Source organism: Cytobacillus oceanisediminis 2691 (genome assembly GCF_007678455.1).
In the GTDB taxonomy this organism is placed as follows: domain Bacteria; phylum Bacillota; class Bacilli; order Bacillales; family Cytobacillaceae; genus Mesobacillus; species Mesobacillus oceanisediminis_A.
In genome coordinates, this window is sequence record NZ_VEEP01000004.1 from 1 (window position 1) to 230,686 (window position 230,686).

Genomic DNA, 230,686 nt, shown 5'->3' on the forward strand with positions numbered 1-230,686 from the left:
GGCCTTTAAGGCCAAGGCCGGTAAGAGAGGCTTTCAGCCGCAGAGCAAACCACCAGTTCACACTGGTGGTTTTGATTTGGTTAGAACACCCAGTTTACAGGATAAAATAAAACGAATACCGAAAGAATAAAGATGGCAGAAAAGTATATCGATTGCATCAAAAGTCAGCGCAGGGAGGAATTTTCACATTGGAAAAAGATGTTCGATTTAAGAAGGCAGAGTTTGCTGCAATGGTTGGCGTGGTAGGTAATATTATACTTGCTGCACTGAAGTGGAGCATTGGCATATACGCTAACAGTAAGGCTCTTGTTGCGGATGCTGTCCATTCTGCCTCGGATGTTGCCGGATCACTGGCTGTATACATAGGTTTGAAGGCGGCGAAGGCTCCACCTGATGAAGATCATCCTTACGGACACGGTAAAGCTGAATCCATTGCGGCCATCATCGTAGCCGTCCTATTGATGCTTGTGGGTGTTGAAATCGGCAGATCGTCCTTTGAAGCCTTCTTCAAGCCCATCGAAGCACCTAAATCCATTGCCATAGTAGCTGTTATCGTTTCGATTATCGTTAAAGAGGGAATGTTCAGATATAAATATAGATTGGGGAAACAGCTGAAAAGTGATGCGTTGATTGTCAATGCATACGAGCATAGGTCAGATGTTTATTCCTCTATTGCCGCTCTTATTGGAATCAGTGCTGCTGTCCTGGGAGGCAAGTTTGGGATTGGCTGGCTTGAGTATGCCGATCCAGTGACAGGCTTGCTAGTTGCTTTGCTAGTTATCAGGATGGCCTGGAAGCTTGGCAAGGAGTCTATCCATAACACACTTGACCATGTACTGCATGATGAGGACACAGAGGAATTCAAAACCATCGTCCAATCGATCCCGGAAGTAAAGAAACTGGATGAGTTGCATGCAAGGGAGCACGGACACTATGTGATTATTGATTTGAAGATATCTGTCGATCCGCATATCACCGTTGAACAGGGCCACCGGATTGGAAAATGTGTGAAAAAGAAACTGATGGAGAACAAGAATGTCCAAAATGTCATGGTCCATATAAATCCATACAGTGAAAGTGGAACATTCGATGATAACGTAGAGATTCAATAGCAAAAAGGGAGGGGAAAACATGAAGTTTCAATGGACGTTGCTGCTGGGGTTTGCTTTTGCATTGATTGTTGCCGTATTTGCGGTCATCAATGTCGATCCGGTAACAGTGAACTATTTGTTTGGGGAAGCTAAATGGCCGCTGATCCTGGTCATTCTGGGTTCGGTATTGATGGGAGGACTCATTGTTGGTTCAGTGGGCCTGTTCAGGATGTTTGTCCTTCAACGTGAGGTAAAAACATTGAAAAAGAAAAACAGGTCATTGGAAGAACAGCTGGCCCAAAAGGAAACAGCTCAAGAGGAACAAGTACAAGAACAACAAATACAGGATATTCATTGATATCCGCAAATGGCAGCATGAAAAAGGCTGCCATTTTATATGCTTTTTTTAGGAACCGATGCATTCCGTGACACGAAATAATAAGCCGGTTAGCATTCATTGTCATTGAAACAGTCCTTTCGCTTTTGTATAATGATAAAGCTGAGAGGTGAACGTATGTTAAAGCCAAAATCAAGATGGATTGTTAAAGAATCCGATATGATAAAAATAGAGTCACTTGCAAAAGACCTGAACGTAACTCCTCTGACGGCTTCATTGCTAGTCAATCGCGGACTGGATACCGTGGAAGATGCCCGGTATTTTTTATTTGCGCAAAAAGGTGAGTTTCACGACCCTTTTTTGCTGAAGGATATGGACAAGGCAGTTGAGAGAATCAATAAGGCAGTTGAGACACAGGAGCCCATCTGGGTGTTTGGAGATTATGATGCTGATGGTGTAAGCAGTACGACGGTCATGATGAAAGCATTGGTTGAATTGGGTGCCAACGCCGACTACTACATACCGAACCGTTTTACAGAAGGATATGGCCCAAACGAAAAAGCTTTCAGAGCTGCTTCTGAAAAAGGTGTCGGGCTGATCATCACTGTCGATACCGGCATTTCAGCTCTTCATGAAGCAAATGTGGCCAGGGAATTAGGCATCGACCTTATCATAACCGATCATCATGAACCAGGTCCTGTCTTGCCTGATGCGTTTGCCATCATTCATCCAAAACTGGAGGACAGTGCTTATCCTTTTAAGGATTTGGCCGGGGTCGGCGTAGCGTTCAAGGTTGCCCATGCATTGCTTGGCCGACTTCCTGAGCATTTGCTGGAGTTTGCTGCCATAGGTACGATTGCCGATCTGGTGCCGTTGCTTGGGGAAAACAGGCTGATCGCAATTAAAGGCATTGAAAAACTGAAGTTAAGCCAGACGCCAGGTTTGAATGCGCTGCTTAAGCTCGCCAAAACAGACCGGTCATCAATTGATGAAGAAACGATCGGTTTCATGATCGGGCCGCGGGTCAATGCAGCAGGCCGTTTAGGAAGTGCAGACCCGGCAGTACAATTAATGATGACATCGGATTCTGAAGAGGCAAAAATGCTGGCCGAAGAAATTGATTCAATCAATAAAGAGCGGCAAAGTATTGTTGCCCAGATTGCAGAAGAAGCTATTGGTGAAGTGGAACAGCGTTATCCTATCGAAGATAATCCAGTACTCGTTGTGGGCAAGGAAGGCTGGAATGCCGGTGTAATCGGAATCGTAGCCTCCAAGCTGGTAGAAAAATATTATCGGCCGACGATTGTACTCAGTTTTGATGATGAAAAGGGGCTTGCGAAGGGATCTGCCCGAAGTATTGCCGGATTTGACCTCTTTAAAAATCTATCAACATGCAGGGATATCCTTCCACATTTCGGCGGTCATCCTATGGCTGCCGGCATGACACTGGAGCTTAAAAATGTCGATGAATTAAGGTCCAGGCTGAATGCGCTGGCAAAAGAGCAGTTGAAGGAAGAAGATCTGATTCCGGTGTCACATATAGATGCCAGAATAGATGTTAAAGAGATTACAATAGAAACGATCAATGAGCTTGGCCTCCTTTCTCCATATGGTGTCAGCAATCCCAAGCCAAAGGTGCTGGTTGACGGGGCGAACATTTCTACCCTCCGAAAAATAGGAGCGGACCAATCCCATCTGAAATTGGCGCTTGAGGAAAATGGTACGGTGATTGATGGAATCGGATTTGGGTTTGGCCACCTGCATGAGCATATTTCACCGAGCTCCAAACTATCGGTAATTGGAGAATTATCGATCAATGAATGGAACAATATCAAAAAGCCGCAGATTTTCCTTAGGGATTTAGCCGTAAGGTCATGGCAGCTATTCGATTTCCGCGGACTGAAAAGAATTGAAAAGCTTCCAGACATGATTCCAGGTGATCAGCCTGTTCACTGGATCCACTTCAATGCTGAATCGACAAATAAGTTTTCTCCGATTATCGGAGATTCATTGCAGCTTGTAGCGACCGATGAACAAGCAGAGCAGATTGTGCTGAACGATTCATTCGTTGTCTTGCTGGATCTGCCGCCTTCCAAGGATATTCTCGAAAGGTTATTCGCCAAAAAGAATCCAGGAAGAATCTATGCTCATTTTTACAAAGAAAATAGCGATTTCTTCACGACAATGCCGACCAGGGAACATTTCAAATGGTTTTATGCTTTTCTTTCCAAGAAAGGTCCCTTCGACCTCAAACGGTATGGCGATGAATTGGCCAAGCATAGGGGATGGACAAAAGAAACAGTAGAATTCATGTCGCAGGTGTTTTTTGAACTAGATTTTGTTAAAATAAACAATGGGTTTATTTCACTAAAAGAAAATGTCCCCAAAAGGGATCTTTCTGAATCCAAAACATATCAGCACAAGGTGCAAGCATTCACTCTTGAAAATGAATTGCTCTATTCACCCTATGAGCAGTTGAAGAACTGGTTTGACCAGTTCATTCAAGAGTCGGTGAAAAATGAGGAGGCAATTATTCAATGGATTTGAAACAATTCGTAACAATCGTTCCCGATTGGCCAAAGCCCGGCATTAAATTCAAGGACATCACTACCTTAATGGACAATGGTGATGCTTATAGATATGCTACAGACCAAATCGTGGCCTATGCCCGTGAAAAAAACATCGACCTTGTTGTCGGACCCGAAGCCCGTGGATTCATCATCGGCTGCCCGGTTGCCTATGCACATGGGGTAGGCTTTGCACCGGTAAGGAAGGAAGGAAAGCTTCCGCGCGAGACAATCAAGGTCACTTACGGACTTGAGTATGGCAGCGATGTTTTAACGATTCACAAAGATGCAATCAAGCCAGGGCAAAGAGTCTTGATCACCGACGACCTGCTCGCAACTGGAGGAACGATTGAAGCGACGATCAAGCTAGTTGAAGAACTGGGCGGGATTGTGGCTGGTATCGCATTCCTAATCGAGCTGACTTATTTGGATGGCCGCGAGAAACTTGAGGGCTATGATGTCTTAACCCTTATGGAATTTTAATCAAACGGGCGCTTCCTCGCGAAGTGCCCTTTTCTTATTGGGAATTGAGACACGGATAGAAAAGCTTGAGAATGGCTTTATAGGGCTAAATTGCCAGAAATTAAATATCTTTCGACAATTTTTTTAATTTCTGCTGTAAAATATCTTCCTTTCTCTTTACATCTTCGATTTTTTCTTTGATAATAGTAACAATCCTTTATAAGAATAATTATTGTATATAAAGGATTTTCATGTATATGTGTCGATTTTTTCCTTGGTGCCCGCTGGTGAATATAAAGCGGGTTAATATATAAAGAAATCTAAATTAGGTGATCCTATGGCGAATGACCAGGTAATGACAGCTGAACAAGTCATTGACTGTACAAAATCATATTTAAATGATCAACATGTTGAATTGGTAAGGAAGGCATATGAGTTCGCCAGGCAGGCTCATCACGATCAATTCAGGAAGTCGGGTGAACCGTATATCATCCATCCAATCCAGGTAGCGGGCATCCTTGCCGACCTTGAGATGGACCCGGCAACTGTTGCTGCCGGTTTTCTTCACGATGTCGTCGAAGATACGGAAGTGACTCTTGATGATTTAAGAGAGGCCTTCAATGACGAAGTGGCGATGCTTGTTGATGGCGTCACGAAGCTTGGTAAAATCAAGTACAAGTCCCATGAAGAACAGCAGGCTGAAAACCACCGGAAAATGTTTGTGGCGATGGCACAGGATATCCGTGTCATCCTGATCAAGCTTGCTGACCGCCTTCATAATATGAGGACTCTGAAACATTTGCCAAGTGAAAAGCAGCGCAGGATTTCCAATGAGACACTGGAGATTTTTGCTCCGCTCGCTCACAGACTTGGTATCTCCAAGATCAAATGGGAACTTGAAGATACGGCATTGCGCTATCTCAACCCTCAGCAATATTACCGGATCGTCAATTTGATGAAAAAGAAAAGAGCAGAACGCGAACAGTACCTTGATGAGGTCATTGATGAGGTAAGGGAAAGGATGAAAGAGGTTTCAATCAAGGCTGAAATTTCGGGAAGGCCGAAGCATATTTACAGCATTTATCGAAAAATGGTGCTGCAAAACAAGCAGTTCAATGAGATTTATGACCTGCTGGCTGTCAGGATTGTCGTTAACAGCATAAAGGACTGTTATGCCATCCTTGGAATCATCCATACCTGCTGGAAACCGATGCCTGGAAGGTTCAAGGACTATATTGCGATGCCAAAGCCTAATATGTACCAGTCGCTGCATACAACAGTCATTGGTCCGAAAGGGGATCCGCTCGAAGTCCAGATCAGGACCGATGAAATGCACCGGATCGCCGAATTCGGGGTGGCTGCACACTGGGCGTATAAAGAAGGCAAACCTGCTGACGGTTCCAATTTTGAAACGAAGCTATCATGGTTCAGAGAAATCCTTGAATTCCAGAATGATACCGCGAATGCCGAAGAATTCATGGAGTCTCTCAAAATTGACCTATTCTCGGATATGGTATTTATTTTCACCCCAAAAGGCGATGTCATCGAATTGCCTGCTGGTTCCGTCCCGATCGATTTCGCCTATCGGATCCACTCCGAAATCGGCAACAAGACGATTGGTGCGAAAGTCAATGGCAAAATGGTCACGCTTGATTACCAGCTGAAGACAGGGGATATCATTGAAATCCTGACGTCGAAACATTCTTACGGTCCAAGCAAGGACTGGCTCAAGCTGGCTCAAACTTCCCAGGCCAAAAACAAGATTCGCCAGTTCTTCAAAAAGCAGCAGAAGGATGAGAATGTTGAAAAAGGCCGGGAGCTTTTAGAAAAAGAAATCCGCAATATGGACTTCGATGTCAAAGAAATCCTGACCTCTGAAAATCTTAAAAAGGTTTCAGAGAAATTCAATTTTACCAATGAAGAAGATTTATTCGCTTCAATCGGCTATAACGGCATTACTGCGCTCCAAGTGGCGAACAGGCTGACGGAAAAGCTTCGCAAGCAGCGTGACCTTGAGCAGGAAAAGGATATCTCAAATGCCGTATCCGAGCTTAAGGCTTTCACACCTGCGAAGAAACGTGAATCTGGTGTCCGGGTCTCTGGCATCGACAATCTGCTCATCAGGCTTTCCCGCTGCTGCAACCCTGTACCTGGGGATGATATTGTTGGATTCATCACAAAAGGCAGGGGTGTATCCGTTCACCGTTCCGATTGCACGAATATCCACACAGAGGATGCGCAAGCAAGGCTGATTCCGGTTGAATGGGAAACCGCCCTTAACGACCGGAAAGAATACAATGTTGACATCGAGATCAGCGGCTATGACCGCAGAGGATTGCTGAACGAGGTACTTCAGGCCGTTAATGAAACAAAGACGAACATTACTGCCGTTTCCGGCAAGTCAGATAAAAATAAAATGGCGACCATCAATATGTCGATTGCCATCCATAATGTCAGCCACCTGCAAAAGGTCGTGGACCGGATCAAGCAGATTCCGGATATCTACGCTGTCAGAAGGGTCATGAGTTAATCCCTGATGCTAATGCGTTAAGGGAGACTTGACATGTAAGGAGAATCATAATGCGTTTAGTAATACAGAGAAGCAAAGAAGCAACAGTTACTGTTGATGGAGAAGTAAAAGGCTCCATTGAAAAAGGATTTGTCATCCTGGTGGGGGTTACCCATGAGGATACTGAAAAAGATGCTGCTTTCCTTGCTGAGAAGGCAGCGAATTTAAGAGTATTTGAAGATGAAGCCGGTAAGATGAATCTTTCCCTGCTTGATGTGGGGGGAGAGGTTCTTTCTGTTTCCCAATTTACCCTTTATGGAGATTGCCGCAAAGGGCGCCGTCCGAATTTCATGGATGCAGCAAAGCCGGACCATGCAGAAACAATCTATGAAGCATTCAACCGTTTTGTTGCCGAAAAGGGATTGAAGGTTGAAACTGGCGTATTTGGCGCCATGATGGACGTTCAATTGACCAATGACGGTCCGGTAACCTTGATCATCGACAGCAAATGAATCCAGGCGAAAAGAAGGGATCCCGAATTAGCGGGATCCCTTCTTTTTAATTGTTTTTAAAATAGCGAGCCAGTCCTTCAAAAATACCATTCGCCACAGCTTCCTGGTACTGCTGTGTATTGACGAGCATTTCCTCTGCAGGGTTGCTCAAATAGCCTAATTCAAGAAGTACGGCTGCCTGTCTGTTTTCCCTGATGACATGATAGTCACCAAAACGGGAGCCGCGGTCTTTAAGCATCGTTTTGCTTACAACCGAGGAGTGGATTTGGTCGCCCAGGGGCTTTTGCTTTGAATTATAATAATACGTTGTCATCCCCCTGACAGTCCTGTCATTGATGCTATCATAATGAATGCTGATAAATGCGTCGGCGTTATGGTAATGCGAACTGCTGACTCTGGACCCCAGTGAGATGTATTGATCATTATTCCTGGTAAGGACGGCGTTCGTGCCAGCTGCTCTTAGCTTTTCGTATAGAAGCTGTGCTGTTTTCAAGGTGATCGTTTTTTCCAAAGATCCTCTCACGCCGGTTGTACCATTGTCACGGCCTCCGTGCCCGGGGTCAATGACAATCGTTTTATTTTTTGTATGCTTTTCTGCACCTGGCTTTTCTATTTGCGGTGCATTGCCCTGTACTGAAACGATCCATCCTGCTACAAAGCCTGTTGCTCCATTTGGAAGAGCGATTTTATACCAGTCCTTTTCGACACTTATGATTTCAAAGCTGTCTCCCTGGTTTGCACGAAAAATCACCGGTGTTCCTGTGCTTGGGCCTTTACGGATGTTTGTCCCATCATGGAGAATGGAAACGTTGCTGTTTTTTACTGGCTGGCTTGGCGCAGCCGTGGGGCCGCTTTTCTTGATATCGAAAAACCAGCTGGCAGCCCAGCCTGTTTTCCCTGACTGATATTCAATTTTGACCCATTTATTTTTTTCATCAAGGATCTTGAAATTCTGCCCCTTGGAAACAGAACCGATGACCGAGCCATTAAGTGAATTTTTGTCACGGACATTCAGGTTAGATGCCGTTACCGTACCCGTGAATTGATCAGCAGGGGCGGGCGAGGCACTGCCTGATGAAGGTGTTCCGCTGATTTTTAAATAATCAGCGCTTACCCAGGCCTTTTTCCCTGCATATGTAATCTCTGCCCAACCGTTGGACTGAGAGTGGACGGGAACTACAGCTCCATTGTTCAATTGTCCGACTCTGCTGGCGTTTAAAGATGGTTTCTCCCTTACATTCAGGGAGGTGGCAGTGACCGTCCCGCTTGATACAGCAGGTTTGGATGGTTGTGCCGTCGTTTCATTCTTTTTCGAATTTATGTACTCCATGGCAACCCAGCCTTGTAAAGCGGCAGTGCGCACTTCTGCCCAATTGCCTTTTGAACTGAGGACCTCGACAGCCTGTCCACGATTAAATGATCCAATTACATCATAATTGGTGCCCGGGCCTTTCCTTACACGCAGTCCATCGGCCGTAACGCTTCCCGAGTTGCCTGCTGGCTTTTGGGTAACTGCTGGCTTGACACCTTCCCTGACAGCGAACCACTGTGCTACCCAGCCTTTTTTGCTGCCTCCAAGACTGAGTTGGATCCAATCGCCTTCTTCTTTTATGATTGGAAATTTTTCGCCTTTTTTAACCGACCCTGTAACAGGGTAACTCAGTCCAGGACCATTTCTGACATTCAGGCTTGTGGCAGTAATCGATACACTGCCATTATCTGCTTTGGCCGTCTCTAAAACGGGCAGGTTCCCAAATATAAGCATCAGGCAAAGGATGACAGGAACCATTTTCTTTCTGGGCATGATCTCCCTCCCTTATTCTTTATAGAGTCTTATAAAAATATATTACCGGAATTTACCGGCAAAATCACGAAGACTTTTTTCTTATATCGGAACCAATTAAGAAAATTCAATAGGAAAAAGCGTATATAAAATCGAAAAATGGTGGGAAGAATAATAGGCAATAAACAATGGAAGGTGATACCATGCGTTTCAGTGATAAAGGAATTTCCGCAGCAACCGGTGAGAACCAGCTATTCGGGGTGGATTTCCACGATTTCATTCAAAAAGAACAAAACGCACACGTCGTGGAATTGGCGTCGGAATTTGGCCTTTCACTCCGTGACGTGAGAAAATTGAAAAAACAGCTGGAACGTTATTGAATTGTGCTTGACATTGCTAATTGGACTCCGTATTATAATATAAATAAAATGTCATACGGAAAACATACCGTTGATGGAGCATAGTAGCCAGGAGACAATGGCAAGAGAGGAAATGCCGCGGCTGGAAGCATTTCTGCATGATGACCTGGTGAATGAACACTCCGAAGGATTTTCTCTGAACATCGGCAATGCCGTCAGTAGGAGAAGACGTAGGCAGGCGTTAACTGTTAAAGAGGAAGTGCCGATTGGCGCTTCAATTAGGGTGGCACCACGGGAATCAAAGCTCTCGTCCCTTGTTATTATAGCAAGGGATTGGGGGCTTTTTTGCATTCTTTTTTACGGGATAAGAAAGTATACAATTCACTTTGAGAATTGTCCAGCTCCAGCGCCTAGCCCCTCGAGACGTTTCGGTCCGCCCAATGAAGTCAAAGAACGACTTCACCGGTCGACCCTCCAACGCTTGTCGGGGCTGACCAAGGCGCTTGCGCTTTTCTATACATAAAGACCTATTGAATGGAGGAGGATGAACTGTGTCTAACCAAATCAAAATTCCACGCGGAACACAGGACATTTTGCCAGGCCAGACTGAAAAATGGCAGCTTATTGAGGCGAAAGCAAGAGAACTTTGTGAAAGATACCAGTATCGGGAGATCAGGACACCGATTTTTGAGCATACAGAATTATTCCAGCGAGGCGTTGGGGATACGACAGATATCGTTCAAAAAGAAATGTATACATTCACTGACAGAGGAGATCGAAGCTTGACACTGCGCCCGGAAGGAACAGCAGCGGCTGTCCGCTCTTTTGTCGAGAATAAAATGTTCGGAAATCCGAACCAGCCAGTAAAGCTTTATTATATGGGGCCTATGTTCCGTTATGAACGTCCCCAGGCAGGACGCTTCCGCCAATTTGTCCAGTTTGGCGTAGAAGCAATGGGAAGTGCGGATCCTGCGATTGATGCCGAGGTAATCTCGCTTGCGATGGGAATCTATCAGGAGCTGGGGCTAAAAAAGCTGAAGTTGGTGGTTAATAGCCTCGGAGACAAGGAGAGCCGTACTGCACACAGAGAGGCACTTGTGAGCCACTTCAAACCGCGGATCGGGGAATTCTGCAGCGACTGCCAGAACCGCCTTGAAAAAAATCCGATGCGGATCCTCGATTGCAAAGCGGACCGTGACCACGAGCTGATGAAGTCAGCACCATCCATCATTGATTACTTGACGGATGATTCAAGGGTATATTTTAACAAAGTCACAAAATACCTGTCAGACCTGGGAATTGAATTCGAAGTAGATGCCAACCTCGTGCGCGGTCTGGATTATTACAACCACACGGCTTTTGAAATCATGAGCAATGCTGAAGGGTTCGGCGCGATCACCACGCTTTGCGGCGGCGGCAGATACAATGGCCTGGTTGAAGAAATCGGCGGTCCGGAAACACCGGGTATCGGTTTTGCACTGAGTATTGAGAGATTGCTTGCAGCCCTTGATGCAGAAGGTGTCGAACTGCCGGTCAAGGAGGAAATCGATTGCTATCTCGTTTCACTCGGCGATGAGGCAAAAGATTATACGGTAGGCCTGCTTCACAAGTTAAGGATGGCAGGATTCTCGGCAGAACGCGATTATCTTGATCGTAAAATCAAAGCTCAATTCAAGGCTGCAGACAGGGTCAATGCCAGGTACGTGGCCGTTCTGGGCGAAAATGAACTGAAAGAAAATAAAATCAATCTAAAATCAATGGCGGACGGGGAGCAGAAAGAACTGCCGCTTGAGAGCTTTATTGAAAAATTCAAGGAAATCTGCAGATAGTGGGGGAGTTTACATGTTTGGGAGATCATATTTTTGCGGTGAAGTAACAGAAAAGGCAGTTGGTGAAAAGGTTACGCTAAAAGGCTGGGTGCAAAAGCGCCGTGATCTGGGAGGACTGATTTTCATCGACCTCCGGGACAGAACCGGCCTTGTCCAGATTGTTTTCAATCCTGAAGTATCACCAGAGGCGCTTTCCATCGCCGAGAAGGTCCGTACAGAGTACGTCCTTGATGTAAAAGGGACTGTCATTGCCCGCGAAGCAGGCAGTGTGAACGAAAACCTTAAAACTGGAAAGATCGAAGTCCAGGTAGACGACCTGACCATTATCAATGAAGCGAAAACAACGCCGTTTGTAATTGCAGACAAAACGGATGTATCTGAAGATGTGCGTTTGAAATACCGCTATCTGGATCTTCGCCGCCCGGTCATGTTCGAGACTTTTAAAATGAGGCATCAGGTAACAAAAGCGATTCGCGATTACCTGGATGGCGAAGGGTTCCTGGATGTTGAAACACCAATCTTAACAAAGAGCACGCCTGAAGGAGCGAGGGACTATCTCGTACCAAGCCGTGTGCATCCGGGTGAATTCTACGCTCTTCCGCAATCTCCGCAGATTTTCAAGCAGCTGATGATGGTTGGCGGCTTCGAGCGTTACTACCAAATCGCCCGATGCTTCCGTGACGAGGACCTGCGTGCTGACCGCCAGCCAGAATTCACGCAGATTGATATCGAAACAAGCTTCATGAGCCAGGAAGAGATCATGGGCCTAACTGAAAAAATGATGCAAAAAGTCATGAAGGATGTAAAAGGATTGGAAGTGACATTGCCATTCCCTCGCATGAGTTACCAGGAAGCAATGGACCGCTTTGGATCCGACAAGCCGGATACACGCTTCAGCATGGAGCTTGTTGACCTTTCCGAAACAGTCAAGGATTCAGGGTTCAAGGTATTCGCATCTGCTGTCGCAGGAGGTGGCCAGGTCAAGGCAATCAATGTAAAAGGTGCGGCATCCAATTACTCACGCAAGGATATTGATGGCCTGACTGAATTTGTGGCTGTATACGGAGCGAAAGGCCTGGCTTGGCTGAAAGCGGAAGAGGATGGCCTAAAAGGGCCAATCTCAAAATTCTTTGGCGAAGAAGAGCAGGCTGATCTTCAAGCTAAGCTTGATGTCACGGCGGGTGACCTTCTGCTGTTCGTAGCGGACAAGAAAAATGTCGTGGCAGATGCGCTTGGTGCATTGCGCCTGAAGCTTGGAAAAGAGCTCGGACTGATCGACCAGAGCAAATTCAACTTCCTCTGGGTGACAGACTGGCCACTGTTGGAATTCGACGAAGAAGCAGACCGTTACTTCGCTGCACACCATCCATTTACGATGCCAGTCCGCGAAGACCTTCCAATGCTTGAGAGCGATCCAGCGAATGTAAAAGCACAGGCATATGACCTTGTTCTGAACGGCTATGAACTTGGCGGCGGATCCTTAAGGATTTTTGAAAGAGATGTCCAGGAAAAAATGTTCTCAGTGCTGGGATTCACTAAAGAACAGGCATATGAACAATTCGGCTTCCTGCTTGAAGCCTTTGAATATGGCACACCGCCACATGGAGGCATAGCGCTTGGACTAGACAGAATGGTGATGCTGCTTGCGGGCAGGTCAAACCTCCGCGACACAATCGCCTTCCCGAAAACAGCAAGCGCAAGCGACCTTTTGACAGACGCTCCTGGAGAAGTTAGCGGAGCCCAGCTGGATGAATTGCATTTGTCATTAAATGTTAAAAAAGACCAGTAATATCCAGCACCCATTTTCTTGAAGTTGATTCAAGCGTGTGATAATATAATAACAACAGATGAAGAGTCCTGATGTGTTCGTTGTTTAACCTGAAGTTTTGACCTAACATCTATCCTTCGGGAGCACGAGTTTTCGGGCCGCGTAAATGCCTCTGGCTAGAGGACTTACAGAAACCCGGAACAGGGCACCCACCTGCTGAGAGCGGGTTCAAGACGAAGGCATCCAACACGACGGCACGATTGGGACTCTTCCTACATACGTACACCAAAGCCATGCATCCGCATGGTTTTTTTGTTTTTATGAAACTTAGGTTTGGGGATTGCTTTTGTGATCTTGATTTAGATGTAAATAGATAATCTCGGATAACGTATAGTTTGTCCGATAGAGAGCGTCTAATGGACAGTTATCTGGGTTTTAGACCTAAGTTTGTCCGATAGAGAGCGTCTAACGGACAGTTATCCGGTTTCGAACCTACGTTAGTCCGATGGAAAGGCTATATCTTTGCTAGAACTCTTCCATCACCATGCCAATACACATTAATTCCTATAAAAATACTTGAAATTAACGATAGGTATGTTATATTCGAAAGCGGGTATAGATAGTAACACCAATCTTAATATTTGGAGTGAGTCTGGATGCTTCATCAATTTTCTAGAAATGAACTGGCCATCGGCAAAGAGGGCCTTGATATAATGAAAAACAGTACGGTAGCTGTATTAGGAATTGGCGGTGTCGGTTCATTTGCGGCAGAAGCACTGGCACGGTCTGGAGTTGGCAAACTAATTTTGATTGACAAGGATGATGTTGATATCACGAATGTCAACCGCCAGTTAATTGCGCTGCTTTCGACAGTCGGCAAGCAAAAGGTCGAAGTGATGCGTGACAGGATTATGGATATTAATCCCGAATGCGAAGTTGTAGCGCTGAAAATGTTCTATACTGAGGAAACCTATGAAGAGATCTTTGGCTACGACCTTGATTTTATTGTCGATGCTTCAGATACGATTTCTTATAAAATCCATCTGATCAAGGAATCCATCAACAGGGGCATTCCGATGATTTCAAGCATGGGTGCGGCTAATAAAATGGATCCTACGCGTTTCCAGATTGCTGATATTTTCAAGACCCATACCGATCCGCTGGCGAAAGTCATCCGTACCCGCCTGCGAAAAGAAGGAATCAAAAAAGGAATCCCTGTTGTCTTTTCAGACGAAAGCCCGATTGTCATCAGGGAGGATGTACGGAAAGAGGTAGGAAATGACAATGCCGAAATCCGCAAGGCTAAAATGCCTCCGTCTTCCAATGCGTTCGTTCCTTCAGTAGCGGGACTCATCATGGCCAGCCATGTAGTCAGGGAATTATTAAAAGACATCGAAATTGAGCGAGTGAACAGCTAAGGAAAAATCGATTTCAGACCTATAAACAGCTGAAAAAGCGGCAAGGACCTCTAAAAAGGTCCTGCCGCTTATTTTTTGTGTCCGGTGATTTTTTCATAGATGGAGGCAATGGCCTGTTCGAACTTCCCGGTTTTCTTTGGTTTATAGTATACCTTGTTTTTGATTCTGTCCGGGAGATACTGCTGTTTGACCCAGCCACCCTCGTAATCATGCGGGTACAGATAGTCCACTCCTCTCCCAAGGTCCTTTGCCCCTTTGTAGTGGGCATCCTTTAAGTGATCAGGCACTTCTCCGCTGATGCCTGAGCGGATATCAGCCAGTGCTGAATCAATGGCGGCATAAGCAGAGTTCGATTTAGGGGACAGGCATAACTCGATCACCGCATTAGCGAGTGGAATCCTTGCCTCCGGTAAGCCGACTCTTTCGGCTGCTTCAATTGCTGCAAGTGTCCTTTGCCCAGCCTGTGGACTTGCCAATCCGATGTCTTCATAGGCAATCACCAGAAGTCTTCGGTTGATGCTGACAAGATCGCCTGCTTCAATCAATCTTCCAAGATAATGGAGAGCCGCATTCACATCGCTGCCCCTGATGGACTTCTGGAAACCTGACAGGACATCGTAGTGTGCATCACCATCTTTATCGTGAGAGAGACTCTTTTTCTGCATGCATTCTTCTGCTGCGCCCTCATCGATATGGATGATACCTTCTCCATTTGGTTCAGTGGATAAAACAGCAAGCTCCAGGGCATTCAAGGAGCTTCTCACATCTCCGCCGGAGGCTGTGGCGAAATGGGTAAGTGCCTCTTCTGTCAGCTCGATCTTCAAGTTGCCGAGGCCTCTTTCTTCATCGGCAATCGCTCTTCGCAAAGCTGTTTTTATATCCTCTGGTTCAAGCGGCTTCAATTCAAAAATCTGGCATCTTGAGCGGATGGCAGGATTGATCGCATGGTACGGATTGCTGGTTGTGGCACCAATCAGGACGATCATCCCATTTTCCAGATATGGAAGCAGGAAATCCTGTTTTGCTTTGTCAAGCCGGTGCACCTCATCAAGCAGCAGGATGACTTTCCCTGACATCTTCGCTTCTGCAGCTACTACTTCCATATCTTTTTTATTGTTCGTGACGGCATTCAGTGTCCTGAATGCAAAATTCGTGCTCCCGGCAATCGCACTGGCAATCGAAGTTTTCCCGATGCCAGGCGGTCCATATAGAATCATTGACGATAATTGTCTCGCCTTGACCATTCTGTTTATGATTTTTCCTTCAGCTACCAGGTGGGACTGGCCGATCACTTCCTCGATCGTCCGCGGCCTCATCCTGAAAGCAAGAGGTTTAAGGTTCATGCTCATCGCTCCAATAAAACGGAATTTCGTGTATATATACAATAACATGAACGGGGGACTTGCGCATTGTACATGCAATTTATGCTATAATGTCAAAAGCCTACCTATTGACTAAGGATTTTGTTAAAATTTATAGTGTGAGAATGCCATATGGGGCATTATGAATATATCAAATAAATATCAACCCATTTTAAAGAACTATGGAATAGAGGTGCAATATGAAAATATCCACGAAAGGGCGCTATGGACTGACAATTATGATTGAGCTTGCCAAAAAGTTTGGCGAAGGGCCAATTTCTTTAAAGTCGATTGCGCAAACGAATGATTTATCAGAGCACTATTTAGAACAGCTGGTGGCTCCCCTGAGGAATGCCGGACTGGTAAAAAGCATCAGAGGAGCGTATGGAGGATATATTCTTGGTTCTGAGCCTTCGCAGATCTCAGCAGGCGATATCATCAGGGTCCTTGAAGGCCCAATCAGTATTGTCGAAGGCATTGAGGATGAAGAACCTGCAAAACGCGAACTGTGGACCCGTATCAGGGATGCAGTAAAAGATGTCCTGGACAACACCACGATTGAAGATCTTGCCAATCACACCGATAATTTTGGCGAGTCTGATGCGTACATGTTTTATATATAAAAGCTGTTTTTACATTGACTTTTGAATGCAAAGCTGACGAACAGAGCCTATATAAACTAAAATATTCTGAAGAGAGGGTAAAACTTTGGATAGAATCTATTTGGACCATGCGGCCACAACACCGATGCATCCAGAAGTCCTGGCTGAAATGGTTAAAGTCATGGAATCTGAGTTTGGGAATCCTTCAAGCATCCACCATTTCGGGCGCGAGGCGAGAAAAATCCTGGATGATACTCGTGATGAACTAGCAAAAAGCATCGGGACAAAAGGGAACAATATCATTTTCACAAGCGGCGGAACGGAAGCGGATAACCTCGCTATTATTGGCTATGCCGAACAAAACCGCTCAAAAGGGCAGCATATCATTACGACGCAGGTTGAACACCATGCTGTCCTGCATAGCTGTGAGGAGTTGGAAAAACGGGGCTTTGAGGTCACTTATCTCCCTGTTGATGAAAATGGCCTTGTTTCCATTAATGCTTTTGATGATGCGCTGCGGGATGATACGATTCTTGTGACCATCATGTACGGAAATAATGAAGTGGGGACAATTCAGCCGATTGCAGAAATAGGGAAGCGACTTGCCGGACACCAGGCCGTTTTCCATACGGATGCAGTCCAGGCTTATGGAATCGAGAACTTCAGCGTAGAAGAATTGAACGTGGATATGCTTTCTGTTTCGGCGCATAAAATCAATGGACCAAAAGGAATTGGTTTTCTGTATATCCGAGGTGGAATTAAGCTGGCTCGCCAGCTTTTCGGCGGGGAACAGGAGAGGAAGAGGCGTGCAGGCACTGAAAATGTTGCAGCAATTGCCGGATTCCGGAAAGCTGTTCGGCTATCGCAACAAGAGCTTGAGCGCAAGCGCGCCTTATATCGGGATTTGCAGAAGCGTTTCATCAGCAAGCTTGAAGAGAGCGGAATCTCTTTCCAGCTGAACGGATTGCTTGATAATTCACTGCCTCATATTTTAAACTTAAGCTTTCCTGGTACAAATGTCGAAGCCATGCTTGTCAATCTCGACCTGGCCGGAATTGCGGCATCAAGTGGTTCAGCATGCACAGCAGGTTCCATTGACCCATCACATGTGCTGGTTGCAATGTTCGGAAAAGATTCTGACAAGCTGACGAACTCAATCCGTTTCAGTTTCGGATTAAACAATACACCAGAACAGATTGACAAAGCAGCTGCAGATACAGCTAATATTGTCCAGAGGCTCGCGAAAAACCAACGGGCATAAGGGTAGACTAGTTTTAAAGGAAGAGAGTGAGGTGAAGCATAATGGAAAAATCACCGAAGGATACTAGAGTGGTGGTTGGAATGTCCGGGGGAGTCGACTCATCCGTCGCTGCGCTGGTCCTCAAGGAGCAGGGCTATGATGTGATTGGCATCTTCATGAAGAACTGGGACGACACCGATGAAAACGGCGTCTGTACAGCCACGGAGGATTATGAAGATGTCATCCGCGTATGCAACCAGATCGGCATTCCGTATTATGCAGTCAATTTTGAGAAACAATACTGGGATAAAGTTTTTACTTATTTCCTGGATGAATATAAAGCAGGCAGGACGCCAAACCCTGATGTCATGTGCAATAAAGAAATCAAATTCAAAGCATTCCTTGAGCACGCGATGAATCTTGGAGCGGATTATCTTGCGACAGGCCATTATGCCCGCGTGGAAGACCGGGACGGCGAGCGGAAAATGCTTCGCGGACTTGATGAGAACAAAGACCAGACATACTTCTTGAATCAGCTGAACCAGAGCCAATTGGAAAAAGTATTGTTCCCCATTGGCGATATGGAAAAGTCCCGCGTGAGGGAACTGGCAAAGGAAGCAAATCTAGCCACAGCAACGAAAAAAGACAGCACTGGCATTTGCTTCATCGGCGAAAGGAATTTCAAGGAGTTCCTTGGGAATTACCTTCCAGCCCAGCCGGGAAATATGGAGACCATGAGTGGTGAAGTAAAAGGCAAGCATGACGGTCTGATGTATTATACAATCGGCCAGAGACAAGGTCTTGGAATCGGCGGTGCAGGCGAACCATGGTTCGTGGTTGGAAAGGACCTTGAACGCAATGTATTGCTAGTTGAACAAGGATTCCATAACGATCTGCTCTATTCAGACAGCATTACGGCTGTGAATATCAGCTTCGTATCCGACAAGCCAAAGCCAAAGACCTTTGAGTGCACGGCGAAATTCCGCTACCGTCAGCCTGATAATGCTGTAACGGTTGAGCTTCAGGACGATGGAACCGCAAAAGTGATTTTCAAAGAACCAATCCGAGCTGTTACCCCAGGACAAGCTGTCGTTTTCTATGATGGAGAAGAATGTCTTGGCGGCGGAACGATTGATGAGATTTTCAAAAACGGAAGCAAATTGACATATGTCGGTTAATTCTGATTGATCCCCGGCGGGCCAGCTTCGCCGGGGATTATTTTGTGAGTTTGATTACATGATTGTGGTATACTGGCATGGAGAATGGAGTGTTCAAAATGGATAAAAACCAGACAGGTATTGATTTAATGAGAGAAGGAAAATGGGAAGAGGCTGCCAAGGCTTTCGCTGAAGCGATCGAAGAACAGCCAAAGGATCCTGTTGCATACATAAATTTCGGGAATGTCCTGACAGCAGTAGGTGATACCGAAAGAGCAATGAATTTTTACGATAAAGCAATCGATCTTGATGAAAATGCCCCTGCTGCCTATTACAGCAAGGGTGGCGTTTATTTTGACCAGCAAAATTTTGCTCAGGCTAAAAGTATGTTTGAACTAGCCCTGAAAAAGGGTCTCGAAACCGGGGATAACTTTTTCATGCTTGGCATGAGCCTTGCGAATATGGAAAACAGCAAGCTGGCATTGCCATATCTGCAGCGAAGCACTGAACTTCTTGAGGATGATGCTGAAGCGCATTTCCAATACGGGCTCTGCCTTGCGAGGGAAAACTTTATTGATGAAGCAATAACCGTACTTGATAAGTCAGTTATGCTTGACCCTGGACATGCCGATGCACTCTATAATCTTGGGGTTGCCTACGGTTTCAAAGAAGATGGCAAAAAAGCGCTTGAAATGTTCAATCGCGCATTGGAAGTACAGCCTGACCATCTGCTGGCCGGCCACGGAAAGAAATTGATTGAGGGACAAGAGAACCAGTAAATACGATGGATCAGCGGAAAGGGGGAAGGAACTTTGGATAAGCAGGACTCTCTAGATTTGTTTTCAGAGCAGGGGAAGTTCATGAAAGGAAAGCATTTAGTCACCATTTTCCATAATGAACAAAACCTTTACACCGTACTGAGAATCAGGGTCGAGGAAACAAATGAACAGTATGATGATAAAGAGGCAGTCATTACCGGGTACTTCCCCAGGATTCATGAGCAGGAGACATATATTTTCTTTGGTGAAGTAAAAGAACATCCCAAGTTTGGCGCCCAATTTCATGCAACGCATTTCAGAAAAGACCTTCCCCAGTCCAAACAGGGAATCATCAGCTATTTGTCCAGTGACCTTTTTAAAGGAATCGGAAAGAAAACGGCTGAAAAAATCGTTGAGACTCTTGGTGAAAAAGCCATCACGAGGATCATCGAGAATCCCTCTGTTCTGGACCAGATTCCGAAACTGGCACCTGAAAAGGCAAAGGACTTGTATGATACTCTGATGGAGCATCAAGGCCTTGAACAGGTGATGGTCGCTTTGAACGATTATGGTTTTGGCCCGCAGCTGTCGATGAAAATATATCAAGTATATAAAGAACAGGCCATTGAAGTGATCCAAAACAATCCCTATAAACTTGTTGAAGACATTGAGGGCATCGGTTTTGGCAGGGCTGATGAACTTGGAAGCCAACTGGGCCTGACGGGTAACCATCCTGACCGGATCAAGGCTGCCTGCCTTTATACCCTGGAGAATTCAAGCATACAGGGCGGACATGTCTTCATGGATGCGGAAGCACTGCTTGTAGATGTGAAAAAGCTGCTTGAAGACAATCAGAATTTCCAGATTGAATTTACGGATATCTCCAGGGAAATCATCAAGCTTGGTGAAGAAGGAAAGCTGATTGCCGAAGAGCAGAGAATCTATTTGCCATCGCTCTTTTATTCTGAAAAGGGACTTGTGGCGAATATCAAAAGAATCCTTGAGCAGACGGAGTATGAAAATCAATTTCCTGAATCCGAATTCCTCCTTGCGCTCGGGAATCTTGAAGAGCGTCTCAATGTCCAATATGCTCCGAGTCAAAAAGAAGCCATCCAGACAGCACTGATGTCGCCAATGATGATCCTGACAGGCGGTCCTGGTACAGGGAAAACGACCGTAATAAAAGGAATCGTGGAATTATACGGAGAACTCCATGGCTGTTCCTTAGAGCCAAAAGATTATAAAAAGGAGGAGCCGTATCCGTTTTTGCTTGCAGCTCCTACCGGCAGGGCCGCAAAACGAATGACCGAGTCCACGGGTCTGCCTGCCGTAACCATCCACAGGCTGCTTCGCTGGAATGGCGCTGAAGGCTTTGAACATAATGAGGATCAGCCGCTTGAAGGGAAAATCCTGATTATTGATGAGACCTCAATGGTCGATATCTGGCTGGCCCATCAATTGTTCAAATCACTGCCTGATAATATTCAGGTTATCATTGTGGGCGATGAAGACCAGCTTCCTTCCGTTGGTCCAGGGCAGGTATTGAAGGACCTGCTTGATTCCGGCAGGATTCCTACAGTGAGGCTGACCGATATTTACAGGCAGGCAGAAGGTTCATCAATCATTGAACTTGCCCACCAAATCAAAAAAGGGTATCTGCCTGAGGACATTTCTGCCCAACAGGCTGACCGCTCTTTTATAAGATGTTCGACAAACCAGATTCCCCAAGTAGTCGAAAAAGTTGTCGCAAATGCCAAGAAAAAAGGCTATTCGCCAAGAAATATCCAGGTTCTGGCTCCTATGTACCGGGGACCTGCAGGGATTGACCGGCTAAACGAGCTTTTGCAGAATTTATTCAATCCGAATGCAGACGGCACAAGGAAAGAGCTGGCCTTCGGCGATGTGAAATACCGGATCGGCGATAAGGTCCTCCAGCTGGTCAACCAGCCGGAAGCAAATGTGTTCAACGGGGATATGGGTGAGGTCGTCGCGATTTTTTACGCAAAGGAAAACACAGAAAAACAAGATCAGTTGATTGTTTCCTTTGACGGGATCGAAGTAACTTATAATCGTCCAGATCTTTCACAAATTACCCATGCTTACTGCTGTTCGGTGCATAAATCACAGGGGAGTGAATTTCCGATTGTCGTACTTCCGGTTGTGAAAAGTTATTACAGGATGCTGCGAAGGAATTTAATCTATACGGCCATCACAAGAAGCAAGCAATTCCTGATTCTCGTTGGCGAAGAAGATGCCTTGAAAATGGGCATCGAACGCGGAGAAGATACAGAGCGGAATACAACGCTTGTTGAAAAGCTAGTCGAGATGCTTCCTGATTTGAGCGGTAAGCAGACAGAGAAGGTAACTTTACCGGCTACACAAGAGGACAGTAAGCAGGTTGACTATCTGGAAATGATGAAGAGCGCGGACCCGATGATCGGAATGGAGAACGTGTCTCCTTATGATTTTATGGAAGAGAATAATGCATAAGAATCCGCAGCTATGTGGATTCTTTTTTATTTTTACAGACAGTGAAACGCTTTGGAAAACCTTACACATCATGATTTGCCCGAGACGGAGGAAACTAAGAGTGTTCGGAAAGGCGGGACACACTTTTGCGGACATTTTCACTTTTAAAGGGATTGCCTGTATATGAATTGGCGAGTGGTCAAAAACTGGGCGAAGTTTGTGATGTGAGCATTTCAAGCAATGGAAGCGTTGTAGGCTTACTTGTAAAAAAGGGTGCATTCATCAAGAAAACGTTTCAGGTCAAGATAGGTCAGGTTGAATCCTTTGGCTGGGATGGTGTAATGGTAAAAGACAAAGCAGCGTTGGAGCATTTGGAGGCAGAGCCTGAATATACGTTCGAGCATAATGAGGGACTTGCTGGCAAGATCCTGTTATCAAGGGATGGAGAACAGCTAGGTTTGTTGGAAGACGTATATTTCATGGAAGAATTGGGCACGATTGTAGGGTACGAACTAACGGATGGCTTTTTTTCGGATATTATGAATGGAAAGCGTGTCGTCAAGACAACCGGTCCGCCTGCAATCGGAAAGGATGCCATCATCGTGACAGTTAAACCGAGATGAGGTGTCCTTATGTTAAGTTGTCCCAATTGCAGAAGCAAGGATATTGGCAAAATTGGCATCAACCAATATTATTGCTGGAATTGCTTCATAGAGCTGTCTTTGAATAAAGGTCTGATCCATACCCATCAAGTCGAAGAGGATGGAACCCTCAGCTCCCTTGATGACTTATTCGACGAAGATCAACGTCAATACGGCATGTAAAATAAACCGAAGAGGTGAAACACATGAACAAAATGTTAACCTCCGTGATCGCATTTGGCGCAGGTATGGCAGCCTATAACTATGCTTCCAACAACAATATGATGTCTGGCAGGAAAATGAAGAAGCTAGGCAGAAAAATGACAAAAGCATTTCTTTAAAAAAGGAACCAATCCCCTGTAGTTTTTTTTGCAGGGGATTTTCTAGTTGGGGAAATGGAAAAAAACCTCCGGAATTTCCAGTTCGCTATATTATGGCGAAAGTCGCTATAAATAGTAAAAAGTCGCTATAAAAACTAAAAAGTCGCTATAAAAACTAAAAACTCGCTATAAAAAGTAAATTATCGGTCCTTTTTATTTAAAAAAATCCCGCCTCGGTACCAATAAAAGGTATAATCCGCTTCCTTTCTTTCAAGAATAAACAGGAGGGAGGGCGAACATGGTGAATATCCAAATGAAATGGTACTACCGGCTTGGATTTCTTCTCCTTTTGTTTATTGTACTTTTTGTTTTTATCAAGCTTCAATCTCTATGGGTACCTGTGCTTCAAATATTAATATCATTGCTGATTCCTTTTTCGATAGCTGCTTTCATTACATATCTGCTTCACCCGATTGTTGAATCCCTTCACCAAAGGGGCTTGCACCGGGGAGTATCGATTTTGATCATTTATATTTTATTTTTTGGCGGCGCAGGTTTTGCTTTTTATAAGGGTATTCCTGCTTTAATCCACCAGCTGCGTGATTTGACGGAGAACGCCCCATATTTCGCCGAACAATATAAACAGATGGTTAACAATGTGGTTGACCAGACCTCGACATGGCCAGCAGGGATACATGAGAGGATCGAGGATGGAATCAACAGTATGGAGCAATGGCTTGATGGAGTGCTTGCAGGAACGATGTCTGTTTTGATGGGAATCATTAATTCCATTTTGACGATTGCGGTGATTCCGTTCATTGCCTTTTACATGCTTAAGGACTTCGATGCAATGAAAAAGGCAGCCTGGTACTTAACCCCCAGGCAATGGAGGCAGCCGGGCGCAAGATTTCTTCATGAAGTCGACAAGTCGCTCGGCAGCTATATACGCGGCCAGCTTCTCATCTGTCTGATCATCGGTGTGCTCTCCTCGTTGTTTTTCTGGCTTGCGGGTATTAAGTATTCGCTCCTTCTTGGAGCCATTGTCGGAATTACGAATGTGATCCCGTATTTCGGTCCGATCATTGGGGCAATACCGGCTGTCATCATCGCCGCAACAATGTCTATGAAAATGGTACTGCTGTCACTTGTGATCGTCTTTTCACTGCAATTCCTGGAAGGTAACATCCTATCCCCGCTGATTGTCGGAAAAAGCCTGCATATGCATCCTTTGATGATCATGTTCGCGCTTCTGGCAGGAGAAGAAGTAGGCGGCATCCTTGGGCTGATTTTGGCCGTTCCCGTACTGGTTGTTTTGAGGGCGGCACTGATCCACGCAAAAGACCACATCATTCTTGAAAGAAAAAAAGCACGTCCGACATAAATTTATGCCAAGTCGTTTGACAAACGCAATCCAGCTATATATAATTCGGCTATAGATTAATAATTCGAAAAATGTAGAAGGAACGAGTATGTTATAGACCATCGTCCAGAGAGGGATTGCCCAGGCTGAAAGAATCCCCGGTGAAGGATAACAGAAGGCTATTCCGGAGTGCAGGCAAAACCTGCCGTAGCAGCTGCGTTAAAGCGTCATTGAGAGATGGGCGTGCGTTTTTGCGTCCATAATCAGGGTGGTACCGCGAGCAAGCTCTCGTCCCTGTCCAGGGATGAGGGCTTTTTTTGTTGCCTAAAATCCCTGAAAGCTAAAATTTCACAAGGATTTAGGAGGTTTGTTTCATGAAGAAACTGACAGGTTCTGAAATCAGAAGAATGTATCTTGAATTTTTTAAGGAAAAAGGCCATGCCATAGAGCCAAGTGCTTCGCTTGTTCCGCACGATGATCCGTCCTTGCTTTGGATCAACAGCGGTGTAGCGACATTGAAGAAGTATTTTGACGGCCGTGTTATTCCGGCAAACCCGCGTATCACCAATGCGCAAAAATCGATTCGTACGAATGACATCGAAAATGTCGGCAAAACAGCACGCCACCATACCTTCTTTGAAATGCTCGGCAACTTTTCGATCGGTGACTACTTCAAGGTAGAAGCAATTGAATTTGCATGGGAATTTCTAACGAGTGAAAAGTGGATCGGATTTGATCCTGAAAAATTATCCGTGACGATTCACCCTGAGGATGATGAGGCGTTTAACATCTGGAAAGATAAAATCGGCATTCCTGAAGAGCGGATCATCCGTCTGGAGGGTAACTTCTGGGACATCGGTGAAGGCCCAAGCGGTCCGAACACAGAAATCTTCTATGACAGAGGTCCTGAATACGGCAACGACCCTGAAGACCCGGAGCTTTATCCTGGCGGTGAAAATGACCGTTACCTCGAAGTATGGAACCTTGTGTTCTCTGAATTCAACCATAATCCGGATGGCACATACACGCCGCTTCCGAAGAAAAATATTGATACTGGTATGGGACTGGAGCGTATGGCTTCTGTAGTCCAGGATGTTCCAACAAACTTTGAAACAGACTTGTTCATGCCAATCATCAATGCAACTGAGGAAATCTCCGGTGAAAAATACGGACAGTCCAAAGAGAAGGATGAAGCATTCAAAGTTATTGCTGACCACATCCGTACTGTAGCTTTCGCTGTCGGTGACGGTGCACTTCCTTCCAACGAAGGCCGCGGGTATGTACTTCGCCGTTTATTGCGCCGTGCTGTACGTTATGCAAAAAAGCTGAACATCAACCGGCCATTCATGTTTGAATTGGTGCCGGTAGTGGGCGAAATCATGCATGATTTCTACCCGGAAGTAAAAGAAAAGACCGACTTTATCCAGAAGGTCATCAAAAATGAAGAAGACCGCTTCCATGAAACGCTGCACGAAGGCCTCGCTATTCTCTCTGAATTGATTAAGAAGGAAAAGGAAAAAGGCAGCGGCAAAATCCAGGGTGAGGATGTCTTCAGACTATACGACACATATGGATTTCCAGTTGAACTGACCGAAGAGTATGCAGAAGAAGAAGGTTTGAAGGTCGACCACGAAGGCTTTGAAAGAGAAATGGAACTCCAGCGTGAAAGAGCTCGTGCGGCACGCCAGGATGTTGGTTCCATGCAGGTTCAGGGAGGCGTTCTGGGCGATATTAAAGAAAGCAGCGAGTTCGTAGGATATGATAACTTTGAAACGAACAGCAAAATCGTTGCATTGATTAAGGAAGGCGAGCTTGTTGAGGAAGCGAATGCAGGCGACGAAATCCATTTCATCCTTGATATCACACCTTTCTACGCTGAAAGCGGCGGACAAATAGCTGATAAAGGTACAGTCCAAGCAAATGGCGTCAAGCTGTCAGTGAAAGACGTCAAGAAAGCTCCGAATGGTCAAAACCTCCACAATGCAGTGGTGGTGGAAGGAACTGTTTCGAAAGGACTTGAAGTCACTGCAAAAGTCGATCAGGATAACCGTGCAAAAATCATCAAGAACCATACCGCAACACACTTGCTGCACCAGGCGTTGAAGGATGTACTGGGCACGCACGTCAATCAGGCAGGGTCACTTGTCGAGCCAGACAGACTCCGATTCGACTTTTCTCACTTCGGCCAGGTAACCGGTGAAGAACTTGAGCAAGTAGAAGCAATCGTCAACGAAAAAATCTGGAGAAGCATCCAGGTGGAGACGAGCTTCAAGCCAATTGCTGAAGCGAAGGCAATGGGTGCGATGGCATTGTTTGGCGAGAAATATGGTGATATTGTCCGTGTCGTAAAAGTTGGCGACTACAGCCTTGAGCTTTGCGGCGGATGCCATGTTCCTAATACATCTGTCATCGGGCTGTTCAAGATTGTATCCGAAGGCGGCATCGGTGCTGGAACAAGAAGGATAGAGGCTGTAACCGGCGAAGCGGCTTACAAGGTGCTTAACGACCAGATCGGCATCCTGAAGGAAGCTGCTGGTAAGCTGAAGACTTCTCCGAAGGAAGTGGCGAACAGGATCGATTCACTGCTCACAGAAATGAAGCAGCTGCAGCGCGAAAATGAATCCCTTGCTGCTAAATTGGGAAATATTGAAGCAGGGAGCCTAACATCACAGGTCAAAGAAATTAACGGTGTCCAACTGCTTGCTGCACGCGTCCAGGCTTCTGATATGAACAGCCTGCGAAATATGGCTGATGACTTAAAGCAAAAACTTGGTTCTGCAGTCATCCTGCTTGGCATGACAGATGGCAGCAAGGTCAACCTGATTGCAGCTGTTACAGATGATTTGATCAAGCAAGGCTATCAGGCTGGAAAATTGATCAAGGAAGCAGCAGCCATTTGCGGCGGCGGCGGCGGCGGCCGTCCCGATATGGCCCAGGCTGGCGGAAAAGACCCATCAAAACTCGACAATGCGCTTCAATTTGCCGAAGAATGGGTAAAATCAATTTGATATAAAAGTAAAGTAGTGTAGAATGAAGGTATCTTGAAAGAAAATTTTACCTGCCATTTCTTAAAAGTGAGGTGCATTCGATGAGCTCTTTTGATAAAACGATGAGATTTAATTTTCCCGAAGAGCCTTTTGAGCATGATGCCAATGAAGTCCTGCTGCAGGTGTACGAAGCGCTGCAGGAAAAGGGATATAACCCGATCAACCAAATCGTCGGATATTTGCTCTCTGGCGACCCGGCCTATATTCCCCGCCATCGGGATGCCCGCAACATCATCCGCAAGCTGGAGCGGGATGAAATTATCGAGGAACTGGTTAAATCCTACTTAAGGAACCATCGAGAGGGGAAATAAATTGCGGATCATGGGACTGGATGTCGGATCGAAAACGGTCGGCATAGCCCTGAGCGATGAACTCGGCTGGACAGCTCAGGGACTTGAAACATTGAAAATCAACGAAGAAGAAAATGTGTTTGGTTTCGATGAAATTGGTAAAATAATAAAAGAGAACGAAGTCGGCAAAGTAGTCGTAGGTTTGCCGAAGAATATGAACGGGACGATTGGCCCGCGCGGCGAAGCAAGCCAGTTCTATGCCCGTGAGCTTGAAGAACGGTTTGGGGTTCAAACCATTTTATGGGACGAGCGTCTGACGACAGTGGCTGCCGAGAGAGTTTTGCTTGAGGCAGATGTAAGCCGCAAAAAAAGAAAGAAGGTCATCGATAAGATGGCCGCAGTAATGATCTTACAAGGCTATTTGAACAGCCAAAATTAAATTGAGGTGACTACAATGGATCACGGTGAAAACAACATTACAGTAGTAGACGAAAACGGCAACGAACAATTATGCGAAGTACTTTTCACATTTGATTCCGAAGAGTTCGGAAAATCATATGTACTTTATTATCCAGTCGGAGCAGAAGATAACGATGATGAGGAAATCGAAATCCACGCATCTGCTTTCACACCAACAGAAGATAATGAAGATGGCGAGCTCATGCCAATCGAAACAGATGAAGAGTGGGACATGATTGAAGAAATGCTCGAAACATTCCTTGCCGAGCAAGACGAAGAATAAGATTGTCAAATCTGGACCAGGCGAATGAAGCCTGGTCCTTTTATTTTTTGCCGGAAAAATATAAATGGACAATCAGTGGCATGATTCTTAGGTATGCGTCCGATAGAAGGCTCTAACGGACAAACAGGATGCTGTATCCCGAATAAGTGTCTGATAGAAGGGCGCTATCGGACAAACAAGGAGAAGAATCCTGAAGAAGTGTCCGATAGAAGGGCGCTATCGGACAAACAAGGAGAAGAATCCTGAAGAAGTGCCCGATAGCAGGGCCCTATCGGACAAAAAGGGAGAAAAATCCTGAAGAAGTGTCCGATAGAAGGGCCCTATCGGACAAAAAGAGAGAAGAATCCTGAAGAAGTGTTCGATAGCAGGGCTCTATCGGACAAAAAGAGAGAAGAATCCTGAAGAAGTGTCCGATCGAAGAACTCTAACAATCAAACAAAGCTAAATCTTAAAATGTGTAATCAATATTTGCCTTCCACAATAGCACCTTCCATAAAAGGCACTGCATATGGGTGTCAGAACATATCTAACATCATTGTCGAATTTTTGGTTTGTTTGTCGTTCAAGGTATTTTTTCGTAATTATTTGCAAATAGAAATAGAAAATATAGTATAATGGTTCGAGATGTGATAATAGAGAGTATCCAGGAAGTATGTTTTGTTATCTGGAGGGGGAACTTATGTCTGACGAAAAGAATATACAGGATCCGAAAAAAGATAAGAAAAATTTGATTACTGAAAAGCTGATTGAGCAGCAGAAAGAAGCGAAAATTGTGAGGAAGATTGTTTTCATTACTGCAATCGTGGCCATCTTGCTCATCGGAGCGATCGGCGGCGGCGGCTATTATTACATAAAAGAAGCCATGAAGCCTGTCGAGGAAAACAGCAAGAAAACCATCGATGTCACGATTCCTATTGGTTCTTCTACTACAGGTATCGGGCAGATTCTTGAGGATAAAGGGGTCATAAGGGATGCCCGAGTCTTCAAATATTATGTGAAGTTCAAAAATGAAGCCGGCTTCATGGCCGGAGATTATAAAATGAAACCGTCAATGACGCTGCCTGAAATCATCACAAGCTTGAAAACAGGTAAAGTCATGCAGGATGTGGTCATGAAGATCACAATTCCTGAAGGTAAACAGCTGAAACAAATTGCCGGGATCATTGCTGAAAAAACACAGCAGGATGAAGCAGAAGTTTTCAAACAGCTGAACGATAAAGAATTCATCAAAAAAATGATGGAGAAATATCCGGATGTCCTTACTGATGAAATCCTGAAAGAGAATGTGAAGTACCCGCTAGAAGGCTATCTATTCCCTGCTACTTACCCATTTTACTCCGAAAAACCAACAATCGAGGAAATTGTCACTGTCATGCTGACAAAGACGAAGGAAGTGCTTGGTGAATTCAGGGGACAGATGGAAGAACAGGAAATGTCGACGCATGAATTAATGACGATGGCATCACTAATCGAAGAGGAAGCAACTGAGAAAGCAGACCGCGATAAGATTGCCAGCGTCTTCTACAATCGCCTGGAAGACGGAATGATGCTGCAGACAGACCCAACTGTCCTGTATGCCCACGGCGAACATAAAGAACGCGTGTATTTTAAGGATCTTGAAATCGATGACCCTTATAATACCTATAAAATCCAGGGGCTGCCACCTGGACCTATCGCCAATCCCGGGATCATGTCAATTGAAGCCGCACTGGCTCCAGCTGACACTGATGATATGTATTTCATCGCGACTTCCACAGGTGAGGTGCTCTTCTCGAAGACTCTGGATGAGCATAATCGCAAAGTGAATGAACATATCACCAATAAAAAATAACAGCAATAAAAGGGAAATGCAGAAAGGTTCGCATTTCCCTTCTTATTGTGGTAAAATAATTCAAGTGTTTTTTTATAGTCATGTTACTGTCTGGCGGATGCTCTATTTGGGCGTCAGTGTTTATTCGATAGCGTGCATTGCAGATGAAGGAGTTTAAGCTTTTTAGCTAATGGACCTGTTTGGTTTTCTCTTTTAACCTGTGAACGCTATTTTTTTCATGCCTGTACAGTCATGTCCAAACCTACTCTGGCTTTCTTTAGAGCCTTTGAATAGAGGTGAGGCAGCTTGCTGAACGAAGAGCTGCAGAATTATATAGATTCTCTCATACAGCCCAGAGATGGCATACTATCCGAGATGGAAGAGTATGCGTTGCTTAACGGTGTACCCATTATGGAGCAGGCCGGCATAGAAACAATGCTCCAGCTTCTAAGAATCCAGCAGCCGGAAACAATCCTGGAAGTCGGGACTGCAATCGGCTATTCCGCAATGAGGATGGCATTTGCCCTGCCGCAGGCTAATATCATCACACTCGAGCGTGATGAAGACCGGTACGAGCTTGCCGTCGATTATATTAAAAGAGCGGGCATGCAGGACCGAATCACCCAGATCAAAGGGGATGCGCTTGAGCTTGAAGCGGAAGTCGGGGCCCATGCTCCATTTGACGCTATTTTCATTGATGCGGCAAAAGGACAGTACAAACGATTTTTCGAACTGTACTCGAGTTACTTGAAACCCGGGGGAATGATCATCACGGATAACATCCTTTTTAAGGGGCTTGTATATAACCAGGAAGCAGAAAGCAGAAGAGTCCGCAGCCTGGTAAAAAAAATAGACGAATTCAACCGCTGGCTTGCAGCCAATGAGGAGTATGACACGATCATACTTCCGATTGGCGATGGCGTAGCGGTTAGTAAGAAGAGGTGAACGGAATGAAGAAACCTGAATTATTGGTAACGCCAACTAGTATAAATGATATTATCCCATTGGCAGAGACTGGAGCTGATGCATTCCTGATTGGAGAGCAAAAATTCGGTCTTCGTCTTGCTGGTGAGTTCAACCGTGAAGACGTAAAACAGGCAATTGAATTGGCACACTCTAAAGGCAAAAAAGTATATGTAGCCATGAATGCGTTGTTCCACAACGAAAAAGTGGACTTGCTAGGCGACTACCTCACATTCCTCCAAGATGTAAAAGCGGATGCAGTTACTTTTGGTGACCCTGCTGTTTTGATGGCTGCTAAGGAATATACACCCGACATGAAGCTGCATTGGAGCACCGAAATGACAGTGACGAACTGGTATACGTGCAACTATTGGGGCAGGAAAGGTGCAAAGCGCGCTGTCCTTGCAAGGGAAATCAATATGGATGCCATCGTAGAAATCAAGGAAAATGCCGAGGTGGAAATCGAGGTACAGGTTCATGGAATGATGAACATGTTCCAGTCAAAGCGCCCGCTTCTTGGCCATTATTTTGAGTATCAAGGCAAGGCACTGGAGGTAGAAAATCGTAAGCAAGAACGTGATATGTTCCTCCACGATAAAGAGCGTGAGAATAAATACCCTATTTTCGAAGATGAAAATGGCACGCATATCATGAGTCCTAATGATATTTGCATTATTGACGAACTGACGGAGCTTTTGGAAGCAGGCGTCGATTCTCTTAAAATCGACGGTATCCTGAAGAGCCCTGAATATATATTGGAAGTTACAAAGCTCTACCGCAAAGCCATTGATTTGGCAATTGAAGATCCTGACCAATACGACGAAGAAAAAGATAGCTTGCTGGAAGCGGCAGAAGAACTGCAGCCGCCTAATCGCCCGCTGGATACAGGATTCTTTTTCAAAGAGACGGTTTATTAACAGGAAGAACTATGAGGAGGTTGCGTAATGGCAGCAGTAGCAGATAAAATTTCGCAAATTGTCGATGGTAAACGTGTCATCGTGAAAAAACCAGAACTGCTAGCGCCGGCTGGAAATCTTGAAAAACTTAAGATTGCCGTCCACTACGGTGCAGATGCCGTTTTCATCGGCGGACAGGAATATGGTTTGCGTTCTAATGCGGATAATTTCACCTTTGAGGAAATGAAGGAAGGTGTCGAGTTCGCCAAGAAATACGGTGCAAAAATATATGTTACAACAAATATCTTCGCACATAATGAGAATATTGATGGACTAGAAGATTATATGATGGGGTTGAAGGAAGCAGGGGTACACGGAATCATCGTGGCTGATCCGCTCATCATCGAAACTTGCCGCAGGGTCGCTCCTGAGATCGAGGTCCACTTAAGCACGCAGCAATCTCTATCAAACTGGAAAGCAGTCCAGTTCTGGAAGGAAGAAGGACTCGAGCGTGTCGTACTGGCGCGTGAAACTGGTGCTGAAGAAATCAAGTTAATGAAGGAAAAGGTCGACATTGAAATAGAAACCTTTGTCCACGGAGCAATGTGTATTGCTTATTCCGGACGTTGTACTCTGAGCAATCACATGACTGCACGTGATTCAAACCGCGGCGGCTGCTGCCAGTCATGCCGCTGGGACTATGACTTATATAAACTCGAAGGAAGCGATGAGAACCCATTGTTCAATGATGGGGATGCTCCGTTCGCTATGAGCCCTAAAGACCTTAAGCTGATTGAATCAATTCCGCGTATGATTGAAATTGGCATTGACAGCCTAAAAATTGAAGGCCGCATGAAGTCGATCCACTATATCGCAACAGTAGTCAGCGTATACCGCAAAGTGATTGATGAATATTGTGCGGATCCTGAAAACTTCGTAATCAAGCAGGAATGGCTTGAAGAATTAGACAAATGTGCGAACCGCGAGACAGCAACTGCCTTCTTTGAAGGGGTTCCTGGGTATAAAGAGCAAATGTTTGGAAACCATAGCAAAAAGACCACTTTCGATTTTGCCGGTCTTGTGCTTGATTACGATGCTGAGACACAAATGGTGACACTCCAGCAAAGGAACTACTTCAAGCCTGGCGACGAGGTTGAATTCTTTGGACCGGAAATCGAGAACTTCACTCATGTGATTGACAAGGTCTGGGATGAAGATGGCAATGAACTGGATGTTGCCCGCCATCCGCTTCAGATCGTGAAGTTCAAGATGGACAAGCCTGTCTACCCAAATAACATGATGCGGAAGGAGAAGTAATAAATGGACCGCAAACCTGTTGTAATTGGTGTAGCCGGCGGCTCCGGCTCAGGAAAGACAAGCGTGACAAAAGCTATTTATGATAGCTTTAAGAGTCAATCAATTCTTATGATTGAGCAAGACTACTATTACAAAGACCAGAGCCACCTGCCTATGGAAGAGCGTTTAAAGACAAATTATGACCATCCACTGGCTTTTGACAATGATCTTTTGATAGAGCATATCCAGAAACTGCTTCAGCACGAGGCAGTAGAGAAGCCGGTTTACGATTATGCCATCCACACTCGCTCAAACGAAGTCGTACATGTCGAACCGAAGGATGTTATCATTCTTGAAGGGATTTTGATCCTCGAGGATCAGAGATTGCGGGATTTGATGGATATCAAACTCTATGTAGACACGGATGCAGATTTGCGGATCATCCGCAGGCTCCTGCGCGACATCAAGGAGCGAGGGCGCTCAATGGATTCGGTTATTGAACAGTACGTGAACGTTGTCAGGCCGATGCATAACCAGTTCATTGAGCCGACTAAGCGTTATGCGGATGTAATTATACCTGAGGGCGGTCACAACCATGTTGCGATTGACCTGATGGTAACAAAAATTCAAACAATTCTTGAACAAAAATCATTTTTGTGACACAATAGCATAGATAATATGGACATGGAAGTACTTGCAAAAAGTGCTTCCTTTTCTCCAAAGGTAAATAAATGGCCTGAAATGGCCCTGTTTAAACTGCGCGCCCTGATATAGGACGCGCTCCTGTATATTTTTCAGGATACATAATATAATATTACACAATCTATTTTGGGGATTTGTGAAGACTAGAAGGAGTGAAGTATTTTGGCTACAGAAAAAGTTTTTCCTATGACACAGGCAGGGAAAGAAAAGCTGGAACAAGAATTGGAACAATTGAAGACAGTTAAACGAAAAGAAGTGGTTGAGAGAATCAAGATCGCCCGCAGCTTTGGTGATCTTTCAGAGAACTCTGAGTACGATTCTGCAAAAGAGGAACAAGCTTTTGTTGAAGGCCGTATCACGACTCTTGAAAATATGATCCGAAACGCAAAAATCATCCAGGAAGATGAGTTGAGCACAGATGCTGTCAGCCTTGGCCGCACGGTTACATTTGTCGAGCTTCCTGATGGCGATGAAGAATCTTATACAATCGTTGGAAGTGCAGAAGCAGATCCATTTGAGGGCAAAATTTCAAATGACTCTCCGATTGCGAAAAGTCTGATGGGCAAAAAAGTGGGCGATCAAGTGGCTGTTCAGACTCCTGGCGGTGAAATGAGCGTTCGCATCACTTCTATTAAGTAATGATCTATAGGTTTGAAATTCCGGCACCTCGTCAACACTTTTGACGAGGTGTTTTTTATGCGTAAAAAAAGAATGGTAGCCTGGATTTCCATCTGTCTGGCAGGCTTTGGCCTGCTAATATTCCGGCTGGCTCAGCTGCAGCTGATCGATACAGAATCATTTTCAAAACATAGGATCAATTTAATCGAAGCAAGCGTCAAGCAAAGGTCACAGGAAATGGTCGTAGATAATGGCAGAGGAAATTTCCTCGACCGTCGGGGTGAACCATTAACCTATGAGACCTCGTCAGTGTTGGTTCTGTTTCCATTTTTAAAGAAAATGGACTGGGAGGCTGATAAGGTCGCACGAGCCATTGGTGTTTCTGAATACGCATTAAAAACTGCAGTTGAAGATTCCAAGGAACCATTTGCTTTTGGAGATCCAGATCCTGTAATCCTGACCAGAAGCCAAATGGAGGTCATCAATGGACTGGAAATCCCTGGTGTATTTGCTGTTGAGCGAAAATACCCTATGGAAAAAGTGCCAGCCACGCAGCTTGTGGGAATCATAGGCGAAAATGAAGATGCCCTGAGATTGAGGTATGGTGAGAAGGAGTTCCTGCCTAGGACCCTGATTGGCCTATCAGGTCTGGAAAAAAGCTTCGATGAATTCCTCGTAGCGGAAGGGAAGTCAAAGCTTGTTTACCATGTGGATGGAGAAGGGGCTCCATTATTCGGAATCAATGTGAAATATATCGAACCAGCCAACCCGTTCTATCCAATCAATCTGCAGACATCGATTGATAAGGATTTGCAAATGATCCTTGAGGAAAAAGTGGATCAGCATAAAATCAAAAAAGGCGGAGTCATCCTGCTGGATATTGAAACAAACAGCATTTTGGCAATGGTTTCGAGGCCAGTCTTAAACCCATCCAAACCCTATACGGATGAAGGGGTTGAAAATATGATGGTCAAGCAGCATATTCCAGGGTCGGTGTTTAAAACGGTGGTCGCTGCGGCTGCGATTGATAAGGGGCTGGATGACCCGGCCAGGAAGTTTGATTGCAGCAAGACCATCAATGGTGAAAAAGATACGAAATATCAACACGGGATGCTCAATTTTCCTGAAAGCTTCGCAGTCAGCTGCAATCGAACATTTGGAGAAGTGGCCCAGGAATTACAGAAAGAGGATCCACATATTTTGGAAAGGTATGCTGAAATGCTTTCAATGACAGGCGGTACAGGCTGGACTGGAAATATTTTTCATATAGAGGGTTTCAGACAGCTTCAGGATGAGGAAACAGGAAGGGTTTTCCTGTCGGATGAAGCGAGGAAGGATAGGAATTTTGCCGCATTGTCAGGAATTGGCCAGCATGAAGTCAGGGTGTCTCCGCTTGCAGTCGCCAACATGATGGCGACAATCGCCAGGGGTGGTGAAAAAGATATGGTCAGGGCTGTCTTGTCGATCCAGTATCAAAATGGGACGAAAATGACCGAATTTCCCAAAGATAAACTTCCAGGGGAGCATATTTCCCCTTATACGGCCATGAAACTCCAAAAGCTTTTACGGGAAGTCGTTGTGAATGAAGAGGGTACTGGCAGGTGGTTCCGGGACTTGCCATATGATGTTGCGGGAAAATCCGGAACTGCTGAAACAGGCAGATACGAAAGCAAAAAGCAATTGCACAATAAGTGGTTCGCCGGATATTTTCCTTTTGAAAAGCCAAAGTATGCACTTGTGACTGTCAATTTAGGGGTCTTCGAGGATGAGGGCGGTGTTAACCCTCTTTTTGCAGATATAGTAAAGGAGGTCTATAATTTCAACCATGGAACACCCGCTGAAGGTCCTGAAAATGAGTGATACCAGATTAGACGAATATAAAATCCTTCAAGTTTGCCCCGAGTCATGGTAGAATGTTGACAACCTTGAAAGGGAGGGAAAGATTTTGAAGAATGATTATGACAGCCTAAATGAGGGGATGCGCTCTCAGAAAAGGGCGAAGCGCAGAAAAACGAACCTTATTTTAAATAGCTTGATTGTTATTGTGATTTTGTTAATTGGCATTGTTTCATTTAATATCTTTTTCAGCAATGATGAAAGCGCAGCTGACCAAAACGATGTAGCGACAGAAAAGAGTCAGTCCTCAGATTCTCCAGAGAAAAAAGAGGATAGCAAAGGCGCTGGCTCAAAAGATGATAAAGACTCCGAAAAAAATGCTGAGGAAAAATCCGATTCGGAAGAAGCAGATGAAGAGTCTGCCGAGGAACAGGCAGAACCGATCGTGACAGAGGGCGGCAGTGATGCCAACGTGAAACAAACGATTGAAAATCCTGAATGGAAGCCGGTTGGCACTACCCAAACCGGCGAACATAATACTGTATTCGACCAAAATGCAGCAGATTGGCAGGAAATGATTCTTGCCTATTCTTATGCAACCGGGATTGATAAAAATAACATGACGGTATGGTGGAATGAAAATGGCGGTGCGCCTAATACAGCAGTCGGAACGATCTCTGAAAAAGGCAGCGACCAGACATTCAGGGTGTGGATTCAATGGGTGGACGGCGAAGGCTGGAAACCGGTCAAGGTAGAAGAATTGATCCAAAATGATAAACGCTAACAACGATTCGTTATACGTCTAAAAAAGAATAGCGAAAGAGTTAATCATTAGCACTCTAATACACAATTTGGCAATGGAAGTTGTCACTTGTATTAGACTGCTATTTTTTTGTGCATTTTCCTTCAAAAAGATATATAGTTAACGTAAAGGGAGGGAATTTATGGAAGATAAAAAGGTGTCCATCAGACATTTTTACCTTGACTGGATAAAGGTCTTGGCAATGATGATTGTGTTTCTTTATCATTGTTCAATGTTTTTTAATTCATTTGACTGGCACATTAAGAACAACATAATAAATCATACATATGTTGAGTTTTTTTCACTCTTAGTAGGAAATTGGATCATGCCAATCTTTTTTGTGCTTTCAGGAATGTCTACTTATTACGCATTAAAAAGAAGGGATTCTACAAGTTTTATAAAAGAAAGACTTTTACGATTGGGCATCCCCTTACTTTTAGGAATCTTTCTATTATCACCTCCTCAAGTGTATATTGAGAGAATCACGAATCTTCAATTTAATGGGTCATTCATGCAGTTCTATCCCCATTACTTTGATGGACTCTATTTGGAAATAGGGGGAAATGGAAATTTCGCTTTTTTTGGACATCATCTTTGGTACCTTTTAATGCTGCTGCTTTTTTCCGGCATCACGCTGCCGTTTTTTCTGAAAATAAGGCAGGACGCAGGGCGAAAGGAATTTAGTATCCTCCATTATTTGCTCATACCCATTCCTTTATCAATCGCTGCCTTGACTGTTAACAGCATTGTGAATTTAGGTAGTTGGGGAATTATCTTTTATTTATTGCTCTATATATCCGGATTTTATTTTTTTGCTAGAGAATCATTAAGGCAGTTCGTGCGTAAAACAGGCGTTTTTGCAGGTGGGTTGAGCATCCTTTTTACAGCGATCTATCTATATTGGGTTATCTTCTATGGGTTCCCGCTGAAAACAGGAGTGAGTTGGGCGATTTTTATGATTGTTCGTGTCTTATTGGTATGGAACACGCTATTCTTTATGCTTTTCCTGGGAGATAAATATTTGGACTTCACTAATCGAACATTAAAATATGCTAGTGAAGCCTCGATGCCTTTTTATATTCTTCATCAACCGATTATAATCGTAATAGGATACTTCATATATAGCATAGATTGGCCCATTCCATTGAAGATAATAGTATTGGTATCCTTATCATTTGCCCTCATCATGTGCATTTACCATTTTATGATTCGGATAGTAAACTATCTGCGGCTTTTGTTTGGATTAAAAGAAATCAAGGAAGTAAATATAGGAGAAACCACAAAGACGATTAAATTATAAATGTAGTTGGCATCAATAGAAAAAACTTGGGATATCCCAAGTTTTTTTGTGTGCTTATTAGTGTAAATGCATAGGAAGACTCTTAGTTGCTCCTTTCCTTTTTAGCCTTGAAATGGACCACTGCAGAATAGAACAGCCTGCCTTTATCATCAAGATGCATTTGATGGGACACATGATGGACGGATAGCATGATTGCTTTATTGATCTCGATTTGTTTGTTGATTTTTTGCTCAAGGGTTTTTAAATCGACCGCTTCGAAAAATTCAACTTTGTCTTCAATTAGTTCAAATTGGAAATCCATAGATTTTGCTCCTTTTGCGTACAAGAATTCTATACACAATAAAATAGCAAATTCTCTATAAAAATGATACGTTTTTTGATAAATTAAAACGATAGGCATATTTCGGGGGTTAACACCGAATTCTAGTAGTGCGTATGCCTAAAAGTAATTATACATAGTAGTAAATTTTTGGGAGGACGCAGTTATGAGCAGAATTGGTATTATTGGTGCAATGGATGAAGAAATAAAGCATATTCTTGATGCAATGAAGGATTATGATGAGAAAAAGAAAGCGGGCATTACTTTTTATGTCGGCACATTTAACGGATATGACGTTGTACTTTGTAAGTCAGGAGTAGGAAAAGTGAACGCGAGTGTATGTACACAAATCCTGATTGATGAATTCGCCGCTTCTAAAATTGTTTTTACAGGAGTAGCGGGAGCGGTGAATCCGGAATTAAGAATTGGCGATATCGTCATTTCAACAGATTGTGTGCAGCATGATATGGATGTCCGCGCACTAGGCTTCAAACTAGGGGAAATCCCTTATACGGAAGTCTCTGTCTTTAAATCGGATAAGCAATTAATTGACTTGGCGTTAGCAGCAAGCAAAGAAATCGTTGAAGACAAGAAAATCGTCAGCGGCAGGATTTTATCAGGTGACCAATTCATCGCAGACCGGGAAAAAGTGAGATTCCTTCATGAGGAGCTTAATGGCTATTGCACAGAAATGGAAGGGGCAGCCGTCGGACAGGTATGCAGCATGAACAACATCCCATTCGTGATCATCCGTTCGATGTCCGACCAGGCAGATGGTTCAGCAGACGTGAACTTCCTGGAATTCACAAAGCTTGCCTCAAAGAATTCTTTTGAAATCGTCAATGAAATGGTGAAAAACTGGAAGCTTTAATGTCCGGATACATCAGGGGAAAAGGTTTTAATAGCGTGGAGCTTAATTCCACGCTATTTTTATGTTATCAGGTATGGAATAAGTTTGGACCTGGCAGTTTCCAAAATTTACATACCGTTAATATGTTTAAAACATGTTAAAGTAGGGATGTGGTTAAGTCTAATAAATGCAGGTGATTAAAATGAAGGCTAAACAACTCTATGAAAAAATGGTTGATTACAAACAGTTTGGAACGATCCTCCTTGCTGTGGGAGTTTTCTTTTATCTTGGGACGATTCTTCCGTCAGAAACGAAAGTGATGACAGATATATATATTGCTATTGGTGCTTCAATGGGCTTCCTTGCTAGTTCGATCCTATTCTTTGCTGCTGCGAAAAAATACCGCAACCAGCTGATTGAATCAGAGGAAGGCCAGGAATTATTGATGAAGAAATAAGGATGGCTTGCTGAACTGCATTCCGGTTATTGGATTGATCCGATAACAGGAATGCAGTTTTTTTTGTTGAAATATGGCGAATGTTTTTTTGGAAAAAAAGGCCAAAAAAGGTTTACAAAGTATTGAACAGTGGATATACTTACCAATGTGAGTTAATAATTCAGAAGGAGGTCGAGTGAAATGATCATGAATGGATACTGGGAAAAAGCACAAACTTCATATCGTAATACGCATTCGACCGGATCGGACTGGATTATTTAAGTTGCTTTATTGACTAATACATCCAAAGCCGCAGGGAGAATCGTGCCCTGTGGCCTTTTTGTGCCCATTTAAGCTGCAGGGGAGGAATCCTTGCGGCTTTTTGGGGTGGAATCAAAAGGAGGTGAACCCGATTATGACCTTAAATATCTTGTTTTTCACAATTACAATTAAAAAACGCCAAATGACTTTAGAAGAAATTCGCCATAATGAAATGGTTGAAAAAATGGTTGAAGAAAACAAAACTCGTCAATCAATGCTGCGCCAGTTTTAATTCATTTGAAAAATTAACGAAGAAAGGTGGAAAGAAAATGATTTATTTAATTCAAAGAAGACTGGCTAGCTTATGGGTGGAGAAGGACACCACCTAACGACGGAGTTGGGAGGTAATTTGATGTCATTGCATATATTGTTGTTAACGCTTGTTTTCAGGAAAAAGAAATTCCATCGTTAACAAAATGTTCACAACCCCGCCCTTTTAACACCGTACTTATATGATAAATTTGGTGTAACAATGGGTCTGTTAAAGGGGTGATGGGCATGTTCTTAATCGTCATGGGATTGGTGATCTGCGGCGCTGTCGGTTTGGTAGTGGCTGCAGAAGTGAGCGTGGAGTAGAAAGTCTAAGGGCATCAGCCATAAGTGGTTGATGCCTTTGTTGTTATAAAGGGGTGCATGCGTATTGCGTTTTTTTGCACCCACACCCTTATACCATTGAAGACTATTCCGGAGAGAAAAAAGCGGGAATATTGATGAACCGGAAAGCTGTTTTTACAATTTACGAAGTAGCATTCCATAAAAAAACCCGGAAACTGTCCGGGTTTTTCCTCATTGTCCTTTATTTTTCTTCTTTTCCTTTTCCGCACGGTAAAATTCATGGAACATTTTCATCAATGCCCGTTTTTCGATCCTTGATACATAACTTCTTGAGATCCCGAGTTCTTTGGCAATTTCCCGCTGTGTTTTCTCCTTTTTCAAATCAAGTCCAAAACGGCCAACAATGACCTCTTTTTCACGGTCATCGAGAACATCGATATATTCTTTCACTTTTTCAAGCTCCATATTGAGCTGGATCGTGTCAATTACATCCTCCGATTCAGACTTCAGGACGTCGATGAGCGAGATTTCGTTTCCTTCTTTGTCCTGGCCAATCGGGTCATGCAGCGAAACATCCTTTTTTGTTTTCTTCAATGCCCTCAAATGCATAAGAATCTCATTTTCTATACATCTTGCAGCATAGGTGGCAAGCTTGGTGCCCTTTCCTTCCGAATAACTTTCAATGGCCTTGATCAGGCCGATTGTTCCGATTGAAATCAAATCCTCAGAATCCTCGCCAGTGTTTTCGAATTTCTTCACGATATGTGCGACAAGTCTCAGGTTGTGTTCAATCAGCATGTTCCTTGCGTGTGGGTCGCCATTCGCCATCAACCTTAAGTACTTTCGCTCATCAGCAGCAGATAACGGTTGAGGAAATGCATTGTTTTTAACATACGAAACAAGAAGGATGACTTCTTTTACTAGATACCCGAGTGCTGTCAGTATGCCAGACATGTTTCCACCCCCGCTTTTTTAGGCTTTCGCCTATAATAAATTCCTATGTCTCATTAAGAGGGATTGTGTCTGTCCCAATAAAAATTTTCTGTTGGAAATTAATACCATAAATTTGTTTTTGAAAAGGAATAGATATCCCTATGAACATTTTGTTTTGTCACTTTTTAGACCAATAACGTTCACATAAAAGAAACAGACATAGATATGGGGGTATGGGTATAATTCAAGTGTAAGGTAAATTAATCGAAAAAATTTATTAGGAGGCAATAAATTATGGAACAGCAAACACCATCTTTAGCGGTTATTTTATTATCTGAAGATCTAGAAAAATTGCATGCTGGAGCACTTGTTGGGTCGGTCGCATCTATGTCAGGAATGACAGTTAACGTGTTCGTGACAATGAATGCCCTTAAATCTTTCCGTAAAGACAGCTTCGAAAACACAGACTTTATTACAGGTACAATCGGTAAGGAAATGCTTGCAAAGAAAATCCCATTATTCGATTCATTATTGCAGGAAGGCAAAGAGATGGGTGAGTTGAATATTTACGGATGCGCATTGGCAATGGACATCATGGATTGGAAAGAAGAAGATATGCTGGATGTATTCGATGGAGTCATCGGGGTAACGAAATTCCTGGGAATGACCCAGGGAGCAACAGTCATTACAATGTAACTGCAGAAGCAGGAAAAGTGATTCGGCGTGCAGGCCTTTCACACTTTCCCTTCAAGCAAAAATAAAAATCTGTTCTTATTTTAACATAAAAATGAACTTACAGGAGGCATAAATCATGAGTGAAGTACAAGTAACAAAATCAATCGATGCAAGAGGAGCATATTGCCCTGGACCATTAATGGAATTGGTAAAAGGCATTAAAACAGCACAGGTCGGAGATGTGGTAGAAGTCCTTTCCACTGATAAAGGTTCAGCAGTCGATATCCCTGAATGGGTCAATAAAATGGGCCACGAAATTGCCTACCTCGAAAATGAAGGCGATGAATTCAAGATTGCGGTTAAAAAAGTAAAATAATTGATCGCTGTTTGACACAGGCTCTTTACGGTAACTCTAGTGTTTCAAGCCGTAAAAAAGTCCGAAAAAAACAACAGCCTTGATCAAGGAATCCAGTAAAGAGGTGGACGAAATGACAAAAAAAATCGTGGTTCTTGGAGCAGGCAGCGCGGGTACAATGGTTGCAAACAGGCTAGCCCGTCAGCTTGTCGAAGAAATTAAAAAACGGGAAGTCGAAGTCACTTTGATTTCCAATACAGAAAAGCATATTTACCAGCCGGGATACCTATTCATTGCTTTTAATGAAAAACCGTCCGAGCATTTTATCAGAAAGCAGGATGCCCTTGTACACAGACATGTGAACCTTGTTTATGATGATGTTGAGAAAATCGATGTAGAGAAGAAGACGGTCAAAGGCAAAAAGCAGTATCAATATGACTACCTAGTCATTGCAACAGGATCACATCCTGACTTTGACAGTGTTCCAGGTTTACGGGAAGGTGCGCATAACTTCTATACACTCGAAGGAGCAGAACGCCTGCGTGATGACCTTGCAGCGATGGAAAAAGGTAAAATCCTGATCACTATCGATGTGCCGCACAAATGTCCGGCTGCTCCGCTTGAACTGGCATTGATGCTGGATGACTATTACCGCAAAAATGGCAGACGCAAGGATATTGAAATCAAATACGCCTATCCCATCGGCCGGATCCATTCATTGGTTCCTGTTGCAGAATGGGGACTGCCGCAGTTTGAAAAACGGGATATCAAGTATGAAACATTCTTCAATCTGGAAGAAGTGGATCCAAAGCGCAAAGTCGCGATTACAATGGACGGCTCTGAACATGAGTATGACATGCTCATTACGATTCCGACGCATACAGGTGCCAAAGCTGTGATTGAATCCGGCATTGGCGATGAATCAGGCTTCATTCCGACAAACCGGACAACATTGAAAATGATTGGCCAGGATGATGTCTATGTAATTGGTGATGCAACAAACCTGCCAATCAGCAAAGCTGGATCAACTGCACACTATCAATCTGAATCCCTGGTTGCCAATATCATCAGCAGATTATCGGGGCGTCCGGAAACAGCTGTCTATAACGGCAAGGTGGCCTGCTTCCTTGAAAACAGCCTTGAAGATGCCAGCATGATTACGTTTGACTACAATAACCCACCGCAGCCAGCAGAGACTTCTGACCTGCTGCACTGGTTCAAAGCAGTATACAATGAGCTTTACTGGTTAAATGCCAAAGGGATTTTATAGAAGGGGTGGTTGAGATGGTTACAGAAACACCTCAAATACAGAAAACGGAACAACATAAGCTCGTCAGCTTCACTGATGCAGCCATGAATGCAGTAACCGGGGAAATGGTCTCGACCATTGCCGAAACAGGTGTCAAGATGGTCGAGATGGCTGATGACCTGCTTCAGCCTGAAACGCTCTCTCTATTAAAGGCCCTGCCTGAAGTAGCCGAGAACCTCGAGCGGACTTTGATGGAAGTAAAACGCATGGAAGAAACAGGAGTCCTGAAATCACTGATGCAGCTTGCGGATATGGCTGCTGCCATGAAAGGAGCGATGACAGGACCAATGGTGACCGATATGGTGGAGAAGGCAATCAAAGGTGTAGAACTTGCGGATTCCTTCATCCAGCTGGGTGCCATCGACCTTGTTGACGGTATGCTGTCTGCGTTCCATCATGCTCAAGAGGAAACAAAAGATAAAGAGCCTCTGACCTCCCTGCAGCTGATGAGAGCTGTCACACAGAAAGAAACAAGGGAAGGCATGACTCTGATGATTTCCTTCCTGCAAAACCTGCCAAAGCAATTAAATAAATAGAAAAAGAGAAGGGGCATCCCTTCTCTTTTTCTATTTATAAAGGATGTCATTTTTCATTTCTGTCAGTTTTGTGAGAACTCCATCGATATCTTGTTCCGAGACATTAAATTCCCTTAGGCTTTCTGCAAGGTGATTGGCGATCGCGACAAAATGTTCATCATTAAGGTTCATGCCTTTATGCGCAAGCTCCATGCTTCTTCCGGAATACTGGTTTGGTCCTCCTAATGCCCAGCTGATGAATAAGGACTGGTGGCGCCGCTGTTTTTCCATGTCTGTTTCCTCGAAGAACTGGTTGACCGTTTCATCAGCAAGCACCTTTTCGTAAAAAACATCAACAACTTTCGTAATCGCATCCTGTCCGCCAAGGCGGTCATATAAAGTTTCCATTCAAGTATTCCTCCCTTTTGAGAATGACTTGCTTATTATCTCTTTTTATCCATAAGAATATGAATGAAACTTTTTTTCCTAATCAATCCACTTATATCCTACTCCCCAGACGGTAGCCAGGTATTCATCTGCGGCAAATCCGGCTTTCCGAAGCTTGTCCCTCAGATTCCTTACATGTGAATCAATCGTACGGTCTTCCGTTGCGACACCATATCCCCATATTGTAGAAATCAGATGTTCTCTTGTGAATACCTTGTTTTTGTTTTGCAAGAAAAGGCTTAATAAGGAGAATTCCTTTGGGGTCAGCGGGATCAGGATACCGTCATGCTGAACTTCATACGATTCCATATTTAGATTCAGTCCTTTGAATGTAAGCATTTGGCTTTTGGATGAATGTCTTCTTAGCAATGCCTCAATTCTTGCAAGAAGTTCTTCTTCATCAAAAGGCTTGGTGATATAGTCATCAGCTCCGATCTTTAAACCTTTGACGATATCCGGTTTCTCGCTCCTCGCGCTCAGCATGATAATCGGAATATCCCAGTGTTTCCGTATTTCTCCGCATGCCTCCCAGCCGTCCATCTCGGGCATCATGAGATCGAGTATGACAAGGTCTGCTCCATGATTCTCGAGGAAATCAATAGCCTCGCTGGCGGAGGTCATCTTGATGCATTTATGGCCTGCAGGCTCCAGGTAAAGAGCAAGTAAGTCAAGCATCCTCATTTCATTATCTATTAGCAATATTGTCGGCATTTTAATAATTACCCCTTGAAAAGTATGATTATCTTCATCTTACACTAAATAAGTGAAGAAATTGTGCACGCCACTCGTGCTTCGCTGATAAATTTGCAAATTTAACGGGAAGCTGCACCGGAGCCCAAACCAAAATGGACAGAAACCCATAACCTGATAATAGGATAAAGAAAAGGAGGTTGAAAGTATGCCTTACGGTTATTATCCGCCATACGGAGTTCCTTATGGAGGTTATCCCGGCTTTTACGGCGGGGGTGGTGCGTGGTTTGCACTATTCATCATTTTGCTTGTAATCGTCCTTATTTTCGGAGGATGGTGGTATTTCACTTGTTAAGAAGGTAAAGGGTTTATCCTGATGGGATAAACCTTTTAATATGCCTTTTCTTGAATAGGGATGGACTGGGTTTATGAAAAAATAGAAATTTTAGAAAAGTAACATTATAATAAATTAATAGACCTAAAGGGGGAAATGAAATGGCAAATACATATTCTGATGTTTGGGACCTCGAGGTGTTTTTTAAAGGGGGAAGCAGTTCTCCGGAATTCGCAGACCATTTAAAGGCCGCAGGGGAGCAAATCGAAAAGTTTAAAAAGGAAGTAGAGGGATGGGAGCCAGTAAATCAGTCAACCGAGAGTGCGATGCTGGCAAATCTCGTAGGGCTGTTCGATGGAGCAGCGAAGAAGGTAAGGCAGGCTGGTGCATTTGTGAGCTGTTTGCATGCTCAGAACACGGATGATAAGAAGGCTGGGCAATTGAAGGCGACCGTTACCGAACTCAGTGCTTCATTGCAAACTGCACTGACTATTTTCGATCAGAAGCTATCCAGCTTTTCAAATGAAGTTTGGGATGAACTGTTGCAGGACGGACTATTGAAGGAGCTCCGTTTTGTGCTTACTGAGCGGCGGGAACGTGCAGCTGAAAAACTTTCCGAAAAAGAGGAGTCGGCCATAAATGCATTAAGTGTGGATGGCTATCACGGCTGGGGGCAGATGTATGACCTTCTTGTGGGAAATACGAAAGTCCAGTATAAGGAGGAAAGTCTTTCTGTCGGCCAGGCTGCCAATAAGCTGTCAGACGCAGACCGTTCTGTCCGTAAAGAGGTTTTCGCGGCATGGGAAAAAGCCTGGGGAGAGAAAGAGGATTTTTACGCAAAGACACTCAATCATCTCGCGGGCTTCCGTCTGAATGTATATAAGCTGCGGGGCTGGGAGGATGTCTTGAAGGAGCCGCTTGATATCAACAGGATGAAAAAAGAAACACTTGATGCTATGTGGGAGGTTATTTCGGACAACAAGGAGCCGTTTGTCCGGTTTTTGAACCGAAAAGCAGGGCTCCTGGGACTTGAAAAGCTGAGCTGGTTTGATTTGGATGCGCCAATTGGCAGTGCTGAATCGAAAATGTCCTATCAGCAAGGAGCTGATTTTATTGTCGATAACTTTGCTCAATTTGGCAAAGAAATGGCGGATTTTGCAAAAATGGCATTTGAGGATAATTGGATAGAGGCTGAAGATCGTCCTGGCAAGGCTCCTGGCGGCTTTCATACCTTCTTTCCTGAGAGCAGCCAATCCAGGATCTTCATGACCTACTCTGGTACGCCATCCAATGTCTCAACCTTGGCACATGAACTTGGACACGGTTTCCATACTTATGCAATGAGGGACCTGCATCTGTTGAATCGGAATTATGCGATGAATGTGGCAGAAACAGCTTCTACATTTGCTGAAATGATTGTTTCAGATGCTTCCGTGAAAAACGCGCAGACTAAGGAAGAGAAGCTTGGTTTATTGGAGGATAAAGTCCAGCGTTCAGTCGCACTCTTGATGAATATTCATGCCAGATTCCTGTTTGAAACTAAGTTCTACGAAGAGCGCAAACAGGGAGTGGTCAATCCGGAAAGATTAGGGGAATTGATGAAAAATGCGCAACAAGAAGCATATGGAGGGGCACTCGAGGAGTATCACCCGCTGTTCTGGGCGTCCAAGCTGCATTTCTTTATAACTGGAGTACCATTCTATAACTTCCCGTACACATTCGGTTACTTATTCTCCCTTGGAATTTATGCAATGGCCCTGGAAGAAGGCAAGGGATATGAAGAAAAGTATATTGCTCTTTTGAAGGATTCAGCATCGATGACAGTAGAGGAACTGGCACAGAAACACCTGAACGTCGATCTCACGAAAAAGGATTTCTGGGAAAAAGCCGTACGCATGTGCGTGGATGATGTAGAGGAATTCATGGCTTTGACGGAATAGGCTTTAGTATCACTTTAGGTGCCGCAGAGTCAGCATTTAGTAATATGGCGTAAGCAGGTTTTGCCCGAAACAGACAAACGAAAACCCAGCCCTTTTGAGGCTGGGTTTTATACTTTTCTTAGCTTGAAAGGACTGATCATCAGCAGGCTGAGGATCAGCATAATGAATAAGAATGACTGCGGAGGAATATGGGGGATGGTCAGAAAACTCAGCGTTGCCAGCACTCCTGCTGCGGTGATCGGCAATCCTGTGAAGTAGCCGTTATTCTCGGTAATATTGAATCTAGCCAGTCGGAATGCGCCGCAGCCTATATAAAAAACAATGAAAAACGCACCGGGAGCCCCAAACTCGGACAAAATTCCCTGATAGATTAATAGTGCAGGAGCCACACCGAATGATATAATATCACTCATGGAATCTAATTGCTTTCCAAGTTCAGATTCAATATTAAGCTTTCTGGCAACCATTCCGTCAAACCGGTCTGCCAGGGCAGCGATGAAAATCAATAAAAGGCTTAAGTTTAAATTGCCTTCCATGCCAACGATGATTGCGAATCCACCTAACGAAAGATTAGCCAGTGTCAGCACGTTTGCAGTCTGAGATTTTACTTTTTTGACAGTTGAGTCTAGTACATCGTGAAGAAACATATAATTCACTCCTCTTACTGGAAGACAGTTTCTGCATTGTTCTGCTTTCCGAAAGTATTCGGACACAATTTCAAATTTGCATCGAACCTTTTGAGCAGATTCATTCATAATCGTTTCAAAAAGATAGAGCCTTATTGAAAAGGGAACTAGCACATTGGGTTATTATATAATAATATATAATTCTAAGCTGATTATGCTCTTTCGTAAAGATTTCTTTTTGGTATTTCCCGGAATTTTTAATCAATTACATTCATCAAAAAAACAAAACTAATACTTAATAATTTAATCGGAGGTATGTTCATTGCTCCAGTCTATATATCGCCTGCTTATAGAATTGACAAATGGGAAATGGACTTCGGCCATTTTGCATAAATTCGCAAAATCTAAAAACAGCAAAGTCATTATCCCTTCGTTTGCCAAAACTTATAACATCAATCAGGACGAAATGGAAAAATCGATAGAAGAGTATGAGAGCCTGCATCAATTTTTCATCAGGAACCTGAAAGAAGGATCAAGAATAGTAGATGAAGAGCCTTTGTCTGTTGTCAGTCCTGTAGACTCAGTGATTGAAGATATAGGTGAAATTGAGGCTGACAAAACGATTAACGTAAAGGGGAAAGTGTATTCGATTTCCGAGATGCTTGGTAATGATGAAGCAATGGCAAGGTATGAACAAGGCACGTATATGATTTTTTACTTGAGCCCAAGCCATTACCACCAAATTCACAGCCCTGTTGCAGGCAATGTAGTAAATCAGTGGACATTGGGAAGGAAGTCGTATCCTGTTAACAAGATGGGGTTGAAATACGGAAATTATCCATTGTCCAAGAACTTCCGTAAAATAACTGAAATCTGGCATGATTCAGGCATGATGGCAGTTATAAAGGTTGGCGCCATGTTCGTCAACTCGATTGAAACCACCCACGCCGGAACGAGCCTCGAAAAAGGCGAGCAAATGGCGTATTTTACCTTCGGCTCGACTGTTGTGCTTCTATTTGAAAAGGGGACAGTGAATCTACTGCCGAACATCACAGCGCCATATCCTATTAAATATGGCGAGAGAATCGGTACCAGGAATGGACAAGGATGACCAGCGAGGCACAGGTTTAATCTGTGTCTTTCGTTTTTGTTTTGTATTTATGCCACACAAAGCAAAAAAAAGAGCCCTTTTGGGGCTGTCAGGAAGAGACTTTGATTCGGTTAGATAATGACCGCCGGTGGATTTCCGTTTCAATCAAACGAATAAACTCATAGCTAAGGTTCAGTTCTCTTGCCTTGAAATAGGATTCGATCAACAGCTCGTCCGATAGCTTGCGCATTTCAGTCATTCACCCCCAAAAGGATCTTCTAAATCAGATTTTAACTGCATATAATTGTAAGTTGTTTCGTTTCTACCCTTACTCTAGCAGATTGAAACTTGCAGAACAACCGTTCTGATTATCCACAATTAGCAGTGGATAACCTGTGATTAAATTGTTTATAAATGGGAAATTTGTAAGAGAATCAATGTGTATATTGTGCATAAGGTTATCCACAGGATTGGAAATGGCTGGATTTTGTCGAAAAGTTTTTTGTAATACTTCGAAAATTTAACGCTTATAGCAGAAAATCGGTTGTTTTTGTCAATTTTAATCAGTAGACAGCTGTTAATTCGGGGAGATCTGTATGTTTGTTTTGAATACGAGGATAAAATTGGGTATGATGTTAACGGTATGATAGGAATTTAATTAATGAGGTGTTATAAAATTGCTAAAGCATTTTTTGCCTGACCAGCATGTGAAAAATATATTTGAAATCGAGCCGGATAGCCTGAAGGAAAAAGGCGTCAAGGGAATCATAACGGATTTGGACAATACCCTCGTAGAATGGGATCGGCCGACTGCGACCCCGAAGCTGATCGAGTGGTTTGATAATATGAGAAGAAATGAAATACTCATAACGATTGTTTCAAATAATAATGAGAAAAGAGTCAAGGCATTCTCTGATCCGCTTCAAATCCCTTTTATATTTCAAGCGAGGAAGCCAATGACCAGGGCGTTCAATAAAGCTTTGAAGCAGATGGGCTTGCGTAAAGAAGAAACAGTCGTGATTGGCGACCAGCTGCTGACAGATGTCCTTGGCGGCAATAGAAGCGGATTCCACACGATTCTCGTTGTACCGGTTGCCCAGACAGATGGGTTTGTGACCCGATTCAACAGGAAAGTGGAAAGAAGGATTTTAAATTGGTTCAAGAAGAAAGGAAAGCTGAATTGGGAGGACTAGATTTGAGTGAACAATTAATCTGTACAGGCTGTGGTGTGAAAATCCAAACTGAAAATCCTGAAGAACTGGGGTATGCCCCTGCTTCTTCCTTGGAAAAAGAGGCTATCGTCTGCCAGAGATGTTTCCGCCTTAAAAACTATAACGAAATCCAGGATGTAAGTCTCACCGATGATGACTTCTTGAAAATATTGAATGAACTAGGGAGCAGGGATGCCCTCATTGTAAAAATCGTCGATATTTTCGACTTTAACGGCAGCTGGCTTCCCGGGATCCAGAGATTCGCTGGAAAGAATCCGGTATTATTGATTGGCAACAAGGCTGATCTTGTGCCTAAATCGGTCAAGCAGCGCAAGCTGATTGACTGGATGAAGAAAGAATCCCGGGAACTTGGGCTCAATCCGATCGATGTCTTTCTTGTAAGTGCGGCAAAAGGGTATAACATCAGAGAAGCTGCGGCGGCAATAGATGAATACCGGAATGGCAAGGATGTTTATATTGTTGGCTGCACAAATGTAGGGAAATCTACTTTTATTAATCGAATCATTAAGGAAGTGACAGGCGAAGGAGACATCATCACCACTTCACATTTTCCGGGAACAACCCTTGATATGATCGAAATCCCGCTAGAGGACGGCAAAGCGATCGTCGATACTCCGGGAATCATCAACCATCACCAGATGGCTCATTATGTGGATAAGCGTGATTTGAAGTACATTACGCCTAAAAAAGAGATCAAGCCAAAGGTGTACCAGCTGAACGAACAGCAGACATTATTTTTCGGCGGCCTGGCACGGTTCGATTATCTGGCAGGAGGCAGAAGGTCTTTTTCCTGCTATGTACCGAATGAAATCAATATCCATCGTACAAAGCTGGAAAATGCGGATGAGCTGTATAAGAACCATGCGGGTGAATTGCTGACCCCGCCTCGGCCTGAGCAAATGGATGAATTCCCTGAACTTGTCCGACATGAGTTCACGATTAAGGAAGCCAAAACAGATGTCGTTTTTTCAGGGCTTGGCTGGGTGACAGTCAATGATGCGGGCGCAAAAATTGCAGCATATGTTCCGAAAGGGGTTCATGTGATGCTGAGAAGGTCTCTGATTTAAACTCTTCGAGATCCAAAAACTATGAGGAAAGGCGGGAGAAGCATGAAAAAATTGTTCGGCGTCATCGGTGATCCAATTGGCCATTCCATGTCTCCTGCCATGCATAATGATCTCTTTGATTTTTATGGAATCGATGCAGTCTATCTTCCCTTTCATGTCACCAAGGAAAATCTTGAGGCAGCAGTAAAAGGGTTCAAAGCATTGGGTGTTAGTGGCTTCAATGTGACAATCCCGCATAAAACTGATATCATGGCCTATCTCGATCAAATCGATCCTTTGGCAGAAGCGATCGGAGCCGTCAATACGGTCAAAAATGAACATGGCATTTTAACAGGCTACAATACAGATGGACCCGGCTTCGTCAAAGGACTTGAATCAATGGATGCTGATCCTGGTTCAAGGTCAGCTTTGATTATTGGAGCAGGTGGTGCTTCAAGAGCGATTTACTTCTCAATGGCCCAGGCAGGAATTCAGCGGATTGACCTGTATAACCGGACAGCCGGGAAGGCTGAGGAATTAGTCAGCTCCTGTCCCTTCAAGGTCCGTTCAAAGGTCCTTGACAGAAAAACAGCTGAAAAGTCACTGCATGAATATCAGTTGATCATCCAGACCACTTCCATTGGAATGTCACCTGACCTAGAAGGTTTGCCGCTTTCACCTGAGAATATTTCCAGGGATGCAATCGTCAGTGATATCATATATAATCCTCTGCAAACAAAATTTTTGGAGGAAGCGTCTAAAAAAGGAGCCGAAATCCAGAATGGCGTCGGGATGTTCGTTTTGCAGGGGGCACTTGCTTTCGAAAAATGGACCGGGATTTTTCCGGACACCGAGAGAATGAGAGCCAATGTTTTAAGAAATTTAGGAGGTTAACACATGTTAACAGGTAAGCAAAAACGTTTTTTAAGGTCAAAAGCCCATCATCTGACTCCGATTTTTCAAGTCGGCAAAGGCGGGGTAAATGAAAATATGATCAAGCAAATCGCGGATGTGCTTGAAGCAAGAGAGTTAATCAAGGTAAGCATCCTCCAGAACTGTGATGAGGACAGGGATACTGTTGGAGAGCAGCTTTCACGCGGAGCAAAAGCGGAGCTTGTCCAGGTCATCGGGAATACAATTGTATTGTATAAAGAATCACGCGAGAATAAGCAAATCGTTCTTCCAAGATAAACAACTGGGAGGTGCCTGTTTGATGAAGGTTGGCATATTGGGCGGAACCTTCAATCCGCCGCACACCGGACATTTGGTCATTGCGAATGAAGTACTGCATGCTTATGGGCTGGATGAAGTTTGGTTCATGCCCAATCAGGTTCCGCCGCATAAAACAGTCAACATGCTTATCAGCAATTCAGACAGGCTTGAGATGCTCGAGCTTGCTACTGCCGACAACCAGAAATTCCGGGTGGAAAAAGCAGAACTCGAGAGAAGTGGTCCTTCTTACACGTATGAAACGATGAAAATATTAAAAGCTAAGAATAAAGAAATTGATTTTTATTTCATTATTGGCGGCGACATGGTTGAGTACTTGCCAAAATGGCATAAAATAGATGAGCTGCTGGAGATGGTGAAGTTCGTGGGGGTCAGCAGGCCGTCGTACACGACGGAAACGGAATATGATATTCTGTATGCAGAAACGCCACAGATGGACATCTCTTCTAGCATGATCAGAGAGAGAATAAGGGACGGTATAAGCATTCGCTATCTGCTGCCCGAATCTGTCAGGCTTTATATAGAGGAGAATGGTTTATATGGATCGTGAACAAGCACTTGAGATTGTGAAGCCGCAGCTGACTGAACATCGATATGTGCATACTATTGGAGTGATGGAGACTGCCATCAGGCTGGCAGAAAAATACGGCGCAGACCGGAAAAAAGCAGAAATGGCCGCCATTTTCCATGATTATGCCAAATTCAGGCCAAAAGAGGAAATGAGGCAGGTTATCGTTGACCAAAAAATGCCGGCCATCCTGCTGGAGTTCAACAGTGAGCTTTGGCATGCCCCTGTAGGAGCCTTTCTCGCCGAAAAAGAAGCAGGCATAAAAGACGGGGAAATCCTTGATGCCATCCGATTCCATACTTCAGGCAGGGTAGGCATGACCCTCCTTGATAAAATCATTTATCTGGCTGATTATATTGAGCCGGGCCGCCATTTCCCCGGGGTCGATGAGGTAAGGGATTTGGCAGAGAAAGATTTGGACATTGCGCTGACCCAGTCAATGAAAAATACCATCCTATTTTTGATAAAAAAAAACCAGCAGGTTTTTCCAGATACATTTAACGCATATAACAGCATTGTAAAAAACTCAGGAGGGTGATTGAATGAACGATCGACAACTATTGATGACAGCTGTAAAAGCAGCAGACGATAAAAGGGCAGAAGATATTATGGTATTGAATATGAAAGGCATCTCGCTGATTGCCGACTATTTCATTATCTGCCATGGTAATTCGGACAAACAAGTGCAGGCAATTGCACGTGAAATCAGGGAAAAAGCAGAAGAACAGGGATATGGTCTGAAAAGGATGGAAGGCTTCGATGAAGCGAGATGGGTCCTGATTGATATTGGCGATGTGGTTGTCCATGTCTTCCATAAAGAAGAAAGAAGCTACTATAATTTGGAACGTCTCTGGGGAGACGCACCAATCGAAAATGTTCAAAGTGAGCTGAATTAAGTGTCCTACGAAAGATTCGCTTATTTGTATGATGAGCTCATGCAGGACGTTCCCTATGATGAATGGGTCAAAATCGTCGAAGCGTACAAAGAGAGATATCAAGTGAATGGAATGAAGCTTCTCGACCTCGCATGCGGCACCGGGGAGCTTTCTGTCAGATTTGCGCAAAAAGGCTATGATGTTACTGGCGCGGACCTTTCTGGCGATATGCTTTCGGTAGCCCAGATGAAGGCCCAGGCACAATCTATGCCTATCCAATTCTTCCAGCAGGACATGACAGAACTAGAGGAATTAGGTGAATTTGATATCATCGGCATCTTTTGCGATTCCCTGAATTATTTGAAGGATGAACAGGCAGTAAAGAAGACCTTTGAAGGCGTATACCGTCTTTTGAAAAAGGGCGGCTTGTTCATTTTTGATGTCCATTCCGTTTATAAGATGCGCGATATTTTTGCGGATGCTACATTCACATGGGATGACGAAGAGATCACCTATATCTGGAACAGCTTCAAGGGAGACGACCCGCATAGCGTTGAACATGAACTGACTTTTTTTGTACTCGATGAAAGAACCGGAAAATATGATCGTGTTGATGAAGTGCATTACCAGCGTACATATCCGGAAGCAATATATGTAGAATTGCTGAAGCAGGCAGGCTTTGAGAATATTGAAATCACCGGTGATTATTCACTCAAGGCTCCTGACTCAACAACCGAGCGATTATTTTTTGCTATGATCAAGTCATAATAGGATTTATATTCATTAGAAAAGCTCCCGATTCACACGGGAGCTTTTTTGTACCATTTCTGTCACAATTTTAAGGAAGGATTTTCGGGTTAAATGGAGAAAACTTTTAAGGACCGAATTGTTCCTTAATGCTTTCTAATTCTGTTGCGTATTTTTTATGTGTTGCCTGGAACAGCTTTTCAAACATATCTCCTGTTTCACGATCCAGTACCTTGATTCCTTCTCCAGTTATACCGCCTTTCACGCAAACCTTTTCCTGCAAAGTCTGTAATGTATAATGATTTTGACTCAAAAGTTCCCCTAAACCAATTAACATTTCGCTTGCTAGTTTGGTGGCGGTTTCCTGATCAATCTCCGTTTCTTTGACAGCACCATTGATAAAGCTCTGGACAAGGTGACTGAAGAAAGCTGGACCGCAGCTGACAATATCTGATGCTACTCTTGTAATGTTCTCCTCTATTACCAGCGGGACAGATACCTTTTTAAAAAGAGTTAACATAGCTTCCCGCCATTCCGTTGTGCATCGGGTGCCAAACGAGAAAAGCGATACCCCGGCAAGTGCTCTGCTTGTAATGCTTGGAATGATCCTCATGACTGAACAATCCACTTTGCTTTCAATTTGTTCCACACTGATTGGGCTAGTAATGGAGATTACACATTTATTCTTCGTAAGCACAGGATTGATGGTTTCAAGGACTCCCAATACATTATGAGGCTTCACGCATACGAAAATGGCATCGGCTTTTTCAGCTACTTCTATCGCATTCTTTCCAATGGCTAAGCCTGGATATATTTTTTGAATCTCTAAAGCTTTTGATAACGTCCTATTCGTAATCATCATTGAAGAAGGGGAAACGGCATTCCCATCAATGAGAGCTTCGGCGAGAATTCTCCCCATATTCCCTGTGCCTATTATCCCTATTTTCATAACCCTTCCCTCCTTCGTACATTTATTCTCCTATATCCATATGATTTTAATTTTTATTTTATGCCAATGAAGAAAGGTGTTGATGCTGCTTGGAATGGATCAAGGAAAACAAAATCTTTGTAATTGCAGGAATTGCGGCTTTGTTATTTTTTCTTTATTCATCATTCGATGAAGGGGATGAACTCACCGAGGAAAATGCCGTGGCGATGGTTACAGAACTGGAACCTGAGAAAGAGGCGGAAGTCGAGGAAAAAGAAATCATCATGATGGCAGAGATAAAAGGAGCTGTTGTTCATCCCGGTGTATATGAGGTAAAAGAGGGAGGGAGGGTGATCGACCTGATTGAGGTGGCTGGAGGGCTTGAAAAAGAGGCTGACGCGGCCGCGATTAATTTTGCCATGTATGTCCAGGATGAAATGTCAATTTATGTGCCGCGCATCGGAGAAGAAGTTCCTTCATCTTTGCCGGTACAGAATGAGGGTGAGGCGGCAAAGGGAAAGCTGGATTTAAATACTGCCCAATCAGCCGACCTCCAGACCTTGCCGGGAATCGGTCCGGCCAAGGCTGAAGCAATCATTGAGTACCGCGAAACGAACGGGCCGTTTAAAGCAATCGAGGATTTAAAAGAAATCAGCGGGATTGGGGAAAAAACTTTTGAAAAGTTAAAGGACTTGATTTCGGTTAAATAGCTGCCGTTGAAATTGAACTCTTTCAGCCAAAGACTTAAAATGGAGGATATAAAAAGGTTATCATAAATTATATTGAGCGTTTTTAAGGGGGATTACAGCATGGAACGAAAGAGTTGGGATGATTATTTTTTGGATATTGCCGAAGAAGTGGGCACGCGTTCTACCTGCCCAAGGCTGCATGTCGGGTGTGTCATTGTCAAGGACAAGCATATCGTTTCGACCGGTTACAATGGATCAATCCACGGTCATGACCATTGTGAGGATGCCGGCTGCCTGATTAATGAGCAGGGTCGCTGCATCAGGACTTTGCACGCGGAGGAAAATGCGGTCCTCCATGCGGATAGAGGACTATTAAAAGGAGCAACGGCGTTCGTCACCCATGAGCCATGCGAAAAGTGCTCCAAGACCCTGGCACAATCAGGAATTGCCCGTATTGTTTATAAATCTGCGTATCCTAACAAATACAATGATCTCTTTTTAAGGGATGTAGAGGTTGTACATTTGCCATAATAAATCTAAAGGATTAATGACATGAAGTTTATACGGATTGCACCCATTAGGGGACAGTTGCTTTACTTTGCCGCTGTCTCACTGCTGGGCTTGCTGACAATTAAACAGAATCCACTTCTGTACGGGGCGTTGTTTTTGCTCACCCTCTTCTTTCTAAAAGAATTTAAGAAACTCCATGCATCACTCCTGGTGCTTATGAGTGCCTGTTATGCTGTATTTATGGCTGCCGGGTACTTTGATGATTTTGAAACAGTGTATATGGGCAGCGAAAAGAACTTCCTTGTTTTATTTGATGATGAAATCAAGGTGGATGGTGATTTGCTTTATGCCTATAGCAGATCACTGCCGGCCGATGAAAAACTTATCATCAAATACAGAATCAAAACCATTGCTGAAAAAGAAATCATCCAGAATCTCCTCAATCCGGGAACAGCCTGTTCAGCCTCCGGAATCCTCTCAAGCCCGCCGCCTGCCACAAATCCAAATGCTTTTGACTACAAAAAATTCCTTGAACGAGACAAAATATCCTGGATTCTTGAAGCCGACCAGCTATCTTTGGCTACCTGCCATAAAAAGTCGCAAAGTATCTTGACAATGCTTAAAGGCTTCAGGCAAAAAGAAGTGCTGAGAATCAATCAGATTTTCCCTGATGATACCTCAGCGCTTGCGGCAGCACTGATTTTTGGCGAAAGAGATTTCTTTAATCCCGAAACAGAACGATCCTACCAGAAAATAGGCATTGTTCATTTATTGGCGATTTCAGGACTGCATGTAGGCCTGCTTACTGGAATGCTCTACTTCATTAGTATCCGGCTTGGGGTGACGAAGGAAAAAACGGAGATGCTGCTGATGGCCTTCCTGCCGTTGTATACAGTCATGACTGGACTCGCACCACCGGTCATCCGGGCTTCCGCTATGCTTCTTCTATTGATTGGTTCAAAGCGCTATTCGGTCAAGATGAATCCGCTAGATGCCATTTCAGCTGCATTTATGATCATGGCGTTATTACAGCCAGGCATCATTTATGACACAGGTTTTCAGCTCTCTTATAGTGTCAGTTTCTCATTGATCCTTTCGGCGCCGGTTATCATGAAAACCTTCACATCACTTGCCGGGCAAACTGCTGCAGCTTCTTTTATCGCCCAAACCTCCAGTCTCCCGATCATCATTTCGTCCTTCCATGAAGTCTCTGTCATATCCATGCTCGCCAATCTTCTTTTTGTCCCTCTTTTCTCATTTGGATTGCTTCCAATTTTGCTGTTAACCTATATTTTCATCTTTTGGGCTTCACCGCCTTCGTTTTATTTAATCCTTCTGGAAACGCTGATACACAATGTTAACCTTTTTGCAGCGAGCCTTGCTGAGCTTCGGATATCGACCCTCGTGATTGGTAAGCTGGAGCCGATCCTCCTGATATTGCATATCCTTTTGATTCCGATTTTCTTTTATATGTGGGAAGGATTTTTAATAAGGAAGGCCAAACCGCCATTATGGATTTTTGCGCTTCCTCTCATTCCTCTTTTCATGCAGATTTTATGGCCCTATATGAGCCCATATGGAAAAATCGTATTTCTGGATGTTGGCCAGGGCGACAGCATTTTCATCAGGCTTCCGCATAACCAGGGGAATTATCTTATTGATACTGGCGGTGTCATCCCTTTTGCAAAGGAAGATTGGCAGCAGGGAAGGAGCCAGTATGATCCAGGCAAAAAAATCGTCGTCCCATTTTTGAAAAGCGAAGGAATCAGAAGCCTGGATAAATTGATTTTGACACACGGGGATGCCGACCATATTGGAGGGGCCAGGGCGCTGTTCGAAGAGCTGAAGGTCAAACAGCTGATTCTCCCGCGTGTCCCTGATCGATCGGACTTGGAAAACAGGATAATTGATGTTGCACACAAGGAGGGAACAGAAATCCAAGAAGCTGAAATGGGCACAACGTGGAGTTCCGGTGGAGGGGAATTCCTGATTATCAATCCAATTCGATCTCCAGCAGACCGTAATGACGGGTCAATTGTATTGCTCGCTGATCTTGGCGGGAAAAAGTGGCTTTTCACTGGAGATCTTGGTTTGGAAGGGGAAAGGCTAATGGAGCAGACCATTAAGGGACTTGATATCGATGTGTTAAAGGTTGGCCATCACGGCAGCAAATATTCCAGTTCGGAAAGCTTTCTGGAATGGACAAAGCCGGAATACGCGATCATTTCTGTCGGGAAAAAGAACAGGTATGGCCATCCAGGGAAGGAAGTGCTTGAAAGGTTGAAGGAAGCTGGGGCGGTTATTTACAGGACAGATGAAGGCGGTGCCATCACTTACAAGTTCAAAGGCAATTCAGGAACCTTTGGCATGCAATTGCCATAGTATAGAACAAAGAGCAAATACGTCTCTCCCCTTATAATCACATGAAAACGAAAAGAGACTGCATCTAAAAATGCAGTCTCCACAACTTTATCCTATGTAGCCGTGATTAACTCCCGATTAACTGCACGACTGTCGCAATAATGAACATTGTTGCAAAGAATCCAAAAGAAACGATGAATCCAACACCTGAGTCAACAGCGTCATTGCGATTGCTTTGGACATTCTCTTCGAATTGATTCACAGTCAATCCCCCCTATTAATTCTATAATAGTATAAGCGATTCAATTTAAAAAATCCAGTCTTCTCTTTACAGCTTATTTACCCAATGTACCAAGAGTTGACACAAATACTTTTCCCGGTTGGGGCTAAAATAATCTTAACTTCGATGCACCGCTGCCATATAAGTATCCTAGGCCTTATACAGCAGCGTTCAATATAGATAGGGGAATTGGCCGAGATAGTCGGAGGCCAATTCCCTTAGAATGCTTGTCAAAATGTCCAAGCTTCTTTACGATAGACATATGGGAAAACTGGAACTGAACGGAGCGGAAAAAAGTGGTATTGGACATTTGGAAAAAGATAAGCAAAAAACAGGTGGATTCTGTTTATTTATTGTATGGGACAGAAGCATTCCTAATAAATGAAACAAAACAGCTGCTGGTCGACAATGTTTTGGATGAAGAAGAAAAAGATTTCAATTTTTCGGTATACGATCTTGAGGAAACTCCCATCGAGGCAGCATTGGAAGACGCTGAAACCTTCCCGTTCATGGGAGAAAAGCGATTGGTCATCCTTCAGAATCCCATGTTTTTGACATCTGAAAAGTCAAAAGGAAAGATTGAACATAATCTCGCCAAACTGGAGGATTACCTTTCACAGCCTGCTCCCTACTCCATCGTCGTATTTTCTGCGCCATACGAAAAACTGGATGAACGCAAAAAAATAACCAAGGAGTTAAAGCGGAAAGCAACAGTAGTAGAAGCCAAAAAGCTGAATGAGCAGGAAATTAAATCCTGGGTAAAAGAGCGCGCTGAAATGCATGGGTCCGTCATAGAAAATGATGCGATTGAGCTATTGCTCGCACTTGCAGGGACGAACTTATTCATGCTCACTTCTGAAATTGATAAACTGGCTCTTTATGCGGGCGATAACCTGCCGATCACCAAGGACATTGTGGACCGTCTGACTGCAAGGTCTTTGGAACAAAATATTTTCACTCTGGTCGACAAGGTTGTCCACCGGAATGTAGAGGCTGCCTTGAGGATTTATTACGATCTTTTGAAGCAAAATGAGGAACCAATTAAAATCCTTGCGGTCATCACTGGCCAATTCAGGCTGATTTACCAGGTAAAGGAGCTGGCAAGGAAAGGATATGGCCAACAGCAGATAGCCGGGACGCTGAAAATCCATCCTTTCAGGGTAAAACTTGCTGCAGGACAAGCAGGGGCATTTTCGGATGAAGAATTGACAAGGATCATGAAGCTTCTGGCTGACGCAGACTATCAAATGAAAACAGGCGGCATGAAAAAAGAAATGCTGATTGAAATGATCCTGTTCCAGATCAAAGGCAGGTAACTTACATAGAATGCAAAATAAAAAAACGACCCTGACAGGTCGTTTTTTTATTAGCAGTATGAAAAAAATTAGCCGTTAGCGTTCAATTTTTTCATAAGACGGGCTTTTTTGCGGGCAGCTGCATTTTTGTGGATAAGACCTTTAGCTGCTGCTTTATCAAGCTTGCTTGCTGCTTGAGCGTAAGAAGCTTTTGCTTCAGTATCGTTGTTCACGATTGCTGCTTCAGCTTTTTTAACTGCTGTACGCATAGTTGATTTAACAGTAATGTTGTGAGCTCTGCTCTCTTCACTTGTTTTTACACGTTTAATTGCAGACTTAATGTTTGGCATTCCGTTCACCTCCTAAAAAGCATCGAGATTTTATGGAACTCGACATTTCCAGTACATTTCTTATTTATTAAGAACAAATGATATTTTATCAAACAGGGGTGAATAATGCAATACTCTGCTTTAATTTATGTCCAGAGCTGCGTGAATGTTTTTTGATATAAAAGGAAAAGATAGGCAATAGTATGCTGTTTAGCAGCCAAACTGTTTGGGAGGAATGCGACCATGAAGGAACCAATCGACTTGAGCATGTATTCAATCAGGACTGACCTGGCTGTGGAAGCGAGGGAGATGGTGCTTGCAGACCAGGCATCAACCGTCCATACCGAGGAGAATCTCTCTCAAATTGAAGGCGTCATTATAAAAGAAAAAGAGGAAAATGATATAAAGATTTCTCTCGTTGAGGTAACCGCCGAGGGTGAGAAGAGCCTCGGTAAAAAGCAGGGGCAGTATTTGACAATCGAAGTTGTCGGCATCCGCCAGCAGGATACCGAGCTGCAAGGGAAAGTAGAGAAAGTCTTCGCCAATGAATTTGCCCAGTTTATCAAACAATCCGGGATTAAGGAGGATGCATCCTGCCTTGTTGTTGGGTTGGGGAACTGGAATGTGACCCCCGATGCTCTCGGACCGCTCGTTTGTGAAAATTTGCTTGTGACCAAGCATCTATTCGAACTGCAGCCTGAGTCTGTCGAGAAGGGGTACCGCTCTGTCAGTGCGCTTTCTCCTGGTGTGATGGGATTAACGGGAATCGAAACATCGGACATTATTTTTGGCGTAGTCGAAAAGACGAAGCCGGACTTTGTGATTGCAATCGATGCGCTTGCGTCACGCTCTATTGAAAGAGTCAATTCAACAATCCAGATATCCGATACGGGAATCCATCCCGGCTCTGGAGTAGGGAATAAAAGGAAGGAACTCAGCAAAGAGACGCTCGGGATCCCGGTAATTGCGATCGGCGTTCCGACAGTCGTCGATGCTGTTTCGATTACAAGTGACACAATTGATTTTATCCTGAAGCATTTCGGAAAGGAAATGAGGGAAGGAAACAAGCCTTCGAGATCACTTGTTCCTGCGGGGATGAGTTTTGGGAAGAGAAGGAAGCTGACGGACGAAGACTTGCCTGAGGCAGAACAACGTCAGACATTCATGGGAATGATCGGCACACTTGAGGATGAAGAAAAAAGGAAGCTGATTTATGAGGTTCTTTCACCATTGGGCCACAACCTGATGGTCACTCCAAAAGAAGTGGATGTTTTCATCGATGATATGGCGAATTTGATTGCCAGCGGACTCAATTCTGCGCTGCATTCGAACATCGACCAGGATAACACTGGTATGTATACACATTAGGTTATATTTCAAAATGATTACGATTGGAATCCTGGTTCTATCTTCTCTAGCAAAGTCATAACATTTACTAGACTTGCATGAGAGAGGTGGAGCAATGAGACTTAATAAACGTTCGGGAATAATTGTAGCTGTCCAGGGGACTCAAGTTGTAAAAGCCGCACTAGCATTTGTATTCTTTCTCATTGGGATTTTTTCGATAAGCGGGGCCATGACGACGCTGAGGCCGGAGCTTAGGCTTTCCTCCGATTCTGTCAATCAGGCTGCAACTAACCTGAACGGCCAGCTGCTGTTCAGCTTGATGGGGTGGGAAAATCATCAGTTCCTGCAGGCGCTGCCAGAGGAATATGAAGCTCCAAAGCTGACCAATGTCATGTTCAAGCTTACTACCAATATCAATCTGGATGATCCCAGAAGCTTGCTGGGAAGGGAACTGCCTGGTTTCTCGCTTTTTGATGGGAAAATTCTGGTTGCGGGTAAGGGAACCAATTATACAAACATGCCGATGGAATCTGCTCCTCCGCTAGATGTGTTGAAAGCGGAGCAGGAGGCAGCCTTGCAAAATACCGAGGATCTTCCAGGTGCTTCGGAAGGAAGTACGGCAACTCCGCCACTGTCAACCGGCGACCGTAAAGCTGTATATATTTATTTTACCCATACAAGAGAATCGTATCTTCCGTACCTTAAGGGTGTAACCGATCCGAATCAGGCGTATCATTCACAGGTAAACGTGACCAGGATTGGTGATCATCTGAAATCAGGTCTTGAACAGCGGGGAATCGGAACGACGGTTGATAAAACCGATGTCATGGGAAACCTGAACAAGAAAGGGCTTGGATTTGGAAAAGCCTATCAGGAAGCACGCCCGGTAGTTGAAGCGGCCATGTCAGGAGACCGGAATCTGCAATACTTCATAGATATCCATCGGGATGGTTACCGAAAAGATAAAACAACCCTACAAATCAACGGAAAATCCTATGCTAAACTGGCGTTTGTCATTGGCGGGGAAAATGCGAATTATGAGAAAAACCTAGCACTCGCACGCGAACTGCATAATCTCCTTGATAAAAAGTATGGCAAAGGACTCAGCAGGGGCGTCATAGAGAAAAAGGGTGCGTCAACCAACGGGAAATTCAATCAGGACCTTTCAGGGAATGCATTATTGATCGAATTCGGCGGTGTCGATAATACATTCGAGGAATTAAATAGGTCCGCGGATGCTTTGGCAGATGTATTCAGCGAATTTTACTGGCAGGCCGAAAAAGTAGGAGCGCCAGCCCAACAGCCTCCAGACAAGAAATAAAATCAGTCAGGTGATCGAGATGAAAATGTTCATGCTAAAAAGCTTAATGCTCGCTTCTTTAATGTTCATATCCGTATTGTTCGGCATGCAGCAGGCAAACGAAGGAATCCATAAAATGAAAGGGTATGATGATCCCGAATTCAAAAGTGCCCTCAGTGTAAAAGAAAACGAAAGTGGCAGCTTCGAGACCGCAATCCTGGGCAACGACATTTCCAGCCATGACCTTGAACAAAAGCGAAAAAAGCTAGAAGAAATGAAAGCATTCAACCTCTTTTCATCAATCGGAAAAAAGCTGGCAGACGGAATATCCGTTGTTATGGAAAAAACAGTAGAATTGATTACCGGGAAGTAGCGAGGACAGCGGGCTTGGGGCCTGCTGTTTTTCTTTTGTAAGGCGTGTTTGGGACTGTGAAACTCCAGATAATGGAAAATAGTATCGTCAATAGACCATATTGGGACTGCTGAACTCCAGATAATGGGAAAAGGTGTCACCAATAGGGTGTATTGGGACTGTGAAACTCCAGATAATGGAAAATGGTGTCATCAATAGATCGCATTGGGACTGCGAAACTCCATATAATGGAAAATGGTGTCACCAATAGACCGCATTGGGACTGCTGAACTCCAAATAATGGGAAAAGGTGTCACCAATAGGGTGTATTGGGACTGTAAAACTCCAGATAATGGAAAATGGTGTCACCAATAGACCGCATTGGGATTGCTGAACTCGAGATAATGGAACATAGTGTCGCCAATAGACCACATTGGGACTGCGAAACTCCAGATAATGGAAAATGGTGTCATCAATAGATCGCATTGGGACTGCGAAACTCCATATAATGGAAAATGGTGTCACCAATAACCGGATTGGGACTGCTGAACTCGAGATAATTGGAAAAGGTGTCACCAATAGGGTGTATTGGGACTGTGGAACTCCAGATAATGGAAAATAGAGTCACCAATAGATCGCATTGGGACTGCTGAATTCCAGATAATGGGAAATAGTGTCGCTAATAGACCACATTGGGACCGCAAAAATCCAGATAATGGAAAATGGTGTCACCAATAACCGCATTGGGACTGCTGAACTCCAGATAATGGAAATTTGTGTCACCAATAGACCGTATTGGAACCCCTTTAACTCCAAAAAAAGAACGGAGCATCATTAAAGCTATGGACGCCCTATTACAAAATAATAGTCACCAATGAAAACCATTGGTGACCAAAAATTCATTCATAATATGACCATTGGCCATATCCTGAGACTATTAAATTCTCCTTCAATGTCTGTCTGATGGTTCTCTTGGGAAATAAATCACCAGTCCATTCATAGATTGTATTGGTGGATAACTTTTCAGACGGATATAGAACTTGATAATCCTCAATGCTTTGCACCAGCGCGCTTTTAGTATTCACAGGTTTTCCGCATTTTGGGCATGTTAGTATATGTGAATGATATTCTACCATTCCTGTCCCGCATTTCTGACAAAATACACCCTTTCTTAGCTGTGAATACTCAAAATGAGGCACCTTGCTAAAAGGGGATTTCGTAATATGGGATGCTAATAACTTTTCGGATAATCTTACATGCTGATGGTTCAAAGTAGTCTGCTGGTTATTCAATTGATGGATAAAGCGGTTCAGGTTTGTCGGGAGGATGATTTTCCTGTTAAGCGGGGCATGGTACAAAGTAAATTCGGGATTGACAAATACGAGATACGGCTCAATGGGGATTTTAATTCCGGAACTATTAAAAAATTGTCTTAGGAGTGAAACGTTCCTGTCTAGTTGCAGCAGTGGGTTTTTAACTTCGTTCCCGTTAATGGTTTTGAATGTATCACCTTCGAAATAATACTCTCCTTCAAAATTTTTAACTTCAAATAGGTAGGAAAGTCTCTGTATGATCATCAACGAGTCAATCTGGAAATGAGAATGATTCTGCTCAAGCAGCAAGTCATTTAAAATATATGACTGCATGGTTATTTGTTGCAGGTACCCGTCAAACATCACCTCGCCTTCAAATCCCTTTTGTAAATTTAAATAGTACTGTTTCTCTTTTTCGGATAAAACCATCCGTGTGTTCAATGCCTTCAAAACTTTTAATTCTTCAGACTCATAACGTTCTTTTAAAAACATAATTCATCTCCCTTCTACCATTCATTTTACTTAATAAGTTCCTAATATTCTGTGAACAATATATGGACGCAATCCTGCCGTGATAAGGCACCCTCCACGAGACTCTTCCTCCATTATTTATTGAATCTTGATATTCCTGCTGATATAATCAACAATAGTGTACATGCGCGAGTATAGTAGGAGTGAACGCAATGAGCAGAGAAGATAGACTTAATAGACAAAGTAAAATACGAAATTTTTCGATTATCGCCCATATTGACCATGGAAAGTCCACGCTGGCTGACCGGATCCTTGAAAAGACGAATGCCTTGACTGCGCGTGAAATGAAGGATCAGCTGCTGGATTCGATGGATCTTGAGCGTGAACGTGGAATCACGATAAAGCTGAACTCAGTACAATTGAAGTACCAGGCGAAAGATGGAGAGATCTATACTTTCCACCTTATCGATACACCTGGACACGTAGACTTCACTTATGAAGTATCTCGAAGCCTTGCAGCATGTGAAGGTGCTGTCCTTGTTGTCGATGCAGCACAGGGAATCGAGGCACAGACGCTGGCGAATGTTTACCTTGCAATCGATAATGACCTGGAAATCGTGCCGGTCATCAATAAAATCGATCTGCCGAGTGCGGATCCTGAACGTGTCAGAAACGAAATTGAAGAAGTGATCGGCCTGGATGCTTCTGAAGCTGTCCTCGCATCCGCAAAAGCAGGAATCGGGATTGAAGATATCCTTGAGCAAATCGTCGAGAAGGTTCCGGCCCCGCAGGGAGATCCTGATGCTCCATTAAAAGCATTGATTTTCGACTCTTTGTATGACGCGTACCGCGGCGTAGTTGCATATATCCGCGTTGTCGATGGAACGGTCAAAGTCGGCGACAAAATCAAAATGATGGCGACAGGCAAAGAGTTTGAAGTAACAGAAGTCGGAGTATTCACGCCAAAGGCTACTCCTTCACCTGAGCTGACTGTCGGAGATGTAGGTTTCCTGACAGCGGCAATCAAGAACGTCGGCGACACACGTGTGGGTGATACGATCACAAACGCGAAAAACGGTGCTGCCGAAGCACTTCCGGGATACCGTCGCTTGAACCCAATGGTATATTGCGGTCTGTATCCGATCGACTCAGCGAAATTCAATGACCTGAGGGAAGCACTTGAAAAACTTGAGCTTAACGATTCAGCGCTTCAATTCGAACCGGAAACATCACAGGCATTAGGCTTCGGTTTCCGCTGCGGATTCCTGGGACTTCTTCATATGGAAATCATCCAGGAGCGCATCGAGCGTGAATTCAAGATTGACCTGATCACGACTGCGCCAAGCGTTATCTACGATGTCATCATGACAGACGGCACTGAAATTAAGGTGGATAACCCTTCCAATATGCCTGATCCGCAAAAGATCGACCGTGTTGAAGAGCCATATGTAAAAGCAACAATGATGGCGCCGAATGATTATGTCGGAGCGATCATGGAGCTTTGCCAGGAGAAACGCGGTATCTTCATCGACATGCAATATATGGATGAGACACGCGTCAGCATCGTGTATGAAATCCCGCTGTCTGAAATTGTCTATGATTTCTTTGACCAGCTGAAATCAAGCACGAAAGGCTATGCTTCGTTCGATTACGAGCTAATCGGCTACAAGCCTTCCAAGCTGGTGAAGATGGACATCCTGCTTAATGCTGAAAAAGTAGATGCATTGAGCTTCATCGTTCACAGGGACTTTGCTTATGAGCGCGGAAAAGTCATCGTCGATAAGCTGAAGGACCTTATTCCACGACAGCAATTCGAGGTGCCAATCCAGGCGGCCATCGGCCAGAAAATTGTTGCGCGTTCGACCATCAAGGCGATGCGCAAAAACGTTCTGGCCAAATGTTATGGCGGGGATATCTCACGTAAGCGTAAGCTCCTTGAGAAACAAAAAGAAGGTAAGAAGCGCATGAAGCAGGTTGGTTCTGTAGAAGTGCCGCAGGAAGCCTTCATGGCAGTCCTGAAGATGGACGATAACAATACAAAGAAATAATATAGAGTGGAGGCTGGATGCGCTTGATGACCAAGCGATTCTGGCCTCTTTTTTCAATAAACCAGGGAAGTGAAAATTAATGAAATCAGCATATATCCATATTCCGTTCTGCCATCATATTTGCCACTATTGTGATTTCAATAAGGTCTTCATGAAAGGGCAGCCTGTTGATGACTATCTTGATGCCCTTGCAAAAGAAATGGAGTTAACAGTAAAACATGACCAGCATGTCCTTGATACGATTTTCGTGGGCGGCGGTACTCCGACTGCATTGGATGAAAGGCAGTTAGGCAAATTGGTCAAGTCAATCCAGGAAAAGCTGAACTTCAATAAAAACACAGAATATACATTCGAAGCGAATCCAGGCGACTTGTCAAAAGAAAAGTTGGCCATCCTGAAAGATGCCGGTGTTAACCGCCTGAGTTTTGGAGTACAGACATTTAATGATGAACTTCTGAAAAAAATCGGCCGCAGCCACCGGGCGAGGGATGTATTTGAATCAATCGAAAATGCGAAAGCGGCAGGCTTCGATAATATCAGCATCGATTTGATATACAGTCTTCCCGGCCAGACGAAGGCTGACTTCATCGAATCCATCGAAACGGCCCTTTCTTTGGGCCTGGTCCATTACTCTGGTTATTCATTAATCATTGAACCAAAAACAGTATTTTATAATTTAATGCAAAAAGGGAAGCTGCCAATCCCTGGCGAGGATGCCGAAGCGGAAATGTATGAAACGCTTATGGATCATATGGAAACAAACGGCTTCCATCAATACGAAATCAGCAATTTTGCTGTCCCGGGATACGAAAGCAGGCATAATCTAACCTACTGGAACAACGAGGAGTACTATGGTTTTGGTGCAGGAGCTCATAGTTATGTAAAAGGCATGAGACAGTCCAATTACGGTCCCCTGAAAAAGTATATGGAACCGATCGACAGGGGAGAGCTGCCTCTTATGGATGTGCATAAGGTTACCCTTGAAGAACAAATGGAAGAAGAAATGTTCCTGGGATTAAGGAAGACAAAAGGTGTTTCCATTCGACATTTCGAAGAAAAATTCGGCCGCAATCCAATGCAATTTTTCGCTGGACAAATTGAAGATTGGACCAGGAAAGGGCTGCTGGAAACCGATGATGACCGCATCTTCCTGACAAGGCAGGGACGTATGCTTGGCAATGAAGTTTTTCAATCATTCATTGGGGTATCAAATCATTGACATCCTTATCGATTACTGATAAATTATTTTTAGAATTAGCACTCGTTATTATAGAGTGCTAACAGAGGTGATGATGTTGTTAACAGATCGTCAGGTGCTTATTTTGCAGGTGATTGTTGATGACTTTATTCGTTCAGCTCAGCCGATAGGTTCGAGGAGCTTGTCGAAAAAAGAAGAAATTAATTTCAGTTCGGCGACAATCCGGAATGAAATGGCAGATTTGGAGGATATGGGATTTATTGAGAAGACCCATACATCCTCAGGGAGGATTCCTTCCGAAAAGGGCTATCGTTTTTATGTTGATAACCTTCTGCTGCCGCAAAAAGTGAACCGTTCTGATATGGCGGCGATCAAATCGATTTTTGCTGAAAGAATATACGAGCTTGAGAAAATCGTCCAGAAATCGGCAAAGATTTTATCTGAAATGACCAATTATACATCAATCGTTTTAGGACCGGCTGTAAAAGACAACAGGCTGAGAAAGCTGCAGATCGTTCCGTTGAATAAGGATACGGCGATTGCCATTATCGTGACAGATACAGGGCATGTGGAAAACAGGATGTTCCACTTCCCTACCAGCATTGATCCGTCTGATGTAGAAAAAATGGTCAATATCCTGAACGAGCGATTGGCCGGCGTCCCGCTTACCAATCTTAACTCCAAGATCTACAAGGAGATCGCTATGCTGCTGCGCCAGCATATCAGCAGTTATGACACACTCCTTAATACAATCATGGACACTTTGAATATGCCAGCCCATGAAAAAGTTTTCTTTGGCGGGAAGACGAATATCCTCAGCCAGCCGGAATTCAACGATGTTGAAAAAATCCGCAACCTGATGAATATGATCGAGCATGAGGATGGCTTATATAACCTCATCAGGAAAAACCCGGCCGGGATCAATGTCAGGATTGGTACGGAAAACGATAATTCAGCAATGGAAAATTGCAGTCTGATCACTGCCACTTATTCCATGGGTGAAGAAAAGCTGGGATCCATTGCAGTTTTAGGTCCGACACGGATGGAGTACTCACGGGTCATCAGCTTGCTTCAGTTGATCAGTACGGATTTGTCCAAGGTACTTACACAGCTGTATCAAAATAAATAAGCATGGAAATATTGATTAAGGGTGGAGCAGCCTGTTCCATCCTGAATCGTCATGTGTTTTCTACTGAAGCGATTATGCTTCGTTGAAATATATCCAGATTAACCTGGACAAAGCGGCCCGTGATCCTTGCCGCGATACTTTTAGGGAGGTGAGTTGACGTGACAGAAGAGAGAAACAACACTGAGCAAGAATTGAACAGCCAGGCAGAAGAAGAAGCGGTTGAAGAGGTTTTTGCTGAAAATGAAGCTTCTGAACAGACTGAAGATATTCCGGCTCAAGAGGAAGGGCAACAAGATCCGATGGAGCAGAAAATTGCTGAATTGGAAGGCAAGCTTGAAGAAGCCGATAACCGTTACTTGCGCCTTCAGGCTGATTTTGACAACTTCCGCCGCCGTTCAAGGATTGAACTTGAAGCGAGCGCTAAATATAGAGCCCAAAACATTATTACAGATCTGCTTCCGGCCATCGATAACTTCGAGCGTGCATTGAAGATGGACGTGGATAATGAACAGGCGAAATCCCTTAAACAGGGAGTAGAAATGGTTTACCGCAGCTTGCTTGACGCCCTTAAGAATGAAGGCGTTGAAGTAATTGATGCAGTTGGCAAAGAATTTGATCCGCATCTTCACCAGGCAGTGATGCAGGCTGAAGATGAAAATTACGGTCCAAACATTGTTGTTGAAGAATTCCAAAAAGGCTATATACTGAAGGACCGCATCATTCGTCCAGCGATGGTAAAAGTGAACCAATAACAGTGGTTACATAAAAGATCCAGGAGGTAATTGAATATGAGTAAAATCATCGGTATTGACTTAGGAACAACAAACTCTTGTGTAGCCGTATTAGAAGGCGGCGAACCAAAGGTAATCCCGAATCCAGAAGGCAACAGAACAACTCCTTCTGTCATCGCGTTCAAAAATGGCGAACGCCAGGTGGGTGAGGTGGCTAAGCGCCAGGCAATCACTAACCCAAATACAATCATTTCCATTAAGCGTCACATGGGAACAGACCATAAAGTGGAAGTTGAAGGTAAGGAATACTCACCACAGGAACTTTCTGCTGTCATTCTTCAATACTTGAAATCTTATGCTGAAGACTATCTTGGTGAGCCAGTAACAAAGGCAGTCATCACTGTACCAGCGTACTTTAATGATGCTGAGCGTCAGGCAACAAAGGATGCAGGCAGAATCGCTGGCCTTGAAGTTGAGCGTATCATCAACGAGCCGACAGCTGCAGCACTTGCATACGGCCTCGATAAAATGGACGAAGACCAGACAATCCTGGTTTATGACCTTGGCGGCGGTACTTTCGACGTTTCCATCCTTGAACTTGGTGATGGCGTATTTGAAGTAAAATCTACTGCAGGTGACAACCGTCTTGGCGGTGACGACTTTGACCAGGTCATCATTGATTATTTAGTAGAACAATTCAAGAAGGAAAACGGAATCGACCTTGCTAAAGACAAAATGGCCCTTCAGCGTCTTAAGGATGCAGCAGAGAAAGCAAAGAAGGATCTTTCTGGTGTCACTTCAACACAGATTTCCCTTCCGTTCATCACTGCAGGGGAAGCTGGACCGCTTCACCTTGAATTGAACCTGACTCGCGCTAAATTCGAAGAGCTTTCTGCAGGATTGGTAGAGCGTACTATGGGACCTACTCGACAGGCACTTAAAGATGCTGGCTTAAGCCCATCTGAACTGGATAAAGTTATCCTTGTCGGCGGATCTACACGTATCCCGGCTGTTCAGGAAGCAATCAAGAAGGAAACTGGAAAAGACCCTCACAGAGGCGTAAACCCTGATGAAGTTGTTGCAATGGGTGCTGCAATCCAGGGCGGTGTTATCTCTGGTGATGTTAAAGATGTCGTTCTTCTGGACGTTACTCCGCTTTCACTTGGTATTGAAACAATGGGCGGCGTATTCACAAAGCTGATCGATCGTAACACAACAATTCCTACTTCTAAATCACAGGTGTTCTCTACAGCTGCTGACAACCAGACTGCTGTTGACATCCACGTGCTGCAAGGTGAGCGTTCAATGGCATCTGCCAATAAGACGCTGGGACGCTTCCAGTTGACGGATATCCCGCCGGCACCACGCGGAGTTCCTCAGATCGAAGTAACATTCGATATCGACAAAAACGGTATTGTAAACGTTCGTGCAAAAGATCTTGGCACAAACAAGGAACAACAAATCACCATCAAGTCTTCTACAGGATTGTCCGATGATGAAATCGACCGCATGGTTAGAGAAGCGGAAGAGAACGCAGAAGCTGACAAGAAACTCAAAGAAGAAGTAGAACTTCGCAATGAAGCTGACCAACTTGTCTTTACTGCCGAAAAGACCTTGAAGGATCTTGAAGGCAAGGTAGATGAAGAAGAAGTCAAGAAAGCAAACGAAGCAAAAGACGAACTGAAAGCTGCAATCGAAAAAGGCGAAATTGAAGAAATCCGCACTAAGAAGGATGCTCTTCAAGAAATCGTTACAAACCTGAGCGTCAAGCTATACGAAGAAGCTGCAAAGCAGCAGCAGGCTCAGCAAGGCGCTGAAGGTCAAGAAGGAACAAAGAAAGACGACAACGTCGTTGACGCTGAATTCGAAGAAGTAAATGACGACAAGTAAAAAAAAATAAATAGAAATCAAAAAGTCAAAGTCAGGTATAACTTGGCTTTGACTTTTTTCATGTAATAGAACGTCAGCTAAAAAGGGAACTAAATTACCGCATAACAGATATTTTAATTATTGCGTATGAATATATGGAAATGTTAAAATTACCTTTATGTGAAAAGATTCGGGAGTGGTAATCATGAGTAAACGGGATTACTATGAAGTCCTCGGTGTCAGTAAATCGGCTACCAAGGATGAATTAAAGAAAGCCTATCGCAAGCTTTCTAAACAATTCCATCCGGACATCAACAAAGAGCCGGGAGCAGATGAAAAGTTCAAAGAAGTTAAAGAAGCATACGAGGTCCTTAGTGACGACCAGAAGCGCGCCCAGTATGACCAGTTCGGCCATGTGGACCCTAACCAGGGTTTTGGCGGAGGTGATTTCGGCGGAGGGTTTGGCGGTTTCGAAGACATCTTCAATTCCTTCTTCGGCGGAGGAGGCGGAAGACGCCGTGATCCGAATGCACCAAGACAGGGTGCTGACCTGCAGTACACGATGACATTGAAATTCGAGGAAGCTGTCTTCGGCAAGGAAACAGATATCGAGATTCCTCGTGAAGAAGAATGTGACACTTGTGACGGAACAGGTGCAAAACCGGGTACAAAAGTGGATACATGTAAACACTGTCATGGCAGCGGACAGATCAGCGTGGAACAAAACACGCCATTTGGACGTATTGTTAACCGCAGAGTGTGTCATTACTGTAATGGAACAGGCAAGGAAATTAAAGAAAAATGCACAACATGTTCTGGTACCGGGAAGGTTACGAGAAGAAACAAAATTCATGTTAAAATCCCGGCGGGTGTCGATGATGGCCAACAGTTGAGAGTGGCTGGAAAAGGGGAAGCTGGAATCAATGGCGGACCTTCAGGAGATCTTTATATTGTCTTCCATATCAGGTCGCATGAATTTTTCGAGCGTGACGGCGATGACATTTATTGTGAAATGCCAATCACATTCGTCCAGGCATCGCTTGGTGACGAAGTGGAAGTCCCGACACTGCACGGCAAGGTAAAGCTTAAAGTACCTGCAGGAACACAAACTGGAACCAAATTCCGCTTGAAGGGCAAAGGGGTTCCCAATGTCCGCGGCTATGGTACAGGAGACCAGCATGTCCTGGTACGAATCGTGACTCCGACAAAGCTGTCTGAAAAACAAAAGCAGCTGTTGCGCGAGTTTGCGGAAGTAAGCGGGCAATCTCCTCTTGGAGAGCAAGAGGAAAGCTTTTTTTCAAAAGTGAAACGCGCCATTAAAGGTGATTAATCGAATGGAGTTGGTATAAATGAAATGGTCCGAAATCAGCATTTTAACAACAAATGAAGCGGTTGAGCCGATTTCAAATATCCTGCATGAAGCAGGCGCAAGCGGCGTCGTGATTGAAGATCCACTTGAGCTTGTGAAGGAAAGAGAGGACCAGTTCGGGGAAATATACCAACTCAATCCAGATGATTATCTTGAAGAAGGCGTCATCGTCAAGGCGTATCTCCCTGTAAACAGCTTCCTGGGAGAAACAGTCGATGAAATCAAAGAAGCAATCAATAATCTGATCATCTACAATATTGATATCGGATTGAATAAAGTATCAATCAGCGAAGTGAATGAGGAAGAGTGGGCAACTGCCTGGAAAAAGTACTATAATCCTGTGAAGATTTCCGAAAAGTTCACGATTGTCCCTACCTGGGAGGAGTACACTCCAGTGAATACGGATGAACTGATCATCGAGCTTGATCCAGGCATGGCTTTTGGGACCGGGACCCATCCAACAACCGTCATGTGTATCCAGGCGCTGGAAAGAACAGTTCGTCCTGGCGACCGGGTCGTTGATGTTGGAACAGGTTCAGGTGTACTTAGTATTGCCGCAGCGAAACTGGGTGCTGAAAAAGTGGAAGCGATGGACCTCGATGATGTAGCGGTCCAGGTGGCAAAACTCAACCTTAAGCTGAACAAAGTCCATGATGTTGCAACCATTTCACAAAACAACCTTCTTGATGGAGTTGCAGAAGGGGCCGACATTGTTGTCGCGAATATTCTCGCAGAGGTCATCCTGCGTTTTGCGGATGATGCCGGAAAGATTGTCAAGAGTGGCGGTCATTTCATAACTTCAGGGATCATCCAGCAGAAGAAAGAAGTCGTCAAGGATGCAATGATCAATGCTGGCTTTGAAATAGAAGAGATTATGACAATGGAAGACTGGGTTGCGATTATCGGGAAAAAGAAATAATGAAGAAAAAAGGGGAACAGCTTAACCCCTTTTTTCTGTCTTTTTAAAACAGCTTTTTTCGAAAGCGGGTGCTGTGATGCAGCGTTACTTTATTGACGATCTAGAAAGTCAGGAGCAATTCCGTATTATCGGCGATGATTTTCATCACATTGTTCGAGTGATGAGGATGAAGACTGGGGATGAAATCATCTGCGTCAGTCCCAATGGCAAAAGCGCAGTTTGTCAGATTGAAGAAATTACCGATGAAATGGTTGTGGCAAACGTTGTAAAATGGGAGGAAGGGACGAGGGAGCTTCCCGTCCATGTCGTGATTGCGAGCGGTCTGCCCAAAGGGGATAAGCTCGAATTGATCATTCAAAAAGGCACTGAACTGGGTGCCTATGAATTTGTCCCCTTCACCGCATCCCGCTCGATTGTGAAATGGGACAGCAAGAAGGCTGGCAAAAAGGTTGAACGCTGGCAAAAGATAGCCAAAGAAGCGGCAGAACAGTCCCATCGCAATATTGTACCGTCGGTTAAGGAGCCGGTCAGCCTAAAACAATTAGTCAAACTTGCTGATGATTATACTTATAAGCTAATTGCCTATGAGGAAGAGGCGAAGGCCGGGGAAGCATCTGTCCTGTCTGCGACTCTCGCGAAAATGGAGAAAGATCAAAGTCTCCTGATTGTTTTTGGCCCAGAAGGGGGATTGACCGCTGAGGAAGTCACCCTTTTAACTGAAAATGGATTTTTGGCTTGTGGTCTTGGACCACGCATTTTACGTACTGAAACAGCACCGCTTTATGCATTGTCTGCTGTTTCCTATCATTTTGAACTATTGAGGTGAAGATCATGCCTGCAGTTGCTTTTCATACATTAGGTTGCAAGGTTAACCATTACGAAACAGAAGCCATCTGGCAATTATTCAAGGAACAAGGATACGAAAGAGTGGATTTTGAATCTACCTCTGATGTTTACGTCATCAACACATGTACGGTAACGAATACTGGGGATAAAAAGAGCCGCCAGGTCATCCGCCGCGCTGTCCGCAAAAATCCGGACGCTGTTATTTGTGTTACCGGCTGCTACGCCCAGACATCTCCAGCTGAAATAATGGCGATTCCTGGAGTTGATATTGTTGTCGGAACTCAGGACCGTGTGAAAATGCTTGAATATATCGAGCAGTACAAGCAAGAGCGACAGCCAATCAATGCTGTCGGCAACATCATGAAAAACCGTGTATATGAAGAGCTTGACGTACCTGCCTTCACGGATCGTACAAGAGCTTCATTGAAAATCCAGGAAGGCTGCAACAACTTCTGTACTTTCTGTATCATTCCATGGGCACGCGGTCTGATGAGATCCCGTGATCCGCAGGAAGTCATTCGCCAGGCTCAGCAGCTTGTTGATGCCGGCTATAAGGAAATTGTTCTTACAGGCATCCATACAGGCGGCTATGGTGAAGATATGAAGGATTATAATCTTGCAGCATTGCTTAGAGATTTAGAGGCACAAGTAAAAGGGATTAAGCGTCTGCGTATTTCTTCTATCGAGGCAAGCCAGATTACAGACGAAGTGATTGAAGTAATCGACCTGTCCAATATCATTGTCCGTCACCTGCACATTCCGCTTCAATCCGGCTCTGATACCGTTTTGAAAAGAATGCGCCGCAAGTACACAATGGAATTTTTCGGGGAGCGCCTTGATCGTCTGAAAGAAGTCTTGCCAGGTCTTGCGGTCACTTCTGATGTCATCGTAGGATTCCCTGGTGAAACAGAAGAAGAATTTATGGAGACTTACAACTTTGTGAAAGAGCACCAATTCTCAGAGCTTCACGTCTTCCCATATTCAAAACGAACAGGCACACCTGCCGCAAGAATGGAAGACCAGGTCGATGAAGAGGTAAAGAACGAACGAGTTCACCGCTTGATTGAACTATCTGACCAGCTTGCAAAGGAATATGCTTCACAGTTTGAGGACGAAGTACTGGAAGTAATCCCTGAAGAACTTTACAAAGAAGCTCCAGAAAGCGGGCTTTATGTAGGGTACACAGACAACTATTTAAAGGTTGTTTTCCCTGCTGCCGAGGATATGGTCGGCAAAATTGTCAAGGTGAAGATCGCAAAGTCGGGATATCCTTACAATGAAGGCCAGTTCGTACGCGTGCTTGAAGATGAAAACGCAGCAGAACAAGCTGTTATATAAGGGAAATGCAAAGAGCTGGCCAAATGCCAGTTCTTTTTGTTTTTACGCTAACTAAAGAACAAGAGTAATTCAGGTGTATTGTCCCTTATTAAAAAGATTTTGGCGAAAGTTTAATTATATCGACCACATTCCAAGTTTTATCGTCGGATCTTTAAATATATCAAACACATAGGGGTTAAAGTACATTTTACAGATGAATCGACCATCTCACCGACCCTTCCCATGAATCACTTCAATCATCACCCCGAATTTCTCCGCGACAGGCAGAACCAGCAATGAAGCGATTAGGTTATAAATGACGCTGACATGCGCCAGCTGGACATCTGGCCTTTCGGCAGTAAAAGGGGCCAATGCTGCAATCTCGCCGATGAAGGGGAAAAATAAAGCGGCTCCTGCAATGTTCAGCCATACATGGGCAAAAGCTGTCAGTCTTGCCTCTTTGCCTGCGCCAATCGACGCAAGCAGGGCGGTAATGCAGGTCCCGATATTGGCGCCAAGCATTGCAGCTATGGCTGAGTCCATCGATAATGTTCCTTCAGACAGGAATCCCATCACGATGCCGGTCATTGCAGTACTGGACTGGATCATCCCTGTCACAATGGTACCAGTAAATATGCTGATCCAATGACTGTTGTTCAAGTTGGCGAGTGCATGTTCAACTGCCGGCAGACTTGTTACAGGGTCGGCGAGAAAGGTGAAACCGCGCATGGCTGCAAAAATAGCAGCGATACCAAAAGAAATCGCGCCAAGATTTTGCCATGTCCGGTTGCGGAAAACCAATAGAATTGCCCCGATGATCGCAAAGGGCACAATGAAGGCATCAATATTGAAAGTTATGATTTCAAGAGTGAAGGTTGTCCCGATATTCGATCCAAGAATGATGCCGATTGATTGCGAGAATCTTAGCAGCCCAGCAGAAATCAAGCCGATAGTAATGACCATGACAGCAGAACTGCTGTGCAAAAGTGCGGTCACTGTCATTCCGGCTATCATACCCTTTATTGGTGTATCAGTCATGAGAGCCAGCCAGTTTTTCATCCTGCTTGCCGAAAGCTCGAATAAGCCTTTACGGAGCAGCGTCATGCCTCCGATAAATACAGCGAGGAAAACAATAAATAATAGCAGATAGACCATAAGCACCATCCTTTCATTTAAATGTATGAAAAGGAAAAAGGGACATGCATGGATTTTCTTTTTTTAAGGATCGTTGAGGGCGAAAATACATAATTTAAAACAAGGGCCAATTACAGTTGACCTCCTGCCAGTGATATATTATAATTGCAAGGTACATGGTTTCCCATGTGTTTTGGTGTTAGTGTGTTGTGCTCGGAGGGAGGGAAAGAGAATGTCTAAAACTGTCGTTCGTAAAAACGAATCGCTTGAAGATGCTCTTCGACGCTTCAAACGTACTGTATCTAAATCAGGTACTATCCAAGAAGCTAGAAAGCGCGAATTCTACGAAAAACCTAGTGTAAAGCGTAAGAAAAAGTCTGAAGCTGCTAGAAAACGCAAGTTCTAAGAGAGGGTGGAATTAACTTGAGCCTGCTCGAGCGTTTAAATAATGATATGAAACAAGCGATGAAGAACAAAGAAAAGGACAGACTCACGACGATTCGGATGGTAAAAGCTTCCTTGCAGAACGAAGCGATCAAGTTCGGCAAGCAGGAATTATCCGAAGAAGAAGAGTTAACTGTACTTTCTCGTGAAGTGAAACAACGCAAAGATTCCCTCCAGGAATTTGAAAAAGCTGGTCGTCAAGACCTCGTTGAAAAGATACAAACAGAACTAAAGCATGTCGAAATTTACATGCCACAGCAGCTTAGCGAAGAAGAAGTGACGGAAATCGTCAAAGAAGCTATCGCGGAGACCGGTGCGGCATCAAAAGCCGATATGGGTAGAGTAATGGCTGTCCTTATGCCTAAAGTAAAAGGTAAAGCAGACGGATCTCTCGTTAATAAACTTGTACAACAACACCTTTCATAAAAAGCTCGAAGGCCGCAGGATACTCTTGCGGCCTTTTTAGCGCATATTAAAAGATGTGCCAGCATGATTCATGTGTTATGTTTGTTGCGTGGTTCCCAGGACATTCTGCACTTCGGTTGGCTGGGATTCAAGAGGCCCCCATTCCAAAATACATAATTAACAAATCTGTAAAAAACATTGAAACCTTTTGGTGTACCTATGCGTATTACCAATATGGCCTTATTTTTTACAGAATGGAGGTGCCTAATTGAAAATCAAATCAGTGATTGCCAGCATCATCATCCTCTTGTCACTGGCCAGTCTGGTCAATCCTTTCACTGCGGATGCTGACCAAAAAGTGGTCTATGTCGTTCCGATTGAAGAAACAGTGGAAAAAGGCCTGCTTGCCTTCTTGAAGAGAGCTGTGGGAGAGGCGGAAGAGGCTGGTGCGGAAGCAATCATTTTTGATGTGAATACACCTGGCGGAGCTGTCGATGCCGCTGATGGGATTGGAAAATTGTTGACGGGAACTGACTTAAAAACGGTGTCATTCGTCAATAAAAAGGCGTTATCAGCGGGTGCCTATATTTCCCTGAATACAGATGAAATTTATATGGTTCCCGGAGCTACAATGGGATCGGCTGCGATCATCGACCAGCAGGGCAACACTGCTGGAAAGAAGGCGGAATCTTATTGGTTTGCAGCCATGAAAGCTGCGGCTGTCGAAAGTGGCAGAGATCCGATCTATGCCCAGGCGATGGCTGACGAAAGCATCGACCTTCCTGAACTGGGTGCAGGAAAAGGGAAGTTGCTTACCCTGACGGCAGAACAGGCACTTGAAGTGGGATATTCGGAAGGAACAGTCAAAAACCTCAATGACTTGCTTAATAAACTGGGCTATGAGGATGCCGAAGTCCGGAATGTAAATGAAACTTTCGCTGAAAAGCTGGCGAGGTTCATTACACATCCTATAGTGATCCCAATCCTTATGACAATAGGCAGTCTTGGTTTGGTCCTTGAGCTTTACTCACCTGGATTTGGCCTGCCGGGAATTGCTGGGTTGTCAGCGCTGCTATTATTCTTCTATGGACATATGGTTGCCGGACTGGCCGGTTTTGAAACACTGATCCTGTTTGCGCTCGGAGTCGGGCTAATCCTGCTCGAGTTGTTCATCCCAGGCGGAATTGCCGGAGTCATTGGTTTACTGGCCATTGTCGCGAGCTTTTTTATGGCATCGGATAATGTGGTCCATATGGGAATCTCTTTATTGGTTGCCCTGACAGCGTCCATTGTTTTATCTATTTTGATGATAAGGGTGTTTGGAAAAAAGATGAAATTTTTCAAAAGAATCATACTGACCGATTCAACAAGCACTGAAAAAGGCTATGTGTCTAACAAGAACCGTCTGGAACTGATTGGAGTAGAAGGGGTGACGCTGACACCTCTCAGGCCTTCAGGCACCATCATCGTGGAAGATGAGCGCATTGATGTGGTGAGCGAGGGCGGCTTTGTTCCAAAAGGAAAGAAAGTAAGGATTGTTAAAACGGAAGGCTCAAGAATCGTGGTAAGAGAAATTAATGAGATCTAATTTGTTTTTTTTCATTGTCATGTTCCAAAGCAAAACAATGAAAAACCATAACAAGTAGAGATAAAACCAAAGGTATTTGATCGATTGATTTTCTAACACTGAAAGATCAAAAGCCTGGGTAATATAATTCTTAGGAGGCAGTTCAAATGGATGCAGGTACAGCGTTTGTATTGATTGCGGTTGCACTTGGGATCATTTTCCTTGGTGTATTGCTGACATTCGTGCCGGTAATGCTATGGATTTCAGCATTGGCAGCGGGTGTAAGGGTCAGCATTTTCACGCTGATCGGAATGAGATTAAGAAGGGTAATCCCAAGCAGGGTCATCAATCCGATGATCAAGGCACATAAAGCAGGTTTGAATGTAACGACTAACCAGCTGGAAAGCCACTACCTTGCAGGGGGTAATGTTGATAGGGTCGTTAATGCCCTGATAGCTGCACACCGTGCGAATATTGAGCTTTCATTCGAGCGAGCGGCTGCGATTGACCTGGCAGGTCGTGACGTACTGGAAGCCGTACAAATGAGTGTTAATCCGAAGGTCATTGAAACTCCATTCATCGCAGGTGTAGCCATGGATGGAATCGAGGTAAAGGCAAAGGCGAGAATCACAGTAAGAGCGAACATCGACCGACTCGTCGGGGGTGCTGGTGAAGAAACGATTGTTGCCCGTGTTGGTGAAGGGATCGTATCGACAATCGGTTCTTCCGACAACCATAAAAAAGTGTTGGAAAATCCTGATATGATTTCACAAACCGTCCTTTCCAAAGGTCTTGATGCAGGAACAGCATTTGAAATTCTATCGATTGATATCGCGGACGTTGATATCGGCAAAAACATCGGTGCTGAGCTGCAGACTGAGCAGGCGGAGGCAGACAAGAAGATTGCCCAGGCGAAGGCCGAAGAGCGCCGTGCGATGGCTGTTGCACAAGAACAGGAAATGAAGGCGCGCGTCGAAGAAATGAGAGCGAAAGTGGTCGAAGCGGAAGCTACTGTACCATTGGCAATGGCCGAAGCGCTTCGTGAAGGGAACATTGGTGTGATGGACTATATGAATATCCAGAATATCGAAGCCGACACAGATATGAGAGGTTCCATCGGCAAGCTGTCAAACGGTAAAAAAGACGATAAGAATAATCAATGATGAGAGAACCCGATAAAAGAAAGGGGGGCTCCACATGCAAATTTTATTAGAATTATTCAGTAATCCAATAGCCCTGTTCATTCTGATCGGGGTAATCTCAAGTCTGTTCAATCAAAAAAAGAAGGATGGCAGCCAGCAACAGCAGCGCCGTCCTGTCAGGCCGCCCGGACCAGTCCAGCAGCCACGTCCGGCGCCTGTGAGAAGACAGCAGGCCGAAGCAAAAAGGGAGCCGCTCCGTCCTGAGATTGAAAAAGCTGATGATTACTATCCCCGGTCCGAGAACCGCAGACCTGCAGAACCAAGCAGGGACAAGAGAAGTCAGAGCCCGGCCGATTCAGGAGTTGAAGTCCTGACAGATATTCAAAAGAAATATCAAGAACGAAAGCATCAAACTGAAGAATCTGCAAAAAAACAGCAAACTGGCAGGATGTCGTCCAGTCAAACATCTGGCCGGCTGAACCAAAAGAGAGAACAGGTACAAACCGATGTCGTATTCCAGCCGGATAAAGACACTCTGTTAGAGGGATTGATCTGGGCTGAAGTCCTAGGAAAGCCCCGTGCGAAAAAGCCTTACAACCCGTCGAGGAGATATTAGGCAAAGGATTTTGACCGCTCCTGCTGGTTTGAAAGAATGCTTATGATAAAGTTAAAAATGGTGCTAGAACCTCCCTTTTTCTCATACATATGAGATGAAAGGGGGTTCTTTTTTTTATGGCAAAAAAATGGGGCCAGTATGTACGCAAATGGATGACACAAAAAATGGATCTTCCTCAAGATGTCATGATGGATCTCCCTAGAATCACGATGATTGGGCAAGTCCATATTTATATAGAAAATCATCGGGGCCTGCTTGCTTTTTCAGATGGTGAAGTGAGGCTTATGATCAAAGGCGGCCAGCTTCTGGTCAAGGGCAAGGCGTTCGTGATCAAGACAATATTGCCTGAAGAGATACTGCTCGAAGGAAAAATCGATCAGGTTCTATATATAAATGATTGAAGTTGAGGGGGAGCCAAATGAAAAACCAATGGATACACACCTTTTCTGGCACTGTGAAGGTGAAATTGACAGGCAGGGGCATAGAAAGATTCCTGAACCAGCTGACACGTAATGGCGTGTCAATTTGGAATGTGAAGAAACATGGTTCTGAGGCGGTTACTTTTTATGTCAATCTGCAGGACGTGAAAAAGCTGCGGATCCCGGCGAGGGACAGTCACTGCAAGATCAGGTTCCTGGAGAGGGCGGGTGGCCCTTTCTTTTTAAAGAAGTTATGGACAAACAGTGGGTTTTTAGCAGGAGCAATTTTGTTTTTTGCGTTGATCGTGCTCCTCTCAAACATGGTTTGGGGAATTGAAATAAACGGTGCCAGCCCCGCGACTGAATATCAAATTCGCAAGGAATTGGACAAGATGGGAATAGGTGTCGGTAAAATGCAGTTTTCGATTGACAATGTCGAAAGCATCCAGAAGGAACTGACAGATAAGGTAGGGGCTTTGACGTGGATTGGTGTGGAGCTGAAGGGGACGACCTATCATTTTCAGGCTGTCGAGAAAAGTGAGCCGGAAAAAGCGGAAGCAATTGGTCCAAGGCATTTAGTTGCGAAAAAGAAGGCGGCCATTGTCAAAATTTTCGTGGAGAAAGGGGATCCGGTGGTGGAAGTGAATGATTTTGTGCAGCCCGGTCAGCTCCTTGTATCAGGCTTGTATGGTAAGGAGAATGAGCAAAAAGTGGTAGCGGCCACTGGTGAAATCCTTGGGGAGACCTGGTATTCAACCAAGGTGGAATTGCCTTTAAATAGTACATTCCAGGTCTATAACGGAAATGAAAAAAGAATTTATTCTCTGAAAATAGCCGGAAAAGCAATACCTGTATGGGGTTTTGGGAAGAATGAATTCAAGGAGTATGAAACCGAAGTCTCAGAGCAGCCAATAAAATTTTTCAAATGGGAGCTTCCGGCTAAAATCGAAAAAAGGACGATCAGGGAGCGGGAACAGGTTACCCGCATCTATACAAGGGAAGAAGCGATCGAAAGTGCAAAAGAACTTGCCAGGAAGGATATAAAAAACACGCTGCCTGAAAATGCTATCATAAAAGGGGAAAAAATTTTACATCAGTCAATTGAGAATGATAAAGTAAGACTAATCACACATTTTACAATCATTGAAGATATTGCAGAAGGACAACCAATTATCCAAGGAGACTGAGAATGACAGAAGACCTAAAGACGACTGAAATCCAACTAGCGAATCCAACTGAAGCCGTTTCATTATTCGGCAATGCAGATATCAACCTGAAATTGATTGAACAGGAGCTTGGAGTCTCGATTGTGACACGCGGTGAGACGATAGGGATTTCCGGGCCTGAGGAGCAGGTGGCACTGGCCCAGGCCGTTTTGGAAAACCTGCTTGCGGTGATCCGTAAAGGCATTAGTGTTAGCCAGAGAGAGGCTGTTTACGCTATTCAAATGGCTGAAAAAGGGACCTTGGAATATTTCAGGGATTTATACGATGAAGAAATCAGTAAAAATGTAAAAGGTAAATCCATCAGGGTCAAGACACTTGGCCAGAGACATTATGTGAATGCCATCAAAAGCCGCGACCTTGTTTTTGGCATCGGACCGGCTGGTACTGGGAAAACATATCTAGCTGTCGTGATGGCCGTCACGGCGCTGAAAAATGGAACGGTATCCAAAATCATTTTAACAAGACCGGCTGTAGAAGCAGGAGAAAGCCTCGGTTTCCTCCCTGGGGACTTGAAGGAAAAGGTCGACCCTTATCTCCGTCCGCTGTATGATGCTTTGCATGATATCCTGGGCACTGAACATACATTGCGTCTGATTGAAAGAGGAACGATCGAGATTGCACCCCTTGCTTATATGAGGGGAAGGACTCTTGATGATGCGTTCGTCATTCTCGATGAAGCCCAGAACACGACACAGGCTCAGATGAAGATGTTCCTGACGCGTCTGGGATTTGGATCCAAAATGATCATAACAGGTGATACCACCCAGATTGATTTGCCGAAAGGCGCTAAGTCAGGCCTGGTAGAGGCGGAGAATGTATTGCAGGATGTCTCCGGAATCTCTTTTGTGCACCTTGAACAGGCTGATGTGGTGCGTCATCCGCTTGTCGGACGGATCATTGAAGCATATGGAAAAAATGAATGAACAACCTCAGTCCGCTCCTGAAAAAATTGTGAGCGGACTTTTGCTTTTGCATGGAAAAGTACAATTTTACTCCTGTAAACGGCGGTTATTTCAATTAGTGATGAAACTTTGGATAAAAACTGATATGATGGTACTTAAAGTCAGGTGATTTCCCAGTTATTCTCAAACTGGCTCGATTTGTTTAGCGGGAGGGCAGTATGGATATGGAAAAGCTGCAGGTCCAATTAACAGCGATTTTAGACTTGTTGAATATAAAGATTTTCCGGGTTTTATTATTCTTGCTTATTGGTATTGTTATGTATTCTGCTATGTTCACCAATGTGAAGCCTGAAAAGCTTAATCTCGAGTTATTCTCTGTGGCAGAGAAAACCATCAGGTCCCCTATTACGATTGAGGATAAAGAAAGCACAGAAGCGAACCGCAGAGAAGCGGTCGAACAGGTCAATGACGTTTATCGGGTCAAGAGGGAATATGCCCAGAACAGGGTGGATCTGGTCACTTCGATATTTGGTTCTGTGTCTGAAGTCAATGCAGAAGCACAGGAAGAAATTGATAAACAGAAGACAGCCGCCGAGGCGGATGGGAAAGACGTTTCCGCACCTCAGGTCCCGACGATTGAGGAGAAAATCGAAAAGCTGAAAACCAAATTGACCGACAGTGAAACGAAGAGTCTTTCAGATGACGTATTCATTGCTTTACTGCAAGCCCCAAAGGAAGAACTGCAAGCTGCAAAGGACCTCACCGTCACGGCGATCAATAATACAATGAAGCATAGTGTTCCCGCGGATGAAGTGGAGAATGCAAAATTGAATGTTGAGGAAGAATTGAAGTATACCAGTCTAAACGGCAGCTTGAAAAGGGCTGTCATCGAAATTGGCCGTTATGCTGTCGTCCAGAATGAATTTTATGATCCTGAAGCTACCGAGGACCTGCGCCAGCAGACAATGGATAGTGTGGAACCAGTGAGGATTCTTGAAGGTCAAATTCTCGTGGATGAGGGACAACTGATCAGCAGGGATATCTATAAGAAACTGCAACTGGTCGGCCTGCTGGAAAGTGAAAATTCATATAAGCCGTTCATCGGGCTAGGGATGCTTACTGCATTAACCTTGTTTGGACTTTATGTCGTTTTTAATGAAATGGAAAACGCTGATAAAAAACAAAAGAACCTGTTGATTTTCAGTATTATTTTTATTACCGCGATTTTATTGATGAAACTGGTCAGCCTGTTCGATGAATTTGAATACTCCGAGATTGGATATATTTTCCCTGCAGCTATGGGAGCGATGCTGATCAAGATCCTGATCAACGAAAGGCTTGCCCTGCTGCAGGTGGCCATTCTTGCGGTGATCGGCACGATCATATTCAACGAAGGCATTACCGGGACATTGAATGTCTCCCTGGGAATTTATATTTTATTGAGCGGTTTGGCGGCGATCCTGTTTTTGCAAAAACAGAATCGGAGGTCCAAAATACTCCAGGCAGGTTTATTTGTCTCGGTGATCAACCTTATTGTCATTCTTTCAATTTTGTTCCTGAGGAATAGCCAGTATTCTGGATTGGAATATGGGTTTTATATTACTGCCGCGTTCGTTTCCGGAATTGTCTCGGCTGTACTGACAATTGGTCTGCTGCCGTTTTTTGAAGCGGGATTCGGCATTCTTTCTACCTTAAGGCTGATTGAACTGTCCAATCCTAATCACCCGCTCTTAAGAAAGATTCTTACTGAGGCTCCGGGAACATACCATCACAGTGTCATGGTCGCCAATCTATCGGAAGCCGCATGTGAGGCAATCGGTGCAAATGGCCTTCTTGCAAGGGTTGGATGCTATTATCACGATATCGGGAAGACGAAACGCCCGCAGTTTTTTATCGAAAACCAGATCAATATCGATAATCCTCATGATAAATTGCCAGCGCTGACAAGCAAAAATATCATCATCGCCCATGCGACGGATGGCGCAGAGATGCTTCGCAAACATCGTATGCCTAAAGAGATAATTGATATCGCTGAGCAGCATCATGGGACTACTTTGCTGAAATTCTTTTATCATAAAGCAAAACAAAATGACCATGAAGTGAAGGAAGAAGATTTCCGCTATCCAGGGCCAAAGCCGCAGACAAAAGAGTCTGCGGTCATCGGAATTGCCGACAGTGTCGAAGCAGCCGTACGATCGATGAACCATCCAACCCATGAGCAGATCGAAACACTGGTCGACAACATTATCAGGGACCGGCTTCAGGATGACCAGCTGAGTGAATGTGATATCACCTTAAAAGAGCTGGACACCGTTGCTGATACTTTATGTGAGACATTAAAGGGAATTTTTCATTCCAGAATTGAATATCCAGAAATGAATAAACAGAAGGTGAAGCAGGCATGAGTTTAGAAATCGATTTTTTGGATGAAACAAATGAATTGGCAGAAGAGCAGATGATTGAAATTGAAAAACTTTTGAATCATGCTGCGGTGAATGAGAATGTCCAGGACGGAAGCGAGCTTTCTGTAACTTTCGTTTCAAATGAACGCATTCAGGAAATCAACAGGGAATATCGGGATAAAGACCGGCCGACAGATGTCATTTCTTTCGCATTAGAGGAAATGGGCGAAGGTGAATTGGAGATTGTCGGGGAGGATATCCCCCGCATCCTGGGGGATATCATCATCTCCATTCCTAAGGCAAGGGAACAAGCAGAGGAATACAACCATTCATTCATGAGAGAGCTTGGCTTTCTCACAGTCCATGGTTTCCTCCACTTATTGGGCTATGATCATATGAATGAAAATGATGAAAAACAGATGTTTGACAGGCAAAGGGAACTGCTCGAAGGATATGGCCTTGGACGCTGATAAACGGAGGAAGCATCCGTTGACTTCCTCCTTCAAATTTGGTTTTGAAGGAATTGCAGCAGCAGCCAGGGAACGAAATGTACAAATCCATTTCGGTATTTCAGTTTTCGTCGTTCTGTCTGGCTTCATTTTTGAGATTAACAAATACGAATGGATTGCGATTATTCTGTGTATTGGCGGAATGGTGTCGTTGGAGATGATGAATACGGCAATCGAGAGAACGGTTGATTTGTATACAGAAGAATTCCATCCGCTTGCGAAGCAGGCGAAAGACATTGCTGCCGGTGCTGTGCTCATTTTTGCGATTGCCAGCGTCATTATTGGTATGATCATCTTTTTGCCGAAAATTCCAGCATGGTTCAGTTAGTTGTCCGAACAGGGCAACTTTTCTTTTTTAAAGGCTGTTTTCGTAAAGATTGTTGTTAAAATCTTAAAGCCGATTTTAACGTGCTATAAGCAATTTTGCAGTTCGTTTTTAATTGTGCAAGCTCTTTTCTCATAATAAGCTTGAATTTTATAAAGAAAACTAGGTCATTCAATCCAATTTAGTAGTCAATAGCAACAAAGTTTGAGAAAAGAGCCTTTTTAAAAGGCTCCTATCGCGACAATAGCCAGTTACATGTTAGAACGATTTGAAAATAGGAAAGAACTTGAGTAAAATATCATCACAGTGTACAAACAGTGCTTGAATGTTTTTAGAAAATTTAAAAATTTATATTTCATTTTCGCTACAAACGATGAAATCACACTGGAAATAAGTTAAAATAAAGTGGAGAAGGGAATTACAGGATGAACTTTAATAATCAAGACTCAAATAATAAATCGCACAAATCAGGATTCATATCAATCATTGGAAGGCCAAATGTAGGAAAGTCGACCTTTCTTAACAGGGTAATCGGGCAAAAAATTGCGATCATGAGCGATAAGCCCCAAACGACCCGGAACAAGGTGCAGGGAGTATTGACACTCGATGATTCACAATTGATTTTCATCGACACTCCAGGAATCCATAAACCAAAGCACCGTCTTGGCGATTTCATGATGAAGGTTGCACAAAATACTTTAAAAGAAGTCGATTTGGTGTTATTTATGGTCAATGCCCAGGAAGGATATGGCCGCGGAGAAGAATTCATCATTGAAAAACTCCAAAATGTGAAGACGCCTGTTTTCCTTGTCATCAATAAAATCGATCTTATTCATCCGGATGAGCTGTTGAAACTGATCGAGTCCTACCAGCAGAAATTCAATTTTGCAGAAATTGTTCCGATTTCTGCGCTTGAAGGGAATAATATAGATCGGCTGCTTCAGCAAATCAAGGAAAAAATGCCGGAAGGACCACAGTTCTATCCAGCCGACCAGGTAACAGATCATCCGGAACGCTTCATCGTTTCTGAACTGATCAGGGAAAAAGCGTTGCACCTGACAAGGGAAGAAATTCCTCATTCACTCGCTGTCGTGATCGAAAAAATGGAACGCCAGCCTGAAAAGGAAATGGTGCATGTCATGGCAACGATCATTGTTGAGAGGGACTCCCAGAAGGGAATCATCATCGGCAAGCAGGGAGGCATGCTGAAGGAGATTGGCAAACGAGCCCGTCATGATATCGAAAGCCTCCTTGGATCAAAGGTATTCCTGGAGTTATGGGTCAAGGTCCAGAAGGATTGGAGAAACAAAGCCACTCAGCTTCGTGATTTCGGTTTCAGGGAAGACGAATATTAAGCCTGTTTGGCAAATGCTCCACCAATAACATATTAACGGATTCCAAATATTATTCATAAACAGGATTTACAATTTTTGCGTAACATGAAAATCTGATTGACAGGCTATGATATTCATAAGGATTTGGGATAGATGCATTGCTAGTGAAAAAATGAAAGGTGGGGTTTTCGATGTTGGATTTTACCTGGAAGGTGTTTTCGCAAACAGGTAACATTGACACGTATCTTCTCTTTAAGGAATTAGAGAAAGACAATCAAGAAATACCCGGTTATCAGGAGGATGAACTAGCACAAATTGATTTTCCAATCTCATAGGTTTGTCTGTAGTAATGGATGGTGACAACAGATGCTGCAGAAATGCGAAGGCATTGTCATTAGGACAACTGATTATGGCGAGAACAATAAAATTGTAACTTTATATACCAGGGAATTCGGAAAAGTTGGTGTGATGGCAAGAGGTGCGAAAAAGCCCAGCAGCAGGCTCGCTGCCGTCACCCAGCTTTTTGCGTATGGCCACTATCTTTTCCAGGCAAGCTCAGGACTGGGCGGATTGCAGCAGGGAGAGATGATTTCATCCATGCGGTCAATCCGGGAGGATATTTTTCTGACAGCCCATGCCAGTTATGTTGTAGATTTGACGGATAAAGTGACTGAGGATAAAAAATCGAATCCTTTTATGTTCGAATTGCTCCTTCAGACCCTCAACTATATGAATGAGGGCTATGATATGGAAATCCTCACATTTATCTATGAAATGAAAATGCTCAATGTCCAGGGACTGTATCCGGTTCTGGACAGGTGTACAAATTGCGGCAGCACAGAAGGAGAGTTCCACTTTTCAATCAGAGAGGGAGGGCTCCTGTGCCATCGGTGCTTTGAAACGGATCCGTACAGGATTAAAATCTCTCCTGGCACAGTCAGGCTGCTGCGGCTTTTTTATCTGCTGGACTTAAGCCGGCTGGGCAATATTTCGGTCAAACCAGAAACAAAAGCTGAATTGAAAAAGGTCATTTCCGCATACTATGATGAATATTCAGGTCTTTATCTAAAAACAAGAAAGTTTCTGGACCAAATGGATTCATTCAGGGACCGCCTTTAACTATTGACATTGCTGAATCTTTTCGCTATTATTCAAATCAATAGCTTTCTCAGATTTTTAATGACAATTACATATGTTGCTGTGAAGGAAAAGAGTACTTAACTCCCTCTGCATTAGCGAGTCCGGGTATGGTGTGAGCCGGGTGGCAGAAAGTAAGGAAGGCGTTCCGGAGCGACATCACTTTTAAAGTGGCTGCTTTCTGGCAGCAAATAGGGTGGAACCGCGGGTAAACTCTCGTCCCTATGCATGAAAACGATGCATAGGGGGCGGGAGTTTTTTTGTTGTAAAGATAATCGATCCATAAACTTGAACTGAAAATTTTCCGGAGGTGTAAAGATGAATATCCAAAACATGATTTTAACACTGCAAAAACACTGGTCTGAACAGGGATGCGTCCTTATGCAGGCTTATGACACCGAAAAAGGGGCAGGAACGATGAGCCCATATACTTTTTTGCGGGCAATTGGACCTGAGCCATGGAATGTCGCTTATGTAGAGCCATCACGCCGCCCGGCAGACGGCCGCTACGGAGAGAACCCGAACAGGCTTTATCAGCATCATCAATTCCAGGTGATCATGAAGCCTTCTCCAGACAATATCCAGGAACTTTACCTGGATTCCCTGAAAGCGCTCGGAATTGATCCGCTGGAACATGATATCCGTTTTGTAGAAGATAACTGGGAAAACCCGTCACTTGGCTGCGCTGGTCTTGGCTGGGAAGTATGGCTGGATGGAATGGAAATCACCCAATTCACCTATTTCCAGCAGGTAGGCGGGCTTGACTGCAAACCAGTATCTGTTGAAATTACTTACGGAATCGAACGCCTTGCGTCTTATATCCAGGATAAAGAAAATGTTTTTGACCTTGAGTGGACAAACGGTTTTACAGTGAGGGACATATTCGGTCAGCCTGAATATGAGCATTCCAAGTATACATTTGAAACTTCTGACAAAGATATGCTGTTCAACCTTTTCAATATTTACGAAAAGGAAGCGAATCGCCAGATGGATGAAGGGCTTGTCCATCCTGCCTATGATTATGTCCTGAAGTGTTCGCATACTTTTAACATTCTTGATGCGCGCGGTGCTATTTCCGTAACAGAAAGAACGGGTTATATTGCCCGTATCCGCAACCTTGCCAAGAAAGTTGCGAAGACTTTTTATGAAGAAAGAGAGAAACTGGGCTTCCCAATCATTAAAAGGAAGGAGCAGGTTAAAAATGACTAAACGGAATTTATTGCTTGAAATCGGTCTTGAAGAAATGCCTGCAAGATTCATTACCGACTCCATTAACCAGCTGGCTTCCAAAGTAGAGAACTGGCTGAATACAAATAATATTGGATTTGAGGGCATCAGCATCTTCTCGACACCTCGCAGGCTTGCCTTGCTTGTCGCGAATGTCGATGAGCGTCAGGAGGATAGCGAGGAAGAGGCAAAAGGACCTGCGAAAAAGATCGCTTTAACTGAGGATGGCAAGTGGTCCAAGGCAGCAATGGGCTTCACACGCGGACAGGGAATGACGGTCGAAGATATTTATTTCAAGGAAATCAACGGCGTAGAGTATGCCCATGTAAAGAAATTTATCAAGGGGCAGGAAACCTTTGATCTTCTTGTTGAGTTAAAAGCGATTATCACAGGGTTGACCTTTCCGAAAAACATGCGTTGGGCAGATCTTGAACTTCGTTATGTCCGCCCGATCAAATGGCTTGTGGCTATGTTCGGCAACGACATCATTCCTTTTGAAATAGCCGGTGTTCAAACAGGCAGTACGACAAGAGGCCATCGCTTTCTTGGAGAAGGGGAAATTCAGTTATCAGCTCCTGAAGAATATGAAGAAGTATTATTGGGCCAGTATGTGGTCGCAGATGCACAAAAGCGCAAAGACGCGATTACTTCCCAGCTTGAAAAAATTGAGGAAGAAAACGGATGGGTAATCCCAGTAGATGAAGACTTGCTGGAAGAGGTCAATAATCTGGTCGAATATCCAACAGCCTTATATGGCCGTTTTGAAGAAGAATTCCTCGAAATCCCGAGTGAAGTCCTGATCACATCCATGAAGGAGCATCAGAGATATTTCCCTGTCAAGTCAGCAGAAGGGGAGCTTCTTCCTCATTTCATCACTGTCAGGAACGGTGACCACCTCCATATCGAAAAAGTGGCCCGCGGAAATGAAAAAGTATTAAGAGCAAGATTGGCTGATGCTGCGTTTTTCTATAAAGAAGATCAAAAAATGCAGATCGAATCAGCTTTAGAAAAATTAAAGAATATTGTCTATCACGAAGAAATCGGCACAATCGCTGAAAAATCAGATCGTGTCCGCAAGCTTGTCAGATTGATTGCTGAAAGAATGGATTTTGCACCTGAGATCGTAAGCGCCGCAGACAGAGCAGCGGAAATCAGCAAATTCGACCTGGTTTCACAGATGGTCTACGAATTCCCGGAACTTCAGGGAATAATGGGAGAAAAATACGCTTTGCAAAAAGGCGAAAGCCGGGATGTGGCAACTGCAATCAACGAGCATTATATGCCTCGCAATGCGGATGACTCTATTCCAGGATCACCTGCAGGTGCACTGGTTGCAATCGCCGATAAACTTGACACGATTGTTGCGTTTTTCTCACTTGGCATCATTCCAAGCGGCTCACAGGATCCTTATGCATTAAGGAGACAGGCGGCAGGTATTGTCCAGACGCTTATGGAAAAGAAGTGGGACATCACCCTTGAAAACCTTGTCGGCTTATCGCTTAACCTTGTGTCTGAAGCAGGAATCGGCAAGCGCTCTGAAGAAGAGGTATACCATGACCTTATCCAGTTCTTTAAGCTGAGAGTCAAGCACATGCTGCAGGAGCGGGGAATCCGCTACGATCTCATCGATGCCGTACTTGGCGGGGAAATTGGTATCGTTTCTGCCCTTATGGATAAAGCAGCGGCACTTCAGGATGCCAGCGGCAAGGAAGACTTTAAGGAAAATATGGAAGCATTGAGCCGGGTCTTGAATATTGCCAGCAAGAAAGAAGTGCTTGGTGAAATCGAACCGGAACGCTTCGAAAATGAGTATGAGCAAAAGTTATATGAAAAGTATCTTCAACTCGGCAAGAAGGCTGAAGATGGAATGGATGCAGCTTCCTATTATCAGCTGCTGGCTGAAATCAAGCCGGAAATCAATGATTATTTTGAGCATACCATGGTTATGGCAGAAAACCCTGATGTCCGGGAAAATCGCCTGAATCAAATGGCAGCACTAGCGGTTCTGATCATGAAACTTGGCAAGGTGAATGATATCGTCGTAAAATAGCATGCTTTATTCACAGAAACAGATCGGTGAACTGAAAGAGTGCCTTCCTGCATGGGAAGGCACTCTAATAAGTACTTTTTTATTAGGTATGATCTGTGAGAAGAGAAAAAGTCATTAGATTGATAAGAAGGTTATAAAAATTCTTTCTTTTGGTTACCTCATGTAGTATATAATAATCTTATTAAGCTTTTTTCGGGAAACCTGTAATACATAAATCCTCAGTGTCAGCTAATGAGGCTATCTCGGAAAAGCTGAAAACCAAGAATACGGGATAAATAGAAAATCCCGATGGGTGGTGAGGACAATCGAACTGAATAAACGACAGGAGCAGATCCTGCAAATCGTAAAGGATAACGGACCGATCACCGGAGAACATATAGCAGAAAAACTTAATCTGACCAGAGCTACCCTCAGGCCTGATCTTGCCATCCTGACGATGGCGGGATATTTGGATGCCAGACCTCGAGTCGGGTACTTCTATACCGGAAAATCCGGTAATCAGCTGCTTTCTGAGAATCTTAAAAAAATCCTTGTCAGGGATTATCAGTCCATTCCGGTCGTCGTCCCTGAAAATGTATCTGTCTATGATGCGATTGTTACGATGTTCCTTGAGGATGTAGGTACATTATTCGTGGTAGATAAGACTTCGAAACTCGTAGGTGTGCTGTCCCGGAAAGATTTATTGAGGGCAAGCATCGGGAATCAGGAGCTGTCCACGCTGCCAGTGAATATCATCATGACAAGGATGCCGAATATAACAGTTTGCAGGCGGGATGATCTGCTGATTGATGCTGCAAAGGAATTAATTGAAAAACAGATTGATGCCCTGCCGATCATCAAGGATACAGATGAAGGATATGAGATTGTTGGAAGATTGACAAAGACAAACATTACAAAGGCTTTTGTTGCCTTGGGAGAAGAATAAGAATCAAGGCGGAGAAGGGGTTGATTGGAGAATGAATAAAACACCTATTATTTATGTGGTTTCTGACTCTGTCGGCGAGACAGCAGAGCTCGTGACAAAGGCTGCCATCAGCCAATTCGAACATTTGGATGTATCTCTAAAAAGATTTCCTTATGTTGAGGATAAAATACATATCGATGAAGTCATCTCCATGGCCAAGCATGATGACGGAATGATCGCTTACACATTGGTTAAGCCTGAAATCAGCGATTATTTGCAGGAGTCTGCCAGTAAAGAGGGAATTTATGCATGCGACATCATAGGTCCGCTCATGCAGCAGATCCAGGTAGTTAGCGGCGAGACACCATTATATGAACCTGGTCTTGTCCGTAAACTTGACGAAGATTACTTCAAGAAAGTCGAAGCCATCGAGTTTGCGGTTAAGTACGATGACGGCCGCGACCCAAGGGGCATACTTAAAGCAGATATCGTCCTTGTGGGGGTTTCAAGAACTTCCAAGACGCCTTTATCACAATACCTGGCCCATAAGCGATACAAAGTGGCGAATGTGCCGCTTGTACCTGAAGTTGATCCTCCGGAAGAATTATTCCTTGTTCCAAAGGAAAAATGCTTTGGCCTTAGAATTACGCCTGATAAGTTAAACCAGATCAGGCGAGAAAGACTGATTTCCCTTGGATTGAATGACCAGGCAATTTATGCCAATATCGAGAGAATAAAAGAAGAAATACAGTATTTTGACGGAATTGTTGAAAAAATCGGATGCCCAGTAATCGATGTGACAAATAAAGCCGTAGAAGAAACGGCCAATGTCATCCTCCATACCGTCCGAAACAGGCAGATAGGCAATTAGCACATATTTTGTATGTGCTTTCTTTTTGCTCTGTTAAATTTTATGTCCTGTTAATTTAGTGCAGCGCGGAGACTCCTCGAAAAGGTTTACGTATTTTCTTCGTTCGTGGACAAGTTCGTGGAAGTTTCTCATTGTCCTGCGGGTTAAGCGCCACCCTGAGGACAACTAAGTGGCTGGATTAAGAATCAACAGTCTTGTTTAACAGAGCATTCTTTTTATGAAGCCATTTTGTTCTCGAAAATTTCGCGCACCTCAGCTTCCACTTCTAAACACTGATGATTTTCGAGAAAAAATAATGGAAAAATAGGCGTTCTTATACTATAATAAAAAATTGTGATAAAAATGTATCTGTTTAGGTTTAGACTTGACAGATTACGAATAAACTATTTACTATCAGTTGTCAAGATGTAGACCGCGAAAAAATTCGACAAAATTCCCTGTAAAAAATACATTCCTGAAGAAGGAATATGCGGAGTGATGTAGAATTAATACTAGTGAAATCAACAGTCAGTCCCTTTTTGTGGATGCAGACTCTTGCCCGGTCATAAAGGAAATTGTCGAAATTGCTTCGAAGTTTTCCATCGAAGCTGTTTTTGTGGCTTCATACGCTCATATGAAGAATGATCTTCAGGGGCAGAACTGGGTTTTTGTCGATTCCTATAAGGAGGCTGTAGACCTTTATTTAATGAATCACGTTAAGAAAGGTGATTTTGCAGTGACGCAAGACATTGGGCTTGCATCTACACTCATTGCGAAAGGGGTTTACACAATCTCCCCGAGGGGAAGTTTATACGAAGAAAAAGGAATCCAGACTGCACTTGAGCTTAGGCATATTTCTGCCAAGGCCAGGAGGCAGGGTTTTTACGGGAAAGGCCCAAAACCTTTCACCGAAAAAGACAGAGAAAAATTCATGAAGGAATTGAACATGCTTTTGTCGAATTTTAAGATATGTTCAAGGAATCACAACTAATATGGGGTCATGCATATGGCAGAGAGGATTGCCGAGGAAAAAGTAAATGAAATCCGGCAGGCGGTTGAAATAGTCGATGTCATTGGTGATTATGTCCAATTGAAAAAGCAGGGCCGGAATTATTTTGGGCTTTGTCCATTTCATGGAGAAAATTCCCCATCATTTTCGGTTTCACCTGACAAGCAGATTTACCACTGCTTTGGTTGTGGAGCTGGAGGGAATGTGTTTTCATTCCTGATGGATATCGATGGACTGTCTTTTCAGGAAGCTGCAGTAAAACTTGCCGAATTGGCAAATATTGAACTGAAGCTAGAAGGCACAACAGCCAGCAGGAATCCGCAATTGCCTGAAGGTTCGAAGCAAATGATCGACGCGCATGAACTCTTGCGTAAATTCTACCATCATTTGCTGGTAAACACAAAAGAGGGCCAGGATGCCCTGGAGTACCTTCTGAATAGGGGATTCACCGAGGAATCTATAGACAGGTTCCAAATAGGCTATGCATTGCCGTCCTGGGATTTTGCAGTGAAACTTCTTGAAAAAAGAGGTTTTTCGCCTGGGGTGATGGCTAAGGCAGGATTGGTCATCCAGAGGGAAAACGATGGGACATACTTTGACAGGTTCCGGAACAGGATTATGTTCCCAATCCTGGACCATCAGGGTAATACGATTGCGTTTTCAGGGAGAGCAATGGGGGACGAAGAGCCCAAATATTTGAATAGTCCCGAGACGCAGATCTTTAATAAAAGTAAAATTTTATATAATTTTCATCTTGCGCGCGGCTCGATCCGGAAACAGCAGCAAGCTGTTCTATTCGAGGGATTCGCGGATGTCATCTCCGCCAACCGTGCAGGGGTAGAAAACGGAGTCGCCACGATGGGGACTTCGTTGACCGAAGAGCATATTTCCTTGCTCAAAAGAAATGTGCAGGCTGTAACGCTATGTTATGACTCGGATAAAGCCGGTATTGAAGCGGCATTCAGGGCCTCTAACATGCTGTCGAAGGCAGGGTTCGCTGTCAGGGTAGCGACCATGCCGGACGGGATGGACCCGGACGATTTCATAAAGATGCATGGCGAAGAAAAGTTCAGGAACGATATTATTGGGTCCAGCTCCACTTTGATGGCATTTAAATTACTATATTACCGTCGAGGAAAAAACCTTCAGAATGAAGGAGATCGCCTTCAATATATCGAAGAAGTACTTAAAGAAATCAGCAAACTTGATAAGGCAGTAGAAAAAGATTTGTATCTGCGTCAGCTGGCAAATGAATTCTCGCTGTCGCTTGATGCTCTGATCCAACAGCTTAACCAGTTGGAACAGGCTTCAGCTCCCAGAAAACAAAACCAGCCACGTCCCGAAACAAGACCAGCGGCCTATACAAGGAAAGCAGAGCTTAAGCCGGCATACCATACGGCTGAGAGACGGCTGATCTTCCATATGATGAGAGACGCAGACGTCACCTACAAGGTCCAGGGAATGCTGGCAGGAAGCATGATGAATATTGATGAACACCAGGCTATTATTACTTATTTATTTGCATACTATGAAAAAGGACATGACCCTGATCCAAGTGCGTTCTTAAATTATCTTCAGGATAATAAGCTAAAAAGGGTTGTTGCTGATATTGAGATGATGCCTCTGAACGAGGAAATCAGCGATCAGGAATTATCTGATTATATCAAGCAGGTCTTGAATTATCAAAAAATGTTAAAAATAAAGGAAAAAATGGCAGAACAAAAACAGGCAGAACGTCAAAACGACATTTTGCGCGCTGCGGCAATCGCAACAGAGATTATCCAATTGCGCAAGACATTATAAAGCTTATGCTGATTGTTTTTGATTTTTGGAAGGAGGGGGACATATGGCTGAAAAGTCAGCCCGTTCTAAAGAAGTCACCGAAAATGAAGTGACAGTTGAACAAGTGAAAGACCAGTTAACGGCACTGGGCAAGAAAACAGGTGTCCTTGCTTATGATGATATTGCAGAGAGGCTTTCAAGCTTCGAACTGGATTCCGATCAAATGGATGAGTTTTACGAATTCCTCGGTGAACAGGGAATTGAACTTGTCGGCGAAAGTGATGAAGAGGAAGATCCGGACATCAAACAGCTTGCCAAGGACGATGAAGAATTCGACCTGAATGATTTAAGTGTTCCTCCCGGTGTCAAAATTAATGACCCGGTAAGAATGTACCTGAAGGAAATTGGCCGAGTAGACCTTCTTTCTGCAGAGGAAGAAATCAACCTCGCTGAAAGAATCGAGCAGGGCGATGAAGAAGCGAAAAGACGGCTTGCTGAAGCAAACCTTCGACTTGTCGTAAGTATTGCGAAACGCTATGTAGGCAGAGGCATGCTATTCCTTGACCTGATTCAGGAAGGGAATATGGGCTTGATCAAGGCAGTTGAGAAATTCGACTACCGAAAAGGGTTCAAGTTCAGTACCTATGCTACCTGGTGGATTCGCCAGGCTATCACTCGTGCGATCGCTGACCAGGCGAGGACAATCAGGATCCCTGTCCATATGGTCGAAACAATCAACAAATTGATCCGTGTGCAAAGACAGCTCCTGCAGGACTTAGGACGCGAACCAACACCTGAAGAAATTGGTGAAGATATGGACCTTTCACCAGAAAAAGTCCGTGAAATCCTTAAAATCGCCCAGGAGCCGGTCTCACTTGAAACACCAATCGGTGAAGAGGATGATTCACACCTTGGAGATTTCATTGAAGACCAGGATGCTACATCTCCTTCAGAACACGCAGCATATGAGCTGCTGAAGGAACAGCTGGAGGATGTCCTAGATACGCTTACAGACCGTGAAGAGAACGTCCTGAGATTGCGTTTCGGCCTGGATGACGGGCGCACACGTACGCTTGAAGAAGTAGGTAAAGTTTTCGGGGTTACACGCGAACGGATCCGTCAGATCGAGGCTAAGGCTCTGCGTAAGCTAAGACACCCTAGCCGAAGCAAGCGATTAAAAGACTTTTTAGAATAGGATTGCCAAGGAATAATTTACTTTTTAAAATAAGAGTAAATTATTCCTTTTTTTCTGTATAAATGTTTGAGACAGGATGTGCCGATAAATGGATGACCATCGCAGGAAAATCATTACGAATGAAATCAAATACTGGAAAGAAAGCAGGCTGCTGCCGGATCATTATTGTGACTTTCTCCTGAACCTATATACTGAAGGAGGTTCAGAGGGGGAGCCAATCAGCAAAAATAGCCATAGACCTTTGAATCTTCTTAGGATAATTTTGATTGGATTGTTATCGCTTTCAGTTTTTTTATTTTATTTTACTGAATTGTCCCTTTTTTTGCAAATCGGTTTGACAATATTTTTTGGAATAACATCCGTTTTAATCGCTGTTTATATGCTGAAGAATTCTTATCTTGATTTAGTCATTTTGCTATCTTCGGGACTCCTCTTATTGATCACATCCATTCAGGCGGGTGAAATACTATTTCCAGACAAACATGCTATTCTCTATTTGATCACTGCTCTCAACTGTCTGTTATGGCTTGCTGCAGGCATGAAGTGGAAGATGGTGTCATTCAAAGTTTCGGGAATTGCAGGATTAATTGTCCTGCTAGTTGCTATATTCATATAATAATTCAAAATTTAAAAGTTTTTAAATGTTGAGAAAATTGTCTGTTCACCTTTATAATGTAGAATGTAAACGCATTCAATGTCTTGAGGGGGATGGAAATGAATTTTGATTTAACATCAGAACAGGCGATGATTAAAAGGACGATTAGAGAATTTGCCGAGGAAGAAGTAGCTCCTGGAGCGATTGAGAGGGATAAAACGAAACAGTTTCCGACAGAAATTTTTAAGAAGCTGGGTGAACTCGGTATGCTCGGGCTGCCTTTCCCTGAGGAATATAGTGGAGCAGGCGCTGATACGGTCAGCTTTGCCATTGTAACCGAGGAGTTGAGCAGGGCATGTGCTTCCACCGGCATTACTTATTCAGCACATATATCCCTTGGCGGAGCTCCTATTAACCTATTCGGCACAGAAGAACAAAAGCAGAAATACCTGACACCTATTTGTACAGGTGAATCTTTGGGCGCATTTGGGCTTACTGAACCTAATGCTGGCTCGGATGCAGGCGGGACACAGACTACAGCCAAAGAAGTGGATGGTGAATACATCATCAATGGAAGCAAGAACTTTATCACTAATGCAAGTTATGCCAAACATCTTGCAATGACTGCCATCACAGGCAATAAGGATGGAGAAAAAGAAATCAGTGCAATTATTGTGCCTACAGATGCACCTGGCTTCACTGTCATCGATAATTATGAAAAAATGGGCCTGAATGCCTCGAATACAACACAGCTGGTGATGGAGGATGTCCATGTCCCGGTTGAAAACCTGCTTGGAAAGAAAGGGGAAGGCTTCAAGCAATTCCTTGTGACACTTGATGGCGGCAGGATTGGCATTGGTGCTATGGCAGTGGGAGTAGCACAGGCTGCTTATGAAAAGGCTTTGAAATATGCAAAGGAAAGACAGCAATTTGGAAGATCGATTTCCCAGTTCCAGGCAATCCAGTTCAAGCTTGCTGACATGGCAATGAAAATTGAACTTGCACGCAATATGGTCTATAAGGCGGCATGGCTGAAGGACCAGAAACGTCCGTTCTCGAAGGAAGCTTCGATGTGTAAGCTATATGCTTCAGAAATCGCGATGGAAGTTGCTGACCAGGCTGTACAGATTCATGGTGGATACGGATATATGCGGGAGTATGAGGTCGAGCGCTATATGCGGGATGCGAAATTGCTGGAGATTGGCGAAGGAACATCTGAAGTCCAAAGAATGGTGATTGCAAGATTAATTGGCTGCTAAAAGGGAAACCTAAATATGCCTTAATCATCAAAACTTCATCAATTGATGGAGTTTTTTGTCTAAATTGTGAACATGTGTGACAAAGTTTGCTTTTTTACTTTCCCTGTAAACGTTTTTCAAGTAAAATAATATCTGTGTGAAATCATTATTTAGTTGATGTTGTACATAAAGGAGGGTATATGATGAATCGTAATCCAATTATCCCGTTTGTATTGATCATGGTAATGGGGATCGGCTTGATGTTCCTGCTTTCTTTCAAAGGTCTTGGTGACGCTAAGGATCTTACGAAGGAAAAAGAAGGCGGCGGAAAGACCGAAGAAACTGCTGAAGTGAACCCAGAGGAGTTTTACCAGCAAACTTGTGCAGGCTGCCACGGCAACCAGTATGAAGGTGTATCTGGTCCCGCGCTAAAAGGTGTAGGCAGCAAGTACTCCAAAGACGAAATCAAAGACATTCTGACAAATGGTAAAGGCAACATGCCTCCTGGAATGGCTGCAGGCAAGGAAGAACAAATGGCTGAATGGATCGTAAAAGAATTGAAGTAATTTTTTAAAGGCTCTTTGCTTTTTGCAGAGGGCCTTTACTATTTTAAATAGTCCGCAATCCAGTTCTCTGCCGTCAGCTTTTTTCGATGATTGGACAAGGGGCGGGCGGTTTTCATATACTTATAAAAGTAAAATATGATTTAGTAGGTGACTTTTATGAATGCTGAAAAGCTCTCAGACCGGCTGAATGCCGTTGCAAACAATATTCCGCAAGGTGCCAGGCTTGCCGATATCGGCTCCGATCATGCCTATCTTCCTTGTTATGTAGTTAAAAAGGGGGCCGTTCCGAAGGCCATTGCAGGAGAGGTCGCCAATGGACCGTTCCAATCTGCCCTTGAGCAGGTTCGAGAGGAAAATCTAACAGACTGGATCACCGTCCGTAAGGGTGACGGACTCGAAGTGATTGATCCAGGAGAAGTGGATTGCATTACGATTGCCGGCATGGGCGGAACATTGATCTCATCTATTTTGGAAAAAGGGAAATCGAAGCTCGAAGGAGTCACCAGGCTGGTGTTACAGCCAAATGTGGGAAGCTTTGCAGTGCGCAGGTGGCTGATTGACAACGGATGGGAGCTTGTAGAAGAAGAAATCCTGAAAGAAGATGGAAAGATCTACGAAATCCTTGTTGCCGAAAAAGGCGAACCATTAAAAGCATATCAGGGCTTCAATCTCGAAAATGGCATTCTGTTTGGCCCAATTTTATTGAGGGAAAAATCTGCAATATTCATGGAAAAATGGAACGCAGAGATAAAAAATTGGCAGCGGATATTAAAGCAGCTGGATGAAGCTGTACAAAATGAAGAAACAGAAAGCAAGAAGAGGGAATTAGAGAAGAAACTTAAAATGGCAGAGGAGGCGTTCCAGTGAAAAAAGTAAATGGGCATGAAGTGATCCAGCTTTTCGAACAATTTTCACCCAAAGCCTTCGCGATGGAAGGCGACAAGATTGGCCTGCAAATTGGGGCATTGAACCAGCCGGTTGAAAATGTCCTGATCGCTCTCGATGTTACAGAGGAAGTGGTAGAAGAGGCGATCACAAAGAATGTTCAGTTAATCATTGCCCACCACCCGCCGATTTTCCGGCCATTGAAAAAAATCGCGACGGACACACCGGCAGGCAGAATGATTGCCAGGCTGATCAAACATGACATCGCGGTTTATGCTGCACATACAAATCTTGATGTCGCAAAAGGCGGAGTGAATGACCTGCTTGCGGAGGCACTTGGCCTTAAGGATCCCCAGGTACTGGTTCCGACTTATGAAGACCAGCTGAAAAAACTGGTTGTTTTTGTACCTGAGGAAAATGCAGAGCAAATCCGTGAGGCATTAGGAAATGCAGGGGCAGGGGCGATCGGTGATTATAGACATTGTTCCTTCACAGCCTCAGGAAAGGGACGATTCCTGCCCGGGGAAAACACGAACCCTCATATCGGCGAACAGGGAAAGCTTGAAGCAGTTAATGAAGTCCGGATTGAAACGGTTTTTCCGCAGAGTATCGAAAAGAAGGTAATCCAGGCTATGATCAAAGCGCACCCTTATGAAGAGGTCGCCTATGATGTATATAGACTGGAGAATAGCGGAGAACAGCTTGGACTGGGCAGAATCGGAAAAGTCGAGGAGACAACCCTGGGAGATTATGCAAACTTTGTGAAGGAAGCGCTTGGTGTCAACAAAGTGCGAGTAGTCGGGGACTTGAATGCTAAAGTGAAAAAAGCAGCTGTCCTTGGCGGTGACGGGAATAAGTACTTCACTCAGGCAAAGTTCCGGGGAGCTGATGTGTACATAACAGGCGATATCTATTATCACACTGCACATGACGCACTGATGGACGGCTTGAACATGATTGATCCCGGACATAATGTTGAAAAAATCATGAAAAAAGGAACCGCCAGCGTCATGGAAAGGCTCTGTAAGGAAAAAGGGTATGATGTCCAGTTCTTGGCTTCAGAAATTGACACTGACCCTTTTACTTTTATCTAATGCATCTTTTGCAGAACTAGGAGCTAGCCCAAATTCAGAATGGAAGTCGGAAGCAGTAGCCTCTCGTACCAAAAAAGCAGCCCGAATTCTTTCGGGCTGCTTTCATCTTATACACTTGCTTCGGTTTTCTTAACCTTCGGCAGAATTTTAGAGAGTGGCACCTTTTTCTCTTTTACCCAGGTTGCTTCGTTTTCCTGGTCAAACTGTTCAAGGAAAGTGATGACTTCTTTTGTGATTGGTGTCGGAGTCGATGCGCCGGAAGTGACGGCTACTGTTTCGGCATCCTTGATCCAATCAATTTCAAGTTCGGTAATATCGGCAATCCGATAGGCTTTAGTACTGGCGATTTCTTGTGATACCTGGGCAAGGCGGTTGGAGTTATTGCTCTTTGGATCACCCACGACAATCAGGACATCCGCTTCTTTCGCCTGCTCTGCCACGGCCTCCTGCCGTACCTGTGTTGCCATGCAGATTTCTCTGTGCACCTCTGCGTGTGGATACTTTTCTTTTACTTTTTCCATAATCTCGGCAACGTCCCACTGGCTCATGGTTGTTTGATTGGTAACAATCAATTTCTCAGCATGTAAATTCAATGCTTCCACATCAGCTTCTGTTTCTACAAGATGGACGATTCCGGGAGCAACGCCAACGGCACCCTCTGGCTCTGGATGCCCTTTTTTGCCAATGTAAATGACTTCGCAGCCTTCTTTTTCCTTATCGCGAATCAGGTTATGGGTGTTCGTGACATCCGGACATGTAGCATCAATCGATACCAGCCCTTTTTTCCTGGCAAGCTCCCTGACCTCAGGGGAGATTCCATGCGCAGTGAAAATAACTGTCCCGCCCTCAACTTTTTCGAGGATCTCCTTACGGTTGTTTCCGTCCAGAGTGATGATGCCTTCTTCTTCAAATGCATCGGTAACATGCTTGTTATGGACAATCATTCCCAGTATATATATAGGTCGCGGCAAGCTTTTATCCAATGCAGCATTGCGGGCAATGACCATTGCGTCGACAACGCCGTAGCAATAGCCGCGCGGCGAAATTTTAATTACATTCATTGAGTCATCCTCCTAAGAATACCTCTGATTCTTTCTTTTATTATATAAGACTTATAGAAAGATTACAAAAGAGGATTTCCGGAAGGAAGAATTAACTATTCTTCAGACTAAATGAAAAGTTTTGGTGTTGATGCCCCGTTCTGCTTTTGGGCTGGTTTGTCTGATACAGCTGTGTTTTCGGCTTTCACTGGCTTCTTCTTGTTCTTACTCTTGCTCTTACTCTTGTTTTCGTTCTTGTTCTTTTCTGGCTGATTTGTCTCCGCTTCAGTTGTTTGTTCATCTGCATCCGGAAGATCCTTCAATCCTCGATAAAGTTTCCACATCGATGGCAGATTGCGGACAAGCGGACCATATTGCTGGATCATCGGACCGAACTGCTGTGCCGTGCCTAATACCTTTTGCGTGTTCGTAAGAAACCCGCTCAGTGCGGATGGGTCAGCGAGTGATTTAAGGATTCCGCCGCCTGAGCCGGCTCCCCGTGTCGCTGTATTGGCTCCAGTTAAGAAACCTGCTGGACCATTTTGCTGGCCGGTGCCTCTTCCCAATATCTTCGAGAGCAGTCCGCCTCCCTGGCTTGAGCGCATATTCCTGCCCCCCATTCGCGGCATCTGGCCTGGCGGCATCATTGGGCCTTGGGCGAATGGATTGGAATACATCTGACGCTGGCCCATCCCCGGCCCTCCCATCATGCGGGGGCCTTGAAAGCGATTCGGCATTCCGCGTGGATTCATATGGGGTCCTTGTAGCATTGAGACCCCTCCTTTCCCAATATATCTTCTCCTATTAGACTATGCGGGAAGTCCGGAATGGTTTAAGGAAAAAGTATGTAATGAAACAGGTTTGTTTTTTTCATAGGAAAGGTTAAGATAGTACTGATTGGAGATTTTCTGCAATCTTTATTATAATTACAGGATGAACCTGAAAAAGAACAGCTTACGGAACAGGCTGTAATCCCGGAAACACTTGCGGGACAGGGGAAAAAAAGGAGATTTTCAATGAGTGAAACGAAATTTACACGTTATGAACTGAAGCCGTTCATTATAGATGCAATCAATAAATTAGGCTTTTACGAGCCGACTGAGATTCAGGAACGTCTGATCCCGACTGTGCTGAAAGGTGACAGCGCGATCGGTCAATCACAGACAGGGACGGGAAAGACGCATGCCTATGTCCTGCCGATCATGGACAAGCTTGATCCTTCGCGCAATGAAGTACAGGCAGTCATCACGGCACCGACTCGTGAACTTGCCAACCAGATTTATCATGAAGTCCTTAAAATAGCTGAACATGCTCCGGAGGGAGAGCAGATCACTGCCCGCTGCTATATTGGCGGAACGGATAAGCAAAGAACCATCGAGAAGCTGAAGACCCAGCCGCAAATCGTGATTGGCACGCCAGGCAGGATCAACGACCTCGTGAAGGAAAACGCTTTGTTTGTGCATACAGCCAATACCCTCGTTATTGATGAGGCAGATTTGATGCTCGATATGGGATTCATCGAGGACATCGACCAATTTGCATCCCGCATGCCGGAAAAGCTTCAGATGCTCGTATTCTCGGCTACCATTCCTGAAAAACTTAAACCGTTTTTGAAAAAGTACATGGAAAACCCTAAATACGTCCAGATCGATCCTAACCAAGCTACAGCGGCGAAGATAGAACACATTCTCCTTCCTTCAAGGCACCGGGATAAAATTGGCCTTGTGCACTCTGCATTGCTGGCATTCAATCCATATTTGGGGATTGTATTCGCGAATACAAAGAAAAAAGCGGATGAAATTGCGGATGGTCTGATTCAAAAGGGCATGAAGGTCGGCAGGATCCATGGTGATCTCAGTCCGAGGGAACGTAAACGGGTCATGAAGCAAATCAAGGACCTTGAGTTCCAGTACCTGGTTGCGACAGACCTCGCTGCAAGAGGAATCGACATCGAGGGCATCAGCCATGTCATCAACTACGAGCTGCCAACGGACCTTGATTTTTATATCCACAGGGTCGGAAGGACTGCGCGTGCCGGGTCATCAGGGGTTGCATTGACAATCTACGAGCAGAGCGATGAAGATGCACTGGTTCGCCTGGAAAAGATGGGCATCACTTTCAAACACATCGACTTGAAAAAAGGTGAATTTACCGAAATAGAAGAGCGAAACAGAAGACAGAACCGCAAGAAGAAGGAAACAGCAGGCGAGGCGAAGGCAAAGACGCTTGTCTCCAAGCCTAAAAGGGTAAAACCAGGCTATAAAAAGAAGATGAAATATGAAATGGATAAAATCAAAAAACGCGAAAACCGTATCCAGAAGAGAAATAAATAAAGGGATTTAGGAGAGATCTAGATGTTAATTGGCTCACATGTTTCAATGAGCGGCAAGAAAATGCTGCTAGCAGCGAGCGAAGAAGCTGTCTCATATGGTGCAAATACTTTCATGATCTATACTGGAGCACCTCAGAATACTAGAAGGAAGAAAATCGAGGACCTGAATATTGAAGCAGGGCGCCTGCATATGGAGCAAAATGGCATCAGCGAGATTGTTGTCCATGCTCCATATATCATCAATATCGGGAACACCCAGAATCCTGACACCTTCGATTTGGGAGTCAGGTTTTTGCGGAGTGAAATCGACAGGACTGAAGCCATTGGAGCGAAGCAAATTGTGCTGCATCCAGGTGCACACGTAGGTGCAGGTTCAGACAAAGGAATCGAGAAAATCATTGAAGGCCTGAACGAGGTCCTTAGCGCAGAAGACAAAGTCCAAATCGCTCTGGAAACCATGGCCGGAAAAGGATCAGAATGCGGGAAGTCTTTTGAGGAGCTTGCGATGATCATCGACGGTGTCAAATACAATGACAAGCTTTCTGTCTGCTTTGATACCTGCCATACCCATGACGCAGGTTATCGAATCGTCGAGGATTTCGATGGCGTGCTGAACGAATTCGATAAAATCATCGGACTCGACAGGCTTAAAGTCATGCACATCAATGACAGCAAAAATGAGTTCGGGACAAGGAAAGACCGCCATGAAAATATCGGTTTCGGCCATATCGGCTTTGAAGCATTAAACTACATCGTCCATCACCCGCAACTGACGCAAATACCAAAAATCCTTGAAACCCCATTTGTCGGTCCTGACAAGAATAATAAAAAAGCGCCATACAAACATGAAATCGCGATGCTGAAAAACAAGAAATTCGAAGAAAACCTGCTAGACACAATCATGAATGACTAAACAAAAGCTGCGGACACTCCGCAGCTTTTTTCTTTTTGTTGAGGTTAAACGATAATGAGTATTACCTTTTAGAGGAAATAATAACAGTGATGATGGACATAGAGGGTGGAAGTGTCCGTCCTCGGGTTGATGATGGACAGAAATAGTGGAGAGAAGGAGAAAAGTGTCCGTCATCGGGTTCATGATGGACAAAAATGCCGGAGAGAAGGGAAAAAGTGTCCGTCATCAGGGTCATGATGGACAAAAGTGCTTGAGAGAAGGGAAAAAGTGTCCGTCATCAAGCCCATGATGGACAAAAACCCTAAAGAAAGACGAAAAAATGTCCGTCATAGATTTCTACGACGGACACAAACCCTATTTCGTGAATTTCACAAACAATTTATTGACTTCCCTTGCGGTTTCCGGGTTGGTGATTCTGGCAATTTGCTTAATGAGTGCCGTTCTTTCTGAATCATTAAAGATATTGACCTTTTTACCGCGTAAGTATCTGGCGATCTTATCTGCTTGTGCCTCTGTTATGGATATATTGAATTGAGAGGCGTATCTCAGCAGCTCATCCGCCGTTATGCTGCTTATTTTATGGTTAATGATATTTTCAAAAATAGCCAAAGATCATCACTCCTTCATAGTAGGGTATGTGCCCAGTTCTAAATTCGTGACAATTTTCTTGAGTGGAAAGTTCTTTTGTTTACTTTATGGGCAGTAAGAGATATACTACTTAAAGTAAATCGGAATGATTCTTATTTTGCAGGTGATAAAAGTGGATACGAATGATTACATCGTCCAGGTACAGGATGTTTATTACCGATACGATAAAGAAAATGTACTTGAAAATATAAATCTGTCTATTCTTCGAGGGAGCTTTTTGGCAATCGTTGGTCCTAATGGATCTGGAAAGTCGACGCTGCTGAAGCTGATGCTTGGTCTCATCAAGCCACAAACAGGCACTATCCGACTGTTTGGACAGGATATCAATAAGTTTAGGGAGCAGCATAAAATCGGGTTTGTGTCGCAAAAGGCCAATTCCTTCAACACGGGCTTCCCTGCTACTGTTTTTGAGGTGGTGGCCAGCGGGTTGACGAAAAAACTCGGGCTGTTCCATTTTTTAAAGAAGACAGACCATGCAAAGATTAAACTGGCGATTGAATCTGTCGGGATGGGAAAATTCCTGGACAGGAATATCGGTGAGCTTTCCGGGGGCCAGCAGCAAAGGGTGTTCATTGCCAGGGCACTTGTGAGCGAACCTGAATTGCTGATTCTGGATGAGCCGACGGTCGGTGTCGACGTGCAGAATGTAAACTCCTTTTATGAAATGCTCGAAACACTTAACAAAGAGAAGGGAATTACTTTGCTTCTGGTGACACATGATATCGGCACGATTTCCGAAAAAGTCACAAATGTAGCATGCTTGAATAAAAATATGCATTTCCATGGAAGTGCCGAGGAATTCGAACAATTGAAGCTGAATGATGTATCAGAAATATATGGGCATGATGTGCATGTTTTGACTCATGACCATGATCATCATCACGGGGGAGGCCACCATCATGATTAGTGGACTGATGCAATACGAGTTTTTGCAGAATGCCTTTTTGACCGGCATGATCATTGGTGTGATCGCTCCCCTTCTCGGCGTTTTCATTGTTGTAAGAAGGCTTTCCCTTATAGCTGATGCCCTTAGCCATGTTACCTTGGCGGGAATCGCAGCAAGCCTGCTGCTTGAGAAGAAGTTCATGGTTTTCAGCGGCCTAAATCCGCTTTACATGGGGATGGCTTTTTCGGTTGGCGGATCGCTGTTCATTGAAAAACTCCGCACAGTTTATAAGCATTATCAGGAACTGGCAATTCCGATTATCCTTTCGGGTGGAATTGGACTCGGCGTTATTTTTATTTCACTTGCCGACGGCTTCAATACAGATTTGTTCAGTTATTTATTTGGAAGCGTCAGCGCTGTAAGCAGAGCGGATTTATGGACCATCCTGATTATTAGTATCCTGGTGATCGCACTCGTTGCTTTGCTGTACAAAGAACTGTTTCTGTTATCATTTGATGAAGAATATGCTAGGGCAACCGGAATTGCTGCAAAGTCATTGCACTTTATTTTCATCGTCATGGTGGCACTGGTGATTGCAGCTTCCATGAGGATCGTTGGCATCCTGCTTGTTTCGTCCCTTATGACTTTGCCGGTGGCAGCAAGCATCCGGTTCGCCAAAGGGTTCAAGCAGACGATTTTCTTCTCCATCCTGTTCGGTGAAATTTCGGTGCTGGGGGGCTTATTCCTGTCATACTACATGGATCTCGCTCCCGGCGGAACCATTGTCATGATTGCTGTATTCATCCTTGTGCTGGCTATCTGGCTAAAAAAACGCAGTGCAACAAGATCCATTTAAAGAGGTGTTATCATGAATGTGAATGAAGCAATGAACCTGCTGAAGGAACAGGGGTATAAACATACAGGTAAGCGTGAGGACATGCTCCAGCTATTTTCCGAACATGATAAATATTTGACGGCACGTGATGTCCTTGAGCAAATGAAGGAGAATTACCCTGGATTGTCGTTTGATACGATCTATCGTAATTTAAGTGTGTTTGTAGAGCTGGGGATTCTGGAGATGACTGAGCTGTCAGGAGAAAAACATTTCCGTTTTACCTGTTCACATAAAGAGCATCATCACCATTTCATCTGCCTTGACTGCGGAAAGACAAAAGAGATTGAGACCTGCCCAATGAGGAATATCGAATCAAGCTTTAAGGGCTATGATATTTCGGGCCATAAGTTTGAAATATACGGAAGATGCCCTGATTGCATACACTAGTGCCTCTATTATCAGTTCAATATTGAAATGGAAAAACGGCCATCCTCAAATGGCCGTTTAACTGTTTTCTATCCAATTTCTTACCCATTCATTGGCTTCCTGCCAGTTGTTAACTCGAATGACGCCATCAGGGATTGGCTCCTGGTTATACGGGGTGTCAAAAAGGATGACTGGAATTTTCAGTTCTTCATGCAGATTGACCGCATTATCATGTTTATCCTCAAAGAAAATATCTACATCATACTTCCGTGCTGCCTGAATTTTATCATGTGAACCAATCAGGTGAATATCATGATATTTAAGTTCATTGGCAGTAAACCACTCTTGAGTTAGTTCAAGTAAATGTGTGCCCCTCGCGCTGATGAAATACAATTCATGTTCATTTTCCCAGCTCTTCAGGATTTCCTTTGCTCCTGCTGCTAAAGGGGATTTGGAATAGATAACCGGTTCCATTTTTTTGAACCAGGCTGCAAACTCTTTTTCACTTACTGTTACAAGCGGCATAAAATCATACTGCTTGATATCATCAAGGGTAATATCCAAATCGAATGCTTCGTTCAAATACGGTACAAATGTAGTGGGACAGGTGACTGTTCCATCTATATCTATGCCAAAACGTCTTTTCATCAGTCTGCTCCTTAACATTGATCTCCTATTAATTTTACCAAATATGGATAGCACGCAAAAGATTAACTTTTTCGTGCATCAGTCAAACATTGCCATGATGAAAATCAATCCACTCGTAAACAATAATAAATGCTCCACTTAAGAAAGCGAGGGATTAAAGTGGCAGACCAAGAGCGAAAACAGATTGGTACCGAATATATTACTGAACCTAAGCAGGATGTCATTACTATAAGGGATGCGCGTGACGAGATCTACCAGGAGGAAACAGCAACAGAGCTGTATACTCCTGCACGTGATGAGCATTATCAGGAAATGACGGCAATCGCCGGACCTGGGCGAGATGAGCACTACCAGGAAATGACGGCAATCGCCGGAAGTGATCGTGATGATCACTATCAGGAGATGACAGCGATTGCGGTGCCTGTTCGTGAAGAACATTATCGTGAGGAGACAGCGGTTGAAATTGCTGCTCCTGCACCCCCTGCGATCAGAAGAAGGTCAGAAGAAGAAAGTACAACTGGAGGACGGGGGCTTGCATACTCGGCTCTTGCCCTATCGATCTTGTCGCTGTTTATTTTGCCTGTTCTTTTCGGAGCAGCTGGAATTGTCCTTGGCTTCATGGCCCGCCGTCGAGGTTCCGCAATCGGCAGCTGGGCGATTGGAATTGGGACAATCTCCATTCTGGTCGGCATCTTTATTCTTCCGTTCTTTTGACGGAAAATGCCAAAAAAATGCCCGGGATTCCCGGGCATTTTTTATATGCTTATTTTTGGAGGGCAGCTTCCTGAAGCTTCTCCTCGGCGATTTTATCGATTTCTTTCTTTAATTCTTCTACCATTGTTTCTTCAGGAACTTTACGGACAATTTCTCCTTTTCGGAAAAGCAGTCCTTCCCCTCTGGCGCCGGCAATACCGATGTCGGCTTCCCGTGCCTCGCCAGGACCGTTTACCGCGCAGCCGAGCACGGCCACTTTGATCGGTGCTTTGATCTTTGAGATATATTCTTCCACCTCATTGGCGATGCTGATCAAATCGATCTCGATTCGTCCACACGTTGGGCACGAAATCAATGTTGCGGCATTGGCAGCCAGGCCGAAAGATTTTAACAGCTCTCTTGCTACCTTTACTTCCTCTACCGGGTCTGCACTTAGTGACACCCTAACCGTGTTCCCGATTCCTTTGCTGAGGATCGCCCCAAGGCCAGCGGCACTTTTTACAGTTCCGGCAAATAAAGTTCCTGATTCGGTGATTCCAAGATGCAGCGGATAATCGAAGGCCTTTGCTGCTTTCTCATATGCTTCAATTGCAAGGTTCACGTCCGAAGCCTTCATGGAAACAATGATATTGTGGAAATCAAGATCCTCAAGGATTTTGATGTGGTGCAAAGCACTTTCCACCATGCCATCAGCAGTAGGGTAACCGTATTTTTCGAGGATTCGTCTCTCTAGTGAACCGGCATTTACACCGATTCTAATAGGGATACCCTTCTCTTTTGCTGCCTTTACAACAGCCTCTACCTTTTCGCGCTTGCCGATATTCCCGGGATTGATCCTGATCTTATCAGCTCCCCCTTCGATTGCTTTAAGCGCCAGGCGGTAATCAAAGTGGATATCAACTACCAAAGGTATATTGATTCGTTTTTTTATTTCAGAAATCGCATTAGCTGCTCTTTCATCTGGACATGCAACCCGGACAATCTGGCAGCCTGCTTCTTCAAGGCGTTTAATCTCGGCAACAGTCGCTTCGACATCATGTGTCTTGGTAGTTGTCATACTCTGGATGACCACTTCATTGTTACCGCCAATTGTTAAATTCCCAACCTTTATCGGGCGGGTTTTAGTACGATGTATGATTTCACTCAACAGTGATTCGCTCCTTTAAAAAATGGAATTCATGATAAATTTCCTTAAGATGCACAACCCCATTTTATCAATCTTTTGTTCAAATTGACAAGGAAAGACTTTCTTAGTTAGGCTTTGTTAATTTCGACTGCTGTAATCCGGGAATTTATAGGTATGGCCAAATTTGATTTTTTGGGGATCTGTCCCTCCATTAAGCTGTTTAAAGTCTTCTACCGCTTGGGAAACCGGGATTGCGAGAGGTTTTTTGGAATTGCTGTCGAGGACAGACAGTACTGTATCGCCAGGCTTGACTTCATGCTCGAAATAAGGAATCTTCTCCTCAGCCTGGCTTCCTGCTTCTTCCGATTCCGCTTCTACTAAAACTGGTTCTGACGTTCTCGCTGCGGGAAGCGTTCCTATGCTTAAATCATTATAAATCGCATATGCTAATACCAGGAAAACCAGGAATCCTGCCAATTTTTTCATGGAACCTTCCTCCTAAACAGCTTATACCATTATTTATGCAGGAAAAATAGAGTTAAGAACCAATTTGCTAGAAAAAATACCTATTAATTTATTTGGTCAGGAAGAAAGTGATTAAGATTTATTAAATCAGGGGAGATAGGTAGAAACTAAAAAAATGCGCCCTTGGCGCATTTTTAAATCTCTTCATTCTTCTGTACAGTTGGTATTTCCTTTATAGCTAATAGAAGAATCATCGATGCTACAAACCAGTTAATCGCAAAACTAAATGGCACCGTCGTTTTAAGGAATGCCATCAATGTAAAAAATAGAGTAGGGAGCGTTGTACTATATGCAGACATTCTCCATAAATGTCTGTATTGAAGTTTCCTTTCGGCAAGGTTTTTTAATAGTAAACCGAAAAGTGCAAGTATCGAGACCTCTATGAATTTCATTCCTGCAGAAAAGACAAAAATGATGATAAACAGTAATCCGAGCATGACTGGGAGAGAAGATTCCGCCGTTTCAATGAGGGATTGAACATCCTCTTTGGATAAGTTCCCAGTCGAGAAAAGGGAATAGGGCACCGTATGGGTTTGGCCGCCCGCACTAAGGACAACCTCATGCTCCAGCATTCCGATAGTAGTCTCCATATTTTTCATATCCTTTTCCTCTACGGCGCCCGTTGGATCGAAAATAATTGTGTAAAGATCTCTTTTCAAGGTGATCGGCGCCTTAATATCCGATTTTAGCACGCCTTCCTCTATGGAAAAGGGAGGCAGGTCATTTGAGACAACTTGCTTTGCCGAGTCAATTGCTCCAGAAATGGCAGTAAACATATAAAAAATAACTGGCAGAATGGATAGTAACGTTAATAAGAAAACAAACAGAATGGTTTTTCCGATGCCCTGAAAGCGGGTAATCGCAATATCTTTAGGTGAATACAGGCTTTTTGCCATTTGGGTAATAAGATTCATCATTACACGTCCTTTAATAGATTCCATTGTCTATTTTAGCTTTTTAAAGGAGATTATAACAAGCAATTCAAACTTCTCTTGTAACATTTCTGTAATATTACTCCTGATTGTTAAGGTATTGTAAATTCGGCTCTTAAACAGTTTACTTTTTATTAATAATTCCTTCATAATGATTGTGTTTGTAGATGTTTGTCGAAATAAATCTAGGGGTTGAAAAAATGGAATTGAATTTACAAGAAATGCTGTTTGAATTCTTTGGGGGTCTTGGAATTTTCTTATACGGCATTAAATTCATGGGAGATGGGCTGCAAAAATCAGCAGGGGATCGACTAAGGGATGTCCTGGACAAGTTCACGACCAACCCGGTAATGGGTGTACTGGCTGGTCTGATTGTTACGGTTTTAGTACAGAGCAGTTCAGCGACCACAGTTATTACGGTTGGACTGGTAAGTGCCGGTTTCATGACATTGCGCCAGGCAATTGGAGTCATCATGGGTGCGAACATTGGTACGACAATCACTGCATTTATCATCGGAATTGACGTAGGTGAATATGCGCTTCCAATCATTGCCGTTGGTTCAATACTTTTATTCTTCTTTAAAAGTAAAAAAGTCCATAACATCGGACAGATTGTTTTTGGATTCGGTGCGTTATTCTATGGATTGGAACTGATGAGTGGAGGAATGAAGCCTTTAAGGAGTCTTGAATCATTCCATGACTTGACTGTGGAATTAAGCTCAAATCCATTCCTTGGAGTTGTAATTGGTACTTTATTCACAGTGATTGTTCAGAGTTCGAGTGCGACGATCGGTATTCTTCAAGGTTTGCACGCTGAGAATCTGATCAATCTTCAGGGAGCTCTCCCTGTATTATTTGGTGATAATGTTGGGACAACCATTACAGCTGTGCTTGCTGCCATCGGTACTTCGGTTGCGGCAAAAAGAGCTGCTGCTACCCATGTATTATTCAATTTGATAGGTACAACGCTGTTTTTAATATTATTGAAGCCATTCACACTTTTAATAGAAATGCTCAGGGATCAACTTTCTCTTAACCCTGAAATGACAATAGCTTTTGCTCACGGTATTTTCAACTCAACGAATACGATAATTCAATTGCCATTTATTGCGGTTTTGGCTTTCATTGTGACAAAGCTGATTCCGGGAGAAGACTCAATTGTCGACTACAAGGCACAGCATCTTGATCCGGTATTCATCGAGCAATCACCGTCTATCGCTCTTGGCCAGGCTAAAGAAGAAGTTCTTCGCATGGGTAAGTTCGCATTAAAGGGACTTGAAGAAACGAATGAGTTTTTGAAAACAAAAAATACAAAGCATTCTGGGAATGCCTATCAGCTTGAGGAAGCCATCAATAATCTTGACCGCAAGATTACAGATTATCTGGTGGATCTTGCCACAAGCTCTCTATCTGAGCATGAGTCAGAAGAACACAGCATGTTGATTGACACTGTTCGGGATATTGAAAGAATCGGCGACCATTTTGAGAATATCATCGAACTGATTGAATACCAGCAGGCTAATAAAGTGAGAGTGACAGACACAGCCATGGATGACCTGGAAACAATGTTTAACTTGACTGTCAGTACGGTCGAAGAGGCATTGCAGGCACTAGATCAGAAGAATCTTGATGCAGCCCGGGCTGTTGTAACAAAAGAAGATGAAATTGACGGCATGGAACGCAGATTAAGAAAGCAGCACATTATGCGTATGAATGAAGGTCAGTGTTCGGGCCAGGCTGGTATCGTGTTCGTCGATATCATCAGCAACCTTGAACGGATCGGCGACCATGCAGTAAATATCGCAGAGTACGTTTTGGGAGAACAGAAATAGTGGTAAAATAAGCAAGGGGAAACCCTTGCTTATTTTTATCTTTAGATTTCATAGTCTGCAGAAAAAAGGATGGATTGTATGGATGCATTATACTGGTCAATAATAGGGCTATTATTCGCAGGCGCATTTGCCAGCCTGGTAATACCGATTTTGCCTGGTGTTCTTTTCATGCTGGGCGGTTTTATTTTATATGGCGTTTTTTATTCCTTTGACCCATTTAACTGGTTTTTTTGGACGATTCAGGGTGCGTTCGTCGCCTTGTTGTTCGGTGCTGACTATATTGCGAACATCATAGGTGTGAAAAAGTATGGGGGAAGAAAGGCTGGTATCTGGGGAAGTACAATCGGACTGATCGTTGGACCTTTTGTCATCCCAATTGTCGGTATCCTTGTCGGTCCGTTTATCGGAGCGGCGATTGCGGAGTTGCTGGTCAATAAAAAGAACCTGAATGACGCGATCAAAATCGGTTTCGGTTCAGTGGTCGGATTTGTCAGCAGCGTAGTGACGAAAGGAATCATCATGGCAATCATGCTTGTTTATTTCTTCCTGATCATATAAAAAAATCGTGCTGATGCAGCACGATTTTTTTATTCCATTTAGGTTGACCTGGCGCAGAGATCAATTTAATCCGCAGATTTCAAATGAACAATTCTGGCAATCGACTTCCCTCTTTAAATAGCTAAGGTTTTTAACAGTGAATTTTAGCTGGTCATAGGCAATGATGTCTTTTTCGCGCAATTCCTTCAGCATCCTTTGGATTACTTCACGCGTGCCATAGGTCAGATTGGCAAGCTCCTGGTGTGTGAGCGGCAAATCAATCAGGATGCCTTCATCTGTCATCACACCGTAGCTGTTGCACAGCCTGATCAAAATGGAATACAATCCGCCTTTTTTACCGTTCATGATCAGGTCCTGGCACTTCATTTGCGCCTTGAGGTATCTTGTGCTCAGCCAATTCACCAGTGCATTCATGGCGGTGTTATCATTAAGGACGAATTCCTCGAACTGTTCCCTTTTGATCATCAGGACCTCACAGTCTGTGAGCGTTTTTGCAGAAAAATGGTATCGTGGAGTATGTTTGAACAATTCATATTCTATGATCATCTCTTCGCCATTCAGGATTTTGAGGATGAATTCCTTTCCCTTCATGTGGACGCGTCCGACTGAGACACTTCCGCTCAGGATAATATAAACGTTCTGAACATTTTCGTCTTCCTGAAAAAGGAGGGTATCTGCTTTAATTTTTTGGATTGTTTCCTTATCAATGAAGTTTTGTAAAATTAAACTGTATAATGATATATTTTTGTCCATCAGGATCGTCTCCTTATTATTCCTCTCTATACTTTGATTTAAAAGAATTGTTGCTACTGTGTCAATTGTGTTTTGGAAATAAATGGGTGTATTTTTGGTGAGGTGCGACAAATATCGTTGACACGACTGCATTCGGGGAATATTGACGATTTTCTGAAACTTGTTTTAATTGGCTCAGGTAAAGATGAATGTAGATTTATAAACCCTGTGGATTGAAAAGAAAGGTGCGTAGACTGCTCCAAAAATGAACCTGTCCGAAGTTGCCTTTACTTCGGACAGCTTCTGCTACTTTTCCCTCAAACCTGTCTGAAGCTAGCTCTAGTTCGGACAGCTTTTCGCTGGTTTCCCCCAAACCTGTCTGAAGTTAGCTCTAGTTCGGACAGCTTTTCGCTGGTTTCCCCCAAACCTGTCTGAAGATGCCTCTGGTTCGGACAGCTTTTGCTGCTTTTCCCCCAAACCTGTCTGTAGATGCCTTTAGTTCGGACAGGTTTTGCTGCTTTTCCGCCAAACCAGTCCTAAGTTAGCTCTGGTTCGGACAGCTTTTCGTTGTTTTCCCCCAAAGCTGTCTAAAGTTGCCTCTGGTTCGGACAGGTTTTCGTTGATTTCCGCCAAACCTGTCTGAAGTTGCCTCTAGTTCGGACAGCTTTTCGTTGTGTTCCCTCAAACCTGTCTGAAGATGCCTTTAGTTCGGACAGCTTTTGCTGCTTTTCCGTCAAACCTGTCAGAAGATGCCTCTAGTTCGGACAGCTTTTCGTTGATTTCCCCCAAAGCTGTCTGAAGTTGCCTCTGGTTCGGACAGCTTTTGCTGCTTTTCCCCCAAACCTGTCTGAAGATGCCTCTTGTTAGGACAGCTTTTGCTGCTTTTCCGTCAAACCTGTCTGAAGGTGCCTCTAGTTCGGACAGGTTTTCGTTGATTTCCTCCAAACCTGTCTGAAGTTAGCTCTAGTTCGGACAGCTTTGCTGCTTTTCCGTCAAACCTGTCTGAAGATGCCTCTAGTTCGGAAAGGTTTTCGTTGATTTCCTCCAAACCTGTCTGAAGTTGCCTCTGGTTAAGACAGCTTTTCGCTGTTTTCCCTCAAACCTGTCTGAAGTTAGCTCTACTTCGGCCAGCTTTTGTATCCTTTCTCCCAAACCTGTCTGAAGTCGCCCCTGGTTCCTTATTTTCCTCGTGCGTGGGCAAGTTCGAGGCAGCTTCTTAATGTCCTCGGTGCAGCAGCTCTAGTGGGACTCTACAGGAGGAAAGCGGCAGGGAAAATCCGCCCCAGCCCCGCGGAACGCAAAGCGACTGGAGAGAAAATCATCAGCCTTGTTTAATAAAACCTTATGAATAAAAGTAGGGGGATCGGGGAAGTTTAATCTCGTTAAGCCAAAGCATTTTATTTGAAACCATTACCGTTCTTTGGTAATCTAATCATGAAGCACTTTTAGAACAATTCTAATTACTGAATTGTATGAAAGATTGTTCCGAAAGTGAAACACGATACATAGGAGGATGTTAAAAATGGCATTTGAATTACCGCAATTACCTTACGCATATGATGCACTTGAGCCACACATCGACAAGGAAACAATGAATATCCACCACACAAAGCACCACAACACTTACGTTACAAATCTTAACAACGCTTTGGAAGGAAACGAAGAGCTTCTATCTAAATCTGTTGAAGAAGTCGTTTCTAACCTGGATGCTGTTCCTGAAGCAGCACGTACTGCAGTTCGCAACAATGGCGGCGGCCATGCGAACCACTCTCTATTCTGGCAAGTCATTTCTCCAAACGGAGGCGGCGAGCCTACTGGTGAATTGGCTGAAGCAATCAACTCAAAGTTCGGCGGCTTTGAAGGCTTCAAAGAAGAATTCTCTAAAGCAGCAACTACTCGCTTTGGCTCTGGCTGGGCTTGGCTAGTTGTTAACAATGGCGAGCTAGAAGTGACTAGCACTCCAAACCAGGACTCTCCTTTAATGGAAGGCAAGACGCCTATCCTTGGATTGGATGTTTGGGAGCATGCTTACTACCTGAACTACCAAAACAGAAGACCAGAATACATCGGTGCATTCTGGAACGTTGTTAACTGGGAAGAAGTTAGCAAGCGTTTCGCTTCTGCGAAATAATAGAGTGAATATGCGAGAGGCTGCAGTTATTGCAGCCTCTCTATTTGTTTTGTCAGGTTTTCCTTTCAAAGACCCTCCAGAAAACTGAATAACCCCGATTGCTTTGTAAGAAACTACCCAAGAGAAAAGGGGAGTCGATCATGAGCAAAGTAAACAAATTATTAGGAGACATTGAACTGACAAAGGATTTGGCGCTCCTATTGATTATTGGGGGTTTGTACTCATTAAGCATTGCCCTTTCCAATACTTTTGTTAATATCTATTTATGGAAGCAATCCGGCGAGCTATCGGATTTGGCAATGTATAATCTATCGATTGTCGTTGCCCAGCCTCTCACCTTTATCCTTGCTGGGAGATGGGCAAAGAAGGTCGACAGAGTCATTGTGCTTCGCATTGGTGTCATCTTTCTGGCGCTTTTTTATGTCACGGTATTGTTTGTGGGCACAAAAGCGTCCGACTTCTTATTACTGCTGGGTATCCTTTTGGGAATCGGCTATGGTTTCTATTGGCTTGCCTACAATGTCCTCACCTTTGAGATCACCGAGCCGGAAACACGTGATTTCTTTAATGGGTTTCTTGGAATTCTCGGTTCTGTTGGAGGTATGATCGGACCGGTGGCTGCAGGCTTCATCATATCAAGATTAGAAAAGCTGACAGGTTATACAGTGGTTTTCGGACTTTCATTGGGATTGTTTTCAATCGCTGTTTTATTGAGCTTTTTCCTGAAGCGCCGGCCAGCCCATGGCAAGTATTGGTTCAGGCGGATTATTACTGAAAGGAAGCATGACAAAAATTGGCGGATGGTTACAAATGCGCATTTCTTCCAGGGACTCAGAGAAGGGGTATTTGTATTCATTGTATCTGTTTTTGTTTTCATTGCCACAGACAGCGAAATGGCTTTGGGTACTTATGGATTGATTAATTCCGGGATATCCTTTCTTGCTTATTACTTTGTATCCCGTACCCTGAAAAAAGAATATCGGAAACAGGCAATTCTGGTTGGCGGACTGATTCTGTTCCTGGCGATCTTCCTGATTATATTTGACCTCAGTTACTTCCGGCTTCTATTATATGCTGCCATGATTGCAGTTGCTTACCCGCTGCTCCTTGTTCCATATGCTTCAATGACCTACGACGTGATTGGGCGCGGCTGGAAAGCGGCTGAAATGAGGGTCGAATATATTGTCGTCCGGGAATTATTCCTGAATCTTGGCCGTGTCGCATCGATTTTATTATTTCTGCTGGCAACTCACCTGTTCAGCGAAAAACAGGCGATCCCGATCCTTTTGGTCATCCTTGGAAGCGGGCATACATTGATTTACTTCTTTATAAGGAAAATTCATTTAAAACCTGCATAGCCGGGACTTATGAAATTACCAGCAAATGGACCGGGCGTAAAGCCCAGTTTTTCGTTCTGTTTGAAAAATGGAAAAATATTCTGTAGTTGTTTATTGATAGAAAATGATGAGGATTTTAGTTAAAATAAAGGATAGTGAATAAAGCCATGGACATATAAAAGGTGGGAGAGGCTTGAACAAAAAGAAAAAGAAGAAAACGCATGTGCCATTCAGGCTGAATATGGTGTTTTTTGCGGTGTTTGTATTATTTTCGATGCTTATTCTAAGGCTTGGCATCGTTCAGATTGTTTACGGTGAGGACTTCAAAAGGGAAATCGAACGGACAGAAGATGTGACCGTTAATAATCCTGTTCCAAGAGGGAAAATGTATGATCGGAATATGAAAGCTATTGTCGACAATACGCCGAGCAATGCAATCACGTATACAAAGAGCCAGAGCACCCAAACGAAGGAAATGCTAATGGTTGCAGAACGAGTAGCAAAATTAATCGTCAAGGATACAGAAAATGACCTGAAGAAAGTCCGTGAAAGGGATAAAAAGGACTACTGGATTTTAAGGAATGAAGAGCGCGCACGAGAAAAAATCACAGAAAAAGAATGGGCGCAGTATGAGGAAAAAAAGCTTGATGATAAAGCAATATACAATCTTCAGCTTGAGCGCATCACTGAAAATGAATTGAAAGAGTTAAAGAAGGATGATCTGGAAATCCTTGCAATTTTACGCGAGATGATGAGCGGATATGCTTTGTCCCCGCAAATCGTCAAAAAAGATTTAACACCTGAAGAGTTTGCCATTGTAAGCGAAAATCTTGAAATGCTACCTGGTGTGGACACCACTACAGACTGGGAGCGTCAATATAGCTATGATAAAACACTCAAAACAATCCTGGGGAAGGTTAGTGATTCCGAAAAGGGACTTCCTAAAGAAAAACTTGAGTATTATCTCGCCAGAGGCTATAGCAGGAATGACAGGGTTGGTTTAAGTTATATCGAGCAGCAATATGAAGATGTCCTGCACGGACAGAAAGCAAAGGTAAAGAACATCACCGATAAAGGCGGCAATGTTCTTGATACCCAGGTGATATCCGAAGGACAGCGGGGAAAGGACCTTGTGCTGACAATTGACATGGATCTGCAGCTTGCTGTTGATAAAATTATTGAAGAAGAATTACTGAAGGCGAAGCAGACATCAAGAACAGGGCTTCTTGACAGGGCATTTGTCGTGTTGATGGATCCTAATACTGGGGAAATTTTGACACTTGCAGGGAAACAGATTGTCAAGGATGAAGACACAGGCAAGGATGTCATGCAGGATTTTGCGAGCGGCAATTTCACAACTTCTTATAATGTCGGGTCTGCGGTAAAAGGTGCCACGATTTTGACAGGTTTTAGCACCGGTGCGATCAGTCCGGGGACGCAATTTTATGACACGCCTATAAAAATTAAAGGCACGAACCCTAAGAAGTCCTGGAAAGCGGGATTGGGTACTCTTGATGACCGTAATGCCTTGAAGGTATCCTCGAATGTATATATGTTCAGGACTGCGATCAATATTGGTAAAGGAAATTATAAGTATGATCAGCCATTGTATCTAGAGCCCGAGGCTTTTGATACCATGAGGAATCATTTCAGCCAATTCGGACTTGGTGCAAGAACGGGAATCGACTTGCCAAACGAAATGATCGGTTTTAAAGGAACAGAGAAAAGGCCAGGTCTCTTGCTCGACTTTGCCATCGGCCAGTATGACACCTATACTACGCTGCAATTGGCACAATATGTTTCAACGATCGCAAATGGCGGAAATAGAATCCAGCCGAGAATTGTCAAGGAAATCAGGGAACCGGTCATGAAAAATGAAGAGGTGGGTCCTGTCGTGAATGAATTTGAGCCTGTCATCCTGAATAAGGTCGATGCCAAGCCTGAATGGTTTGACCGAGTACAAGAAGGGTTCAGGAGAGTCATGCAGGAACCTGGCGGTACGGCATATGGAGCATTTCATTCTGCGGAATATAAGCCAGCGGGAAAAACAGGGACTGCACAGGCATTTTATGATGGACCAAAAAGGAAAAATTATGACATGCCGCCAGAAGTCATGAACTTAAGCCTTGTTGGATATGCCCCTTATGATAACCCCGAAATCGCCGTGGCAGTAATGGTCCCATGGGCGTATGAGGGCAATACGGGCCACCATGCAAATAATGATATCGGGCGAAGAGTCCTTGATACGTATTTTGATTTGAAAAAGAAACGTATGGAAGGGAACATGAACCCGGAACAACCGATACAGGAAGTTGAAAAGAAAGAAGCAGGAACTGAACTTTTAGAAGAAATTGCAGAAGATACCGAGCAATAAGAGCCTTTAAAAACTGTCTCATATGAGGCAGTTTTTTTTATCGTTTGGGAATACTATGCTTAACCGGCAAACCATACAATGCTTGTTTTTCGGCAGGAGTATGCATCAATCCCGCAAATTTACAAAACCTTTACATTAAGTTAAAACATCCTTAAAAGAAAAACAGTATTCTTGGTCTTGTAGGACAAAACAACCACATCTCGTAGGGGGAATTCAAGAAATGAAGAGTCTTAAAAAGATGAGCCTGTTTTTAATGCTTGCAGCTGTTATGGTATTCACCGCAGCCTGCGGCGGTGGAGATAACGAAGGTGGAAACGGAGAAGAACTTGAAGGCAGTGTCGTCATTGACGGATCTGGCACAGTTTATCCTTTAATGGCACGTATGGCTGAGAACTATATGGGTGAACAGGAAAACGTATCAGTAGAAGTTAGCCGCTCCGGAACTTCAGCAGGTTTCAAGAAATTCCTTGCTAAAAACGGAACTGACTTCAACGATGCTTCCCGTCAGATTAAGGACGAGGAAAAAGCAAAAGCAGAAGAACTTGGCATCGAAGTACAGGAAATGAAGGTTGCGCTAGATGGTATCACAATCGTCATCAATAAAGACAATGATTGGGCTACAGATCTTACTGAACAAGAAGTGAAAGATATTTTCCTTGCAAGTGCTGGAAAGAAGAAATGGTCTGATGTTCGCGCTGATTTCCCGGATGAAGAAATCAAGACTTATGGCCCTAATGAAAACCACGGAACGTACGAATTCATGTTTGAAACAATCCTGGAAGAACAGGATCTGCCGGAAAACATTAACTTACAGCAAGATTACTCTACTTTAGTAGACCTAGTTTCAAAAGATAAAAACGCGATTGGTTTCTTCGGATATGGTTACTATGAAAGCAATAAAGACAAGCTTTCAGCGGTTAAAGTAGACTTTGGCAACGGTCCTGTTGAACCTTCACTGGATACGATCAAAGAAGATGGCGACTATGCACCATTCACTCGTCCAGTGTTCACGTATTTGAATGTGAATCAAGCTAAAGAGAAGCCACAAGTGCTTGATTATGCAATCTATACAATGAACAATGCACAGGATGTAGCAAAAGAAACTGGTTTCGCACCATTATCTGATGAAGACATCAAATCAACACTGGACACATTGAACGGCCTTAAGAAGTAAAGCTTTGACTAACGGGAGATGAGAGGTAAGACCTTCTCATCTCTTGCGTGTGTTTTTTAATTATTAGATGGTCCCTGGGGTACTATAAGGGAAAGTTCTTTCTTGGATGAGAAGGATGAAAGGGGTTTTTTGCGTGGCAAAAAGCGTTGTTCACGAAGACGGCAAAAAGTTGAATGTTCGTGAAATGATATCAGAAAAGAAAAAGACAAAGAGCTTTACAAATTATACTGAAAAATTCATACCGAAAATATTATTAGGGATTGCAGCAATCTCTGTCCTGACGACAATCGGAATTGTTCTTACATTATTAACGGAAACAATCGCCTTTTTTAAAGACGTTCCATTCATAGATTTCTTTACTGGCACTAAATTGAAGCCGCTAGGGGAAAATGCGGTATTCGGTGTTTTGCCTTTGCTGACCGGAACTCTCATTTCAACTGCTATCGCGATGCTTGTCGCGATTCCTGTTGGATTAATGACCGCCGTGTTCCTGAGTGAGTATGCTTCTGAAAAGACTCGAAGGCTGCTAAAACCAATTCTTGAAATTCTGGCAGGTATTCCAACGATTGTATATGGTTTCTTTGCCTTTACTTTCGTAACACCTTTATTAAGGTCATTCGTACCCGGACTGGAACCAACGAATATCCTTAGCCCGGGAATTGTCATGGGAATCATGATCATCCCGATGGTTGCTTCACTGTCGGAGGATGCAATGAGTTCAGTGCCAAATGCGATGAGGGAAGGAGCATTGGCCCTTGGTGCAACCAAGCTTGAGGTAACCTGGAAGGTTGTCATCCCTGCTGCGATTTCTGGTATTATTGCATCGTTCGTCCTTGGAATTTCCAGAGCTATAGGTGAGACGATGATTGTGACAATCGCGAGTGGCAGCTCCAAGAATTTTACTTTTGATGTCACGCAATCGATGCAGACAATGACAGCCTATATTGTAGAAGTAACCGGCGGAGAAGCAGCGGCAGGCTCAACTTTATACTACAGCCTATATGCAGTTGCCATGACTTTGTTTGTTTTTACATTGATCATGAACCTGGTCGCCCAGTTTATCTCTCGAAAGTTTAGGGAGGAATATTAATATGAAATATGTAGATTCCACTCAAGTCCAGAAAAAAATGGGCACACGGCTATTAGCGAATAATCTGGCAAAGGCACTCTTTTTCCTTGCGACCATGTTCGGACTTATGGTACTGATCGTTTTGATTTATCGAGTTCTTAAAGACGGATTACCTTGGATCAATATGGATTTTCTTATGAATCGATTATCGACTGATCCAGAAAGAGCAGGTATTTGGGGAGCAATCACAGGCACGTTTTGGCTTATGCTCGTAGTTGCCCCGGTAACAATGCTGCTTGGTATCGGTACTGCGATTTATCTGGAAGAATATGCGGCAAAAGGCCGTATAGCATCTTTCATTAAAACGAATATTTCCAACTTGGCCGGTGTTCCTTCCGTTGTGTTCGGAATCCTTGGATTAACAGTCTTTGCCAGAGCTCTCGATTTGGGATCCGTAGTTCTTGCCGGAGGATTGACAATGGCATTGCTGGTACTGCCAGTAGTAGTTGTGGCAAGCCAGGAAGCCATTCGCGCAGTACCACAATTCCTGCGGGAAGCTTCTTACGGTATGGGCGCCACAAAATGGCAGACAATCAAAAATGTTGTTTTGCCAGCTGCAATTCCGGGAATTCTTACTGGTGTAATACTGGCGCTTTCACGGGCAATCGGAGAAACAGCGCCACTTGTTGTTATTGGTATTCCAGCACTGTTAATACCTATTCCAGACGGAATCTTTGATAAGTTCACGATTCTGCCGGTGCAAATTTATTATTGGACAATTGACTCTGCCCTTGTTGCCGAATATGCCAACCTGGCAGCTGCGACAATTGTGATTCTGTTACTAGTGTTATTTGTGATGAATTCAATTGCCATTTTAATACGCAATAAATTCCAAAAGAGATATTAGTCTGGGAGGTTTTAACTTATGTCAGCAGTGACAGAGAAAACAAAAGCAACAGTACAATCCGACGCGGTGAATAATGCGCCAGAAAATTCAAAGGTTGTATATGAAACAAAAGACCTTAACCTTTGGTATGGTGAAGGACACGCATTAAAAAATATCAACTTAGCGATCAACGAAAATGAAGTAACGGCAATCATCGGCCCTTCCGGATGTGGTAAGTCAACTTACATCAAAACTTTGAACCGGATGGTTGAACTGGTTCCTTCTGTCAAGATTTCCGGTGAGATTTTATACAGGGGACGGAATATCCTTGAAAAGTCCTATCAAGTTGAGGATCTTAGAACGAGTGTAGGGATGGTCTTCCAAAAACCGAATCCATTCCCGAAATCAATCTATGACAATATTGCATATGGACCAAAAATCCACGGAATCCGTGATAAGAAAGTACTAGACGAAATTGTTGAGAAAAGCTTGCGAGGTGCCGCAATCTGGGATGATGTAAAAGATCGTCTGAATCAGAACGCTTACGGCCTGTCGGGCGGACAGCAGCAGCGTATCTGTATCGCAAGGGCACTGGCAATTGAACCGGATGTCATCCTCATGGACGAACCGACATCAGCTCTTGACCCAATTTCGACCTTGAAAGTAGAGGAACTTGTACAGGAATTAAAGAAGGATTACAGCATCATCATTGTTACGCATAATATGCAGCAGGCTGCGCGTATTTCCGACAAGACTGCATTCTTCCTGAATGGAGAAGTCATCGAGTTTGCTGAGACGGATAAGATTTTCTCAAACCCGTCAGATAAGAGGACGGAAGATTATATTACAGGCCGTTTTGGTTGATGAACTAACTTGAAATTTGATTGGAAGGATGAGGACAATGGTAGTAAGAGGGAAATTTGACGAAGACCTGAAAACACTGCATGGAAAATTGCTTGAGCTCGGGAATTTTGCTGTCCATGCGCTAAACCAGTCACTGGTGGCACTTGAAAACAAGGATATCGAACTTGCACTGAAAATCCTTGAAGATGATGCCGAAGCAAATATCATGGAAGAGGAAATCAATGATTTTGCGATTCTGTTAATCGCAAAGCAACAGCCGGTTGCTGTTGATTTAAGAAGGCTGATTGTTGCGATCAAAATCGCGACTGATATTGAGAGAATGGCGGATTTCGCGGTAAATATTGCGAAATCGACAATCAGGATAGGAAAAGAACCGCTTGTAAAACCGATTGAGCACATCAAACAGATGCATCAATTATCAGTTGAAATGCTTAAACTTTCATTGGAAGCTTATAATGAAGAGGATCTCGGTAAAGCGAGACAGGTTGCGCAGATGGACGATCAAGTCGACGACCTGTATGGACAAACAATCAAGGAGCTGTTGAGCCTGGCCCAGACCAAGCCTGAACAGCTGGCCCAAATCACACAACTTTCATTCATCAGCCGTTATCTCGAACGAGCAGCTGACCATGTTACAAATATAGCAGAAAATGTTTTTTACTTAGTCAAAGGTAAGAGATATGATCTGAATCAATAAGGCGAAAGAGCAGGGGAATCCTTGCTCTTTTTATCATGGCTCTGTAAACAAGACTGTTTGATTTTAGTTCAAGGCTTCACTTTCCGTGAGGCTGCGCTAAGCCTCCACGAACTTGCCCACGCACGATGAAAATGCTTTGATTTTCGGAGGAGCCATTGCCTTCCACTACAAGCAACATTGGGCTTTAACAGTGCCTAAGCATAAAAAAAGACCCTCTAAATTGAGGGTCTTTTGCGTTTGTGGATTGTTATTATCTGTTTTTTGTAATGATCTTGGCAATTTGGTCGTAATCAAGACCGCTTTTTAATTCGTACTTGCCGATTTGTACCTTTGTATGGTAGCCCTTATCAATCAGGAATCTCTCGAATTTATTCTCATCATCGACGATTCCCTGGCTTGCTAGCATCGTGGCTACATCACCTGGTGACATGCCGCCTGCAATGATCAGTGTGAATGGTTTCTCCTCTTTTACTTCTTCCGCCTTCTCTGCAGGGGCTTCTTCTTTAGTTGTTTCTTCTTTTGGCTTATCTTCTTTAACAACTTCTGTTTTCTTTTCGTTAAGCTTCGCAAATTCGTTGTTGTTCAGCACCTTGTATCCTTTTTCTTCAAGAATCTTCTTAGCGTCTGAAACGGCAACTTTCTTTTCAGGTTCTTTTTCTTTTCCAGCGATCACGCTGCTGCCGGCCCATAGGAACACGGCTGCGAAAAGCAATCCTAATGCAAATGCTTGAGCTGTTCGTTTATTCATACGATCTGTCCTTTATCAACGAATTCATTAATGATTTCCTGAACTTCCTGAGTTGAAAGTGATGATTGCTTTGCGATCTGATTCAGATCCATCCCCTGCTGGGCAAGCGACCATACCTGGTTTTTGATGATCTCGTGAATTTGCTTTTTTCCTGTATTAAATGAAGATTGCCTGTCCAGGTTCGCATCGCCTACGAGCAATTCTTCTTCCAGTACTTTTAGTTTTTTCTTGATCTGGTAAAGATCTTGAATTTGCTGGATTGTCAGCTGGTCGATTTCCTCGCGCAATTCCTTGTATGGATCTTTCAAAAAGAAAGAAAGAGCGAAAAGGAGCGCGGCCAGGACAACCAGGCTAATGATGATGTAGCCCATCTATTATTCCTCCCGAGCTGTTATTAGAACACATAGAATAAGTTTACCATTCAAAATTCGAAAATTCGATTGATATTTTTTTCCTGAAAAAAAATGATAGTTTTGTCTTATTATGATTTCCATTCGTTGTAAACACTGTCGAATCACCGCCATATTTGTAATTCTAAATGACTATGGAAAAATAAATGGGCGTTTCTGCAAAGTGGATAAAGGACGCTGCAAATTACGACAATTTGCGTTCATTGTAGCAGTCATGAGAACGTGCTAACATAAATTTAATGAATATAATTCAATTTTCAATCATATAATGATGGTTTTGGAGGTCTGTCGTGACAAATAGCAATCAACAACTAAACAAGATTGAGGATCATTTAAAGGCGAAAATCCTCTCACCAGGCAAGTTATTTGTTTACTGGCACCTGCAGGAGGAAAAAGTACGTTTCATAGGCAAGTATTTTCTGATACCTGATGAACAGCTGATTCTGGCTTTACGCTTATCTGATCATGGCTCCCGAGCTGTCATCCATGAAGCAATCCTTCGCCCAGGAGTATCAAGCTGGCTGTTCAAGGGAGTCAACGCAACAAGCAACTACCAGGTTGAGTTGGGGCTCAGACACCAAACAGAAACATTCTTTCCAATGCTTCGATCAAATGTCATTATACAAAATCCCAACATCCAGATAGAGGAAGACAAACCGCTTTTGCCTGGATGGTCTGGAAAGGTGAGCACTTATACTTATTATGAAAACCTTGAAGGGAGCATCAACAAGTGAAGGGGTGGGGAGATCATGAAAAGAAAAAGATCCTTATGCTCACATGGGAGTATCCGCCGCAGATTATAGGCGGACTTGCGAGACATGTCCATGCTCTCGCAACAGAACTGGCAGCCGTCCATCAGCAAATTCATGTTGTGACCAGCAAACAATCCTTCCAGTCAGATTATGCAAGAGATGGCCGTGTCCACATTCACCGTGTAGCACCACTAAATGCCCAGGATCCTGATTTCCTTTCATGGATAGGCGGATTCAATCTGGCTGTCATCGAAGAAGGATTGAAGTTGGCTAAACATGTTCAATTCGACCTTGTCCATGCTCATGACTGGATGACAGGTCCTGCAGCGGAATTTATCAGCAAAAAATTGGGGATTCCACTGATCGCAACAATCCATGGTACGGAATATGGCCGAAATAAAGGCATCTTTTCTGATCTCCAGCAATTCATATTCAAAAAAGAAAATGAACTCTGCCATCAGGCTGATGAAGTCATTGTCTGCAGCGATTATATGGAAGATGAGGTTAATACATTATTTAAAGTTTCAAAGGATAGAATCAATGTTATTCCGAATGGGACTAGATTAGAAGAAAAGCACAATCAGGATGTCGAGATTACAGAGATGTACCCATTTTTAACCAGAAAGAAACTGATATTTTCAATGGGAAGGATCGTCACGGAAAAAGGATTCGATACATTGCTTTCTGCGGCTGGACTTATGAGAAAGCATCATGATGTGTGTTTTGTGATTGCGGGGAATGGACCTTTATTGGAAACCTACAGGGATCAAGCAAGTAAGCTGGGACTTAAAGATTCTGTTCATTTTATCGGCTTCGTAAATGAAACAATCCGTGATGCGTTACTTATGAAAGCGGATATCGCTGTTTTTCCAAGTGAATATGAACCATTCGGACTTGCAGCAGCTGAGGCCCTTACCGCAGGGGTCCCGACTGTCCTGGCGAAAACAGGAGGCATGCAGGATCTGATTGAAGATTATAAAACAGGATTTTATATGCAGCCGGGTAATGAAAAAGATCTTGCGCTAACACTGGAATGGATTCTTGAAAATCAAACTGCGGCAAAGGAAATCGCCCGGACAGGAAGGATGAAAGTCCTTGAGAGGTTCAGCTGGGCACAAAATGCAAAGTCAACAGATAGTCTATATAAAAAGGTATTATCAAACAATCACAGAAGGAGGGTATTTAATGAAGATGAATGCTTATCTCCAAATTGACAATGAAGAGACTTACGAGCCAATCAAGAAACCATTGATATTCAGCCCTGGTTTATGGGTCAATGGAAAAGTGTACTGGCTAGGGAATATGTCGGAAAAACTTTTACCGCAGGAAGAATTATCAATAAAAATCAAGCTTGCAAATGTTCATTCAAAGGTTGAATTTTTTGAACTTTATGTTACGAACCATTCCAAAACTGAAAAGGAAGCCAAGCTGATCCTGATGCAGCGCCATGCTGAAAGTGCAAATGAACAATTCAGCTTTGTATCGCCGAATGAGAATGTCATTTATCACTTTGCGGATAAAAGAATCTACCTTGTCAATGGACTGAACAGCAGTGGCAGGATGAAGCAGTGCACTGTCCAGCCGATTTGGAATGTAAGCACTGAACGCCTTTGGAATTGCAGGGAGTCAGGGAAACTGAACTATCAACCAATGGCAAAAGGTTCTGCAGCCAGCCTGTTCTCGCTTGATCTGAAAATGAACCCCCGGGAAACCCAAAAAAGCAGCTGTTGGATCATTGAAGGAACGGAAAAAAACGCCGTTGTTCATTTGAATGCGCTCCTTTTAAAAAACACACTAGCAATCCCCGACAAAAAGTGATATTATAGAAAAGTCGTATGCACGAACCTAGCTTGAATAGTTTGGAGGGAAAATACATGCGTGTAAACATTACATTAGCTTGCACAGAATGCGGAGAGCGCAACTATATTTCTAAAAAAAATAAGCGTAACAACCCAGATCGTCTTGAGCTTAAGAAATACTGCTCTAGAGATAAGCGCGCGACAGTACATCGCGAAACAAAATAAGCAGCGGGATTTTTCCCAGCTGCTTTTTTGTTTGCCAAATTTCCATAGAGTGTTGGTCTTCCATGCACCATCGCATTTTAGGGTTTCAAGGCAAATACCGAAAGACTTCTGAACTGAACTATCTAAAAAGGCAGTCAATTTGCACATGAGCCTATCCAAAACCCTTTTTCCCACATGGTGTGAATGGTATTGTTAATACATAGATGTCAGGTACAAACAAAATAGCAAAGGGTTGGGGGAAAGAAGCATGGATACCAAAAAAAATCTCAGACAGTCGACAAAGGAAAAACTGTCAAAACTTAACCTGCCAGAATATGAAGATCAGTCCTATCAAATCGCACAGCAGCTGTTTCGTTCTGATGAGTGGATTTCAGCGACAACAGTAGCTCTCACTGTGTCGAAGGCTCCTGAAGTTGATACTTTTCAGCTCATCAGGAAGGGCTGGGAGCAGGGCAAAAGAATCGTTGTCCCTAAATGTGAACCTAAAACGAGGGGCCTTGATTTCAGGGAACTGAAGCGATTCTCACAGCTCGAAACCGTTTTTTATGGGCTGTTGGAGCCAATTGTCTCCGAGACCGTTTCAGTGGGCCGGGGAGAAATCGATTTGGTTGTGGTTCCTGGACTTGCGTTTTCGCATAACGGTTATAGACTTGGTTTTGGAGGAGGTTACTATGACCGTTTCCTGGCAGACTTCCAGGGAATGAAAGTCTCCCTGGCTTTTAAAGATCAACTGGTTGATGAAGTCCCCGTTGAAAGCCATGACATACCCGTACAGAAAATCATTCACAGCGAAGGGGTAATCCATATTGGGAATTGATCAGATTTTGATCATAGGGTTTATCGCAGGAGTTGCTGGCATGTCTGCCTATTTTCAGCTTCTTAAACCATCTGGGGCTTTCGCGGCTTTTTTGACGGGTATATTGATATGGGCGGGATTTGGAATTAAGGGAATGATGTTATTGGGGGTTTTCTTCCTCACCTCCAGCCTGCTGTCCAAATATAAAAGCCAGCGCAAGGAACAATTGGGTGAATTACATGAAAAGGGCTCGGCAAGGGATTGGGCGCAGGTAGCAGCGAATGGGGGAACTGCAGCATTTGCTGGTCTGGCTAATTTCATATCACCCGATCCTGTGTGGTTCATTGTTCTGGCGAGCTCCCTTGCCAGTGCTAATGGTGATACATGGGCTTCGGAATTAGGCGTATTGAGCAAAGTACAGCCATTATCGATCAAATCTTTTAAAAGGGTGCCAAGAGGAACTTCAGGTGCGATTTCAACTGTTGGAACAGCTGCAGCTGCGGGAGGTGCCTTGTTGATTGCCCTGACTGCTGATTACCTGTTTGCGATGGGCGCAGGGTGGACAGTGGCGGTTTTTCTGTTGGGTGTGACGGGAACGATGATCGATACCCTGCTCGGGGCTTATGTCCAGGCGGGATTCACATGCGTCAAATGCAATTTGCTCACAGAGAAAATACAACATTGCTCGGAACCAACCCGTCATGTTTCCGGGCTGGTCATGATGAATAATGATGCAGTCAATTTTCTCTCATGTTTTACAGCGGCCTTGGGGGGAATGTTATTATATAGCATCCTCTAACACACAGCTGAAAAGCTTTGATTTTTCTTCCTTAAATAAACTGGATTGAATTGTAACAAAGTGTTTATAATGATAACGTTTACTCTGTATAACAGCAATACATAATCATTGTGAAAAAAAGTACAATTAAGTCATCCATTATAATCTTAGGGGGAGATGCGATATGAAAAATCGTGTAAACCGTGTTGTTCTGGTTGGTACCGGCTTCGTTGGATCGAGTTATGCATTTGCGATGGTCAACCAGGGTGTAACAGAGGAATTAGTTCTTGTCGATCTGAATAAAGAAAAATCTGAAGGGGACGCAATGGACTTAAATCACGGGATGGCGTTCGCTCCTTCACAGACGAAAATATGGTTCGGTTCCTATTCTGACTGCAAGGATGCAGACCTGGTGGTACTCTGTGCAGGCGCAAACCAAAAGCCTGGCGAAACAAGACTGGATCTTGTGGAGAAAAACACGAGGATTTTTAAAAGCATAGTAGATGAAATTATGGCCAGCGGTTTTGACGGTATTTTTCTTGTCGCGACCAATCCGGTTGATATCCTTACCTATGCTGTCTGGAAATACTCGGGACTTCCAAAGGAACGAGTCATTGGCTCAGGGACCATCCTTGATACAGCCAGATTCAGATTCTTGCTTGGGGACTACTTCAAGGTGGATTCACGTAATGTCCATGCTTATATCATAGGGGAACATGGGGATACCGAACTGCCAGTATGGAGCCATGCGGATATTGGCGGGAAGCCGATTGCCAAGATGATTAAAGATCAGGAAGATTACAGGCATGATGACCTGGAGGAAATCTTCACGAATGTACGGGATGCCGCCTATCACATCATCCAGCGTAAAGGCGCAACCTATTATGGAATCGCCATGGGTCTTGTTCGATTGACAAAGGCCATCCTGCAGGATGAGAACTCCATCCTGACTGTATCCGCCCATCTGGATGGCGAGTACGGACACGATGATATCTACATTGGTGTACCAGCGATCGTCAATCGTAATGGAATCAGGGAGATCGTTGAATTGCCGCTGGAAAAAGAAGAACAGCAAAAATTTGACCATTCTGTAGAGGTTTTAAGAAAGGTCATGGATCCTGTCCTGAAGGCGTAAAAAAATGGGCTGTCCGTAAAGCAGCCCTTGTAACTTTTTTAAAAATTGAAACCGCCTTCTTCTATTATATATGGAACATTTTCTAACCCATCTTTTTTTGGTATGAAAGGATAAAAATGTGCTTTTATTCCTAAAATAAAAAGGGAGGGATATATATGGCAAGAAAAGTGGTTTCGATTTTTATGCTTGGCCTGGCGGGATACCTTGTATTCGGTAATAGATACCGGGTCATGAATATGCTTCTGGGAAACAGGTTCCTGCGCCGGGTGGCAGTGGGTTCGATCATGGGACTGCCCGGAATCAGAAGCAAGATGATGGGTTCATTATTTTCAGGACCTTCGGAATTCCAGTAAAAAGACCTTAAAAGGTCTTTTTCTGCTTTAAAGGCCTCTTTATATCTGGTATGAAGTTATTTGGTTTATAATAATTTTGGAGAGGAAAAAATATAGATAATACATAGTGGCCGGATTTTGGCGGGAAAGTAGGGGAGAAGTTGGCTTTTTTGGAAGAGTATTTGTTTTGGAAAGTTGCTGAATTCCTGATTGTAAAAAAGGAATACCGTATCCTGCAAGCATCACAGGATCAGGGAGAATTGTGGCTGGAGAAGACAGAAAACAAGCAAACGCAGGTTATTCGCCTGCTTCAATATAATCTTGACTGGAGCAACTGGCTTCAACGTGACATCATTTTGATTGCTGAAAATGGCGAGAGAATCCGCAGGAAGTTTGCTAAAAAGGACTTAAAGATCCTAAACCTATACTTTAGTGCATATCCACCTGTGGATGATTATGAATTCCGTCTTGCGGAGCCTTATCTTTCTGTAAATGGAAAGGTGACTGTTGAGTCCATTTTGGTAGAAAGGGCCAAGGCGGAGGAAGCTTTAGGAAAACTTGAAAGCAGGTTCAATGACCAATTAAGAATTGATCTTGCTGAGGAACATTCTGGAGAAGTAATCGAGGCCATTAAAAAAAATGCCCTTTTAAACGCAGTAGAAAGGGCAAAGGAAGAACAATCTGTTTTTCACTATGGAAAACCCTTTTTCACCTATATATTCATTGCCATCCAGGTACTAATGTTTCTCGTCCTTGAGGCAGCGGGGGGAAGCACGGATACTTCCACCCTGATTAAGTTTGGCGCAAAATTCAACCCTTTGATTCTTGAAGGTGAATGGTGGCGCTTTTTCACGCCGATATTCATCCATATAGGCCTGCTCCATTTGTTCATGAATACACTGGCTTTATATTATTTAGGAACAATGGTTGAAAGGCTGTATGGTAATTTTCGATTTTTGGTTATTTACATCCTGGCAGGATTCAGTGGAGTGCTTGCCAGTTTTATATACAGCCCGAATCTTTCGGCTGGTGCAAGCGGAGCGATTTTTGGCTGCTTTGGTGCCTTGCTTTATTTCGGTGTAGCAAAACCAAGGTTGTTTTGGCGGACACTGGGCCTGAATATACTTGTCGTACTTGGCATCAACCTGGCATTCGGATTTACCATTCCAGGAATCGATAATGCGGGCCATATAGGAGGCCTGATTGGAGGATTTGCAGCAGCAGGAATCTTCCATCTGCCAAAGAAAAGACGTATTTTGCTTCAAACCACCTTTCTGGCAGTGACGATTGGGGCTATCTTTTTCTCATTACAATATGGTTTTAGCGAAAAAGCAGATCTGGTCGATGAAAGGTCCATTTTAGTGCTTGCCCAGCAGCATGTTAAAGAAGAGGAATATCAGCAGGCAAATGACCTGCTTACAGAGTATGGCAAGTCGGAGCAGCTCTCATCAGAATCCTTATTCATGCTTTCTTTTACCGAAATCAAGCTGGGAAGGCTGGAAGAGGCCAAATCGAATCTCCTTAAAGTAATCGAGATGGAACCGAATTTCCATGAAGCGTACTATAATCTTGCCTTAATCTTTTTTGATGAAAAAAATCTTGATCTGGCACGTATATACGCTAAAAAAGCAGTAGAGCTGAATCCTGGAAAAGAAAGCTATAAAAAGACACTTGAGCAGATTAATTTCTATCTTGAAGAAGCTGCTTGAGGACGATGCTTTCTCCGGTCCTTGTCTGGGTGACAACCAGCAGATGGCTTTTATCCTTCGCAATCAAAATCAATGGCATGGTACTTCCATTTGGGTCAATGGCAGTGCCATCGCTTTTTTTTATGCCCAGATAATAATTCTTATACAATCCTTCCCACAATTTTCCCAGTATGTTGGCGGTTTCCTTTTTCGTAAAACCTGTTATAGACTGATCTTCATATTTCCTGATTGTGTCCAGGGGGACGGATAGATAATCTGCCGCCTTGAACCTGAAGGTGTTTTCAGCTATTTTCAAACTTCGGTTAAGCCTGTTCCTTACACTTTGGTCAAGCACTCTTTTCCATTCCTTCTCCTGCTTGCTTTTGGCGATGGTGAATGATTGGAGCGGGCTGAACTGAGAGTCGACCACATAGATCATGTCATCAGACATTTTTTGGGCACTTGTGATCCGGTTCCCGTCACCATGCAGCTCAGCATAGTGAAAAGAAATCGCGTCATATCTGGCGCTTTCTCCATATGAGATGAGTTCTTCCTGGGATAAATCTGACGTATCCTGCTCCCATTTGGCAAATTTCCCTTTTAAAAGCCCATTGACGAACAAAAGTCCCATATCCTGCCGGAGGTAAGCCTCACGGTCCAAACTTGAATGGACCTTCCAGTCAACCTGATGCTGATTGTTTACTTTATCTTTTAAAAGCGTTAGTGAGGTACTGGCACTTTTATACTTAACCGCATCATTCAAGGGGAAAAATGTGATTGTCTCGATGGAAGTGTTGCCAATCTGGAATTGGATCAAAAATGCAGAGACCATAATTGCCAATACACTTATACTCAAAAACCATAACTTTTTCATCCTGCTCATCCTTTTCCGATAATAGGGTATGTCGGTATAACCACTATATGATACTTGTCCGGATCACATGCCTTTAAGTATTTTTTTAGATTCTTTTGGCTAAGATGGAAAAAGGAATCGACAGGAAAATAATGGTCGGTGGTAATGAGAGGTGTTAGTAGATTATATGGCAGAAAAAAAGAAGCATCCGGTCCATACGAACTTGAAAGAAAATATCGCTTACTTAAGAGAAGAATTAGGAGTCGATAAAAGTTTCGACGTGATCCAGCTTGATGTCGAATATGCCGGAAGAGATATGGCGCTGTTCCTTGTAGATGGATTTGTCAAGGACGACATCATGCTCTATATCATGCAGTTACTGGCCAAGCTGGAACCAGGCGCCCTTGAAGCTGATACATTAAAAAAACTGGTCAAGACTTATATTCCATATGTAGAGGTGGAGACGACTGACAACCTTGATAAAGTTGTCGATATGGTACTGGCCGGCCCGACCGCTCTTGCAGTGGACGGGTTAACAGAAATCATCCTGATTGATGCGAGGACATATCCTGTACGCGGTCCACAGGAGCCCGATACAGAAAGGGTAGTGCGAGGGTCCAGGGACGGCTTCGTGGAGACTTTGGTCTTCAATACGTCGCTTACGAGAAGGAGAATCCGCGACCGTACATTGAGAATGGAATACATGCAGGTCGGCAGAAGATCTCAAACAGATATTGTTATTTGTTATATTGAGGATATCGTTGATCCTGAGATGGTAGAGAAAGTAAAAGACTCAATCAGCAAAATTGATACGGACGGGCTGCCAATGGCTGAGAAAACCATCGAGGAATTTATCTCGGGACGACATTGGAATCCATTTCCGACGGTAAGATACACGGAACGGCCTGATACAGCAGCTACTCATTTATATGAAGGGCATGTTTGCATTATCGTCGATGGTTCACCAAGCGTACTGATTACACCAACAACATTCTGGCACCATCTGCAGCATGCGGAGGAGTACCGCAATAAGCCTCTCGTCGGCGCGTATTTAAGGATGGTACGCTTCCTGGCAGTATGGTCTTCCTTATTTCTGCTGCCGTTATGGTATTTATTCGCCGTCAAGCCGGAACTGCTGCCAAAAGCGATGTCATTTATCGGACCAAATGACACCGGAGAGATTCCGCTGTTTTTACAGTTTTTCCTGATTGAAATTGGTATAGATGTTCTAAGAATGGCGGCCATCCATACACCAACCTCGCTGGCAACTGCCCTTGGCCTGGTGGCTGCGCTGATGATCGGGCAGGTGGCCGTGGAAGTAGGGCTCCTGACAAATGAAGTTATTCTGTATCTGGCTATCGCAGCGATTGGTACATTTGCGACGCCAAGTTACGAAATGAGTCTTGCAAACCGGCTCGTGAGGATTTTCTTATTGGTCATGACTGCGGCATTCCATCTTTATGGTTTCCTGATCGGCATTGTGATTTTCATCCTTTTACTGGCCAGGATGAAATCGTTTGGTGTACCGTATCTCTGGCCATTCATTCCCTTCAATCCACGGGCATTCAGGGATGTCCTTATCCGGTCACCGATCCCTCTGAAAAACAGGAGACCAAGGATATTGAAACCGCAGGACCCAGACCGTTAAACTATTTCTGTGAGAAGCAGCAATTCCGATTGCTGCTTTTTCCTTTTGCAAACTTGTGCAGGTTTTGTCAGAAAATCTTGTCCAGCCTACTTGAGAGGGCAAAAGGTATCCTTTATACTTAGTATGGTAACGCATGCTCTTATTTTCACAAATAGAGGGGATTAAGTTGAAGACAATTTATGATATCCAGCAGTTCCTTAAAAATTACGGGACATTCATTTACATAGGCGACAGGGTGGCGGATTTGGAACTCATGCACGCGGAGCTGAAGGAACTTTATAATTCCCAATTGATTGAGACGAAAGAATACCAATCTGCGGTTTTGCTCTTGAGGCAGGAAATTCGGATGGAACAAGAAAAAAAAGCAAAAGAGAAAAGGTGACGTTTGATGGCTGAAAAATGGCTTGTTGGTGTAGATTTAGGAGGAACGACAACGAAACTTGCTTTCATCAGTTTGTATGGAGAAATTCTTCATAAATGGGAAATTCCCACTGATGTTTCTAACGAAGGGAAAAACATAACTGTCAATATCGCAAAAACTATTGACACGAAATTGGAGGAGCTAGGGCATTCTAAAAGTGAAATCCTCGGAATTGGCATGGGAGCCCCTGGCCCTGTTGACCTGGCTACCGGCGTTATTTTTGAAGCGGTGAATCTTGGGTGGCGAGAGCCTTATCCGCTAAAGGACTTGCTTGAAGTGGAAACCTCGCTTCCGGCAGTAATCGATAATGATGCAAACTGTGCGGCTCTTGGTGAAATGTGGAAAGGCGCCGGGAATGGCGCAAAGGATCTGGTATGTGTAACCCTTGGTACAGGTGTTGGCGGAGGAGTCATTACCAATGGCGATATTGTCCACGGAGTGAGTGGCGCTGCAGGTGAGATTGGCCATATTACTTCACTTGCAGAAGGCGGGGCTCCTTGTAACTGCGGAAAAACTGGCTGTCTTGAAACCCTTGCATCGGCTACAGGCATTGTAAGAATCGCTGTTGAATTATTGAATGCTCATTCTTCTAAAGGTGATCTTGCAGCAGTGTTCAAGGAAACGGGCATTGTAACGGCCAAGGACGTATTCGATTCAGCGAAACGGAATGATGAGTTGGCCCTGAAAGTCATTGATACAGTTGCCTTGCATTTGGGAATCGCCCTTGCAAATATAGCCAATACCCTCAATCCGGAGAAAATCGTTCTTGGGGGCGGAGTTTCAAAAGCTGGGGATGTCTTGCTCAACCCAGTAAAAGAACAATTCTTGCGTAATTCCTTTCCGCGTGTAGCGCAATCGACCGAAATCAGCATCGCTACCCTGGGGAATGATGCCGGCGTGATTGGTGCTGCCTGGCTTGTTAAAAATAAAATTGGACATAACTAAAATGTTGAAGGAGTTTTCTAGGAGAAAACTCCTTATTTTTTTGTGTTAAAAGTTTCAATTTTCGGAAATTGAACATATTTGAAACTTTTCCATGTTTAAGTCGTCTATAATAGTGGAAAATTACAATGAATGGTCTACGCTTTTTTAGCGTCTAATTTTGTTTGCTTTTTAGGAAAAAAAGTATTAAGATTATCTTTGATTCTTGAGAGAATGGAAAAATAAACCTAAAAATTCCCGGATCTGTTTATTATTAACAGGGAGGTACCAATCGGATGAAAAACAATAAATGGCCTAAAGTTTCTTTAGTTGCCATCGCCACAATCCTGCTTTGGCTGAAGACTTATATAGCCTATAAGACCAGCTTCGATATTAAAATTGAAAATTGGAGACAGGAGCTTATCCTGTTCATAAATCCATTGAGTTTCCTAATGATACTTTTCGGACTCAGCATGTTCATGAAAGAAAAAGCGCAGAAACGCTATATCATGGTTACTAGTTTCATAGTATCAGCAGTTTTGTTCGCAAATGTCGTGTTTTACCGCTTTTTCAATGACTTCCTGACCATTCCTGTGCTTTTCCAAACAAGCAATATGAGCGATCTGGGAAGCAGTGTGACCGAGCTGATCAACTTCAGTGATTTATTTTATTTTGCGGATATAATCCTTTTAGCCGTCCTCATGAAATTTAAACCAGCTCTTTTGGGATGGCGGGAATATAGCAAAGTGGACCGCCGGGCCTATTTCCTTGTTGCTGTCGCAATTGCTTTATTCAATATGGGAATGGCTGAAACAGAGCGTCCACAACTCTTGACAAGAACTTTCGACAGAGAAATGCTGGTCAAGAATATCGGGACATACAATTACCACCTTTATGATGCCTTCCTGCAGTCGAAGTCTTCTGCGCAGCGTGCAATGGCCGACGGAAGTGAACTGGCTGACATCGACAACTATGTGCGAGCCAACTATCTGCCGCCGAATGATGAGATGTTTGGAATTGCGAAAGGCAAGAACGTAATCCTGATTTCGCTTGAATCGACACAGGATTTTGTCATTAATCAAACCGTGAATGGCCAGGAAATTACGCCATTCCTGAATGATTTCATCAAGGAAAGTTATTACTTCAATAATTTCTATCACCAGACGGGTCAGGGCAAGACTTCGGATTCTGAATTCCTGGTGGAAAACTCCCTGTATCCATTAAGCCGCGGAGCAGTATTCTTTACGCACTCTGGAAATGAATATACCGCCACACCGGAAATCCTGAATGAAAACGGATATTTCACCGCTTCCTTGCATGCGAATAACAAGAGCTTCTGGAACCGGGACATTATGTATCAATCATTAGGATATCAGCGGTTCTACTCACTGCCGGATTATGAGGTGAATGAAGAAAACTCTGTTGGCTGGGGCTTAAAGGATATTGACTTCCTGCAACAGTCCGTTGATCACTTGAAGGCGATGCCAAAGCCGTTCTATTCGAAGTTCATCACATTGACGAACCATTTCCCATTCGAGTTGAGTGAGGAAGATCAATATATACAGCCATATACGTCAAATGATAAGACAGTCAACAATTATTTCCCGACTGTCAGGTATGAGGATGAAGCCATTAAGCAGTTCATCCAGAAATTAAAAGATGAAGGCTTGTATGAAGATTCGATCATTATTCTTTACGGAGACCATTACGGAATCTCTGATAACCATAATAAAGCGATGAGTGAGTATCTTGGCAAGGAAATCACGCCATTTGAAAGCACGCAGCTGCAGCAGGTGCCGTTGATCATCCATATCCCTGGGCAGGAGGGCAAGACAATGACAACAGTCGGAGGACAGATAGACATCAAACCGACAATCTTGCACTTACTGGGAATCGACACTAAGAATAATATCGATTTCGGATCTGACCTGTTTGCCAAGGACCGGCGTGACTTTGCTGTTCTTCGCGATGGCAGCTTCATCACCAAGGATCATGTGTTCACTCGTGAGACCTGCTATGATAAAGACACAGGTGAACCGACAGATCAGGATGCGTGCGCACCTTATTTTGAATCTGCGGATAGTGAACTTGAGTACTCCGATAAAATTATTTACGGAGATTTACTGAGATTCTATGGTGAGCAAAGTCAAGGCAATGATCTTTCTGATTCGAATTCAAAAGAGTAATACCTGTAAAAAACCTGCGCCCCTGGAGCGCAGGTTTTTGTTATGCAAAGAAAATCAAATTGACTTGTGTTTTTTAAAATTGAGTTTTTACCTAAAGAGGTGTATGTTATCATCAATGGCGGTAACAAATGTAAATTTTATTGGATTTTTCGAAAATCATTGAAACATTTAGCTGTTCTTAACGTACAGATATATACATTGTCAAAAAGGTGGTGTAGGAGTGCAGCAAATGAAGGAAAATACATATAAAACACCTTATGTCAGATGGATTGTGCTCATAATCGCCACTTCTGCATACATCCTTTCCGGGTGCTCTCAGCTGCTGGATGTATCCCTCCATAAAGATGCCAGTCACAGCCTTGAGCGTATAAAAGAAACTCCAGGGATATCCTTTTTAGGATCTGAGGTCATTCCGATCAAGCTAGGCGTGCAAGAGGAATTTAGTAAGGCTTCAGGATGGCTGAGTAATACAGAGATACTTTATATTTCAAATAAAAACGAAAGCAGTTCAATCCTTTATTCTTACAGCCTTATAACAGGACAATCGACAATGCTGTACAAAAGCGGCCAGCCAATCATCACGGCTGAGATCAGTCCCAAAAAGGATAAGGTAATGATTCACAGTTCCGCATCTGAAGAAGGGGTTCTTACTGTCATCGATTTATCAGGAAAGGAATTATATTCTGGGAAAATTGAATCATATGAATTGACCTTTGAATGGAATCCTTTCAATGACGAATTACTTATTGTTTCTGCTTTTACAGAAGAATGGGATTTCAACACATATTTATTGGATTTAAAGGAGAACAGCCTGAAAGAACTCCAATTGCCTGAGCCTTTTGTCAGGTGGATTTCGGAGGATATGCTTGTATATCAACAATGGGATGAGAATGAAATATCGTTAAAGGCGCCGTTGAAGTCTTTTTCTATCAGCGGGAATCATTCTAAAACATTGCTTGAGGACGTGTATCAATTTGATTCATTAGGAAAGTATTTATTGACCATCGAGGTAGCTGAAGGCGAAAATCCAGGATTGGGATTATACACCTTCACCAGGGAAGGGATCCATTCTGCTGGCAGTTTAACCGCTCCTTTGCTGACATCTTTTTCTGGATGGGTTGTTCCTTTTTATGATTTAATGGATGATGGAAAGGCTTTTATGTATCTGCGGGCAAAGGAGCAGGGTGAGGCAGATCTTTATGATGGCGGGTTTGACTTGATGAGGTATCAGTTTGGGGAGGATAAAGAGGAAATGGTTTTCTCTGAACTGGCAAATGAACCACTTTCCTGCTCGCCTTCCGGTGAAATGTGCCTGTATGGTTTCCAGTTAGAAAGAGTGATGAATATCGATACGAAGGAGATCATTGAACTCGTTCAATAATTTGTTCAGCTAGGAGAGATTAAGATGGCAATTGTAGATGTAACAGTGATTCCAATCGGAACTGAGACACCAAGTGTCAGTTCCTATGTGGCTGATATCCAGCGGATCCTAAAAAATTATGAAGAGCAGGGTAAAATCCGTTATCAACTTACTCCCATGAATACATTGATTGAGGGTGAGCTGCCTGTTTTATTTGAAGTGGTCCAGGCAATCCATGAAGCGCCGTTCAATAAGGGCATTCAGCGGGTGGCCACTAATATCCGGATTGATGACAGACGGGATGTAAAAAGAAAGATGGAGGATAAAGTCAACAGGGTTAACGAATTGCTCAAGCAATAGCTTGAAATATGTAACAAATATAAAAGACCACCTGTGAAAGGTGGTCTTTTATTGTGGTTCGATTAGTGTGCTGTCGGGAATCCGTGGTTAAGGACTGTCATGACCGTGAACCAGCCAATAACGAGGAATGTTCCTCCGCCGAATACGATTCCAAGAATGTTCTTGTTTTTAAGTGCCGAGAAAGTTGCGTAACCGGCTAGCAGAGTAACTAAAGCGAAGATAATTGCCAATCCCATGATAAAGCCCCCTTCATAAATTAGGCAGACAATAAGTCTGTTTTTTGAAAAAATGTTTGGTTGTAATTTAGGCGGCAGCCTGTATGTAATGACAAGCATACACTCGTTTTTTATTTTATATTTTTTTACACCATTTGTCGAGGTCTAAAAATTCAACTTTCACGCCATATGCTTTTACTATACCCATTATTAGTTCAGTATAGTGGTTTGCCGCAAAATAAATTCCATTTGCAGCCTTAAATACGAGATGTTCCTCCAACTGAATCAGGGCCATCTCCATTTGAATGCCGGTGCCATCCAAAATTTGGAACGCTGACAGTTCATCAGCGAATAAATAGGTTGCGCCATCCACATGGAAACCATAGTCGAAAAAGTCTTCTCCTGCATGGCCCTCTGTTTTAACCAGTTGATGTGTTGATTCAAGCAATTCAGCTTCCCTGAGTAACCCAATCGCTTCATCTGCATCCTTTTGTTCGAAATATATATAGTAATTTTCATAAATTAGATGCGGTGGAGCAACCTGCAAAAGTACTTCCTGAAAATCGGACAACTCCTCAATAAAAGAGTTTGCTTCCATTGCAATGACAAAATTCATTTGTTTTCTCCTTATCCTCAATCCGAAAATTTCATGAGCACCCTTCCCGGCTTATGCTTTCTTATAAATTCTTAAAACTTGTCTAACATTAGTGTAAAATAAAAATATACATATTACAAAAAAGAAGCGGAGGCTGCTTACAATGAAATGGAAACAGATCCCTCTGGGTCCTTTGCAGACGAATTGTTATGTCGTTTACGATGAAAGTCATTCATGCCTGATTGTCGATCCTGGTGAAAACCCAAGGAAGTTGACTGCGGTGATCGAACAGCTCGAACTCAAGCCTGAAGCGATTGTATTGACACATGCACATTTCGACCATATCGGTGCAGTTGATAGAATAAGGGATAAGTATGGCATAAAGGTCTTTATCCATGAAAAAGAAAAAGACTGGCTCACCGATCCTGCACTTAATGGATCGAAACACTTTATGCTGAACGAGCCAATCAAAGCAAGAGCAGCGGACCATTTGTTCAAAGATGAAGGTGAGATGTCCATCGGGAATTTCAAGTTCGAAGTTTTGGAGACACCAGGGCATTCACCGGGGAGTGTATCCTTTTACTTCCAGAAGGCGAATTTTGTACTGGCCGGTGATGCCCTCTTTCAGGGAAGCATAGGCAGAACAGACTTGCCGGGAGGAAACCATAACCAGTTAATCAAAAGCATTCACGATAAACTGCTGGTATTGTCTGAGGAAACCGAGGTACTGCCTGGTCATGGACCAGCAACGACGATTGGTATGGAAATGGACTCAAATCCATTTTTGAATGGGTTTTAATTTTTGAAAAATTGGGCTTGAAAACTAGAAAAACCCTTCTCGACTGAGAAGGGCTTTTCTGGGGGATGTTCTATTCATATCATGGGAGGGGATATAGTTAAGCTACTAGTAAAACTTTATAATAAAGAATACACTATGTCAATAGTGAAAACCTTTTTCAAGGAGTCATTATGAAAGAAATAATCAAAGAGTTTATTGCAGTCTCGCCAAAAAGGATGATCACATATGCGGACTATATGCAGCTTGCACTCTATCATCCAGAGGAAGGTTATTATATCAAGGAACGCCAAAAAATCGGAAAAAAAGGGGATTTTTACACATCAAGCAATGTATCTGATGTGTTTGGCAAATTAATAGGGAAGTGGTATGCGAAAAAATGGAGTGATTTCGGCCTTCCGCCATCTGTTTGTGAAATCGGAGCTGGAAACGGCCGTTTTGCACGGGCATTCATTGAAGGTTGGAAGGAAATGAACGCAGAAACACTGACATATTATATTGTTGAAAAAAGTCCTTATCATCGAAGTCTGCAGAATGCAGAGCTGGCAGGGCTTGAAGATGTCATCATCGTACATGGTGATACATATGCAGAAACAGAAATGCATAAGGGAATGATCTTTTCCAATGAGTTATTTGATGCCTTTCCTGTCCATGTCGTTGAAAAGATTGAAGGCATCGTGCACGAGGTCTTTGTTGCCAGCGAGGATGATCAATTGAAAGAAATAAAAGTTCCTGTTTCGGATGAACGGATTATTAGATTTCTTAATGATCAGCAATTCGTGCTTGCTGAAGGACAAAGGATCGAAATTCCACTTGCCATGGAACCATTCATTAACTCGATAGCAAAAAAACTGGATAAAGGCTTATTGGTGACGGTGGATTACGGATATACAAAGGATGAATGGATGCATCCATCACGGAGACAGGGGAGCTTAAGAGGCTATTACAATCATCAGATGTACCATGACATCCTGGAGCATCCCGGCGAAATGGACCTCACCAGCCACGTGCATTTTGATGCTCTCAAAGATATCGGTGAATCATTCGGTTTGGAATTCCTGGAGAAAATGAGGCAGGATGAATTCCTGATTGCTGCTGGCATCCTCGATGAACTAGGGCAGCATCAAGACCCGAATCCATTTTCCGAGGCAAGCAAAAGAAATCGTGCAATACGCAGCCTGATCCTCCCGGGCGGAATCAGCCAGTCATTTGATGTCGTCATCCAGGGGAAGGGCCTGGGGGAATCGGTACAAAAATTATTCTAAGAAATAAAAAAAGCGATGGATGACCATCGCTTTTTTTATTGAGCGTGCACAATGGATCAATGTCCAGCTCCACCTAGTGGCATCATAAATGTTGACCAGTAAGTAAAACCTGCAAAGAAAACCGTTAAGTATGCGCCGAAGACGTAGATGTACATACGCTCAGACAGTTTCAAGTAACTTAAAAGCAAGAAAAATCCAGTTTGACCAAAGAAAATCAAGGACGTTGTATACATGTCACCCAAGAAAAACATGACAGCAAAGATTCCCGTCCAGAATCCTAAAACTCTGTACATACGATCCAAAGATATCCCTCCTTTACCCTACATGTCCATCACTATCATATTATAAAGTAAAGTGGAGTGAAAAGTAAACAAGGATTGATTATTGTGCGATAACAGCCTGGTATGAACAAGAATCACAGCCTGTGAACATATTTTCTTTTTCAATCAGTTCAATTTCCCCAAACAGGGATTCAAACATTCCCCGCAAAAACTCATAATGCATATTGCACACCGTTTCAGTATGCTCCATGGCAACTTCCTTGAAAGGGCAGTTGAAAATCTGGAAATAAATTTTTGTCTTCTCACTATTAGGTTCAAATTCTGGATAGAAACCAGCAAGCGTGGCAGCATTCTTAATTGAGTTCAGTTTATGTTCAAACGTCATTTCTTCTGACAATTGCGGGTGACGTGACATCTCCTGTTCCATGAGTTCTGTGCCAAATCGCTTTCCGGTCAGATACAAAGCCTTCTTTCCGGCTTCACCGAGTGACATCATTGTCGTCATGGCGATTTTTGACAGCAGCTGATAATCACGGAATGGGAAATGCAGCTGGATGACTTCGTCTGACAAGCGGTATAGCCTGCTAGGGCGTCCCCCCTTGCCAGTCTTTTTTGTCTCCGAAATCAGCATGTTCACGTCTTCGAGCTTTGATAAATGCAGCCTTGCTACATTGGGATGAATTTCAAAATTGTCGGCGATTTCCTGCACAGTCACATCTTTATGCCTTTTTGTGATGTATTGATAAATATAATAACGCGTTGGATCAGACAAAACACTTGTAATTTTTAATGTTTGCTCCACCTTATTTCACCTCAGACCACTAATTTGCCTTCATTATAATACAAGGGAAAATAAGGTTTACACTGTTTACACTATATGTTTAGAAAATGTTCACAACTAAATGGCGAAATGATGACAAAATACTATACAAAACTTATACAAAGGTTATACAATGTATTCAGAAGATAATTTTGTTCGCCAGGAGGTAACCTTAATGGAAGAGCTGACGTTTTTTTCTTATCCGAGCTGTACTTCATGTCGTAAAACGAAAAAGTGGCTGATTTCGAACAGCGTGAAATTCAATGAACGTCATTTGTTCAAAGATACCCCAAACCAGAAGGAATTGATGGAGATATTGACGTTGACGACAGAAGGCGTCGATGAACTGCTTGCGACCAGGGGAGAAACCTTTAAAAATCTCAAACTTAATGTCGATGAATTATCACTTTCAGAAGTGATCAATCTTGTGATTGAAGAACCCAAGCTTCTAAGGCGTCCAATTTTGACTGATGGGAAAAAGCTAATTGTTGGATTCAATCCTGATGCGCTGAAAAAAATCGCCAAATAAAAAAACGGAAGGAATGCTTCCGTTTTTTTTTTTTGGAATAAAATCCAATAATAGCTGGGCTAGCTGGATTCGAACCAACGCATGACGGAGTCAAAGTCCGTTGCCTTACCGCTTGGCTATAGCCCAATGATGAGGATATTGATGGTACGGTAGTTATTATGAATCGAACTGTCACTAATTATACACATTTACTCCATTTTTTTCGCAGGAACAGGAAGTGCTATGTAGAATCCCTTTGTATAACAAAAAAGGTGGTGCATCCCTATTGTAAAATCAATTGAACTATTGGCGGAAAATATTTTAAAAGATGCTTTAAAGAGCGGCGCTTCGGACATTCATATTATCCCGCGAGAGAGAGACACCCTGGTAAAATTCAGGTTTGGCAATCAGCTTCTGCCCCGGTACACCCTAGAACAGGTTGATTGCGAACGGCTCATTTCCCATTTTAAATTCACCGCTTCGATGGATATAGGCGAAAAGAGAAGGCCGCAAAGTGGAGCCTTTACTTACCAGGACCACGATCGAAAAATTGGTTTGAGAATCTCCACACTGCCAGCCTACCAGAACGAAAGCATGGTCATACGTCTCCTTCCCGAACAAAACCATATTCCTTCATACCAAATATCATTATTCCCATCCACATCGAAAAAATTAATTTCCCTTTTAAAACATGCACATGGTCTGATTATTTTTACCGGCCCTACAGGCAGCGGCAAAACCACAACATTGTATTCTATGCTGTCCGAAACATCGGAAATGGTTAATCGCAACGTCATCACACTCGAAGATCCCATTGAAAAACCGAGTGAATCAGTGCTTCAGGTCCAGGTCAATGAACGGGCCGGAATATCTTATTCTGCCGGCTTAAAGGCAATCCTCAGACATGATCCGGATATCATTATGGTCGGGGAAATCAGGGATAAGGAGACTGCAGAGACAGCGATAAGGGCATCCTTGACTGGGCATTTGGTGCTGACTACGATGCATACACGGGATGCAAGGGGAGCGATCTACAGGCTGATTGAATTCGGGGTCAATTGGCTTGAAATCGAACAGACCTTGATCGCAGTTACCGCTCAAAGGCTTGTTGAACTGACATGTCCTTATTGTGAAGATGCATGCTCGCCGTTTTGCTATTCCTCAGGAAGCGGCAAAAGAGGAAATGTGTTTGAAATTCTTACGGGACGGGATTTATCTGCTGTATTGAAGGAAGCAAAAGGTGAACATCAGAATTACCACTACAAAACGCTCAAAGATGCTATCAAGAAAGGCATCGCTCTCGGATTTATCAAGGAATCGGAATACCAGAGGTGGGTTCTAAATGAAGGAGAATAAGTGGCCTGTCGCAGAACAGGCCAGATTCCTGAAAAGGACAGGGGAGCTGCTTTCGCAGGGATATTCTTTAGCAGAAGCGATTGAATCGATGACTTTCCATCTGGAGATGAAGAGGAAAGCGGATATCAAAAGAAGTCTCGATAAGCTGCGTGAAGGCTTTCCTCTATATTTAATCCTTGCTGAATTAAATTTCAAAAGAGATTTGATCAGCTATGTTTATTTTGCCGAGCAGCACGGCGGGCTGGCCCATGCGGTCACTGAAGGATCAGATATGGTATTGAAACGTGAAGCCGATTATCAGAGGTTGAAAAAGCTGGCCGCTTATCCATTGTTCCTGGCAGCACTCACATTCATCTTATTTTTCTTCGTCAGCAAGGTGTTGCTGCCGAAATTCACCTCTCTTTTTTCGGATATGAACATGGCACCGAATATTTTTATGGCAGCCATTGGTGCTGCTGATGACATTGTTCCCTTCCTATTTTATTTTCTTCTCAGCCTCGCTGTGCTGCTAACCCTCTATTACAAAATGAAATTCAGGAAACTCCCAGTCTTACAACAAAAAACGAAATTGGTGAAGCTTCCGTTTGCAGGCGGGTTGATCAAACTTCTTTATTCCCATTCCTTCGCAGTCCAGCTAAGCTATCTGTTTTCAGGAGGGCTTCCGGTTCACGATGCCTTAAAGGTCTTTGAGCAAATTCACCATGAACCATTTTCAAGTGAAATCGGAAAGGATATTATCTTGAAATTGGCAGCTGGTGAGGATTTTGACAGGGCGGTGGGTGATTATCCGTTCTTTGAAGCTGAATTGCCAAGAATCATCAGACACGGTCAAAAGAATGGAAAGCTGGATCAGGAGCTTTATTTTTACAGCCGGCATTGCCTTAAAGAACTTGAAGAAAAAATGGAGAAATCAATGAAAACGGTGCAGCCAGTGTTATACAGCTTCATTGGCCTGCTGGTCATCTCCCTGTATCTGGCTATCCTGCTGCCAATGTTCCAGATGATGAAAGGGATTTAAATCAGGTCAATTAGTTATAAAAAGGAGAAATGAATAATGAAAAATCAAAAGGGTTTTACCCTGATTGAGATGATGATCGTGCTATTGGTCATTTCTGTGTTATTAATCATTACGGTGCCGAATATTGCTTCGCATAATAATAATATCAACAAGAAAGGCTGCGAGGGGTATATAAAACTTGTAGAAGCCCAGGTACAAGCTTATAAGATGGATAAGAAAGTCACTCCTACTTTTCAGCAGCTAAATGACGAAAAATATCTAAAAAGCCCTGATGCCGCATGTCCTGATGGTACAAAAATCGAGATTTTATCCGACGGGACTGTCCAGAAATCTGCATCATGATCTGGAAAATAAAGAACTCCGGCGGATTCACCATGGTTGAAATGCTCATAGTCCTATCAGCTTTCCTGGTGCTCACTAGTACAACGGCCTTTCTTTTTACTCCGCATAATGACATCCTCGCAAAGGACCTTTTCTTCACCCAGTTTGAATCCGACCTCCTGTACAGCCAGCAATATGCTATTTCCCATCAGGAACAAATTACTGTCCACTTGATGCCAGAGTATAATCACTACTATATCCGCGGTACCGATTATGGATCGCCTTATCTGGTCAAAAGATATTATTCACCAGAAGTAAAAGTCAAAAAAGGGACAATGCAGTTACTGTTTCACTATATGCCGGATGGGAATATCGATAGCTTCGGCTCTATCTATATTACTGCCGGATCAAAGAAGTTTCGGATGATGTTCCTGATCGGGAAGGGTCGATTTTATGTTGTGGAAGAATGATCACGGTTTTTTCCTGGCAGACATGCTATTGTCCTTGGCTGCCTTTCTAATGGCCAGTGCGGTTTTGCTCCCATTGGCAATTGTGGTGATGGGAAAGACAGCAGATGTAAGGACCGAGGGAGACGCAGGCTCTATTTTATTTGACGAACTGATGTACTTGAAAGTTGCGGGATCAGCTTCTGGAAGAGACTGGATTACTCAAAACGGGAATCAGTATGAAGTGACAGTGACAAAGGATGAAAATGAGTCCGCATGGGAGGTATGTGTTCATTATGAAAGCGACCAGCAACATAAAAAAAAATGTTCCTCGACTGAATGAACTGGGATTTACCATGCTGGAGATGCTTTTATCATTGGTGGTGTTTTTATTGATTACATCAATGCTTCCTTTAGGGTTTAGAATCATCCTTGATGATAGTGTCACTGAAAAGGGAATAAGAAGGATGGAATGGGAAGTTTTCAGCAGCCAGGCAAGAAAGGAAATTCGTACTGCTGAACAGCTGACAGTCCAGCCTGATAAGCTGTTATTGAAAGTCAATGGCCAATTTATCCTTTACGAAAAGTACGGTTCCAGCATGAGAAGGAGAGTGGATTACCAAGGACACGAGATTTTAATGCAGAACCTTTCAAGCTTTACTTTTGAAAAAATTGCTGATGGCGTGATGATAAATGCAGTGGCTCTGGATGGAACCCACTATTCGGTTAAAGTCCACCAGTTTATTCAAACCGGGGGTGTTCAGCCATAAATGAAAAAGGGTTTATCTATCCATTAACGATGATCTTTTTACTCTTGATGTCCTTCTTTCTGTTGATTTTGACAGAGCAGCATATCGCAGAGAAAAAGTTTGCCAAAGAAACGAATAGCATTCGGCTCCAAGAATATTATATGCTGTGCTCTATCAAAGAAGCTGAGCATTTGTTAAGGGAAGGTAATTTGCCCGCTAGCGGTTTACTGTATTATAAATTTGGAAAAGTTGGCTTCCTGACCCAGTCTTTATCTGCCAACGTCGATGAAGTGACATTCACCCTTGAGCTCGACAGCGGAGAAAAAGGGGTCGGTTTTGGCCAATATGACAAGGAAAAGGGCATGATGATAAAATGGAGGGAAAAGAACTGACAGGGGATTAAAGATATGAGAGCAATTTATTTAATTGGGTTCATGGGTTCAGGAAAGACGACTGTCTCTCAGGAATTGGGCCGGAGACTGAATGTGGCAGTATATGATTCAGATGAGGAAATCGTTAAAAGAACAGGGAAGTCGATTAATGAGATCTTCGCTGCAGATGGGGAAGAAAAGTTCCGCCTTTTGGAGTCTGAGGTGCTGCGATCAATGCCTTCTAACGATGCCGTTATTGCAACCGGAGGAGGGATCATAGGATCGGAAGAAAACAGACGGTATCTAAAGGAAAAAGTGAATGTTGTCTATCTGCATGCAGACCTTGAAAACATCTTGGAAAGACTGAAGGATGACAATTCCCGGCCTTTATTGAGAAAGGACAAAATGAAAACAGCTGAATCACTGTACATGAACCGACTTCCGTTGTATCGTGAAGCAGCGGGAATTGAAATCGATACCTCTGAGAAAACAATTCAGCAAATTGTCGATGGCATCATCCAGCGTATGAAAAAATAACACCTGGTTATACTTGATAACGTATGAAGGATGGTGTAACCATGAAAACAAATGATTACGTAAAATACCTTACCCAGACCGTTGTGAAATATATTGACCAGCCAAAAGAGGAACGACGGAAAATCAAACAGGCAAAAAAGGAAGCAGAGGCGACCTTTTTATTCAGATGGTTCGGTATACTTCCATTTATGCTGATGTCCGGAGTGAAAAAGAAAAAGAACAAATGACTTAAAGCCCGGCTAGAATGATAAGCCGGGCTTTACTATGTGCTTTTTCTGTTTGCAGGCAGTTCCTGAGTTTCACTTAATCGCGTTTTCAGTTAAATAAAACAGTCCGCCATTGATGATGGATAGTTGGACTTTTGGTTCATATTGTTCTTTTAAAGCTGTTTTTTCTGTTTCAAAACTATCGGATTTTTCTTCTGCATCTTCGTAAAAATGATGAAGTAAATCGAGGTCCTTCTGCCAGCGTTTTCGCGCATCCGCTGCCCAGGAATGGTCCTCTTGCTCGATATCGGATGTCAAATAAGCCTGGATCCTGTTTACGCCGCTCTTTGGCTTTATTAAAGGAGAAAGCGTATAGGCATAATCAGGTATTTTTGTTGTTAAAGGCAAGGTCAATAAACGTTCATGAAAGTTTTCTACCATCCTGCCGTTGATCAGGTGAAGTCCAATAGAATGGAAAACATCCCGTTTTCTGTCACATTGATAAGATACTTTTATATTGATTCCGATCCAGGGAATCAAAGCAGTTTGTGCAGGGTAGTGATTGTTTTCATATAACCGGATGAAGCCGGCAAGGTTCTTGGTCGATTCAAAGATTTGATGAAGACGGGGAGAACCAAAATGGACAATCTCCCCTTTCAAATCATCTGGAGCCTGTTGTTTGTCAGTAATGAAGGTCAGCTTCATTGGATTCGGTACTCCACCAGTTTTCTCAAGGTAATGCCAGTAAAACGGACGGTTCATTAATTCCTTATCAAGCTCTATGGTGAGCTGGACAGTCATGTATCCTTTGTCATTTTCAATCAGTTCACAATTATTAGCTGTGAAATACCTTTCCAGAAAATTATGGATTTCCTGTTGCTGCACGCTGATTTTCCCCCTTCATTTCTTCCGCGAACTGAATCATCGATGTCAAGTTTTCCATCTTGATTCGAATTTCCCCCTCTGATGAAGACTTTCCGAAGATATCAACCAAGTGGTCTTCGATATTGCCAAACTCCAATTTTGTCAGGATATCATCAAGTTCCCCGATCACTTTTTCGAACAGGTTGATCTTCTCGTAAAGCAGTTTCATAACATGTTCTTCAACCGTATCTTTCGTTGCGAAGTTGTATATTTTCACATCTTTTTCTTGTCCAAGACGGTGGATCCTGCCGATCCTTTGTTCCAGTCTCATTGGGTTCCAGGGAAGGTCAAAGTTGATGATATGACTGCAGAATTGCAGGTTGATTCCTTCGCCCCCAGCCTCGGTCGCGATCAGCACCTGGACATTCTTCTGGAAGAGTTCTCTCATCCAGTCCTTTTTACCGCGTTTGAACCCTCCGCGAAAGGGAACTGAGGTGATGCCATTTTGCTTAAGGAACCACTGAAGGTAAAGCTGGGTGGCCCGATATTCGGTAAATATGATGACTTTGTCATCAATTTGTTTGATCAACTCAAGTGCTTTTTCGGCTTTGGAGTTTTTTGTTACTGCCTCCACTCGTTTGATAAGCTCGGCAATCGTATTTTGGAAACCGACGGAGGGGTTTTCCTGCCGCTGCAGCATATTTCTCAGTGTATAAAAAACCGCCTCCCTGCTGCTGCAAGCCTCACGCTGGAGAGTCATCAGCGAGAACTGGCTTGAGGCTAGACCGCCAGCAGAACCTCTTAAGTCCATGATTGAGTCATATAAAGCCCTCTCCTCATTGGAAAAATGGATAGGAATGGTTTCTACATGTCGCTTTGTCCACTCGATTCCGGTATCCGAACGCCTGTTGCGGATCATCACTTTATTCACAAGTTCCCTCAGATGCTCATCATCATTGACAGACCGGGCATCCTTTTTGTATTTGTCAAAAAACGCTGTTTCACTGCCGAGATGACCGGGCTTCAACAGAGATACAAGATTAAATATTTCTTCGATCCGGTTTTGGATTGGAGTTGCGGTCAGCAGCAGACAGAACCGTTTTTTTAGGTTTTGGACAAATTCATAGTTTTTTGTTTTATTATTTTTCAATTTATGAGCTTCATCAATTATGATAAGGTCATAATTTAAATTGTTGATGATGTCACTGTGAGGGGCACGTTTGGCTGTATCAATCGAAGAAACCACCACATCGCATTGCTCCCACACATAGCTTTTCTTCTGGGCGATTGCGGGGATATGGAATTTGGTGTTCAATTCCATTGCCCATTGCGAGACCAGCGAAGCAGGGACTAAAATCAGGACCTTTTTCACCAGTCCCCTGATCATATATTCTTTCAAAATTAATCCGGCCTCGATCGTTTTCCCCAGTCCCACTTCATCAGCAAGGATCGCTTTTCCATTCATATTTTCGACAACCTGTTTTGCCACTTCAAGCTGATGCGGCAATGGGGTTAGTTCGGGAAGATGAACTGGTGCCTGGAGACCTTCAAATTCAGGGATAATGGTATGTTTTTCTATTTCGACGGCAAGTTTATACAGCTCCCAATTTCCCCAGGGTCCGTCCTTCTCAATTCTTTCAGCCATTTCGTCCTGCCAGAGAGAATCATAGTTAATTTGCACGGTCATTTTATCCACCTCTTTTAATATAAAAAATATTGCCCAAATCGCCTTTCTAATGGTAGGATGAAGGTAGCTTTTGAATGTTTTGAAATTTGTCACTTTATGGCCGAAAGCATCAGTTTGCAGACATAGGTAATAACGTCTAGCATGCCCAAATGTGAAAATAATATAAATGCGGATGACAACAAGGGGAGAGACTACTCCGGTAGCGCCGAAGGAGCAAGCAAAATTGTGAATCTCTCAGGCAAAAGAACTCTTGTTTGACGCATCTCTGGAGAGCGCTTCCATATGTGTAAGCCACCAAAGGGGAAAGCCTTTACAAGGTAAACTTTCAGGTGAAAGGACAGAGACCTTCTCAGATTAAGAGGGGGTGCTCTGTCCTTTTCTGCTTTCTTGACCGAATGCGCTGTCAAGAATGGTGCTGGGATGGATGTAAACTGATATTTTGGCGGAGACGAAGGGGGATACATAATGACGGAATTAAAACGGACACCGCTTTTTGAAGTGTATAAGGAATATGGCGGGAAGACAGTTGATTTTGGCGGCTGGGAATTGCCTGTCCAGTTTTCAAGCATCAAGGAAGAACACGAAGCAGTAAGAACAAAAGCAGGTTTATTCGATGTTTCCCATATGGGGGAAATCGAGGTGAAGGGCCCCGATAGTCTGGATTACTTACAAAAATTGATGACAAACGATGTTTCAAAGCTTAAGAACGGCGGTGCCCAGTACACAGCCATGTGTTATGAGAACGGCGGCACTGTGGATGATTTGCTTGTTTATAAAATCGAAGATGACCATTACCTCCTTGTAGTGAATGCCTCCAATATTGAAAAGGATTACGATTGGATGCAGAAACACCTTGAAGGTAATGTGAAAATTGAAAACTTATCCGAAGGTATGGCCCAGATTGCTATACAGGGACCGAAGGCCGAAGGGATCCTTCAAAAGCTGTCCGCGGAACATGATCTCGGCACTATTGGCTTTTTCAAGTTCAGTGAAGAAGTCGATCTGAACGGCAAGAAGGCGCTTGTATCTCGTACAGGGTATACAGGTGAAGACGGATTCGAAATTTACTGCGATTCCAATGACGCGGTCAGCCTCTGGAAAGAAATTCTTGTGGCCGGCAAAGAAGATGGCGTCATCCCATGTGGTCTTGGTGCCAGGGATACACTTCGTTTCGAAGCGAACCTTGCATTGTACGGCCAGGAGCTGTCGCCGGAAATCAGCCCGCTTGAAGCAGGGATTGGCTTTGCGGTCAAGCTTAACAAAGAAGCTGATTTCATTGGAAAAGATGCGCTAAAGCAGCAAAAAGAAAATGGCCTGCCTAGAAAGATTGTCGGCATAGAAATGATCGACCGGGGCATTCCGCGCCATGGCTACCCTGTTTATAAAGGGGATGTCAGGATTGGTGAGGTTACCACTGGAACGCAATCCCCAACGCTCAAAAAGAACATCGGGCTTGCACTCATTGATACAAAGGAAACTGAGTTAGGCAACGAAGTAGAAGTTGAAATCCGCGGCAAACGCTTGAAAGCTGCTGTTTCAGCTACACCTTTTTATAAAAGAGACAAAAAGTAAAAGCCGGAGAGGGGAAAGAGTTATGAAGCATCGCTATTTACCGCTGACGGAAAGTGACAAAAACGCAATGTTGGAAAGCATCGGCGTATCATCGATCGATGAACTGTTCAGCGATATTCCTGAAAAGGTCCGTTTTGCCGGAGAATACAATATTAAAAAAGCTAAGCCGGAAACAGCTCTTATGAAGGAGCTTGCCCAGATGGCTTCCAAAAATGCTGATTTAAAAATGAATACTTCATTCATTGGTGCAGGCGTATATGATCATTATATTCCGGTCATTGTCGACCATGTTCTGTCACGTTCGGAATTTTACACTGCCTACACTCCATATCAGCCGGAAATCTCACAGGGGGAACTTCAGGCTATCTTTGAATTCCAGACGATGATCTCCGAATTGACTGGCATGGAGGTAGCGAACTCTTCCATGTATGATGGCGGTACTGCACTGGCAGAAGCAGCTATGCTTAGTGCGGGCCATACCAGAAGGAAGAAGGTATTGATCTCAAGTGCTGTCCATCCGGAATATAAGGATGTCGTCAAAACTTATGCAAAAGGACAATACATTGATGTAGTCGAAGTGCCTCATAAAGATGGTGTAACAGACCTGGATGCATTGAAGGATATGGCAAGCGAAGATGTCGCTGCTGTCATCGTCCAGTATCCGAACTTCTTTGGCGGTCTTGAGTCAATGAAGGAAATTGAAGAAATTGTCCATGAGAACAAATCTCTTTTCGTAGTTTCGAGCAATCCGCTAGCGCTGGGGGCGTTGACACCTCCAGGCAAATTCGGCGCTGACATTGTGACGGGAGACGCACAGCCATTCGGGATCCCGACAGCATTCGGCGGCCCTCACTGTGGATACTTTGCAGTAACTGGAAAGCTGATGAGGAAGGTTCCAGGAAGACTTGTCGGCCAGACTAAGGACGATCAGGGACGCCGAGGATTTGTATTGACACTTCAGGCGAGGGAACAGCATATCCGCCGTGATAAAGCGACATCCAATATCTGCTCGAACCAGGCATTAAATGCACTTGCTGCCTCTGTGGCGATGACTGCAATCGGTAAAAAAGGCGTTCGTGAAATGGCTGTCGCCAATATCCAGAAAGCTCATTACGCTAAAAAGGCATTCAAGGAAAATGGCTTTGAGATTGCATTTGAAGGCCCATCCTTCAATGAATTCGTTGTCAAGCTGAATAAGCCGGTCAAAGAAGTGAACCAGAAGCTCCTCGAAAAGGCCATCATAGGCGGCTATGACCTTGGCCGTGATTATTCCGGACTTGAGAATCACATGCTTGTTGCAGTGACTGAGTTAAGGACAAAAGAAGAAATCGATACATTTGTAAAGGAAATGGGGGATATCAATGCATAAGGAAGATCAGCCACTCATTTTTGAATTAAGCACACCAGGCCGTGTCGGCTACAGCCTTCCGGAAATGGATGTTCCAGAAGCGGATTTATCAGAGCTTTTGCCTGAAGGATTCCTTCGTGAAGAGGAACCAGAACTTCCTGAGGCTTCCGAGCTTGATATCATGCGCCATTATACAGCATTGTCGAAACGCAACCACGGTGTTGATTCCGGATTCTATCCGCTTGGATCATGTACAATGAAATACAATCCGAAGATGAATGAAAATGTCGCTCGTTTCAACGGATTTGCACACTTGCATCCATTGCAGGATGAGAGTTCAGTGCAGGGGGCGCTTGAATTGATGTACGATCTGCAGGAACACTTGATTGAAATCACCGGTATGGATGAAGTTACCCTGCAGCCAGCAGCTGGTGCACACGGTGAGTGGACGGGATTGATGATGATCCGCGCTTTCCATGAAGCCAATGGTGACCAAAACCGTACGAAGGTCATCGTTCCTGATTCCGCTCACGGAACCAATCCTGCTTCTGCTACAGTCGCTGGTTTTGAAACGATTACGGTAAAATCTGATGAAAACGGCCTTGTTGACCTTGAAGACCTTAAAAAGGTTGTTGGGGAAGATACTGCTGCGTTGATGCTTACAAACCCGAACACGTTGGGATTATTTGAAGAAAATATCCTAGAGATGGCCGAGATAGTCCACGGCGCAGGCGGAAAGCTTTATTACGATGGAGCGAACCTGAACGCTGTAATGTCCAAGGCTCGCCCTGGCGACATGGGCTTTGATGTTGTTCACTTGAACCTTCACAAGACATTCACAGGCCCACACGGCGGCGGCGGCCCGGGATCAGGCCCAGTCGGCGTAAAAGCAGACCTTATTCCATTCCTGCCAAAGCCTATCGTTACAAAGCAGGATGGCGTATACAAATTCGATTACGACCGCCCGCAATCAATCGGAAGGGTTAAACCTTTCTACGGAAACTTCGGCATCAATGTCCGTGCCTATACGTATATTCGGACAATGGGACCAGACGGCTTGAAGGCTGTAACAGAGTACGCGGTACTAAATGCCAACTATATGATGAGAAGGCTTGCTGAATATTATGATCTGCCATTCAACAGGCACTGCAAACACGAATTCGTCCTTAGCGGCAAGCGCCAGAAAAAGCTTGGCGTCCGTACATTGGATATTGCCAAACGCCTGCTTGACTTCGGTTATCATCCGCCAACCATCTACTTCCCATTGAATGTAGAAGAAGCGATCATGATCGAGCCGACAGAAACAGAATCCAAGGAAACCCTTGATGCGTTCATCGACGCGATGATCCAGATCGCACGTGAAGCAGAGGAGAACCCGGAAATCGTTCAGGAAGCACCTCACTCTACTGTTGTAGGCCGCCTGGATGAAACAACAGCTGCAAGGAAGCCAATCCTGCGCTATCAAAAAGCTGAATAGTTTTTTAAAAGTCCTGCCGGTTTGAAATTGGCAGGACTTTTTTTGATAATGATTATTTTTGGTAGCTGAGCCCGGTAGACTTCGGACAGATTTGGAGGGAATCAGCGAAAAGCTGTCTGAACAAGGTGCAACTTCGGACAGGTTTGGAGGAAATCATTGAAAAGCTGTCCGAACTAGGTCCAACTTCGGACAGGTTAGAAGGGAATCAGAGGAAAGCTGTCCGAACTAGGAGCAACTTCGGACAGGTTTGAAGGAAATAAGCAAAAAGCTGTCCGAACTAGGAGCAACTTCGGACAGGTTTGAAAGGAATCATCAGAAAGCTGTCCGAACTAGGTGCAACTTCGGACAGGTTTGGAGGAAATCAGTAGAAAGCTGTCCGAACCAGGAGCAACTTCGGACAGGTTTGGAGGAAATAAGCAAAAAGCTGTCCGAACCTAAGATGCAAAAGACATTTATTTTAGAACTAAAAGAAGCTAAACCGAAAAGAGTGTTATGACTTTAAAAGCTAACCCCCCAGCATTTCTGCTGAGGGGTGATTTTATGGAAAGATTGCTTATTTAGCTTTGATTTTGCCGCCCCATTTTTTGAAGCCGCCTTCAAGATGGGATAAGTCTTTATAGCCTTTTTTGTGAAGCAGCTGTGCAGCACGGCCGCTGCGTGATCCGCTCTGGCAATAAAGATAGACTGGCTTGTCCGGTCTGACTTCCTTCAGACGTGCCTTTAGCTGGGTTAGCGGGATGTTTCTTGCGCCTAGAATATGTCCGTTGGCAAATTCATTTGGTTCACGGACATCAATGAGCTGCGCTTTACGGTACCCTGCTTTGAATTCTTCCTCTGACAAAGTCTTCAGGATTTTCTTTTGGCGGAAATACATAAACACAGAGTAAAGAATCACCGCAACTGTCAGGACGATTAAAAAAATAAGTGTATCCAAAACATATTTCTCCTTTCAAGCTTAGCTGAGCCACCTTTAATTATATAAGCCTTCCTGGATAAGAGCAAAGGAATTTAACAAAATTCTTTCGAACAAGCTGCTTTGCTTTTGAAAATTTATTTGTTAGACTAAAAAAATCGTAGCTTTGAACAATTTTAAATGGGGTAATGCAATGGAAAAAGAGGTATGGAGATTTATTGATTCAGGAGACAATTCACCGTCATTCAATATGGCGCTGGATGAGGCGTTGCTCGATTGGCATGGTGCCGGAAAAATCCCGCCTGTTGTCCGCTTTTATGGCTGGAACCCGGCGACACTTTCAGTTGGCTATTTCCAGAGGATCGAGCGCGAGATTGATATGGATGCGGTACAGCATCATGGTCTCGGATTTGTGCGCAGGCCCACTGGAGGCAGGGGTGTCCTGCATGAACACGAACTTACATATAGTGTCATCGTTACAGAAGACCACCCTGAAATGCCGAAAACAGTCACTGAGGCATATCGCGTCATTTCAGAGGGGATTTTACTAGGGTTCCAGAAACTTGGACTGGAAGCTTATTTTGCCGTGCCAAAAACATCTGCCGAAAAAGATGCACTGAAGAACCCGAGATCTGCGGTTTGTTTTGATGCACCAAGCTGGTACGAGCTGGTTGTCGAGGGAAGGAAGGTCGCCGGAAGTGCCCAGACACGTCAGAAAGGTGTCATCCTTCAGCATGGATCCATATTGCTGGATTTGGATGAAGATAAACTTTTCAGCTTATTCAAGTACCCGAATGACAGAATCAAAGAAAGAATGCAGCGAGCCTTCAAGACCAAGGCAGTGGCAATCAATGAGATCAGCGGCCGGAAAATTGAACTAGAAGAAGCGAAGAAAGCCTTCAAAGAAGGTTTCGAGGACGGGCTTGGAATTATTTTGGAGCCTTATACCTTAAGTGAAGAGGAATTGGATTATGTGAATGCACTTGCCAAAAACAAGTACGAATCTGATGACTGGAATTTTAAAAGATAAAAAATTTTTAAAGCGGTTGAACCGCTTTTTTTCTTTTATCCAGTATTTTCTAGAGGTCGGGGGGATTGTAAAAAGTGCAACCCTCGAAATTTGTTGTTTTTTATCGTTTAAGGGAAAAATTCTATCTTTCTCTCTTTTTATCTCTCATTTTTAGTAGTTTTCATGTTTGACAAAATAAAGTTCTTTTGTCCTGAACACCATATATAGTATTGTCGAAAATAAAAAATACACTATATATTGATTTTTGATGTTTCGATATGATAACGTAAGGGTAATTCAAAAAAAGCAGCTAGAATTACATATTTCTAGTATCACATTAAAGAATGGATTTAAACCTTTGAAGGAGTTGTAGAAATGTCTGTTACTATTGGACAAAAAATGAGCCTGAATGTTGAAAGTCTGAATGAGGATATCAAGTTGTTCCCGCAGGTTCACCCCATCACACCTGAAATGAAACTTACCCACAAAGGCGTCTCCCGACTTGTCATGCTGGACCGCTATACTTTTAAAGACACCGAAAAAATCACACTCTCTAGTGGGGATTTTGTCGTCCTCACGATCAAGGAAGATCCAAAGTTCCCGGCACGCGGACTTGGATTCATACAAGATATTGATTGGGAGAACAAGACAGCGAAAGTTCTTGTAGAAGAAGAGTTTCGCGGAGTACTTGATGATCCCGAAGAATCAGCCACTGGCATTATCAAGCGTTCCCTGGACGTGATTGAAAAGCCGCTGGAAGTATTCTACGAGCAAATCGCAAAACGGAATGCGACGGGGCTGGCAGCTGTTGAAAAAACAGAAGAGAAGCGCCAGGAGTGGTTTGAAAAGTTCTATCAGGAACTAGTATCAATGAACTTCATTCCTGCAGGGCGTGTCCTTTACGGAGCAGGCGCAGACACAGACGTAACCTACTTCAACTGCTATGTAATGCCTTTCGTAAAAGATTCCCGCGAAGGCATCTCTGAGCATCGCAAGCAGGTCATGGAAATCATGAGCCGCGGCGGCGGAGTCGGAACGAACGGATCAACATTAAGACCGCGCAACACACTGGCCAGAGGCGTAAACGGAAAATCATCCGGATCGGTTTCATGGCTTGATGACATCGCCAAGCTTACACATTTAGTTGAGCAGGGCGGGTCAAGAAGGGGAGCGCAGATGATCATGCTTTCTGACTGGCATCCTGACATTGTGGAATTCATCATTTCAAAAATGCAGAACCCAAGAATCCTTCGCTTCCTGATAGAAAACACAAACGATGAGTCAATCAAGAAAATGGCTAAGGAAAAACTTAAATTCACGCCGATGACACTTCAGGAAGAAGCAATGTACCAGGGAATTGTGAACTACAAAACGATCCCAGGCTACGGTGGATTCAGCGCTGATATCATTAAATCTGCTGAAGAAAAGCTTGCAACAGGCGGAACTTATACTGTCCATAACTCAGAATTCCTGACTGGTGCAAATATCTCAGTCACATTGACAAAAGATTTCATGGATGCAGTCGACAACGATGCAGACTATGAACTTCGCTTCCCAGATGTAGAAAGCTACGATGCTGAGACGATGAAAATTTATAATGAAGAGTGGCATAAAGTAGGGGATGTTCGCGAGTGGGAAAAGCTTGGCTATAAAGTCCGTACCTATAGAAAAATCAAAGCCAAAGAACTATGGAACCTGATCAATATCTGTGCGACGTATTCTGCGGAGCCTGGCATTTTCTTCATCGACAATGCCAACGACATGACGAACGCACAGGCATATGGACAGAAGGTTGTAGCGACCAACCCGTGTGGGGAACAGCCTCTCGCACCAAACTCTGTCTGCAACCTGGCTGCTGTTAACCTTGCAGAAATGGCGGACAAGGAAACCAAAACAGTTAATTTTGAAAAATTGAAGCGTACTGTTGAAGTTGGTGTGCGCATGCAGGACAATGTCATCGATGCGACTCCATATTTCCTTGAAGATAATAAGAGACAAGCCCTGGGCGAACGCCGTGTCGGTCTAGGGGTAATGGGTCTTCATGATTTACTGATCTACTGTGAAACAGAATACGGTTCAGAGGAAGGTAACCAGCTTGTCGATAAGGTTTTTGAAACCATCGCGACATCAGCGTACCGTGCATCTGTTGAACTTGGAAAGGAAAAAGGAAGCTTCCCATTCCTTCAGGGCGGCACAGAAGAAGAAACAAACAGACTTCGTAAGGCATTCACAAATACTGGTTTCATGAAGAAAATGCCTGAGGATATTCGTGAATCAATCCTTGAAAATGGAATTCGCAACTCGCACTTGCTGACTGTTGCTCCGACAGGATCTACTGGTACAATGGTTGGCGTATCAACAGGCCTTGAGCCATACTTCAGCTTCTCTTACTTCAGAAGCGGCCGACTAGGCAAGTTCATCGAGGTGAAGGCGGATATCGTCCAGGAATACCTCGACCGTCATCCGGAGGCAGATCCTGAGAACCTGCCGAACTGGTTCGTATCTGCGATGGAACTGGCCCCTGAAGCCCATGCTGATGTGCAGTGTGTCATCCAGCGCTGGATTGACAGCTCGATCAGCAAAACGGTCAACGCACCGAAGGGTTACAGCGTTGAGCAGGTGGAAAAGGTATATGAGCGCCTTTATAAAGGAGGAGCAAAAGGCGGAACCGTTTATGTAGACGGCTCCCGCGATTCCCAGGTATTGACGCTTAAAGCTGAAGAGAACTCAATGGATGATGAAGTTGAAAAGAAAGAAAAACAAAAGCAGCATGTTGTGCTTGTCGATACGATCAATGAATTGCGATCAACCAATGTGACGATTGGCTCTGAAGTCGGCAACACATGCCCGGTCTGCCGCAAAGGTGAGGTAAAAGAAATCGGCGGCTGCAATACTTGTACAAACTGTAACGCGCAATTAAAGTGTGGTTTATAATATAGAATCAATAGTTTAGCCACGGCCCAGGCCGTGGCTATTTCTATGGGTAAATTCTGGTTTACCTCCATGAACCAAAAAACTCCATGTTCTAAATATTAGGATTGCTCCTATTATATAGTAATAGAAGCAGAAAAAAGGACAGGGGAAGCGATGATTGGGTTAATTATTATTTTGCTGCTGGTTTTATTTTTGCCTTTTTCCATTAAAATGATTGAACATAATTTGGAACTATTTTTATTTACTATGGGCTTTGCTGCAGCAATTATTAGTGGTGAGATGGACCGTCCGCTCATTGAAAAAGCGGTGACTGAACCTATTGATATCACGATTGCAGTATTAGCTGCTGGTTTGCTTGCCAAGTGGTTTAAGGAGGAATTGGAAAAATCGATCCTATGGGGAAGCAGACTACTGACTCCCAGGTTATTTTTCGGATTGACTGTTGTTTTTCTTGGACTGGCATCTAGTATTATAACTGCGATCATTGCTGCTATTATATTGGTTATGATTATAAAGGTCCTTCCGCTCGACCGAAGATCTGAAGTTCGTTTTACCGTATTGGCGTGCTTCTCGATCGGACTTGGTGCTGCCTTGACACCGATTGGTGAGCCATTAGCCACGATCACAATCAGCAGATTGGACAAGGACTTCTTTTATTTACTGGAGTTGATTGGGAAAGAAGTTCTTCCAGCATTATTTATTTTTGGTGTGATGTCTATTATCCTTGTAAGGCCCGTTTGGGGAAAAAAAAGTTTGAAATCGGCTTTCCGTCCTGAGTCGTACGAGGAAATTGCTGTTCGGTCAATTAAAATCTATATATTTGTAATGGGCCTTACCTTTCTTGGACATGGGTTTGAGCCACTTATCAAAACATATATTATAGGACTTTCTCCGGGGCTGTTATATTGGATTAACATGATATCCGCAATCCTCGATAATGCTACCCTTGCTGCAGCAGAAATCAGTCCTGCAATGGACTCTGGAACAACCCGTGCGGTTTTGCTTGGCCTGGTCATTAGCGGAGGCATGCTGATCCCGGGTAATATCCCGAATATTATCGCTGCAGGAAAACTGAACATAACGAGCAAGGAATGGGCGGCATTCGGGGTTCCTGTCGGCCTGATTACAATGTTCCTTTATTATATTGTCCTGTTTATTTTCTAACTGGTTGCCTATTCTGTAATCAAAATGAGCCAAAAGGATGGAAATATTTTTTCCATCCTCTTTTTTCATTTCTGCCCATACTAACACTACTGACATATGGAATGAAATGAGGACTGATGATGAAAGCTTTTGTACCACAGCTTGTTTATATCGAGCCGAGGGCATTGGAATATCCGCTCGGGCGGGAATTAAAAGAAAAGTTCGAGAAAATGGGATTGGAAATCAGGGAGACGACTTCACATAATCAGGTGCGAAATATCCCTGGCGAAAATGAACTCCAGCAGTACCGGAATGCCAAATCGACATTGGTTGTTGGTGTCAGGAAAACGCTGAAATTTGACACCTCCAAACCTTCTGCTGAATACGCCATACCGCTTGCAACCGGCTGCATGGGCCATTGCCACTATTGCTATTTGCAGACGACACTTGGCAGTAAGCCATATATCCGCACGTATGTGAATCTCGAGGAGATTTTCGATCAGGCACAAAAGTACATGGATGAGAGAAAGCCTGAAATCACCAGGTTTGAAGCTGCATGTACATCAGATATCGTTGGCATTGATCATTTAACTCATGCTTTAAAACAAACAATTGAATTCTTCGGACAAACCGAATATGGGCAATTGCGTTTTGTCACGAAGTATCATCATGTTGACCATTTGCTCGATGCAAAACATAATGGCAGAACAAGATTCCGTTTCAGCGTCAATGCCCGTTTCGTGATCAAAAACTTTGAACCTGGAACATCATCCTTTGATGAAAGGCTGGAGGCAGCCAGAAAAGTGGCACAGGCAGGATACCCGCTTGGCTTCATCGTTGCGCCAATCTACATCCATGAAGGCTGGAGAGAAGGCTATCAGGAATTGTTCGAAAGGCTTAGCCATTCGCTGGAAGGAATCGACCTGACTGGACTAAGCTTCGAGCTGATTCAGCACCGCTTCACCAAACCTGCAAAAAATGTTATTCAGAAGCGTTATCCTAAATCGAAACTGGAAATGGATGAGGAGAAAAGGAAATACAAATGGGGAAGGTACGGAATTGGCAAGTATGTCTATCAGACTGATGAAGCAAAAGATCTTGAAGAAACAATCCGCGGCTATATCCATTCATTTTTTCCGGAAGCAGAAATACAATATTTCACTTAAGAAGAGTTTAGGGATTTAATTCGATTGTGTCCTTGAACCGAAATTTTCTACTTGTACGCCGTACTATTTTACAAATGAAGCGCTTAAAGATGTAAAGATGGGATTACATCGACGGGAGTGGCTCATATGTATATTGACGGCGTTTTTTCCGGCGGAGGAATCAAAGGGTTGGCACTGGTTGGTGCCTGTGCAGCGATTGAGGAGCGAGGGTTCCGTTTTAAACGGGTCGCAGGCACTAGTGCGGGTTCGCTGATCGCTGGCTTGCTTGCTGCCGGCTACACGAGTACGGAGATGGCGGGCATCCTGGATGAACTTGACCTGAAAAAATTTCTCGATTCCAGGAAAACGATCTTCCCATCAGCCTTGACTAAATGGCTTTTTGTATACTGGCGGCTGGGGCTCTATAAAGGTGACGAATTAGAAAGCTGGATATCGGAGGTGCTGGCTGCCAGAGGGCTTCGCACCTTTGGCGATCTTGCCCCTGATGCATTGCGGATCATTGCCTCAGACCTCACAAACGGCAGATTACTGATCCTGCCGGATGATCTTCCAAAGTATGGTGTCGATCCAAGGACTTTCCCTGTGGCAAGGGCGATCAGGATGAGCTGCAGTCTGCCGTTCTTTTTCGAACCGGTAAAACTCCGTGACCGGGTCGGTGCGAATATCGTGGTGGATGGAGGAGTGCTAAGCAATTTTCCGATGTGGTTATTCGACCAGGAGAATGTGAAAAAAGTACGTCCCGTACTTGGTGTCAAGCTAAGTCAAAACCTGATCCAGCAGCCAACGAATAAAATAAAAAATGCGCTGCAATTATTTGAAGCATTATTTGAGACAATGAAGGATGCTCATGACTCCAGGTACATTTCGCGAAAGCATGAAAAGAATATCATCTTCATTCCGACGGAGGGGAATTTGACAACCGAATTCCAACTCTCGGATGAGAAAAAACAAGAATTGATTGAACTGGGAAAGAAGAATGGGGAGAAATTTTTCAAATCATGGTGCTACTGATTCTTAATGGTTTTTCTCGTAAGAATTGTTGTTAAAATCCTAAAGCCGATTTTAACCTATGATAAGGCATTTTGCTTGTCGGTATCTAGTTTGCAAGCTCTTTTCTCGTCTAAATCGTCCATTTAGCGAAGTTACCTAGGTCATTCCATGCAACTTTGCAGCAATTAGCAACAAAGTTTTAGAAAAGAGCCTTCCTTATAAAGCAAAAAATCGAGCTTTAAAAGGAAGCCCGATTTTTTTTTCTGCTTTTTTTACCGTCTATGACTGTTAAGTGCGAAGCGTCCTTCTTTTTCCGTGCCGATGCGAGGGATTTTATCTTAGAACGTTTAGAGGATGCATTCGCTTCTTTTGCCTGGTACCGTTTCTTGGACCGCTTTGCTGCCTTTTGGAAAGCACGCTTTTGCTCTCTGCCCGCACTTGATCCCGACAGGCGGGTCACAAGGAAATAGATTGCGGCACCAATCAATGCAATTGTTGCCAGTGTAACAAGAATACTTACAGGATCGGTAAACAACTGAAAGGCGAAACCAAAGATTGCAAGGACAATCAGCCCTGAAAAAATATACTTAAAAGTTCTACTCATCGAAGAAAGCCACCTCCCTACTAGCATCATGAGCAATTTCAACTGTTTTTAAACTTACCAACGATTACTTTATACAAATTCTTCGATATTATACTCTTCTCCTGCTACTTTTACCTTTTTAAAAGCGACTTAAACGAAAGATTTCCATTTTCATGGCATTTGGACACAAAGACGAGAAAGATTTCTGTTAAATTCATTTTACTAAAAATCAATAAAAACCTCTATATGAAGAACAGGCCTCCGTAACATTTTTTCCAGATATGCAATTCATTTGCACAACAGGGACATACTAAAACCGGAGGTGCAATATATGGCAGAAAATCATGGCAATTTAGAACAGGATCAAAGGGAAAAACCGATGTCATTCATTGCGATGAGTATAGTTACGGGATTGTTCGGCGGGATCTTTTGGAGTGCTCTGGCTTATTTGGCCTATATATTTAATTTTACCGAGATCCGCCCAAACGTGATCCTGGAACCCTGGGCATTGGGAGAGTGGAAGCAGCAGTGGCTTGGGACAGTCATATCGATCATAGCGATTGGCATTTTTTCAGCAGGTGCCGCCATGGTCTATTATGTGGCAATGAGGAAGCTGAATTCCATCTGGGCTGGTGCAGCCTTCGGAATTGCGCTGTTTTTCCTTGTATTCTATGTGCTCAATCCGCTGTTCCCCGGGATCAAACCTTTCTGGGACCTGTCAAAAAACACCTTGGTCACTTCGCTTTGTTTCTATGTTCTATATGGTGTGTTTGTCGGTTATTCTATATCCTATGAGGAAAATGAGAATCGCAACAAGGAGAAAAATCGTCAGGAGATCACCTCTTGAGCGGCTGAAAGTAGTTTTCACAAAAATAGTTATGATAGAATGTTCTTAGTGAACATTCTTTTTTTACGGGAGCCTGAACATGAAAAAAATACTTATGCTCAATGGTCCGAACTTGAACCGGCTTGGGAAAAGAGAGCCCGGAATTTATGGTGTCAGCACTTTGAGTGATTTGGAAAAACGGATGATCCAGCTAGGTGCTGAGAAGCAGATGGAGGTTGTCTGTTTTCAATCCAATCATGAAGGGGAACTGATTGACAAACTCCATGAGGCAGAGGACACTGCTATAGACGGAATTATCTTTAATCCCGGGGCATTCACCCACTATAGCTATGCCATCAGGGACGCGATAGCAGGAATTACCTGTCCGGTTATCGAAGTACATATCTCGAATGTATATCAGAGGGAAGAATTCAGGCACAAATCAGTGATTGCCCCTGTATCCACGGGGCAGATTGCAGGCCTGGGGCTTCTTGGCTATGAACTGGCGCTTGAAGCGTTCAAAAGAGTAGAAGGATAAGAGGAGGAAGAGGTTATGGGAAAAATACAAAAATTGCGTGAAAGCTTCCAAAGGCTTGGAATTGATGGAATGCTCGTTACAAGCGATTATAATCGCCGATATATGACGGGTTTCACTGGCTCGGCGGGCATGGTGCTGATCAGTGCTGATAAAGCTTTATTCATCACCGATTTCAGGTATACAGAGCAGGCAGCCAAGCAATGTGAAGGTTATGAAGTCGTCCTGCATAAAGGTTTGGTCCACGATGAGGTTGCCGAGCAGGCAAAAAAACTGGGGATTAAAAAGCTCGGCTTTGAAGAAAATCATGTTACATACTCAGCTTACAAAACCTTCGATAAAGCCGTGGAAGCTGAATTAGTGCCTGTATCGGGTGAAATTGAAAAGTTACGCTTGATAAAGACTGATTCAGAGATTAAGATATTAAAGGAAGCAGCAGCCATCGCAGATGCTGCGTTTACACATATACTTGAGTTTATCCGTCCTGGAAGAACAGAGCTTGAAGTATCGAATGAACTTGAATTTTTTATGAGAAAGCAGGGGGCAACCTCTTCATCATTTGATATTATTGTGGCTTCCGGCTATCGTTCAGCCCTTCCGCACGGAGTAGCAAGTGACAAGGTGATTGAAACAGGAGACTTTGTAACCCTGGATTATGGGGCATATTATAATGGGTATGTATCTGATATCACTCGTACAGTATCGATGGGAAATCCTTCCGAAAAGCTGATGGAAATCTATAATATTGTGCTTGAAGCCCAGCTTCGTGGTATGGCAGGCATCAAACCTGGAATGACGGGCAAAGAAGCGGATGCTTTAACAAGGAACTTTATTACCGAAAAAGGATATGGCGAGTATTTTGGCCATTCTACAGGCCACGGAATCGGTCTTGAAGTACATGAGGGACCTGGTCTTTCATTCCGTTCAGACACCATTCTTGAAACAGGCATGGTTGTGACTGTTGAGCCAGGAATTTACATCGCCGGCCTTGGCGGGGTAAGGATTGAAGATGATACTGTGATTACACTTGACCATAATGAGTCACTGACGCATTCTACGAAAGAACTCATCATTCTATAAGACGACATTAGGAGGACAAACAATGATTTCAGTAAACGATTTCCGTACGGGCCTAACGATTGAAGTTGATAACGGCATTTGGCGTGTACTTGATTTCCAACACGTAAAGCCAGGAAAAGGAGCGGCTTTCGTTCGTTCAAAGCTTCGTAATCTTCGTACAGGAGCAATCCAGGAAAAAACTTTCCGTGCAGGTGAAAAGGTAGCGAAAGCACAAATCGAGAACCGCAAAATGCAGTATCTGTATGCTAGCGGCGACCAGCACGTATTCATGGACAATGAGTCTTACGAGCAAATCGAATTGCCAGGAACTTCTATTGAATATGAGTTGAAATTCCTTAAGGAAAACATGGAAGTCTACATCATGCAATTCGGCCATGAAACTCTTGGTGTCGAGCTTCCAAACACTGTTGAATTGGAAGTAACAGAAACAGAACCAGGTATCAAAGGTGACACTGCTTCCGGCGGTACTAAGCCTGCGACATTGGAAACTGGCCTTACTGTACAGGTTCCATTCTTTGTAAACCAGGGAGACAGACTTATCATCAATACAACAGATTCTTCTTATGTATCACGCGCATAATTTTTCAGGAACCTGCTGCATTTGCCAGCAGGTTCTTTTTTATTCAAGCATAAAAAAAGCATCTCATGAATATTCACGAGATGCTTTTAATTTATTGTTCAAGATCAAACTTCCACTCATTCAATCCGCCAGTCATATTGTAAATATTCTTAAATCCGTTTTTTGCCAGAATTCCGCTAGCCTGGGTTGAACGGTTGCCGCTTCGGCATACAACCAGATACTTTTCATCTTGATCGAGCTCTGAAAGCATGCTTTCGATGACTTGCAGCGGAACTAATTTTGCGCCGGGAATATGGCCAGCAGCGAACTCATCCGGTGTACGGACATCCAGGACCTGAACTTCTCCGCTATCAATCAATTCTTTGGCCTTGTCGACTGAAACATCGGTATAAGAGCCGCCAGAACAGCCGGTGATTAACAAGACGAACAGGAATGCTGCGAATAACTTCTTCATGATGAACCTCCTAAAAATACTTATAGAGGTATTTTAACTTAAAAATCAAAAAGTGGATATAGACAAATTGTGTCAGGAGATAAAGGTCATCCATTTTTGGTGAGGGCTCTTTTTTCATTCGATAAGTGATTATCAGTCAAGTTATCAAGCAATGCAGAAGCCAGGCAGACAGCCTGGCTTTGCTTTTTATCAAGTAATATACGTTCCTGTCACGGTTGCTTTGATCTCCAGCTTGCCCGGTTCTATGGGCGTTCCTTTTGCGCTGCTAGTGTCCATTGAAGCAACCAGGAAGGGGCCGGGAGATCCCTTTTGGGTTTCCTCGGTAATGGAGAGAGGGGAAATGGAAGTATGGAATCCCAGTGTCCGGGCGATGGTTTGTGCTTTGTTGTATGAATCGATTACTGCAATTGAAAGTGCCTGGTTATATAAGGCCTGAGGCTCTGCGACTGAGAATTGGATGTTCATTACCTCATTCGCTCCATTGGCCACAGCCGTATCAATGGCCAATCCCGCCTGGGCAAGATTCCTGATAGTGACAGTATACAAATGTGTGACACGATACCCCTGAAATAGCTGCTTGCCTTCCTCATAGGTATAGATGGGATCGATCCGAAAATCTGCCGTTTTTATATCATCCTTTGCTATCCCGAGGTTCTGTAACGATTTTAACATTGAAGCAGAATTTTCCGCATTCTCTGTCTGGGCGGCTTGGAGGTTTGGATTTTCTGTCCGAACCCCTACTGTAGCTGTTGCCCTGTTGGGTGCGGAGTAAACATTCCCTTCGCCGCTGACTGTGATTTTTCTATTGTTTCCAGCATTGTTCGTATTATAGGCACCATATCCTCCATTAACCATCATCATCCCTCCACATTTATTGTCTCTTACCCATATCTATGTAAGAAAAGAAAAACAAATAACGAGGAGGGATCATATTGGTGAATCTTGAGGAAAAATCAATTACTCGCCGGCTCCGGGTGCTTTGTCCGTATCATTTTTGTTGTTATATTTTGGGTCGGTCATTGGCGATTCCTTGAGACTCCTGCCTCCTCCGAGGTAAGTAGCGCGGTCGGCCCTTTGCACTTTCTGGAACTTCTGATGATCCTCATTCATTTTGATCAACTCCTTTCAATACTAGTCTTTTCATTCAAAACTGAATTTATTTTTTCGTTTTGATCTTTATTGAAAAAACGATTGTGAAGCCGTTCTGAATGAATCTGCAGGTCATAAAGTGGCCAAGCAGGCATACATATTAAGTAAGCGAAAATCAGGAGGATCAATGATGGATGATATCTTATCTTTTTTGCCGAAACGGATTGCTGAATTGCTGGACGCAGTGCCTCCTAATGACAAAGATGGGATGGAAGAAGTGCGGATCCGGATCAACCGGCCGCTTGAAATAACGGTAAGAGGAAAGCCGAACTTCCTGCCGTATATCATTCCCCCTGAGGATGCTGTCCAGCTGTTGAATAAGCTCGGGCATTTTTCTATGTATACCCTGGAGGAAGAATTGAAGCGCGGTTATATTACTATTGCCGGCGGCCATCGAGTCGGGCTTGCCGGGAAGGTCATTCTTGAAAATGGCTCTGTAAAAGCAATCAGGGATATTTCTTCTTTCAATTTCAGGATTGCAAGGGAGAAAATCGGGATTGCTGACCCGCTGATGCCATATATATACCAAAACGGCTGGAAGCATACGATGATCATCGGTCCCCCGCAGACAGGCAAAACAACATTGCTCAGGGATATAGCCAGGATGATTTCAAGTGGTGTTCCTGACAAAAAAGTACCGCCTTTAAAAGCGGGGATTGTCGATGAAAGATCAGAAATTGCCGGATGTGTTAAGGGAGTCCCGCAGCTAACCTTTGGACCAAGGGTGGATATATTGGACTCATGTCCGAAAGCAGAAGGCATGATGATGATGATTCGTTCAATGAGTCCGGATATTCTTGTCGTGGATGAAATTGGCCGGAAAGAAGATGCCGATGCGATCCTTGAAGCTGTCAACGCAGGAATCAAGCTGATCATGACCACGCATGGGGAATCTCTTGAGGATATCCAAAAAAGGCCAACCTTGAAACCAATCCTAGAAATGGGCATCTTTGACCGGTTTGTGGAACTTGGAAGAATTTCAGGCCCTGGGACAATCACTTCGATTCGTGATGTAAGCGGAAATGAGATCCGCCAAAAAGTGAGAGTGACATAAATGATAAAAATAATCGGTGCTATATTGATTATCCTGTCGACAACCTGGACAGGTTTTGAGGCTTCGAGGCATCTTAGTGAACGGCCAAGACAGCTCCGGCTTTTGAAGTCGGCCTTGCAGTCACTGGAAGCGGAAATCATGTACGGGCATACACCTCTCCATGAAGCTTCAAGGAAGCTGTCTGAACAAATGGCGAAGCCCCTCTCATGGTTTTTTGAGACATTTTCCAAAAAGCTGACTGAATCTGAAACCACAGTCAAATCAGCATGGGAAGAGAGCCTGAAAGAAGTCTGGAAATTGACAGCCTTCAAACAGGGAGAATTTGAAATCATGAAGCAATTTGGAGAAACGCTTGGCAGGCATGACAGGCATTCTCAGCAAAAACAAATTCTCCTGACGATTTCCCATCTTGAACGAGAAGAAGCAGATGCCTGCGAGAAACAGATGAAATACGAAAAAATGGTGAAAAGCATCGGCTTTTTATCTGGCTTATTATTAATCATCTTACTGATGTAGCGTTTAGGAGGAGGACAAGATGGGTCTAGAAGTGGATATCATTTTTAAAATAGCAGGTGTAGGCATTGTTGTGGCATTTTTGCACACGATTCTCGATCAGGTGGGGAAGAAGGAATATGCACAGTGGGTAACGTTGTTTGGATTCATCTATATCCTTTTCATGGTTGCATCGATTGTTGATGATCTTTTTCAAAAAATCAAATCGGTATTCCTATTTCAGGGGTAAGGGAGGGCTTTGCGATTGAAATCCTTCAAATAACAGGTGTAGCACTGATCGCGACATTTCTGGCACTGATTGTCAAAGAGCAAAAGCCCAACTTTGCCTTTTTGCTGATTGTGTTCACAGGTTCAGCTATCTTCCTTTTTCTGGTAGATCAAATTTATCAGATCATTTCCATGATTCAGAAGCTGGCTGCCAATGCCAGGGTGAATGTTGTTTATGTGGAAACAATCCTAAAAATAATCGGCATCGCCTATATTGCCGAATTTGCGGCCCAAATCACAAAGGATGCTGGTCAAGGCGCAATCGCCTCAAAGATCGAACTTGGCGGCAAAATCCTTATTCTGGCCATGGCAATTCCGATTCTTACTGTAATGATTGAAACGATCATTCGCTTGATTCCGGGCTGACTAAATTCCCGCCCCTAAAGAGGTGAAAGAAGTTGAAGCAGCGTCTGCAGTTCATACTTGGCATTCTATTGATCCAGCTATTTTTTTTCATCCCGGGTGTACAAGCTGAGGGTAATGAACCGGAAATAAACCCGGTGGTCACCCCGGATAAAATCGCAAGAGCCCAGCTTGAAGATTTGAATATCGATGAGCTTAAGGGATTCTGGGAAGATATCATCAATAAATATGATGGTTATCTGCCAGAAAGCCAGAAAGGAAGCCTGTATGATTTTATAAGCGGTGAAAAGAAGTTCTCGTTGAAAGAGTGGTTCAAAGGCATCGTGAATTTCGCCTTTCATGAGTTCATAGTAAACGGAAAATTGCTGGGATCCTTGATCCTGCTGACTATTTTCAGCATGTTTCTTCAAGCACTGCAAAACTCCTTCGAAAAAAGTACTATCAGCAAGGTAGCCTACTCCATTGTGTTCATGGTTCTCATCATTATTGCGCTCAACAGCTTCCATGTAGTCGTAGATTACACGAATGACGCGATTGGGACAATGATCCAGTTCATCCTTGCCCTGATCCCGCTGTTGCTGGCATTGATGGCCACTTCCGGAGGTTTGATTTCAGCAGCATTTTTCCATCCCGTCATTCTGTTTATGATGAACACCAGCGGGATGTTCATCCAATATGTTGTTTTGCCATTGTTATTCTTATCAACACTTTTGAGCATCGTCAGTATCCTGTCCGAACATTACAAGGTCACGCAGCTGGCCAGCATGCTCCGTAATTGGAGCGTCGGCCTGCTGGGAATCCTGCTGACAGTGTTCCTCGGCGTCATTTCCGTCCAAGGGGCATCTTCAGCGATTACGGATGGAGTGACTGTCAAAACAGCAAAATTCATTACAGGCAATTTTGTTCCTGTTATTGGCCGCGTTTTTACAGATGCGACAGACACGGTCATCAGTGCTTCCATGCTTCTGAAAAATACGGTTGGAATAGCCGGTGTTGCCATTCTGCTGATCATCGCAGCCTTTCCGGCAATAAAGATCCTCATGGTTGCCTTTATCTATAAATTTGCAGCAGCAATCCTCCAGCCGCTTGGCGGCGGACCAGTCATAACCTGTCTCGATATTATCAGTAAGAGCATCATCTATGTCTTTGCTGCGCTGGGCATTGTTTCCTTGATGTTTTTCCTGACGATCACAGTCATTATTGCAGCAGGAAACTTAACAATGATGGTGAGGTAAGGAGGGGAAGAAATGGATTTTATAAAAGAGTGGGTCACGAATATTATCATCTTCATTCTCCTGGCGACCGTCCTGGATATGCTGCTGCCCAATTCGAGTTTCCAGAAATACACCAAAATTGTGACAGGGCTGATTTTGATCGCTATCATCCTGTCTCCGGTCATGAAACTTTTCAGTTCTGATTTTGAAACTGCAATCGCTAAAATGGGCCAGTTCAGCGGCCAGGGGGATGAAAAGATAAAAAATTCAATAGAAATTCAGAAAAAAGAAATACAAGCCTCTCAGCATGCATATATTTTAGAAACAATGGCTGTCCAATTGCAAACAGCCGCAGAGGAGGAGTTGATGGAACAGCAAGGAATGGAGATTGCTAATATCGAGCTTGAAGTAAATGATCAGGATCGGCGGCCTTTCCCAGAGAACCTGGAGTATATCATCGTCCATCTGAAAAAAGCAGAGGATGAGGGAGAGGCTGTGGCAGTAGTAAGAGAAGTAGAAATTGATACGAATGCACCCCTTCCATCAAAACAAACCTCTCAGAATACAGATCAAATATCTTCTCTTCTGTCAGAAAAATGGAATGTTCCTGAAAAGTCTATTCAAATAATGATAGAAGGGGGGAGTGACGAGCATGGACAATGAGAAAGGTCCGTTGAGCTGGCTCAAGAAACAACTGGGCAGCAAGGATGGGCCGCCGGACAAAAAATCCGGCAAATACCAATACTTAATAATTGTCGTCCTATTCGGCGCAGCCATCATGCTGATCGGCAATATCATCGGCGACCAGAATCCCGATTTGGCTGTTACTGCCACCAAGGAGGCGGAGACTGAAGAGGACACGGCTGTATTCGGTCAGAAAAAATCAGCAGGAAACGATGTCATTTCCGAATATGAAGAAGCATATGAAGCCCAGTTGACCGAAATCCTGGAAGGCATCAATGGCGTAGGGGATGTCACTGTTTTGGTGAATGTGGATGCTACTGAAAAGAAGGTTCTTGAGAAAAATACCGTCATCCAATCACAGACGACCGATGAAACTGACCGGGAAGGCGGCAAACGAAAAGTCCAGGATGCATCGCAAGACGAGCAGCTGGTCATCATCAGAAATGGTGAGAAAGAGGTGCCAATCGTACTCGAGACAAAAAAGCCTGAAATCAGAGGCGTGCTCGTGGTTGCGAAAGGTGCAGAAAATATACAAGTGAAAAAATGGATTATCGAGGCGGTCACAAGGGCATTGGATGTTCCGAACCACCGGGTGGCTGTCATGCCTAAAAAATCTAAGGGGGAATAATAGATGTTATTGAAAAAGCAAACAGTTTGGTTACTGACTATGTTGAGTCTTGTGGTTGTATTATCGGTGTATTATATCACTTCACCAGAGCAGCAGAAGTCCGATCTTGCAGGGGTTGAAGAGAAGAAAGCAGAAGGTAAGGAAACAGCAGCGACTGAAACGAAGGATGGCAAGACTGTAGTTTCCGGTGTCGCGAGCGATGAGAAGTTCGAAGCGCTTCGAATGAAGCTTGAAGAACAGCGCACAAAGCAAAAAGAAGAGCTGCAGACGGTAGCCGCAACAACTGACTTGCCAGCAGAAGAAAGAAGCGAAGCAATCGATAAAATGAATCAGCTTGATGCGATTTCACAAAAGGAACAGATTCTAGAAACATTGATTACATCAATGGGCTATGAAGACGCACTAGTGCGTGCGGATGGTGAAAATGTCAGGATCACAGTGAAAGCCAAGGAACATTCAGCTTCTGCTGCAAACGAAATCATCCAGATGGTCAGAACAGAGTTAGGCTCTTTCCAGCCTGTAGCAGTTCAGTTTGATCCTGCAAAATAAATCAATAAAGCATAAGGGAAGGCAAATGCCTTCCCTTTAATTTTGCTGCAGCCTTATTAATTGATCCAAAGATTGGTGAGCAACTTCGACTGATTTGAAAAGTTGTTCATGATGTTCGGTTTGCGAGACGGCTGAGGAGGAAATTTCCTCTAGTGCTGCACTGGCCTGCTGGATGACGGAGCTGAAGCCAGCAATTGAACTTTCGATTGCCACCGATGAATCGAGTATTGTTCTAGTCAGTTCATCCTGCTCCGAAATATCCGCCTTCAGGTCCTTGAAGGTCTGGTGGATACTCTTGAATGCCTCCATTGTTTCCGCAGCGAGTTCCAGGTTCTCCGTGAGCTTTTCGGCTGTCAGGTTAACGCCTGTTTTCGTATTTGATGTGTCACTCATGACACTTTTAAGGTTTTCAGTAATCTGGGTTGCTGTGTTGCTTGTGATGTCGGCGAGTTTTCTTACTTCTTCGGCAACAACGGCAAAACCCTTGCCGCTGTCTCCGGCCCTGGCAGCTTCAATCGATGCGTTCAGTGCCAGCAAATTAGTTTGTGAAGCGATACCCTGGATGTCAGATGCGAAGCTGGCTGTCTCCTTGATCAATGAAGATAGAGACAGGATATGTTCGTTGACATTCCTCATATTGTCATAAGATGCGGTCAATTCTTTTATCAGGTTGGACATCAACTCATCACCTCTTTCGGTGACACTCGCTGCTGCCACTGAATCGTGATGGAGTTTTTCGACAAGTGTCGATGTTCTGGCAATCACCTCGTTCGTCCTTTCAAGGGATTGAGTGATATCCGCAACAGAATCTGATTGAATGTTGATTCCTGCAGATATTTCTGTCACCGATTGGGTCATTTCAATAGAAGATTCATAGTTCTCACGGCTTTTGAACTTCACTTCATCTATGAGGGTTGCGATACTCCTGGTACTGGATTTAATGACTTCTTTCGTCTCTGAATCCTTCGCTAATAGTCTCTCTGTTTCCTGCTGGGCAGAAACGATGGTCTCTGCAAGCTTTTTTGAGATCGAAAATTGAAACCCAAGCATGACTGTAACTAACATGTACAGAAGGTAGATGGTCACATAATTTTTAGGCTCCAATGGCAGTTCTTGCCCGTGTAGAAGCGTGAAAATCGTAATGAGCACAAAACCCAGCCCAGAAGCAAGAAACAGCAATTTCCTGTCCATGTAGATTGCAGCAGCCGCCAGGATAAAATATAGAAGTGAGAAGGCAGCGGGGGAAACACTGGTTTCCATAATCAGGTACAAAACGCCTGATACAATGAACACAGATAGATAGGGAATGAAGTTTGCCAGCTTGTTAGAATAGTAAAGCAAGGCGACCAGCCCCACACCCAATCCGCCGCCTACAATAATAGAGAGGATGACGGCAAGTTCTTTTTGCATGGCGATATCCACTGCAGCGGCCAAAATAACGGATACAAAAGTGGCTTTGACGGTTAAGGAATTTTTCCTTTGTAGATCCTCATGTTTAATTTCTTCGATTGTTTTCATATGTTCTAGTCTCCTCGCAAAAACAAACTAATGTTATATTCGCTAGAAATTTCGGGATTCCTGTCGTATGAATTCACTTTTTTTTCAGAAAATATTAAAATAGAGAAGGAAGACAAGAAACAGTGTTACATGTTGAATTTTTACATGGTATTATCGTATAGTGTTAGTATCTAGTCTTAATTATGAAATGGACAAGGGGTGCCTAAAGATGTTAAAAGTACAGGAAATCAGAGAGTTAATTAAATTAGTGGACCAATCAAGCATTGACGAGTTTTCATATGAATATGAAGGATCAAAGATCAAAATGAAGAAGCACGGAGCAGTGAAATCTGTGGTTGAACATGTTCAGCCAGCTGCAACGGCGCCTGCGCAGCAGCCAGTGCCGGCAGTACAGGAAGCTCCACGCCCTGAGCCTAAAGTTGAAGCGGCAGCAGTCCAGGAAGTGAAGCAGGAAGAAGTGCAGGATACTTCAAATTTACATAAGATTGTTTCACCAATGGTGGGGACCTTCTATGCATCCTCATCCCCAGAAGCAGATGCATATGTGAAAGCGGGATCCAAAGTGAGCAAGGATTCAGTTGTATGTATCGTCGAGGCGATGAAACTTTTCAATGAAATTGAAGCAGAAGTGAATGGGGAAATCGTAGAAATTTTAGTTAAAGATGGACAGCTTGTAGAATACGGCCAGCCTTTATTCCTGGTTAAGCCCGAATAAGGAGCGATATTGATGATAAAAAAAGTACTTATAGCCAACAGAGGAGAAATAGCCGTCCGCGTCATCCGTGCGTGCAGGGAATTGGGGGTTGAATCCGTCGCTGTTTATTCAGAAGCTGACAAAGAATCTCTCCATGTACAGCTAGCTGATGAGGCATACTGCATCGGACCAAAGGCTTCAAAGGACAGCTATTTGAATTTCACAAATATTATCAGCGTGGCCAAGCTAACAGGCTGCGATGCCATTCATCCTGGGTACGGTTTCCTTTCCGAGAATGCCGATTTCGCCGAGCTTTGCAGGGAGTGCAATATTACTTTCATTGGCCCTTCTCCTGAAGCAATCCAGAAAATGGGGACTAAGGATGTTGCAAGGGAAACGATGAAGCACGCGAATGTGCCGATCGTGCCGGGTTCACAGGGAATCGTTGAAAGCACGGAGGATGCGGTCAGCCTGGCGAATGATATCGGATACCCGGTCATCATCAAGGCGACGGCAGGCGGAGGCGGTAAAGGAATCCGTGTTGCCCGGACCGAGCAGGAGCTGATCAAAGGGATCAATATTACCCAGCAGGAAGCGATGACAGCGTTCGGAAATCCTGGAGTGTATATTGAAAAATATATTGAAGACTTCCGTCATGTTGAAATCCAGGTTCTTGCTGACAGCTACGGCCACACCATCCACCTGGGAGAGCGTGATTGCTCAATCCAAAGACGCCTGCAAAAACTGCTTGAAGAAACACCATCTCCGGCGCTTGACGGTGAAATCAGGGCAGAAATGGGTGAGGCAGCGGTAAAGGCTGCAAAAGCAGTTGATTATACCGGTGCAGGCACTGTAGAATTTATATATGACTATCGTGACCGCAAATTTTATTTCATGGAGATGAATACCCGCATCCAGGTTGAACATCCTGTAACTGAAATGGTAACGGGCGTCGATTTGATCAAGGAACAGATCAAGATTGCCTCCGGCGAAAGGCTGAGCCTTAAGCAGGAAGACGTCCAGTTCAATGGATGGGCGATTGAATGCCGGATCAATGCAGAAAACCCGGCGAAAAATTTCATGCCATCGGCGGGCAAAATCAAAATGTATCTCCCTCCAGGCGGTTTTGGTGTTAGAATAGATTCAGCGGCATATCCTGGTTATACAATCCCGCCTTACTATGATTCAATGATTGCGAAAGTCATTACTTATGGAAGCAGCAGGGAAGAAGCGATTGACCGCATGAAGAGGGCACTTGGAGAGTTTGTGGTAGAAGGAATCCACACAACCATCCCGTTCCATCTCAAGCTGCTGAATCACGAAAAATTCGTGGAAGGTCAGTTCAATACGAAATTCCTGGAAATGTATGACGTGATGTCAGAAGAATAATAGGAGGTCTAGCCATGAGTGAACAGCAACATTTACTTGAAATGAGCCATGATGAAAACGGCTTGGGCAAAGTAGAAATTGCACCCGAAGTAATTGAAGTCATTGCAAGCATCGCTGCATCAGAAGTAGAAGGTGTCATGCAGATGCGCGGCAGCTTCGCAGCTGGTGTAGTCGAAAGACTTGGAAAGAAAAACCACGGCAAAGGTGTAAAAGTTGAGCTTGTAGAAGACGGAATCAAGGTTGACGTATATTGCGTCATGAAGTTTGGCGTATCAATTCCTGTGGTAGCACAGAAAATCCAGGATAACATCCGCCAGGCATTATTGAACATGACAGCACTTGATGCTACAGAAGTCAATATCCATGTAGTCGGCGTTCAGTTCGAAAACCAAAAAGTAGAACCAGAAGTCGAACAGGAAGTCTAATCACCGAACCAAAGGCATAAATATACATGCCTTTGGTTTTTTTTATAGATTTGGTAGGTTAGGGCGAATTTTTTTAAAGCTGTACGAAGTAGGTCCAAGTTCGGACAGGATTGCGTATTTTCCGGTAAAAGCAGTCCGAAGCAGGCCGAAGTTCGGACAGGATATCGGTTTTAGCAGTGAAAGCTGTCCGAAGTAAGCCCGTATTCGGACAGGATTCCGGGTTTTCTAGTAAAAGCTGTCCGAAGTCGGTCCAAGTTCGGACAGGATCCCGGGTTTCCCAGTAAAAGCTGTCCGAAGTAGACCCGTGTTCGGACAGGATTCCGGGTTTTCTAGTAAAGCTGTCCGAAGTAGACCCGTGTTCGGACAGGATTTCAGTTTTTCTAGGAAAAGCTGTCCGAAGTGGACCGGAGTTCAGACACCATACCGGTTTCATCAGGAAAAGCTGTCCGAACCGAGCACACATAACCCCATTAATCAACCCAAGCACGGAAATGGTAAAAAGCATCCGCAATTCTTTGCTTCGACCAGATATTTCCCTTTGTTTTGATTAACTTTTTTCTAAAAAGTGAAAAATAATAGGAAACCATGCTTTATCAGATGTGATATGCTATTATTTTGTTAGAATCAGACAAGCGATAAAAGGAGCTAAAGAATTTCATGAAAAGAAGAACAGCAAGAGAAAAGGCACTGCAAGCCTTATTCCAGATTGATATAAGCAAGGTGGAAGCATCGGATGCGATTGAGCATGTGCTTGAGGAAGAAGCAGGAGATGACTATCTGAACAAGCTTGTGTACGGTACAGTGGAGCATCAGCCGGAAATTGATGAGGAGATCAAGGTTTATTTGGAAAAATGGTCCCTCGACCGTCTGGCAGCTGTTGACCGTAATCTGCTTCGCCTGGCCGTATACGAATTGAAATATTGCAATGAAGAGGTACCTATGAATGTCGTTCTTGATGAAGCGATTGAAATTGCTAAATTATATGGGGATGACCAATCAAGCCGGTTCATCAATGGTGTTCTGTCAAAAGTAAAACAAAGCATTTCCTGACACCATTGAAACATGCAGGTTGGCCTTTCCCTGATCACATAGGGGGAGAAAGTATGGCTGCTATAATTATTGATGGGAAAGAAATTGCTAAAAAGAAAAGACTCGAAATTGCGGATCAGGTTCAGGAGCTAAAAAAGCAGGGTATCACCCCAGGCCTGGCTGTCATTCTTGTCGGAGATAATCAGGCTTCAAGAACCTATGTCATCAGTAAGCAAAAAACAGCTAAAGAACTGGGTATGCACAATGTGCTGATAGAGTATCCCGTATCGATTACTGAACAGGAGCTTTTGGCAAAAATCGATGAATTGAATAATGATGAGGCCATCCACGGCATTTTGGTACAGCTGCCTCTTCCAGGTCATATCAGTGAAAAGAAACTGATCGAAGCCATTTCCCCTGAAAAAGATGTCGATGGCTTCCATCCAATCAATATCGGCCGGATGATGACCGGCCAGGATGCTTTTTTGCCATGTACTCCATACGGCGTGATGGTGATGATGGAGGATATCGGAATCGACCTGTCCGGCAAGCATGTAGTAGTGGTTGGCAGGAGCAATATTGTTGGGAAGCCGGCAGGACAATTGTTTTTAAATGAAAATGCAACGGTTACATATTGCCATTCGAGAACCAAGGATTTGAAAGAACACACAAAGCAGGCGGATGTCATTGTAGCAGCTGTTGGAAAAGCCGGATTGATTACAGCGGAACATATAAAGCCAGGAGCTGTGGTCATCGATGTGGGCATGAACCGGAATGATGCAGGCAAACTTTGCGGAGATGTCGCTTTTGAGGAAGTAAAAGAAACGGCCGGCTATATCACTCCAGTACCGGGCGGTGTCGGGCCAATGACCATTGCCATGCTGATGTACAATACCCTTAAGTCGGCAAAAAATCATATGAACAGACTTCAAAATTCAAATCTATAAGGCATGATCCTGTCCATATCTGTTATGGTTAGAAACTGAAAATCCACTTATGTTAAGTGACGAATCGGGATTCTAAACTTATAATGGATATGGGCAGTTTTTTATGAAGCCTGAATCAATCTTTAACGGAATATTCATTAGTTCTACCAAAGGAGTTTTCCAATGGAGCAACAGCGTTATCTTACCGTCAATGCGTTAACTAAATACATAAAACGAAAATTCGATGCTGATCCGCATTTGCAGGGTGTTTATCTTAAAGGGGAAATTTCCAACTTCAAAAGGCATTCCAGCGGACATATGTATTTTACACTCAAGGACGAGAAAGCCCGAATCCTTGCTGTCATGTTTGCTGGATCTGTCCGAAACATGAAGTTCAGGCCCGAGAATGGGATGAAGGTGCTTGTCAGAGGAGATATCTCTGTATATGAAGGCAGCGGCCAGTATCAGATATACATAAAGGATATGAAAACCGATGGAGTGGGCGATTTATTCGTTGCTTATGAGCAGCTCAAGAAAAAGCTTGAGCAAGAAGGTCTTTTTTCACCGAAATTTAAACAGCCTTTACCCAAATACCCAAAAGCTGTCGGGATTGTCACATCCCCAACAGGGGCGGCGATACGTGATATTTTGACGACGATCAAAAGAAGGTATCCGATAACCAAGGTACTGATCTTTCCAGCCCTCGTACAGGGTGACCAGGGCGGCCCTTCTATAGTGAAGGCAATCGAGAAGGCGAATGAGCGGGGAGATCTAGATGTTCTGATCATCGGACGCGGAGGCGGATCGATTGAAGAGTTGTGGAATTTCAATGAGGAAACCGTCGCAAGGGCAATTTTTGCCTCTCGAATACCGATCATTTCGGCAGTTGGACATGAAACAGATTTCACGATTGCGGATTTCGTTGCAGATATGAGAGCACCGACGCCAACAGGTGCGGCTGAACTGGCTGTCCCTCATATCCAGGAATTGATCGAGAGGGTAATGAACAGGGAAACCAGACTGATGAGGGCTATGCGGGAAAAGGTGTTCTTCCAGCAGGAGCGCTACCAGCGGCTGATCAGGTCTTACGCCTTCCGCTATCCGAGGAAATTGTATGAGCAAAAGCTTGAACAAGTGGACAAACTGACTGAATCACTTACCCGCGGAGCAAAGAAGTTATATTCCTCAAAACACGATTCGCTGATTCAATTGAAACGAAGATTGGAGCGCAGCCATCCAGAGGAATTGAGGAAAATCTCTGCGGATAGACATATAAGAACAACGCGGGCATTAAACAGAGCCATGACAGCTGTTGTTTCAGAAAAGCGAAAAGAGTTCAACGGTATCTTATCTACACTTGAAGCATTGAGTCCGCTGAAAATCATGGACCGTGGATATAGTCTGGCCTACACTGAGGATGGAAGTTTAATCAAGACTGTCAATCAGGTAAAGCCTGAACGAAAAATATTCGTAAAGCTTTCTGATGGAAGCATTGAATGCGTCGTCACAGATATTGAGGAGAGTGAAAACAATGGCTGAAGAAAAAAAACTGAGCTTTGAACAGGCGATGGACCAACTGGAAAGCATCGTTGAAAAATTGGAAGAGGGCGATGTGCCATTGGAGGAAGCCATCTCGTTTTATAAAGAAGGAATGGAATTATCCAAGCTTTGCCATGATAAGCTAAAGAATGTGGAAGAACAACTGGCCCAGATCATTACTGAAGATGGACGGACTGAGAGCTTCTCCATAAATGAGGAGGAATAGTATTGCATCCTGTTTCACTAGAATCTTTTACAAAGAAATATAAGGCTCTTCTTGAGGAGCGGCTAAGGGATGCGGTTGGCTCCCTGGAGACTCCGGAAAACCTTGCAAAGGCCATGCTCTATTCTCTTGAAGCAGGCGGGAAGAGAATCCGTCCACTCCTGGTCTTTGCGGTGATTGACGCTTTTGGAAAAGACCCGATCCATGGACTTGATGCTGCTGCGGCAATTGAAATGGTCCATACTTATTCTTTGATCCATGATGATCTTCCTAGCATGGATGATGATGATCTAAGAAGAGGAAAGCCGACGAATCATAAAGTGTTCGGCGAAGCCACTGCCATTCTTGCAGGGGATGCATTATTGACGCTTAGCTTCAGAATGATCGCTGAAATGCCAGAGGGCTCAGCATCCGACAAAGTCAAGCTGGCATTGATCACCAGGTTATCAACTGCCGCGGGAGCCAATGGTATGGTTGGCGGACAAGTAGCGGATATGGAAGGGGAGCACAGGAAACTGACGCTCGAACAGATGGAATATATCCATATCCATAAAACAGGGAAATTGCTTGAGTACAGTATCATTGCCGGAGCAGAGATTGCAGGGGCAACCGCTGCACAAAAGGAAATACTGGCCAAGTTCGCTTATCATATTGGCCTTGCTTTCCAGATTCGTGACGATATCCTGGACCTTGAAGGAACAGAAGAGACGATTGGCAAACCCGTCGGCAGCGATACAGCGAACGAAAAAAGCACTTATCCAGCTTTGCTTGGATTGGATGGAGCCAAACAAGCCCTGCAGGATCACCTGCACAGTGCTAAGGATGCTCTGGAATCAACTGGACTTCAAGTGGGCGTCCTTTCACAAATTACCGATTTGATTGGATTAAGGAACCATTAGAAACCTTTGCCTCGTTGAAGCATTCTTCATTCGTGTGCTATAATAAGCTGTTAGCACCTTGGTGTTGGCGGCTTTTTTTATACATATTGTAAAAAATAGATGCCATATTTTAAGGTATAGCTTGAAAACCGTTCTTTATTTAATATATGTTATTACTAACAACTTTTTTAGAATAAGGTTAATTTAACCATATTGCTTGTAATGCGGTGTGATGCGAAGCAGGCAAAGCAATAGTCTTTAAAGGTACAGCCTAAATAAAAATGGCGGAATGATAAGTCAGAAATGAAAGTGAGTGGTCCGAATGGATCTTTTATCGATAAAAGACCCTTCCTTCTTGAAAAATCTTTCGAAAAAGGAATTGGAAGAGTTAAGCAGGGAGATTCGGCAGTTTTTGATAGAAAAATTATCGGTCACAGGCGGACATATTGGACCAAACCTTGGGGTTGTCGAATTAACGATTGCACTCCATAAATGCTTTGACAGCCCGAAGGATAAATTCCTCTGGGATGTTGGCCACCAGTCCTATGTCCATAAAATCCTGACAGGAAGAGCCTGTCAATTCGATACATTGCGGCAGCATAAAGGCCTCTGCGGATTTCCGAAAATGGTGGAAAGCGAGCATGATGTCTGGGAAACCGGCCATAGTTCAACCTCCTTATCAGCGGCGATGGGAATGGCAATCGCCCGTGATTTGAAGGGTGAAAACTCCCATATCGTACCGATCATCGGCGATGGTGCCCTTACAGGGGGAATGGCTTTAGAGGCGTTGAACCATATCGGCCATGAGAAAAAGAAGCTGATCGTAATTCTGAACGATAATGAAATGTCCATTGCGCCAAATGTAGGAGCCCTGCATAATGTGCTTGGACGTCTCCGGACCGCAGGTAAATACCACTGGGTAAAAGATGAACTCGAATACCTGCTGAAAAAAGTCCCGGCGATTGGCGGCCAGCTGGCAGCCACAGCCGAGCGGATCAAGGACAGCTTAAAATATCTCTTCGTTTCAGGCATCTTTTTCGAAGAGCTGGGTTTCACTTACCTTGGACCAGTCGATGGCCATGATTATGACGCTCTTTTCGAAAATCTTGCGTATGCAAAAAAGCAGGAAGGACCTGTATTGCTTCATGTCATCACGAAAAAAGGCAAGGGATACAATCCGGCCGAAAACGATAAAATCGGTACATGGCATGGAACCGGCCCTTATAAAATGGAAACGGGTGATTTTGTAAAACCTGAATTTTCACCGCCTGCCTGGAGCAAGCTTGTCAGTGAAACTGTGAGGAAAATCGCGCGTACGGATGAGCGGATCGTGGCAGTGACACCAGCGATGCCAGTTGGTTCAAAACTGGAGGGATTCGCAAGTGAGTTCCCGGACAGGATGATTGATGTCGGAATTGCTGAGCAGCATGCAGCGACTTTTGCCGCAGGTCTTGCGACACAAAAGATGAAGCCATTCCTGGCGATTTATTCAACCTTCCTGCAGCGTGCTTATGATCAGGTGGTTCATGACATCTGCCGCCAGAACCTGAATGTGTTCATTGGCATCGACCGTGCCGGACTTGTAGGAGCGGATGGTGAAACGCATCAGGGTGTATTCGATATAGCCTTTTTGAGGCATTTGCCGAATATCGTACTGATGATGCCTAAAGATGAAAATGAAGGCCAGCATATGGTAAACACTGCAATCAAGTATGATGATGGGCCGATTGCGATGCGTTATCCTAGAGGCAATGGTCTCGGTGTACCAATGGATGAGAAATTGAAAGAAATCCCGATTGGCAGCTGGGAAGTACTGCGCGAAGGAGAAGATGCAGCCATCCTAACATTCGGAACCACGATTCCAATGGCAATGGAAGCGGCAGATATCCTCGAAAAGCAAGGTGTATCCATCAAAGTTGTCAATGCACGCTTTATCAAGCCGCTTGATGAAGAAATGCTTACCGGGATACTGAGAGAAAACATGCCAATCCTGACCATCGAGGAAGCTGTCCTCCAGGGCGGATTCGGAAGTTTTGTGCTTGAAACGGCACACGACCTTGGCTATCAGCACGTCGAAATCGACAGGATGGGGATTCCGGACAAGTTCATCGAACATGGCAGCGTCGACAAGCTGCTTCAGGAAATTGGCATGACAACAGAAGATGTTGTCCTAAGAATGCAAAAGCTTGCAAGACAGAAACAAAAAAGGGCGTAAGCAATGAAAATAAAAAAGGAACGTTTAGATGTTCTGCTAGTCGACCGCGGACTTGCTGAAACAAGGGAGAAAGCGAAACGGACAATCATGGCAGGACTCGTCTATACAAATGAAAACAGGCTTGACAAGCCAGGTGAAAAGGTTAATATCGATATTCCCTTGATGGTGAAAGGAAATCTCCTTCCGTATGTCAGCAGGGGCGGGCTGAAGCTTGAAAAGGCTTTGAAGGTTTTTGACCTTGATGTCAATGGAAAAAAACTACTCGATATCGGGGCTTCTACCGGCGGATTTACTGATTGTGCTCTTCAAAATGGTGCTGAAATGTCCTATGCGCTTGATGTTGGCTACAATCAGCTCGCCTGGAAGCTCCGCCAGGATGAAAGAGTCGTCGTGATGGAGCGTACGAATTTCCGTTACGTTAAACCAGAAGATCTTGTAAAAGGGATGCCGGATTTCGCAAGCATTGATGTTTCATTTATTTCACTTCGTCTCATCCTGCCAGTCCTTAAAACATTGCTGGTAACCGGGAGCGATGTTGTTGCCCTTGTTAAACCGCAGTTTGAGGCAGGAAGGGAACAGGTAGGTAAAAAAGGAATCGTCCGCGACAGGAAGGTCCACGAACAAGTCTTGGACAGGATTATTTCTTTTTCGATGGAAGAGGGCTATGATGTCATGGACTTAAGCTTCTCGCCAATCACCGGCGGCGACGGCAATATCGAATTCCTCCTCCATCTCAGGTGGAACAATCCAGAGGATGAGAAAGGCAAATCAATGTTAAGGATCCTGCCTGAGGCAGTTGTGACGAATGCGCATGATGAACTAAAATCAAAACAAACCAGTGAGGAAGAATAGACTTTGACAGTCTGTTCTTTTTTTATTTCAAGTGCTAATAGATGTTCACCACTTTGTCAATTCTGTCATGATCTTCTGATGAAAAACCACGAAAGATTGTACATTCTGTTGAAATCGGCTAACATATGAGTATATGAATGTTTCGGATTTATCCAGAGGTGATATGAATGAATAAAGGACAAAGACATATTAAAATCCGTGAGTTGATTGCGAGCAGGGATATCGAGACGCAGGATGAACTGGTCGACCGTTTGAAGGCGGCGGGTTTTAATGTTACACAGGCAACAGTTTCCCGTGATATTAAAGAGCTGCATCTTGTAAAGGTTCCTTTGATTGACGGAAGGTATAAATACAGCCTGCCAGCTGATCAGCGTTTCAACCCACTGCAAAAATTAAAAAGATCGCTGATGGATGCATTTATCCGGATCGACCAGGCTGGACATCTGTTAGTCATGAAAACATTGCCCGGCAATGCGAATGCGATTGGGGCGCTGATTGATAATCTTGATTGGGATGATATATTAGGTACGATTTGTGGAGACGATACCATCTTGATTATTTGCCGTACTCCAGAGGATACGGAGCAGGTCACAAATCGTTTTCTTGACATGCTGTAAATGAGGTGACGTTTGCTTGTTAAATGAATTATCAATACGTAATTTCGCCATTATCGAATCTTTATCTATATCTTTCAATAAAGGACTGACTGTTCTGACTGGAGAAACCGGTGCCGGTAAATCCATTATCATTGATGCAGTCCACTTGCTTGTCGGCGGGAGAGGTTCAGCTGAATTTGTCCGGCACGGCGAGGATAAAGCAGAGATTGAAGGCCTGTTTTTTATTGAAGGCGAAAACCATCCCTGTAAGTCGAAAGCAGCAGAATTCGGCATTGAAATTGAGGATGGGATGATCGTTTTAAGGAGGGATATCGCAGCCAGTGGCAAAAGTGTTTGCAGAATCAATGGCAAACTTGTCACCATCGCTGTCTTGAGGGAAGTCGGCTCAACGCTGATTGACATCCATGGCCAGCACGAACATCAGGAACTGATGGATGAAACAAGGCATATCAATCTTCTTGACCAGTTTGGCTCAGAGGAAATCCTGCCTGCCCTCCAGGAATATCAACAGGTATACAGATCATTTGAACAAACACTCAAAAAACTTAAGAGCCTCAGTGAAAATGAGCAGCAAATGGCCCACAGGCTGGACCTGATTCAGTTCCAGCATGATGAAATCCTGTCAGCGAACCTGATGATGAACGAAGATGAGGAACTGCTCGAAGAAAGGCGGAAGCTTGCCAATTTCGAACGGATTTTCGAAAGCATCCAGACAAGCTACAATGCGCTGCACGGCGATCAGAAAGGGCTGGATTGGATCGGGATGGCTATGGATAATCTGCAGACGGCTGCTGAATTGGATCCTGAATATAAAACTGTCGCAGAATCTGTTGCAAACAGCTTCTATATGCTCGAGGATGCTGCGAGAACGATCAGAAATGACCTCGATTCCCTAGAGTATGACCCTCAGCGTTTGCTGGAGATAGAAGACAGATTGAATGAAATCAACCAGCTTAAGAGAAAATATGGGAAAACGATTGAAGAGATCCTTGAATATGCTTCAAAGATCGAAGAAGAAATCGAAACGCTTCAAAACAAGGAAGTCCATATCGGCCAGATGGAAAAGGAATTGGCATCGCTCAAAAAAGATTTGCGCATCGAAGCCGATAACTTAACCGAAACACGCAAAAAATGGGCCAAGAAACTGACGAAGCTGATTCATAAAGAATTAAAAGAGCTTTATATGGAAAAAGCCGTATTTGAACTAAAGATCGATTCAGACCTCGATGCTTTCCATAAAAATGGAGCAGACAAAGTTGAATTTTATATTTCAACAAATCCCGGAGAGCCATTGAAGCCATTGTCCAAGGTTGCTTCCGGCGGAGAATTGTCAAGAATCATGCTGGCTCTAAAAAGTATCTTCTCCAAACATCAGGGTGTTACATCCATAATTTTTGATGAAGTGGATACAGGAGTGAGCGGGAGGGTCGCACAATCGATCGCTGAAAAGATCTACAATGTGTCGACAGGTTCCCAGGTGCTTTGTATTTCTCACTTACCTCAGGTAGCTGCTATGGCGGATACCCATCTATATATTGCAAAGGTCATAAAAAATGGGCGGACAAAAACTTCCGTGACTCCGCTATCCTCATCTGATAAGGTGAAGGAAATCGGGAGGATGATTTCCGGAGTGGAAATCACGGAGCTTACAAAACAGCATGCAGAAGAATTGCTGCAGCTGGCACAGAATATGAAGGCTGTCACATGAAAAGCTATCCATAAAGGGTAGCTTTTTTATTTTTATACCGGTTATAAATGAGGCGAGTCGAGGCAAAATTAAAGGTGTAGCCATTTTTGATGTGTGTGGACTAGAAGCGAGGAGAGTGAATGGATTGAAAAAAGATTTTCTCAGAAAATTTATTGGTGGAATTCTCCTTGTTTCATTAATTGCTTTAGGATTTGCAAAGCCAGTACACGAATATTTATCTATTCCAGGAGATATAACTTTATTCGAGGGGCAAAAGCTTGATTTCAAGGCGAATGCAGTTCAAGTAACGGCTCCCTTAAATGATTCCGGCATCACGGTTGACCAGAAGGATCAAACGGTTTCTATTGAGGCTAAAAGGCATGGAAAGGATGAAATGGTCCTCGAGCTGGCCGGTTTCCCGGTGAAAAAGGTCGATGTGAATGTCCTTAAGGATTTCAAGGTCAGGCCAGGCGGTCAATCAATAGGAGTAAAACTTAATACGGTTGGTGTCCTTGTGGTCGGACATCATCAGGTTCAGGCAGATGAAGGAAGGGTATCACCAGGAGAATTGGCTGGTATCAAAAAAGGCGACATCATCACAGAAATCAATGGACAGCAAATAGAAAAAATGGCAGACGTCGGCCCTTTTGTAAAACAAGCTGGAGCGGATGGAAAGCCATTGGATGTAGTTATTAAGCGGGAAAATGAAAAAATCAAAACCCAGCTGCAGCCTAAGAAGGATGTAAACGAGAACACGTATAAACTTGGTTTGTATATACGTGATTCGGCAGCGGGAATCGGGACGATGACTTTTTATCATCCTCAGTCAAAAAAATATGGAGCACTTGGACATGTCATTTCCGACATGGATACAAAAAAGCCGATTGTGGTTGAAGATGGACAAATCGTTAGATCGACAGTTACTTCCATCGAAAAAGGCGGAAAAGGCAATCCTGGTGAAAAACTTGCACGCTTTTCATCTGACAGAGAAGTAATTGGAAATATCCGCAGGAACAGTCCTTTTGGGATCTTCGGTGAACTGAACAAGGATATTACGAATGGAGTATTTGATAAGCCATTGCCTATTGCCCTTTCTCATCAGGTGAAAGAAGGGCCGGCGAAAATCCTTACGGTTGTGAATAATGACGAAGTCAATCTTTTTGATATAGAGATTGTCAGCACCATCCCGCAAAAATTCCCGGCAACAAAGGGTATGGTTATAAAGGTAACGGATCCAGAGCTTCTGGAGAAAACAGGCGGGATTGTACAGGGAATGAGCGGCAGCCCGATCATTCAGGACAACAAGCTGGTAGGTGCTGTGACGCATGTGTTCGTAAATGACCCAACAAGCGGATACGGAGTCCATATTGAATGGATGCTGAATGAAGCCGGGATTGACATCTACGAAAAACCAAGAGAGCAGGCAAGTTAAGCAGGAATTCGGCGGCGGCGTATGCCGCCTTTTCTTTGTTTCATTTTAAAGATTATTCGACAAATTCCCACTTGCTTTTTTGTCAACTATCGAAATAAGTCGAAAAACAAAGGAAATTGAAGCAAATATAAGAAAATATTACTTTTTTAAGAAAAAATTAAAAATAAGAGGAATTTCTGTTGCATTGTCGAATTAGTCATTTAGAATAGAATTTAGAGAAGATAATATTTGTGATCATAATTGGATTTGAGGAGGAACCAAGCAGTGAACAAAATAAAAGTATGTGTTGTAGATGACAACAGAGAATTGGTAGGTCTTTTGGAAGAATATATTTCTTCCCAGGAGGATATGGAAATTGTAGGGGTTGCCCATAATGGCCAGGAATGTTTGGAAATGCTGGAAGACACAGACCCTGATGTCTTGCTTTTAGATATTATCATGCCTCATCTTGATGGTCTGGCGGTGCTTGAAAAACTCCGTGAAATGAAAAAAGGAATCATCCCAAATGTGATCATGCTGACAGCCTTCGGTCAGGAAGATGTTACGAAAAAAGCTGTAGAGCTTGGAGCATCCTACTTCATCCTGAAACCATTTGACATGGAGCATCTTGCAGGCCATATCCGCCAGGTAAGCGGCAAGGCGAAATCAGTAGCAAGAAAGCCTTCTTCCATCAATTACGGAAGGTCAAATGCTGAACAGAAGCCTAAGAATCTGGATGCCAGCATTACAAGCATCATTCATGAAATTGGTGTTCCTGCCCATATTAAAGGCTATATGTACCTGCGTGAAGCTATTTCAATGGTATACAACGATATTGAACTCCTTGGCTCGATCACAAAAGTACTCTACCCGGATATCGCGAAAAAATTCAATACAACGGCCAGCCGTGTAGAACGTGCGATCCGACATGCTATTGAGGTTGCGTGGAGCAGAGGTAACATCGACTCGATTTCTTCACTATTCGGCTATACAGTAAGCATGTCAAAAGCGAAGCCTACAAATTCCGAGTTCATTGCGATGGTTGCTGACAAGCTGCGTCTGGAGCATAAAGCTTCTTGAAAGAGTTAGACTAGATTTAGCTATTTTTTCATATTTCATAACGACATCTTACTTGATTTCGATTCAACTCGAAATCAAGTAAGATGTTTTTATTTTTCGTGGTAGAAGGTTGGTCAATGGCATGTCTGCATATTATGATATATATTGTGACAGGAGATGACTAAAAAATAAAAAAAACGCCCATAGGCGCCTTAAAAAAGTCAGTTCTCCTTATCCTTGTCAAGTTCGGCAAGTTTTTGCAAAAGGATATGCTGTGGCATATGCATGATCTGTTCAACTGGAACTCCTAATTTTTCTGAGAGTTTGATTGCCGTCTCGGCAGAAATATGAAGTGGTCTCATTGTTACTACCTCCAAATAAAAAGATGGGTGTGATGGTTTATGACTTTAATTTTAGCACATCGTGGCTATGCTGCTGAATATCCGGAAAATACAATGCTCGCTTTTAAAGAAGCCGAAAAGGCAGGTGCCGATGGACTTGAGCTTGATGTCCAGATGACGAAAGACGGTGAGCTGGTAGTCATACACGATGAAAAGGTCGATCGGACAACGGGTGGGACGGGATTGGTTAAGGACTATAATTATAAGGAATTAAGGAAATTGGATGCTCGCTTTAAGTTCACTAAGTTATCTGAAAAACAGCAGATTCCTGCTCTCGATGAAGTCCTTGAGTGGCTGGCAGGTACGGTTTTGAACTGCAATGTAGAACTTAAAAACACCATTATTCCATATGAAGGCATGGAAGAAAAAGTGATAAATATGATAAGGGATTATCAATTATCTGACAGGATCATTATTTCATCCTTTAATCATTATAGCATTGTCCATAGCTATATGATGGCACCTGATATTGAAATTGCTCCTTTGCTTTCTGAAGGCTTATATATGCCCTGGGTTTACGCGCAATCAATCAGGGCAAAAGGATTCCATCCTCATTGGAGAGCGGCGCCGGACGAAATCATCAAATCGTCACTTGAAAGCGGGATTGAAGTGAGGCCATATACGGTCAATAAGGATGCCGAACTGGATAGATTGTTCAGGGTAAATTGCAGTGCGGTCATCACAGATGACCCGGCAAAGGCGTTCCAAATAAGGGGAAATAAAAAACAGGCCTGAGAAACTCAAGGCCTGTTTTGCTTTTTATTGCTATCAGGTATACGGAAGAATGCCTGTACCTTATTCCTCTTACGGTCACGATGCAGAATGAAACCTGCGATGAATCCCAGTCCGGCCAGGAAAAAGATGAGTCCGGCCAGGAACTGAAGCCATAAATAGGGAAAGGGTGACTGCAAAATCCCGAAAACCATATCGCGCATCAGTTTTACACCCAAAGCAGCAATGACACCTGGTATCAGCATGACGATTAACGCTACAATCCTGATCATTTGGTAACCCCTCGTAATTTGTCCTCTTAAGAAAGTATACTTAACGCGCGGTTTTTCCGCAATATATGTTGCTCATGGTATATTATCCGCATAAAAGTTAAAAAACAAAGAAATTTGTCAGCCCATTCAAAAAGCATTACAATATATTTGAAAGAATTTGCAGACTATAAAATGCAATCCATGAAATATTTTTCCGACATGTGGTGGACAATTATGCAAAGAATAATGATTGTAGGTGCAGGTAAGGGTGGGACGGCCATCCTGGACATTTTTAAACAAACGGCCGATGTAGCCGCTGTGGTGGACATTAATCCGAATGCTCCTGGAATACTGGCTGCGAAGGAAGCTGGTATTCCAACCGGGACAGACTGGCAAGCAAATATGTCCGATGAATTGGACATTGTCATTGAAGTGACCGGGGATGAAAAAGTTTTCCGTGAATTAAGAGATGCACGCAGTAAAAACACTGTGCTGATCCCAGGAAGTGTCGCCTTCCTCCTTGCTACCTTGTTAGAAGAAAAGGAAGAGTTGATCAAGACTCTCAGAAAAATTACATATGAACACGATTTAATCTTTAATTCCTCAGGAGATGGCATGGTCGTCATCAATACAGAGGGAACGGTAACTTTGTTCAATAAGAGCGCAGAAAAAATCATCGGGAACAAAAGGGAGCTTGCTGAAGGACGGCATGTACTTGAGATTATTCCGACCAGCAAACTTCCGAGAGTCCTCCATACGAGGAAGGTAGAGTCCAATCAGGAATTATTGCTGCCCAATGGGTCGAAGATCATCACGACAAGAATTCCGATCATTGATGAGAATGACCAGCTGATTGGTGCGTTTTCCGTCTTCAAGGATATTACAGAAGTAGTCAATCTTGCGGAAGAAATAACAAACCTGAAAGAAATCCAAACGATGCTCCAGGCAATCATTCATTCCAGTGATGAGGCGATATCCGTAGTAGATGAAGATGGCCGGGGCATTATGATTAATCCTGCCTACACTAGAATAACCGGGCTAAAAGAAGAAGAAGTAATCGGACAGCCGGCAACTGCAGATATCTCCGAGGGAGAAAGCATGCATATGAAGGTTCTGAAGACAAGAAGGCCTGTTCGCGGAGCTGCCATGAGGGTTGGTCCGAATAAAAAGGAAGTAGTCGTGAATGTAGCCCCAATCATTGTGGATGGGAAACTGAAGGGTAGTGTAGGGGTCATCCATGATATGTCTGAGATCCAGAGTCTGAACAGGGAACTCAATCGCGCAAGGCAAATCATCAGGACCCTTGAAGCGAAATATTCGTTTGAGGATATAATCGGCCAATCGGAAGAAATGACGATTCCGATTGAACAGGCGAAGCTTGGTGCGAAAACACCTGCCACTGTCCTCCTCCGGGGCGAGTCAGGTACAGGAAAGGAGCTTTTTGCCCATGCGATCCACAATGCCAGTGACCGCAAGTTCAACAAGTTCATTCGTGTAAATTGTGCCGCTATTTCTGAGTCGCTGCTGGAAAGTGAACTTTTTGGTTATGAAGAAGGGGCTTTCTCAGGTGCTAAAAGAGGCGGGAAACGCGGTTTCTTTGAAGAAGCCAATAACGGAAGCATCTTTCTTGATGAAATCGGTGAGTTGCCGGCAAATACACAGGCTAAGTTGCTTCGGGTCCTGCAGGAAAGGGAAATAGTCCGTGTTGGAGGCACGAAACCGGTGCCAATCAATGTCCGGGTCATCGCTGCAACCAATATGAATCTTGAAAAAGGGATAGCGAATGGCAGTTTTAGGGAAGATTTATACTATCGTCTGAACAGAATGCCGATCCATATACCTCCTCTCAGGAGAAGGAAAGATGATATTCCGTTGCTTTGCGAAAGGCTGATCCGAAAAATTAATCAGGACTATGGACGAAATGTTGATGGTGTCTCTGATGAGGCCATCAAGAAACTAATGCAATATGACTGGCCAGGGAATGTCAGGGAACTGGAGAATGTGTTGGGCAGAGCGATCATCTTCCTTAATTATAACGAAACAATCATCCAGGAAGAACATTTACCCGAACTCCAGAATAGCCAGGCTAAGGAAAAGGAAGATGACTATGGCCAAACAATACCTTCAGAGACTCTGGCGGTCCAGTTGGAAAGATACGAAGCAAAAGTAATAAGATCTACCCTTAATGCGGTGAATGGCAATAAAACAGCTGCTTCTAAATTACTGGGCATCTCTGTAAGGAATCTGTATTATAAACTCGAAAAATATGGTATTGAAATGAATGGCATGCAATAAATTTCATACCATGCAATTTATTGCATAATACTTTTCGGGAAAAGTAAAGCGTTTTCACGATTTTTTGTTGGCACGCTTCTTGCATATATAAATAACGGGTGATGCGCAAAAGAAAGAAAGGGTTGACTCAACACATGAAACTTGACTCACTAATCAGCATGGCATCCCAAAATGGCAGGAAAACCATTGCTGTGGCAGCAGCAGAGGATACAGAGGTATTAGAAGCGGTTGCCGAGGCTGTTAAGAGGAACCTGGCCGATTTCCTTCTTTATGGAGATGAAGAGGAAATCAAAAGGATCATTGCCGTACAGCATCCTGAACTAGCAAGTCATAAAGGGATTGAAATTATCTCTGCACCTAATAATAATATGGCCGCAGAGATGGCAGTGAAAGCTGTCACTTCGAATGAAGCACAGGTAGTGATGAAGGGGAATATCCCGACGGCGGCAATCCTGAAGGCTGTCCTGAATAAGGAGTATGGCCTCAGAACGGGTGCGGTATTATCCCATGTAGCAGTGTTTGAAGTGCCGGGATATGATCGCTACACAATCGTTACCGATGCTGCGATGAATATAGCGCCGGATCTTGAACAAAAAGCGCAAATCATAAAAAATGCCGTCCGGGTAGCCCATTCGATCGGTATTGATATGCCAAAAGTAGCACCACTTGCAGCGGTGGAAGTAGTCAATCCCGCTATGCAGGCCACACTTGATGCAGCAGCATTGACGGTCATGAATCAAAGAGGGCAAATTTCCGGTTGTATTGTGGACGGCCCGCTCGCGCTTGATAACGCGGTTTCACAGCTGGCTGCAGAGCACAAGGGAATCAAGAGTGATGTTGCCGGGAAAGCTGATATCCTTTTAGTCCCTGCGATCGAAGTCGGCAATGTACTTTATAAATCATTAGTTTATTTTGCCAATGCAAAAGTTGGCGCAGTCATATCAGGGGCGAAAGCTCCAATCGTGTTAACATCCAGGGCAGATACAGCCGAAAGCAAGCTTTATTCTCTTGCGCTGGCGTTATGCTCTGCTGAAAAATAACCTACATAAATCAGAGGGGGAACTAGAAATGGAAATCTTCAAGTATCTTGAACAGTATGATTATGAGCAGGTAGTGTTTTGCCAGGATAAGCAATCAGGTTTGAAAGCGATTATCGCAATCCATGATACAACTTTAGGGCCAGCTTTGGGCGGTACCCGTATGTGGACTTACGCTTCAGAAGAAGCAGCGATCGAAGATGCTCTTAGACTGGCAAAGGGCATGACTTATAAGAATGCGGCAGCTGGCCTCAACCTTGGCGGTGGAAAAACGGTCATCATCGGCGACCCTCGCAAGGACAAGAACGAAGAAATGTTCCGTGCCTTTGGCCGTTATATCCAGGGATTGAATGGCAGATACATCACTGCTGAAGATGTTGGTACAACCGTGGCTGACATGGACCTTATCCATGAAGAAACAGACTATGTAACAGGTATTTCACCAGCATTCGGTTCATCAGGCAATCCATCACCAGTAACTGCTTACGGAGTATACAGAGGAATGAAGGCAGCTGCGAAGGAAGCATTCGGCACTGATTCTCTTGAAGGTAAGACGATCGCCGTCCAGGGTGTAGGGAATGTCGCATATAATCTATGCCGCCACCTTCATGAAGAAGGCGCTCAGCTGATCGTGACTGACATCAATAAAGAAGCAGTCCAGAGAGCGGTTGAGGAATTCGGGGCAAAGGCAGTTGAACCAGATGAGATCTATAGTGTTGACTGTGATATTTATGCTCCTTGTGCATTAGGTGCGGTCATCAATGATGAAACGATTCCTCAAATTAAGGCAAAGGTTATTGCCGGTGCAGCAAATAACCAGTTGAAGGATACCAAGCATGGCGACATCATCCACGAAATGGGCATTGTTTACGCTCCGGATTATGTCATCAACGCAGGCGGAGTTATCAACGTAGCGGATGAGCTGTATGGCTACAATGCGGAGAGAGCAATGAAAAAGGTTGAAACGATTTATAACAATATTGAAAAAGTTATTGAAATTGCCAAGAGGGACGGTATCCCTACGTATAAAGCGGCAGACCGTATGGCAGAAGAACGCATTGAGAGAATGCGCAATTCCCGCAGCCAGTTCCTGCAAAACGGCCACCATATCTTAAGCCGCCGCTAATCCGGGGGTTTTCAAGGAATGTTCTTTTCTCCATCTGTGTGAATATCAGCATGATTTCTGCGATGCGAAAAAAAGAAAACATGCCTTAATCAAAAATGATTTGCAGAGTGCGCTGAATCGACCCTTCGGCGCCTCTGCTGTTTCCTAAATGCTACTGACATTACGGATTGGAACCAGCCCGTAAGCAAATTGGAGGTTTAACTGTGCAACAAACAGAACATCGGATTCTAGTCATTAATCCAGGATCTACATCAACGAAAATAGGTGTTTTTGATAACGAAGTATCGATTTTCGAAAAAACAATCCGGCATGATTCAGCTGTCATCAACTCCTATGAAACCATCATCGATCAATACGAATTCAGGAAGAATACGATACTTGAAACGCTTGATACCGAAGGCATCAACATTTCAAAATTGAGTGCTGTTTGTGGGCGCGGCGGTCTTTTACGGCCAATTGAAGGCGGAACATATGCAGTTAACAATAAGATGCTTGAAGACCTGCGGGCAGGTTACTCTGGCCAGCACGCATCAAATCTGGGCGGTATCTTGGCTTATGAAATCGCTTCAGGCTTGAACATTCCTTCATTTATTGTAGACCCGGTCGTGGTCGATGAACTTGACCCGATCGCACGAGTTTCAGGGTTCTCGCTGATTGAACGGAAGAGCATTTTCCATGCTCTGAACCAGAAGGCGGTTGCGCGAAGGGTTGCCAGAGAGCTTGGCCGGAAGTATGAAGAGCTTAACCTCATTATTACCCATCTTGGCGGAGGTATCACTGTAGGAGCCCATAAAAGGGGCAGGGTTGTTGATGTGAACAATGGTCTGCATGGTGATGGTCCATTCAGTCCCGAACGCGCAGGCACAGTACCTGCTGGAGACCTGGTTCAGCTATGCTTCTCAGGAGATTTCTTCCGGGATGAAGTGATGAAAAAGCTTGTCGGCCAGGGAGGTCTTGTTGGCTACCTGGGCACGAATGATGCGGTCAAGGTCGAAAAGATGATCAAGCAGGGGGATGAAAAAGCGAAGCTTGTATATGACGCGATGGCATATCAGGTAGCCAAAGAAATCGGTTCTGCCAGCGCGGTCCTATCAGGAAAAGTAGACGCAATCGTCCTTACAGGCGGACTTGCGTACGGCAAAGAGTTCGTACAGGAAATTTCAGAACGGATCAACTGGATCGCAGACGTAATCGTCCATCCCGGTGAAAACGAATTGCAGGCCCTTGCAGAGGGAGCTCTTCGAATTTTACGGAACGAGGAAGATGTAAAGGAATATCCTGGCCGATAATCATGCATGGCTGAAGTTGAACAAAATTAGTTGATTTATATAGAGGAGGGATTCAGATGGCTCAAGAATATGATTTAGTCATTCTCGGAGGCGGTACAGGAGGATACGTAGCAGCAATCAGGGCTTCTCAGCTTGGGTTGAAAACTGCCATCGTTGAAAAGGGTAAGCTGGGTGGTACATGCCTTCATAAAGGCTGTATTCCAAGCAAGGCTTTACTAAGAAGTGCTGAAGTGTATGCAACTGCAAAGAAAAGTGAAAACTTCGGGATAACAGTTGGCGAGGTTGCGGTGAATTTCACCAAGGTGCAGGAAAGGAAAGAGAAGATTGTCGAGCAGCTCCATAAAGGAGTCCAGCACCTGATGAAACAGGGGAAAATCGATGTCTATGAAGGTTTGGGAAGAATCCTGGGGCCTTCTATTTTCTCACCTATGCCGGGTACGATTTCTGTAGAAATGAACAATGGCGAAGAAAACGAGATGCTAATCCCTAAAAATGTGATTGTAGCGACAGGGTCACGTCCAAGGACTCTGCCAGGGCTTGAAGCAGACGGCCAATATGTCATGACCTCTGATGAAGCACTTATCATGGAAGATCTTCCAAAGTCGATCATCATCGTTGGCGGAGGCGTCATTGGGATTGAGTGGGCTTCCATGCTTGCTGATTTCGGAACAGAAGTTACAGTCATTGAGTATGCTGATCGAATTGTCCCAACAGAAGACAAGGAAGTTTCAAGAGAGATGCAGCGCGCGATGAAGAAAAAGGGCGTGAAAATCATTACAAGCGCCAAAGTATTATCTGAGACACTTCAAAAAGGTGATGGAGTCACGATCAGTGCCGAGGTTAAAGGTGAAACGAAAGAATTCACCGCTGAAAAATTACTGGTCTCTGTTGGACGCCAGGCTAATGTTGAAGGAATTGGACTTGAGAATACAGAAATCCAGCTTGAAAGAGGCTTCATCCAGACAAACGAATTTTTCCAGACGAAGGAATCCCATATTTATGCGATTGGTGATGTCATTGGCGGACTACAGCTTGCGCACGTAGCATCTCATGAAGGGATTGTAGCTGTCGAGCATATTGCCGGGGAAAATCCTCATCCAATCGATTATACGCTAGTCTCTAAATGCATCTACAGCTCTCCAGAAGCTGCGAGCGTCGGTCTGACAGAGGATGAAGCAAAAGAAAAAGGCTTTGAAGTAAAGACTGGGAAATTCTCTTTTAAAGCAATTGGCAAGGCACTTGTTTATGGCGAATCTGACGGTTTTGTAAAAATTGTGGCTGATAAAGAAACGGATGATATTCTTGGAGTCCATATGATCGGGCCGCATGTTACTGACATGATCTCAGAAGCTGGCCTGGCAAAAGTTCTTGATGCAACTCCGTGGGAAGTTGCCCATACAATCCATCCTCACCCAACTTTGTCAGAGGCAATCGGTGAAGCGGCCCTGGCTGTGGATGGAAAAGCAATCCATTCTTAATTTTTCTTGGGACAGAAACTCTTTTCCGAGGAGAAGAGCTGTACGAACAAATGGGAGGTATAAAAATGGCAGAAAATCGTCACGCTGCACTTGGCTTAAGTGATGAAAAGGTTATGGAAATGTATGAAACAATGCTTTTGGCCCGCCGGCTGGATGAGCGGATGTGGTTATTGAACCGTGCCGGGAAAATTCCTTTTGTGATTTCCTGTCAGGGGCAGGAAGCAGCACAGGTAGGAGCTGCCTTTGCACTTGATCGCGAGAAGGATTATGTTCTTCCTTATTACCGTGACATGGGTGTGGTCTTAACTTTTGGCATGACGGCAAAAGATTTGATGCTTTCAGGTTTTGCCAAAGCGGAAGACCCAAACTCTGGAGGCCGCCAGATGCCTGGACACTTTGGGCAGAAGAAAAATAGAATCGTAACAGGTTCTTCACCGGTAACAACACAGGTACCTCATGCGGTTGGAATCGCACTTGCAGGTAAAATGGAGAAAAAGGACTTAGTAACATTCGTTACCTTCGGAGAAGGATCTTCCAACCAGGGCGATTTCCACGAAGGAGCTAACTTTGCGGGAGTCCATAAGCTTCCTGTCATTTTTATGGTTGAAAACAATAAATATGCAATCTCGATACCTTATGAGAGACAAGTCGCTGCAGAAAAAGTATCGGACCGTGCAATTGGTTATGGCATGCCAGGAGTCACTGTGGATGGAAATGATCCTTTAGAAGTTTATAAAGTGGTAAAGGAAGCTGCTGACCGCGGACGCCTTGGTGAAGGACCAACTCTTGTCGAGGCAGTATCCTACCGTCTGACTCCACACTCATCAGATGATGACGATAGAAGCTACCGTGCGCCTGACGAAGTAGCACAGGCAAAGACGAAGGACCCTATCATTACCTTCGGCGCATATTTAAAGGAAAATGGCCTCATGAACGATGAGAGTGAAAAGGAAATCAACGATCGAATCATGAAACTGGTCAATGAAGCAACAGATTATGCTGAAAATGCACCGTATGCAGAGCCAGAACATGCTTTGAAATACGTATATGCTGAAGAGTAAGGGGGAACGAAAATGGCGGTAATTTCTTATATAGATGCAGTGACATTGGCAATCAAGGAAGAGATGGAAAGAGACCCGAGAGTTTTTGTCCTCGGTGAAGACGTTGGTAAAAAAGGCGGGGTTTTCAAGGCTACACAAGGCTTATATGAAAAATTCGGGGAAGACAGGGTCATCGATGCGCCGCTTGCGGAATCAGCGATTGCTGGTGTCGGAATCGGTGCGGCAATGTACGGCATGCGCCCGATTGCAGAGATGCAGTTCGCAGATTTCATCATGCCCGCTGTAAACCAGATCATCTCTGAGGCGGCAAGGATCCGTTATCGCTCAAACAATGACTGGAGCTGTCCGATGGTCATCCGTGCTCCTTATGGCGGAGGCGTCCATGGTGCACTTTACCACTCCCAGTCTGTTGAGGCCGTATTTGCGAACCAGCCTGGACTGAAAATCGTGATGCCTTCTACACCTTATGATGTTAAAGGTTTGTTGAAAGCTGCGATCAGGGATGAAGATCCAGTTTTGTTCTTTGAACACAAGCGCGCCTATCGATTGATCAAAGGCGAAGTTCCTGAGGACGATTATGTGCTACCAATCGGCAAAGCTGACGTAAAACGCGAGGGTGAAGATATCACCGTCATCACTTATGGCCTGGCAGTTCATTTTGCTCTTCAGGCAGCTGAAAGACTTGCGAAGGATGGAATTTCTGCTCACATTCTGGATCTTCGTACAGTATATCCATTGGACAAAGAAGCGATCATCGAAGCTGCATCCAAGACTGGAAAAGTCCTTCTTGTAACGGAAGACAATAAAGAAGGAAGCATCATGAGCGAAGTTTCTGCGATTATTGCTGAACACTGCTTATTCGAACTTGATGCACCGATCAAGAGGCTGGCTGGCCCGGATGTTCCTGCTATGCCGTACGCTCCTACTATGGAGAAATACTTCATGATCAACCCTGATAAAGTTGAAAAAGCAATGAGAGAGCTTGCTGAATTTTAACATAATCATATTGGAAATAGAGTGAATGGAGAAGGAGGGTCAACCTGTGGCGATCGAACAAATCAAAATGCCTCAATTAGGCGAGAGTGTTACAGAAGGAACAATCAGCAAATGGCTGGTTTCTGTTGGTGATAAAGTAAATAAATACGATCCGCTGGCCGAAGTCATGACTGACAAGGTAAATGCTGAAGTACCATCATCTTTTTCAGGAACAATCAAGGAATTGATTGCGAATGAAGGAGATACTTTTGCGGTTGGTGAAATCATTTGCACTATTGAAATAGAAGGCGGCAGCACCGAGGAAGCTCCAGCTGCAGAGAAACCTGCAGCAGAAGCTTCAACAGGTACTGCTGCACCAGCAGTATCCGGCAATGATGGAAACAGAGCAAGGTACTCACCGGCAGTACTGAAGCTTGCCCAAGAACATAATATCGACTTGACCATAGTTAATGGCACCGGGGCAGGCGGAAGGATTACCCGTAAAGATCTTCAGCAGATCATTCAATCCGGAAATATTCCTCAGCCATCAGCCGAAGCACCTAAGGCTCAAGCTGCGGCACTGACAGAGGCTCCGGACAAGCCGGCTGCACCATCTCAGCCAACAGCATCAGCTCCGGAATCTCCTTCAGTACCAGTTGCTGCAGGTGATATCGAGATCCCAGTAACTGGAGTACGCAAGGCGATCGCTGCGAATATGCTGCGCAGCAAGCATGAAGCTCCGCATGCCTGGACAATGGTGGAAGTGGACGTTACAAACCTTGTAGAATACAGAAATGGTCTTAAGGATGATTTCAAGAAGAAAGAAGGCTTCAACCTTACTTTCTTTGCTTTCTTCGTTAAAGCTGTCGCACAGGCACTGAAAGAATTCCCGCAAGTCAATTCTATGTGGGCTGGCGACAAGATCATCCAGAAAAAAGATATCAATCTTTCAATCGCAGTAGCGACAGATGATGCCTTGTTCGTACCTGTCATTAAAAATGCAGACGAAAAGACAATTAAAGGCATCGGCCGTGAAATCAATGAACTTGCCCAGAAGGTACGTACCGGCAAGCTTCGTTCCGAGGACATGCAAGGCGGAACCTTCACTGTCAACAACACAGGTTCTTTCGGTTCTGTCCAATCAATGGGAATCATCAATTACCCACAGGCTGCCATCCTTCAGGTGGAGTCAATCGTTAAGCGTCCTGTCGTAATGAACAATGGCATGATCGCGGTTCGCGATATGGTAAACCTGTGCCTGTCACTTGACCATCGTGTACTGGACGGCCTTGTTTGCGGACGTTTCCTTGCAAGGGTAAAAGAAATCCTGGAAAACACATCAAAAGAGACGACATCAATCTATTAATTCAATCTATCTAAAGACGCCCAGAACCATTCTGGGCGTTTTCCTATACGGAGTTAGATCGTTAATGTCCCTTCGTTGCTAGAATAGCATTCGTATACTAAAATAAAAGTGGAATATAAAAATTAGAATTTTATCACAATTTCATGAAGGGGGGAAGGCTGTCTGAACTTCGGACAGTGAAGTATATGACAATCGAGAGTATGAAGGCTGCCTCGTTCAATGATGCATTTTTTGAGGACTGGCAAAAGAAAGCTGCTGCTTCATTAAAAGGAAAGCCAATTGAATCACTTTATACCAATACATATGAAGATATCATGCTTAAGCCGCTTTACACAAAAGAAGATTTCCCGGATCAATTGGCTGGAGCTCTTCCAGGTGAACCAGGCTACAGGCGCGGCATCCATCCATTCGGGTATCAATCTGAGTCATGGCATATCTCGAATCGCCTTTTTTACAAGGATTTGACGGAACTGAAAGAAAAAATGGACTCTGCATTAGCAAAAGGACAAAACGCGATTTCTTTTGAGGTAAAACCTGATTTGTTCCTTGATCCTCGTGGATTGGCCGAATTCTTTGCTTCTTATAAAAATGACTACCCTTTGAGTTTGAATGCTGGATTGCTGCAAACACAGCTGCTTGCATCATTGTCAGTGGCCACCAAGGTGGCAGGGGATTCAAATAAGGTCTCAGGTATTGTCGCCGCAGATCCTGTTGCCGAAGCGAGCCTAAATGGGGGACTTCCGAAAGAGGAAAAGGAATTTTTTGCAGAATGGGCAAAGGTGCTGGAGGAAGCAGACCAGCAATTGCCACAATTAAAAACAGTGCTCGCCAATACCGTCCCTTATCATGACAGCGGAGCAAGTGCGGTTCAGGAACTTGCTGCCGGCATTTCCACCGGGGTATACCTGCTGCAGCAACTGCTTGACCAGGGCTGGGAATTGAAGAAAGCGTTGTCAAAATTCGTGTTCCACTTTGCGATAGGCTCGAACTTCTTCATGGAAACAGCCAAGCTCAGGGCTGCCAGGATTCTATGGAGTAAAATAGCGGAAGCATACGGTGCCGAACCAGGAGACCAGAAAATGGTTCTATCAGCTGAGACTTCAAGGTACACGAAAACGATCTTTGATCCATATGTAAACATGCTCAGGACTGGGAATGAGGCCTTTGCTGCAGTACTGGGAGGCATACAGTACCTTCACACTGGAAGCTTCGAGGAAGCAACAGGAACAGTTAGTGCCTTCTCTGAAAGGGTTGCCCGCAATACACAGCTGGTCCTTAAATCAGAGGCGCATCTCGAAAAAGTAGCCGACCCTGCAGGAGGATCGTGGTATATTGAATCGTTGACAAATGAACTGGCTGAAAAGGCGTGGAATCTTTTCCTTGAGCTGGATGGCATGGGAGGGATTTATGAGGCTCTGAGGTCCGGATGGCTCCAGGAACAGATTGCAAAAACGGCTGATGCCCGGGAACAGGATGTTTTTAAGAGGAAAAAGAGCATCATCGGGACAAATGTTTATGCCAATCTTTCGGAAGCTGTCAGCCAGCCTCTAGTTAAGGATAGAAAAAGCCAATATTTTGGAGGCACCCTTGCGGACAGTGTGAGAATGATTGAGTCAGGGGATTCTCTATTAAAAAGATTGGAAGAGATAGAACAAAGCTTCACGCCATTAGAATCCAAACGTTTATCACAACCATTTGAAAAACTGAGATTCAGGGCAAATGGACTTGAGAAAATGGGGCAGCGTCCGGTGGTTGGCTTAATCTGCCTGGATCAGCTGAAAAAGCACAAGCCAAGGGCGGATTTTATTTCGGGTCTTTTATCAGCGGGCGGCATTCATGCACTAAGGAGCGACGAAATCCATACAGTTCAGGAAGCGCTGGAATTCATCAATGCATCGAGTGCAAAACAATTTGTCATTTGCGGTGACCAGACTTCCTACAATACATTCGGTCCCGAGCTGGCGCTGGAAATCAAGAAAGAGTATGATGTAAAGCTTTATCTGGCAGGTATCCCAGAGGAAAGAGAAAGCGAATGGAACATTGCCGGAATCCAGGATTTCCTGCATGTAAGAAGCAATGCTTACCAGTCGCTATCATCGATCCTTCAAGAAATGGAGGCAGGCACCAATGCAAAAGCCTGATTTTACAAAAGTCACTTTATTTGCTGATGAGAAAAAGGAAGGCAAGGAGCAGGTTGACACTCATATAAAAGAAAAGCTCGAAGACTTGTTATTTGAGACAAATGAACAGATCAAAGTGAAGGCTGTATATACACAAGAAGATGTCGAGTCTGTTAAGCATCTGGATGGTATGCCCGGTCTGCCGCCTTACACAAGGGGACCGTATCCAGCGATGTATGTAAACCGCCCATGGACGGTAAGACAGTATGCGGGATTTTCAACTGCTGAAGAAAGCAACGCATTCTACAGACGGAACCTTGCGATGGGACAAAAAGGTTTGTCTGTTGCCTTTGACCTTGCGACCCACAGGGGATACGATTCAGACCATCCTCGGGTGGAAGGTGATGTCGGCAAAGCCGGTGTCGCGATCGACTCCGTCCTGGATATGAAAATCCTGTTTGGTGGAATTCCGCTAGACCAGATGTCTGTGTCAATGACAATGAACGGAGCTGTCCTGCCGATCATGGCATTCTTTATAGTGACAGCCGAGGAACAGGGTGTGACGCAGGATCAATTATCCGGTACGATCCAGAATGATATCCTGAAGGAATACATGGTCAGGAACACCTATATTTACCCGCCGGAAATGTCAATGAAGATCATCGCTGATATTTTCGAATACACGTCCAAATACATGCCTAAATTCAATTCAATCAGTATTTCAGGCTATCATATGCAGGAAGCCGGGGCACCGGCTGATATTGAACTGGCATATACCCTGGCAGATGGCCTTGAATATGTGCGGACAGGCCTGAAAGCCGGCATTGATATCGATTCATTCGCTCCGAGATTAAGTTTCTTCTGGGCGATCGGCATGAACTATTTCATGGAAGTCGCCAAAATGAGGGCGGCGAGATTTATTTGGGCAAAAATGATCAAGACGTTCAATCCGAAAAACGAAAAGTCAATGGCTTTGAGGACACATTCACAGACATCTGGATGGAGCCTGACCGAGCAGGATCCATATAATAACGTAATCCGTACATTGGTGGAGGCACATGCCGCTGCGATGGGCCATACACAATCCTTGCACACCAACGCACTTGATGAAGCAATCGCGCTGCCAACGGATTTTTCTGCCCGTATTGCCCGCAACACACAATTGTTTTTGCAGGAAGAGACCGGGATAACAAAAGTGATTGATCCATGGGCAGGAAGCTATTATGTAGAAAGCCTGACAGATGCTCTGATTGAGAGAGCCTGGGAGCATATTGAAGAGATTGAAAGTCTTGGCGGGATGGCCAAGGCAATCGAAACGGGTTTGCCTAAGATGCGCATTGAAGAAGCAGCTGCAAGACGCCAGGCTCAAATTGACTCTGGTAAGGAAACAATTATCGGGGTGAATAAATACAGGCTTGAACAGGAGGATCCTCTTGAAATACTAGATATTGATAACTCCGCTGTTCGCGCGAAACAGATTGAAAGGCTCAAGCAGTTAAAAGAAAATCGTGATGATGAAAAAGTAGAATCCGCTTTGAATGATCTGGCTGCTGTGGCTGAAACTGGAGAAGGCAATCTTCTCGAGTATGCAGTAAGGGCAGCACGGGCAAGGGCGACACTGGGAGAGATTTCAGATGCCATCGAAAAAGCGGCAGGAAGGCATAAAGCAGTGATTCGGTCAGTTAGCGGGGTATACAGTGCAGCCTTCACGAATGAAGAAGAAATTTCCGAAGTACAGCAAATGACGGCAGAGTTCCTCGAAAATGAAGGACGCAGACCGCGAATCATGATTGCCAAGATGGGTCAGGATGGCCATGACCGGGGGGCTAAAGTCATTTCAACCGCTTTTGCAGACTTAGGCTTTGATGTCGATATCGGGCCGCTTTTCCAGACACCGGAAGAAACAGCCATCCAGGCAGTGGAAAACGATGTTCACGCCATTGGAATCAGCTCTCTGGCAGCTGGGCATAAAACGCTATTGCCACAGCTTGTAAATGAGCTGAAAAAGCTTGGACGTGATGACATTGTCGTCATCGTTGGCGGAGTCATCCCTGCCCAGGACTACCAGTTTTTATATGATAATGGAGCCAGCGCGATTTTTGGGCCGGGAACGATCATTCCGGTTGCAGCCCAAAAAGTGTTGCGGACCATCTATGAGCGCCTGGGCTACGAGGAAGTGTCCCACTAATGAAGGACGAAAAAAAGCCTGAATGGTTTGACCCGGGGAAGGCTGATTCCTTTTCAAGCACCGTGAAGCCGGGAGTATCAGGGAATGGTCATGGTAATGAACTTCCTGCAAAAGCAGGACGTTTCATAAAAAAAACAGCAGCACGTAAAATAGATCCTGATTCTCTGGCGGCTGAAATCATGGATGGGAACAGGACGGCACTGGCAAAAGGAATCACCTTGATTGAAAGCAATGCGGAGCGTGATTTTCAATACGCGCAATCTCTTTTGCAAAGCCTTCTTCCTCGATCAGGAAAATCCATCAGGATTGGCATCACAGGTGTACCGGGAGCTGGGAAGAGCACCTTTATTGAAAGCTTCGGCAGCTATCTGTGCGAGCTGGGACACAAGGTTGCAGTACTCGCTGTGGATCCTACCTCAAGTTTGACGGGCGGAAGTATCCTGGGAGATAAAACTCGGATGGAAAAGCTTGCGAGAAATCCGCGGGCATTCATCCGTCCCTCTCCATCCGGAGGGAAACTTGGGGGTGTACACCGTAAGACGAGGGAAACGATGCTTGTCTGTGAAGCAGCAGGCTTTGATGTCATCCTGGTTGAAACGGTCGGTGTCGGACAGAGCGAAGTCATAGTCAGGGATATGGTCGATTTCTTCATGCTGCTTGTCCTCACGGGTGCAGGTGACGAACTCCAGGGCATGAAAAAAGGAATCATGGAACTTGCGGATTCCGTTATTGTCAATAAAGCAGATGGTCAAAATGAACAGGCTGCCAAAAAGACAAAAGAAGAATATAATAGGATTCTTCATTTCCTGCAGCCGGCAACGAAGGGGTGGCAAACGACCGCTTTAACGAGTTCTGCGCTGTATGATAAAGGGAACGACGAGATATGGAAAATGATTTCTGACTTCTCGAGCCTTACAAAGAAAAGCGGGATTTTTGAGATGAGAAGAAGGTCGCAGACTAAGGAGTGGCTGAATGATCTGATCATCGACCAGCTTCAGATGAATTTTTTTCAGCACTCAGCAATCAAAAGTTTGCTTCCGAAAATAGAAAATGAAGTGATTTCAGGAAACAGGCCAGTCGCCTCTGGAGTCGATGAGTTATTCAAGACCTTTTTCGAGGCGAAAAAATAAGCTGTCCAATGTGGACGGCTTATTGATTTTCATCAAAAAAAAGCGGACAACGGAATATGCCGTTGTCCTTCATCTAGGGAGTTTAGGGGTATGGATCTAGCTGTATTGTTACCTTTCCCGGTTTTCCGGGCAGTTAAACATACTTTGAAAAATTTATTTTAATTGGTATCATTATTTATGTACTATTTAATTCCGAGCAGAGGAGAGATTGATCAATGAGCATGGATTTTAATTTTTTCATGAATGATGTAGTCCGCCAGGCACGCCAGGAAATCTCGGCAGCTGGATATACAGAACTGACCACTAGTGAAGAAGTAGAAGAGGCTTTGGCCAAAGAGGGTACGACACTTGTAATGGTGAATTCCGTTTGCGGATGTGCCGGGGGCATCGCCCGTCCAGCGGCAGCGCATTCTCTTCACTACGATAAACGCCCTGACCAACTTGTTACTGTTTTTGCAGGCCAGGATAAGGAAGCTACTGAAAAGGCTCGGAGTTATTTCACAGGATTTCCGCCTTCATCTCCTTCCTTTGCGCTTTTGAAGGATGGAAAGCTTTGCAGGATGATCGAGCGCCACGAAATCGAAGGCCACGATCCAATGCAGGTAGTGAATAAACTTCAGGATGCGTTCGAAGAATATTGCGAAGAAGTTTAATTTTTGGTTAGAATCCCATACTAAATGGGGTTCTTTTTTATTTTATTAGAATTATATTTAAAAATCATATTGCATAAATATAAGGATGTGTTAAAATGCATTATGTTGAATATTTATTATCAATTGTTTCTGCTTGAAAAAGTAATGAGTTTCGATAATAATATATTTATTATTTTAAAAAATAAGAAATTTTCGAAAAAATTATAGGAGGAAAACAAGTGAAAAAGTCATTATCTATTCTTATGATTACGATTTTAATGATGGGAGTTTTAGCTGCATGCGGTACCGCTACTGAAGAAAAAGAAAACGCAGGCGGAAATGGTGAAGAAAAGAAAGTTCTAACAATGGGAACTTCAGCTGACTACCCGCCATTTGAATACGTCGAAACAGCCAAAAGCGATGAAATTATCGGTTTCGATGTTGATCTCGCGAACCTGATCGCAAATGAATTAGGATACGAAGTAGAAATCAAGGACATGGACTTCAATGGATTGATCGGTGCTATCCAGGCTGACCGTGTCGACTTTGTCATGGCAGGTATGACTCCAACAGAAGAACGTAAAGAGAGCGTCGACTTTTCCGATGTGTATTACACAGCGAAGCATATGATCGTTTCAGCAAAAGACAGCAACATAAAGTCAATTGAAGACCTTGAAGGCAAAACAGTTGGCGTTCAGCTTTCTTCTATCCAGGAAGGCAAAGCAGAAGAAATCGGGAAAACAGTGAAAATCAAAGTTGAAAAACGCACAAGAATTCCTGAGCTGGTACAGGAAATCAAGGCTGGACGCATTGACGCAGCAATCATCGAGGATACAGTTGCAGAAGGATACTTCAAGAACAATCCTGATCTTGCAGGTTTCACAATCGAAGACGGAAATGAAGAAGAAGCCGGTTCAGCCATCGCATTCCCTAAAGGAAGCAAACTGACTGAAGAGTTCAACAAAGTCCTTAAAGAAAAAATGGAAAATGGCGAAGTAGAAAAGCTGGTTATTAAATGGTTTGGCGGAGAAAAGTAAAATGGAAACTGGGCGTTCAGAGTGCATTTGACTTCTGGGCGCCTTTCTCCTTCATGAAATAAAAAGAGAGGGCTGTTACGATTATGAATCTCGATTTTACCGCCATACTTCCTTCAATGCCATATATTTTGAAGGGAATTGGCGTCACACTAAAAATAGTATTGGTTGCAGGCCTTCTTGGCTTTGCGTTTGGTATCATTCTTGCAATTTTTAAAATCAGCAAATTTAAAGCACTCAACTGGTTTGCAGATATTTATACATCGATTTTCCGCGGAACACCGCTTATTTTGCAGCTTATGATCATTTATTACGGAGCCCCGCAGATTATTGGCTTTGAGATTTCATCTTACACTGCAGCAGTTGCGTCTTTTTCTTTGAATTCTGCAGCATACATTTCTGAAATCATCCGTGCCGGAATTTTGGCGGTTGATAAAGGTCAGAAGGAAGCTGCAATGGCTCTTGGTGTACCTGGGAATAGAATGATGAAGGATATCATCCTGCCTCAAGCAATGAAAAATATCCTCCCTGCATTGATGAATGAATTCATCACTCTTACAAAGGAATCTGCAATCGTTACAGTCATTGCCGTTGATGATATCATGCGAAGGGCGTATATTGTTGGCGGTGAGCAGTATAGATTTTTTGAGCCGTTCATTTTTGCCGGTCTCATCTACTATCTCATGGTCATCTCCTTAACATTCATCGGTAAGCTAGTTGAAAGGAGAATGAGACAAAGTGATTAAAGTACAAAATCTTAATAAATCATTTGGCAAGCTTGAAGTTCTAAAAGGAATCTCAACGACAATCGATAACGGGGAGGTCGTTGCCATCGTCGGGCCTTCAGGATCAGGGAAATCAACGTTCCTCCGCTGCCTGAATTTACTTGAGCAGCCGACTAGCGGACAAATCCTGATTGGCGCCGATGATGTTACCGATAAGAAAACGAACATTATGAAAGTCCGTGAAAATGTCGGCATGGTGTTCCAGCACTTTCATCTGTTCCCGCATATGACCGTTTTGCAAAACATTACCTATGCGCCGATAAAGGTTAAAGGTATGTCCAAGGCAGAAGCAGAAAAGCATGGTCTTGAACTTCTTAAAAAAGTGGGACTCTCTGAAAAAGCAAATGAATATCCGAACAGATTGTCTGGAGGGCAAAAGCAGCGTGTAGCAATCGCCCGGGCGCTGGCGATGAACCCTGAAGTCATGCTTTTCGATGAGCCTACTTCTGCACTGGATCCGGAAATGGTCAAAGAGGTGCTTGAGGTCATGAAGTCTCTGGCTCACACTGGCATGACGATGGCCATTGTCACACATGAAATGGGCTTTGCACGTGAAGTGGCTGACCGCGTTCTTTTCCTGGATGGCGGTGTACTGGTGGAAGATGCTCCTCCAGCAGAATTCTTCAGCAGTCCGAAAAGCAGCAGGGCAAAAGAGTTTCTTGAGAAAATGCTGTAAATCCCTGCGGCTTGCTTTTATAAACGATGACGTATCTGATAAACTATGGATGATCATATCTGAATGGTATGATCATTTTTTTATTTGGTTTGATGATCAGCAATGAGACTGAAAGGACTCGCTTTCGTTGATCCAGTAAAAGTTTGATTGATAGGAGAATATACGGTGAAATTCAGAATTGGTTATCGGACTTTAAAAACAGCACTTGGTACGGCGCTCTCCATCGTCGTTGCCCAGCTTTTTGGCTTCGAGAATTACGTTTCAGCAGGCATCCTGACCATCCTCTGTATCCAGGTGACAAAAAAGAGGTCGCTGCAGGCATCATGGCACCGGTTCCTCGCCTGCATCATTGCGATGGCCTTCTCAGCGGTGTTTTTTGAGGGCATTGCCTACCATCCGCTTGTGATTGGATTGCTGCTGTTGTTCTTCATCCCGACCGTCGTCATGTTCAGAGCAAAAGAGGGAGTGGTATCCAGCAGTGTCATCATCATGCATATCTACTCTGCTGGAAAAGTAACAGGTGCTCTTTTATTCAACGAATTGGGAATCATCACAATTGGAATAGGTGTAGCGTTGATCATGAACCTTTATATGCCAAGTGTCGATTACAAGTTGGAGCAATATCAAAGAGAAATCGAGGCCCAGTTCAAGAAAATTTTCAGCGAAATTGCCAAATACCTTAAAAATAATGATTCCAGCTGGGATGGAAGGGAACTGACAGAGACTGCCGTGCTGATTGAAAAAGCAAAAGGCCTGGCGATCCAGGATGTCGAAAACAATATTTTGAGAGATGAGAACTTGTATTATCAGTATTTTAAAATAAGAGAAAAGCAATTTGAAATAATCGAGCGGGTGCTGCCATCGATCACCTCGATCCCTCAGCATGTGGAGCAGGCTAATATGGTCGCGGGGTTTATCGAGGATCTGGCTAAAGGAATCCATCCGGGTAATACGGTATTATTTTACCTGGAAAAATTGTTGAGGATGAAATCCGTATTTGAGAATATGGAACTGCCGAAAACCAGGGAGGAATTCGAGGCGAGGGCTGCCCTGCTTCATTTCGTCAATGAAATGGAACAGTTCCTTTTGTTGAAACGATCATTTAAAGGCCTGAATACTGGCAAGGATAAAAGTCAGCCTGCCGCGGCAAACTAACGGAAAAAGACGACGGAGGGATTAGCATGCCGGTGTTTATCTCCATGCTTCTAGCAGTTTTCATCTTTTCGCCTGTCTGGCCGCTGGGAACAAATCCGCTGCCGGGGGACCCATTTGTGATTGTGAATAAAAAAACGAACGAGGTCGCATTGATCAATGAGAACAGAGTGCAGACAGTTGTCAGCGCGGCAACTGGGAAATCAGAGGACCTGACACCTGAAGGTCTTTTCACAGTAACAGTTAAAGCTCCTGACCCGTATTATCGCAAGAAGGATATTCCGGGAGGTGACCCTAAAAATCCGCTGGGCAGCAGATGGATTGGGTTTGACGCTGAGAACACAGATGGCCGAACATATGGAATTCATGGAACGAATGACCCGGCAAGTATCGGCAAAAAAGTTTCCGGAGGGTGTATAAGGCTGCAGAACGAGGCAGTCGAATCACTATATGATTACATACCATTAGGCACAAAGATCCTCATTACATCATCACAGAAAAGCTTCATAGAACTGGGGCAGGAGCACGGCGCCATCAGTAAATAAAATAAAGGGCTGCCAGCTGGCAGCCCTTTGCTTATTTTATATACATTATAGGAAAGTAGCTAATCCCATTAGAAGGGTTGAAGCTAGCATAGTAAAAAGCATGACATATACTACGACCTTTCTGATATTCGGCTTTCGCATTAAAGAGATCCCCCTTCCAAAGCTTCAAATTCTATCTCTATTATTTTACATCCCCAGAACCATTTCAACAACCCTTTTAGTGGAAGCATTTAGACACGGTATAAAGGTATTATGTCAATCATAATGCAGAAATTACTATTTAAATAAGGAGGATTTGTGACATTTTTGTCGAATATTAAAATGGTTAAATATATTTAAATAATATTTGGAGGGAAATTCATGATAAAAAAGGTTGACCATATCGGCATTGCTGTCAAATCTCTTGAGCATGCCCTCCCATTTTATACAGATGTGCTGAAACTGACATTACTGGGGATCGAGGAAGTAGATAGCGAAAAGGTGAAAGTGGCTTTCCTGAAAGCCGGAGAAACGAAGCTTGAGCTTCTTGAGCCTCTATCGGAGGAAAGCGCAATCGCACGTTTTATTGAAAAGCGTGGAGAAGGAATTCACCATGTTGCACTTGGTGTGGAATCAATCGAGGAAAGAATCAGAGATATGAAGGAAAACGGAATCAAGATGATACAGGATGTTCCGAAAAAAGGTGCTGGTGGAGCGCTTGTAGCATTCATGCACCCGAAATCTACCGGCAGCATTTTATACGAACTTTGCGAGAAAAACAGGGAGGCTGAATAAAATGCCAGACATCTATGAAAAAATCAATGAACTATATGATAGACGCAGGGAAATTGAATTGGGCGGCGGCGACGACCGGATTGAAAAGCAGCATGAAAAAGGCAAGCTGACAGCCCGTGAACGAATTGAACTTCTTGTCGATCCAGGAAGTTTTGTGGAATTGAATCCCTTTATTCAGCATCGGAGCACTGACTTTGGGCTTGAGAATCAGAAGGGTCCCGGAGATGGAGTGGTAACCGGTTATGGAAAAGTGAATGGCAGGCCTATCTATCTGTTTTCCCAGGATTTCACCGTGTTTGGCGGAGCTTTGGGTGAAATGCATGCAAAGAAAATCGCCAATGTAATGGATCTGGCAGCCAAGAATGGTGCTCCCTTTGTCGGACTGAATGATTCCGGCGGAGCAAGGATCCAAGAGGGTGTTGTTTCTCTTGATGGGTACGGCCATATTTTCTACCGGAATTCGATTTATTCTGGAGTCATCCCGCAGATTTCTGTCATCATGGGACCATGTGCAGGGGGAGCCGTTTATTCACCGGCTATCACTGATTTTGTGTTCATGGTTGAAAAAACAAGTCAGATGTTCATCACCGGCCCTAAAGTAATTGAAACAGTTACGGGTGAAAAGATCTCCGCAGAAGATTTAGGCGGTGCAATCGTACATAATACAATCAGCGGCAACGCTCATTTCCATGGCCAGTCTGAAGAAGAAACATTGGGGCAGGTAAGATTGCTGCTGAGCTATCTGCCGCAAAGCTATGAAGAAAAGCCGCCGCGTCTTGAAGCGGATGAGCAGGATGATTACCGTCCGGACCTGACAGACGTGATTCCATTTGACGCTATCAGACCATATGATGTGCGCAAAGTAATCGAGCAGGTAGTGGATGCGGATTCGTTCCTGGAAATACAGAAGGACTTTGCCAAAAACATCGTGATTGGACTTGCAAGAATCAAAGGGGAGGTTGTCGGCCTAGTCTGCAACCAGCCAAAGGTGATGGCAGGAGGACTTGATATCGATTCTTCCGATAAAGCGTCTCGATTCATCAGATTCTGCGATTCATTCAATATCCCGATCATTACATTTGAAGATGTGACAGGATTTTTCCCTGGAATTAAGCAGGAGCATGGCGGCATCATCCGACACGGCGCAAAAATCCTCTACGCCTATTCAGAAGCGACTGTTCCTAAACTTACCGTAATTTTACGGAAAGCATATGGCGGCGCGTATGTTGCATTGAATAGTAAATCCATTGGGGCGGACCTTGTTTTTGCGTGGCCAAATGCCGAAATTGCAGTTATGGGGCCGCAGGGCGCCGCGAATATTATTTTTGCGAAGGAAATCCAGAACAGTGAAAATCCAGAACAGACAAGACAGCAAAAAATCGATGAGTATCGTGAAAAATTTGCGAATCCATATGTCGCTGCCAGCCAGGGCATGGTCGATGACGTCATTGATCCGCGTGACACACGGATTAAACTGATTCAGGCCCTTGAGATGCTTCGGACAAAGAAAGAAGATAGACCGGGCAAAAAGCATGGCAACATTCCGCTATAGGATTTAGGATTTGGTGTTGCCATTCAATTAGCGTTATACTCAAGTAGTATATACATAATTGGAGGTAGGCTTTGATGATTAACAACGAACGTTTATTGAATGAGTTTTTAGAGCTTGTCCAAATTGATTCTGAAACAAAGTATGAAACAGAAATCGCCCGCGTTCTCAAGCAAAAATTCGAGGATCTTGGGGTTGAAGTATTCGAAGATGATACGACAGCGCAAACGGGTCATGGTGCAGGAAATCTAATCTGCACATTGGAAGGGACAAAAGAAGGTGTTGATACCATCTACTTCACTTCCCACATGGATACAGTCGTACCCGCAAAGGGTGTAAAGCCATCCATCAAAGATGGTTATGTCATAACAGATGGAACAACCATTCTTGGTGCGGATGACAAAACGGGACTTGCGGTCATGCTTGAAACAATCCGTGTCCTGAAAGAACAATCCATTCCTCATGGAACGATCCAGTTCATCATTACTGTCGGGGAAGAATCGGGACTTGTTGGTGCCAAGGCATTGGATTCTTCTCTGGTAAAAGCGAAATATGGATATGCACTCGACAGTGATGGCAAGGTAGGAAACATCATTGTCGCAGCTCCTACTCAGGCGAAAGTGTCGGCTGTCATCCATGGCAAAACCGCACACGCTGGTGTTGCTCCTGAAAAAGGTGTATCCGCAATCACAATTGCAGCCAAAGCAGTTGCCAGAATGCCGCTTGGCCGCATTGATGAAGAAACAACTGCAAACATTGGCCGTTTCCAGGGCGGAACACAGACAAACATCGTTGCCGACCGAGCAGAAATCCTTGCTGAAGCCCGTTCCCTAATCCCTGAAAAGATGGAAGCGCAAGTGGCGAAAATGAAGGAAGCATTCGAGTCAGCTGCACGGGAAATGGGCGGCAAAGCAGAAGTTGATGTCCAGGTAATGTATCCAGGCTTCAAATTCGGCGAAGGTGACCTGGTAGTCGAACTTGCTAAAAAAGCTGCCGCAAAAATCGGCAGAAGCTCTGAATTGCTTCACAGCGGCGGCGGAAGCGATGCAAACGTCATTGCTGGCTTTGGTATTCCGACAGTCAACCTTGCTGTAGGATATGAAGAAATCCACACAACGAATGAAAGAATGCCAATCGAAGAGCTGGAGAAGCTTGCCGAAATGGTCATCGCTTTGATTCAAGAAGTAGCAGCACAATAAACCAAATGGCTTCCCTGCAGGGGGAAGCCATTTTTTATACGAACATACAGTGTTTAATAGACATTTTGAAGAATGGCGATAGTCAAAATGTCCAAGAACTGAGCTTTAATAGACATTTCAGGGAAAGCGGCAGTCAAAATGTCCAAGAACTGAGTTTTAATAGACATTTTAGAGAGAAATGATGATCAAAACGTCCAAGAAACCAGTCTTAATAGACATTTCAGGCAGAAGCGGCAGTCAAAATGTCCAAGAACAGAGTTTTAATAGACATTTTAGAGAGAAATGATGATTAAAATGTCCAAGAACAGAGTTTTAATAGACATTTTAGAGAGAAATGATGATCAAAATGTCCAAGAAACCAGTCTTAATAGACATTTTGGGGAAAAGCTGCAGTCAAAATGTCCAAGTAATGTGTTTTTTAGACATTTCAAGAAATAGTAATCGGCTAAATGTCCATATCCCCTTACTCATTTTTCATTAGTTCTAAAGATCGAACTGAAGAATCCGATATAATACTTGAAATGATCGACCTGATCAATCACTATGAACCCATTTTTATAATCTATTATTACATAGGGATAGAACTATAAATAAAGGAAGTGTACTCCAATGGCTGAAAGTACTAAGACGGTTGTGTTCCAGGCAGGGAATGAAGAATATGCTTTTCCGATTCTTTTCGTCATATCGATTGAAAAAATGGAAGGGATGACTGCGATCCCCCATATGCCTGATTATGTCACCGGAATTACGAAGGTAAGGGGAGATCTAATTCCAGTTATAGATTTGGAAAAGGTCCTCTATAATCGGGATATTCAGGCGGACGACAAGACGAGACTGATTGTACTGGAGACATCGGATATCTCGTTGGGAGTCCTGGTCAGGGATGCGAAGGAAATCCTTGAGATACCTCAGGAGAATTTAAAACAACCAGGTCTGATCGCATATCAAAATACTAAATTCATCACAGGCATCGCCAATTTTGAGAAACGGATGATCATGGTCATTGATCCAGAAACCTTGATCCAGTCACTCGAGGGAATCAAAGAGATTAAGGACTATATGAAAAATCAAAAACAGGAATTACATAACTAGTGTGATATAAAAACAAGCTGACCCCACGCGGGTCAGCTTGTTTTAGTTATAGTTTGAAACTGGAGAATGACTTTCTCAGGTTCTCGGCCATGCTGGACAATTTGCTGGATGATTCCAACAGTTCTTGCATGGTTGCGTTTTGTTCCTCTGTTGTAGCTGCTACCTGCTCGAGGAATTGCGCAGACTTTGAAGATGCAGTGATGACCTCGGTCGCAGACTGCGCCATGAATTCAATCTTTTCATTCGCACTCGTGACAGCACTGCTGACAGTGTCTCCCTTCAAGCTGACTTCCTCGATTGATTGAGCTATTTCTGTGAAGGTGGCCGCAACTTTCTCAACAAGTTCATTGCCTTTTTGGACGGTCACCTGGCTTTCATCCATGACATTTACGGCCAGGTTCGTTTCTTTTCCAGTTTGTTCAAGGATTGTGCGGATGCTGTCTGCCGCTCCAGCTGATTGTTCTGCAAGTTTGCGCACTTCCTGGGCCACCACACCGAAGCCTTTCCCATGCTCCCCGGCTCTTGCCGCTTCAATCGCTGCATTCAATGCCAATAAATTTGTCTGGTTTGATATATCAGTGATAATTTCAATGATTCGATGAATTTCCTGAGAATTGTTTTTCAGGGAGTGAATCACTTTGGCCAGTTCTGTTACTTTTCCATTGATTTCATCCATTTGTTCCGTCACATTGATAGCATATAGTTTTCCCTGTTCAATCTTTTGCTTCGTATCTGAAGTCGTTTGCAGGGTCTCCTGCATTGATCCAGTAACTTCGATTAATTGTGAAGACACATTTTCGACTGCTTCATTGGTGCGTTCCGAAATCTTAACCTGCTCATCTGAGGCAGAGGCAACCTGCATGATTGATGTCGTAATTTCATTGTTTGCTTCTGTGGTGGCCTCCGCATTTTCCTTTAGATTTCTCGACATTTCATTTACCTGGTCAGATGACAAAAGTATGCTGGAAATGGAAGCTTTAAGGTTACCGGATAATTGATTCATTGCCTGGATGATCTGGCCGACTTCGTCCTTGTTCTTTGCCTGCAGCGCTTTTACATTCAGTTCCCCGGCTGCGAGCTTCTTGCAGTAAGCAACAACATCCTTAAGATTTTTGCTGATGCTGCGGGAGACAAAGTACATTGCCACAGAAGAGATGATAAAGGCGATGATGATAAGGATGAAAGTATTACGGATCATGGAAGCAATTGAAGAATGAGTTTCATTCATGATTGTCGTCCTGTCATCCAGGATTGCCGTCTGTAACTGGTTTAATTTCTCGATATTCATATCCCTGATGGTTTCAGCTTTGTTCGCAAGACTGATTTGGGTGAAGATATCAACCTGTTCTCCGTTTTGCCTAAATTCATCCACAGTCTTTAAAATTTCATCAGACCAGATTTTGTCCATATGCTTATCTGTTTTGACGATTGCCTCGAATAGCGTTTGTGCATTTTCCGTTTTCACATTTGCTTTCAGTTTTTCAGCTGAGGCATCAAACTGTTCCGCTTCTTTTTTATAAAGTGTAAGAAGCTCTGGTTTTGGTTCGGTTATGTAGTCAGTAATAATAATGTATTTCTGGCGAAAAGTGGCCCCCATTTCGCTGATCATGATAGCGTAATCACTTTTCTCCTCTGCAAGGTCGATCGCATCTTGTAGGTTGCTCAAAACACTGGACAAATAAATAAAGCTGCCCAGGAAAATGACCATGATAAATGCGAAAACGCTTGCATACTTTCTGCCAATGGACCAATGCTGCATAAAAACTCCCCCGTCTTTGTATATCTATTTATTGATTTTATCGGGTTTCCCAGCGGAATCTTTAATCTTTTCCATTTTATCTTCACATAAAATTCACATTTGCCATCCAAACTTCGATTAAGTATATGATCGCTATTTTTGATAAACTAGAAGGGAACGTATATTTGGGAAGTGGCTGATATGAAAGAGATGTATCCAAAAAAGGGCAGAGTCATTTTACATGTTGATATGAACAGTTTCTATGCTTCCGTAGAAATGGCTTATGATTCTGAACTGAAGGGAAAACCCCTGGCCATTGCAGGCAACCCTGAGGAACGGCGGGGAATCATTGTAACTTGCAGTTATGAAGCAAGGAAATTCGGAGTAAAGACAACCATGCCGTTGTGGGAAGCAAAAAAGCTCTGCCCTGAGTTAATCATAAAAACACCGAATTTTGACAGGTACCGGGCTGCGTCTGGTGCTATGTTCGATATTTTACGCCAATATACCGAGCTGGTGGAACCTGTTTCCATTGATGAAGGGTATATGGATATTACGGATTGCGCTGACATCGGGGCACCATTGGAGATAGCTGAGAGCATTCAGAAACGGATTCTCGAGCAGCTTGATTTGCCATGCAGCATTGGAATCGCCCCTAATAAATTCCTGGCGAAAACAGCTTCCGATATGAAAAAACCATTGGGGATCACGATTTTAAGAAAACGGGATATCCCTCGGATCCTATGGCCGCTCGGAGCCGGAGAGATGCATGGAGTAGGAACGAAAACCGCGGACAAACTAAAAAGCATCGGTATTCAATCTATTGGCGACCTGGCAAAAGCAAATGATATCCAATTGAAAGCCCTGTTAGGGATTAATGGCCTGAAGCTGAAAAATAGAGCCAACGGTCAGGATAATAGAATGGTGGATCCCGAATCCGTCTATGACTTCAAGAGTATCGGCAATTCAACAACCCTGCCGAGAGATCTCTCGAATCAGCATGAACTCCTGAAGGTCCTTGATGGCTTATCAGAGCAGGTAGCTGCCAGGATGAAGAGAAAGGAAGCTGTCGCAACCACCATTAGCATCATGATCCGCTTTAAGGACAGAAAAACGATCACAAGAAGCCAAAAGCTCCCGAACCCGGTTTCAAAGAAAGACGAAATTGCTGCTGCGGCAAAAGCTTTATTTTTAAAGCATTGGAACGGTGATCCTGTCCGCTTGCTCGGAATCACCGGAACAGATCTGCTAGAGGCAGATCAGGCTGTTAAGCAGCTCGACTTGTTTTCTTACGAACAGGATGCAAAAAAAGAGCCTTTGATCAATACGATGAGCCAGCTGCGTGAAAAATACGGTAAAAGTATTATCGAAAGCGCTGGTTTACAGGTGAAGAAGCACTCTTCAAGGGAAAACCCCAAGGCTGGCACAAGCTTTAATAAGGATTTTCTTCAGGACCGCAAAAGAAATGGCGATACCGAGAAAAAAGACTATTAAAGTTGTTTAGCTTCCAGAGGTTAAGTCAAAATATAGAGGGATGAAGCCTATTGTTTGCACGACCCTGGATTCATTGTTACATTAGTTTGTAAGTTTTTAAAAACCAGTTATGAAAAAGGAAGGAAGTTGGAATGATGTCAAAACAGCAAATCGGAGTCATTGGCCTCGCTGTTATGGGGAAAAACCTTGCGATGAATATTGAAAGCCGTGGGTATTCTGTTTCCGTTTATAATCGTTCTAGAGAAAAGACGGATGAAATGCTCGCCGAAACGGAAGGCAAGAACATTTACGGAACGTTTACAATCGAAGAATTTGTTGAATCCCTCGAGAAACCGCGGAAAATCTTGCTGATGGTAAAGGCCGGGGCTGCGACCGACGCGACAATCGATCAATTGAAGCCTCATCTTGAAAAGGGCGATATCATCATCGATGGCGGTAATACATATTTTGCCGATACACAGCGGCGGAACAAAGAATTGAGCGAGCTTGGACTTCACTTCATTGGCACCGGGGTATCTGGAGGGGAGGAAGGCGCACTGCATGGACCGTCCATCATGCCTGGTGGGCAAAAGGAGGCATATGAGCTGGTTTCGCCGATCTTCCAGGATATTGCTGCTAAGGTCAATGGGGACGCGTGCACAACATATATTGGTCCTGATGGAGCGGGCCATTATGTAAAAATGGTCCACAATGGAATCGAGTATGGCGACATGCAGCTGATCGCAGAATCTTATTTCATGCTGAAGCATGTTCTTGGCTTGAGTGCTGAAGAGCTGCATGAAGTGTTCGCTGAATGGAATAAAGGTGAGCTGGACAGCTACTTGATTGAAATCACAGCTGATATTTTCACAAAAAAGGACGACGAAACAGGCAAACCGCTTGTCGACGTAATCCTTGATACTGCAGGCCAAAAAGGAACAGGAAAATGGACAAGCCAGAGTGCGCTAGACCTTGGGGTTCCGCTGCCTATCATTACGGAATCCGTTTTCGCGCGTTTTATTTCGGCCATGAAGCAAGAGCGGGTTGAGGCAAGCAAGGTACTTTCCGGACCAGAAGCGAAACCATTTGATGGTGACAAAAAGGGATTCATTGAATCGATTCGAAAGGCACTGTATCTGAGCAAAATTTGTTCTTATGCACAGGGCTTCGCCCAGATGAGAGCGGCATCAGAAGAATATGACTGGAACCTGAACTACGGAGAAATCGCGATGATTTTCCGCGGAGGCTGCATTATCAGAGCCCAGTTCCTACAGAAAATCAAGGAAGCGTACGATCGCGACCCTGAGTTGAAAAATTTGCTGCTTGATCCTTATTTCAAGGAAATCACTGAAGGCTATCAGCAGTCACTGCGGGAAATCATCTCCGCTGCTGTTCTTAACGGAATTCCGGTTCCGAGCTTCTCTGCTGCCCTTTCCTATTTCGACAGCTACCGGACAGAAACGCTGCCGGCCAACTTGATACAGGCGCAGCGCGATTATTTTGGCGCCCACACCTATCAGCGCATTGACAAAGAAGGAATCTTCCACACTGAGTGGATGGAATAAGACACTGTAACAGCGGATTTTGTATCCGCTGTTTTTTATTGTAAATAAAGGTGTTTTTCGTATGAAAGGAAGGGTTTGCCTCAAGATGAGTCGAAATCTTTTAAGTAGATAATTAGATTGGAGGGAATAGCATGGCAGATCGTTACCCTGTTCTTGAGGGAGCTGAACCATTCTATTTTGAAGGAAATAGAGTTGGTATCCTTGTATCTCATGGTTTTACAGGCTCTACACAGAGTATGAGGCCACTAGGGGAGGCGTATGCTGAGGCAGGATATACCGTATGTGGTCCCCGCTTGAAGGGACATGGTACACATTATGAAGACATGGAACAAACCTCTTATCGTGATTGGATTGCGTCGGTGGAAGAGGGATTTCAGTGGTTAAAAGATAGGTGTGACACGATTTTTGTGACAGGCCTGTCAATGGGCGGAACGCTGACGTTGTACATGGCTGAAAAATATCCTGAATTCCGGGGGATTGTCCTGGTCAATGCCGCTGTTGATATCCCGGCAATGGAGCCTGTCCGCCAATTGGAAGGCACCAGGTTTTTGGATGCAATTGGATCTGACATTAAAAAAGCGGGAGTAACGGAACTAGCTTATGAAAAAACGCCGGTCCAATCAGTAAAAGAAATTTTAACCTTCATGAAAGAAGTTAAAGATGACCTGGCGAAAATATCTTGCCCAGCTTTGATCTTTGTTTCTGAGGAAGACCATGTGGTGCCGCCGGATAATTCTCAAACCATTTATGAAAATATCAGCTCTGAAACAAAAGAAATCTATCCCTTAAAAGAAAGCTATCATGTTGCAACTCTTGACAATGATCAGCACATTATTATTGAAAAGACACTGCAGTTTATCAAAAGGAATCTTTAGAGGGCATTCAATTGCCTTCTTTTTTTTGGAAAA

235 protein-coding genes, 1 tRNA gene, 1 other RNA gene, 1 riboswitch and 3 other annotated features are annotated in these 230,686 nt (G+C 43.9%); of the genes, 195 read left to right on the forward strand and 42 right to left on the reverse strand.

Annotated elements, in window-relative coordinates:
• The first annotated feature begins 188 nt into the window (after positions 1-188).
• The 6 genes from FS736_RS09105 to dtd all read left to right on the forward strand — a co-directional run bounded on the left by FS736_RS09105 (position 189) and on the right by dtd (position 7,478).
• Positions 189-1,112, forward strand: a complete 924-nt coding sequence (locus tag FS736_RS09105; RefSeq protein WP_144476090.1) for a cation diffusion facilitator family transporter — start codon at positions 189-191, stop codon at positions 1,110-1,112.
• 19 nt (positions 1,113-1,131) lie between these two features.
• Positions 1,132-1,449, forward strand: coding sequence for a LapA family protein (locus tag FS736_RS09110; RefSeq protein ID WP_144476091.1), 318 nt, complete (start codon positions 1,132-1,134; stop codon positions 1,447-1,449).
• Positions 1,450-1,605: 156 nt separating this feature from the next.
• Positions 1,606-3,975, forward strand: coding sequence for a single-stranded-DNA-specific exonuclease RecJ (gene recJ / locus FS736_RS09115; protein ID WP_144476092.1), 2,370 nt, complete (start codon positions 1,606-1,608; stop codon positions 3,973-3,975).
• A complete protein-coding gene (locus FS736_RS09120) occupies positions 3,966-4,478 on the forward strand; it encodes an adenine phosphoribosyltransferase (protein ID WP_144476093.1) in 513 nt (170 codons plus the stop codon). Before recJ ends, FS736_RS09120 begins: the two co-directional genes overlap by 10 nt.
• 316 nt (positions 4,479-4,794) lie before the next feature.
• On the forward strand, positions 4,795-6,987 hold the full coding sequence (locus tag FS736_RS09125) for a RelA/SpoT family protein (RefSeq protein ID WP_144476094.1): 2,193 nt from the start codon (positions 4,795-4,797) through the stop codon (positions 6,985-6,987).
• A gap of 50 nt (positions 6,988-7,037) precedes the next feature.
• Entirely contained in the window at positions 7,038-7,478 is a 441-nt protein-coding gene (gene dtd, locus FS736_RS09130) for a D-aminoacyl-tRNA deacylase (protein ID WP_144476095.1), read from the forward strand.
• 46 nt (positions 7,479-7,524) lie between these two features.
• Here the strand turns inward: dtd and FS736_RS09135 are convergent, their stop codons facing one another.
• Positions 7,525-9,282 carry an SH3 domain-containing protein gene (locus FS736_RS09135; RefSeq protein ID WP_144476096.1) on the reverse strand — a complete coding sequence of 586 codons (1,758 nt, stop codon included), beginning with the start codon at positions 9,280-9,282 and terminating at the stop codon, positions 7,525-7,527.
• A 182-nt stretch (positions 9,283-9,464) separates the two neighbouring features.
• On the opposite strand from FS736_RS09135, the gene FS736_RS24275 reads away from it, so the two are divergent.
• The 5 genes from FS736_RS24275 to FS736_RS09155 all read left to right on the forward strand — a co-directional run bounded on the left by FS736_RS24275 (position 9,465) and on the right by FS736_RS09155 (position 14,635).
• Positions 9,465-9,641, forward strand: a complete 177-nt coding sequence (locus tag FS736_RS24275) for a hypothetical protein (RefSeq protein WP_186326742.1) — start codon at positions 9,465-9,467, stop codon at positions 9,639-9,641.
• 61 nt (positions 9,642-9,702) lie between these two features.
• Positions 9,703-9,938 (forward strand) — a binding site (T-box leader).
• A 233-nt stretch (positions 9,939-10,171) separates the two neighbouring features.
• Positions 10,172-11,449, forward strand: a complete 1,278-nt coding sequence (hisS, locus tag FS736_RS09140; protein WP_260983574.1) for a histidine--tRNA ligase — start codon at positions 10,172-10,174, stop codon at positions 11,447-11,449.
• Positions 11,450-11,462: 13 nt separating this feature from the next.
• Positions 11,463-13,238: an aspartate--tRNA ligase gene (gene aspS / locus FS736_RS09145; RefSeq protein ID WP_144476097.1), complete on the forward strand. Its 1,776-nt coding sequence runs from the start codon at positions 11,463-11,465 to the stop codon at positions 13,236-13,238.
• 62 nt (positions 13,239-13,300) lie between these two features.
• Positions 13,301-13,488, forward strand: a non-coding RNA gene (gene ssrS, locus FS736_RS09150) — 6S RNA.
• Positions 13,489-13,873: 385 nt separating this feature from the next.
• The gene (locus FS736_RS09155; protein WP_144476098.1) at positions 13,874-14,635 is read left to right on the forward strand and encodes a tRNA threonylcarbamoyladenosine dehydratase; all 762 of its coding nucleotides are present in this window, start codon (positions 13,874-13,876) and stop codon (positions 14,633-14,635) included.
• 68 nt (positions 14,636-14,703) lie between these two features.
• On the opposite strand, the gene FS736_RS09160 is transcribed toward FS736_RS09155, so the two are convergent.
• Positions 14,704-15,978, reverse strand: coding sequence for a replication-associated recombination protein A (locus FS736_RS09160; RefSeq protein ID WP_144476099.1), 1,275 nt, complete (start codon positions 15,976-15,978; stop codon positions 14,704-14,706).
• Between the two features lie 218 nt (positions 15,979-16,196).
• Here FS736_RS09160 and cymR point away from each other — a divergent pair, with 218 nt between their 5' ends.
• The 22 genes from cymR to FS736_RS09270 all read left to right on the forward strand — a co-directional run bounded on the left by cymR (position 16,197) and on the right by FS736_RS09270 (position 38,845).
• The gene (gene cymR, locus FS736_RS09165) at positions 16,197-16,619 is read left to right on the forward strand and encodes a cysteine metabolism transcriptional regulator CymR (RefSeq protein WP_144476100.1); all 423 of its coding nucleotides are present in this window, start codon (positions 16,197-16,199) and stop codon (positions 16,617-16,619) included.
• Between the two features lie 85 nt (positions 16,620-16,704).
• Positions 16,705-17,859, forward strand: a complete 1,155-nt coding sequence (locus FS736_RS09170; RefSeq protein ID WP_144476101.1) for a cysteine desulfurase family protein — start codon at positions 16,705-16,707, stop codon at positions 17,857-17,859.
• Between the two features lie 41 nt (positions 17,860-17,900).
• Positions 17,901-19,016, forward strand: a complete 1,116-nt coding sequence (gene mnmA, locus FS736_RS09175; protein ID WP_144476102.1) for a tRNA 2-thiouridine(34) synthase MnmA — start codon at positions 17,901-17,903, stop codon at positions 19,014-19,016.
• Between the two features lie 98 nt (positions 19,017-19,114).
• Positions 19,115-19,774, forward strand: a complete 660-nt coding sequence (locus FS736_RS09180; protein WP_144476103.1) for a tetratricopeptide repeat protein — start codon at positions 19,115-19,117, stop codon at positions 19,772-19,774.
• Positions 19,775-19,807: 33 nt separating this feature from the next.
• Complete coding sequence (recD2, locus tag FS736_RS09185; protein WP_144476104.1) at positions 19,808-22,243, forward strand: SF1B family DNA helicase RecD2; 2,436 nt, start codon at positions 19,808-19,810, stop codon at positions 22,241-22,243.
• Between the two features lie 125 nt (positions 22,244-22,368).
• Positions 22,369-22,845, forward strand: a complete 477-nt coding sequence (locus FS736_RS09190; protein WP_144476105.1) for a PRC-barrel domain-containing protein — start codon at positions 22,369-22,371, stop codon at positions 22,843-22,845.
• A 9-nt stretch (positions 22,846-22,854) separates the two neighbouring features.
• Positions 22,855-23,046 carry a hypothetical protein gene (locus FS736_RS09195; protein ID WP_144476106.1) on the forward strand — a complete coding sequence of 64 codons (192 nt, stop codon included), beginning with the start codon at positions 22,855-22,857 and terminating at the stop codon, positions 23,044-23,046.
• Between the two features lie 23 nt (positions 23,047-23,069).
• The gene (locus FS736_RS09200; RefSeq protein ID WP_144476107.1) at positions 23,070-23,204 is read left to right on the forward strand and encodes a YrzQ family protein; all 135 of its coding nucleotides are present in this window, start codon (positions 23,070-23,072) and stop codon (positions 23,202-23,204) included.
• Between the two features lie 280 nt (positions 23,205-23,484).
• A complete protein-coding gene (locus tag FS736_RS09205; protein WP_144476879.1) occupies positions 23,485-24,564 on the forward strand; it encodes an AI-2E family transporter in 1,080 nt (359 codons plus the stop codon).
• A gap of 65 nt (positions 24,565-24,629) precedes the next feature.
• Positions 24,630-24,842, forward strand: a binding site (T-box leader).
• Between the two features lie 75 nt (positions 24,843-24,917).
• Positions 24,918-27,551 carry an alanine--tRNA ligase gene (gene alaS, locus FS736_RS09210; protein ID WP_144476108.1) on the forward strand — a complete coding sequence of 878 codons (2,634 nt, stop codon included), beginning with the start codon at positions 24,918-24,920 and terminating at the stop codon, positions 27,549-27,551.
• Between the two features lie 80 nt (positions 27,552-27,631).
• On the forward strand, positions 27,632-27,901 hold the full coding sequence (locus FS736_RS09215; protein ID WP_023627198.1) for an IreB family regulatory phosphoprotein: 270 nt from the start codon (positions 27,632-27,634) through the stop codon (positions 27,899-27,901).
• Between the two features lies 1 nt (position 27,902).
• A complete protein-coding gene (gene ruvX, locus FS736_RS09220; RefSeq protein WP_186326743.1) occupies positions 27,903-28,319 on the forward strand; it encodes a Holliday junction resolvase RuvX in 417 nt (138 codons plus the stop codon).
• Between the two features lie 15 nt (positions 28,320-28,334).
• Complete coding sequence (locus tag FS736_RS09225) at positions 28,335-28,622, forward strand: DUF1292 domain-containing protein (protein ID WP_023627201.1); 288 nt, start codon at positions 28,335-28,337, stop codon at positions 28,620-28,622.
• A gap of 679 nt (positions 28,623-29,301) precedes the next feature.
• Positions 29,302-30,453: an endolytic transglycosylase MltG gene (mltG, locus tag FS736_RS09230; protein WP_144476109.1), complete on the forward strand. Its 1,152-nt coding sequence runs from the start codon at positions 29,302-29,304 to the stop codon at positions 30,451-30,453.
• Between the two features lie 285 nt (positions 30,454-30,738).
• The gene (locus FS736_RS09235; protein ID WP_144476110.1) at positions 30,739-31,377 is read left to right on the forward strand and encodes an O-methyltransferase; all 639 of its coding nucleotides are present in this window, start codon (positions 30,739-30,741) and stop codon (positions 31,375-31,377) included.
• Between the two features lie 5 nt (positions 31,378-31,382).
• Positions 31,383-32,312 carry a peptidase U32 family protein gene (locus tag FS736_RS09240; protein WP_144476111.1) on the forward strand — a complete coding sequence of 310 codons (930 nt, stop codon included), beginning with the start codon at positions 31,383-31,385 and terminating at the stop codon, positions 32,310-32,312.
• 27 nt (positions 32,313-32,339) lie between these two features.
• Positions 32,340-33,608 (forward strand): peptidase U32 family protein, encoded by a 1,269-nt coding sequence (locus tag FS736_RS09245; RefSeq protein WP_144476112.1) that lies wholly within the window; start codon positions 32,340-32,342, stop codon positions 33,606-33,608.
• 3 nt (positions 33,609-33,611) lie between these two features.
• Positions 33,612-34,247 carry a uridine kinase gene (udk, locus tag FS736_RS09250; protein WP_144476113.1) on the forward strand — a complete coding sequence of 212 codons (636 nt, stop codon included), beginning with the start codon at positions 33,612-33,614 and terminating at the stop codon, positions 34,245-34,247.
• A gap of 204 nt (positions 34,248-34,451) precedes the next feature.
• Entirely contained in the window at positions 34,452-34,928 is a 477-nt protein-coding gene (gene greA / locus FS736_RS09255) for a transcription elongation factor GreA (protein ID WP_144476114.1), read from the forward strand.
• Between the two features lie 57 nt (positions 34,929-34,985).
• Entirely contained in the window at positions 34,986-36,767 is a 1,782-nt protein-coding gene (locus FS736_RS09260) for a peptidoglycan D,D-transpeptidase FtsI family protein (protein ID WP_144476115.1), read from the forward strand.
• A gap of 85 nt (positions 36,768-36,852) precedes the next feature.
• The gene (locus tag FS736_RS09265) at positions 36,853-37,527 is read left to right on the forward strand and encodes a YrrS family protein (RefSeq protein WP_144476116.1); all 675 of its coding nucleotides are present in this window, start codon (positions 36,853-36,855) and stop codon (positions 37,525-37,527) included.
• Positions 37,528-37,687: 160 nt separating this feature from the next.
• Positions 37,688-38,845 (forward strand): acyltransferase family protein, encoded by a 1,158-nt coding sequence (locus tag FS736_RS09270; RefSeq protein WP_144476117.1) that lies wholly within the window; start codon positions 37,688-37,690, stop codon positions 38,843-38,845.
• An 82-nt stretch (positions 38,846-38,927) separates the two neighbouring features.
• On the opposite strand, the gene FS736_RS09275 is transcribed toward FS736_RS09270, so the two are convergent.
• A complete protein-coding gene (locus FS736_RS09275; protein WP_144476118.1) occupies positions 38,928-39,146 on the reverse strand; it encodes a YrzA family protein in 219 nt (72 codons plus the stop codon).
• Between the two features lie 184 nt (positions 39,147-39,330).
• Between FS736_RS09275 and FS736_RS09280 the strand changes: the two genes are divergently transcribed.
• From FS736_RS09280 to FS736_RS09290, 3 genes are all read left to right on the forward strand, one after another.
• A complete protein-coding gene (locus tag FS736_RS09280) occupies positions 39,331-40,035 on the forward strand; it encodes a 5'-methylthioadenosine/adenosylhomocysteine nucleosidase (RefSeq protein WP_144476119.1) in 705 nt (234 codons plus the stop codon).
• A 181-nt stretch (positions 40,036-40,216) separates the two neighbouring features.
• Positions 40,217-40,471 carry a YrhC family protein gene (locus FS736_RS09285; protein WP_251540958.1) on the forward strand — a complete coding sequence of 85 codons (255 nt, stop codon included), beginning with the start codon at positions 40,217-40,219 and terminating at the stop codon, positions 40,469-40,471.
• 394 nt (positions 40,472-40,865) lie between these two features.
• Positions 40,866-41,003 (forward strand): YrzI family small protein, encoded by a 138-nt coding sequence (locus FS736_RS09290; protein WP_144476120.1) that lies wholly within the window; start codon positions 40,866-40,868, stop codon positions 41,001-41,003.
• 554 nt (positions 41,004-41,557) lie between these two features.
• Here FS736_RS09290 and sigK read toward each other — a convergent pair.
• Positions 41,558-42,280, reverse strand: coding sequence for an RNA polymerase sporulation sigma factor SigK (gene sigK / locus FS736_RS09295; RefSeq protein ID WP_144476121.1), 723 nt, complete (start codon positions 42,278-42,280; stop codon positions 41,558-41,560).
• Between the two features lie 273 nt (positions 42,281-42,553).
• On the opposite strand from sigK, the gene FS736_RS09300 reads away from it, so the two are divergent.
• The 4 genes from FS736_RS09300 (at position 42,554) to FS736_RS09315 (ending at position 45,134) form a co-directional block, all read left to right on the forward strand.
• Positions 42,554-42,955, forward strand: coding sequence for a DsrE/DsrF/DrsH-like family protein (locus FS736_RS09300; RefSeq protein ID WP_144476122.1), 402 nt, complete (start codon positions 42,554-42,556; stop codon positions 42,953-42,955).
• 115 nt (positions 42,956-43,070) lie between these two features.
• On the forward strand, positions 43,071-43,310 hold the full coding sequence (locus FS736_RS09305; RefSeq protein ID WP_023627220.1) for a sulfurtransferase TusA family protein: 240 nt from the start codon (positions 43,071-43,073) through the stop codon (positions 43,308-43,310).
• A gap of 112 nt (positions 43,311-43,422) precedes the next feature.
• Entirely contained in the window at positions 43,423-44,559 is a 1,137-nt protein-coding gene (locus tag FS736_RS09310; protein ID WP_144476123.1) for an NAD(P)/FAD-dependent oxidoreductase, read from the forward strand.
• A 14-nt stretch (positions 44,560-44,573) separates the two neighbouring features.
• Complete coding sequence (locus FS736_RS09315; protein WP_144476124.1) at positions 44,574-45,134, forward strand: helical membrane plugin domain-containing protein; 561 nt, start codon at positions 44,574-44,576, stop codon at positions 45,132-45,134.
• Positions 45,135-45,164: 30 nt separating this feature from the next.
• Here the strand turns inward: FS736_RS09315 and FS736_RS09320 are convergent, their stop codons facing one another.
• Together FS736_RS09320 and FS736_RS09325 are read right to left on the reverse strand one after the other, a co-directional pair.
• Positions 45,165-45,521, reverse strand: a complete 357-nt coding sequence (locus FS736_RS09320; protein ID WP_144476125.1) for a group I truncated hemoglobin — start codon at positions 45,519-45,521, stop codon at positions 45,165-45,167.
• 78 nt (positions 45,522-45,599) lie between these two features.
• On the reverse strand, positions 45,600-46,271 hold the full coding sequence (locus FS736_RS09325) for a response regulator transcription factor (RefSeq protein ID WP_144476126.1): 672 nt from the start codon (positions 46,269-46,271) through the stop codon (positions 45,600-45,602).
• Between the two features lie 187 nt (positions 46,272-46,458).
• Here FS736_RS09325 and FS736_RS24280 point away from each other — a divergent pair, with 187 nt between their 5' ends.
• Positions 46,459-46,605 (forward strand): hypothetical protein, encoded by a 147-nt coding sequence (locus tag FS736_RS24280; protein WP_186326744.1) that lies wholly within the window; start codon positions 46,459-46,461, stop codon positions 46,603-46,605.
• Between the two features lie 140 nt (positions 46,606-46,745).
• A complete protein-coding gene (locus FS736_RS09330) occupies positions 46,746-48,524 on the forward strand; it encodes a M3 family oligoendopeptidase (protein ID WP_144476127.1) in 1,779 nt (592 codons plus the stop codon).
• Positions 48,525-48,631: 107 nt separating this feature from the next.
• Here FS736_RS09330 and pssA read toward each other — a convergent pair whose 3' ends face one another.
• Positions 48,632-49,171, reverse strand: coding sequence for a CDP-diacylglycerol--serine O-phosphatidyltransferase (gene pssA / locus FS736_RS09335; RefSeq protein WP_144476128.1), 540 nt, complete (start codon positions 49,169-49,171; stop codon positions 48,632-48,634).
• 301 nt (positions 49,172-49,472) lie between these two features.
• Here pssA and FS736_RS09340 point away from each other — a divergent pair, with 301 nt between their 5' ends.
• Positions 49,473-50,261, forward strand: coding sequence for a phosphatidylserine decarboxylase (locus FS736_RS09340; RefSeq protein WP_144476129.1), 789 nt, complete (start codon positions 49,473-49,475; stop codon positions 50,259-50,261).
• A gap of 88 nt (positions 50,262-50,349) precedes the next feature.
• Here the strand turns inward: FS736_RS09340 and FS736_RS09345 are convergent, their stop codons facing one another.
• Entirely contained in the window at positions 50,350-50,490 is a 141-nt protein-coding gene (locus FS736_RS09345; RefSeq protein WP_079510333.1) for a sporulation histidine kinase inhibitor Sda, read from the reverse strand.
• Between the two features lie 427 nt (positions 50,491-50,917).
• Here FS736_RS09345 and FS736_RS09350 point away from each other — a divergent pair, with 427 nt between their 5' ends.
• The 8 genes from FS736_RS09350 to FS736_RS09385 are packed head-to-tail and all read left to right on the forward strand — an operon-like array spanning position 50,918 to position 55,959.
• The gene (locus tag FS736_RS09350; RefSeq protein ID WP_144476130.1) at positions 50,918-51,433 is read left to right on the forward strand and encodes a YqeG family HAD IIIA-type phosphatase; all 516 of its coding nucleotides are present in this window, start codon (positions 50,918-50,920) and stop codon (positions 51,431-51,433) included.
• A 2-nt stretch (positions 51,434-51,435) separates the two neighbouring features.
• Positions 51,436-52,539, forward strand: coding sequence for a ribosome biogenesis GTPase YqeH (yqeH, locus tag FS736_RS09355; protein ID WP_144476131.1), 1,104 nt, complete (start codon positions 51,436-51,438; stop codon positions 52,537-52,539).
• A gap of 42 nt (positions 52,540-52,581) precedes the next feature.
• Positions 52,582-53,412 (forward strand): shikimate dehydrogenase, encoded by an 831-nt coding sequence (gene aroE, locus FS736_RS09360; RefSeq protein WP_144476132.1) that lies wholly within the window; start codon positions 52,582-52,584, stop codon positions 53,410-53,412.
• 3 nt (positions 53,413-53,415) lie between these two features.
• Entirely contained in the window at positions 53,416-53,709 is a 294-nt protein-coding gene (yhbY, locus tag FS736_RS09365; RefSeq protein WP_144476133.1) for a ribosome assembly RNA-binding protein YhbY, read from the forward strand.
• A gap of 19 nt (positions 53,710-53,728) precedes the next feature.
• A complete protein-coding gene (locus FS736_RS09370; protein WP_144476134.1) occupies positions 53,729-54,298 on the forward strand; it encodes a nicotinate-nucleotide adenylyltransferase in 570 nt (189 codons plus the stop codon).
• Entirely contained in the window at positions 54,288-54,854 is a 567-nt protein-coding gene (yqeK, locus tag FS736_RS09375; RefSeq protein WP_144476135.1) for a bis(5'-nucleosyl)-tetraphosphatase (symmetrical) YqeK, read from the forward strand. The genes FS736_RS09370 and yqeK overlap by 11 nt, the downstream gene beginning before the upstream one ends.
• 4 nt (positions 54,855-54,858) lie before the next feature.
• The gene (gene rsfS, locus FS736_RS09380; RefSeq protein WP_144476136.1) at positions 54,859-55,212 is read left to right on the forward strand and encodes a ribosome silencing factor; all 354 of its coding nucleotides are present in this window, start codon (positions 54,859-54,861) and stop codon (positions 55,210-55,212) included.
• Positions 55,213-55,959: a class I SAM-dependent DNA methyltransferase gene (locus FS736_RS09385; RefSeq protein WP_144476137.1), complete on the forward strand. Its 747-nt coding sequence runs from the start codon at positions 55,213-55,215 to the stop codon at positions 55,957-55,959. It begins immediately after the preceding gene.
• Positions 55,960-56,065: 106 nt separating this feature from the next.
• Here FS736_RS09385 and comER read toward each other — a convergent pair whose 3' ends face one another.
• Entirely contained in the window at positions 56,066-56,887 is an 822-nt protein-coding gene (comER, locus tag FS736_RS09390; protein WP_144476138.1) for a late competence protein ComER, read from the reverse strand.
• Positions 56,888-56,976: 89 nt separating this feature from the next.
• Here comER and FS736_RS09395 point away from each other — a divergent pair, with 89 nt between their 5' ends.
• The 3 genes from FS736_RS09395 (at position 56,977) to FS736_RS09405 (ending at position 60,447) form a co-directional block, all read left to right on the forward strand.
• On the forward strand, positions 56,977-57,576 hold the full coding sequence (locus tag FS736_RS09395; protein ID WP_260983575.1) for a helix-hairpin-helix domain-containing protein: 600 nt from the start codon (positions 56,977-56,979) through the stop codon (positions 57,574-57,576).
• A 99-nt stretch (positions 57,577-57,675) separates the two neighbouring features.
• The gene (locus FS736_RS09400) at positions 57,676-58,086 is read left to right on the forward strand and encodes a deoxycytidylate deaminase (RefSeq protein WP_144476139.1); all 411 of its coding nucleotides are present in this window, start codon (positions 57,676-57,678) and stop codon (positions 58,084-58,086) included.
• A gap of 21 nt (positions 58,087-58,107) precedes the next feature.
• Positions 58,108-60,447, forward strand: coding sequence for a DNA internalization-related competence protein ComEC/Rec2 (locus tag FS736_RS09405; protein WP_144476140.1), 2,340 nt, complete (start codon positions 58,108-58,110; stop codon positions 60,445-60,447).
• Between the two features lie 106 nt (positions 60,448-60,553).
• On the opposite strand, the gene FS736_RS09410 is transcribed toward FS736_RS09405, so the two are convergent.
• Positions 60,554-60,688, reverse strand: coding sequence for a YqzM family protein (locus tag FS736_RS09410; RefSeq protein WP_023627242.1), 135 nt, complete (start codon positions 60,686-60,688; stop codon positions 60,554-60,556).
• Positions 60,689-61,002: 314 nt separating this feature from the next.
• Here FS736_RS09410 and holA point away from each other — a divergent pair, with 314 nt between their 5' ends.
• The gene (gene holA, locus FS736_RS09415; protein WP_144476141.1) at positions 61,003-62,022 is read left to right on the forward strand and encodes a DNA polymerase III subunit delta; all 1,020 of its coding nucleotides are present in this window, start codon (positions 61,003-61,005) and stop codon (positions 62,020-62,022) included.
• 68 nt (positions 62,023-62,090) lie between these two features.
• Here the strand turns inward: holA and rpsT are convergent, their stop codons facing one another.
• Entirely contained in the window at positions 62,091-62,351 is a 261-nt protein-coding gene (gene rpsT / locus FS736_RS09420) for a 30S ribosomal protein S20 (protein ID WP_144476142.1), read from the reverse strand.
• A 222-nt stretch (positions 62,352-62,573) separates the two neighbouring features.
• Between rpsT and gpr the strand changes: the two genes are divergently transcribed.
• The 3 genes from gpr to FS736_RS09435 all read left to right on the forward strand — a co-directional run bounded on the left by gpr (position 62,574) and on the right by FS736_RS09435 (position 65,350).
• The gene (gpr, locus tag FS736_RS09425; protein ID WP_144476143.1) at positions 62,574-63,698 is read left to right on the forward strand and encodes a GPR endopeptidase; all 1,125 of its coding nucleotides are present in this window, start codon (positions 62,574-62,576) and stop codon (positions 63,696-63,698) included.
• 94 nt (positions 63,699-63,792) lie between these two features.
• Positions 63,793-64,998, forward strand: coding sequence for a stage II sporulation protein P (spoIIP, locus tag FS736_RS09430; protein WP_144476144.1), 1,206 nt, complete (start codon positions 63,793-63,795; stop codon positions 64,996-64,998).
• A 19-nt stretch (positions 64,999-65,017) separates the two neighbouring features.
• A complete protein-coding gene (locus FS736_RS09435) occupies positions 65,018-65,350 on the forward strand; it encodes a YqxA family protein (RefSeq protein ID WP_144476145.1) in 333 nt (110 codons plus the stop codon).
• A gap of 878 nt (positions 65,351-66,228) precedes the next feature.
• Here FS736_RS09435 and FS736_RS09440 read toward each other — a convergent pair.
• Complete coding sequence (locus FS736_RS09440; protein ID WP_144476146.1) at positions 66,229-67,134, reverse strand: nuclease-related domain-containing protein; 906 nt, start codon at positions 67,132-67,134, stop codon at positions 66,229-66,231.
• 191 nt (positions 67,135-67,325) lie between these two features.
• Between FS736_RS09440 and lepA the strand changes: the two genes are divergently transcribed.
• The 9 genes from lepA to mtaB all read left to right on the forward strand — a co-directional run bounded on the left by lepA (position 67,326) and on the right by mtaB (position 78,560).
• Entirely contained in the window at positions 67,326-69,161 is a 1,836-nt protein-coding gene (gene lepA / locus FS736_RS09445; RefSeq protein ID WP_144476147.1) for a translation elongation factor 4, read from the forward strand.
• Positions 69,162-69,240: 79 nt separating this feature from the next.
• Positions 69,241-70,380, forward strand: a complete 1,140-nt coding sequence (gene hemW, locus FS736_RS09450) for a radical SAM family heme chaperone HemW (protein ID WP_144476148.1) — start codon at positions 69,241-69,243, stop codon at positions 70,378-70,380.
• Positions 70,381-70,456: 76 nt separating this feature from the next.
• Positions 70,457-71,488 carry a heat-inducible transcriptional repressor HrcA gene (hrcA, locus tag FS736_RS09455; RefSeq protein WP_144476890.1) on the forward strand — a complete coding sequence of 344 codons (1,032 nt, stop codon included), beginning with the start codon at positions 70,457-70,459 and terminating at the stop codon, positions 71,486-71,488.
• A gap of 158 nt (positions 71,489-71,646) precedes the next feature.
• A complete protein-coding gene (grpE, locus tag FS736_RS09460; protein ID WP_144476149.1) occupies positions 71,647-72,240 on the forward strand; it encodes a nucleotide exchange factor GrpE in 594 nt (197 codons plus the stop codon).
• A gap of 36 nt (positions 72,241-72,276) precedes the next feature.
• On the forward strand, positions 72,277-74,109 hold the full coding sequence (gene dnaK, locus FS736_RS09465) for a molecular chaperone DnaK (RefSeq protein ID WP_144476150.1): 1,833 nt from the start codon (positions 72,277-72,279) through the stop codon (positions 74,107-74,109).
• A 184-nt stretch (positions 74,110-74,293) separates the two neighbouring features.
• Positions 74,294-75,418: a molecular chaperone DnaJ gene (gene dnaJ / locus FS736_RS09470; RefSeq protein WP_144476151.1), complete on the forward strand. Its 1,125-nt coding sequence runs from the start codon at positions 74,294-74,296 to the stop codon at positions 75,416-75,418.
• Positions 75,419-75,437: 19 nt separating this feature from the next.
• A complete protein-coding gene (gene prmA, locus FS736_RS09475) occupies positions 75,438-76,376 on the forward strand; it encodes a 50S ribosomal protein L11 methyltransferase (RefSeq protein WP_144476152.1) in 939 nt (312 codons plus the stop codon).
• A gap of 76 nt (positions 76,377-76,452) precedes the next feature.
• Positions 76,453-77,202, forward strand: coding sequence for a 16S rRNA (uracil(1498)-N(3))-methyltransferase (locus FS736_RS09480; protein ID WP_144476153.1), 750 nt, complete (start codon positions 76,453-76,455; stop codon positions 77,200-77,202).
• 5 nt (positions 77,203-77,207) lie between these two features.
• On the forward strand, positions 77,208-78,560 hold the full coding sequence (gene mtaB / locus FS736_RS09485; protein ID WP_144476154.1) for a tRNA (N(6)-L-threonylcarbamoyladenosine(37)-C(2))-methylthiotransferase MtaB: 1,353 nt from the start codon (positions 77,208-77,210) through the stop codon (positions 78,558-78,560).
• A 207-nt stretch (positions 78,561-78,767) separates the two neighbouring features.
• Here mtaB and FS736_RS09490 read toward each other — a convergent pair whose 3' ends face one another.
• Complete coding sequence (locus FS736_RS09490; protein WP_144476155.1) at positions 78,768-79,694, reverse strand: Na/Pi symporter; 927 nt, start codon at positions 79,692-79,694, stop codon at positions 78,768-78,770.
• 211 nt (positions 79,695-79,905) lie between these two features.
• On the opposite strand from FS736_RS09490, the gene rpsU reads away from it, so the two are divergent.
• The 26 genes from rpsU (at position 79,906) to FS736_RS09620 (ending at position 105,496) form a co-directional block, all read left to right on the forward strand.
• Entirely contained in the window at positions 79,906-80,079 is a 174-nt protein-coding gene (gene rpsU / locus FS736_RS09495) for a 30S ribosomal protein S21 (RefSeq protein ID WP_015595024.1), read from the forward strand.
• Positions 80,080-80,096: 17 nt separating this feature from the next.
• A complete protein-coding gene (locus tag FS736_RS09500; protein WP_144476156.1) occupies positions 80,097-80,543 on the forward strand; it encodes a GatB/YqeY domain-containing protein in 447 nt (148 codons plus the stop codon).
• Positions 80,544-80,817: 274 nt separating this feature from the next.
• On the forward strand, positions 80,818-82,110 hold the full coding sequence (locus FS736_RS09505) for a nodulation protein NfeD (protein WP_395883512.1): 1,293 nt from the start codon (positions 80,818-80,820) through the stop codon (positions 82,108-82,110).
• Positions 82,111-82,256: 146 nt separating this feature from the next.
• Entirely contained in the window at positions 82,257-83,252 is a 996-nt protein-coding gene (floA, locus tag FS736_RS09510) for a flotillin-like protein FloA (protein WP_144476157.1), read from the forward strand.
• 34 nt (positions 83,253-83,286) lie between these two features.
• Positions 83,287-83,847, forward strand: coding sequence for a hypothetical protein (locus FS736_RS09515; RefSeq protein WP_144476158.1), 561 nt, complete (start codon positions 83,287-83,289; stop codon positions 83,845-83,847).
• Positions 83,848-83,963: 116 nt separating this feature from the next.
• On the forward strand, positions 83,964-84,248 hold the full coding sequence (gene yqfC, locus FS736_RS09520) for a sporulation protein YqfC (RefSeq protein ID WP_079509795.1): 285 nt from the start codon (positions 83,964-83,966) through the stop codon (positions 84,246-84,248).
• A gap of 17 nt (positions 84,249-84,265) precedes the next feature.
• Positions 84,266-85,453, forward strand: coding sequence for a sporulation protein YqfD (yqfD, locus tag FS736_RS09525; RefSeq protein ID WP_144476159.1), 1,188 nt, complete (start codon positions 84,266-84,268; stop codon positions 85,451-85,453).
• Positions 85,454-85,455: 2 nt separating this feature from the next.
• Complete coding sequence (locus FS736_RS09530; protein WP_144476160.1) at positions 85,456-86,415, forward strand: PhoH family protein; 960 nt, start codon at positions 85,456-85,458, stop codon at positions 86,413-86,415.
• 203 nt (positions 86,416-86,618) lie between these two features.
• Complete coding sequence (locus FS736_RS09535; RefSeq protein WP_144476896.1) at positions 86,619-88,799, forward strand: HD family phosphohydrolase; 2,181 nt, start codon at positions 86,619-86,621, stop codon at positions 88,797-88,799.
• Entirely contained in the window at positions 88,796-89,266 is a 471-nt protein-coding gene (ybeY, locus tag FS736_RS09540; RefSeq protein WP_144476161.1) for an rRNA maturation RNase YbeY, read from the forward strand. Before FS736_RS09535 ends, ybeY begins: the two co-directional genes overlap by 4 nt.
• Positions 89,250-89,633, forward strand: a complete 384-nt coding sequence (locus FS736_RS09545; protein WP_144476162.1) for a diacylglycerol kinase family protein — start codon at positions 89,250-89,252, stop codon at positions 89,631-89,633. Before ybeY ends, FS736_RS09545 begins: the two co-directional genes overlap by 17 nt.
• A gap of 422 nt (positions 89,634-90,055) precedes the next feature.
• Entirely contained in the window at positions 90,056-90,985 is a 930-nt protein-coding gene (gene era, locus FS736_RS09550; RefSeq protein ID WP_144476163.1) for a GTPase Era, read from the forward strand.
• Positions 90,986-91,155: 170 nt separating this feature from the next.
• Entirely contained in the window at positions 91,156-91,299 is a 144-nt protein-coding gene (locus FS736_RS09555) for a YqzL family protein (RefSeq protein WP_144476164.1), read from the forward strand.
• A gap of 31 nt (positions 91,300-91,330) precedes the next feature.
• A complete protein-coding gene (gene recO, locus FS736_RS09560; protein ID WP_144476165.1) occupies positions 91,331-92,083 on the forward strand; it encodes a DNA repair protein RecO in 753 nt (250 codons plus the stop codon).
• A 72-nt stretch (positions 92,084-92,155) separates the two neighbouring features.
• Positions 92,156-92,328 (forward strand) — a binding site (T-box leader).
• 91 nt (positions 92,329-92,419) lie between these two features.
• Positions 92,420-93,310, forward strand: coding sequence for a glycine--tRNA ligase subunit alpha (gene glyQ, locus FS736_RS09565; RefSeq protein WP_144476166.1), 891 nt, complete (start codon positions 92,420-92,422; stop codon positions 93,308-93,310).
• Positions 93,303-95,378 carry a glycine--tRNA ligase subunit beta gene (gene glyS / locus FS736_RS09570; protein WP_144476167.1) on the forward strand — a complete coding sequence of 692 codons (2,076 nt, stop codon included), beginning with the start codon at positions 93,303-93,305 and terminating at the stop codon, positions 95,376-95,378. Before glyQ ends, glyS begins: the two co-directional genes overlap by 8 nt.
• Positions 95,379-95,670: 292 nt before the next feature.
• A complete protein-coding gene (locus FS736_RS09575; protein WP_144476168.1) occupies positions 95,671-96,303 on the forward strand; it encodes a helix-turn-helix transcriptional regulator in 633 nt (210 codons plus the stop codon).
• Positions 96,304-96,334: 31 nt separating this feature from the next.
• Positions 96,335-97,153 (forward strand): pyruvate, water dikinase regulatory protein, encoded by an 819-nt coding sequence (locus tag FS736_RS09580; RefSeq protein ID WP_144476169.1) that lies wholly within the window; start codon positions 96,335-96,337, stop codon positions 97,151-97,153.
• 520 nt (positions 97,154-97,673) lie between these two features.
• Positions 97,674-98,123 (forward strand): YaiI/YqxD family protein, encoded by a 450-nt coding sequence (locus tag FS736_RS09585; RefSeq protein ID WP_144476170.1) that lies wholly within the window; start codon positions 97,674-97,676, stop codon positions 98,121-98,123.
• 15 nt (positions 98,124-98,138) lie between these two features.
• Positions 98,139-99,944 carry a DNA primase gene (gene dnaG, locus FS736_RS09590; protein ID WP_144476171.1) on the forward strand — a complete coding sequence of 602 codons (1,806 nt, stop codon included), beginning with the start codon at positions 98,139-98,141 and terminating at the stop codon, positions 99,942-99,944.
• 43 nt (positions 99,945-99,987) lie between these two features.
• Positions 99,988-101,118, forward strand: a complete 1,131-nt coding sequence (rpoD, locus tag FS736_RS09595; RefSeq protein ID WP_144476172.1) for an RNA polymerase sigma factor RpoD — start codon at positions 99,988-99,990, stop codon at positions 101,116-101,118.
• Between the two features lie 88 nt (positions 101,119-101,206).
• The gene (locus FS736_RS09600; RefSeq protein ID WP_144476173.1) at positions 101,207-101,734 is read left to right on the forward strand and encodes a hypothetical protein; all 528 of its coding nucleotides are present in this window, start codon (positions 101,207-101,209) and stop codon (positions 101,732-101,734) included.
• A 98-nt stretch (positions 101,735-101,832) separates the two neighbouring features.
• Positions 101,833-102,972: an acyl-CoA dehydrogenase family protein gene (locus FS736_RS09605; protein ID WP_144476174.1), complete on the forward strand. Its 1,140-nt coding sequence runs from the start codon at positions 101,833-101,835 to the stop codon at positions 102,970-102,972.
• A 182-nt stretch (positions 102,973-103,154) separates the two neighbouring features.
• A complete protein-coding gene (gene cccA / locus FS736_RS09610; RefSeq protein ID WP_144476899.1) occupies positions 103,155-103,517 on the forward strand; it encodes a cytochrome c550 in 363 nt (120 codons plus the stop codon).
• Positions 103,518-103,673: 156 nt separating this feature from the next.
• On the forward strand, positions 103,674-104,384 hold the full coding sequence (locus FS736_RS09615; protein ID WP_144476175.1) for a tRNA (adenine(22)-N(1))-methyltransferase: 711 nt from the start codon (positions 103,674-103,676) through the stop codon (positions 104,382-104,384).
• A complete protein-coding gene (locus FS736_RS09620; RefSeq protein ID WP_144476176.1) occupies positions 104,381-105,496 on the forward strand; it encodes a Nif3-like dinuclear metal center hexameric protein in 1,116 nt (371 codons plus the stop codon). Before FS736_RS09615 ends, FS736_RS09620 begins: the two co-directional genes overlap by 4 nt.
• A gap of 107 nt (positions 105,497-105,603) precedes the next feature.
• On the opposite strand, the gene FS736_RS09625 is transcribed toward FS736_RS09620, so the two are convergent.
• Complete coding sequence (locus tag FS736_RS09625) at positions 105,604-106,557, reverse strand: 4-hydroxy-3-methylbut-2-enyl diphosphate reductase (protein ID WP_144476177.1); 954 nt, start codon at positions 106,555-106,557, stop codon at positions 105,604-105,606.
• Positions 106,558-106,664: 107 nt separating this feature from the next.
• Entirely contained in the window at positions 106,665-107,228 is a 564-nt protein-coding gene (locus FS736_RS09630) for a YqfQ family protein (RefSeq protein WP_260983576.1), read from the reverse strand.
• 324 nt (positions 107,229-107,552) lie between these two features.
• Here FS736_RS09630 and FS736_RS09635 point away from each other — a divergent pair, with 324 nt between their 5' ends.
• Complete coding sequence (locus tag FS736_RS09635) at positions 107,553-108,869, forward strand: DEAD/DEAH box helicase (protein WP_144476178.1); 1,317 nt, start codon at positions 107,553-107,555, stop codon at positions 108,867-108,869.
• A 21-nt stretch (positions 108,870-108,890) separates the two neighbouring features.
• Complete coding sequence (locus tag FS736_RS09640) at positions 108,891-109,781, forward strand: deoxyribonuclease IV (RefSeq protein WP_144476179.1); 891 nt, start codon at positions 108,891-108,893, stop codon at positions 109,779-109,781.
• Between the two features lie 354 nt (positions 109,782-110,135).
• Here the strand turns inward: FS736_RS09640 and FS736_RS09650 are convergent, their stop codons facing one another.
• Entirely contained in the window at positions 110,136-110,390 is a 255-nt protein-coding gene (locus FS736_RS09650; protein ID WP_144476181.1) for a DUF2624 domain-containing protein, read from the reverse strand.
• A gap of 151 nt (positions 110,391-110,541) precedes the next feature.
• On the opposite strand from FS736_RS09650, the gene FS736_RS09655 reads away from it, so the two are divergent.
• The 3 genes from FS736_RS09655 to FS736_RS09665 are packed head-to-tail and all read left to right on the forward strand — an operon-like array spanning position 110,542 to position 112,597.
• Positions 110,542-111,336 carry a metal ABC transporter ATP-binding protein gene (locus FS736_RS09655; protein ID WP_144476182.1) on the forward strand — a complete coding sequence of 265 codons (795 nt, stop codon included), beginning with the start codon at positions 110,542-110,544 and terminating at the stop codon, positions 111,334-111,336.
• Positions 111,329-112,171 (forward strand): metal ABC transporter permease, encoded by an 843-nt coding sequence (locus FS736_RS09660; protein WP_144476183.1) that lies wholly within the window; start codon positions 111,329-111,331, stop codon positions 112,169-112,171. Before FS736_RS09655 ends, FS736_RS09660 begins: the two co-directional genes overlap by 8 nt.
• 12 nt (positions 112,172-112,183) lie before the next feature.
• Positions 112,184-112,597: a Fur family transcriptional regulator gene (locus FS736_RS09665; RefSeq protein WP_144476184.1), complete on the forward strand. Its 414-nt coding sequence runs from the start codon at positions 112,184-112,186 to the stop codon at positions 112,595-112,597.
• 57 nt (positions 112,598-112,654) lie between these two features.
• On the opposite strand, the gene FS736_RS09670 is transcribed toward FS736_RS09665, so the two are convergent.
• Positions 112,655-113,224, reverse strand: coding sequence for a 5' nucleotidase, NT5C type (locus FS736_RS09670; RefSeq protein WP_144476185.1), 570 nt, complete (start codon positions 113,222-113,224; stop codon positions 112,655-112,657).
• 159 nt (positions 113,225-113,383) lie between these two features.
• On the opposite strand from FS736_RS09670, the gene FS736_RS25145 reads away from it, so the two are divergent.
• The gene (locus tag FS736_RS25145; RefSeq protein WP_260983577.1) at positions 113,384-113,938 is read left to right on the forward strand and encodes a DUF4190 domain-containing protein; all 555 of its coding nucleotides are present in this window, start codon (positions 113,384-113,386) and stop codon (positions 113,936-113,938) included.
• Positions 113,939-113,987: 49 nt separating this feature from the next.
• Here FS736_RS25145 and ispG read toward each other — a convergent pair whose 3' ends face one another.
• From ispG to FS736_RS09690, 3 genes are all read right to left on the reverse strand, one after another.
• A complete protein-coding gene (gene ispG, locus FS736_RS09680; protein WP_186326755.1) occupies positions 113,988-115,076 on the reverse strand; it encodes a flavodoxin-dependent (E)-4-hydroxy-3-methylbut-2-enyl-diphosphate synthase in 1,089 nt (362 codons plus the stop codon).
• Positions 115,077-115,202: 126 nt separating this feature from the next.
• The gene (locus FS736_RS09685) at positions 115,203-115,550 is read right to left on the reverse strand and encodes a LysM peptidoglycan-binding domain-containing protein (protein ID WP_144476189.1); all 348 of its coding nucleotides are present in this window, start codon (positions 115,548-115,550) and stop codon (positions 115,203-115,205) included.
• Between the two features lie 173 nt (positions 115,551-115,723).
• Entirely contained in the window at positions 115,724-116,506 is a 783-nt protein-coding gene (locus FS736_RS09690; RefSeq protein WP_251540901.1) for a DUF1189 domain-containing protein, read from the reverse strand.
• 215 nt (positions 116,507-116,721) lie between these two features.
• Between FS736_RS09690 and FS736_RS09695 the strand changes: the two genes are divergently transcribed.
• Together FS736_RS09695 and FS736_RS09700 are read left to right on the forward strand one after the other, a co-directional pair.
• Positions 116,722-118,353: a Na/Pi cotransporter family protein gene (locus FS736_RS09695; protein WP_144476192.1), complete on the forward strand. Its 1,632-nt coding sequence runs from the start codon at positions 116,722-116,724 to the stop codon at positions 118,351-118,353.
• A 78-nt stretch (positions 118,354-118,431) separates the two neighbouring features.
• A complete protein-coding gene (locus tag FS736_RS09700; protein WP_144476195.1) occupies positions 118,432-118,911 on the forward strand; it encodes a DUF456 domain-containing protein in 480 nt (159 codons plus the stop codon).
• 60 nt (positions 118,912-118,971) lie between these two features.
• Here FS736_RS09700 and FS736_RS09705 read toward each other — a convergent pair whose 3' ends face one another.
• Together FS736_RS09705 and FS736_RS09710 are read right to left on the reverse strand one after the other, a co-directional pair.
• Entirely contained in the window at positions 118,972-119,664 is a 693-nt protein-coding gene (locus FS736_RS09705) for a Crp/Fnr family transcriptional regulator (RefSeq protein ID WP_251540896.1), read from the reverse strand.
• Between the two features lie 660 nt (positions 119,665-120,324).
• The gene (locus tag FS736_RS09710) at positions 120,325-120,588 is read right to left on the reverse strand and encodes a hypothetical protein (protein ID WP_144476198.1); all 264 of its coding nucleotides are present in this window, start codon (positions 120,586-120,588) and stop codon (positions 120,325-120,327) included.
• Between the two features lie 577 nt (positions 120,589-121,165).
• Between FS736_RS09710 and FS736_RS09715 the strand changes: the two genes are divergently transcribed.
• The 8 genes from FS736_RS09715 (at position 121,166) to phoU (ending at position 130,175) form a co-directional block, all read left to right on the forward strand.
• Positions 121,166-121,774: a superoxide dismutase gene (locus FS736_RS09715; RefSeq protein WP_144476201.1), complete on the forward strand. Its 609-nt coding sequence runs from the start codon at positions 121,166-121,168 to the stop codon at positions 121,772-121,774.
• Between the two features lie 140 nt (positions 121,775-121,914).
• The gene (locus FS736_RS09720) at positions 121,915-123,132 is read left to right on the forward strand and encodes an MFS transporter (protein WP_144476204.1); all 1,218 of its coding nucleotides are present in this window, start codon (positions 121,915-121,917) and stop codon (positions 123,130-123,132) included.
• Between the two features lie 172 nt (positions 123,133-123,304).
• On the forward strand, positions 123,305-125,485 hold the full coding sequence (locus FS736_RS09725) for a peptidoglycan D,D-transpeptidase FtsI family protein (RefSeq protein ID WP_144476207.1): 2,181 nt from the start codon (positions 123,305-123,307) through the stop codon (positions 125,483-125,485).
• A gap of 220 nt (positions 125,486-125,705) precedes the next feature.
• Positions 125,706-126,659 carry a PstS family phosphate ABC transporter substrate-binding protein gene (locus FS736_RS09730; RefSeq protein ID WP_144476210.1) on the forward strand — a complete coding sequence of 318 codons (954 nt, stop codon included), beginning with the start codon at positions 125,706-125,708 and terminating at the stop codon, positions 126,657-126,659.
• Positions 126,660-126,774: 115 nt separating this feature from the next.
• A complete protein-coding gene (pstC, locus tag FS736_RS09735) occupies positions 126,775-127,749 on the forward strand; it encodes a phosphate ABC transporter permease subunit PstC (RefSeq protein ID WP_144476213.1) in 975 nt (324 codons plus the stop codon).
• Position 127,750: 1 nt separating this feature from the next.
• On the forward strand, positions 127,751-128,635 hold the full coding sequence (gene pstA, locus FS736_RS09740; protein WP_144476216.1) for a phosphate ABC transporter permease PstA: 885 nt from the start codon (positions 127,751-127,753) through the stop codon (positions 128,633-128,635).
• 18 nt (positions 128,636-128,653) lie between these two features.
• Complete coding sequence (gene pstB / locus FS736_RS09745; RefSeq protein WP_144476219.1) at positions 128,654-129,478, forward strand: phosphate ABC transporter ATP-binding protein PstB; 825 nt, start codon at positions 128,654-128,656, stop codon at positions 129,476-129,478.
• Positions 129,479-129,515: 37 nt separating this feature from the next.
• Entirely contained in the window at positions 129,516-130,175 is a 660-nt protein-coding gene (gene phoU / locus FS736_RS09750; protein ID WP_144476222.1) for a phosphate signaling complex protein PhoU, read from the forward strand.
• Between the two features lie 250 nt (positions 130,176-130,425).
• Here phoU and FS736_RS09755 read toward each other — a convergent pair whose 3' ends face one another.
• A complete protein-coding gene (locus FS736_RS09755) occupies positions 130,426-130,923 on the reverse strand; it encodes an endolytic transglycosylase MltG (protein ID WP_144476224.1) in 498 nt (165 codons plus the stop codon).
• Positions 130,920-131,294, reverse strand: a complete 375-nt coding sequence (locus tag FS736_RS09760; protein WP_144476227.1) for a hypothetical protein — start codon at positions 131,292-131,294, stop codon at positions 130,920-130,922. Before FS736_RS09760 ends, FS736_RS09755 begins: the two co-directional genes overlap by 4 nt.
• A 329-nt stretch (positions 131,295-131,623) precedes the next feature.
• Here FS736_RS09760 and FS736_RS09765 point away from each other — a divergent pair, with 329 nt between their 5' ends.
• The 9 genes from FS736_RS09765 (at position 131,624) to FS736_RS09805 (ending at position 138,859) form a co-directional block, all read left to right on the forward strand.
• Positions 131,624-132,067 (forward strand): DUF4912 domain-containing protein, encoded by a 444-nt coding sequence (locus FS736_RS09765; protein WP_144476230.1) that lies wholly within the window; start codon positions 131,624-131,626, stop codon positions 132,065-132,067.
• Positions 132,064-133,299, forward strand: a complete 1,236-nt coding sequence (locus tag FS736_RS09770) for a glycosyltransferase family 4 protein (RefSeq protein ID WP_144476233.1) — start codon at positions 132,064-132,066, stop codon at positions 133,297-133,299. The genes FS736_RS09765 and FS736_RS09770 overlap by 4 nt, the downstream gene beginning before the upstream one ends.
• Positions 133,271-133,903 carry a hypothetical protein gene (locus FS736_RS09775; RefSeq protein ID WP_144476236.1) on the forward strand — a complete coding sequence of 211 codons (633 nt, stop codon included), beginning with the start codon at positions 133,271-133,273 and terminating at the stop codon, positions 133,901-133,903. Before FS736_RS09770 ends, FS736_RS09775 begins: the two co-directional genes overlap by 29 nt.
• 56 nt (positions 133,904-133,959) lie before the next feature.
• Entirely contained in the window at positions 133,960-134,109 is a 150-nt protein-coding gene (rpmG, locus tag FS736_RS09780; protein WP_084221782.1) for a 50S ribosomal protein L33, read from the forward strand.
• A gap of 247 nt (positions 134,110-134,356) precedes the next feature.
• Complete coding sequence (locus tag FS736_RS09785) at positions 134,357-134,926, forward strand: 5-formyltetrahydrofolate cyclo-ligase (RefSeq protein ID WP_144476239.1); 570 nt, start codon at positions 134,357-134,359, stop codon at positions 134,924-134,926.
• Positions 134,916-135,704 carry a DUF92 domain-containing protein gene (locus FS736_RS09790; protein WP_251540885.1) on the forward strand — a complete coding sequence of 263 codons (789 nt, stop codon included), beginning with the start codon at positions 134,916-134,918 and terminating at the stop codon, positions 135,702-135,704. The genes FS736_RS09785 and FS736_RS09790 overlap by 11 nt, the downstream gene beginning before the upstream one ends.
• Positions 135,705-135,867: 163 nt before the next feature.
• Positions 135,868-136,818, forward strand: a complete 951-nt coding sequence (locus FS736_RS09795) for an L-lactate dehydrogenase (protein ID WP_144476242.1) — start codon at positions 135,868-135,870, stop codon at positions 136,816-136,818.
• Positions 136,819-136,973: 155 nt separating this feature from the next.
• Entirely contained in the window at positions 136,974-137,171 is a 198-nt protein-coding gene (locus FS736_RS09800) for a hypothetical protein (protein ID WP_144476247.1), read from the forward strand.
• Positions 137,172-137,311: 140 nt separating this feature from the next.
• Positions 137,312-138,859 (forward strand): rhomboid family intramembrane serine protease, encoded by a 1,548-nt coding sequence (locus FS736_RS09805; protein ID WP_144476250.1) that lies wholly within the window; start codon positions 137,312-137,314, stop codon positions 138,857-138,859.
• On the opposite strand, the gene FS736_RS09810 is transcribed toward FS736_RS09805, so the two are convergent.
• A complete protein-coding gene (locus FS736_RS09810; protein ID WP_144476253.1) occupies positions 138,831-139,712 on the reverse strand; it encodes a hypothetical protein in 882 nt (293 codons plus the stop codon). The two genes, FS736_RS09805 and FS736_RS09810, sit on opposite strands and share 29 nt — an antisense overlap.
• A 166-nt stretch (positions 139,713-139,878) precedes the next feature.
• Between FS736_RS09810 and FS736_RS09815 the strand changes: the two genes are divergently transcribed.
• The 6 genes from FS736_RS09815 (at position 139,879) to FS736_RS09840 (ending at position 146,587) form a co-directional block, all read left to right on the forward strand.
• Complete coding sequence (locus FS736_RS09815; RefSeq protein WP_144476914.1) at positions 139,879-141,339, forward strand: spore germination protein; 1,461 nt, start codon at positions 139,879-139,881, stop codon at positions 141,337-141,339.
• A gap of 166 nt (positions 141,340-141,505) precedes the next feature.
• On the forward strand, positions 141,506-141,721 hold the full coding sequence (locus FS736_RS09820; protein WP_144476256.1) for a YqgQ family protein: 216 nt from the start codon (positions 141,506-141,508) through the stop codon (positions 141,719-141,721).
• A gap of 6 nt (positions 141,722-141,727) precedes the next feature.
• Positions 141,728-142,705, forward strand: coding sequence for an ROK family glucokinase (locus FS736_RS09825; RefSeq protein WP_144476259.1), 978 nt, complete (start codon positions 141,728-141,730; stop codon positions 142,703-142,705).
• A 272-nt stretch (positions 142,706-142,977) separates the two neighbouring features.
• Complete coding sequence (locus FS736_RS09830) at positions 142,978-144,867, forward strand: LTA synthase family protein (protein WP_144476262.1); 1,890 nt, start codon at positions 142,978-142,980, stop codon at positions 144,865-144,867.
• 229 nt (positions 144,868-145,096) lie between these two features.
• A complete protein-coding gene (locus FS736_RS09835; protein WP_144476265.1) occupies positions 145,097-146,248 on the forward strand; it encodes a YqgU-like beta propeller domain-containing protein in 1,152 nt (383 codons plus the stop codon).
• 24 nt (positions 146,249-146,272) lie between these two features.
• Complete coding sequence (locus tag FS736_RS09840; RefSeq protein ID WP_144476268.1) at positions 146,273-146,587, forward strand: MTH1187 family thiamine-binding protein; 315 nt, start codon at positions 146,273-146,275, stop codon at positions 146,585-146,587.
• 62 nt (positions 146,588-146,649) lie between these two features.
• Here FS736_RS09840 and FS736_RS09845 read toward each other — a convergent pair whose 3' ends face one another.
• Positions 146,650-146,823 (reverse strand): DUF2759 domain-containing protein, encoded by a 174-nt coding sequence (locus FS736_RS09845; RefSeq protein ID WP_144476271.1) that lies wholly within the window; start codon positions 146,821-146,823, stop codon positions 146,650-146,652.
• 115 nt (positions 146,824-146,938) lie between these two features.
• Entirely contained in the window at positions 146,939-147,418 is a 480-nt protein-coding gene (locus FS736_RS09850; RefSeq protein ID WP_144476274.1) for a hypothetical protein, read from the reverse strand.
• A 142-nt stretch (positions 147,419-147,560) separates the two neighbouring features.
• On the opposite strand from FS736_RS09850, the gene FS736_RS09855 reads away from it, so the two are divergent.
• Complete coding sequence (locus tag FS736_RS09855) at positions 147,561-148,196, forward strand: MBL fold metallo-hydrolase (RefSeq protein WP_144476277.1); 636 nt, start codon at positions 147,561-147,563, stop codon at positions 148,194-148,196.
• Between the two features lie 170 nt (positions 148,197-148,366).
• Positions 148,367-149,458, forward strand: a complete 1,092-nt coding sequence (locus FS736_RS09860) for a class I SAM-dependent methyltransferase (protein ID WP_144476279.1) — start codon at positions 148,367-148,369, stop codon at positions 149,456-149,458.
• Positions 149,459-149,514: 56 nt separating this feature from the next.
• On the opposite strand, the gene FS736_RS09865 is transcribed toward FS736_RS09860, so the two are convergent.
• Both FS736_RS09865 and FS736_RS09870 read right to left on the reverse strand, forming a co-directional pair.
• Positions 149,515-149,760: a DUF2626 domain-containing protein gene (locus tag FS736_RS09865; RefSeq protein WP_079509735.1), complete on the reverse strand. Its 246-nt coding sequence runs from the start codon at positions 149,758-149,760 to the stop codon at positions 149,515-149,517.
• A 79-nt stretch (positions 149,761-149,839) separates the two neighbouring features.
• A complete protein-coding gene (locus FS736_RS09870) occupies positions 149,840-150,541 on the reverse strand; it encodes a helix-turn-helix transcriptional regulator (protein ID WP_144476282.1) in 702 nt (233 codons plus the stop codon).
• Positions 150,542-150,734: 193 nt separating this feature from the next.
• On the opposite strand from FS736_RS09870, the gene FS736_RS09875 reads away from it, so the two are divergent.
• On the forward strand, positions 150,735-151,088 hold the full coding sequence (locus FS736_RS09875) for a Spx/MgsR family RNA polymerase-binding regulatory protein (protein ID WP_144476285.1): 354 nt from the start codon (positions 150,735-150,737) through the stop codon (positions 151,086-151,088).
• Between the two features lie 54 nt (positions 151,089-151,142).
• On the opposite strand, the gene FS736_RS09880 is transcribed toward FS736_RS09875, so the two are convergent.
• Positions 151,143-151,214, reverse strand: a tRNA-Gln gene (locus FS736_RS09880).
• Between the two features lie 159 nt (positions 151,215-151,373).
• On the opposite strand from FS736_RS09880, the gene comGA reads away from it, so the two are divergent.
• From comGA to FS736_RS09925, 9 genes are read left to right on the forward strand one after another with little or no spacing between them, the layout of a single operon-like run.
• On the forward strand, positions 151,374-152,423 hold the full coding sequence (gene comGA / locus FS736_RS09885; protein ID WP_313959715.1) for a competence type IV pilus ATPase ComGA: 1,050 nt from the start codon (positions 151,374-151,376) through the stop codon (positions 152,421-152,423).
• Positions 152,410-153,441 (forward strand): competence type IV pilus assembly protein ComGB, encoded by a 1,032-nt coding sequence (gene comGB / locus FS736_RS09890; protein WP_144476290.1) that lies wholly within the window; start codon positions 152,410-152,412, stop codon positions 153,439-153,441. The genes comGA and comGB overlap by 14 nt, the downstream gene beginning before the upstream one ends.
• Positions 153,442-153,477: 36 nt before the next feature.
• Complete coding sequence (gene comGC / locus FS736_RS09895) at positions 153,478-153,783, forward strand: competence type IV pilus major pilin ComGC (RefSeq protein ID WP_144476293.1); 306 nt, start codon at positions 153,478-153,480, stop codon at positions 153,781-153,783.
• The gene (gene comGD / locus FS736_RS09900; protein ID WP_144476296.1) at positions 153,780-154,232 is read left to right on the forward strand and encodes a competence type IV pilus minor pilin ComGD; all 453 of its coding nucleotides are present in this window, start codon (positions 153,780-153,782) and stop codon (positions 154,230-154,232) included. Before comGC ends, comGD begins: the two co-directional genes overlap by 4 nt.
• Complete coding sequence (locus tag FS736_RS09905) at positions 154,216-154,551, forward strand: hypothetical protein (protein WP_144476299.1); 336 nt, start codon at positions 154,216-154,218, stop codon at positions 154,549-154,551. The genes comGD and FS736_RS09905 overlap by 17 nt, the downstream gene beginning before the upstream one ends.
• Before the next feature lie 13 nt (positions 154,552-154,564).
• A complete protein-coding gene (gene comGF, locus FS736_RS09910; protein ID WP_260983584.1) occupies positions 154,565-154,978 on the forward strand; it encodes a competence type IV pilus minor pilin ComGF in 414 nt (137 codons plus the stop codon).
• 47 nt (positions 154,979-155,025) lie between these two features.
• Positions 155,026-155,349, forward strand: a complete 324-nt coding sequence (gene comGG, locus FS736_RS09915; RefSeq protein WP_251665102.1) for a competence type IV pilus minor pilin ComGG — start codon at positions 155,026-155,028, stop codon at positions 155,347-155,349.
• A gap of 15 nt (positions 155,350-155,364) precedes the next feature.
• Complete coding sequence (locus tag FS736_RS09920; protein WP_144476308.1) at positions 155,365-155,865, forward strand: shikimate kinase; 501 nt, start codon at positions 155,365-155,367, stop codon at positions 155,863-155,865.
• A gap of 41 nt (positions 155,866-155,906) precedes the next feature.
• Complete coding sequence (locus FS736_RS09925) at positions 155,907-156,092, forward strand: YqzE family protein (RefSeq protein WP_144476310.1); 186 nt, start codon at positions 155,907-155,909, stop codon at positions 156,090-156,092.
• A 72-nt stretch (positions 156,093-156,164) separates the two neighbouring features.
• Here the strand turns inward: FS736_RS09925 and FS736_RS09930 are convergent, their stop codons facing one another.
• Together FS736_RS09930 and FS736_RS09935 are read right to left on the reverse strand one after the other, a co-directional pair.
• Positions 156,165-156,956, reverse strand: coding sequence for a YqhG family protein (locus FS736_RS09930; RefSeq protein ID WP_144476312.1), 792 nt, complete (start codon positions 156,954-156,956; stop codon positions 156,165-156,167).
• Positions 156,934-158,622 carry a DEAD/DEAH box helicase gene (locus FS736_RS09935; protein WP_144476315.1) on the reverse strand — a complete coding sequence of 563 codons (1,689 nt, stop codon included), beginning with the start codon at positions 158,620-158,622 and terminating at the stop codon, positions 156,934-156,936. The genes FS736_RS09930 and FS736_RS09935 overlap by 23 nt, the downstream gene beginning before the upstream one ends.
• Before the next feature lie 172 nt (positions 158,623-158,794).
• Positions 158,795-158,882: riboswitch (glycine riboswitch) on the forward strand.
• Positions 158,883-159,087: 205 nt separating this feature from the next.
• Here FS736_RS09935 and gcvT point away from each other — a divergent pair.
• From gcvT to gcvPB, 3 genes are read left to right on the forward strand one after another with little or no spacing between them, the layout of a single operon-like run.
• Positions 159,088-160,194 (forward strand): glycine cleavage system aminomethyltransferase GcvT, encoded by a 1,107-nt coding sequence (gcvT, locus tag FS736_RS09940; protein WP_144476318.1) that lies wholly within the window; start codon positions 159,088-159,090, stop codon positions 160,192-160,194.
• Positions 160,195-160,216: 22 nt separating this feature from the next.
• On the forward strand, positions 160,217-161,563 hold the full coding sequence (gene gcvPA, locus FS736_RS09945; protein ID WP_144476321.1) for an aminomethyl-transferring glycine dehydrogenase subunit GcvPA: 1,347 nt from the start codon (positions 160,217-160,219) through the stop codon (positions 161,561-161,563).
• Positions 161,556-163,019 (forward strand): aminomethyl-transferring glycine dehydrogenase subunit GcvPB, encoded by a 1,464-nt coding sequence (gcvPB, locus tag FS736_RS09950; protein ID WP_144476324.1) that lies wholly within the window; start codon positions 161,556-161,558, stop codon positions 163,017-163,019. Before gcvPA ends, gcvPB begins: the two co-directional genes overlap by 8 nt.
• Before the next feature lie 553 nt (positions 163,020-163,572).
• On the opposite strand, the gene FS736_RS09955 is transcribed toward gcvPB, so the two are convergent.
• A complete protein-coding gene (locus FS736_RS09955) occupies positions 163,573-163,953 on the reverse strand; it encodes a rhodanese-like domain-containing protein (protein ID WP_144476327.1) in 381 nt (126 codons plus the stop codon).
• Between the two features lie 172 nt (positions 163,954-164,125).
• Between FS736_RS09955 and FS736_RS09960 the strand changes: the two genes are divergently transcribed.
• From FS736_RS09960 to FS736_RS09980, 5 genes are all read left to right on the forward strand, one after another.
• On the forward strand, positions 164,126-164,962 hold the full coding sequence (locus FS736_RS09960; RefSeq protein WP_144476330.1) for a lipoate--protein ligase family protein: 837 nt from the start codon (positions 164,126-164,128) through the stop codon (positions 164,960-164,962).
• A gap of 354 nt (positions 164,963-165,316) precedes the next feature.
• Positions 165,317-167,875 carry a vitamin B12-dependent ribonucleotide reductase gene (locus FS736_RS09965; protein WP_144476333.1) on the forward strand — a complete coding sequence of 853 codons (2,559 nt, stop codon included), beginning with the start codon at positions 165,317-165,319 and terminating at the stop codon, positions 167,873-167,875.
• A gap of 153 nt (positions 167,876-168,028) precedes the next feature.
• Positions 168,029-169,039, forward strand: a complete 1,011-nt coding sequence (locus FS736_RS09970; RefSeq protein ID WP_144476336.1) for a DUF1646 family protein — start codon at positions 168,029-168,031, stop codon at positions 169,037-169,039.
• 119 nt (positions 169,040-169,158) lie between these two features.
• Complete coding sequence (splB, locus tag FS736_RS09975) at positions 169,159-170,184, forward strand: spore photoproduct lyase (RefSeq protein WP_144476917.1); 1,026 nt, start codon at positions 169,159-169,161, stop codon at positions 170,182-170,184.
• Positions 170,185-170,310: 126 nt separating this feature from the next.
• Positions 170,311-171,195 (forward strand): patatin-like phospholipase family protein, encoded by an 885-nt coding sequence (locus tag FS736_RS09980; protein WP_144476339.1) that lies wholly within the window; start codon positions 170,311-170,313, stop codon positions 171,193-171,195.
• A 217-nt stretch (positions 171,196-171,412) separates the two neighbouring features.
• On the opposite strand, the gene FS736_RS09985 is transcribed toward FS736_RS09980, so the two are convergent.
• Positions 171,413-171,778, reverse strand: coding sequence for an SA1362 family protein (locus FS736_RS09985; RefSeq protein WP_144476342.1), 366 nt, complete (start codon positions 171,776-171,778; stop codon positions 171,413-171,415).
• A 310-nt stretch (positions 171,779-172,088) separates the two neighbouring features.
• Here FS736_RS09985 and FS736_RS09990 point away from each other — a divergent pair, with 310 nt between their 5' ends.
• The 4 genes from FS736_RS09990 (at position 172,089) to efp (ending at position 174,778) form a co-directional block, all read left to right on the forward strand.
• Positions 172,089-172,604: a YqhR family membrane protein gene (locus FS736_RS09990; RefSeq protein WP_144476345.1), complete on the forward strand. Its 516-nt coding sequence runs from the start codon at positions 172,089-172,091 to the stop codon at positions 172,602-172,604.
• 79 nt (positions 172,605-172,683) lie between these two features.
• The gene (aroQ, locus tag FS736_RS09995) at positions 172,684-173,121 is read left to right on the forward strand and encodes a type II 3-dehydroquinate dehydratase (RefSeq protein WP_144476348.1); all 438 of its coding nucleotides are present in this window, start codon (positions 172,684-172,686) and stop codon (positions 173,119-173,121) included.
• A 15-nt stretch (positions 173,122-173,136) separates the two neighbouring features.
• Positions 173,137-174,198 (forward strand): M24 family metallopeptidase, encoded by a 1,062-nt coding sequence (locus tag FS736_RS10000; RefSeq protein ID WP_144476351.1) that lies wholly within the window; start codon positions 173,137-173,139, stop codon positions 174,196-174,198.
• A 22-nt stretch (positions 174,199-174,220) separates the two neighbouring features.
• Positions 174,221-174,778, forward strand: a complete 558-nt coding sequence (gene efp / locus FS736_RS10005; protein ID WP_144476353.1) for an elongation factor P — start codon at positions 174,221-174,223, stop codon at positions 174,776-174,778.
• Between the two features lie 91 nt (positions 174,779-174,869).
• Here efp and FS736_RS10010 read toward each other — a convergent pair whose 3' ends face one another.
• From FS736_RS10010 to FS736_RS24285, 3 genes are all read right to left on the reverse strand, one after another.
• Positions 174,870-175,232 carry a rhodanese-like domain-containing protein gene (locus tag FS736_RS10010; RefSeq protein ID WP_144476356.1) on the reverse strand — a complete coding sequence of 121 codons (363 nt, stop codon included), beginning with the start codon at positions 175,230-175,232 and terminating at the stop codon, positions 174,870-174,872.
• 189 nt (positions 175,233-175,421) lie between these two features.
• Positions 175,422-176,093, reverse strand: coding sequence for an SIMPL domain-containing protein (locus FS736_RS10015; protein WP_144476359.1), 672 nt, complete (start codon positions 176,091-176,093; stop codon positions 175,422-175,424).
• Between the two features lie 96 nt (positions 176,094-176,189).
• Positions 176,190-176,342 carry a hypothetical protein gene (locus tag FS736_RS24285; RefSeq protein ID WP_186326749.1) on the reverse strand — a complete coding sequence of 51 codons (153 nt, stop codon included), beginning with the start codon at positions 176,340-176,342 and terminating at the stop codon, positions 176,190-176,192.
• 169 nt (positions 176,343-176,511) lie between these two features.
• Between FS736_RS24285 and spoIIIAA the strand changes: the two genes are divergently transcribed.
• From spoIIIAA to FS736_RS10055, 8 genes are read left to right on the forward strand one after another with little or no spacing between them, the layout of a single operon-like run.
• Positions 176,512-177,435 carry a stage III sporulation protein AA gene (gene spoIIIAA / locus FS736_RS10020; RefSeq protein ID WP_144476920.1) on the forward strand — a complete coding sequence of 308 codons (924 nt, stop codon included), beginning with the start codon at positions 176,512-176,514 and terminating at the stop codon, positions 177,433-177,435.
• The gene (spoIIIAB, locus tag FS736_RS10025) at positions 177,436-177,951 is read left to right on the forward strand and encodes a stage III sporulation protein SpoIIIAB (RefSeq protein ID WP_144476362.1); all 516 of its coding nucleotides are present in this window, start codon (positions 177,436-177,438) and stop codon (positions 177,949-177,951) included. It begins immediately after the preceding gene.
• Between the two features lie 19 nt (positions 177,952-177,970).
• The gene (gene spoIIIAC / locus FS736_RS10030) at positions 177,971-178,177 is read left to right on the forward strand and encodes a stage III sporulation protein AC (RefSeq protein WP_009794945.1); all 207 of its coding nucleotides are present in this window, start codon (positions 177,971-177,973) and stop codon (positions 178,175-178,177) included.
• Between the two features lie 14 nt (positions 178,178-178,191).
• On the forward strand, positions 178,192-178,581 hold the full coding sequence (gene spoIIIAD, locus FS736_RS10035; protein WP_186326758.1) for a stage III sporulation protein AD: 390 nt from the start codon (positions 178,192-178,194) through the stop codon (positions 178,579-178,581).
• Between the two features lie 32 nt (positions 178,582-178,613).
• On the forward strand, positions 178,614-179,813 hold the full coding sequence (gene spoIIIAE, locus FS736_RS10040; protein WP_144476367.1) for a stage III sporulation protein AE: 1,200 nt from the start codon (positions 178,614-178,616) through the stop codon (positions 179,811-179,813).
• A 12-nt stretch (positions 179,814-179,825) separates the two neighbouring features.
• Positions 179,826-180,455: a stage III sporulation protein AF gene (spoIIIAF, locus tag FS736_RS10045; protein WP_144476370.1), complete on the forward strand. Its 630-nt coding sequence runs from the start codon at positions 179,826-179,828 to the stop codon at positions 180,453-180,455.
• Positions 180,445-181,104: a stage III sporulation protein AG gene (spoIIIAG, locus tag FS736_RS10050; protein ID WP_144476373.1), complete on the forward strand. Its 660-nt coding sequence runs from the start codon at positions 180,445-180,447 to the stop codon at positions 181,102-181,104. Before spoIIIAF ends, spoIIIAG begins: the two co-directional genes overlap by 11 nt.
• A gap of 3 nt (positions 181,105-181,107) precedes the next feature.
• Positions 181,108-181,653 (forward strand): SpoIIIAH-like family protein, encoded by a 546-nt coding sequence (locus FS736_RS10055; RefSeq protein WP_144476376.1) that lies wholly within the window; start codon positions 181,108-181,110, stop codon positions 181,651-181,653.
• A gap of 36 nt (positions 181,654-181,689) precedes the next feature.
• On the opposite strand, the gene FS736_RS10060 is transcribed toward FS736_RS10055, so the two are convergent.
• Positions 181,690-183,171 carry a methyl-accepting chemotaxis protein gene (locus tag FS736_RS10060; RefSeq protein WP_144476379.1) on the reverse strand — a complete coding sequence of 494 codons (1,482 nt, stop codon included), beginning with the start codon at positions 183,169-183,171 and terminating at the stop codon, positions 181,690-181,692.
• A gap of 208 nt (positions 183,172-183,379) precedes the next feature.
• On the opposite strand from FS736_RS10060, the gene accB reads away from it, so the two are divergent.
• The 14 genes from accB (at position 183,380) to spo0A (ending at position 198,136) form a co-directional block, all read left to right on the forward strand.
• Positions 183,380-183,886: an acetyl-CoA carboxylase biotin carboxyl carrier protein gene (accB, locus tag FS736_RS10065; RefSeq protein ID WP_144476382.1), complete on the forward strand. Its 507-nt coding sequence runs from the start codon at positions 183,380-183,382 to the stop codon at positions 183,884-183,886.
• Positions 183,887-183,898: 12 nt separating this feature from the next.
• A complete protein-coding gene (gene accC / locus FS736_RS10070) occupies positions 183,899-185,254 on the forward strand; it encodes an acetyl-CoA carboxylase biotin carboxylase subunit (RefSeq protein ID WP_144476385.1) in 1,356 nt (451 codons plus the stop codon).
• Positions 185,255-185,268: 14 nt separating this feature from the next.
• Positions 185,269-185,679 (forward strand): Asp23/Gls24 family envelope stress response protein, encoded by a 411-nt coding sequence (locus FS736_RS10075; RefSeq protein WP_144476388.1) that lies wholly within the window; start codon positions 185,269-185,271, stop codon positions 185,677-185,679.
• A gap of 657 nt (positions 185,680-186,336) precedes the next feature.
• Positions 186,337-186,729 (forward strand): transcription antitermination factor NusB, encoded by a 393-nt coding sequence (nusB, locus tag FS736_RS10080; protein WP_144476390.1) that lies wholly within the window; start codon positions 186,337-186,339, stop codon positions 186,727-186,729.
• 53 nt (positions 186,730-186,782) lie between these two features.
• The gene (gene folD, locus FS736_RS10085; RefSeq protein ID WP_144476393.1) at positions 186,783-187,655 is read left to right on the forward strand and encodes a bifunctional methylenetetrahydrofolate dehydrogenase/methenyltetrahydrofolate cyclohydrolase FolD; all 873 of its coding nucleotides are present in this window, start codon (positions 186,783-186,785) and stop codon (positions 187,653-187,655) included.
• Positions 187,656-187,817: 162 nt separating this feature from the next.
• Positions 187,818-189,173 (forward strand): exodeoxyribonuclease VII large subunit, encoded by a 1,356-nt coding sequence (xseA, locus tag FS736_RS10090; protein WP_144476396.1) that lies wholly within the window; start codon positions 187,818-187,820, stop codon positions 189,171-189,173.
• A complete protein-coding gene (locus FS736_RS10095; protein ID WP_144476399.1) occupies positions 189,166-189,399 on the forward strand; it encodes an exodeoxyribonuclease VII small subunit in 234 nt (77 codons plus the stop codon). Before xseA ends, FS736_RS10095 begins: the two co-directional genes overlap by 8 nt.
• A gap of 2 nt (positions 189,400-189,401) precedes the next feature.
• A complete protein-coding gene (locus tag FS736_RS10100; RefSeq protein ID WP_144476402.1) occupies positions 189,402-190,295 on the forward strand; it encodes a polyprenyl synthetase family protein in 894 nt (297 codons plus the stop codon).
• Positions 190,296-190,596: 301 nt separating this feature from the next.
• Positions 190,597-192,489: a 1-deoxy-D-xylulose-5-phosphate synthase gene (gene dxs, locus FS736_RS10105; protein ID WP_144476405.1), complete on the forward strand. Its 1,893-nt coding sequence runs from the start codon at positions 190,597-190,599 to the stop codon at positions 192,487-192,489.
• 3 nt (positions 192,490-192,492) lie between these two features.
• Complete coding sequence (locus FS736_RS10110) at positions 192,493-193,341, forward strand: TlyA family RNA methyltransferase (RefSeq protein ID WP_144476408.1); 849 nt, start codon at positions 192,493-192,495, stop codon at positions 193,339-193,341.
• A 167-nt stretch (positions 193,342-193,508) separates the two neighbouring features.
• Positions 193,509-193,958 (forward strand): transcriptional regulator AhrC/ArgR, encoded by a 450-nt coding sequence (ahrC, locus tag FS736_RS10115; protein WP_144476411.1) that lies wholly within the window; start codon positions 193,509-193,511, stop codon positions 193,956-193,958.
• Between the two features lie 16 nt (positions 193,959-193,974).
• Complete coding sequence (gene recN, locus FS736_RS10120) at positions 193,975-195,666, forward strand: DNA repair protein RecN (protein ID WP_144476414.1); 1,692 nt, start codon at positions 193,975-193,977, stop codon at positions 195,664-195,666.
• 124 nt (positions 195,667-195,790) lie between these two features.
• Positions 195,791-197,077 carry a SpoIVB peptidase gene (spoIVB, locus tag FS736_RS10125; RefSeq protein ID WP_144476416.1) on the forward strand — a complete coding sequence of 429 codons (1,287 nt, stop codon included), beginning with the start codon at positions 195,791-195,793 and terminating at the stop codon, positions 197,075-197,077.
• Positions 197,078-197,341: 264 nt separating this feature from the next.
• Positions 197,342-198,136 (forward strand): sporulation transcription factor Spo0A, encoded by a 795-nt coding sequence (gene spo0A, locus FS736_RS10130; RefSeq protein WP_144476419.1) that lies wholly within the window; start codon positions 197,342-197,344, stop codon positions 198,134-198,136.
• Positions 198,137-198,336: 200 nt separating this feature from the next.
• On the opposite strand, the gene FS736_RS10135 is transcribed toward spo0A, so the two are convergent.
• Positions 198,337-198,477 (reverse strand): YycC family protein, encoded by a 141-nt coding sequence (locus FS736_RS10135; protein ID WP_144476422.1) that lies wholly within the window; start codon positions 198,475-198,477, stop codon positions 198,337-198,339.
• Between the two features lie 39 nt (positions 198,478-198,516).
• Here FS736_RS10135 and FS736_RS10140 point away from each other — a divergent pair, with 39 nt between their 5' ends.
• Positions 198,517-199,251, forward strand: coding sequence for a glycerophosphodiester phosphodiesterase (locus FS736_RS10140; RefSeq protein ID WP_144476424.1), 735 nt, complete (start codon positions 198,517-198,519; stop codon positions 199,249-199,251).
• Between the two features lie 5 nt (positions 199,252-199,256).
• Here FS736_RS10140 and FS736_RS10145 read toward each other — a convergent pair whose 3' ends face one another.
• Positions 199,257-199,520, reverse strand: coding sequence for a DUF2627 domain-containing protein (locus tag FS736_RS10145; protein WP_144476427.1), 264 nt, complete (start codon positions 199,518-199,520; stop codon positions 199,257-199,259).
• 213 nt (positions 199,521-199,733) lie between these two features.
• Here FS736_RS10145 and FS736_RS10150 point away from each other — a divergent pair, with 213 nt between their 5' ends.
• The 17 genes from FS736_RS10150 to FS736_RS10230 all read left to right on the forward strand — a co-directional run bounded on the left by FS736_RS10150 (position 199,734) and on the right by FS736_RS10230 (position 220,388).
• Positions 199,734-201,794, forward strand: coding sequence for a sigma 54-interacting transcriptional regulator (locus tag FS736_RS10150; protein WP_144476430.1), 2,061 nt, complete (start codon positions 199,734-199,736; stop codon positions 201,792-201,794).
• A gap of 134 nt (positions 201,795-201,928) precedes the next feature.
• Positions 201,929-202,834 (forward strand): phosphate butyryltransferase, encoded by a 906-nt coding sequence (gene yqiS / locus FS736_RS10155; protein WP_144476433.1) that lies wholly within the window; start codon positions 201,929-201,931, stop codon positions 202,832-202,834.
• 28 nt (positions 202,835-202,862) lie between these two features.
• Complete coding sequence (gene bcd, locus FS736_RS10160; protein WP_041967922.1) at positions 202,863-203,957, forward strand: branched-chain amino acid dehydrogenase; 1,095 nt, start codon at positions 202,863-202,865, stop codon at positions 203,955-203,957.
• 203 nt (positions 203,958-204,160) lie between these two features.
• Positions 204,161-205,246, forward strand: a complete 1,086-nt coding sequence (gene buk / locus FS736_RS10165; RefSeq protein WP_144476436.1) for a butyrate kinase — start codon at positions 204,161-204,163, stop codon at positions 205,244-205,246.
• 56 nt (positions 205,247-205,302) lie between these two features.
• Positions 205,303-206,724: a dihydrolipoyl dehydrogenase gene (lpdA, locus tag FS736_RS10170; protein ID WP_144476439.1), complete on the forward strand. Its 1,422-nt coding sequence runs from the start codon at positions 205,303-205,305 to the stop codon at positions 206,722-206,724.
• Between the two features lie 65 nt (positions 206,725-206,789).
• Positions 206,790-207,785, forward strand: coding sequence for a thiamine pyrophosphate-dependent dehydrogenase E1 component subunit alpha (locus FS736_RS10175; protein ID WP_144476442.1), 996 nt, complete (start codon positions 206,790-206,792; stop codon positions 207,783-207,785).
• Positions 207,786-207,797: 12 nt separating this feature from the next.
• Positions 207,798-208,781, forward strand: coding sequence for an alpha-ketoacid dehydrogenase subunit beta (locus tag FS736_RS10180; protein ID WP_144476445.1), 984 nt, complete (start codon positions 207,798-207,800; stop codon positions 208,779-208,781).
• 46 nt (positions 208,782-208,827) lie between these two features.
• Positions 208,828-210,126, forward strand: a complete 1,299-nt coding sequence (locus FS736_RS10185) for a dihydrolipoamide acetyltransferase family protein (protein ID WP_144476448.1) — start codon at positions 208,828-208,830, stop codon at positions 210,124-210,126.
• Between the two features lie 185 nt (positions 210,127-210,311).
• The gene (locus tag FS736_RS10190) at positions 210,312-212,267 is read left to right on the forward strand and encodes a methylmalonyl-CoA mutase family protein (protein WP_144476451.1); all 1,956 of its coding nucleotides are present in this window, start codon (positions 210,312-210,314) and stop codon (positions 212,265-212,267) included.
• A complete protein-coding gene (gene scpA, locus FS736_RS10195; protein ID WP_144476453.1) occupies positions 212,254-214,434 on the forward strand; it encodes a methylmalonyl-CoA mutase in 2,181 nt (726 codons plus the stop codon). The genes FS736_RS10190 and scpA overlap by 14 nt, the downstream gene beginning before the upstream one ends.
• Positions 214,434-215,564, forward strand: coding sequence for a methylmalonyl Co-A mutase-associated GTPase MeaB (meaB, locus tag FS736_RS10200; RefSeq protein ID WP_144476456.1), 1,131 nt, complete (start codon positions 214,434-214,436; stop codon positions 215,562-215,564). Before scpA ends, meaB begins: the two co-directional genes overlap by 1 nt.
• A 215-nt stretch (positions 215,565-215,779) precedes the next feature.
• Entirely contained in the window at positions 215,780-216,217 is a 438-nt protein-coding gene (locus FS736_RS10205) for a BrxA/BrxB family bacilliredoxin (protein ID WP_144476459.1), read from the forward strand.
• Positions 216,218-216,435: 218 nt separating this feature from the next.
• Positions 216,436-217,233 carry a transporter substrate-binding domain-containing protein gene (locus tag FS736_RS10210; RefSeq protein WP_144476461.1) on the forward strand — a complete coding sequence of 266 codons (798 nt, stop codon included), beginning with the start codon at positions 216,436-216,438 and terminating at the stop codon, positions 217,231-217,233.
• Positions 217,234-217,316: 83 nt separating this feature from the next.
• The gene (locus FS736_RS10215) at positions 217,317-217,976 is read left to right on the forward strand and encodes an amino acid ABC transporter permease (RefSeq protein ID WP_144476464.1); all 660 of its coding nucleotides are present in this window, start codon (positions 217,317-217,319) and stop codon (positions 217,974-217,976) included.
• The gene (locus tag FS736_RS10220) at positions 217,969-218,691 is read left to right on the forward strand and encodes an amino acid ABC transporter ATP-binding protein (protein ID WP_144476467.1); all 723 of its coding nucleotides are present in this window, start codon (positions 217,969-217,971) and stop codon (positions 218,689-218,691) included. The genes FS736_RS10215 and FS736_RS10220 overlap by 8 nt, the downstream gene beginning before the upstream one ends.
• A gap of 165 nt (positions 218,692-218,856) precedes the next feature.
• Complete coding sequence (locus tag FS736_RS10225) at positions 218,857-219,846, forward strand: aromatic acid exporter family protein (RefSeq protein WP_144476470.1); 990 nt, start codon at positions 218,857-218,859, stop codon at positions 219,844-219,846.
• A gap of 26 nt (positions 219,847-219,872) precedes the next feature.
• Positions 219,873-220,388 (forward strand): L,D-transpeptidase, encoded by a 516-nt coding sequence (locus FS736_RS10230; RefSeq protein ID WP_144476473.1) that lies wholly within the window; start codon positions 219,873-219,875, stop codon positions 220,386-220,388.
• Between the two features lie 45 nt (positions 220,389-220,433).
• Here FS736_RS10230 and prli42 read toward each other — a convergent pair whose 3' ends face one another.
• A complete protein-coding gene (gene prli42, locus FS736_RS24290; protein ID WP_186326750.1) occupies positions 220,434-220,529 on the reverse strand; it encodes a stressosome-associated protein Prli42 in 96 nt (31 codons plus the stop codon).
• Between the two features lie 219 nt (positions 220,530-220,748).
• On the opposite strand from prli42, the gene mce reads away from it, so the two are divergent.
• The 4 genes from mce (at position 220,749) to FS736_RS10250 (ending at position 225,002) form a co-directional block, all read left to right on the forward strand.
• The gene (mce, locus tag FS736_RS10235) at positions 220,749-221,162 is read left to right on the forward strand and encodes a methylmalonyl-CoA epimerase (protein ID WP_144476476.1); all 414 of its coding nucleotides are present in this window, start codon (positions 220,749-220,751) and stop codon (positions 221,160-221,162) included.
• 1 nt (position 221,163) lies between these two features.
• On the forward strand, positions 221,164-222,714 hold the full coding sequence (locus FS736_RS10240; protein ID WP_144476479.1) for an acyl-CoA carboxylase subunit beta: 1,551 nt from the start codon (positions 221,164-221,166) through the stop codon (positions 222,712-222,714).
• Between the two features lie 74 nt (positions 222,715-222,788).
• Positions 222,789-223,910 (forward strand): tripeptidase T, encoded by a 1,122-nt coding sequence (locus FS736_RS10245; RefSeq protein WP_144476482.1) that lies wholly within the window; start codon positions 222,789-222,791, stop codon positions 223,908-223,910.
• Positions 223,911-224,519: 609 nt separating this feature from the next.
• On the forward strand, positions 224,520-225,002 hold the full coding sequence (locus FS736_RS10250; protein ID WP_144476485.1) for a chemotaxis protein CheW: 483 nt from the start codon (positions 224,520-224,522) through the stop codon (positions 225,000-225,002).
• Between the two features lie 46 nt (positions 225,003-225,048).
• Here FS736_RS10250 and FS736_RS10255 read toward each other — a convergent pair whose 3' ends face one another.
• Entirely contained in the window at positions 225,049-226,761 is a 1,713-nt protein-coding gene (locus tag FS736_RS10255) for a methyl-accepting chemotaxis protein (RefSeq protein ID WP_144476488.1), read from the reverse strand.
• Positions 226,762-226,941: 180 nt separating this feature from the next.
• On the opposite strand from FS736_RS10255, the gene FS736_RS10260 reads away from it, so the two are divergent.
• The 3 genes from FS736_RS10260 (at position 226,942) to FS736_RS10270 (ending at position 230,653) form a co-directional block, all read left to right on the forward strand.
• Positions 226,942-228,234 (forward strand): DNA polymerase IV, encoded by a 1,293-nt coding sequence (locus FS736_RS10260; RefSeq protein WP_144476491.1) that lies wholly within the window; start codon positions 226,942-226,944, stop codon positions 228,232-228,234.
• 134 nt (positions 228,235-228,368) lie between these two features.
• Positions 228,369-229,778, forward strand: a complete 1,410-nt coding sequence (gndA, locus tag FS736_RS10265; protein ID WP_144476924.1) for an NADP-dependent phosphogluconate dehydrogenase — start codon at positions 228,369-228,371, stop codon at positions 229,776-229,778.
• Positions 229,779-229,909: 131 nt separating this feature from the next.
• Positions 229,910-230,653 carry an alpha/beta hydrolase gene (locus tag FS736_RS10270; protein ID WP_144476494.1) on the forward strand — a complete coding sequence of 248 codons (744 nt, stop codon included), beginning with the start codon at positions 229,910-229,912 and terminating at the stop codon, positions 230,651-230,653.
• Positions 230,654-230,686 lie beyond the last annotated feature (33 nt).

Coding starts and splice junctions, on each gene's coding strand:
- FS736_RS10230 (WP_144476473.1), top strand. CDS start 219,873: ATGCCGGTGTTTATCTCCATGCTTCTAGCAGTTTTCATCTTTTCGCCT.
- FS736_RS09155 (WP_144476098.1), top strand. CDS start 13,874: ATGCTTCATCAATTTTCTAGAAATGAACTGGCCATCGGCAAAGAGGGC.
- comGB (WP_144476290.1), top strand. CDS start 152,410: ATGAAGGAGAATAAGTGGCCTGTCGCAGAACAGGCCAGATTCCTGAAA.
- FS736_RS09935 (WP_144476315.1), bottom strand. CDS start 158,622: ATGACCGTGCAAATTAACTATGATTCTCTCTGGCAGGACGAAATGGCT.
- FS736_RS09715 (WP_144476201.1), top strand. CDS start 121,166: ATGGCATTTGAATTACCGCAATTACCTTACGCATATGATGCACTTGAG.
- era (WP_144476163.1), top strand. CDS start 90,056: ATGAACTTTAATAATCAAGACTCAAATAATAAATCGCACAAATCAGGA.
- FS736_RS09280 (WP_144476119.1), top strand. CDS start 39,331: ATGAGCAGAATTGGTATTATTGGTGCAATGGATGAAGAAATAAAGCAT.
- FS736_RS10240 (WP_144476479.1), top strand. CDS start 221,164: ATGCCAGACATCTATGAAAAAATCAATGAACTATATGATAGACGCAGG.
- dxs (WP_144476405.1), top strand. CDS start 190,597: ATGGATCTTTTATCGATAAAAGACCCTTCCTTCTTGAAAAATCTTTCG.
- FS736_RS09285 (WP_251540958.1), top strand. CDS start 40,217: ATGAAGGCTAAACAACTCTATGAAAAAATGGTTGATTACAAACAGTTT.
- FS736_RS09125 (WP_144476094.1), top strand. CDS start 4,795: ATGGCGAATGACCAGGTAATGACAGCTGAACAAGTCATTGACTGTACA.
- glyQ (WP_144476166.1), top strand. CDS start 92,420: ATGAATATCCAAAACATGATTTTAACACTGCAAAAACACTGGTCTGAA.
- FS736_RS10000 (WP_144476351.1), top strand. CDS start 173,137: ATGGGAAAAATACAAAAATTGCGTGAAAGCTTCCAAAGGCTTGGAATT.
- FS736_RS09850 (WP_144476274.1), bottom strand. CDS start 147,418: ATGAATTTTGTCATTGCAATGGAAGCAAACTCTTTTATTGAGGAGTTG.
- FS736_RS10270 (WP_144476494.1), top strand. CDS start 229,910: ATGGCAGATCGTTACCCTGTTCTTGAGGGAGCTGAACCATTCTATTTT.
- FS736_RS09530 (WP_144476160.1), top strand. CDS start 85,456: ATGACAGAAGACCTAAAGACGACTGAAATCCAACTAGCGAATCCAACT.
- FS736_RS10145 (WP_144476427.1), bottom strand. CDS start 199,520: ATGATCAGGATTGTAGCGTTAATCGTCATGCTGATACCAGGTGTCATT.
- FS736_RS10255 (WP_144476488.1), bottom strand. CDS start 226,761: ATGCAGCATTGGTCCATTGGCAGAAAGTATGCAAGCGTTTTCGCATTT.
- FS736_RS09630 (WP_260983576.1), bottom strand. CDS start 107,228: ATGGGCCAGCGTCAGATGTATTCCAATCCATTCGCCCAAGGCCCAATG.
- FS736_RS09815 (WP_144476914.1), top strand. CDS start 139,879: ATGGCAGAAAAAAAGAAGCATCCGGTCCATACGAACTTGAAAGAAAAT.
- yqfD (WP_144476159.1), top strand. CDS start 84,266: ATGAAAAACCAATGGATACACACCTTTTCTGGCACTGTGAAGGTGAAA.
- FS736_RS09120 (WP_144476093.1), top strand. CDS start 3,966: ATGGATTTGAAACAATTCGTAACAATCGTTCCCGATTGGCCAAAGCCC.
- FS736_RS09690 (WP_251540901.1), bottom strand. CDS start 116,506: ATGATGAATCTTATTACCCAAATGGCAAAAAGCCTGTATTCACCTAAA.
- FS736_RS09290 (WP_144476120.1), top strand. CDS start 40,866: ATGACCTTAAATATCTTGTTTTTCACAATTACAATTAAAAAACGCCAA.
- FS736_RS09960 (WP_144476330.1), top strand. CDS start 164,126: ATGGAAAAAGAGGTATGGAGATTTATTGATTCAGGAGACAATTCACCG.
- FS736_RS24280 (WP_186326744.1), top strand. CDS start 46,459: ATGCCTTACGGTTATTATCCGCCATACGGAGTTCCTTATGGAGGTTAT.
- yqiS (WP_144476433.1), top strand. CDS start 201,929: ATGAAACTTGACTCACTAATCAGCATGGCATCCCAAAATGGCAGGAAA.
- glyS (WP_144476167.1), top strand. CDS start 93,303: ATGACTAAACGGAATTTATTGCTTGAAATCGGTCTTGAAGAAATGCCT.
- FS736_RS09320 (WP_144476125.1), bottom strand. CDS start 45,521: ATGGAAACTTTATATGACCGCCTTGGCGGACAGGATGCGATTACGAAA.
- comGF (WP_260983584.1), top strand. CDS start 154,565: ATGCTGGAGATGCTTTTATCATTGGTGGTGTTTTTATTGATTACATCA.
- FS736_RS10205 (WP_144476459.1), top strand. CDS start 215,780: ATGAGCATGGATTTTAATTTTTTCATGAATGATGTAGTCCGCCAGGCA.
- FS736_RS09830 (WP_144476262.1), top strand. CDS start 142,978: ATGAAAAACAATAAATGGCCTAAAGTTTCTTTAGTTGCCATCGCCACA.
- cymR (WP_144476100.1), top strand. CDS start 16,197: ATGAAAATATCCACGAAAGGGCGCTATGGACTGACAATTATGATTGAG.
- FS736_RS09555 (WP_144476164.1), top strand. CDS start 91,156: ATGTTGGATTTTACCTGGAAGGTGTTTTCGCAAACAGGTAACATTGAC.
- FS736_RS09855 (WP_144476277.1), top strand. CDS start 147,561: ATGAAATGGAAACAGATCCCTCTGGGTCCTTTGCAGACGAATTGTTAT.
- FS736_RS09840 (WP_144476268.1), top strand. CDS start 146,273: ATGGCAATTGTAGATGTAACAGTGATTCCAATCGGAACTGAGACACCA.
- yqeK (WP_144476135.1), top strand. CDS start 54,288: ATGGATCGTGAACAAGCACTTGAGATTGTGAAGCCGCAGCTGACTGAA.
- comGD (WP_144476296.1), top strand. CDS start 153,780: ATGATCTGGAAAATAAAGAACTCCGGCGGATTCACCATGGTTGAAATG.
- rpmG (WP_084221782.1), top strand. CDS start 133,960: ATGCGTGTAAACATTACATTAGCTTGCACAGAATGCGGAGAGCGCAAC.
- pstA (WP_144476216.1), top strand. CDS start 127,751: ATGAAATATGTAGATTCCACTCAAGTCCAGAAAAAAATGGGCACACGG.
- FS736_RS09315 (WP_144476124.1), top strand. CDS start 44,574: ATGGTTACAGAAACACCTCAAATACAGAAAACGGAACAACATAAGCTC.
- dtd (WP_144476095.1), top strand. CDS start 7,038: ATGCGTTTAGTAATACAGAGAAGCAAAGAAGCAACAGTTACTGTTGAT.
- FS736_RS09785 (WP_144476239.1), top strand. CDS start 134,357: ATGGATACCAAAAAAAATCTCAGACAGTCGACAAAGGAAAAACTGTCA.
- FS736_RS09580 (WP_144476169.1), top strand. CDS start 96,335: ATGAATAAAACACCTATTATTTATGTGGTTTCTGACTCTGTCGGCGAG.
- FS736_RS10260 (WP_144476491.1), top strand. CDS start 226,942: ATGAAAGAGATGTATCCAAAAAAGGGCAGAGTCATTTTACATGTTGAT.
- FS736_RS09660 (WP_144476183.1), top strand. CDS start 111,329: ATGATTAGTGGACTGATGCAATACGAGTTTTTGCAGAATGCCTTTTTG.
- spoIIIAF (WP_144476370.1), top strand. CDS start 179,826: ATGGATTTTATAAAAGAGTGGGTCACGAATATTATCATCTTCATTCTC.
- mltG (WP_144476109.1), top strand. CDS start 29,302: ATGTCTGACGAAAAGAATATACAGGATCCGAAAAAAGATAAGAAAAAT.
- FS736_RS09135 (WP_144476096.1), bottom strand. CDS start 9,282: ATGCCCAGAAAGAAAATGGTTCCTGTCATCCTTTGCCTGATGCTTATA.
- FS736_RS10215 (WP_144476464.1), top strand. CDS start 217,317: ATGAATCTCGATTTTACCGCCATACTTCCTTCAATGCCATATATTTTG.
- cccA (WP_144476899.1), top strand. CDS start 103,155: ATGAATCGTAATCCAATTATCCCGTTTGTATTGATCATGGTAATGGGG.
- FS736_RS09195 (WP_144476106.1), top strand. CDS start 22,855: ATGTTAAGTTGTCCCAATTGCAGAAGCAAGGATATTGGCAAAATTGGC.
- FS736_RS09310 (WP_144476123.1), top strand. CDS start 43,423: ATGACAAAAAAAATCGTGGTTCTTGGAGCAGGCAGCGCGGGTACAATG.
- FS736_RS10190 (WP_144476451.1), top strand. CDS start 210,312: ATGACAATCGAGAGTATGAAGGCTGCCTCGTTCAATGATGCATTTTTT.
- rpoD (WP_144476172.1), top strand. CDS start 99,988: ATGGCTGAAAAGTCAGCCCGTTCTAAAGAAGTCACCGAAAATGAAGTG.
- hemW (WP_144476148.1), top strand. CDS start 69,241: ATGAAATCAGCATATATCCATATTCCGTTCTGCCATCATATTTGCCAC.
- xseA (WP_144476396.1), top strand. CDS start 187,818: ATGGAGCAACAGCGTTATCTTACCGTCAATGCGTTAACTAAATACATA.
- FS736_RS24285 (WP_186326749.1), bottom strand. CDS start 176,342: ATGAATGAGGATCATCAGAAGTTCCAGAAAGTGCAAAGGGCCGACCGC.
- dnaJ (WP_144476151.1), top strand. CDS start 74,294: ATGAGTAAACGGGATTACTATGAAGTCCTCGGTGTCAGTAAATCGGCT.
- FS736_RS09705 (WP_251540896.1), bottom strand. CDS start 119,664: ATGGACAAAAATATATCATTATACAGTTTAATTTTACAAAACTTCATT.
- rpsT (WP_144476142.1), bottom strand. CDS start 62,351: ATGCCAAACATTAAGTCTGCAATTAAACGTGTAAAAACAAGTGAAGAG.
- recJ (WP_144476092.1), top strand. CDS start 1,606: ATGTTAAAGCCAAAATCAAGATGGATTGTTAAAGAATCCGATATGATA.
- comGC (WP_144476293.1), top strand. CDS start 153,478: ATGAAAAATCAAAAGGGTTTTACCCTGATTGAGATGATGATCGTGCTA.
- FS736_RS10095 (WP_144476399.1), top strand. CDS start 189,166: ATGGCTGAAGAAAAAAAACTGAGCTTTGAACAGGCGATGGACCAACTG.
- dnaK (WP_144476150.1), top strand. CDS start 72,277: ATGAGTAAAATCATCGGTATTGACTTAGGAACAACAAACTCTTGTGTA.
- FS736_RS09860 (WP_144476279.1), top strand. CDS start 148,367: ATGAAAGAAATAATCAAAGAGTTTATTGCAGTCTCGCCAAAAAGGATG.
- FS736_RS09825 (WP_144476259.1), top strand. CDS start 141,728: ATGGCTGAAAAATGGCTTGTTGGTGTAGATTTAGGAGGAACGACAACG.
- FS736_RS09965 (WP_144476333.1), top strand. CDS start 165,317: ATGTCTGTTACTATTGGACAAAAAATGAGCCTGAATGTTGAAAGTCTG.
- FS736_RS09480 (WP_144476153.1), top strand. CDS start 76,453: ATGCAGCGTTACTTTATTGACGATCTAGAAAGTCAGGAGCAATTCCGT.
- FS736_RS09845 (WP_144476271.1), bottom strand. CDS start 146,823: ATGGGATTGGCAATTATCTTCGCTTTAGTTACTCTGCTAGCCGGTTAC.
- FS736_RS09225 (WP_023627201.1), top strand. CDS start 28,335: ATGGATCACGGTGAAAACAACATTACAGTAGTAGACGAAAACGGCAAC.
- FS736_RS10010 (WP_144476356.1), bottom strand. CDS start 175,232: ATGAAGAAGTTATTCGCAGCATTCCTGTTCGTCTTGTTAATCACCGGC.
- FS736_RS09260 (WP_144476115.1), top strand. CDS start 34,986: ATGCGTAAAAAAAGAATGGTAGCCTGGATTTCCATCTGTCTGGCAGGC.
- scpA (WP_144476453.1), top strand. CDS start 212,254: ATGCAAAAGCCTGATTTTACAAAAGTCACTTTATTTGCTGATGAGAAA.
- ybeY (WP_144476161.1), top strand. CDS start 88,796: ATGAGTTTAGAAATCGATTTTTTGGATGAAACAAATGAATTGGCAGAA.
- pssA (WP_144476128.1), bottom strand. CDS start 49,171: ATGTTTCTTCACGATGTACTAGACTCAACTGTCAAAAAAGTAAAATCT.
- FS736_RS09240 (WP_144476111.1), top strand. CDS start 31,383: ATGAAGAAACCTGAATTATTGGTAACGCCAACTAGTATAAATGATATT.
- FS736_RS09535 (WP_144476896.1), top strand. CDS start 86,619: ATGGAAAAGCTGCAGGTCCAATTAACAGCGATTTTAGACTTGTTGAAT.
- sigK (WP_144476121.1), bottom strand. CDS start 42,280: ATGTCTGGCATACTGACAGCACTCGGGTATCTAGTAAAAGAAGTCATC.
- FS736_RS09215 (WP_023627198.1), top strand. CDS start 27,632: ATGAGCTCTTTTGATAAAACGATGAGATTTAATTTTCCCGAAGAGCCT.
- FS736_RS09775 (WP_144476236.1), top strand. CDS start 133,271: ATGAAGATGAATGCTTATCTCCAAATTGACAATGAAGAGACTTACGAG.
- FS736_RS09730 (WP_144476210.1), top strand. CDS start 125,706: ATGAAGAGTCTTAAAAAGATGAGCCTGTTTTTAATGCTTGCAGCTGTT.
- FS736_RS09270 (WP_144476117.1), top strand. CDS start 37,688: ATGGAAGATAAAAAGGTGTCCATCAGACATTTTTACCTTGACTGGATA.
- FS736_RS10150 (WP_144476430.1), top strand. CDS start 199,734: ATGCAAAGAATAATGATTGTAGGTGCAGGTAAGGGTGGGACGGCCATC.
- accB (WP_144476382.1), top strand. CDS start 183,380: ATGTTAAAAGTACAGGAAATCAGAGAGTTAATTAAATTAGTGGACCAA.
- splB (WP_144476917.1), top strand. CDS start 169,159: ATGAAAGCTTTTGTACCACAGCTTGTTTATATCGAGCCGAGGGCATTG.
- gcvPA (WP_144476321.1), top strand. CDS start 160,217: ATGAAGCATCGCTATTTACCGCTGACGGAAAGTGACAAAAACGCAATG.
- lpdA (WP_144476439.1), top strand. CDS start 205,303: ATGGCTCAAGAATATGATTTAGTCATTCTCGGAGGCGGTACAGGAGGA.
- phoU (WP_144476222.1), top strand. CDS start 129,516: ATGGTAGTAAGAGGGAAATTTGACGAAGACCTGAAAACACTGCATGGA.
- aroQ (WP_144476348.1), top strand. CDS start 172,684: ATGAAAAAAATACTTATGCTCAATGGTCCGAACTTGAACCGGCTTGGG.
- gcvT (WP_144476318.1), top strand. CDS start 159,088: ATGACGGAATTAAAACGGACACCGCTTTTTGAAGTGTATAAGGAATAT.
- pstB (WP_144476219.1), top strand. CDS start 128,654: ATGTCAGCAGTGACAGAGAAAACAAAAGCAACAGTACAATCCGACGCG.
- FS736_RS09640 (WP_144476179.1), top strand. CDS start 108,891: ATGTTAATTGGCTCACATGTTTCAATGAGCGGCAAGAAAATGCTGCTA.
- mce (WP_144476476.1), top strand. CDS start 220,749: ATGATAAAAAAGGTTGACCATATCGGCATTGCTGTCAAATCTCTTGAG.
- FS736_RS09160 (WP_144476099.1), bottom strand. CDS start 15,978: ATGAACCTTAAACCTCTTGCTTTCAGGATGAGGCCGCGGACGATCGAG.
- spoIIP (WP_144476144.1), top strand. CDS start 63,793: ATGAGACTTAATAAACGTTCGGGAATAATTGTAGCTGTCCAGGGGACT.
- FS736_RS09400 (WP_144476139.1), top strand. CDS start 57,676: ATGGAACGAAAGAGTTGGGATGATTATTTTTTGGATATTGCCGAAGAA.
- FS736_RS09245 (WP_144476112.1), top strand. CDS start 32,340: ATGGCAGCAGTAGCAGATAAAATTTCGCAAATTGTCGATGGTAAACGT.
- FS736_RS09695 (WP_144476192.1), top strand. CDS start 116,722: ATGGAATTGAATTTACAAGAAATGCTGTTTGAATTCTTTGGGGGTCTT.
- FS736_RS09665 (WP_144476184.1), top strand. CDS start 112,184: ATGAATGTGAATGAAGCAATGAACCTGCTGAAGGAACAGGGGTATAAA.
- FS736_RS09200 (WP_144476107.1), top strand. CDS start 23,070: ATGAACAAAATGTTAACCTCCGTGATCGCATTTGGCGCAGGTATGGCA.
- mtaB (WP_144476154.1), top strand. CDS start 77,208: ATGCCTGCAGTTGCTTTTCATACATTAGGTTGCAAGGTTAACCATTAC.
- efp (WP_144476353.1), top strand. CDS start 174,221: ATGATTTCAGTAAACGATTTCCGTACGGGCCTAACGATTGAAGTTGAT.
- FS736_RS10135 (WP_144476422.1), bottom strand. CDS start 198,477: ATGAGACCACTTCATATTTCTGCCGAGACGGCAATCAAACTCTCAGAA.
- FS736_RS09990 (WP_144476345.1), top strand. CDS start 172,089: ATGGCAGAAAATCATGGCAATTTAGAACAGGATCAAAGGGAAAAACCG.
- FS736_RS09970 (WP_144476336.1), top strand. CDS start 168,029: ATGATTGGGTTAATTATTATTTTGCTGCTGGTTTTATTTTTGCCTTTT.
- FS736_RS10075 (WP_144476388.1), top strand. CDS start 185,269: ATGAGTGAACAGCAACATTTACTTGAAATGAGCCATGATGAAAACGGC.
- spoIIIAB (WP_144476362.1), top strand. CDS start 177,436: ATGATAAAAATAATCGGTGCTATATTGATTATCCTGTCGACAACCTGG.
- FS736_RS10245 (WP_144476482.1), top strand. CDS start 222,789: ATGATTAACAACGAACGTTTATTGAATGAGTTTTTAGAGCTTGTCCAA.
- FS736_RS09180 (WP_144476103.1), top strand. CDS start 19,115: ATGGATAAAAACCAGACAGGTATTGATTTAATGAGAGAAGGAAAATGG.
- spoIIIAG (WP_144476373.1), top strand. CDS start 180,445: ATGGACAATGAGAAAGGTCCGTTGAGCTGGCTCAAGAAACAACTGGGC.
- FS736_RS09545 (WP_144476162.1), top strand. CDS start 89,250: ATGGCCTTGGACGCTGATAAACGGAGGAAGCATCCGTTGACTTCCTCC.
- comER (WP_144476138.1), bottom strand. CDS start 56,887: ATGAAAATAGGGATAATAGGCACAGGGAATATGGGGAGAATTCTCGCC.
- FS736_RS09875 (WP_144476285.1), top strand. CDS start 150,735: ATGGAAGAGCTGACGTTTTTTTCTTATCCGAGCTGTACTTCATGTCGT.
- spoIIIAA (WP_144476920.1), top strand. CDS start 176,512: ATGGATGATATCTTATCTTTTTTGCCGAAACGGATTGCTGAATTGCTG.
- FS736_RS09600 (WP_144476173.1), top strand. CDS start 101,207: ATGGATGACCATCGCAGGAAAATCATTACGAATGAAATCAAATACTGG.
- FS736_RS10060 (WP_144476379.1), bottom strand. CDS start 183,171: ATGAAAACAATCGAAGAAATTAAACATGAGGATCTACAAAGGAAAAAT.
- FS736_RS09435 (WP_144476145.1), top strand. CDS start 65,018: ATGAAAATGTTCATGCTAAAAAGCTTAATGCTCGCTTCTTTAATGTTC.
- FS736_RS09625 (WP_144476177.1), bottom strand. CDS start 106,557: ATGAATGTAATTAAAATTTCGCCGCGCGGCTATTGCTACGGCGTTGTC.
- lepA (WP_144476147.1), top strand. CDS start 67,326: ATGAGCAGAGAAGATAGACTTAATAGACAAAGTAAAATACGAAATTTT.
- nusB (WP_144476390.1), top strand. CDS start 186,337: ATGAAAAGAAGAACAGCAAGAGAAAAGGCACTGCAAGCCTTATTCCAG.
- FS736_RS09685 (WP_144476189.1), bottom strand. CDS start 115,550: ATGAAAAAATTGGCAGGATTCCTGGTTTTCCTGGTATTAGCATATGCG.
- pstC (WP_144476213.1), top strand. CDS start 126,775: ATGAAAGGGGTTTTTTGCGTGGCAAAAAGCGTTGTTCACGAAGACGGC.
- FS736_RS09440 (WP_144476146.1), bottom strand. CDS start 67,134: ATGTTTTTAAAAGAACGTTATGAGTCTGAAGAATTAAAAGTTTTGAAG.
- FS736_RS09905 (WP_144476299.1), top strand. CDS start 154,216: ATGTTGTGGAAGAATGATCACGGTTTTTTCCTGGCAGACATGCTATTG.
- floA (WP_144476157.1), top strand. CDS start 82,257: ATGGATGCAGGTACAGCGTTTGTATTGATTGCGGTTGCACTTGGGATC.
- prli42 (WP_186326750.1), bottom strand. CDS start 220,529: ATGCGAAAGCCGAATATCAGAAAGGTCGTAGTATATGTCATGCTTTTT.
- FS736_RS09515 (WP_144476158.1), top strand. CDS start 83,287: ATGCAAATTTTATTAGAATTATTCAGTAATCCAATAGCCCTGTTCATT.
- FS736_RS09345 (WP_079510333.1), bottom strand. CDS start 50,490: ATGCGCAAGCTATCGGACGAGCTGTTGATCGAATCCTATTTCAAGGCA.
- FS736_RS10140 (WP_144476424.1), top strand. CDS start 198,517: ATGACTTTAATTTTAGCACATCGTGGCTATGCTGCTGAATATCCGGAA.
- FS736_RS09795 (WP_144476242.1), top strand. CDS start 135,868: ATGAAAAATCGTGTAAACCGTGTTGTTCTGGTTGGTACCGGCTTCGTT.
- FS736_RS09305 (WP_023627220.1), top strand. CDS start 43,071: ATGAGTGAAGTACAAGTAACAAAATCAATCGATGCAAGAGGAGCATAT.
- gpr (WP_144476143.1), top strand. CDS start 62,574: ATGAAGGAACCAATCGACTTGAGCATGTATTCAATCAGGACTGACCTG.
- FS736_RS09835 (WP_144476265.1), top strand. CDS start 145,097: ATGAAGGAAAATACATATAAAACACCTTATGTCAGATGGATTGTGCTC.
- prmA (WP_144476152.1), top strand. CDS start 75,438: ATGAAATGGTCCGAAATCAGCATTTTAACAACAAATGAAGCGGTTGAG.
- FS736_RS09325 (WP_144476126.1), bottom strand. CDS start 46,271: ATGCCGACAATATTGCTAATAGATAATGAAATGAGGATGCTTGACTTA.
- FS736_RS09800 (WP_144476247.1), top strand. CDS start 136,974: ATGGCAAGAAAAGTGGTTTCGATTTTTATGCTTGGCCTGGCGGGATAC.
- folD (WP_144476393.1), top strand. CDS start 186,783: ATGGCTGCTATAATTATTGATGGGAAAGAAATTGCTAAAAAGAAAAGA.
- gndA (WP_144476924.1), top strand. CDS start 228,369: ATGTCAAAACAGCAAATCGGAGTCATTGGCCTCGCTGTTATGGGGAAA.
- dnaG (WP_144476171.1), top strand. CDS start 98,139: ATGGCAGAGAGGATTGCCGAGGAAAAAGTAAATGAAATCCGGCAGGCG.
- recO (WP_144476165.1), top strand. CDS start 91,331: ATGCTGCAGAAATGCGAAGGCATTGTCATTAGGACAACTGATTATGGC.
- gcvPB (WP_144476324.1), top strand. CDS start 161,556: ATGCATAAGGAAGATCAGCCACTCATTTTTGAATTAAGCACACCAGGC.
- FS736_RS09985 (WP_144476342.1), bottom strand. CDS start 171,778: ATGAGTAGAACTTTTAAGTATATTTTTTCAGGGCTGATTGTCCTTGCA.
- aspS (WP_144476097.1), top strand. CDS start 11,463: ATGTTTGGGAGATCATATTTTTGCGGTGAAGTAACAGAAAAGGCAGTT.
- FS736_RS09300 (WP_144476122.1), top strand. CDS start 42,554: ATGGAACAGCAAACACCATCTTTAGCGGTTATTTTATTATCTGAAGAT.
- accC (WP_144476385.1), top strand. CDS start 183,899: ATGATAAAAAAAGTACTTATAGCCAACAGAGGAGAAATAGCCGTCCGC.
- FS736_RS10175 (WP_144476442.1), top strand. CDS start 206,790: ATGGCAGAAAATCGTCACGCTGCACTTGGCTTAAGTGATGAAAAGGTT.
- FS736_RS10055 (WP_144476376.1), top strand. CDS start 181,108: ATGTTATTGAAAAAGCAAACAGTTTGGTTACTGACTATGTTGAGTCTT.
- FS736_RS09920 (WP_144476308.1), top strand. CDS start 155,365: ATGAGAGCAATTTATTTAATTGGGTTCATGGGTTCAGGAAAGACGACT.
- alaS (WP_144476108.1), top strand. CDS start 24,918: ATGAAGAAACTGACAGGTTCTGAAATCAGAAGAATGTATCTTGAATTT.
- FS736_RS09405 (WP_144476140.1), top strand. CDS start 58,108: ATGAAGTTTATACGGATTGCACCCATTAGGGGACAGTTGCTTTACTTT.
- yqfC (WP_079509795.1), top strand. CDS start 83,964: ATGGCAAAAAAATGGGGCCAGTATGTACGCAAATGGATGACACAAAAA.
- FS736_RS09670 (WP_144476185.1), bottom strand. CDS start 113,224: ATGAAAAGACGTTTTGGCATAGATATAGATGGAACAGTCACCTGTCCC.
- FS736_RS09635 (WP_144476178.1), top strand. CDS start 107,553: ATGAGTGAAACGAAATTTACACGTTATGAACTGAAGCCGTTCATTATA.
- bcd (WP_041967922.1), top strand. CDS start 202,863: ATGGAAATCTTCAAGTATCTTGAACAGTATGATTATGAGCAGGTAGTG.
- spoIIIAC (WP_009794945.1), top strand. CDS start 177,971: ATGGGTCTAGAAGTGGATATCATTTTTAAAATAGCAGGTGTAGGCATT.
- FS736_RS10180 (WP_144476445.1), top strand. CDS start 207,798: ATGGCGGTAATTTCTTATATAGATGCAGTGACATTGGCAATCAAGGAA.
- FS736_RS09810 (WP_144476253.1), bottom strand. CDS start 139,712: ATGAAAAAGTTATGGTTTTTGAGTATAAGTGTATTGGCAATTATGGTC.
- FS736_RS24275 (WP_186326742.1), top strand. CDS start 9,465: ATGCGTTTCAGTGATAAAGGAATTTCCGCAGCAACCGGTGAGAACCAG.
- rpsU (WP_015595024.1), top strand. CDS start 79,906: ATGTCTAAAACTGTCGTTCGTAAAAACGAATCGCTTGAAGATGCTCTT.
- FS736_RS09755 (WP_144476224.1), bottom strand. CDS start 130,923: ATGAATAAACGAACAGCTCAAGCATTTGCATTAGGATTGCTTTTCGCA.
- FS736_RS09110 (WP_144476091.1), top strand. CDS start 1,132: ATGAAGTTTCAATGGACGTTGCTGCTGGGGTTTGCTTTTGCATTGATT.
- FS736_RS09925 (WP_144476310.1), top strand. CDS start 155,907: ATGAAAACAAATGATTACGTAAAATACCTTACCCAGACCGTTGTGAAA.
- FS736_RS09330 (WP_144476127.1), top strand. CDS start 46,746: ATGGCAAATACATATTCTGATGTTTGGGACCTCGAGGTGTTTTTTAAA.
- FS736_RS09605 (WP_144476174.1), top strand. CDS start 101,833: ATGAATTTTGATTTAACATCAGAACAGGCGATGATTAAAAGGACGATT.
- FS736_RS09980 (WP_144476339.1), top strand. CDS start 170,311: ATGTATATTGACGGCGTTTTTTCCGGCGGAGGAATCAAAGGGTTGGCA.
- FS736_RS09700 (WP_144476195.1), top strand. CDS start 118,432: ATGGATGCATTATACTGGTCAATAATAGGGCTATTATTCGCAGGCGCA.
- meaB (WP_144476456.1), top strand. CDS start 214,434: ATGAAGGACGAAAAAAAGCCTGAATGGTTTGACCCGGGGAAGGCTGAT.
- comGG (WP_251665102.1), top strand. CDS start 155,026: ATGTCCTTCTTTCTGTTGATTTTGACAGAGCAGCATATCGCAGAGAAA.
- FS736_RS10015 (WP_144476359.1), bottom strand. CDS start 176,093: ATGATGATGGTTAATGGAGGATATGGTGCCTATAATACGAACAATGCT.
- FS736_RS09275 (WP_144476118.1), bottom strand. CDS start 39,146: ATGGATTTCCAATTTGAACTAATTGAAGACAAAGTTGAATTTTTCGAA.
- udk (WP_144476113.1), top strand. CDS start 33,612: ATGGACCGCAAACCTGTTGTAATTGGTGTAGCCGGCGGCTCCGGCTCA.
- FS736_RS09490 (WP_144476155.1), bottom strand. CDS start 79,694: ATGGTCTATCTGCTATTATTTATTGTTTTCCTCGCTGTATTTATCGGA.
- FS736_RS09760 (WP_144476227.1), bottom strand. CDS start 131,294: ATGGGCTACATCATCATTAGCCTGGTTGTCCTGGCCGCGCTCCTTTTC.
- aroE (WP_144476132.1), top strand. CDS start 52,582: ATGAAAAAATTGTTCGGCGTCATCGGTGATCCAATTGGCCATTCCATG.
- FS736_RS10110 (WP_144476408.1), top strand. CDS start 192,493: ATGAAAATAAAAAAGGAACGTTTAGATGTTCTGCTAGTCGACCGCGGA.
- FS736_RS10250 (WP_144476485.1), top strand. CDS start 224,520: ATGGCTGAAAGTACTAAGACGGTTGTGTTCCAGGCAGGGAATGAAGAA.
- ahrC (WP_144476411.1), top strand. CDS start 193,509: ATGAATAAAGGACAAAGACATATTAAAATCCGTGAGTTGATTGCGAGC.
- FS736_RS09720 (WP_144476204.1), top strand. CDS start 121,915: ATGAGCAAAGTAAACAAATTATTAGGAGACATTGAACTGACAAAGGAT.
- FS736_RS09615 (WP_144476175.1), top strand. CDS start 103,674: ATGAATGCTGAAAAGCTCTCAGACCGGCTGAATGCCGTTGCAAACAAT.
- rsfS (WP_144476136.1), top strand. CDS start 54,859: ATGAACGATCGACAACTATTGATGACAGCTGTAAAAGCAGCAGACGAT.
- yhbY (WP_144476133.1), top strand. CDS start 53,416: ATGTTAACAGGTAAGCAAAAACGTTTTTTAAGGTCAAAAGCCCATCAT.
- mnmA (WP_144476102.1), top strand. CDS start 17,901: ATGGAAAAATCACCGAAGGATACTAGAGTGGTGGTTGGAATGTCCGGG.